Source organism: Maribacter sp. UBA3344 (assembly GCF_002362375.1).
In the GTDB taxonomy this organism is placed as follows: Bacteria; Bacteroidota; Bacteroidia; order Flavobacteriales; family Flavobacteriaceae; genus Maribacter; species Maribacter dokdonensis.
This window is the reverse complement of record NZ_DERI01000012.1, coordinates 1-230,686: the sequence shown is the minus strand read 5'-3', so window position 1 is coordinate 230,686 and position 230,686 is coordinate 1. Positions and strand designations below refer to the sequence as shown.

195 protein-coding genes, 2 tRNA genes and 1 other RNA gene (1 of these 198 cut by a window edge) are annotated in these 230,686 nt (G+C 35.9%); 80 read left to right on the top strand and 118 right to left on the bottom strand.

All coding sequences use genetic code 11. The annotated features are described in order from the left end of the window. A protein-coding gene (locus tag B2Z27_RS10250) for an endo-beta-N-acetylglucosaminidase (protein ID WP_286813572.1) crosses the window boundary here: on the bottom strand, window positions 1–1,205 show its 5' portion. Its footprint begins 706 nt before the window's first position; 1,205 of the gene's 1,911 nt are visible here — the first part of the coding sequence; the start codon lies at window positions 1,203–1,205; its stop codon lies beyond the left edge, outside the window. Between the two features lie 196 nt (window positions 1,206–1,401). Between B2Z27_RS10250 and B2Z27_RS10245 the strand changes: the two genes are divergently transcribed. The 11 genes from B2Z27_RS10245 to B2Z27_RS10195 all read left to right on the top strand — a co-directional run bounded on the left by B2Z27_RS10245 (window position 1,402) and on the right by B2Z27_RS10195 (window position 10,990). Next, window positions 1,402–1,761 carry a hypothetical protein gene (locus tag B2Z27_RS10245; RefSeq protein WP_286813571.1) on the top strand — a complete coding sequence of 120 codons (360 nt, stop codon included), beginning with the start codon at window positions 1,402–1,404 and terminating at the stop codon, window positions 1,759–1,761. 82 nt (window positions 1,762–1,843) lie between these two features. After that, window positions 1,844–2,320, top strand: a complete 477-nt coding sequence (locus tag B2Z27_RS10240) for a nucleoside deaminase (RefSeq protein WP_058105469.1) — start codon at window positions 1,844–1,846, stop codon at window positions 2,318–2,320. A gap of 188 nt (window positions 2,321–2,508) precedes the next feature. Continuing rightward, window positions 2,509–3,378, top strand: coding sequence for an AraC family transcriptional regulator (locus B2Z27_RS10235; RefSeq protein ID WP_210707850.1), 870 nt, complete (start codon window positions 2,509–2,511; stop codon window positions 3,376–3,378). Between the two features lie 87 nt (window positions 3,379–3,465). Continuing rightward, window positions 3,466–4,788 (top strand): L-fuconate dehydratase, encoded by a 1,323-nt coding sequence (locus tag B2Z27_RS10230; protein ID WP_210707848.1) that lies wholly within the window; start codon window positions 3,466–3,468, stop codon window positions 4,786–4,788. A gap of 11 nt (window positions 4,789–4,799) precedes the next feature. Further along, window positions 4,800–5,573 carry an SDR family NAD(P)-dependent oxidoreductase gene (locus B2Z27_RS10225; RefSeq protein WP_286813570.1) on the top strand — a complete coding sequence of 258 codons (774 nt, stop codon included), beginning with the start codon at window positions 4,800–4,802 and terminating at the stop codon, window positions 5,571–5,573. Between the two features lie 10 nt (window positions 5,574–5,583). Next, window positions 5,584–6,441: a fumarylacetoacetate hydrolase family protein gene (locus B2Z27_RS10220; RefSeq protein ID WP_074674462.1), complete on the top strand. Its 858-nt coding sequence runs from the start codon at window positions 5,584–5,586 to the stop codon at window positions 6,439–6,441. After that, the gene (locus tag B2Z27_RS10215) at window positions 6,438–7,268 is read left to right on the top strand and encodes an amidohydrolase family protein (RefSeq protein ID WP_286813569.1); all 831 of its coding nucleotides are present in this window, start codon (window positions 6,438–6,440) and stop codon (window positions 7,266–7,268) included. Before B2Z27_RS10220 ends, B2Z27_RS10215 begins: the two co-directional genes overlap by 4 nt. Window positions 7,269–7,296: 28 nt before the next feature. Further along, complete coding sequence (locus tag B2Z27_RS10210; protein WP_058105413.1) at window positions 7,297–8,076, top strand: SDR family oxidoreductase; 780 nt, start codon at window positions 7,297–7,299, stop codon at window positions 8,074–8,076. A gap of 50 nt (window positions 8,077–8,126) precedes the next feature. Next, complete coding sequence (fucP, locus tag B2Z27_RS10205; protein ID WP_286813568.1) at window positions 8,127–9,434, top strand: L-fucose:H+ symporter permease; 1,308 nt, start codon at window positions 8,127–8,129, stop codon at window positions 9,432–9,434. A gap of 57 nt (window positions 9,435–9,491) precedes the next feature. Continuing rightward, entirely contained in the window at window positions 9,492–9,827 is a 336-nt protein-coding gene (locus B2Z27_RS10200) for an L-rhamnose mutarotase (protein ID WP_058105411.1), read from the top strand. After that, window positions 9,824–10,990: an alpha-hydroxy acid oxidase gene (locus B2Z27_RS10195; RefSeq protein ID WP_286813567.1), complete on the top strand. Its 1,167-nt coding sequence runs from the start codon at window positions 9,824–9,826 to the stop codon at window positions 10,988–10,990. Before B2Z27_RS10200 ends, B2Z27_RS10195 begins: the two co-directional genes overlap by 4 nt. A gap of 79 nt (window positions 10,991–11,069) precedes the next feature. Here B2Z27_RS10195 and B2Z27_RS10190 read toward each other — a convergent pair whose 3' ends face one another. The 27 genes from B2Z27_RS10190 to B2Z27_RS10060 form a co-directional block, all read right to left on the bottom strand. Continuing rightward, a complete protein-coding gene (locus B2Z27_RS10190) occupies window positions 11,070–12,278 on the bottom strand; it encodes a DUF4861 family protein (protein ID WP_286813566.1) in 1,209 nt (402 codons plus the stop codon). After that, a complete protein-coding gene (locus B2Z27_RS10185) occupies window positions 12,268–13,062 on the bottom strand; it encodes a gluconate 5-dehydrogenase (RefSeq protein WP_286813565.1) in 795 nt (264 codons plus the stop codon). The genes B2Z27_RS10190 and B2Z27_RS10185 overlap by 11 nt, the downstream gene beginning before the upstream one ends. A gap of 4 nt (window positions 13,063–13,066) precedes the next feature. Beyond that, window positions 13,067–13,906 (bottom strand): 5-dehydro-4-deoxy-D-glucuronate isomerase, encoded by an 840-nt coding sequence (kduI, locus tag B2Z27_RS10180; RefSeq protein WP_286813564.1) that lies wholly within the window; start codon window positions 13,904–13,906, stop codon window positions 13,067–13,069. Window positions 13,907–13,921: 15 nt separating this feature from the next. Then, window positions 13,922–14,668, bottom strand: a complete 747-nt coding sequence (locus tag B2Z27_RS10175; protein ID WP_286813563.1) for a DUF6250 domain-containing protein — start codon at window positions 14,666–14,668, stop codon at window positions 13,922–13,924. Window positions 14,669–14,798: 130 nt separating this feature from the next. Next, entirely contained in the window at window positions 14,799–16,652 is a 1,854-nt protein-coding gene (locus B2Z27_RS10170) for an arylsulfatase (RefSeq protein ID WP_286813562.1), read from the bottom strand. 34 nt (window positions 16,653–16,686) lie between these two features. Further along, window positions 16,687–18,054 (bottom strand): hypothetical protein, encoded by a 1,368-nt coding sequence (locus B2Z27_RS10165; protein WP_286813561.1) that lies wholly within the window; start codon window positions 18,052–18,054, stop codon window positions 16,687–16,689. A 61-nt stretch (window positions 18,055–18,115) separates the two neighbouring features. After that, complete coding sequence (locus tag B2Z27_RS10160) at window positions 18,116–19,771, bottom strand: sulfatase family protein (protein WP_286813560.1); 1,656 nt, start codon at window positions 19,769–19,771, stop codon at window positions 18,116–18,118. A 78-nt stretch (window positions 19,772–19,849) separates the two neighbouring features. Next, window positions 19,850–21,385 carry a glycosyl hydrolase family 28 protein gene (locus B2Z27_RS10155; RefSeq protein WP_286813559.1) on the bottom strand — a complete coding sequence of 512 codons (1,536 nt, stop codon included), beginning with the start codon at window positions 21,383–21,385 and terminating at the stop codon, window positions 19,850–19,852. A 139-nt stretch (window positions 21,386–21,524) separates the two neighbouring features. Further along, the gene (locus B2Z27_RS10150) at window positions 21,525–22,958 is read right to left on the bottom strand and encodes a sulfatase (protein WP_286813558.1); all 1,434 of its coding nucleotides are present in this window, start codon (window positions 22,956–22,958) and stop codon (window positions 21,525–21,527) included. A 45-nt stretch (window positions 22,959–23,003) separates the two neighbouring features. After that, window positions 23,004–24,467, bottom strand: coding sequence for a sulfatase-like hydrolase/transferase (locus B2Z27_RS10145; RefSeq protein ID WP_286813557.1), 1,464 nt, complete (start codon window positions 24,465–24,467; stop codon window positions 23,004–23,006). Between the two features lie 6 nt (window positions 24,468–24,473). Next, window positions 24,474–25,961, bottom strand: a complete 1,488-nt coding sequence (locus B2Z27_RS10140; protein ID WP_286813556.1) for a sulfatase-like hydrolase/transferase — start codon at window positions 25,959–25,961, stop codon at window positions 24,474–24,476. 327 nt (window positions 25,962–26,288) lie between these two features. Continuing rightward, a complete protein-coding gene (locus tag B2Z27_RS10135; protein WP_286813555.1) occupies window positions 26,289–28,793 on the bottom strand; it encodes a glycoside hydrolase family 95 protein in 2,505 nt (834 codons plus the stop codon). 47 nt (window positions 28,794–28,840) lie between these two features. Beyond that, a complete protein-coding gene (locus B2Z27_RS10130; RefSeq protein ID WP_286813554.1) occupies window positions 28,841–30,373 on the bottom strand; it encodes a sulfatase-like hydrolase/transferase in 1,533 nt (510 codons plus the stop codon). Between the two features lie 64 nt (window positions 30,374–30,437). Continuing rightward, window positions 30,438–33,203, bottom strand: coding sequence for a six-hairpin glycosidase (locus B2Z27_RS10125; RefSeq protein ID WP_286813553.1), 2,766 nt, complete (start codon window positions 33,201–33,203; stop codon window positions 30,438–30,440). 6 nt (window positions 33,204–33,209) lie between these two features. Then, window positions 33,210–34,547, bottom strand: coding sequence for a hypothetical protein (locus tag B2Z27_RS10120; protein WP_286813552.1), 1,338 nt, complete (start codon window positions 34,545–34,547; stop codon window positions 33,210–33,212). Between the two features lie 67 nt (window positions 34,548–34,614). Continuing rightward, window positions 34,615–35,712 (bottom strand): glycoside hydrolase family protein, encoded by a 1,098-nt coding sequence (locus B2Z27_RS10115; RefSeq protein ID WP_286813551.1) that lies wholly within the window; start codon window positions 35,710–35,712, stop codon window positions 34,615–34,617. Then, on the bottom strand, window positions 35,712–37,664 hold the full coding sequence (locus tag B2Z27_RS10110; protein ID WP_286813550.1) for a hypothetical protein: 1,953 nt from the start codon (window positions 37,662–37,664) through the stop codon (window positions 35,712–35,714). Before B2Z27_RS10110 ends, B2Z27_RS10115 begins: the two co-directional genes overlap by 1 nt. Before the next feature lie 246 nt (window positions 37,665–37,910). Then, window positions 37,911–40,322, bottom strand: coding sequence for a TonB-dependent receptor (locus tag B2Z27_RS10105; RefSeq protein ID WP_286813549.1), 2,412 nt, complete (start codon window positions 40,320–40,322; stop codon window positions 37,911–37,913). Window positions 40,323–40,353: 31 nt separating this feature from the next. Beyond that, window positions 40,354–41,496 (bottom strand): DUF4249 family protein, encoded by a 1,143-nt coding sequence (locus B2Z27_RS10100; RefSeq protein ID WP_286813548.1) that lies wholly within the window; start codon window positions 41,494–41,496, stop codon window positions 40,354–40,356. A gap of 77 nt (window positions 41,497–41,573) precedes the next feature. Further along, entirely contained in the window at window positions 41,574–42,923 is a 1,350-nt protein-coding gene (locus B2Z27_RS10095) for an alpha-L-fucosidase (protein WP_286813547.1), read from the bottom strand. A gap of 27 nt (window positions 42,924–42,950) precedes the next feature. Further along, complete coding sequence (locus B2Z27_RS10090; protein ID WP_286813546.1) at window positions 42,951–45,320, bottom strand: PDZ domain-containing protein; 2,370 nt, start codon at window positions 45,318–45,320, stop codon at window positions 42,951–42,953. 10 nt (window positions 45,321–45,330) lie between these two features. Further along, the gene (locus tag B2Z27_RS10085) at window positions 45,331–46,233 is read right to left on the bottom strand and encodes an alpha/beta hydrolase (RefSeq protein WP_286813545.1); all 903 of its coding nucleotides are present in this window, start codon (window positions 46,231–46,233) and stop codon (window positions 45,331–45,333) included. Next, window positions 46,223–49,051, bottom strand: coding sequence for a heparinase II/III domain-containing protein (locus B2Z27_RS10080; RefSeq protein ID WP_286813544.1), 2,829 nt, complete (start codon window positions 49,049–49,051; stop codon window positions 46,223–46,225). The genes B2Z27_RS10085 and B2Z27_RS10080 overlap by 11 nt, the downstream gene beginning before the upstream one ends. 7 nt (window positions 49,052–49,058) lie before the next feature. Continuing rightward, window positions 49,059–51,065 (bottom strand): glycoside hydrolase family 97 protein, encoded by a 2,007-nt coding sequence (locus B2Z27_RS10075; protein ID WP_286813543.1) that lies wholly within the window; start codon window positions 51,063–51,065, stop codon window positions 49,059–49,061. Continuing rightward, the gene (locus B2Z27_RS10070) at window positions 51,065–51,898 is read right to left on the bottom strand and encodes an alpha/beta hydrolase (RefSeq protein ID WP_286813542.1); all 834 of its coding nucleotides are present in this window, start codon (window positions 51,896–51,898) and stop codon (window positions 51,065–51,067) included. Before B2Z27_RS10070 ends, B2Z27_RS10075 begins: the two co-directional genes overlap by 1 nt. 11 nt (window positions 51,899–51,909) lie before the next feature. Continuing rightward, window positions 51,910–53,235 (bottom strand): sugar porter family MFS transporter, encoded by a 1,326-nt coding sequence (locus tag B2Z27_RS10065; RefSeq protein WP_058105387.1) that lies wholly within the window; start codon window positions 53,233–53,235, stop codon window positions 51,910–51,912. Window positions 53,236–53,342: 107 nt separating this feature from the next. Further along, entirely contained in the window at window positions 53,343–54,542 is a 1,200-nt protein-coding gene (locus tag B2Z27_RS10060; protein ID WP_091602698.1) for a glycoside hydrolase family 88 protein, read from the bottom strand. A 716-nt stretch (window positions 54,543–55,258) separates the two neighbouring features. Here B2Z27_RS10060 and B2Z27_RS10055 point away from each other — a divergent pair. Beyond that, entirely contained in the window at window positions 55,259–58,501 is a 3,243-nt protein-coding gene (locus B2Z27_RS10055) for a SusC/RagA family TonB-linked outer membrane protein (RefSeq protein ID WP_286813541.1), read from the top strand. Window positions 58,502–58,544: 43 nt separating this feature from the next. Next, complete coding sequence (locus B2Z27_RS10050; RefSeq protein WP_286813540.1) at window positions 58,545–60,332, top strand: RagB/SusD family nutrient uptake outer membrane protein; 1,788 nt, start codon at window positions 58,545–58,547, stop codon at window positions 60,330–60,332. Window positions 60,333–60,629: 297 nt separating this feature from the next. Here the strand turns inward: B2Z27_RS10050 and B2Z27_RS10045 are convergent, their stop codons facing one another. The 4 genes from B2Z27_RS10045 to B2Z27_RS10030 all read right to left on the bottom strand — a co-directional run bounded on the left by B2Z27_RS10045 (window position 60,630) and on the right by B2Z27_RS10030 (window position 67,454). Further along, complete coding sequence (locus tag B2Z27_RS10045) at window positions 60,630–64,823, bottom strand: hybrid sensor histidine kinase/response regulator transcription factor (RefSeq protein WP_286813539.1); 4,194 nt, start codon at window positions 64,821–64,823, stop codon at window positions 60,630–60,632. Window positions 64,824–65,103: 280 nt separating this feature from the next. Further along, window positions 65,104–65,178 (bottom strand) — tRNA-Pro (locus B2Z27_RS10040). Window positions 65,179–65,217: 39 nt separating this feature from the next. Further along, window positions 65,218–65,306 (bottom strand) — tRNA-Ser (locus B2Z27_RS10035). 111 nt (window positions 65,307–65,417) lie between these two features. Further along, a complete protein-coding gene (locus B2Z27_RS10030) occupies window positions 65,418–67,454 on the bottom strand; it encodes an HD family phosphohydrolase (protein WP_286813538.1) in 2,037 nt (678 codons plus the stop codon). Window positions 67,455–67,574: 120 nt separating this feature from the next. On the opposite strand from B2Z27_RS10030, the gene B2Z27_RS10025 reads away from it, so the two are divergent. Further along, a complete protein-coding gene (locus B2Z27_RS10025) occupies window positions 67,575–68,750 on the top strand; it encodes an acetyl-CoA C-acyltransferase (RefSeq protein ID WP_058105381.1) in 1,176 nt (391 codons plus the stop codon). 16 nt (window positions 68,751–68,766) lie between these two features. Further along, complete coding sequence (locus B2Z27_RS10020) at window positions 68,767–69,519, top strand: NlpC/P60 family protein (RefSeq protein ID WP_286813537.1); 753 nt, start codon at window positions 68,767–68,769, stop codon at window positions 69,517–69,519. A 46-nt stretch (window positions 69,520–69,565) separates the two neighbouring features. Here the strand turns inward: B2Z27_RS10020 and B2Z27_RS10015 are convergent, their stop codons facing one another. Together B2Z27_RS10015 and gyrA are read right to left on the bottom strand one after the other, a co-directional pair. After that, window positions 69,566–70,828 (bottom strand): tetratricopeptide repeat protein, encoded by a 1,263-nt coding sequence (locus B2Z27_RS10015; protein ID WP_058105379.1) that lies wholly within the window; start codon window positions 70,826–70,828, stop codon window positions 69,566–69,568. 37 nt (window positions 70,829–70,865) lie between these two features. Continuing rightward, window positions 70,866–73,424 (bottom strand): DNA gyrase subunit A, encoded by a 2,559-nt coding sequence (gene gyrA / locus B2Z27_RS10010; protein ID WP_058105378.1) that lies wholly within the window; start codon window positions 73,422–73,424, stop codon window positions 70,866–70,868. Window positions 73,425–73,683: 259 nt separating this feature from the next. Between gyrA and B2Z27_RS10005 the strand changes: the two genes are divergently transcribed. Both B2Z27_RS10005 and B2Z27_RS10000 read left to right on the top strand, forming a co-directional pair. Next, window positions 73,684–76,236: an ATP-dependent Clp protease ATP-binding subunit gene (locus tag B2Z27_RS10005; RefSeq protein WP_071339939.1), complete on the top strand. Its 2,553-nt coding sequence runs from the start codon at window positions 73,684–73,686 to the stop codon at window positions 76,234–76,236. 205 nt (window positions 76,237–76,441) lie between these two features. Next, window positions 76,442–76,840 carry a hypothetical protein gene (locus B2Z27_RS10000; RefSeq protein ID WP_058105376.1) on the top strand — a complete coding sequence of 133 codons (399 nt, stop codon included), beginning with the start codon at window positions 76,442–76,444 and terminating at the stop codon, window positions 76,838–76,840. Between the two features lie 3 nt (window positions 76,841–76,843). On the opposite strand, the gene B2Z27_RS09995 is transcribed toward B2Z27_RS10000, so the two are convergent. Continuing rightward, window positions 76,844–78,394 (bottom strand): NAD(P)H-hydrate dehydratase, encoded by a 1,551-nt coding sequence (locus B2Z27_RS09995; protein ID WP_286813535.1) that lies wholly within the window; start codon window positions 78,392–78,394, stop codon window positions 76,844–76,846. Window positions 78,395–78,662: 268 nt separating this feature from the next. Between B2Z27_RS09995 and thrA the strand changes: the two genes are divergently transcribed. The 8 genes from thrA (at window position 78,663) to B2Z27_RS09955 (ending at window position 87,411) form a co-directional block, all read left to right on the top strand. Then, window positions 78,663–81,104, top strand: coding sequence for a bifunctional aspartate kinase/homoserine dehydrogenase I (gene thrA, locus B2Z27_RS09990; RefSeq protein ID WP_286813534.1), 2,442 nt, complete (start codon window positions 78,663–78,665; stop codon window positions 81,102–81,104). Window positions 81,105–81,127: 23 nt separating this feature from the next. After that, window positions 81,128–82,054 carry a homoserine kinase gene (locus B2Z27_RS09985; protein ID WP_286813533.1) on the top strand — a complete coding sequence of 309 codons (927 nt, stop codon included), beginning with the start codon at window positions 81,128–81,130 and terminating at the stop codon, window positions 82,052–82,054. A 40-nt stretch (window positions 82,055–82,094) separates the two neighbouring features. Continuing rightward, window positions 82,095–83,390, top strand: a complete 1,296-nt coding sequence (gene thrC, locus B2Z27_RS09980) for a threonine synthase (RefSeq protein WP_286813531.1) — start codon at window positions 82,095–82,097, stop codon at window positions 83,388–83,390. Between the two features lie 96 nt (window positions 83,391–83,486). Then, entirely contained in the window at window positions 83,487–84,575 is a 1,089-nt protein-coding gene (gene gcvT / locus B2Z27_RS09975; protein WP_074669652.1) for a glycine cleavage system aminomethyltransferase GcvT, read from the top strand. Then, on the top strand, window positions 84,572–85,486 hold the full coding sequence (locus tag B2Z27_RS09970; protein ID WP_286813530.1) for a glutaminase: 915 nt from the start codon (window positions 84,572–84,574) through the stop codon (window positions 85,484–85,486). The genes gcvT and B2Z27_RS09970 overlap by 4 nt, the downstream gene beginning before the upstream one ends. Beyond that, window positions 85,483–86,310: a sugar nucleotide-binding protein gene (locus B2Z27_RS09965; protein ID WP_286813529.1), complete on the top strand. Its 828-nt coding sequence runs from the start codon at window positions 85,483–85,485 to the stop codon at window positions 86,308–86,310. Before B2Z27_RS09970 ends, B2Z27_RS09965 begins: the two co-directional genes overlap by 4 nt. A gap of 17 nt (window positions 86,311–86,327) precedes the next feature. Further along, the gene (locus tag B2Z27_RS09960) at window positions 86,328–86,618 is read left to right on the top strand and encodes a 4a-hydroxytetrahydrobiopterin dehydratase (RefSeq protein WP_058105510.1); all 291 of its coding nucleotides are present in this window, start codon (window positions 86,328–86,330) and stop codon (window positions 86,616–86,618) included. Between the two features lie 82 nt (window positions 86,619–86,700). Beyond that, window positions 86,701–87,411 carry a YebC/PmpR family DNA-binding transcriptional regulator gene (locus B2Z27_RS09955; protein ID WP_074669654.1) on the top strand — a complete coding sequence of 237 codons (711 nt, stop codon included), beginning with the start codon at window positions 86,701–86,703 and terminating at the stop codon, window positions 87,409–87,411. A 98-nt stretch (window positions 87,412–87,509) separates the two neighbouring features. On the opposite strand, the gene B2Z27_RS09950 is transcribed toward B2Z27_RS09955, so the two are convergent. The 6 genes from B2Z27_RS09950 to B2Z27_RS09925 all read right to left on the bottom strand — a co-directional run bounded on the left by B2Z27_RS09950 (window position 87,510) and on the right by B2Z27_RS09925 (window position 92,734). Next, complete coding sequence (locus B2Z27_RS09950; protein WP_286813527.1) at window positions 87,510–88,037, bottom strand: 1-acyl-sn-glycerol-3-phosphate acyltransferase; 528 nt, start codon at window positions 88,035–88,037, stop codon at window positions 87,510–87,512. 70 nt (window positions 88,038–88,107) lie between these two features. Continuing rightward, a complete protein-coding gene (locus tag B2Z27_RS09945; RefSeq protein WP_414673375.1) occupies window positions 88,108–89,235 on the bottom strand; it encodes an iron-containing alcohol dehydrogenase family protein in 1,128 nt (375 codons plus the stop codon). Between the two features lie 5 nt (window positions 89,236–89,240). Beyond that, window positions 89,241–89,939: an HAD family hydrolase gene (locus tag B2Z27_RS09940; RefSeq protein WP_210707782.1), complete on the bottom strand. Its 699-nt coding sequence runs from the start codon at window positions 89,937–89,939 to the stop codon at window positions 89,241–89,243. After that, window positions 89,930–90,643 carry a 3-deoxy-manno-octulosonate cytidylyltransferase gene (gene kdsB, locus B2Z27_RS09935; RefSeq protein WP_172822542.1) on the bottom strand — a complete coding sequence of 238 codons (714 nt, stop codon included), beginning with the start codon at window positions 90,641–90,643 and terminating at the stop codon, window positions 89,930–89,932. Before kdsB ends, B2Z27_RS09940 begins: the two co-directional genes overlap by 10 nt. Before the next feature lie 26 nt (window positions 90,644–90,669). After that, the gene (locus B2Z27_RS09930; RefSeq protein WP_058105787.1) at window positions 90,670–91,239 is read right to left on the bottom strand and encodes a DUF4126 domain-containing protein; all 570 of its coding nucleotides are present in this window, start codon (window positions 91,237–91,239) and stop codon (window positions 90,670–90,672) included. Window positions 91,240–91,300: 61 nt separating this feature from the next. Beyond that, a complete protein-coding gene (locus B2Z27_RS09925; RefSeq protein ID WP_286813524.1) occupies window positions 91,301–92,734 on the bottom strand; it encodes an ATP-dependent DNA helicase in 1,434 nt (477 codons plus the stop codon). A gap of 101 nt (window positions 92,735–92,835) precedes the next feature. On the opposite strand from B2Z27_RS09925, the gene B2Z27_RS09920 reads away from it, so the two are divergent. From B2Z27_RS09920 to B2Z27_RS09910, 3 genes are read left to right on the top strand one after another with little or no spacing between them, the layout of a single operon-like run. Next, a complete protein-coding gene (locus tag B2Z27_RS09920) occupies window positions 92,836–93,486 on the top strand; it encodes a hypothetical protein (protein WP_074669662.1) in 651 nt (216 codons plus the stop codon). Further along, complete coding sequence (locus tag B2Z27_RS09915; RefSeq protein ID WP_286813523.1) at window positions 93,464–94,300, top strand: DUF3822 family protein; 837 nt, start codon at window positions 93,464–93,466, stop codon at window positions 94,298–94,300. Before B2Z27_RS09920 ends, B2Z27_RS09915 begins: the two co-directional genes overlap by 23 nt. After that, complete coding sequence (locus B2Z27_RS09910) at window positions 94,300–94,836, top strand: RsmD family RNA methyltransferase (protein ID WP_286813522.1); 537 nt, start codon at window positions 94,300–94,302, stop codon at window positions 94,834–94,836. The genes B2Z27_RS09915 and B2Z27_RS09910 overlap by 1 nt, the downstream gene beginning before the upstream one ends. On the opposite strand, the gene rnpB is transcribed toward B2Z27_RS09910, so the two are convergent. Next, window positions 94,835–95,144, bottom strand: an RNA gene (rnpB, locus tag B2Z27_RS09905) — RNase P RNA component class A. The genes B2Z27_RS09910 and rnpB overlap by 2 nt on opposite strands. A gap of 109 nt (window positions 95,145–95,253) precedes the next feature. On the opposite strand from rnpB, the gene B2Z27_RS09900 reads away from it, so the two are divergent. Further along, complete coding sequence (locus tag B2Z27_RS09900; protein WP_286813521.1) at window positions 95,254–97,125, top strand: DNA polymerase III subunit gamma/tau; 1,872 nt, start codon at window positions 95,254–95,256, stop codon at window positions 97,123–97,125. On the opposite strand, the gene B2Z27_RS09895 is transcribed toward B2Z27_RS09900, so the two are convergent. From B2Z27_RS09895 to B2Z27_RS09865, 7 genes are read right to left on the bottom strand one after another with little or no spacing between them, the layout of a single operon-like run. After that, window positions 97,120–97,467: a transmembrane 220 family protein gene (locus B2Z27_RS09895; RefSeq protein WP_058105781.1), complete on the bottom strand. Its 348-nt coding sequence runs from the start codon at window positions 97,465–97,467 to the stop codon at window positions 97,120–97,122. The genes B2Z27_RS09900 and B2Z27_RS09895 overlap by 6 nt on opposite strands. Window positions 97,468–97,473: 6 nt before the next feature. Then, window positions 97,474–98,847 carry an alkaline phosphatase family protein gene (locus B2Z27_RS09890; protein ID WP_286813520.1) on the bottom strand — a complete coding sequence of 458 codons (1,374 nt, stop codon included), beginning with the start codon at window positions 98,845–98,847 and terminating at the stop codon, window positions 97,474–97,476. 1 nt (window position 98,848) lies between these two features. Then, window positions 98,849–100,042, bottom strand: coding sequence for a metabolite traffic protein EboE (gene eboE / locus B2Z27_RS09885; protein ID WP_286813519.1), 1,194 nt, complete (start codon window positions 100,040–100,042; stop codon window positions 98,849–98,851). A 5-nt stretch (window positions 100,043–100,047) separates the two neighbouring features. Next, on the bottom strand, window positions 100,048–101,208 hold the full coding sequence (locus B2Z27_RS09880; RefSeq protein WP_286813518.1) for a 3-dehydroquinate synthase: 1,161 nt from the start codon (window positions 101,206–101,208) through the stop codon (window positions 100,048–100,050). Between the two features lie 7 nt (window positions 101,209–101,215). Further along, a complete protein-coding gene (eboC, locus tag B2Z27_RS09875; protein WP_286813517.1) occupies window positions 101,216–102,115 on the bottom strand; it encodes a UbiA-like protein EboC in 900 nt (299 codons plus the stop codon). A gap of 3 nt (window positions 102,116–102,118) precedes the next feature. Then, window positions 102,119–103,027, bottom strand: a complete 909-nt coding sequence (locus B2Z27_RS09870; protein WP_286813516.1) for a TatD family hydrolase — start codon at window positions 103,025–103,027, stop codon at window positions 102,119–102,121. A 1-nt stretch (window position 103,028) separates the two neighbouring features. Next, a complete protein-coding gene (locus tag B2Z27_RS09865; RefSeq protein ID WP_286813515.1) occupies window positions 103,029–103,880 on the bottom strand; it encodes an EboA domain-containing protein in 852 nt (283 codons plus the stop codon). Between the two features lie 121 nt (window positions 103,881–104,001). Here B2Z27_RS09865 and B2Z27_RS09860 point away from each other — a divergent pair, with 121 nt between their 5' ends. Further along, window positions 104,002–104,583: a tRNA-(ms[2]io[6]A)-hydroxylase gene (locus B2Z27_RS09860; RefSeq protein WP_286813514.1), complete on the top strand. Its 582-nt coding sequence runs from the start codon at window positions 104,002–104,004 to the stop codon at window positions 104,581–104,583. Window positions 104,584–104,591: 8 nt separating this feature from the next. Here B2Z27_RS09860 and B2Z27_RS09855 read toward each other — a convergent pair whose 3' ends face one another. From B2Z27_RS09855 to B2Z27_RS09800, 12 genes are all read right to left on the bottom strand, one after another. Next, window positions 104,592–105,482, bottom strand: a complete 891-nt coding sequence (locus B2Z27_RS09855) for a Ppx/GppA phosphatase family protein (protein WP_210707772.1) — start codon at window positions 105,480–105,482, stop codon at window positions 104,592–104,594. 12 nt (window positions 105,483–105,494) lie between these two features. Then, the gene (ppk1, locus tag B2Z27_RS09850) at window positions 105,495–107,561 is read right to left on the bottom strand and encodes a polyphosphate kinase 1 (protein WP_058105774.1); all 2,067 of its coding nucleotides are present in this window, start codon (window positions 107,559–107,561) and stop codon (window positions 105,495–105,497) included. Further along, on the bottom strand, window positions 107,558–108,046 hold the full coding sequence (locus B2Z27_RS09845) for a SixA phosphatase family protein (protein ID WP_286813513.1): 489 nt from the start codon (window positions 108,044–108,046) through the stop codon (window positions 107,558–107,560). The genes ppk1 and B2Z27_RS09845 overlap by 4 nt, the downstream gene beginning before the upstream one ends. Before the next feature lie 10 nt (window positions 108,047–108,056). Next, on the bottom strand, window positions 108,057–108,704 hold the full coding sequence (pdxH, locus tag B2Z27_RS09840; RefSeq protein ID WP_286813634.1) for a pyridoxamine 5'-phosphate oxidase: 648 nt from the start codon (window positions 108,702–108,704) through the stop codon (window positions 108,057–108,059). 78 nt (window positions 108,705–108,782) lie between these two features. After that, entirely contained in the window at window positions 108,783–109,688 is a 906-nt protein-coding gene (locus B2Z27_RS09835) for a ribonuclease Z (protein WP_286813512.1), read from the bottom strand. 42 nt (window positions 109,689–109,730) lie between these two features. Next, window positions 109,731–110,063 (bottom strand): ribonuclease Z, encoded by a 333-nt coding sequence (locus tag B2Z27_RS09830; RefSeq protein ID WP_286813511.1) that lies wholly within the window; start codon window positions 110,061–110,063, stop codon window positions 109,731–109,733. Between the two features lies 1 nt (window position 110,064). Beyond that, on the bottom strand, window positions 110,065–110,991 hold the full coding sequence (locus B2Z27_RS09825) for an aspartate carbamoyltransferase catalytic subunit (protein WP_058105770.1): 927 nt from the start codon (window positions 110,989–110,991) through the stop codon (window positions 110,065–110,067). A 4-nt stretch (window positions 110,992–110,995) separates the two neighbouring features. After that, entirely contained in the window at window positions 110,996–111,535 is a 540-nt protein-coding gene (pyrR, locus tag B2Z27_RS09820; protein ID WP_058105769.1) for a bifunctional pyr operon transcriptional regulator/uracil phosphoribosyltransferase PyrR, read from the bottom strand. A gap of 114 nt (window positions 111,536–111,649) precedes the next feature. Then, window positions 111,650–112,378, bottom strand: coding sequence for a LytR/AlgR family response regulator transcription factor (locus B2Z27_RS09815; protein ID WP_058105768.1), 729 nt, complete (start codon window positions 112,376–112,378; stop codon window positions 111,650–111,652). Next, on the bottom strand, window positions 112,375–113,409 hold the full coding sequence (locus B2Z27_RS09810) for a sensor histidine kinase (protein ID WP_058105767.1): 1,035 nt from the start codon (window positions 113,407–113,409) through the stop codon (window positions 112,375–112,377). The genes B2Z27_RS09815 and B2Z27_RS09810 overlap by 4 nt, the downstream gene beginning before the upstream one ends. A gap of 6 nt (window positions 113,410–113,415) precedes the next feature. Next, on the bottom strand, window positions 113,416–113,757 hold the full coding sequence (locus tag B2Z27_RS09805) for a DUF4907 domain-containing protein (protein ID WP_286813510.1): 342 nt from the start codon (window positions 113,755–113,757) through the stop codon (window positions 113,416–113,418). A 74-nt stretch (window positions 113,758–113,831) separates the two neighbouring features. Further along, window positions 113,832–114,821 (bottom strand): Kelch repeat-containing protein, encoded by a 990-nt coding sequence (locus B2Z27_RS09800; protein WP_286813509.1) that lies wholly within the window; start codon window positions 114,819–114,821, stop codon window positions 113,832–113,834. A gap of 241 nt (window positions 114,822–115,062) precedes the next feature. Here B2Z27_RS09800 and B2Z27_RS09795 point away from each other — a divergent pair, with 241 nt between their 5' ends. Both B2Z27_RS09795 and B2Z27_RS09790 read left to right on the top strand, forming a co-directional pair. Then, window positions 115,063–116,403, top strand: a complete 1,341-nt coding sequence (locus B2Z27_RS09795) for a DUF4270 family protein (RefSeq protein WP_286813508.1) — start codon at window positions 115,063–115,065, stop codon at window positions 116,401–116,403. Further along, window positions 116,393–117,643, top strand: coding sequence for an OmpP1/FadL family transporter (locus B2Z27_RS09790; protein ID WP_286813507.1), 1,251 nt, complete (start codon window positions 116,393–116,395; stop codon window positions 117,641–117,643). Before B2Z27_RS09795 ends, B2Z27_RS09790 begins: the two co-directional genes overlap by 11 nt. Before the next feature lie 448 nt (window positions 117,644–118,091). Here the strand turns inward: B2Z27_RS09790 and rpsA are convergent, their stop codons facing one another. Further along, window positions 118,092–119,927, bottom strand: a complete 1,836-nt coding sequence (gene rpsA, locus B2Z27_RS09785; RefSeq protein ID WP_058105762.1) for a 30S ribosomal protein S1 — start codon at window positions 119,925–119,927, stop codon at window positions 118,092–118,094. A gap of 265 nt (window positions 119,928–120,192) precedes the next feature. Between rpsA and B2Z27_RS09780 the strand changes: the two genes are divergently transcribed. Further along, window positions 120,193–120,573, top strand: coding sequence for a LysM peptidoglycan-binding domain-containing protein (locus B2Z27_RS09780; protein WP_058105800.1), 381 nt, complete (start codon window positions 120,193–120,195; stop codon window positions 120,571–120,573). A 49-nt stretch (window positions 120,574–120,622) separates the two neighbouring features. Here the strand turns inward: B2Z27_RS09780 and cmk are convergent, their stop codons facing one another. Together cmk and lon are read right to left on the bottom strand one after the other, a co-directional pair. Continuing rightward, a complete protein-coding gene (gene cmk, locus B2Z27_RS09775) occupies window positions 120,623–121,318 on the bottom strand; it encodes a (d)CMP kinase (RefSeq protein ID WP_286813506.1) in 696 nt (231 codons plus the stop codon). A 28-nt stretch (window positions 121,319–121,346) separates the two neighbouring features. Then, entirely contained in the window at window positions 121,347–123,797 is a 2,451-nt protein-coding gene (gene lon, locus B2Z27_RS09770) for an endopeptidase La (RefSeq protein WP_286813633.1), read from the bottom strand. Window positions 123,798–124,059: 262 nt separating this feature from the next. On the opposite strand from lon, the gene B2Z27_RS09765 reads away from it, so the two are divergent. The 4 genes from B2Z27_RS09765 to B2Z27_RS09750 are packed head-to-tail and all read left to right on the top strand — an operon-like array spanning window position 124,060 to window position 127,018. Further along, window positions 124,060–124,614, top strand: coding sequence for an RNA polymerase sigma factor (locus B2Z27_RS09765; RefSeq protein ID WP_058105760.1), 555 nt, complete (start codon window positions 124,060–124,062; stop codon window positions 124,612–124,614). Next, the gene (locus B2Z27_RS09760) at window positions 124,614–125,177 is read left to right on the top strand and encodes a hypothetical protein (protein WP_286813505.1); all 564 of its coding nucleotides are present in this window, start codon (window positions 124,614–124,616) and stop codon (window positions 125,175–125,177) included. Before B2Z27_RS09765 ends, B2Z27_RS09760 begins: the two co-directional genes overlap by 1 nt. Next, complete coding sequence (locus B2Z27_RS09755) at window positions 125,158–126,249, top strand: hypothetical protein (protein ID WP_091602580.1); 1,092 nt, start codon at window positions 125,158–125,160, stop codon at window positions 126,247–126,249. The genes B2Z27_RS09760 and B2Z27_RS09755 overlap by 20 nt, the downstream gene beginning before the upstream one ends. Before the next feature lie 43 nt (window positions 126,250–126,292). Then, complete coding sequence (locus B2Z27_RS09750; RefSeq protein WP_058105757.1) at window positions 126,293–127,018, top strand: head GIN domain-containing protein; 726 nt, start codon at window positions 126,293–126,295, stop codon at window positions 127,016–127,018. 47 nt (window positions 127,019–127,065) lie between these two features. On the opposite strand, the gene B2Z27_RS09745 is transcribed toward B2Z27_RS09750, so the two are convergent. The 4 genes from B2Z27_RS09745 to glgB all read right to left on the bottom strand — a co-directional run bounded on the left by B2Z27_RS09745 (window position 127,066) and on the right by glgB (window position 133,684). Next, window positions 127,066–128,397: an MFS transporter gene (locus B2Z27_RS09745; protein WP_215998383.1), complete on the bottom strand. Its 1,332-nt coding sequence runs from the start codon at window positions 128,395–128,397 to the stop codon at window positions 127,066–127,068. A 60-nt stretch (window positions 128,398–128,457) separates the two neighbouring features. Beyond that, the gene (locus B2Z27_RS09740) at window positions 128,458–129,267 is read right to left on the bottom strand and encodes a M48 family metallopeptidase (protein ID WP_058105755.1); all 810 of its coding nucleotides are present in this window, start codon (window positions 129,265–129,267) and stop codon (window positions 128,458–128,460) included. A gap of 38 nt (window positions 129,268–129,305) precedes the next feature. After that, window positions 129,306–131,708, bottom strand: a complete 2,403-nt coding sequence (locus tag B2Z27_RS09735) for a glycoside hydrolase family 31 protein (protein ID WP_286813504.1) — start codon at window positions 131,706–131,708, stop codon at window positions 129,306–129,308. Window positions 131,709–131,788: 80 nt separating this feature from the next. After that, complete coding sequence (gene glgB, locus B2Z27_RS09730; protein WP_058105753.1) at window positions 131,789–133,684, bottom strand: 1,4-alpha-glucan branching protein GlgB; 1,896 nt, start codon at window positions 133,682–133,684, stop codon at window positions 131,789–131,791. Window positions 133,685–133,856: 172 nt separating this feature from the next. On the opposite strand from glgB, the gene B2Z27_RS09725 reads away from it, so the two are divergent. From B2Z27_RS09725 to B2Z27_RS09710, 4 genes are all read left to right on the top strand, one after another. After that, on the top strand, window positions 133,857–134,420 hold the full coding sequence (locus B2Z27_RS09725) for a collagen-like protein (protein ID WP_286813503.1): 564 nt from the start codon (window positions 133,857–133,859) through the stop codon (window positions 134,418–134,420). A 153-nt stretch (window positions 134,421–134,573) separates the two neighbouring features. After that, window positions 134,574–135,071, top strand: coding sequence for a peptide-methionine (R)-S-oxide reductase MsrB (msrB, locus tag B2Z27_RS09720; protein ID WP_058105751.1), 498 nt, complete (start codon window positions 134,574–134,576; stop codon window positions 135,069–135,071). A gap of 201 nt (window positions 135,072–135,272) precedes the next feature. Further along, a complete protein-coding gene (gene lpdA, locus B2Z27_RS09715; RefSeq protein ID WP_058105750.1) occupies window positions 135,273–136,664 on the top strand; it encodes a dihydrolipoyl dehydrogenase in 1,392 nt (463 codons plus the stop codon). Window positions 136,665–136,687: 23 nt separating this feature from the next. Next, complete coding sequence (locus tag B2Z27_RS09710) at window positions 136,688–136,975, top strand: DUF3817 domain-containing protein (RefSeq protein WP_071339983.1); 288 nt, start codon at window positions 136,688–136,690, stop codon at window positions 136,973–136,975. Here the strand turns inward: B2Z27_RS09710 and B2Z27_RS09705 are convergent. The 4 genes from B2Z27_RS09705 to B2Z27_RS09690 form a co-directional block, all read right to left on the bottom strand. Then, window positions 136,972–138,159, bottom strand: coding sequence for a PQQ-dependent sugar dehydrogenase (locus B2Z27_RS09705; protein WP_286813502.1), 1,188 nt, complete (start codon window positions 138,157–138,159; stop codon window positions 136,972–136,974). The two genes, B2Z27_RS09710 and B2Z27_RS09705, sit on opposite strands and share 4 nt — an antisense overlap. A 65-nt stretch (window positions 138,160–138,224) precedes the next feature. Further along, the gene (gene aroQ / locus B2Z27_RS09700) at window positions 138,225–138,641 is read right to left on the bottom strand and encodes a type II 3-dehydroquinate dehydratase (RefSeq protein WP_058105747.1); all 417 of its coding nucleotides are present in this window, start codon (window positions 138,639–138,641) and stop codon (window positions 138,225–138,227) included. 78 nt (window positions 138,642–138,719) lie between these two features. After that, window positions 138,720–139,238: an outer membrane beta-barrel protein gene (locus tag B2Z27_RS09695; protein WP_058105746.1), complete on the bottom strand. Its 519-nt coding sequence runs from the start codon at window positions 139,236–139,238 to the stop codon at window positions 138,720–138,722. 198 nt (window positions 139,239–139,436) lie between these two features. Next, a complete protein-coding gene (locus B2Z27_RS09690) occupies window positions 139,437–139,901 on the bottom strand; it encodes a hypothetical protein (protein WP_071339986.1) in 465 nt (154 codons plus the stop codon). A 194-nt stretch (window positions 139,902–140,095) separates the two neighbouring features. On the opposite strand from B2Z27_RS09690, the gene xerD reads away from it, so the two are divergent. Continuing rightward, entirely contained in the window at window positions 140,096–140,998 is a 903-nt protein-coding gene (xerD, locus tag B2Z27_RS09685; RefSeq protein WP_099192553.1) for a site-specific tyrosine recombinase XerD, read from the top strand. Here xerD and B2Z27_RS09680 read toward each other — a convergent pair. Beyond that, complete coding sequence (locus B2Z27_RS09680; RefSeq protein WP_143751754.1) at window positions 140,995–141,510, bottom strand: hypothetical protein; 516 nt, start codon at window positions 141,508–141,510, stop codon at window positions 140,995–140,997. The two genes, xerD and B2Z27_RS09680, sit on opposite strands and share 4 nt — an antisense overlap. 133 nt (window positions 141,511–141,643) lie before the next feature. Beyond that, the gene (locus B2Z27_RS09675) at window positions 141,644–142,936 is read right to left on the bottom strand and encodes an NAD(P)/FAD-dependent oxidoreductase (protein WP_286813501.1); all 1,293 of its coding nucleotides are present in this window, start codon (window positions 142,934–142,936) and stop codon (window positions 141,644–141,646) included. Window positions 142,937–143,035: 99 nt separating this feature from the next. Here B2Z27_RS09675 and B2Z27_RS09670 point away from each other — a divergent pair, with 99 nt between their 5' ends. The 3 genes from B2Z27_RS09670 (at window position 143,036) to B2Z27_RS09660 (ending at window position 145,737) form a co-directional block, all read left to right on the top strand. Then, window positions 143,036–144,463 (top strand): amidohydrolase, encoded by a 1,428-nt coding sequence (locus B2Z27_RS09670; RefSeq protein WP_286813500.1) that lies wholly within the window; start codon window positions 143,036–143,038, stop codon window positions 144,461–144,463. A 124-nt stretch (window positions 144,464–144,587) separates the two neighbouring features. Then, window positions 144,588–145,082, top strand: coding sequence for an RNA polymerase sigma factor (locus B2Z27_RS09665; protein WP_058105740.1), 495 nt, complete (start codon window positions 144,588–144,590; stop codon window positions 145,080–145,082). A gap of 4 nt (window positions 145,083–145,086) precedes the next feature. Continuing rightward, a complete protein-coding gene (locus B2Z27_RS09660; protein ID WP_058105739.1) occupies window positions 145,087–145,737 on the top strand; it encodes a hypothetical protein in 651 nt (216 codons plus the stop codon). On the opposite strand, the gene B2Z27_RS09655 is transcribed toward B2Z27_RS09660, so the two are convergent. Beyond that, complete coding sequence (locus tag B2Z27_RS09655) at window positions 145,734–146,543, bottom strand: lysophospholipid acyltransferase family protein (protein ID WP_058105738.1); 810 nt, start codon at window positions 146,541–146,543, stop codon at window positions 145,734–145,736. The genes B2Z27_RS09660 and B2Z27_RS09655 overlap by 4 nt on opposite strands. 26 nt (window positions 146,544–146,569) lie before the next feature. Next, window positions 146,570–147,211, bottom strand: a complete 642-nt coding sequence (locus B2Z27_RS09650; protein ID WP_286813499.1) for an NUDIX hydrolase — start codon at window positions 147,209–147,211, stop codon at window positions 146,570–146,572. Between B2Z27_RS09650 and B2Z27_RS09645 the strand changes: the two genes are divergently transcribed. Then, window positions 147,210–147,929, top strand: coding sequence for a peptidylprolyl isomerase (locus tag B2Z27_RS09645; RefSeq protein WP_286813498.1), 720 nt, complete (start codon window positions 147,210–147,212; stop codon window positions 147,927–147,929). The two genes, B2Z27_RS09650 and B2Z27_RS09645, sit on opposite strands and share 2 nt — an antisense overlap. Before the next feature lie 24 nt (window positions 147,930–147,953). Here B2Z27_RS09645 and B2Z27_RS09640 read toward each other — a convergent pair whose 3' ends face one another. After that, complete coding sequence (locus B2Z27_RS09640) at window positions 147,954–148,565, bottom strand: trimeric intracellular cation channel family protein (RefSeq protein WP_210708042.1); 612 nt, start codon at window positions 148,563–148,565, stop codon at window positions 147,954–147,956. 3 nt (window positions 148,566–148,568) lie between these two features. Beyond that, complete coding sequence (locus B2Z27_RS09635) at window positions 148,569–149,294, bottom strand: RDD family protein (RefSeq protein ID WP_058105734.1); 726 nt, start codon at window positions 149,292–149,294, stop codon at window positions 148,569–148,571. Between the two features lie 33 nt (window positions 149,295–149,327). Between B2Z27_RS09635 and B2Z27_RS09630 the strand changes: the two genes are divergently transcribed. The 6 genes from B2Z27_RS09630 to B2Z27_RS09605 are packed head-to-tail and all read left to right on the top strand — an operon-like array spanning window position 149,328 to window position 155,490. Continuing rightward, window positions 149,328–150,308 carry a stage II sporulation protein M gene (locus B2Z27_RS09630; protein ID WP_058105733.1) on the top strand — a complete coding sequence of 327 codons (981 nt, stop codon included), beginning with the start codon at window positions 149,328–149,330 and terminating at the stop codon, window positions 150,306–150,308. Then, window positions 150,277–151,215: a hypothetical protein gene (locus tag B2Z27_RS09625; protein ID WP_286813497.1), complete on the top strand. Its 939-nt coding sequence runs from the start codon at window positions 150,277–150,279 to the stop codon at window positions 151,213–151,215. Before B2Z27_RS09630 ends, B2Z27_RS09625 begins: the two co-directional genes overlap by 32 nt. A 1-nt stretch (window position 151,216) precedes the next feature. Next, window positions 151,217–151,936 carry a DUF4129 domain-containing protein gene (locus tag B2Z27_RS09620; protein ID WP_286813496.1) on the top strand — a complete coding sequence of 240 codons (720 nt, stop codon included), beginning with the start codon at window positions 151,217–151,219 and terminating at the stop codon, window positions 151,934–151,936. A 4-nt stretch (window positions 151,937–151,940) separates the two neighbouring features. Continuing rightward, entirely contained in the window at window positions 151,941–153,161 is a 1,221-nt protein-coding gene (locus tag B2Z27_RS09615) for a DUF4350 domain-containing protein (RefSeq protein WP_286813495.1), read from the top strand. After that, window positions 153,151–154,149 (top strand): AAA family ATPase, encoded by a 999-nt coding sequence (locus B2Z27_RS09610; protein ID WP_286813494.1) that lies wholly within the window; start codon window positions 153,151–153,153, stop codon window positions 154,147–154,149. The genes B2Z27_RS09615 and B2Z27_RS09610 overlap by 11 nt, the downstream gene beginning before the upstream one ends. A 6-nt stretch (window positions 154,150–154,155) precedes the next feature. After that, window positions 154,156–155,490 carry a DUF58 domain-containing protein gene (locus B2Z27_RS09605; RefSeq protein WP_286813493.1) on the top strand — a complete coding sequence of 445 codons (1,335 nt, stop codon included), beginning with the start codon at window positions 154,156–154,158 and terminating at the stop codon, window positions 155,488–155,490. Window position 155,491: 1 nt separating this feature from the next. Here B2Z27_RS09605 and B2Z27_RS09600 read toward each other — a convergent pair whose 3' ends face one another. Beyond that, a complete protein-coding gene (locus B2Z27_RS09600; protein WP_286813492.1) occupies window positions 155,492–155,962 on the bottom strand; it encodes a hypothetical protein in 471 nt (156 codons plus the stop codon). Between the two features lie 184 nt (window positions 155,963–156,146). On the opposite strand from B2Z27_RS09600, the gene B2Z27_RS09595 reads away from it, so the two are divergent. From B2Z27_RS09595 to B2Z27_RS09580, 4 genes are all read left to right on the top strand, one after another. Beyond that, window positions 156,147–156,857 carry a pirin family protein gene (locus tag B2Z27_RS09595; RefSeq protein ID WP_286813491.1) on the top strand — a complete coding sequence of 237 codons (711 nt, stop codon included), beginning with the start codon at window positions 156,147–156,149 and terminating at the stop codon, window positions 156,855–156,857. A gap of 227 nt (window positions 156,858–157,084) precedes the next feature. Continuing rightward, a complete protein-coding gene (locus B2Z27_RS09590) occupies window positions 157,085–158,467 on the top strand; it encodes a sensor histidine kinase (protein WP_286813490.1) in 1,383 nt (460 codons plus the stop codon). Beyond that, on the top strand, window positions 158,457–159,569 hold the full coding sequence (locus tag B2Z27_RS09585) for a Gfo/Idh/MocA family protein (protein WP_286813489.1): 1,113 nt from the start codon (window positions 158,457–158,459) through the stop codon (window positions 159,567–159,569). The genes B2Z27_RS09590 and B2Z27_RS09585 overlap by 11 nt, the downstream gene beginning before the upstream one ends. A gap of 17 nt (window positions 159,570–159,586) precedes the next feature. Beyond that, a complete protein-coding gene (locus B2Z27_RS09580) occupies window positions 159,587–159,814 on the top strand; it encodes a putative signal transducing protein (RefSeq protein ID WP_286813488.1) in 228 nt (75 codons plus the stop codon). Window positions 159,815–159,856: 42 nt separating this feature from the next. Here B2Z27_RS09580 and B2Z27_RS09575 read toward each other — a convergent pair whose 3' ends face one another. Further along, a complete protein-coding gene (locus tag B2Z27_RS09575) occupies window positions 159,857–160,792 on the bottom strand; it encodes a 3-keto-disaccharide hydrolase (RefSeq protein WP_286813487.1) in 936 nt (311 codons plus the stop codon). Between the two features lie 196 nt (window positions 160,793–160,988). Here B2Z27_RS09575 and B2Z27_RS09570 point away from each other — a divergent pair, with 196 nt between their 5' ends. Then, a complete protein-coding gene (locus tag B2Z27_RS09570) occupies window positions 160,989–164,420 on the top strand; it encodes a HEAT repeat domain-containing protein (RefSeq protein WP_286813486.1) in 3,432 nt (1,143 codons plus the stop codon). A gap of 1 nt (window position 164,421) precedes the next feature. Here B2Z27_RS09570 and B2Z27_RS09565 read toward each other — a convergent pair whose 3' ends face one another. Next, window positions 164,422–165,363 (bottom strand): NAD(P)H-dependent flavin oxidoreductase, encoded by a 942-nt coding sequence (locus tag B2Z27_RS09565; RefSeq protein WP_286813485.1) that lies wholly within the window; start codon window positions 165,361–165,363, stop codon window positions 164,422–164,424. 152 nt (window positions 165,364–165,515) lie between these two features. Further along, complete coding sequence (gene mnmA, locus B2Z27_RS09560) at window positions 165,516–166,706, bottom strand: tRNA 2-thiouridine(34) synthase MnmA (protein WP_215998364.1); 1,191 nt, start codon at window positions 166,704–166,706, stop codon at window positions 165,516–165,518. A gap of 304 nt (window positions 166,707–167,010) precedes the next feature. On the opposite strand from mnmA, the gene B2Z27_RS09555 reads away from it, so the two are divergent. Then, window positions 167,011–168,558, top strand: a complete 1,548-nt coding sequence (locus B2Z27_RS09555; RefSeq protein ID WP_286813484.1) for a fasciclin domain-containing protein — start codon at window positions 167,011–167,013, stop codon at window positions 168,556–168,558. Between the two features lie 246 nt (window positions 168,559–168,804). Here B2Z27_RS09555 and yidC read toward each other — a convergent pair whose 3' ends face one another. The 3 genes from yidC to B2Z27_RS09540 all read right to left on the bottom strand — a co-directional run bounded on the left by yidC (window position 168,805) and on the right by B2Z27_RS09540 (window position 172,659). Beyond that, entirely contained in the window at window positions 168,805–170,658 is a 1,854-nt protein-coding gene (gene yidC / locus B2Z27_RS09550; protein WP_286813483.1) for a membrane protein insertase YidC, read from the bottom strand. Between the two features lie 70 nt (window positions 170,659–170,728). Then, window positions 170,729–172,366: a CTP synthase gene (locus B2Z27_RS09545; protein WP_058105715.1), complete on the bottom strand. Its 1,638-nt coding sequence runs from the start codon at window positions 172,364–172,366 to the stop codon at window positions 170,729–170,731. A 50-nt stretch (window positions 172,367–172,416) separates the two neighbouring features. Then, a complete protein-coding gene (locus B2Z27_RS09540; protein ID WP_058105714.1) occupies window positions 172,417–172,659 on the bottom strand; it encodes a DUF3820 family protein in 243 nt (80 codons plus the stop codon). Between the two features lie 49 nt (window positions 172,660–172,708). Here B2Z27_RS09540 and B2Z27_RS09535 point away from each other — a divergent pair, with 49 nt between their 5' ends. Continuing rightward, window positions 172,709–173,578: a hydroxypyruvate isomerase family protein gene (locus B2Z27_RS09535; RefSeq protein ID WP_286813482.1), complete on the top strand. Its 870-nt coding sequence runs from the start codon at window positions 172,709–172,711 to the stop codon at window positions 173,576–173,578. Window positions 173,579–173,645: 67 nt separating this feature from the next. Here B2Z27_RS09535 and B2Z27_RS09530 read toward each other — a convergent pair whose 3' ends face one another. Genes B2Z27_RS09530 through guaA form a run of 4 tightly spaced genes read right to left on the bottom strand, consistent with a single transcriptional unit; the run spans window position 173,646 to window position 178,293 of the window. After that, a complete protein-coding gene (locus B2Z27_RS09530) occupies window positions 173,646–174,179 on the bottom strand; it encodes a DUF922 domain-containing protein (RefSeq protein ID WP_286813481.1) in 534 nt (177 codons plus the stop codon). Then, window positions 174,167–174,571: an OsmC family protein gene (locus B2Z27_RS09525; protein WP_058105712.1), complete on the bottom strand. Its 405-nt coding sequence runs from the start codon at window positions 174,569–174,571 to the stop codon at window positions 174,167–174,169. Before B2Z27_RS09525 ends, B2Z27_RS09530 begins: the two co-directional genes overlap by 13 nt. A gap of 1 nt (window position 174,572) precedes the next feature. Then, window positions 174,573–176,759, bottom strand: coding sequence for a LysM peptidoglycan-binding domain-containing protein (locus B2Z27_RS09520; RefSeq protein WP_286813480.1), 2,187 nt, complete (start codon window positions 176,757–176,759; stop codon window positions 174,573–174,575). Window position 176,760: 1 nt separating this feature from the next. Continuing rightward, window positions 176,761–178,293, bottom strand: a complete 1,533-nt coding sequence (gene guaA, locus B2Z27_RS09515) for a glutamine-hydrolyzing GMP synthase (protein WP_286813479.1) — start codon at window positions 178,291–178,293, stop codon at window positions 176,761–176,763. Between the two features lie 73 nt (window positions 178,294–178,366). Here guaA and B2Z27_RS09510 point away from each other — a divergent pair, with 73 nt between their 5' ends. From B2Z27_RS09510 to B2Z27_RS09500, 3 genes are all read left to right on the top strand, one after another. Then, entirely contained in the window at window positions 178,367–179,092 is a 726-nt protein-coding gene (locus tag B2Z27_RS09510) for an SIMPL domain-containing protein (RefSeq protein ID WP_286813478.1), read from the top strand. Window positions 179,093–179,485: 393 nt separating this feature from the next. Then, entirely contained in the window at window positions 179,486–180,031 is a 546-nt protein-coding gene (locus B2Z27_RS09505; protein ID WP_286813477.1) for a pyridoxamine 5'-phosphate oxidase family protein, read from the top strand. A 36-nt stretch (window positions 180,032–180,067) separates the two neighbouring features. Then, window positions 180,068–181,543, top strand: coding sequence for an ArnT family glycosyltransferase (locus tag B2Z27_RS09500; RefSeq protein ID WP_286813476.1), 1,476 nt, complete (start codon window positions 180,068–180,070; stop codon window positions 181,541–181,543). A gap of 132 nt (window positions 181,544–181,675) precedes the next feature. On the opposite strand, the gene bshC is transcribed toward B2Z27_RS09500, so the two are convergent. After that, window positions 181,676–183,280 (bottom strand): bacillithiol biosynthesis cysteine-adding enzyme BshC, encoded by a 1,605-nt coding sequence (bshC, locus tag B2Z27_RS09495; protein ID WP_286813475.1) that lies wholly within the window; start codon window positions 183,278–183,280, stop codon window positions 181,676–181,678. Window positions 183,281–183,453: 173 nt separating this feature from the next. Between bshC and B2Z27_RS09490 the strand changes: the two genes are divergently transcribed. The 3 genes from B2Z27_RS09490 (at window position 183,454) to B2Z27_RS09480 (ending at window position 186,981) form a co-directional block, all read left to right on the top strand. After that, window positions 183,454–185,907, top strand: coding sequence for a M14 family metallopeptidase (locus B2Z27_RS09490; RefSeq protein ID WP_286813474.1), 2,454 nt, complete (start codon window positions 183,454–183,456; stop codon window positions 185,905–185,907). Between the two features lie 6 nt (window positions 185,908–185,913). Then, on the top strand, window positions 185,914–186,108 hold the full coding sequence (locus B2Z27_RS09485) for a DUF4177 domain-containing protein (RefSeq protein WP_058105705.1): 195 nt from the start codon (window positions 185,914–185,916) through the stop codon (window positions 186,106–186,108). 264 nt (window positions 186,109–186,372) lie between these two features. Next, complete coding sequence (locus tag B2Z27_RS09480) at window positions 186,373–186,981, top strand: hypothetical protein (RefSeq protein WP_286813473.1); 609 nt, start codon at window positions 186,373–186,375, stop codon at window positions 186,979–186,981. Window positions 186,982–187,016: 35 nt separating this feature from the next. Here the strand turns inward: B2Z27_RS09480 and rimO are convergent, their stop codons facing one another. Beyond that, window positions 187,017–188,318, bottom strand: coding sequence for a 30S ribosomal protein S12 methylthiotransferase RimO (gene rimO / locus B2Z27_RS09475; protein ID WP_286813472.1), 1,302 nt, complete (start codon window positions 188,316–188,318; stop codon window positions 187,017–187,019). Between the two features lie 117 nt (window positions 188,319–188,435). Here rimO and B2Z27_RS09470 point away from each other — a divergent pair, with 117 nt between their 5' ends. Next, on the top strand, window positions 188,436–189,557 hold the full coding sequence (locus tag B2Z27_RS09470; RefSeq protein WP_286813470.1) for a serine hydrolase domain-containing protein: 1,122 nt from the start codon (window positions 188,436–188,438) through the stop codon (window positions 189,555–189,557). A gap of 88 nt (window positions 189,558–189,645) precedes the next feature. After that, window positions 189,646–190,248 carry a nitroreductase family protein gene (locus B2Z27_RS09465; RefSeq protein WP_286813469.1) on the top strand — a complete coding sequence of 201 codons (603 nt, stop codon included), beginning with the start codon at window positions 189,646–189,648 and terminating at the stop codon, window positions 190,246–190,248. A 12-nt stretch (window positions 190,249–190,260) separates the two neighbouring features. Here the strand turns inward: B2Z27_RS09465 and B2Z27_RS09460 are convergent, their stop codons facing one another. The 14 genes from B2Z27_RS09460 to recR form a co-directional block, all read right to left on the bottom strand. Continuing rightward, entirely contained in the window at window positions 190,261–191,106 is an 846-nt protein-coding gene (locus B2Z27_RS09460; protein WP_286813468.1) for a metallophosphoesterase, read from the bottom strand. A 16-nt stretch (window positions 191,107–191,122) separates the two neighbouring features. Beyond that, window positions 191,123–192,805: an amidase family protein gene (locus B2Z27_RS09455; RefSeq protein ID WP_286813467.1), complete on the bottom strand. Its 1,683-nt coding sequence runs from the start codon at window positions 192,803–192,805 to the stop codon at window positions 191,123–191,125. 4 nt (window positions 192,806–192,809) lie between these two features. Then, window positions 192,810–193,634 carry a DUF2911 domain-containing protein gene (locus B2Z27_RS09450; RefSeq protein WP_286813466.1) on the bottom strand — a complete coding sequence of 275 codons (825 nt, stop codon included), beginning with the start codon at window positions 193,632–193,634 and terminating at the stop codon, window positions 192,810–192,812. Window positions 193,635–193,693: 59 nt separating this feature from the next. Beyond that, the gene (ftsY, locus tag B2Z27_RS09445; protein ID WP_071340022.1) at window positions 193,694–194,650 is read right to left on the bottom strand and encodes a signal recognition particle-docking protein FtsY; all 957 of its coding nucleotides are present in this window, start codon (window positions 194,648–194,650) and stop codon (window positions 193,694–193,696) included. A gap of 86 nt (window positions 194,651–194,736) precedes the next feature. Beyond that, on the bottom strand, window positions 194,737–194,889 hold the full coding sequence (locus B2Z27_RS09440; RefSeq protein WP_071340023.1) for a DUF4295 domain-containing protein: 153 nt from the start codon (window positions 194,887–194,889) through the stop codon (window positions 194,737–194,739). Window positions 194,890–194,925: 36 nt separating this feature from the next. Further along, a complete protein-coding gene (rpmG, locus tag B2Z27_RS09435) occupies window positions 194,926–195,108 on the bottom strand; it encodes a 50S ribosomal protein L33 (protein WP_058105695.1) in 183 nt (60 codons plus the stop codon). A 21-nt stretch (window positions 195,109–195,129) separates the two neighbouring features. Then, window positions 195,130–195,369 (bottom strand): 50S ribosomal protein L28, encoded by a 240-nt coding sequence (gene rpmB, locus B2Z27_RS09430; RefSeq protein WP_036155860.1) that lies wholly within the window; start codon window positions 195,367–195,369, stop codon window positions 195,130–195,132. A gap of 69 nt (window positions 195,370–195,438) precedes the next feature. Then, window positions 195,439–196,689: a competence/damage-inducible protein A gene (locus B2Z27_RS09425; RefSeq protein WP_286813465.1), complete on the bottom strand. Its 1,251-nt coding sequence runs from the start codon at window positions 196,687–196,689 to the stop codon at window positions 195,439–195,441. Beyond that, window positions 196,689–197,027 (bottom strand): Hpt domain-containing protein, encoded by a 339-nt coding sequence (locus B2Z27_RS09420; RefSeq protein ID WP_058105693.1) that lies wholly within the window; start codon window positions 197,025–197,027, stop codon window positions 196,689–196,691. The genes B2Z27_RS09425 and B2Z27_RS09420 overlap by 1 nt, the downstream gene beginning before the upstream one ends. Next, entirely contained in the window at window positions 197,027–197,638 is a 612-nt protein-coding gene (locus B2Z27_RS09415) for a fumarylacetoacetate hydrolase family protein (protein ID WP_286813464.1), read from the bottom strand. The genes B2Z27_RS09420 and B2Z27_RS09415 overlap by 1 nt, the downstream gene beginning before the upstream one ends. 6 nt (window positions 197,639–197,644) lie before the next feature. After that, window positions 197,645–198,559 (bottom strand): carboxypeptidase-like regulatory domain-containing protein, encoded by a 915-nt coding sequence (locus tag B2Z27_RS09410; protein ID WP_058105691.1) that lies wholly within the window; start codon window positions 198,557–198,559, stop codon window positions 197,645–197,647. A 2-nt stretch (window positions 198,560–198,561) separates the two neighbouring features. After that, window positions 198,562–199,338: a 3'-5' exonuclease gene (locus B2Z27_RS09405; RefSeq protein WP_058105690.1), complete on the bottom strand. Its 777-nt coding sequence runs from the start codon at window positions 199,336–199,338 to the stop codon at window positions 198,562–198,564. 165 nt (window positions 199,339–199,503) lie between these two features. Beyond that, window positions 199,504–200,946 (bottom strand): 2-oxo acid dehydrogenase subunit E2, encoded by a 1,443-nt coding sequence (locus B2Z27_RS09400; protein WP_286813463.1) that lies wholly within the window; start codon window positions 200,944–200,946, stop codon window positions 199,504–199,506. Between the two features lie 90 nt (window positions 200,947–201,036). Then, window positions 201,037–201,657 carry a recombination mediator RecR gene (recR, locus tag B2Z27_RS09395; RefSeq protein ID WP_058105688.1) on the bottom strand — a complete coding sequence of 207 codons (621 nt, stop codon included), beginning with the start codon at window positions 201,655–201,657 and terminating at the stop codon, window positions 201,037–201,039. A gap of 195 nt (window positions 201,658–201,852) precedes the next feature. On the opposite strand from recR, the gene B2Z27_RS09390 reads away from it, so the two are divergent. Further along, the gene (locus B2Z27_RS09390) at window positions 201,853–203,340 is read left to right on the top strand and encodes a sodium:solute symporter (protein ID WP_286813462.1); all 1,488 of its coding nucleotides are present in this window, start codon (window positions 201,853–201,855) and stop codon (window positions 203,338–203,340) included. Here B2Z27_RS09390 and B2Z27_RS09385 read toward each other — a convergent pair. The 4 genes from B2Z27_RS09385 to B2Z27_RS09370 all read right to left on the bottom strand — a co-directional run bounded on the left by B2Z27_RS09385 (window position 203,337) and on the right by B2Z27_RS09370 (window position 207,184). Continuing rightward, window positions 203,337–203,696 carry a CoA-binding protein gene (locus B2Z27_RS09385; protein WP_286813461.1) on the bottom strand — a complete coding sequence of 120 codons (360 nt, stop codon included), beginning with the start codon at window positions 203,694–203,696 and terminating at the stop codon, window positions 203,337–203,339. The genes B2Z27_RS09390 and B2Z27_RS09385 overlap by 4 nt on opposite strands. Window positions 203,697–204,087: 391 nt before the next feature. Beyond that, window positions 204,088–205,098: a 3-oxoacyl-ACP synthase III family protein gene (locus tag B2Z27_RS09380; RefSeq protein ID WP_286813459.1), complete on the bottom strand. Its 1,011-nt coding sequence runs from the start codon at window positions 205,096–205,098 to the stop codon at window positions 204,088–204,090. 109 nt (window positions 205,099–205,207) lie between these two features. Continuing rightward, window positions 205,208–206,515, bottom strand: a complete 1,308-nt coding sequence (locus tag B2Z27_RS09375; RefSeq protein ID WP_286813458.1) for an ABC1 kinase family protein — start codon at window positions 206,513–206,515, stop codon at window positions 205,208–205,210. A 15-nt stretch (window positions 206,516–206,530) separates the two neighbouring features. Next, on the bottom strand, window positions 206,531–207,184 hold the full coding sequence (locus B2Z27_RS09370; protein WP_286813457.1) for a TetR family transcriptional regulator C-terminal domain-containing protein: 654 nt from the start codon (window positions 207,182–207,184) through the stop codon (window positions 206,531–206,533). A 355-nt stretch (window positions 207,185–207,539) separates the two neighbouring features. Between B2Z27_RS09370 and htpG the strand changes: the two genes are divergently transcribed. The 5 genes from htpG to B2Z27_RS09345 all read left to right on the top strand — a co-directional run bounded on the left by htpG (window position 207,540) and on the right by B2Z27_RS09345 (window position 213,911). Then, the gene (htpG, locus tag B2Z27_RS09365) at window positions 207,540–209,423 is read left to right on the top strand and encodes a molecular chaperone HtpG (RefSeq protein ID WP_286813456.1); all 1,884 of its coding nucleotides are present in this window, start codon (window positions 207,540–207,542) and stop codon (window positions 209,421–209,423) included. A 97-nt stretch (window positions 209,424–209,520) separates the two neighbouring features. Next, a complete protein-coding gene (locus B2Z27_RS09360; RefSeq protein ID WP_286813455.1) occupies window positions 209,521–210,930 on the top strand; it encodes a hypothetical protein in 1,410 nt (469 codons plus the stop codon). Window positions 210,931–211,091: 161 nt separating this feature from the next. Then, the gene (locus B2Z27_RS09355) at window positions 211,092–211,727 is read left to right on the top strand and encodes an MOSC domain-containing protein (RefSeq protein WP_286813454.1); all 636 of its coding nucleotides are present in this window, start codon (window positions 211,092–211,094) and stop codon (window positions 211,725–211,727) included. Between the two features lie 18 nt (window positions 211,728–211,745). Further along, window positions 211,746–213,539 carry a DUF885 domain-containing protein gene (locus B2Z27_RS09350; protein WP_286813453.1) on the top strand — a complete coding sequence of 598 codons (1,794 nt, stop codon included), beginning with the start codon at window positions 211,746–211,748 and terminating at the stop codon, window positions 213,537–213,539. Window positions 213,540–213,551: 12 nt separating this feature from the next. Continuing rightward, the gene (locus tag B2Z27_RS09345) at window positions 213,552–213,911 is read left to right on the top strand and encodes a DoxX family protein (RefSeq protein ID WP_286813452.1); all 360 of its coding nucleotides are present in this window, start codon (window positions 213,552–213,554) and stop codon (window positions 213,909–213,911) included. A 51-nt stretch (window positions 213,912–213,962) separates the two neighbouring features. Here the strand turns inward: B2Z27_RS09345 and B2Z27_RS09340 are convergent, their stop codons facing one another. Further along, the gene (locus tag B2Z27_RS09340) at window positions 213,963–214,547 is read right to left on the bottom strand and encodes a hypothetical protein (RefSeq protein ID WP_058105678.1); all 585 of its coding nucleotides are present in this window, start codon (window positions 214,545–214,547) and stop codon (window positions 213,963–213,965) included. A gap of 214 nt (window positions 214,548–214,761) precedes the next feature. Between B2Z27_RS09340 and B2Z27_RS09335 the strand changes: the two genes are divergently transcribed. Together B2Z27_RS09335 and B2Z27_RS09330 are read left to right on the top strand one after the other, a co-directional pair. Further along, the gene (locus B2Z27_RS09335) at window positions 214,762–215,634 is read left to right on the top strand and encodes an AraC family transcriptional regulator (protein ID WP_058105794.1); all 873 of its coding nucleotides are present in this window, start codon (window positions 214,762–214,764) and stop codon (window positions 215,632–215,634) included. 163 nt (window positions 215,635–215,797) lie between these two features. Further along, the gene (locus B2Z27_RS09330; protein ID WP_286813451.1) at window positions 215,798–216,076 is read left to right on the top strand and encodes a TIGR03643 family protein; all 279 of its coding nucleotides are present in this window, start codon (window positions 215,798–215,800) and stop codon (window positions 216,074–216,076) included. Here B2Z27_RS09330 and B2Z27_RS09325 read toward each other — a convergent pair whose 3' ends face one another. After that, entirely contained in the window at window positions 216,077–216,850 is a 774-nt protein-coding gene (locus tag B2Z27_RS09325) for a S1/P1 nuclease (protein WP_286813450.1), read from the bottom strand. Between the two features lie 88 nt (window positions 216,851–216,938). Between B2Z27_RS09325 and B2Z27_RS09320 the strand changes: the two genes are divergently transcribed. From B2Z27_RS09320 to B2Z27_RS09300, 5 genes are all read left to right on the top strand, one after another. After that, window positions 216,939–219,200 carry a transglycosylase domain-containing protein gene (locus tag B2Z27_RS09320; protein WP_286813449.1) on the top strand — a complete coding sequence of 754 codons (2,262 nt, stop codon included), beginning with the start codon at window positions 216,939–216,941 and terminating at the stop codon, window positions 219,198–219,200. Window positions 219,201–219,317: 117 nt separating this feature from the next. Further along, entirely contained in the window at window positions 219,318–221,516 is a 2,199-nt protein-coding gene (locus B2Z27_RS09315; protein WP_286813448.1) for a DUF5916 domain-containing protein, read from the top strand. A 1-nt stretch (window position 221,517) separates the two neighbouring features. Continuing rightward, window positions 221,518–222,321 carry a Cof-type HAD-IIB family hydrolase gene (locus tag B2Z27_RS09310; protein WP_210707618.1) on the top strand — a complete coding sequence of 268 codons (804 nt, stop codon included), beginning with the start codon at window positions 221,518–221,520 and terminating at the stop codon, window positions 222,319–222,321. Between the two features lie 34 nt (window positions 222,322–222,355). Next, the gene (locus B2Z27_RS09305; RefSeq protein ID WP_286813447.1) at window positions 222,356–223,630 is read left to right on the top strand and encodes a DUF819 domain-containing protein; all 1,275 of its coding nucleotides are present in this window, start codon (window positions 222,356–222,358) and stop codon (window positions 223,628–223,630) included. An 83-nt stretch (window positions 223,631–223,713) separates the two neighbouring features. Beyond that, on the top strand, window positions 223,714–224,409 hold the full coding sequence (locus tag B2Z27_RS09300; RefSeq protein ID WP_286813446.1) for a DUF4369 domain-containing protein: 696 nt from the start codon (window positions 223,714–223,716) through the stop codon (window positions 224,407–224,409). Between the two features lie 77 nt (window positions 224,410–224,486). Here B2Z27_RS09300 and B2Z27_RS09295 read toward each other — a convergent pair whose 3' ends face one another. The 7 genes from B2Z27_RS09295 to B2Z27_RS09265 form a co-directional block, all read right to left on the bottom strand. After that, entirely contained in the window at window positions 224,487–224,756 is a 270-nt protein-coding gene (locus B2Z27_RS09295; protein ID WP_058105671.1) for a hypothetical protein, read from the bottom strand. 57 nt (window positions 224,757–224,813) lie between these two features. Further along, complete coding sequence (locus B2Z27_RS09290; RefSeq protein WP_286813632.1) at window positions 224,814–225,776, bottom strand: type I phosphomannose isomerase catalytic subunit; 963 nt, start codon at window positions 225,774–225,776, stop codon at window positions 224,814–224,816. Between the two features lie 74 nt (window positions 225,777–225,850). Beyond that, on the bottom strand, window positions 225,851–226,258 hold the full coding sequence (locus B2Z27_RS09285) for a 6-pyruvoyl trahydropterin synthase family protein (RefSeq protein WP_286813631.1): 408 nt from the start codon (window positions 226,256–226,258) through the stop codon (window positions 225,851–225,853). 2 nt (window positions 226,259–226,260) lie between these two features. Then, window positions 226,261–226,788, bottom strand: coding sequence for an isopentenyl-diphosphate Delta-isomerase (idi, locus tag B2Z27_RS09280; protein ID WP_210707616.1), 528 nt, complete (start codon window positions 226,786–226,788; stop codon window positions 226,261–226,263). 56 nt (window positions 226,789–226,844) lie between these two features. Further along, the gene (locus tag B2Z27_RS09275; protein WP_074669746.1) at window positions 226,845–227,798 is read right to left on the bottom strand and encodes a PorP/SprF family type IX secretion system membrane protein; all 954 of its coding nucleotides are present in this window, start codon (window positions 227,796–227,798) and stop codon (window positions 226,845–226,847) included. Between the two features lie 5 nt (window positions 227,799–227,803). Continuing rightward, complete coding sequence (locus tag B2Z27_RS09270) at window positions 227,804–229,825, bottom strand: gliding motility-associated C-terminal domain-containing protein (RefSeq protein WP_286813445.1); 2,022 nt, start codon at window positions 229,823–229,825, stop codon at window positions 227,804–227,806. Window positions 229,826–229,857: 32 nt separating this feature from the next. Next, window positions 229,858–230,686, bottom strand: an 829-nt coding sequence (locus tag B2Z27_RS09265; protein ID WP_286813444.1) for a hypothetical protein, incomplete at its 5' end; no start/stop codon positions are given.

Here is a 230,686-nt window from a genome sequence, read left to right as displayed (position 1 = left end):
ACCGTTTTTCCTTTCTCATTGTAAAAACTACCAAGTCCGTAATTGAAATTAGATTTAAAAGGCAGTTCATTAATTACGCTTCGTGGTTCAAAATAATTGGAGAATCCTTGCCAAGTACTTTCGCCAAACCTGGTCTCTATAGTTGAACCACCATTCCAAAATTTTTGTTCATTACGGTATACGTCCTCTGGCATTTTACTTTCAGAAATATCAAAGGTAGAGTTGGACCAGTAAATACCTATAGATGTATTGTTAGGTTTACCGTTCTTATATAGTGCATCCCATTTTACAGGTGTCTTATAACTTTTGGACTGTACATCTATACCCGCGAACAGATCCCACTCACTTCTTCCCAGTTTATTGGCCAGAAGTTTACTATCTTCTAAATTGACATCGTGATACCTAAAATTGATTAAAAACACATCAGACATATTAGTATCTCCATTTTGAAAATACATTTGATTGTGCTCGTTTAATTCGTCTTGCCAAATTACGCGTGAATCATCTATCATGGCATCGTACCAGACCAATTTTAAATTTGATCGTTCCCTATAATATGTGATGAACTCTTGCATGAGTTCCCCCATATTACCCACTAAATCATACGTTTCTTGATTAATAAACCAGCCATCAAAATTATATGCTTTAGCTACTTCAATAAGTTTATCGGCAACGGGAAAGCTTCCATCCTCATTCTTTACAAGAAACTCATACACCCACTCTTCCTTACCACCATAAACGTTGGGCGGAAAAAACACCGTACCTATACTCTTTACTCCGTTCTTATGGGAAGCATCTGTCCAGAACGCTGTTGGTGGCACAATAATACCTTCGTTTGCTGAGCCACCCCATTGCACAAAATAATCTATGTATTGCCAAAATGGAAAAGCATATTGTTTTACCGAAGAAAACCCTTGAGAAGGATGAAAATTAGTGGTATGAGGTGCCATTAAAGCTATAATACCCGGAATTTTTAGTGAACTTTCTCCTAAATCCGTACTATCATTTAAAAACCGATCTGCCAAAGGAATACTACTTACATTAAACTTTGCTTCCCTATCATTTTCTGGTGACCATTCTAAAAGCTCGTGTACAAACCAATAAGAAGAATAGGGCTGATTTTTTCCATACTCTTGTTCTTGTGCCTTGATGTTAAATCCGCACCAAAAAAATAATATTACAAAATACACGGTTACTTTCCTCATGGTCGTTATCAGTTTAATTTAAAGTTTAAAGATTGTTCTTTTCTGAAGAATCTACAACTCTCTTGAAATTATAGAAGGTTTAATTTTAAATGAAAAAGAATATTAAAACATAAAAGGAACATTTGAAGGGTAGGCTTCGCTTTATGGAGACCTCAAATGAAATTTTCAATACTTTCGCCTTTTAATTGAATGCCATATGAATATTGAAGAATTAGTGGGTTCGTATTCTATTATAGGGAGCAACCAAGATGGGGAATCTCATAATTACAAAGGCCTACTTTTATTATCCCTTGATGGTAATAAAAGAATTATTGCAAAATGGACCATTAATAATACTCAGAAACAGACTGGTACAGGTTTTTTCAAGAACAATATTTTGGTGATAAATTTCAGCTATACTGGCGATGACCAAAATATTTACAAAGGTGTTGTAGTGTACCAGTGCCTTAGCAAAGATGTTCTAGACGGATTTTGGTCCGAGAAACACGGTAATCCTCTTTATTTGGGAGAAGAGCGTTGTCTTAGAATAAAATCTAAATCCAATACGCTGAACTAATATGTAAATGCGGTAGAAAACTAAAGTTAATACCATATTATTCCTGTAATTTTACATCCCTATTTAAAATTAAGAAAAGAATATGACGAAAGATCACGAGTTTTTTATGAGAAGAGCCATAGAAATGGCAGCAAAAGGAATGAACTCAAATGCAGGCGGCCCCTTTGGTGCCGTAGTTGTAAAAGATGGAGAAATTATAGCCGAAGGCCATAATAAGGTAACTTCTACGAATGACCCTACTGCACATGCAGAAATGGTGGTTATTAGAGATGCCTGTAAAAAACTGAATACGTTTCAATTAACAGATTGTATTATTTATACTTCTTGCGAGCCTTGCCCGATGTGCTTTGGTGCTATTTATTGGGCCAGACCAAAAGCGGTATATTATGGTTGTGATAAGGCAGATGCAAAAGCTATAGATTTTGATGACCAGTTTATATATGATGAGCTAGAAGTTGAAATGCAAGACAGACAAATTCATTTTAAGCAAATGCTTCAAGAAGAAGCCGTTGAAGTCTTTAATGATTGGGCCTCTAAACAAGACAAGACAAAGTACTAGCAAAGCAACGGTAACTATATAGTACGTTTATTATTTTTTAAAAGAGGGAAAAACAAATTTGTTTTTCCCTCTTTTTTATTTAATAAAATTAAATTGAAGTCAGATATGAACTAATTACTAAACCACTAGTAATTACATATTTTTTATACATCTTAAAATAGTTCGTATTTTGTAATAAATTACATGATATGAAACTTCATCTGCTAGATCGTTCTAGTGTTGCCAATACCTCTATTACCGTATCTCAAAATAATTATAAGAATTTTTTGAAGGTGTGGCATTTTCATGAAGAGCTAGAATTGGTATATATTATTAAAAGTACCGGTACTAGATTTGTTGGAGATAGCATAGAAAAATTTGAAGCCGGTGAGGTTGTTTTAATAGGTAAGAACGTTCCGCATATGTGGTTAAATGACGAGGTATATTTTGAAAAAAACTCCACACTTACGGCACAAGCAGTTTCCGTTCATTTTAAAGATAACTTCGTTGGTCAAGAATTTTTATCCCTGCCAGAAATGCAACCTGTTGCTCAATTATTGAAGAAAGCGACACAGGGAATAAAATTTAACCATATTAAGGATAACATAAAAAATGAATTAATAAATCTACATAGTCTTGAACCTGCACTTAAAATTACGAGAATAATTGAATTATTATGCAAATTAGAGCAACAGCAAAACTATACGCTTTTATCAAGCAATGGTTTTATAAATACATTTCATAAATCAGAAAATAAAAGGTTGAATATTATTTATGAATATGTATATCAAAATTTTCACACCCAAATAAGCTCTAAAGATGTAGCTCTGTTGGTTAACATGAACGCATCATCCTTCAGTAGATTTTTTAAGACAATTCACAGAAAACCGTTTACCAGATTCTTGAATGAAATTAGAATTGGCTTTGCTTGCAAAATGCTACTTGAAAACAAAGAGAGTATTACATCAATTGCATATGCGTGTGGATTTGGAAACATTTCTAATTTTAATCGTCAGTTCAAAATCATAAAAGACGAATCTCCTTCTTCATTTTTAAGCCAACATCGAAAACATTTTTAAACCAAATGCAAAAAAAGTATCAGATTTGGTATTTTATGTGGTGGTTTTAGGTCATCTACTCTCCTATTTTTGAATAAAACAAAATCAATGTCAAATTCAATTATAATTACTGACGTCATCTCTAGGGACATTCGCTTTCCTACAAGTAAGTCTTTAGACGGATCAGATGCAATGAATCCTGATCCAGATTATAGTGCTGCATACGTTATTTTAAAGACTAATGCACCTGATGGCCATGAAGGTCACGGATTAACTTTTACTATAGGTAGAGGAAATGAACTTTGCACCCAGGCCATAACATCTCTTTCTCATTTAGTCATTGGTAAATCTTTGGAAAGCTTTACCTCGAATATGGGCGCTTTTTGGAAAATGATTACCGGAGACAGCCAATTGAGATGGTTAGGTCCTGAAAAAGGGGTTATTCATTTAGCCACAGGCGCTATTGTAAATGCCGTTTGGGATCTATATGCCAAGGTAGAGAAGAAACCGCTTTGGAAATTATTGGCAGATATGACTCCCGCTGAATTGGTCTCATGTATAGATTTCACTTACATTACGGATGCCATTACTCCTAAAGAAGCTCTTGAACTTTTAAGTAAAAATGAAGCTACCAAACAAGAACGTATTGCTTTTCTGAAAGACAAAGGCTACCCTGCATATACTACATCGGCAGGTTGGTTAGGGTATTCCGATGATAAAATGAGACGTCTTTGCAAAGAAGCTAAAGAGAGTGGCTTTAAGCATATGAAAATCAAAGTTGGTTCTGACCTTAAGGATGATATGAGACGTGCCGCAATTATTCGTGAAGAAATTGGAGACGATTTAAAACTCATGATGGATGCCAACCAAAAATGGGATGTTGACGAAGCGATCACCAACATGGAATCGCTTAAAAAATTCAACCCGTGGTGGATTGAAGAACCAACTAGTCCCGATGATATTTTAGGTCATGCTAAAATTGCAAAAGCCATTAAACCCATTGAAGTTGCAACAGGTGAACATTGTCAAAACAGGGTTATCTTTAAGCAACTAATGCAGGCCGGTGCTATTGGCATTTGCCAAATTGATAGTTGTAGAGTTGGTGGTGTAAACGAAATTTTGGCTATTTTGTTAATGGCAGCTAAATTCAATATCCCTGTTTGCCCGCATGCAGGTGGTGTAGGGCTTTGTGAGTACGTTCAACACCTATCCATGATAGACTTTATAGCTATAAGCGGTAGTATGGAAAATAGAATTATAGAATTTGTTGATCATTTGCACGAACATTTTTATGATCCTGTAGTTATTAAGGACGGAGCATACATGCCCCCAAAGTTACCAGGTTATAGTATTACCATGAAAGAAGAGTCATTGGACACCTATACTTTTCCTGATGGGGCATTTTGGAAAGAGGAATTACAGAATAAATAAACGATAGAAACATGAAGTTTAACCTAAAAGGTAAAAACGTAATTATAACCGGTGGAGGTAGCGGTATTGGTCAAGCTATTTCTACCACATTTGCAGCACAAGGAGCCAACGTTCATATTTTGGAATTAAATGCAGACAACGCTGAAAACACCGTAAATCTAATTAAGAAACAAGGTGGCTCGGCTACAGCATATAACTGCAATGTTGTCGATCAAAAGCAGGTAGTTAACGTAATCAATGAAATTACATCAAAACAAGAAATACATATTCTTATTAATAATGCAGGTATAGCCCATGTAGGAAACATTGAAAAAACGGCCGAAACGGATTTTGATCGTGTTTATGATGTGAACGTTAAAGGGCCATACAACTGCATGTATGCTCTTATCCCTGAAATGAAAAAAACGGGCGGAGTCATCATTAATATGGCATCTATAGCTTCAAGTGTAGGCATAGATGATCGTTTTGCCTATTCCATGAGCAAAGGAGCCATATTGACCATGACCTATTCCATAGCCAAAGATTATATTAAAGACGGTATTCGTTGCAATTGTATTTCACCGGCTAGAATACACACTCCTTTTGTTGACGGATTTATAAAAGCAAATTACCCGGGACAGGAAGAAGAAATGTTCAAAAACCTTTCTGCCACACAGCCAATTGGCAGAATGGGCAAACCTCAAGAAGTTGCTGACCTAGCTCTTTACCTTTGTTCAGACGAAGCTTCTTTTATTACTGGAACGGATTTCCCTATTGACGGGGGATTCATAAAACTTAACGGATAAATTATATACAATGAAATTAATACGATTTGGAACACCTGAAAATGAGAAACCGGGAGTAATTCTAGATAATGGCGATTGGATAGATACTTCAGGTTTTGGTGAAGATTATGATGAACTGTTTTTTGAGAACGACGGTTTAGCACGACTTAAATCTTGGGTAGATGAAAAAGCTAATGATTTACCTAAAATAGATAAGAGTACAAGATTGGGACCTCCCCTAAAAAAACCTTCTAAAATTGTTTGCGTTGGGTTGAACTATGCCAAACATGCAGCGGAAAGCGGCATGAAAGTACCTACCGAACCTGTATTGTTCTTCAAGGCAACTTCTGCTATCGTAGGACCAAATGATGATGTTATCATCCCAAAGAATAGTAAGAAAACCGACTGGGAGGTAGAGCTTGCCGTAGTTATTGGTAAAAAAGCAAGCTATGTTGAAGAAGCCGATGCCATGGACTATGTTGCGGGTTACACATTGCATAATGATTATAGTGAAAGGGAATTTCAATTAGAAAAAGAAGGGCAATGGGTAAAAGGTAAAAGTTGTGATACTTTTGCCCCAATAGGTCCGTTTTTAGCTACCAAAGAAGAAGTTAGCGATCCACATAATTTAGACCTATGGTTAAAGGTCAATGGAGAACTATTACAGAACAGTAATACCGAAGATTTAGTTTTCAATGTTCCAGAATTAGTCAGTTACATTAGCCAATACATGACCCTATTACCGGGTGATATCATATCTACAGGTACTCCTTTTGGTGTAGGTTTAGGTTTTAATCCTCCAAGATATTTAAACCCAGGTGATGTGGTTGAATTAGGTATTGAAAAATTAGGAAGCTCTAAACAAATTGCCAAGGCATATACAAAATGATCATAGACAGCCATCAACATTTTTGGAAGTATGACCCGGTTAGAGATAGTTGGATCAATGGTGCAATGAAAATTATTCAGCGCGATTTTTTACCTAGTGATTTAAAACCAATACTTACTGAAAACAATGTTGATGGTTGTATTGCCGTACAAGCAGATCAGTCTGAAACCGAGACGACCTTTTTATTAAACTTAGCTACCCATAATAATTTTATAAAGGGAGTTGTAGGTTGGGTAGATTTATGCGATAACAACGTGAAAAAGCGTTTGGAATATTTTGCCCAAAACAAACTTTTTAAAGGTGTGCGCCATATTCTACAAGCTGAAAAGGAAGACTTCATTTTAAATCAAGCCTTTTTGAACGGCATTAGTGAATTAGCGGCCTTAAATCTAACCTACGATCTTTTGGTGTTCCCTAATCAATTAAAGAACAGCACTCAATTGGTTTCAAAATTTTCAAATCAAAAATTTGTTCTTGACCATATTGCCAAACCACCAATTAAATCTGGTGAAATAAATGATTGGAAAGCCGCTATTACAACACTTGCCAAAAACCCAAATGTATATTGTAAACTATCGGGACTAACTACTGAAGCAAATTGGAGCAGTTGGATAACTTCCGATTTCACTCCGTATATCGATGTTGTATTTGAGGCATTTGGCACAGAACGTTTAATGTTCGGGTCAGATTGGCCTGTTTGCCTATTGGCGGGTAGTTACGCTAAAAACAAAGACATCATAACGTCTTACATCCAGCAACTATCGCCTACAGAGCAAGCACAAATTATGGGATTGAACGCTATGGATTTTTACAACTTAAACGCATAATCAATTAATCATATTAAAATTACCAACGATGGATTTAAATCTGAAAAATAAAGTTATCATAGTATCTGGAGGTTCATCTGGAATTGGTAGAGGTATAAGTATTTGCCTAGCAAAAGAAGGTGCCATACCATATATTCTAGGTAGAAATAAAGCGAATATTGTATCGGTAATTTCTGAGATAGAAAAAGAAGGCGGACAAGCAGGGTATGCTTTTGCTGAGCTGACAGACCCTCAAAAATGTAAAGAGGCCGTTGATAGCTGTATAGCACGTTTTGGTAGAATTGACGGCTTGGTCAATAATGCCGGAGTAAATGATTCAGTAGGGTTAGAAGATGGTAATCATGAAGATTTTATGCGTTCCATTTCTAGAAATCTTACCCATTATTACATGATGGCACACTATGCGCTTCCTGAACTTAAAAGAAACAAGGGAGCAATTGTAAATATCGGCTCTAAAACCTCGGTAACCGGTCAAGGTGGCACTTCTGGTTATGCCGCAGCAAACGGAGGCAGAAATGCACTTACAAGAGAATGGGCGGTTGAGCTACTACCCTATTCCATTCGTGTAAATGCCGTCATTGTTGCCGAATGTTATACACCGTTGTACGATCGTTGGATAAAATCATTTCCAAACCCAGAAGAAAGACTTGGTAAGATTACCGAAAAAATTCCTTTAGAAAATAGAATGACCACAGCAGAAGAAATTGCAGATATGGTCGCTTTCTTACTTTCTGAAAAATCCAGTCATACCACAGGTCAACTCATATTTGTAGATGGTGGCTACAGCCATTTGGACCGCGCCCTATAACGCTGACTTTGCTTTCTAACCTTTCAACTTAACAACAAAACTCACCATCCATGTCAAAGACAGATAAAACACCCATTGTATCAAGAAAAACTTTGTTACCATTTATTTTAATAACTTCTTTATTCGCTCTTTGGGGTTTTGCAAATGCCGTTACGGATCCTATGGTACAAGCCTTTAAAAAGGTATTGGAACTATCTAATTCTCAGGCTGCATGGGTACAAATGGCTTTTTATGGTGGTTATTTTTGTATGGCCTTACCGGCAGCGTTATTTGTTCGCAAATATTCCTATAAAGTAGGTGTTATCATTGGTTTGGCCTTATATGCCGTAGGCGCATTACTTTTTTATCCTGCGGCCATAACAGAACAGTTTTGGTTCTTCTGCTTAGGTCTATATATTCTAACATTTGGTCTTGCCTTTTTAGAAACAACCGCCAACCCTTACATATTGGCAATGGGCGACCCTAAAACCGCGACCCAAAGATTAAACTTGGCACAAGCCTTTAACCCTATTGGTCTGTTATTGGGACTTTTAGTGGCCCAGCAATTTGTACTTAAAAATTTACAATCTGACGATGTTGAAAATTATAGTGCCTTATCCGAAGCAAAAAAATCTCTCATAAGAACTTCAGATTTAATGGTGATAAGGGATCCATATGTAGTCTTAGGTTTGGTTATTTTGGCAATTTTGGTGTTGATCGCCGTTAGTAAAATGCCACAATCAAAAGGAGATGGCAACATACCTAGCCTGGCCCATACATTTAATTCGTTGAAAAAGAATAAAAAATATGTCTTTGGTGTGGCTTCCCAAATATTCTATGTTGGAGCCCAGATTATGTGTTGGACCTATATTTACCAATATGCAGAGGCTATTGGTATGGAAAGTGAAACCGCCGCAAATTATCAAATTATCGCCTTTATCCTCTTTTTAGTAGGCAGGGTAATTGGCACGTATCTTCTAAGGTTTATATCCTCTGGAAAATTACTGCTATTATATGCCATTGCCGCTATTATCGCATCTTTAGGAACCATGTTCTTAGTAGGTACCATAGGGCTTTATTGTTTGGTAGCACTATCATTATGCATGTCCGTAATGTTCCCAACAATTTATGGTATTGCCTTAGAAAATTTAGAAGAAGAGGAATCTAAAATTGGTGCCGCAGGTCTTGTTATGGCTATCGTTGGTGGTGCCTTAATGCCTGGTCTACAGGGTAAAATAATAGACGTTGGCGGATTTGGTGTCAATGACACGGAAATACTAGGGTTATCCGAAGTCAACTTTTCTTTTATATTACCATTAATCTGTTTTGTGGTTATTGCTTTCTACGGACAAATGACCCATAAATATTATCAGAATTAGCATGAAGAATCAAAAACATTGTTTTGCGAATGACCCATAAATATTATCAGAATTAGCATGAAGAATCAAAAACATTGTTTTGCGTTAGATTTGAAGAACGATGAAACGTTGATCAACGAATATATTGAGCACCATAAAAATGTGTGGCCAGAAATTATTGAAAGTATCAAAGGTTCTCACATTGAAAATTTAGATATTTATCTAGTAGAAAACAGGCTTTTCATGATTATGGAAACCAACCCCTTATTCTCATTTGACAAAAAGCAACAAGCTGATGAAAGAAATGTCAAAGTGCAAGAATGGGAAACTTTAATGTGGAAGTATCAACAAGCTATACCAAACTCAAAACCAGGAGAAAAATGGCGACTAATGAACAAAATATTTGAATTATGAGTAAAGCCAAAATTGCCATTAACAACAAATACCCTTCAGTTACCGATTTAAGAAACAAGGCGAAGAAAAAAATTCCAAAATTTGCTTTTGAATATTTGGATGGTGGTTGTAATGAAGATGTGAACCTCATTAAAAATACGAGCGATATCAGAAAAGTGGAATTATCGCCCAGCTATTTAAGTAAGCATACGGGATCCGATATGAAAACCGAACTTTTTGGGCATACATACGATGCTCCTTTTGGTATAGCACCAGTTGGTCTCCAGGGGCTCATGTGGCCCAATGCTCCGGAAATTCTAGCCAAGGCGGCTTTTGAACACAATGTACCCTTTGTTTTAAGTACGGTTTCTACAAGTAGTATTGAAAGAATTTCTGAAATTACCGAAGGTAAGGCATGGTTTCAATTATATCATCCGACCGAAAATAGATTACGCGATGATATGATCAACCGAGCTGCACAGGCAGAATGCCCAGTTCTAGTTATTTTATCAGATGTACCAACTTTTGGGTTTAGACCAAGGGACATTAGAAATGGATTGGCTATGCCACCAAAAATGAGCGTAAAGAATATTCTACAAATTTTAGGAAAACCAGAATGGGCAATGAAAACCCTAATTCATGGTCAGCCCAACTTTGAAACGCTTAAGCCTTATATGCCCAAAAACCTAGATTTAAAACAACTAGGAAAATTCATGGACCAAACTTTTACCGGTAGATTAAACGAGGAAAAAATTAAACCTATCCGCGATATGTGGAAAGGTAAATTGGTACTCAAAGGCGTGGCTTCTGAAATGGATACCGAAAAAGCCATACGACTGGGTATTGATGGTATTATTGTTTCTAACCACGGTGGTAGACAATTAGATGCAGGGGAATCTACTATAAGACCGTTGACTAGAATTGCAGAAAAATATAGCGACCAAATAAAAGTTATGATGGATAGCGGCTTACGCTCTGGTCCGGATATTGCCAGAACAATGGCTTCTGGTGCTGAATTCACCTTTTTAGGTCGTTCTTTTATGTACGGTGTAGCGGCATTGGGAAATGAAGGAGGAAATCATACGATTTCATTATTAAAGACCGAATTACAACAGGTAATGGAGCAAGTATGCTGTGAGAACACGAAAGATTTTCCAAATCATTTGATTAAAAAAATCAACTAATATAAAATGGATGATTGTTTTGCTATGAGTTCATATAACTCAACTATGGTGCAAAACAATCATCCGTATAAGTAACCAACTACTTCACTTTAACTTCTAATGGTGCGTTCACCTTTTGGGCAAATTCCTTTAAATAAGCGTTCCACTCTTCTTTGCTATTAAATTGTTTGCTTTTTTTCCATCCAAATCCGGTATAATAAACCGCTTCGCCATTTATCACTTTAACTTGTGCATACAAATTACTTAGATCTTTGGCATTGGTCATATATTTATCATATCCCAACATAGCGTTGGCAGGAACTACAACACCTGTTCCTAATTCAGAGCCAAAATATGGTTCCCAATAACTGACCCAACCCTGTTCTACCTCAGCAGCAATTTCCCCATCTTTTTCATGAAGTGTAAGGCCAACGGAAATGGTTTCCGAGCCGTTGACTTCAACTCTGTATTTAGACAGGTTACTTCCACGATCCAAAGAAATAAACTTCTTTTCCGCTATGGTTTTATCTCCCGCCTTCCATGGTGCGTACGTAATCCAAAAACTAGTTCTGAGCGGTCCGGTTTCAATAGTTTTATAATCTGTAAAATTTCTTGAAAATTGATATGTAGTGTCCACCTTGACAGCAATACCACCTACTCCTCTGCTGGTGCCAACATGAAAATTATCTAAACCCTCGCCGTCATCTTCATGGTAAGTGCCTTCAGTTTCCAATTCTTTCTTGTACCATTTATTGATTATTGGATAATCCACCCTTTTTAACCACGCATCCATACCACTGGATAATGTTCCACCGGGTATACTATCCTCTATCATTTTTTGCGCCACAGGACCATAGGTTCTAAATGCTACCCTATCATTTTCCCAAGCATAATCATCGGTTCGCTCCGGAACAAATCTTGAATAACATGTAGGAACATCTTCTGACCCTGCTACAGCCTCCTTAAGTGTGATGTTAAAAGTTTTACTTGAATTTGCCGCTATTTCCGGTTGAATCAGAAGAACATCTGCCGCGCCATCTCCATCAACATCGCTCAGCTGCGAAACTAATTCAGTACCACTACCTACTTCACTGACTTTGTACGATTTTCCCGTGACCAATTTTAAAGATTCGTCAGATTGTAAAAGTGCCAAATCAATTTCAACGGTCTCCAATGAACGATCAATATTCAAATGATTTACAACTTCAATTTCTAACGGTTTTTCACCTGTACAGCCTATTAAAAATAAGGTAACTACTACTGCACAATACTTTAAATGGATCTGGTTAATCATAATTTTAGTTTTCATTACTTGGTTTACCAATGGTTGCCAAAATACCACCATCTACATACAAAATATGTCCGTTTACGAAATCGCTCGCCTTAGACGATAAAAATACCGCTGTACCTGCCAAATCATCTGGGTCTCCCCATTTTGCTGCCGGTGTCCTATTTACAATAAATTCATTGAAAGGGTGACCATCTACACGTATAGGCGCGGTTTGACTGGTTGCAAAATACCCTGGTCCTATACCATTGACCTGTATGTTATGCTTAGCCCATTCTGTAGCCATATTTTGGGTCAACATTTTTAATCCGCCTTTTGCGGCCGCGTAAGCCCCTACGGTATTTCTACCCAATTCACTCATCATTGAGCAAATATTAATAATCTTACCTTGCTTTCTGGCTATCATGGTTTTCACCACATGTTTAGATACTATAAACGGACTCACTAAATCAACATTGATAACTTCTTTAAAGTCCTCAACTTCCATTTCTTCTAGAGGTGTTCTTTTAATGATCCCTGCATTATTCACAAGAATATCAATGGTGCCAACTGAAGCTTGAATATCGTTAATAGCTTTTTCAACCGCTTTTTCATCGGTTACGTTAAACTTGAATCCGTATGCATCTATACCCAATGATTTATAAAATGCAACGGCATCATCAATCTTAGTTTGCGATGAATTACCGTTAACGATCAACTTTGCACCTGCAAGTCCCAAGCCTTTTGCCATTGCCATACCTAGACCATGGGTGCTACCGGTTACCAATGCCACTTTTCCTTTTAAACTAAATAATTCTGTAGACATAATTTTACTTTAATTCTGTTATTGCAGCAACATCCATATCACTGTAATCTAAATTCTCACCTGCCATACCCCAGATAAAGGTGTAATTTGAAGTTCCTGACCCACAATGTATAGACCATGGTGGTGAAATTACCGCTTGGTGGTTATGCATCCATATATGTCTTGTTTCTTGGGGTTGACCCATAAAATGACAAACTGCTTGACCTTCTGGCACATCTAGATAAAAATATACCTCCATTCTACGATCGTGCACGTGTGCCGGCATAGTGTTCCAAACACTACCGGTCTTTAACTTGGTCATACCCATTTGCAACTGACATGTAGTTACCACTCCACCAATAATCATTTGACTAACCGTTCTATGGTTTGCAGTTTCCAAGGACCCAAGCTCCAATTTATTCGCCTCTTCCAAGCTTACTTTTTTAGTTGGAAAATTGGTATGTGCCGGTGCTGAATTGATATAAAACTTAGCCGGTTTTTTAGGGTCATCACTTTTAAAAATAACATCTTTTGCACCCATACCAATATAGAGTGCGTCTTTATGACCAAGACTATAACTTACACCGTCTACTTCAACGGCTCCTGAATCACCTACATTGATGATACCCATTTCTCTTCTCTCCAAGAAAAACGCTGCCTTTAAAGGATCAATAGTTTCCAGTTTCAAATTAGATTTTGGCACTGCAGAACCGGCAATATAGCGATCGTAATGGGTGTAGGTGAAATTGATTTCGCCCTCTTTCATAAGGTCATTGATCAAAAACTCGTCCCTTAAAGCGGTTGTATCGTATTTCTTAACTGCCTCTGGGCTAGAAGCGTATCTTGTATTATAGGTTGTAGACATTTAATTATATATTTATTATTGTTTTAATCTGTATACTTTAAAATTATCAATTGTCATATGATTGTTCACCGTTCTGAACCCAAAATATCCACTGGTATAAGGATCATCATCATTTAGATCGATCATTTTGACTCCATTTCTGTAATATTGAATAACATTGTCATACGCAATGATTTTAATATGATACGTGGTATTGGGCTCTAACAAAAACTCCTGTTTAGAAAAATCATGTGCTGCCAATAACGGTCTTTCTCCATTACCTACATATCTTCTAAATCTGGTTTTGGTATTGTCATGACCACCTACGCCCATATAATACAGCCGTAGACTATCATAATTTGTAAACTTACCGTGTCTTTTGGCTGAATTTTCAAATAAGTTATCAGGATGTTCTACATCTTTCGCCATCCAAAAACAGTTCATATCAGAAACCCGGTCGTTTTCACCTCCGTCCGATATGATATAGGCATCGTATTCGATCATTATTGGTCCGGATAATTCTTTTTTAAACCAAATTGTACAACCTGCGACATCATCAATTTCAAGCTTTTCATTATTGATTTTAGCTATTCCCCCAGGCATCTGTTCCACCTGCCAAGAACTTAGGTCTCCATTAAAATTTTCCTCATATAAAAGTGTAGATCGCACTTCTAAAGAATCATTCAAGACCATTACTTTAGCCGTTTGGGCACAGCCATAATTAAACAGAAAGGTCATTAACACCAATGCTGCGATATTAAAATTTTGATTGTGTTTACCCATAACCTGTTTAAGTTGCCTAATGACCTTATGCAATATGAAAAAATAATCCCCATATACTTATAACTCATGATTCATTATCGATAAATTATGAATCACAATATATTTAACCCTTAAAAATCAATCAATTAACCTATTCAATTTTTTCTAGGCTTACAAAATATGCACCAAGTGTTTCATTATTATCCAATGTAAACCATGTTTGCAGTTCAGCTTCCCCCTCGGTTAAATCCACCTTAAATTCTGCATATTTCTGAGTAGAATCCACTTTAATTTCACTATTGAAATGCTGCACTTTTAACCTCGCTTTGGTAATTGGTAAAGATTTACCGGGTTTACTTGCAGAAACACTGGTCCCTTCTTTTGCTGGTCTAATAGGTGCCTCTGCATTTAAGGCCAACTGTGTTTCTTCTGGCCATCTACGCAGTTTTACTGAATATGTACCTGGCTGGTCCACATGTATTGCCCAATAACCATTATCCCTATAACCCGTTCTTATATGCCTTTGGTGCCAAGGGCTATCTCCTTCTGTATGCCAATCATGACAATACAATTTGGTAGGATTTTCCTTTTCATGACCAACATAAATTCTTGGAAGATCATTATACGTTGGAAGCAAATCTTGCCACCATTGATCATATGCTTCCTTAAATTGTTTCATTTTTTCAGGATGCATAGAGGCTATATTCTCTCGCTGTTCTGGATCAGTTTCTAAATTATAAAGCTCGGTACTATCTACCAATCGCCACTTACCTTGCATTAAGGATGTTCTACGCCATGGCTCAGGATTCTCGGTACGCTGAGAATTGGTAATTACAATACGTTCTTTAAAATCATTGCTTTCCCCTTTGATTAGGGGCAGCAAACTCTTCCCGTCAAAAGAAATATCATCATCCACCTCTAAACCACACATTTCTACCAAAGTTGGCAATACATCAAAATGAGCGGTCAACTCATTAATATCCTTACCAACGGTAATTCCTCCATTCTTCCAATGGATAAATAGTGGCACACGGTGACCACCCTCGTATTTACTGGCTTTTACCCCACGCATACCTGCGTTAAAACCTTTCTTAATAAAGCCGTCTAATCGGTGTCCATCTGTTTTGGCTCCTTGTGCGGTACCGTTATCGGTGGTGAAGATAAGTATGGTATTATCCATCAATTCTGAGGTTTCCAGATAGTCAACCAACTTACCTATATTTTCATCTATATTGGCAATCATACCATAGAAAGCTGGTAACGGAATGGCGTCATTATCCTTATATGGTGCTATATACTTATCCGCTACAAAATATGGTGAATGCGCAGTATTGGTAGGTAGGTAACAAAAGAAAGGTTTATCCTTATTTTTTTCAATATGCTTAATTGCCTCATTGAACCAAATATCTGTACTGTACCCTTCAAATCTTTTTAATTCCCCATTATGTATGTACATGTCATCAAAATAATCGTTATCCCAATAATCCATAGTTTGCTCCATACCGCCACCGCCGTGAGACAATACCTCATCAAAACCATTATCTTCTGGTCTAAACGGATAGTTATCCCCTAAATGCCATTTACCAAAAATTGAAGTGGAATAGCCGTTCTCCTTAAAAATCTCGGCCATGGTCGTTTCTCGTTCCAATAATAAAGACCTACCGTTAATGGTATGCCAAACTCCCGTTCTATTTGCATTATGCCCTGTTAAAAGTGCTGCCCTTGTTGGCGCACAAGTAGGATTTACGTGATAATCCGTAAATCTGGCACTTGTAGCATGCAGCTTATCTATATTCGGCGTTTTTATATATGGATTACCCAAAGCCGCGATATCACCATAACCTTGATCATCTACCAATATCAATATTACATTAGGCTTTTTTTCAACGGCGGAGACCGGACCTTTCTCCTCTTGACATGATGTGCATAGTAGGACCATAGTCCCCAAAAGGACTACGGATATTTTATGAAACTTGAATACCGATAGATATGATTTTAAAAACATAGATATATTATAATTCTTGTGCGTTATTTGTATTCTAATCTTGAAAAATTGATTTATAAGAAAGGTGATTATTTTGCCCTTCATCTATAACCTTACCCGCAGATACTCCCTTAATACCACTGCTATCTTCATCGAGAACAATGGGATACGCTGTTAAATTATGAAGTAAAATATGCGATGCGGTATAATTTTCATCTGATTTTAGTAAGCCTATCGTTTTGTTATCACCACCAATTTGAATTTTTAAATTCTGATCAGGATCAGGGATAGCACTCCTAAGGGTAATTTTATGATTGCTTCCTATAATGATGGCTGCATGACCACTACCGTTATAGGACTCCCCTTCATACGGTAGCAAGGTTATATCTGCATTTGTACCACTGTCCGTAATATAATCTACCCCAAGTGCTGGACCATATTGGGTATCTGCATAACAATCTACAATATCTCCCGTGCCAATGCAAAAACCTCTCTCACAACCAATAGTTGTAGTTCCCGACACATACTTTTTACCTGTTGCATGGGTCAGTGTTACACCTGCCCTCATATTCTTTACCGTGCAATTAATGATCGTTGGGTTAGAAGTTCCACGGTTATACTCCACACCATCAATTATAGTTTCCCCTCCATTATATGCTCTTATACCTCCTTCGCCCAGGCTCATCATATAACCTGGTGGTAACTTATACCCAAAATATGTCATGAAACCTGCTTTATCTCCATCTGTACCCGTTCCGGTTTCGGCAAGCATATCATCTGTTGATCGCATGGTACCTTCTATATAACAACCTTCAATTAACGGTTCATCTGCCGCCTGCATAAACAAGGCATGTCCATAAGATCGGTGAATTATTGTACAGTTTTTCACATGATTCTTATAACCCCGAACCAAAAAGGCAGAATGCTTAAAATGAGGGATTACATTTTTGCCTCCTTTTCCAAACGTTTCTCCATAACCATACGGGTAAGATCCTTTGGTACTTAAATGTAGCCCTTCTATTCTGTTGCTAGCTCCATCCATAACCACATTACAAGCCCTTCTAGTTGGATGGTCATGCACAGATCCTACATCTGCCAGGGTTAAGTTCTTTATAACATTGTTATTACCCGTTATTTGAAGTTCATAAAATTCACGATAGTTCTTAAATGCCGTAAGGACCTTTGTTTCTACGTTAATGGTCACATCCGTAAAATCATAAGTACTATTATTGCCACTAAACAACAATAGCACCAATGCATTATGATCATCAATATTTGTGTGAGATTTAAATGTGCCATTTTCTATATCCTTTACCGTGATATTATATACACCTTTCTTTACAACTACATTGACACTATCTTGCGCTAAATAGGGTACCAAAGCTGCCAATGAAGCAACTTCGGTTTGCGCAGATAAAGACATACTACAAATCAAAAAATGAACAACAACTAAGGTTTTTATTACAATACTTTTATCTATTTTTTTACCAAAAATCATTTTCCTTTTCTGTTTTCATGTTTTTATAAATCTCTATATACTTCTGATCCAATTCAGATGAATCTCCATATTTTACCCGGAGCTCATCTAACTTTGTTTTCATTTCTTTGACTACTGATGCATACGCTGGATCATTAAAAACGTTGTTGAGCTCTTGAGGATCTTTTAATCTATCATATAATTCCCATTCATCAACATCATAATAAAAATGAATCAGCTTATATTCTTTGGTCACAATGCCATAGTGACGTTTTATCATATGTACACTAGGGTATTCATAATACTGGTAATACACCGCATCTCTATCCCATTTTTCCTTTTCTCCCGTTAGTAAGGGCATTAAGCTCTCCCCTTGCATATCCGTTGGTACAGGAATATTGGCGGCTTCAAGTAAAGTGGGTGCAAAATCCAGGTTTTGTACCATTTCATTTTCTTTACTACCAGGGGTAATTTTATAGGGCCAACGAACCAATAACGGTGTCTTAAAAGACTCATCATAAATAAATCTTTTATCGAACCAGCCATGCTCACCTAAATAAAACCCTTGGTCAGAAGTATAAACCACTATTGTATTTTCTGCCAATCCGCTTTCATCCAAATAATCCAAAACACGACCAACATTATCATCTACAGATGAAATACAGGCTAAATAATCTTGCATGTAGCGTTGATACTTCCATCGCATTTTTTCCTGCTCGGTCATGTTTGGCCAATTTGCTTTAAAATCAGCATTTATTTTGTCTAAAACCACATCATATTTCGCTTTTTGAGCTGCATTTGCCCTGCCATAAGGACCATAAAAACCATTCTCGAATTCCTCAACTTTTGGTGATACCTTATCACCCATTTCTTGAAGAAGTTCTGGTCTAATTTTACTATCATGACTATACATCATATGGGTCAATAGATTCATTTCCGCCGTTTTTGCAGCGGTGCCCCTATTCTTATAATCATCAAAAAGGGTTTCAGGTTCTGGAAATTCCTTATTCGTAAATTCCGCAAACTTTTCCGGACTTGGCCACCAAGGTCTATGTGGCGCCTTGTGCATGTACATCATCATAAACGGCTTTTCCTTGTTGCGCTTTTCTTGCAACCAACCCAATGTTAAATCGGTAATAATATCCGTAACATAACCAGTAATAGTCGTAGTATCCCCTTTGGTATCTATAAAATCCGGATTCAGATAAAATCCCTGATCTGGTAATATCATAGACTCGTCCACACCTTTTGGATTATTCCCAAAATGTAACTTTCCAAACATGGCAGTTTCATACCCGTTTTCTTGAAAAATCTGAGGAAAAGTAACCTGTGTAGTATCAAAGGGCATTAAATTATCTATTTTACCATTGATATGGGTATGCTTTCCTGTTAATATTGTTGCCCTTGATGGCGCACAAATTGAATTGGTAACACTGGCATTGGTAAACAACATCCCTTCTTTTGCCAACCTATCTATATTTGGTGTTTGTATCAATTTACTGTCATACGCACTTATAGCTTGGTACGCGTGATCATCTGACATGATGAACAAAATATTTGGTCGTTTTTTTGGTGCTTCTTCTTTATTCCCAGCACACGAGAAGAACATCATTAGTACCGCAATTACGCATAAATGATTGCCAAATGGCTTTATCTGTTTCATATATTCTTTTTTCTTACACCTTAAAATTGCTCTATTTTCCTAAGAAAGATTGTTAGCTTTATCTGGATTGTTGCTTATTTATTTCTTGACCTCAACATCTTTAACAAAGTCATTGATGATTACATTTTCAACTTGAATTTTTTTACCGTCTAGAATTACATTGTCAAAAACTACCCCTTCAACAATGTGATCTTTATCATAACCGATCAATTCCATACTTGCATGATCTTTAATGCTATAGGGTTTCCAATCTGGTCCATCTTGAAACCCTGTAAGTGTGGTATCTATTGGCGCGGAAGTTGCCGTAATATTTTTGAAGGTTACATTTTTAATATGTCCACGTTCCATGGTTTCCGTCCAGCGTGTTTTTCCTATCCAACAGGAAATCAACCTACGGGCTTCTTCAATTCTGATATTATCAAAAGTGACATCGCTTATTACCGCATCATCACAATGATATACCCTTAACGCTGTCTCCCTACCTACGTCATGTATAACATCACTATCTTCAAAAAGTACGTTACTGATATTTTCATGAACTTCTGCCCCAATGCTAAAAGCATGGGCTAGCTCATTCCAAACCACACACTTTCTTGTGTGAACGTTTTTCACCTCTCCATATCCGCCAAAGGACTTGATCACTACGGCATCATCAAACGTTCTCATAAAGCAATTCTCTACCAATACATCTCTACTACTGGTAATATCAACACCATCTGCATTACCACGCCAACCTATAATTTTTATATTATCAACATGTATATTATCACTACTTTGAATAGGAATGGTCCAATGACTGGGATCAAAAATTGTTACACCTTCAATCTTTACGTTTTCTGCTTTAAGCGCCAAAATTGTGTATCGTCTTTCTTTTTTTGGAATACCACTTTGATCAATAATGCCACGACCCCTTATACTTACATTTTTTCCTTCTAAAATAAATGTTGGTTTTTTTCTTAATTGCCCTCTAATTTCAATTTCTTCCTCTATTTCCGGAACTACACAATTTATATAGGCCCCACCTGCAACATACAAGGTCTGCCCATCAGTAACTGTTATTTGTGATATATTATGAATTCCCGGTCCAAAATAAATGACATTAGGGTCATTGGGATCGGGTATATTTTCTTCAAAAGGATTTGCTAGTATATGTAAAGATTCATGCCACTCTCCATTAATTTCAATAGTTACATGACCGGGTTCATCTAATTGAAAATCAACGCTATTTCCTTTAAAATTCGGTTTTATGTTATAAGACGAGGGTAAAATCTTTACCGATTCCACTTTTTCATGATATGCAATAGAAACTGATGCACTCCCCTTCATATCAAAAGAAGCAATAAATGCTTTACCGAACTCACCCCGTAAAGGGTTCAACCTTGGTATGGGCTTAGACGGTGGTATTTTAGTAGAGTAAACAGGAACATCCAAGCCATCTACCGCTACCTTATATGTTTTAGCTAATTGTATTCCATTTGGTGCAGGATATACCTTAACCTGTGCTACCAAAACCAAACCAAACAAAATAATAGGTAACCATATATTTCGCCGTAACATTTTACAGCATAATGCCATTTTTTGTTCAACAGCTATTAAAGACAAAATACCTACCATTTTTTCTGTATTGATAATTGTCCACTAATATCAATTCTTTGAACTTATAAGGCTATAAATCTATGCTCCATGTATATAAATTATATTGCAAAGTGATGATAACCTATAGCTATACACTTACTTACCAATGGGCTATATATCAATCAGCGAAAACAAAAGCTTTTATTCCCATTTTGGCAGTGATCAATTTTTTTAAACGCCGTACGGTCTCTGGATGATCCTCTGCGATATTGAGCACTTCACCCTCTGGTGTATTATGGTCATACAATTCTACTTCGCCGCTTTTATGTTGAACCAATCTGTATTGATCTGTTCGTATGGTAGTTGCATGTGCCTTAATTGCCACAGCTTCATGACCACTTGCCTTGGCATCTTTTAAAATGGGTATTAAAGATGTTCCTTTGGTAAAATCAGGAACGGGTAAATCCGTTAATTCGCATAATGTTGGAAAAACATCGACCGATTCTACAATGGCATCACTTTTTTGACCTTTCCCAGTCATGGAAGGGTCATAAATTATTAACGGTGATCTTAAAGATTCTTCAAATAAGCTATGTTTGCCCCAGATTGCATGTTCTCCCAAATGCCAACCATGATCTCCCCATAAAACCACTATCGTATTTTTATCCGCACCCGTTTGCCTTAACTTTTTAATGATATCACCCACATGCTTATCGGCATAACTAACGCATGCGGCGTAATACCTTTTAAGCTGTAAAGCGAATTCCTTATCAATATTAGGATCCTTATCCCATCTATTATAATTCATGAACTCTGCCGAGCCGTGCCATGTGGTTTTCCCTTTTGGTTTATAGGTATGTGGAGAAGTAGGAATTTCAACATCATCATAATACTTTAAATAGTGCTCAGGAACCCCAAAAGGAAGGTGTGGTTTTATGAGCCCTATTGCCAGAAAGAAGGGTTTATCTTTTTTAGACAATAAATCAAGCTGCCGCAAACCTTCTTCTGCAATATGACCGTCCGGGTAACTTTTATCATCACCATTTACCGTTTCAATGATATCTCTATCATTGGGTGTACGCACTTTACCATACGCCAAGCCATGCATTGCTCCTTTAGGTGTTTCCCATTCTGCAACGGGCATAATATGCTTATCCCAAGCATTAGGTATTTCAGGTACTTGATCATCATTCCAAAGTGTACCTCCTCTACCACCGGGATGATGAGAAACTTTACCTACCGATACCGTGGTATACCCATTTTTGCGGAACCATTCTGGCATACTTGGAGAAATAGCATTGGAATCTTCAGATAGTTCTTCTGCCCTTTTGAATAAAGATTGATTAGCATCACCCCTATACTGCAATCCATATAGTCCTGTTAAAAACGCATAACGCGATGGGCCGCAACTGGGGGCATTTACATAGTGCCTTGTAAATGCCCTACCCTTATTTACTAAGCTGTCTATGTTAGGGGAATGTATATATGCTGCACCAAAAGATTTTAATTCCGGTCTTAAATCATCTATACAGATAACAAGCACATTTTTTTGTTGGGCCACGAGATGTAAGCTCATAAAAAGTATAAAAACAAAAGCTATCACCTTTTTCATAAAACACATTTACAGTAAAACATTAATATTACACCCCACTATTACTTAGTCTACTTCATTTCTCCATATATGACTACCTTCTAGCAACTTACCATACTCCGTATGAAGTAATTTTTTCATTTCCGTAAATTTTTCGGGCTCTGTTTCTACTAGATTTACGGACTCCATTTTGTCCTCAATTAAATTGTACAACTCATAATCGGTTAGTTCACTTTCTTTTATCAAAGCTTCATTACCATCGTATACATTCATTATCTGTGGAAGATATTCACCGTTGTTTTTTAAACGTGCCAATATTTTATAATCACCATATCTCATAGCAACTTTATGTTGGTTTAAGGCATTGTAAAAACCCCAAACCAATGGTTTCTTTCTTTCAAATTTCCCTGTTTTAATCAGGGATAAAAAGGATTCACCATCTAACTCTTTATTTGGTAATTTGGCTCCGGTAAGCTCTGATAATGTAGGCAGAAAATCCAATGCGGATACAACAGCATCCGTAGTACCAGTATACATAGGTTTTCCTATCCAATTCACAATACCAGGAACACGAATACCAGCCTCTGTGGTCCATAATTTTCTCCCTTTTAAACCACCTGTTTGCCCAAAGGTCCTTTTTGCGCCAGGGTAACGTGTAAATGTTTCCGGTCCGTTATCAGAAGTAAAAATGACCAAGGTATTTTCTGTTCCTTTTTCTTCCAAATATGCTAATAACCTGCCCACAGCCTTATCTACATTGGCAACATTTGCAAAAAACTCGGCTTCAGCAAGACCATTGGAATATGGCAAGTACTCCTGCACTAAATCTTCTGGTGAAGCTACCGGTTCATGAGGTTCATGAAACGTTACCTGTAAATAAAATGGATGATTTCCTTTTCTATTATCTAACCAGCTCATAGCTTCATCTACCACCAACTGACAACTGAACCCTTCTTGCTGACCAACCTTCTCTCCGTTTCTTACAAAATTCTTTGGATTTTTATGACTTGGCGATGCATTGTTATGGGTAGCGTACCAATGGTCGAACCCGAAATAATCTGGTTGTGGTTGTGCAGGATTATTAAATAAAGAACTACAGTGCCATTTGCCAACCAAAGCAGTTTCATAACCTACGGTTTTTAACATTGCCGGTATGGTTTCCTCTCCTTCTTGCAAGTGGACCTTATCCCTTAAATCCTCACTTTTCTTAGGACCTGGTATAAAATCGTATACCCCTGCCCTATTGGGACTACGCCCCGTTAACAACCCTACACGGGAAGGTGAACAAACCGGTGCTGCAGCATAGTAATTTGTCATTCTAATGCCCGTTGCCGCTAACTTATCAATATTCGGAGTTTTTATGAAAGGATGCCCATATGATGATAGATCTCCATACCCTAGATCATCACAAAGAAAAATAATGATATTAGGCTGTTCCGTTGTTTTAGCTTGTTGCGCCCAACTCATTAATACGCTAAAAAATAGTAGCGTTAAAATTGTAATACTACGTGTGTTTTTTAAAATCATCATGTATAGTTATTTAGTTTCTTGATCCCATAACCTGAATGGATCTCCGTAATTTTCCATTTCCTCTAAAAGTAATTTTTCCATTTCTGCCAACTTAGCTGCGTATTTTGGGTTTTCTGACAAGTCATTTTGCATTTCTGTAGGTTTACTATGTTCTGCTATATATTCATTAGGATTTTCCGCAAGATTGAACAATTGTGTCTCACGAACCTTACCGTCTAAAACATCGTATTTAATTAATTTCCAATCTCCTTTTTTTACGGTACGCATACCTGGTTTTGAACCGCCAGCATACACGCCGTACATGACATCCCTAAGGCTTTCTTGCTCTCCCATAAGAATAGGCTTAAAACTTTTCCCTTGTACCGTTTCCGGTATTTCTATTTCGGCTAAATCGCACAGGGTTGGCAAAATATCGGTCAGATATATATTACCCTTAACACGCTGATTTGCCTTTATACCAGGACCTTTTACAATTAATGGCACCCTCCATGAATGCTCATATAAATTCTGCTTCCCCATTAAACCGTGACGCCCAACCGCTATACCATGGTCAGAAGTATAAATAATATAGGTGTTATCCAATTCTCCCATAGCCTCTAATTTATTTAAGACCTTGTTCAATTGAATATCAATATTTTCTGAACAGGCATATTCCCTCCCTATTTCGTTTCTAACGGTTTGCTCATCCCTATTTTTCCAAACGCCACTAACATTTTCTTCATCACGTAATTCTAAATGCCCATGATGAAAAGGGTGGGCATTTAAATAATTTTCTGGTAAGGGTGGTTGATTTTCATTTGCAGGCGGAAGATTTTTCTTATCGGTATGATTTGTTGCACCATACTTTGCCAATAATTCTGGCGTACCGTCCCGAATATCATGTGGATGTGAAAGACCAAAATAAATAAAGAACGGATTCTCGTCTGCTGTTTCTTCCCTACCGTCTAAATAAGTCAATACTTGATCAGCGTGCCAAGCACTACCAGACTCTTCTGTTCCTCCGCGTTTTGTAGCATCTTTCACCACGGTAAACTGTTTGTTCGCCTTTGGATATGAATTTCCCTTTTTACAAGTACGCATAGTGCTATAGCCTGCTCTATTGAAAACCGCACCAATAGTGTTTTCCTCCAAATTTTCAGGTGCGTTAGGGTTGATGTATCCTTGCATAGAAGGTAGGCTCCAAACCGTTCTTCCACTCATGATCATATGTCTAGATGGGGTACAAACCGCACCCACCATTGCCCCCATGTGCCTGGCATCATCTACTATTAAACCATCTTTTGCCAATTGGGTTATCGTTGGGGCATCTAATGATGAAGTGGAATCATAAAATTTAAAATCGAAAGGAGATTGATCATCTACCAGAACAAATAAAAAGTTAGGCTTCTTTTTTACCTCAACCGGTTTATTCTTCTCTTTATCCTTACAACCAAGACCAACAATAGCTATTAAAAAAACTACGATTACTTTGCTCAAAACTCTGCCTTTATTCATTCTTTGATTTCATTTAATTTCATCAATATCTATCCCCTAGTTCAACTTACCAACAACAATAGAACTGCTGAATTATGGATCTTATATCGAAAGTAATTTTTAATATAGATTTGCGATATAATTTATAGTTCATTCAATATAGATTATTGGTCTTTGTTTATATTTATAAAGCCTCTTACAGTAAAATTTAATAAACCACACTTTTATATCACCGATAAACAATGATTACAGTTTTAGTCATTTTACCTATGCACTGTTTTATCAATTACCTCTAAAATGCCACCCTAGATTACACTTGAAAAGCAAACCTGATTTTAATTCATAAAACTACTTGGCAAGTAGCATAACTTCTTGCCCAACTTTTGTAGCTATATCATATAAGAATGTAGGTTTTAAAACAAGCTCTTCTGGATTTGTTATTGATATGACGGGCTTTTTAATTTGTGGCACTTGATAAAACGGGTTCACGTTTTCCGTGGTCGCAACTTTAAATTCATTACCGTTTTGATCCTTCAATCTATCATACCCTCGTACACGAAGGTTTCCGCCTAGATTAGATCGGATTATAGCTTTTACAACTCTACCATCTTTCCATTCCAACTCCTTGATCTCAAAACCTCCCCTAGCCCGAAGACCCATTACCTTGCCCTTTGCCCATATATCTGGTAATGCAGGTAATAAGTGAATTGCCCCATCATGACTTTGAACCAACATCTCCGCTACACCAGAGGTGAACCCAAAATTACCATCAATCTGAAATGGCGGGTGAGCATCTAGCATATTGGCATAAGTACCTCCGCCTTTAGGCGAGTCTGGTCTGCCCACTAATTTTATTTGATCGCCCATTAATTTATACGCATGGTTGCCATCTAACATTCTAGCCCACAAATTAATTTTCCAGTTCATTGACCATCCGGTAGATGGGTCTCCCCTTTGTATCAAAGTATTCTTGGCACCTTGAAATAACTCCGGATTTCTATAGGGAGATATTTGATTTGAAGGATATAAACCGTACAAATGAGATACGTGACGATGATCATCGGTAGGGTCATCTAAATCTTGCATCCATTCCTGAAGCTGATGATGTTGACCAATTTTCATTGGAGGTAGTTTCGCTAAAACCGACTGCATTTTAGATACCATTTTATCATCTACCTCTAGTAATTTTGCCGCTCTTATTGTTTTTGTCAACATATCGAACACCAATTGATTATCCATGGTTGTACCTGCCGCGATAAATACATTTTTAGAACGGTTTTTGGGTCCATGTTCAGGGGATATCGAGGGTGAAATTACCAACCAACCATTTTCAGGTTCTGGAGTTAACATACTCAAACAGAACTCAGCGGCACCTTTCATAGCTGGATAAACCGTTTTTAAATATGCTATATCACCATTAAATTCATAGGTATCGAATAAATGCTGACTTAACCATGTTCCGCCAGTTGGCCACATTCCCCAAGTTGCCCCATCTACAGGACCGGTAATTCTCCATAAATCTGTATTGTGATGGGTTACCCACCCATCTGCGCCGTACATAACCTTTGCGGTTTCTTTTCCCGTTACTGCAAGATCTTTTACCATTTCAATTAATGGCTCATGCATTTCAGATAAATTGGTAACCTCAGCAGGCCAGTAATTCATTTCTGTATTGATATTTACGGTATAGGCACTTTTCCATGGTGGTACCAATAGGTTGTTCCATAAGCCCTGTAAGTTGGACGGCTGACCACCTGGTTGCGAAGATGAAATCAATAAATACCTGCCAAATTGAAAATACAGGGCAACTAGCGATGGATCTATACCGGTACTAAATTCTTTTATTCTAACATCAGTAGGATTTTTTGCCGCATCTGTACTACCTAAATGTAATGAGACCCTATTAAAATACTTTTGGTAAAAATTTGAATGACGGCTTAACAATTGGTCATATCTTTTAGAGGATGCTTTAGCCAAATAGTCTGCTGCATTTTTATGAGCATCTGCACTTACATCATTGTAGTCCACAAAATTTGTAGCTATTGAAATGTACAGCATCACACTATTTGCATTTGTTACCTTTAATTCACTTGCCGTAGAAACAATTTCTCCACCTTCCGGAACAATTTTTATTCTGGCATCAAATTCTACTTCACCTTTAACTGGCTCAGTATCTTCTGGCAAACGCTTGTTCTTATTATCACTACCAAAACCTGTCATGACCAAAACATCACTGTTTTCAGTAAACAATCTTACTTTAGCCGGTTCTGGGCGATCCATAGTTGCCGTAAAACTAATTTGAGCTTCTTTATTGGCTGTTAAACTCATTACAATGACCTCATCCGTAAAAGAGGTAAAAACTTCTCTTTTAAATTCCACACCATTTACCGAATACATGATGGTATTCACTGCATTTTCAATATCCAATTCCCTATAGTAATTGGTGTAATTTTCTTGATCTTTAAAATTCAACCTTAAATTCCCCACCGTTTCATAGGGCATGCCATGAGAGGTTTTTGAAATAAAATCGCGATTAGCGATACCGTGAGCTTGATCATAGTCTTCTTCAAAAATGAGTTGTCGTATATTGGACAAAGATTCTTTTGCCCTTGGATTATCATTACGGTGCGGACCGCCAGCCCATAAGGTACTTTCGTTCAATTGAATATTCTCGGTAATAGGATTCCCAAAAACCATAGCCGCCAAACGACCGTTACCAATTGGCAAAGCTTCATTCCAATCTGCCGCTGGTGCCGTATACCATAGTTTTAAAGTATTTGCTTGTTGTGCGTAACTGCATTCTAATCCCGTAAAAAGTATCAAGAATAGAATTACCCTATAGTTTGCTTTCATTCTTTATAAATTAATTGCCATAGAAAATGTCCTTTTTATTCTACTACTTAATGAAGTGTCTCTAAATACATTTTTTCTGTTTGTTTTCTTAATTGTTGTAGCACAATAGTATATTCATCATTATTCGCTAGATTATTTTGTTCAAAAGGGTCATTCTCCACATCATACAATTCCTCAATAATTGGATCATGTTCATAATAAACAAAATATTTGTAGCGGCCAGTTCTTATGCCACGGCTGCGGTAAGATCTGTTAGCGTTTATCAAATCTTGATTTATTTCATCAATATTTTCATTGTAACGTTGGTGAAACAATTCCTCAATAAAAAGGTCTTCCATAAAAACGGCATTTCTCCATTGAGACATCTCTTGAGTCTTATTCAAGAGTTTACTAAAATCTCTTCCCTGCATACTTTTAGGAGCAGTTATTCCTGCAAGCGATAAAATAGTAGGAGCAATATCTACAGATGATACAAGGGCATTTTCCCGAAATCCACGTTCTGTTTCAGGCACCCTACCATCATATACAATTAAAGGTGCTTTTACCGATTCTTCATATAATAAACATTTATCAAAAAGACCATGAGAGCCTTGAAAACGACCATTATCACTAGTATAAATGATAATTGTATTATCTAATATCCCCTTCTCCTTTAACTTTGCCACCAATAGACCAACTTGATCATCTACACTATACCCTTGTGTTGCAAAACGACGAACTAACTTTTGTTGTAACTCTGAAGTAGACGATCTTTGTTTGTGCAAACGTACACCACGAGCATTTTCTTTAACAACTACGGGCAATTCCTCATTACCGCCTTCTACCCAATTATCTGGAACAGACATTTCCCTACTCTTAAACTGCTCATGATGAGGCATGTACATATCCTTATCCCTATCATGTTTTACGGCATAAAAACTGACAGATAGGCAAAAGGGCTGATTCTTAGGTTGGGTTTCTATAAAGCGTAACATTGCCGCTCCCGTTCTTAAGGTCCTGCCAGAATTAATTCTTTCTTTTCTATATATTTCCTGTAAACCCTCATCATTTTCCGGCCATATGACTACCCCATTTCTATCATGTTCTTGGCTACCCGCAAAAAAATCGAAAACAGTTTCCATATTCCGCTTATAGAATTGTTCTTTAGGCATACTTGGTCTTTGTGCTTCTTTGGTTACCGTAAAACCAACTTTTCCAATAAATCCGGTACGATATCCTGCTCTTTTTAGAATGGCAGGATATCCATTATTAAAATCGTTTTGAGATAAGGTATAATCGGTCGGTGCAACAAAACCTACTTTGTGATTAGAATTAAAACGACCTGTTATCATGGTGACCCTACTGGGCATACAAATTGCTACGGCTTGGTATGCTTTATCAAAAACCACAGCAGAACTTGCCAACTTATCAATATTGGGTGTATTAAATTCGGGTTTGCCGTAACACCCTAAATTGTCCCACCTTTGATCATCTGTCATCAAGAAAATAATATTAGGTGGTTTTGCTTCTTGACCGTAACTATGCAACATTGTCATTAGTGCAACGCAAAAAATAAAAATCTGTTTTTGTGAACTTTTCATGAGTATTATTTTTCCTGAAAATGAGCTATTCTTCACTCTTGACTAGCCTAGCAACATAACTATTTTACTTTATTAAACGATAAGGACCTACTGGGTAGTCATTTGCAACGCCTTCAATCAATATTTTCACAGGAACTTCATTATGTAAATACAGTTTACCATCTTTCAGTTCTAAAACCACATTACCTTTTTCAACTGAAGCAATCACGAAATCTTTTGTTTTCAATTGTGTACCATTGCCCATAAATAGGACTACATTCTCATTTTTCTCAGTACCAATCAATGCATACGTAGCATTTGTACTTACTTCACCATAAGTTGCTGTTTGATTATTGACCGTAGAGAACACCAAATCTTTTCTTCCAGACGTATGTGTAATATTTAATCCAACAAAACCTTTACTGTTATTTTGGTCTTCAAAACTTGAAATCTTCTCTATACTTTTTCCTTTAGAAGACGTAAAAGGTTCATATACCGACACAAATGGATGCTCCCAAGCCTCGCCATGTTGTCTTGCCGTCAACGTTAAATAAGGGGCTTTATCTACATCATATGGTAAACCGTGGTTACCCTTAAATCCTTTATTAGGTGGTGATTTAATGGAGAATACCTCACGACCTTCTGTACCTTTCATCCAAAGGTTCATGAAAATATCATCTTCACCATCTGGCATATCTATTTTCCATTCGGCTTGATAGTCGTCTTCTAACTTTACGGATTTTTTATCCCACATATAATCTAACGCGTACAAATGTCCTCCCGCAAAGCCCATTTCCTCACTGGGTAAAAGTGTTAAGGGGTTTCCATCCGCATCCATCACCTTCATGGTCTGACCCAAATTATGGTAGTAATAGTCATGAAATTTATCACCCTTGCGTTGCTTCTTCGAGCGAAAAATATCAACGTAATATCCTGTTTCCTCACCTGTTTTTACGATGCTTACCAAACGTGATTGGTCGCTTCGCGTTTCGGGCTCCAAGAAATAGACATCAGAATAGGTAATATCTTTGTAATACCCCTCTTTCTGTCCTGAAATTGGGTATTGTCCCATCAAATCAAATGCATGATAGCTGAGCATTTCGGTATAGGATGATACACCATCTACCATGACCGTATTGTGTGCCGGAAATTGAGAATAAAACTCCAAATACACCGGTTGTAAATAGCCAGCACCTTTACCTGGATCAGAACCTTGTACCAATCCTTTTCCGTACAATTCCATGTTAATTCCATTTGCATGCATGTGATTTCCCAGTGATGCATTTAAAGAAACCATCATTCCGTTTTTGCCCTTACCCATGCGTTGTACGTGCCAACTTACATTAGGAGCGTAAAAGGTTTGGGTAACATAATCGTCCAAATTTCCTTTTTTGTATTTCGGATTGATTTCTAACGGTTTACTGGCAAAGAACGAACTTATATCGGCTCTTGGCTTTTTCTTTTGCCCTGCTTCATTATCTGCAAATAAGCGATACATTGCCGTAAATTCCTCTTCTAGCTCTACATTATTATTTTTCTGGGCAATACGGATCATATCGTTCATTGGTTCTGAACTCAGCGGACCATAAAAACTATCACCAAAGGCAACCGTTTGCCCATTAGGAAATAGATATTGTGGCAGCATTTTTACCGCATCTTCCATTATGGGCATGTATGGTAAAATATTATGATCAAACGTATTATTGAAGTCTTCCACAAAGTGCGTTAAATCTTTGGTGACACCCATAGAATACCCAGGACATTCTGCCCAAACTCCATTTTCCTTATCATAACCATAATCCATAAATTTGGTCAATGACCATTGACGTGCAGAGGTTACGTTCAATATATAATCTATGTAATATTCCCTGCCTTTTTTGTCTTCATAAAACCGGTCATCTTGTAAAACCATTGCAGCTTTCAATATGATTTTTGCTTGGTGTAAATTCCAATTATTCTGCGGTACACCGTTCTTAATGATCTGGTCTGTCCAACGTTTTATGGTTTTATCGTACATGGCAATATGCTGCGGATATTTTGCTTCTATATACGGATGTAAAAAATCATAGAGTTCAGCTATTTCAATTAGAACATTCTCATGTATCACCTGAAAATTAGTAAAACCAACAAGGGTCTGTATGTGACCGTTCAACAAATCTATGGGCTCACTTCTATATGACATGCCCTCCATATATTTATGAAAAACATCGAAGGAGAATTTAGCATACTCCTCTTCATTTTCTAACCAATTGATGAAGGCGGCATCACGTGCAAGACCTATTATTTCTTCGTTTATCGAGTAGATAATCCTACCGGTCTTAGCAGGGTGTACCCACTCAAATGGTTTGCCCTCTTTACTTCTATTGGGCAAATACAATCCCCTTGGGTCATCCATATAAGGCAGAATATCTTCTAAATCAGGTTTACCATAGGGAGTGGTATAATCTCTTGCACCTACAAAACGAACCGTAGGCACTGGTGCTTCACCATCGGCATGTGAATAATTTACCCCATTTACATAAATGTTGGCCGCCTTGGTTTTCCAATGCATTTGCAGTCTTGAAACCATCCACTCCGGATCTGATTGATGGCGCTTTACATGAGTATCAATTCGATCATGAATGCCCTGTAACACCTCTTTTGCCCAAGTTTCTTTTTTAATGGTTTTTTGAAGGTCTTTTTTCTCATCTTGAGTAATATACAACCTTGGATAGCCTTGTTCTAAATTGGTCGGTAGAGGTATCTTTTCAGTACTCTGGGCAAAAGATATTGAGATACATCCTATTAGAACATAGGTACATATTACTGCTCTACTTTTAATTTTCAGCCTTTTTATAATTGTAAACATCATTGGATTTTATTTGGATTTTGAAACCTTAACCACTTCACCTTCACTTTTTATTTCGGGATTTTTGGTACCAGGAAATAAAAGCACTTTCGCTGTAGTTTCATTCTCTAATTTAATATCAGTGGCATGCATGACCGCATTTTTATTGAAGTTGCCATAGCCCTCCCAAACCGATAATTTTATCTCTAAATTTTCTGGTATATAAGCTGGGTCTGCCATTTTAATTATTACTTCATGCCCCGTACCATTAATTTTCGCCAATAGATTATTGGCCAAGCCATTTCTGCTATCTAAAATATTCATTTCTACATAAGCCCCTTTGGCATCTGTATAGGGTACGCAAAATGCTTCTGCATATTTTGCATCTGCACTGCAATTAATTACTGTATCTGCATTACCTATGTTATATCCGGTAGCTACGCAATTGCGTACCACACAATCAATAATTTTATCGCCAGATGTGCTTAAACCCGTGCAAATACCTCTTCGCATTTGCGTAACCGTACAATTTTTCACTGTTGTATTCAAAGTTTTATGACCGTTGTATTCCGGATACATTCGGATTCCGTCTTCGCTTAAAGAAATAATCTCATTTGGCAGAATTTTGCCATCTCTACCAATAATGGTTCCTTCAACATAACCGGGTTTATGTTCATGTTTTGGCTTTAATGCGTAAAAATCCCTATCAAAAAGATAACCTGAAGTTTCCTTAAGAATGGCATTTGTTGTTCTAAGTAAACCGTCTACATGGCAATCTTCTATCAACGTATTCTCTGCACCTTGTAAAAAAATGGCATGCCCCATGGCTCTCATATGGACTTTACAACCTATTAATTTTGCATTTTTTGCGGGATAACCTACACGAATACCGTTCATTTTTCGAACATCACCCCCACCTAAACCATATAAACTTCCATAGCCCCATGGACTAGATCCTGCCGTACGGATTTCTATATCTTTAAGGGTAACATCATCACCAACTACATTGAATATTTTATTCTTGCTCTGCTTACCTGGTGTATCTCCATAGGTTTCAATATACAAACCTACAAGCGTGACATTTGTACCAGAAACCTCAATGGCACAATACATGTCATTACCATCATTACTAGATTCTAGATCATTACGACTAAACAATTTTGTATCGACCATAAATCTTGCCCCAGTAAGGTCAAAGTAGCTGTTATTACCTGTAAACTCCATAAACCTAATTTTCTTAGCATCATCTATCTGATAATTGCCTGCTGCCAGTTTTACCTTTACATTGTCCTTATTCAAGTACTTTTTGAATTCAGAAAGTGTTTGTACTTCTATGACCTCCTGTTGGTTATCTACAACATAAATCATAAACGACGTTGTTATCGAAAAAACCGATAATAGAAATAGAACCTTACCTATTAATTTCATGTGTGTATTATTTATTATCTGTTAGTGGTATTACCATATTCCATGTTTTGGTACCATTACCAAATCCTCCTGGACCATCCATTGTGGCAAAGAAAATATGGGTTGGCTCTCCATCTTCAACTAAAACAAACGGTCTTTCCAACTGACCTTGCTCAATAGTTTGTCCGTTATTCCATATTACTTCTCTGGTATATGCCAAGGGATTTTTATCCAATGCCCATTGAATTCCATCTTTAGAATGTGCTAGCACTCCACCATGATACCCATCTGTAATTGCACCTGTCATATCTTTCGCTATCATATGAAAACCATTATCATCGCTCCATATGTGTGGGTCTTCTACTTCCCCAAATTTATCTGCCGAGAAAAGTGGTTCATTACCAACAACGCTATATTTACCGTCAAAAGAATCTGCCGTAGCCACACCTATAAATTGGTCAGTGTGCGTAATTTTATCTTCTCTATAGCTTCGACCTTTAAATAACAATACCACAGAACCATCTTTTTTAATCAATGGCGAAGGATTTGAAGTAATATAGCTGTAAAAAGAATCTGGTTTTACATCTAAAATTGGAGTGTCTAACCGTTTCCATGGTCCATTTGGACTCTTAGAAGTGGCTAAACCAACCCTTTTACCCCATCTACCGGATATGCACCATTTGCTATTTAATGTTAGCGCATCTGAATTTTCTTCTGTCAACTCTTCAAACGGATGGGTAGAGCCCATATAATAGAGCAAATAATGCTCTTTATATTTCACAATCTTTGGATTATGGCAAGACCTACCATCCCAATACTGTGCACCCCTAGCTCCAAGCGCAACATCTTTAAATTCATAAGGACCTTCAGCTGAATCTGAAACGGCATGTACAATTTCAGAAGCGATCATCCACCCAGGATGAAACTTTAAATATTTTGGCCATCTTGAAGCATACATATGATATTTTCCATCTTCTCCCTTTATCACAGAACTTCCCCAAACCCAATAATCTTCCATAATGAGTCCGCCTTCAACTGGTGCTACACCCAATTTATCTAAAATATTGTTTTGGCTATGAACTATAGAAACGAGTAAACAGCAAATCACTAAAAGTCTATTTCGCATTATGATATTGGTGTAAATTTGATGGTCAGAATTCCCTCAACACTAGGTTCAGTAAACTCTATTCCAATTTTATATGCAGGACCGCCTTCCCTTAAATGTTCCACTGGTACTTTTTCATCTTTAATGTGAAATTCAAAATCTTTGCCCTTAATCTCGGCTTTTACTTGCTGGTTGGCTGTCTTTAAAATAACGGTTTTACCATCTACAAGTTCATACTCGTTTAAAGTCATTATTGCTGATCCAAAACTAACAGGCTCCGTTGCTACAAAATGATCTTCAATTATAATAGTTCCTTTACCAGACTTATTATTTGTTACCGTCCTTTCCAAGGTTTTTAACATTGGTAATTCATAGGCAGGTAAAATATCCATAACCACCTTATCTATTTGATCACTGAAATCTGTTTCCGTAATAATTCCCTTAAATTCAATTCCGTTAGACTGTAAGGTGTTGTTGACCATAGGTACGGGATGCCCCCAAGAACTTCTGGCTTTATTATCCGGAGAAAAAGATCCTGCCCTATATGATGGCGCACCTATGTCTCCTGCTATAATTTCATCGTTCAATACCAGGCTATACGTACCCACATCACTATGATTGTGATTTTCGGCATTATGACCTGCTTTTAGGGCAATTGAAAATGGAATTTCCTGTTTTCCCCTTGAAATGACCATTCCAAAATCATTGAAGTATGTATGATCAGGTAATTCCGATGACTTCGATTTTTCAACAACTTGAAACATTTCCGGGTATTGCCAAGCGATCAATTGCTCTGCTGCTTCCTCCATTCTTATTTCGGTCGGTGGAATGGCACCGTAATGCTTTGCAGATAAAACATCGGCGAAATTACTACCCTTTCTTGAGATGGATGAAACCCCATCTGAAAACGGAGAACAAACATTCTTCTGAATTTCAAATCCTTCCGGAAAATTGCCAACATTCTCCATTTTTTCAGCATTATTGAAAGTAAATAAATCTATACTTCCATTGGTATAATCATGTAATATTTGAGCCAAATACAAATAATGCCCAAAGCCATAACCCCAATATCCCAAACCTTCTGAACAATACCCATCATCACCAAAACCGCTTAAATAATACGCCATGCTATTAAGCGCAGCACCTACAGTTGCCAAACGCTTCTCATAACTTTCTGAACTGGTAATCGTGGTCAACACCGTGCCACTGGTACAAACGGAATTCCAATTACTGGTACTCTTTATCCACTTATTATTCTCATCTAAATACTTTGTACTTTTTAAATAAGAATCCGTAATACGCCTTTGCAACTGTTTATGAATTTCATCTTGTAATGACTTTGGCAATTTATCTTCCAACAAATTTTCAGCCAATGCCAGTACACCCCCAAATTTTCGTGCACCCAAGTCAATGGATATTCGCCTACCTTCTAAAACTCCGTTTTTATCATCATCATGATTAGGGTGCAACCATGATTTCATACTCATTATAGCTTTGCTATACGTCTTGATCTGTGGTAAAAAACGTCCTTCGTTCTCCAGACATTCTGCAAGAATAAAGCGTTCTAAACGATCCATAGTTCTGTAATACCTTGGTTTGTAAATACCCCGGTTACCTTCTTTATTGGCAAGTCTATAAATACTGTCCGTAATGGGTACTTCGGGTTTTTTATCTAAAAGCTCCAATGCCTTCGTCAAATATTCTTTACCTGAGCTCGTTTCTGAAATACCTTTCCAATACTCCCTATTCGATATTTTAGGTGCTGGCTGAAATGCTTCTCTTGGCATTATTTCTTTAAGCATTGCCAATTGCTTGTCAGTAGGATAAATAGTGTCTTTATCTGCAAGATCCAAATAAGCTTTGATATCCAATTTTTTAACTTTAGTCTTTTCTTGACCCGTACAGGAATTTAAAATGATGAGTGATAAAACCAAAATAAGTGCATATACTATATGTCGTTTACGTTCTTCCATATTCGCATTAAAAAATTCTTACAACCTTGTTGTTTATGATCAACTACAAGCCCTATTCTTATAGCCATAGCAATGTTACTTTTTTTACTTAAAAATGGCTTAAATCATAGTTCAATGTGTATAAATTATGATGCGCAACCTTTAATTCATTGCAATTCAGGGAATATTGCAAACCGGAGATATATTTAATTGTAAACAAATAGATAGGGTACGTTATAGCAGTACCGTCAAAGTACATGCTATTTTCTACAGAAAAGTAAAGTTATAGGTTAGTGCCAAAATTGGACTGTTGGATACTTCTAACTGGTAAGAGCCTAAAGGAAATCCCCCGAAAAAATCCTTATCTAAATTACCATCTCGCTGTGAGTAGAATCTACTATACGCGTTTTTTCTTCCGTAGACATTATAAACGGTAAACGTCCAATCTCCCACCCAGCGTGGATTCTTCTTTTTACTATAAGATACCTTCCATGAAAAATCTAAACGATGGTACGTTGGCAACCGATCATTATTACGTTCCAAAAATATAGGAACATTAATATCTTCAAACTCAAAGACCCCATTTGCAATGGTATATGGTCTACCGGTCTGTCCCGTAAAATTAAAACTTACCGTATTATACTTGTCAGCAATGATATTGACCGAAGCATTAATTATATGAGGTCTATCAAAATCTGAACTAAACCAATTATTATTATTGATCCTGTTTGAAAGATTCTCCTCATCTGACCTTAACAAACTTCTAGACCATGTATAATTTAACCATCCGTTTACATTGCCCACCTTTTTTTTAAAACTCAGTTCTACACCATATGCTTTTCCTTCTACTTGGGCTACACTTTGCTCTATAGATTCTGCCAAAAAGAAATCTGCTCCTGGCCTATAGGTCAAATTGTTTTTAGAACTTCGAAAATAACCTTCTACACCTACCTCAATTTCATTATTTTTCAGGTCTTTATATACTCCAAGTCCATAAGCATTACTACTTTGTGGTTTTATAAAACTATCTGAAGTTTTCCATCTAGATGTTGGTAAGGGCGTTGTACTGTTGTACACATTCTGTAAATACTGATTTGCATTTGCGTAGCTTGCTTTGACAGAAGTATTTTCATCAATCTTAAAATTAACACCCAATCTAGGTTCTAGATTATTGTATGACTTTACTTTTTTACCTTTCTCTATAAAATTACTTTCTAAGACCACTTCCCCTGCTTCATCGTAATTATTAAGAACATACGGTCCATTAAACTGAAAATAGTTGTAGCGTAATCCTGCAGATAATGTCAAATTACGTTTAGGTTTCCAATTCGCATTAGCATAGCCCGATAGTTCATAACTGTTTTCTTCAAGAAGATTTACGGGTAATACGCCGTTTGATAAACCAGGATCCAATTCTCCTGGATTGATCTTATAATTATTTAGTTGTACACCCGTATAATAATCCAGCTTATCAGAGACCTTTTTAGATACTTCAGAAATTAGGCTTAAATAATGTATTCCAGATTTATATTCTATTTCATTGGTGTTCTCCAATTCTGGAAAAATGTTTTTTGGCGAATAATTACTTGCAACAAAAATGGTTTTTAAACTTACCTTTTCATTGAAGGTATGTGACCAATTAAGTGTACCGTTCAACGTTTTAAAATCATACTGATTATTTTCAGCATTGATGTTTTCCACCTTAGTAATTAAATCAAGTTGATAAAAATCTTTACTATAGAAACCCGTGAATGAAATTTGATCTTTCTCTGTAGGTAAGTATAAAAGCTTCATGGTACTATCATAAAACCTAGCTTTTGTATTCTTTAAGCGTTCTGAGAATATGGGTAGTAAAAAATCCGATAATCCGGCACGTATGCCAGCCATGACCATTAATTTATCTTTAACTAGTGGTGTTTCAACGGTTAGTCTACTAGATACCAAACCTACCCCTCCAGATAATTTAAACTTATCTACATACGGATTTCTCACTTTTATATCCAATACGGACGTTGACCTACCGCCATATCTTGCAGGAATATTAGCTCTGTAAATATCCACAGAGGAAAGGGCATCGGGCGTGAAAACAGAAAATAGACCGAATAAATGAGTAGGATTAAATACCGGTGCATAATCATACAACAATAAATTTTGATCTAAAGACCCTCCTCTCACCGAAATTCCATTACTTATTTCCCCTGAATTATTTACTCCCGGCATTAGGGTTACGCTTCTTAAAACATCAAATTCACCTAAAGCCGCAGGCATTTTTTTTATCTCTTGAGCGTTTAACTGCAATACACCCATTTGTGGTGATTCCAATAATTCGTTTCTTTTTTTCGCCCTTACCACAACTTCCGACAATACTTCATTTTCTTCTTCAAGAAAGACTTCCAAGATCGTATCTTCTTCCAGTACTATATTCTGTAAGTTTTCATTAAAGCCTACATAAGAGGTTCTTACCGTATATTCACCTTGTTTTAATTTGATGGTTAACTCACCATTTTCGTTTGATGCTCCTCCGCAAGAACAGGGCATGATAAAAATATTTGCATTAGGCAAAGGTTCATTGGTAAGGCTGTTCTTTAATTTTATAGTTAGATCAAAATCTTGACCATACACATTGATACTTGTGATGTACAGTACTAAAAACAGTAGATATGAAAAAGTTATTTTCATACTTCAGTTATTTTTAAATAGATTTTAGAATCTAATTCCATCCTTCTGGTTCCGTATAGGTCAAATAACGAGACTCTTCATAACAAGGTGCTTCATATACCCTACGTTCCTCCGGTATTGGAGCGCTTTCGGGTAAAGGAATAATTGAAGGTTCCAATTCGTTTTCTTCAATTCCGTCACGACTCAAAAGAATTCTATTCAACGATGCTGCCGCAACCGTAAACCTTCCTAAAACAACCTCTTCTTCATCGTTTGGGTTAATGATGTTTCCTAATAATGCCGCTGGAGGTGGAGCATTTAACCCATTACTGTCATCAACAATATCCTTTAAAACCGAAAAGTATTTATAGGCTGAAGCAGAAATTGAATACTGTTGAAGCTCTATTAAAATCTTACTCTTATTATATAAAAGCAAATTTGCTACCGGTAACTCAAATGTACTACCGTTTATAAATTCATCTGCCAAGATATTGACCCGATTATTATAGCGTATTTGCCAACAATCAGATTCACAGAAATAGGTAAAATATGGCGGAACATTTTGTGCCCTCTCCGGATCTGTATATTCAACACACATACCTTCCCTAAAAAAATTATACTCTGGACAAAAAACACAAATAGTATTCTTTTCAAAGGTTTTATATGTCCAATAGTAATAATTACCTTTTATTGAAGGATCAGTTACGTTCAAAGTAATTTGGTGGCCGGGCACAAATTTGCCTTCACTAGCCACAAACTCAAGCTCTTTATCATATGCTACGGTTGAGTTTACAATAGGTACAACATTGGACATTGTTTCTGGTGTAGATGTATATTCTGTACCATTTTGCAACCTTACGTATAACTGCCAAGTATCACCTTCTAACGCAACAAAATCTAGCGGCGGCAAGTAAATTTCATTTTCTACATCTTCAACTAAAACCACTTCTTCATTGGTGCTACTGTTAATGAACCTTACCTCTGCTTTTTCTTCAAAGACATTTACATAACTATTTAAACCGGCATTAAACTCATTTAACCTGTAAATTTTGGCATAAGATGATTTCTCAAAATTGGACACAAATGCCTCAACGGACATAAGTCCATTTTTAATATCAAATTCTGGTGTTGTAGGGTTAGTACATCCTAAAAACAGGAAAATTAGACTAACCCCAAATACAATTCTTGATTTCATCTTAACATAACCCTTATGTCATCTAATTCTAGCTTTTTAAACACCATTTAGATCAATGATCCGTTTAAATAAATTACCTATATTTCTAGTTTTAAAACCATTACCTCTGAATCAGGTTTTTCTGTTGGCAACTCTACAACTATACCGTCTGCGGTAGATTGAGTCTTTAATGTTGCTGCATTCGTCAACATAGAAGCGTTCTTAAGCTTAATCGCCTTGTTCAACTTCAACTTTCCATCTTCTGGCCAATTGAAAATGTGTGCGTAAATAACGCCATCTTTTGAGGTATACCTACCCCACTCTGGCATATCAAATGGACTGGCTTTTGCCCCATAAACTGCCTCGCCATTGGCATCTGTCCACTCACCCAATGCTTTTAACCGTCTAATACTTTGTGATGGAAACCTACCGTAACCATCAGGACCAATATTTAATAAGAAGTTGCCCCCTTTTGATACGATATCTACTAATTTTTGAATAAGATCTTCACTACTTTTCCATTTGGTATCGTCTGGTTTGTAGCCCCATGTACCGTTCATGGTCATACAAGCTTCCCAATCTTCAGCAATACCGGTTGCTGGTATCTCTTGTTCAGGTGTACCAAAATCGCCTGCAAAATTACCTTCACGATCCATGCCTTCCATACCTTTTCGTCCTTTGTCCACTCTATTGTTTATTATGGTATTGGGTTGCATTTCGCGAATAAATCCGTACATATCCTTACCCATTTCCGTTGTATAATCTGCGATCCAATCACCATCAAACCAAACAATATCAATATCGCCGTAATTGGTAAGCAATTCCTTTACCTGTGGCTTTAGGTAATTTTTATAGTATTGAGGAAACTCTGGATTAACCACGGTCTGGTCTTTTTGACCTGCATTATAGTTTGGAAATAAATTGCCTTGTGCTTGAGGATGATGCCAATCTACTATGGAATGATATACACCAAATCTAATGCCTTGCTTTCTTGAAGCTTCCGCTAGTTCCCTAATAATATCACGTTTAAATGGTGAGGCATCCATAATATCATAATCCGATACTTTTGAATCCCACAAACCAAAACCATCATGATGTTTAGAAGTGATAACAATGTATTTCATACCGGCATCTTTCGCCATTTTCACCCAGTCATCGGCATTGAACAATTCTGGGTTGAACATTGCCGGAAACTTCTCATACTCTTCTATGGTATAATCTAATTTATCCATAGCCCATTCTGCGCCACCACCTGCAATTTTCTCTCCTCTTTCCCCTCCAATTATTGAGTATGCACCCCAATGTATGAACATACCGAATTTGGCATCACGCCACCATTCCATTCGTTCATCATCAGATAATTGCACCACTTTTTTGGTTTGTGCACAACCAGTATTCATACTAGCTACCAGTACAAATGCCGTTAGTATTTTAGTTAATTTCTTCATGTCGTTGTTGTTTACTTAATTTGATTATTATTTTGTTTGAATTGTTAGTTTTTTCTCTGATTGATTACGCATGACCACTACCTCTAATCTGCCTTTATTTTGATGGTTTTGGTTCATGATGAAAAAATCTTTTACGGTTGAAATAGGTTTCCCCTCTACCGCAATGATCACGTCTCCTTTTTTGAGTCCGTTATTCTGTACCGCGGGACTCTTGTTCCAAACCCCTAAAACGATCACTCCTGCCGCAGAATTTAATCCGTAAGCAGATTGCTCTTGTTCAGAATCTACACTTTTTAAGCTGTTACGAAGCCATTCTACAGTAGGACTCTTATCTTCCTCCAACGTGTTATTGGAATTAAGAACAGGAACTGTAGGAGTCTTCGCCTGTTTCTTTAATGCGGGAATTTGTACTCCAAACCCATTCATTGGAAAATTTTTAAACCCTATTGTCGATGCTAAAGAATCCGCAGTTACGGTAAAATCCAAGATTGAGGGATCTTTAAATTGTGGATCACCATAAGTACTATGAATATCCCTACTATAAATTTGAGATTTCATCATACTTTCTTCATTAGAAAATAAATTATAGTCCAAATCATCTCCCCAGCCCTTTAAACCTACATCTTGATATGCTTTGGCAACAATGTTGTGTTTAAATACATCTAAACTATTGGCAAACCATACATGCGGATGCAGTGAGTTGTTTACCAGAATATTGTTCTCTACAACTCGCTCAAAGCCTTCTCTGAGCTTAATACCATTATTTAAACAGAGATTATTGTAAATATGATAATTGGAAGATCCATCGTCCAGATCAATGTCCCAACCGTGATCACATCTAAATCTATTTTGGCGAATGGTCGTTGTTTTTATGGCATCCCAAGTATACATTTTGGGGTGCTCTAAGGTCATGCTATCCATCACTTTTCTATTAGGGTGCCAAAAACGATCGCGCCCCCACGAATTAAAAGACCCATGGTCACTGGTCTTCAGTACGGTATTGAAAACATCATTTTTTTCAATTAAGTGACCGCCCCACGTGCCATCACCAATGTTTATACCTGCCCGTGGTACGTCATAAATACTATTGGAACGTATGGTGATATCCATAGCCATGGCAATTTGTACACCCGCTGTTTGCTTTTCGGTTCTACCGATACGATGAATTAAATTATTCTCTACCAAGCTATTTCTTGGGTATAGTTCATTTTTTGGACCGGGTAAAGTATCCATCTCCGAATATGGGACTATTTCACCATATTGAAAAGCCGGTGACCTAACGGCAGAAGGATCACCTATAAAACTAATGGCACTGCCACCGCAATCATAGATATGATTTTCGGTTATTCTCAAGTCAGCATTATACTTACTAGCCAGAATGGCATTACCGCCTAAATCTTTAAGAATACTATTTGTTATGGTACAATTTTCAGTGCCTTCAAAGAACACTACTCCTCCGCGATAAATAGTCCAATCGCTTCGCAATAATGGCTCATACTTTTTCATAAAAGTGCGTTCCGTATGCTGTAAACCAATGTTTGATATAGTAACATTTTTAACCGGATTTTTGGTCGTACCAATAACCTGAATCAAACTTTTTAGGGTAGAGACCTCAACCTTGGCATTTTCCAAATTGATCTTAGTAGTAGGATAATAATATAACTTAGCATTCGCCTTATCTAAAAACCATTCGCCTGGTGCATCTAACTCTTCAAATACATTCTCCACCATACGGTATTCTTCATGTGGCCTTGATGGTCTGTTATTTTGATGCCCGCCCTCCAATTTTGGTGTACCATCTTCGTTCAATCCTATGATTTTATAATGAAAACCGCCCCATCTGCCATTATGTAATACATGAAAATACGCACCAATGGGATTTTTCCACGTAGCTACTTTCTCTTTACCAATAGCATCTGCAGCATGCCCTTGCCAGTACCCTCCATTCTCATCATAATTTGGGTATCTCGCCAATATTTGTGGTTCGTCACCAATGATCAACTGATCAAAACTTAAATTTTGGGGCACTTGTGTTACGTAGATATTTTCATTGAACTTCTGCCATTGTGCCACTAGTTTTCTAGATCCCTTAAGTATTACCTTAGCCGGATGAGCTCCAATTATGGAAAGTCCGCTTAAAGAGCTATCTATCATTATAGGTTTATCCAAATAATATTCACCTTCCAAAAGATTAACGTTTACATGCGTATTCAAAGAAGTTGATTTAATTTCTTTCGCTTTGGTCAAAGCATTTGAAATTGTTGTGAAAGGATTGTCCATACTGCCGTCACCAGAAGTATTTACATTGACATCTACATATAAATCAACGGTTTTTTGCTCTGTGGTACATGAATACACAAAACTTAAAATCAAAACCAAAAGACAATATTTTCTCATAAATTTTATGTTATTCTATTGTTGGTTTTCCTTTAATATGACCTAAAGAATTTAAAAACTTGTCTGCTTCGTAAGTTGTCTTTTTATAATACTCAGCTGTTTTTACTTTAGGATTAAAGAATCCATGACCTTGCCCTTCATAAATAAAAACATCACATCTACTACCTACCGCATCCATTTTTGACTTATACTCTTCTGCCACAGAAACCGGAATTAGATGGTCTTGAGCACCTAAAAACAATAATGTAGGCGGAGCACCTTTTTCTATATGATGTATAGGCGAAATATCCAGATAGTTTTCACCCATTCTCTCATGCTGAAAACCACCTTCACCCGGACCATTGTCCACCACGGCATTATACAATATTACTGCGCTTACCTTGGTATCTATTTCTAAATTGTCCGTGATTTCATTAACTCCCGGCAATAAAGCTACTGCCGCGGCTAAATGTCCGCCAGCAGAACCACCTGCTGTTACCATACTTGTAGTATCTACTTGCAAATTAGCCGCATTCCCCTTTAAATACCTAACTGCAGATTTTGCATCTTTTACGGATTCATATGGTGTGGTACCATGTCTACTTTTTACCCTGTAATCTGCCAATACCGTTACCATGCCCCTTGAAGCAAAATACCCAGCTTGTGCCCTAAACTGGTCTAAGCTACCACCATTCCAACCTCCTCCAAAATAGAATACAATTGTTGGATATGCTTTTGCGGTACTCCAATTATCCGGAGAGTATAACTGCATTTTTAACGTATCGCCATCGACTACCTTATACACTAACTCTTTTAAGTCCTTTCCAGGTATGGTTGTACTCCAATTGTTCTGTGCCGTTAAAGAACCACCAATGAAAATGACCAATACGATGAGGCTGCGAGTCAAAATATGATGTGGCTTTTTATTTTTCATTATTACTACTTTGAAATTTGATAACAGCTTTTGCATAATCTTTTGATAATCTAAATTCTAATTGCTCATCATTGACCCAGCTTTTTAGTCCTTTGCGTGTGTCAATTAACTCATTATCTTCATAGATATATAATATTGCCTCACTACCGTTTTTAGGTTTAGGCATATTCAAAACAACAGGCTGATCGTTCTGTAGTATTATTTCGTTTTCTTTAATGTCAAAGGAAAGAGTCACTGGAGCGCCAGATGCCTGAATTCCCCAATTGTTATGTTCATACCTGTACATACCCGAAAGAAAAATAAAAGAAGGTTGCGCTTTGTTTTCTTCGGTTCTCGTTATGGACAACAATCCTTTTTGATACAGATTACCTTGATCATAAATAACACTTTCATTTTCATTTAGTACAATGTTATCTTGCGTTGCCTCATCTTTAAATTTTACCTGGATCTGTTGAGCAGTGCTATTTTCTATTTTTTGAGCATATTCAACTTCTAAAATAGGATTATCTTCATCTGTTCCTAAAGGGTTAAATACCATGGCAAACGGATTCTCCCATGCTTCGGCATTTCGTTGAACGATCAATGTTGGTATTGGTTTGTTCAATAATTCTTTTGGAGAAGTACCACTTGTTATCGCTTTAGACTTGGGCGCCATTGCTGAATAAAGTGTTTGATCAGCACTGCCCTTTACCCAAACTTCCATTAAATCTGAGGTACCATCTTCTGATGTAAAATTGAAATTAGCACTAACCGCTTTGGCGGTTGTCAACTTCTTTTTTTCGGTGAGATAATCATATGCCTTTAAATCACCTTGATGACTCCCTAAATCTTCGGTATCTTCCAATTTCAAAACCTCTTCATTTGAACTGATCTTAAATGCATCCCCAAGGTTGTGATAAAAATAATCATGCCTTTGCCCATCACTACCTGGTTTTCTAGACCTAAAAACATCAACGACATAACCGGCTCCTGAAGGACCTTTTATCAACGAAGTAAATCGTAATTGCCGAGCCTTGGTTTTAGGCTCAACAAATGAAACATTAGAAAAAGTAACTTGATCAAAAATTGGGGTTTCACCAGTTTTGGGGAAACTATTTTCCAAATGAAATGGATGATGGCTTCTCATAGGTTCATAATCCGAAATACCATTGACTACCACCGTATTATGTGCCGGCATTCTGGAATAGTATTCTGTATGATCTTTGTGCCAATAACTTGACCCTTTTCCCATATCTGGTGCAAGTACTGATCCCTTGGCAAACAACTCTATAGATATACCGTTACTATGCGCATGGTTACCATAAGATCCTGTTGTGGCAACCATCATAGCATTTGCTTCACTACCCAGTCTTTGGTTGAACCAGCTTACGTTTGGTGCGTAAAATGTAGGCGAAACCAATGGAAGATCAAATTCATTTTCCTCCTCATTTGGCACCACATTATTGACATAGAAAAATAATTGAAACAAGTCTTTAACTTCCCTTTTATAATCGCCCTCGGCAATCATATCGTTCAGTAAATTGGCAATTATGTTCCGTTTTTCGTTCGCACCGTATTTCTGATAGTTGGTAATCAATAACTCAAAATTTTCAGCAGGTAATTTTTTATGTGAAGAATCTCCAAATCCAATGGTATGCCCAGAAGGAAACAAATACTGAAAAGATGCCAAAGCTGCTTTTTCAACTATAGGAAAATTAGATAACTCATTGGCATTGGTAAAATGGTCCAAAAGGGTTATAATATTTAATAAGGTAGTAATTACATGCACTGAATAAGATGCAGACTCTGGCCATATACCGTTTTCTTGATCGTAAACCAACAATGATTCCTTTATGGAAATTTGTCTTTCGGTTGATGTATTAAAAGTATGATCTAAGTAATACTCCCTACCCTTACCATTTTTGTAATTACTATTTGGTTCTAAAACCAAGGCCACATAAGTAAGAAAACGTGCTTGAAAAAGATTCCAGTTATTATTGGGCACACCATTCTTAATAATTTGATCACCCCATTTTTGAAACACAGCTTCTGCTTTTGAAATGTTTATTTTCTGTGCCTTTAAATGATCATATAAAAAGTCGTACGTGGTAATGAGATGTATCAGTACTTTTTCATGGATAACCTCAAAAGTTGCCAGCCCAGAAAGAAATTGTTGATTGGTATTTGCCATGTCTATTGGGGCATCTCTGTAGTACATACCCTCAATGTAAGTAGCAAAAACGGGGGTAGCAAAATCTGCATATACCCTATCGCCCGTTACCCAATATAAAAAGGCTGAATCTTCTACTAAAGACATGATCTTGCGGTTAATACCTTCAATGATATGACCAGATTCTTTAGGTGCTACCCATTCCTTTTTACCCGTCTTTTTATGCTCTAAATACAGTCCCTTAGGGTTGTCCGTATACGGAGTTATATTTTCTAACGAAGGAGATCTATATTCTGTTGCCCAATCTCTTGTACCAGAAAAACGAACAGTGGGCACAGGTGCCTTACCTTCTGAATGAGAAAAATCACCGCCTTCTAAATACACTTTATCATGCTTGGTTTTCCAGTTCATTTGTAAACGGGACACCAACCATTCCTTATCATTTTTCCAAAGGGCTATATACTTTTGTAACCGTTCTTTTTTACGTGTTACCAATTCCTTTTTCCATGGAACATTTTCAATGGTTTGAAGAAAAACGGCTTTGTTTTGATCGGTTGTATAAATTCTAGGATGAACACTTTTTTGACCATATACCATTATTCCCCCAACTATAACAAATGCTATTGTCAACCATATACTTTGGAATATGTTCTGTATGCCTAATTTCATTTTCGTTTTACTTAACCGGAATTATATGCATGGTAAATCCGTTATTAGGTTTTATCTCTAAATCTAAAGTTTCTGTACTTGAAAGCTGCAATTCTTCAATTTTTACTTTTGTACGGGTTTCAACCATTTCATCATCAGTATATAATTTTGCCTTATAAGTATCCCCTTCTTTTAAAAAACTGAAATCGATTTCCAATTGCTGAGGAGCCGTTCCATTGATTCCGCCTACAAACCATTCCGAACCTTTTCTTCTTGCCAATACTCCAATCTCCCCTACCTTGGCATGCAACACTTTTGTTTCATCCCACGTTGTGGGTACATTATCAAAAAATTCCAGTTCGGGTTCATTGCCTATATGCTTGGTATCTCCCCATAGACCATCATTTTTCTCTAAAGAAGAAGCAGGCTTGTCATACCAATAAAGCAATTGCAGCGGACTAAATAGACAAACAGTTTTTGCCAACTGAGATGCATGCGAGCCCATTTTATTTACTCTGCTATTATAATAGCAAACCGTATTATCCGCTGCGCCTGCCAACATTCTTGTAAACATGGTGTTAAGTGTCTGCTCATTCGTAGGACTTTCCTCATCACCCTCAATACCTTCCTGTGTCAATAAATTAGGATATGTTCTTGAGAAACCTGTAGGTCTGTATTCATCATGTACATCTACAATGAATCCATATTCAGATGCCTTTTTGATAGCATTATGCAACCAAGCAGTAGCTTCTTGATCGCCAACACGGACAAAGCCAAATTTAATTCCTGAAATACCCCATTTTTTATACAGGGGCAGTATATCATCCAATTGCTTTTCTAAAGCCCTTCTATTGACATATAAGATTATACCAATTCCTTTCTCATCGGCATACTTGGTGATGGCTTCAATATTGAACGGACCTTTGGATCTTTTAGGGTCCAAGGTTATGGTCGTAGCGTCTGATTCTTCATACATTTCATTACCGTACCAACCAGCATCGAACAAAACGTATTGCATGTTGTGTTCCGCAACAAAATCGATCGCCGTCATACCTCCTTCTGTTGTTAGCGTGGCTTCTCTCAATGCCTTTCCCGGGGTTACCCAAGAATCATCTTTTAGTTGATTAGGCTCACTTAAGTTTTGAAGTATATAATTGTTTTCTAATAATTCACCTTCATTTTTCGCCATCATTACTACACGCCATGGCGATTGAAATGGTAGGTGCTTATTTACTTTAAACACATCATTCTTACGTTCCGAAATTAAAGCCCCCGTGATGGTATCCTGAATTTCTTCTTCCATTTTACCATCTAAAGTTGATAGCACACTGTTATTGGAAGCACCTTTAGAAAAACTTAAACGGGCATAATCTACCAAATTTGCTTCGGCAAGAGCTATTTTGAGGTTTTCATCAATTTCAATTAACAAAGGTCTTTCAATACCCGTTTCTATCTCTGATAACGGAATTTTTTTATACTCGCCTTGTGCTGTTAAAACTCCTTTTTCTCGCTTTGGAGTAGACCACATCATATGGTCTTTCTCAAAATTATAATAAATATTTTCATCTAATTCCAGGGCCTTGATGTCAGCTTGTACAGGAATTTCATAGGCAAAGGCCACACCTTCATCATACGCCCTAGCAATGAAATTTACAAGTGTTTTACCTTTCTTTAGATGGATTTTTATTTCTCGATAATTATCTGGCACTTCGCTCAATTCACCAAACCTTGTTGTCCAGCTATTTTCAACATTATTTTCATCGACTCTCAATACGGACCAATCTCCTTTCAAATCAAAATGGTTGGTAGAAATTTCCAATACTGAAGGAAGCAAGACTGGCTTACCTTCATACATAATATCAAATCCCAATCCATTAGAATGGTCACTATGATAACCGGGGAAAACCGTAAATACATTTTTACCATTTGGTGATGTTACGGTATATTCCGGAACCTTTGAGCATGACAAAATCAATGCAAAAACCAGCAGTAAGCATTTTGAAGTTCTATTTATTATAATTGAGTATAAATGCATTATTGGTCGGTTGTATGATTATTAAAAAACTCGTTGAAAAACAACAATTGATACTTAATTGAATTTCTCCAATAGTCCGGATTATGTTTTCCTGGGCGTTCTATATATTCATGCGGAATTTTTCTTTCCATTAATTTTTCGTGTAACCTCTTATTATCCTCGTAGAAGAAATCTTCAGTACCGCAATCTACTTGAAAAACCAACTTCTTATCACTGATCAAATGCACTAAATTGATTACACTATTGTTCTCCCAATGCTCAGGGTTTTCGGCAAAACTGCCCAAACGATCTGGTATTCCCCATTTTAAGGCGTAAGGTCTAATATCTACACCACCACTCATACTAGCGGCAACTCCCCAAACGTCATAGTGTTTAAAAGCTAGGTATAAGGCACCATGACCACCCATACTGTAGCCCGTTATAGCTCTTGCATTTGCATTTTTAACAGTGTTGTATTTATCATCCACTTCAGCGACCAGTTCTTTTGACACATAGGTCTCATATTTGAAAGTAGGGTCTATAGGGCTGTCCAAATACCAACTTTTTACATCTCCATCTGGGCAAACAATAATGATATTATATTGATCAGCATACGCCGTTAACTTTGGTGCTACTTTTAGCCAAGCTTTATAGTCACCGCCAGCACCATGTAATAAATAAACCACTTTATAGGGAGTATTCTTTTTTCCATATCCATTGGGAGTGATGACTACATTTTTAATGTCCTTGTTCATTGCCTTACTGTGTACGATCAATGTATCAACACTTGAAGCTGAAACCAATAAGGCCATATGAAATAGCAAAACCAATAAAAAATATTTCTTGTTTCCCATTCTTCTACAATTTATTTCTTCAATAGTATTTTCTGAAGTTCCTCTAAAGTTTTTCCCTTTGTTTCCGGCATCATAAAAGCAACAAACAATAACTGTAAAACCATCATTGCTGTAAAAAATAAAAACACCGCCCCAGCTCCAATTGATGGATGACTAAATAAATAGGGTATTAATGAGGGTATCAATGCAGCCAAAACCCAATGCGTGGCACTACCAAAAGATTGACCGGATGCCCTTAAATGATCTGGAAATATTTCAGAAATGAATACCCAAATTACCGCACCCTGCCCTACGGCATGTGCTGCTATAAAAATGAATAAGAATATGGGTACGGCCATACCTGTCCAGTTAAAGAAAAATGCCATAGCCACTAAGCTCAAAGAAACTATATAACCTACAGAACCAAAATACATAAGGGTTTTTCTCCCCAATTTATCTATCAAGAACACTCCTAAAAGCGTAAAAACAAGATTGGTTACCCCTATACCTACACTGCTTAATAAAGCTGTACTTTCTCCTAAACCCGCTTCTTCAAAAATTCTAGGCGCATAATATAAAAAGGCATTTATTCCCGAAAATTGATTGAAAAACGCAATTAAAAAGGCTAAAGTAAGGGGAAAACGATATTTTTTGATAAAAATGGTTTCGGAAGCATCTGGCTTTTCATCAGCGCCTTCGATAGCTTTTAGCTGTTCATCGACGTTAATAGTAGGATTGATTATTGCCAACACCTCTTTTGCTTCCTCTAACCTAGATTTTGATAATAACCATCTAGGGCTTTTTGGCAATTTCATTGCGAACAAGATGTACAATATGGCCGGTATAGCTTCTACACCAAGCATCCATCGCCAATCATTTTCACCACTACCACTTAATAGGTAATTTGATAAAAAGGCTATTAATATTCCAAACACAATATTAAATTGGTACATAGCTACCAATTTCCCCCTTTCATTTGCCGGTGCAATTTCAGATATATACGCAGGTGCCGCAATGGTAGAAGCTCCTACACCAATACCGCCTATGAACCTAAAAAGTGCAAATATATAAGGGTCGTTGGCCAATGCAGACCCAATTGCGGAAAAGGCAAAAAGGACGCCAATAACAATCAAGGTTTTTTTTCTACCATACTTATTTGTTGGTTTACCACCAAAAATAGCTCCAATTACAGTACCCCAAAGTGCCATACCCATAACCACCCAACCATGAAAAGAATCTGACGATTGCCATAGTTCCTGTAATTTTTTATCCGCACCGGAAATGACCACTACATCAAAGCCAAATAAAAACCCGGCCAAGGCAGCGGTAATGGACCATAAAAGTATTTTTTTATTCATGTTCGTATATTTCTTAATTCAAAAAAGAAAGACTTTAATACAAGTATTACCTCAATAGTATTTTTTCATATTGAGGTATAACCCTAGATAATCGTAGAGATCAGTTCTTATGATTTTGCCAATTGCGATGAATTTTCATCCATTTTCTGCAACCTTAGCAATGCCTCCATAAAATAATAATCAGCATAAATAATAGGAATATCTATTTCAGAATCATGAGGTAAATGACCTGTTGAATGCAATAATAGGGCTTGATTGGTTTCACCACTATAATAAGGCGCTTCTGATAACAGGTTAATTGTTTTTCTTGCCGCTGTTATATATTTTTTAGATAGTTCTTCACTAGGTACATACTTTGACAATTCTAACAAACCACATGCAGCAATTGCAGCTGCGGAAGCATCTTTTGGAGCATCTGGTATATTTACATCATCAAAATCCCAATATGGAATACCATCTTGGGGCAATCTATTTAAATAGTGCTCAGAGACCTTTATTGCCGTGTCTAAAAATTCTTTTCTGTGTGTTTCTCTATAAGCAACGCTAAAACCATAAATACCCCATGCCTGACCTCTTGCCCACATAGATTCATCCGCATAACCCTGGTGGGTCTGCCCTTTTAAGAAATCGCCCGTAGTTTCATCAAAAGAACCTACGTGATAAATAGCGCTATCTTTTCTTACCAAGTTTTTCATTGTTACCAAAGCATGGCTTTCCGCTACATTATAAAGATCTTGTTTTCCCCCGTTTTTTGCCGCCCAGAACAATAGTTCCAAATTCATCATATTATCTATAATGGTATTATGTCTAAACTGGGTCTGTGATGGCCATGATAATATAGAACCTACATTAGGGTTATAAAGGGTAGCTAAAGTGTCTGCCGCGGCTAGCAGTACATTCTTATACTCCTCATTATTGGTCAATCTATAACCATTACCATAACTGGTATACAACATAAAACCAATATCATGATTTTCTGCCGGGCTATATGCTATACTTTTAAGCGGCGCAGTGAATTTCTCTGCTTGTTCGCGAAGCTCTTCATCACCTGAAGCCTCGTAAGCATACCAAATTACTCCTGGCCAAAATCCGCTACACCAATCTTTAACCCCAACCAATTCCCAATTGGTCTGTTCCTTGGGTATATTTCTGGCAAACCCTTGATCTGGAGTCAACACCTTTAATGTTTCTTTTGTTTTTTCTACATTTTGAGACAATATTTTTTTAGTATCAACAACGCTATTCTTCTCTTGGTTAGAACAATTAGTCAACGTTAAGACAAAAAGTAATAGGAATAATCGATTCATATTTTTCTTAATAATGAGGCAAAAACTGCCTTAGTTTGTAAATGTTTAATTCAGTAGAAATGATTCGGAAATGGAAAATTCCACTGATAAAAATGCTGATGAATTACTGTTAAACAAGTTTATTAAGAATGTCTTTTGAAGTAGATAAACTATCATTCAATCACTATAAAATAGCGTTCAAAATGACCCATAAATCATAGAATATTTGGCATTTTACATATAGCCCTTATGTTTTTCCATAAAAACCTTCTGAAATTTCCATAAATCAACTTTCTACTTCATAAAAGTGAATTCGCACATATTACCGTACAGTGAAGTGAAATTTGACACAAGCCTAAAACCGTATAATCAGATGCGTTAAAATCTTAAATAAAATACTGTAAATCAAATAATTATATAATAGTGTTGATAATTTAATATATGTACTTATATAATAGGTATAGATTATTATGCAAAAATTTTAGCTTGTACTGTTGAATCAACAACCAACAAAAAAACTGTTAAAAAAATGTGTTTCAGACAATTTGTGCCTGCCCAAAAAACGGATTTAACCCCTGTTTCAGTAAAAAGGAATATAATTTATAACCATTGAGTAATAATTTATAACCCTTTGCTCCAATTATAATTAACATTGGCTTAACAAATATCAATATGATAATTACTGTATCGGGAAACTGATGAAACGACATTAATTAACTAATTAAATTAACAATCTTATGATTAAACTAATCAAACTTTCTAAATGGAAATTACAGACCATGATACCTTTATTGGTTGGGTTTGTAGTTTTGTGCACAAACCACGCGTTCGCGATTACGGCTAGTAATACTTTGAATAGTGATGTTGACCTGTTGAACTCAGAACAACAACTTACAATAACGGGTACTATAGTAAGTAGTGATGACGGCATGGGTCTACCTGGTGTTGCCGTTGTCGTTAAAGGCACAACAACAGGTACCGTTACCGATTTTGATGGAAATTATTCTATCAACGTACCTTCTTCAGATGCCATTCTTGTTGTTTCCTATTTAGGGTTCTTAAAGCAAGAGATTACCGTAGGTTCCAAAACTGTAATCAACGTATCTCTAGAACCGGACACTACTGCTTTAGATGAAGTAGTTGTTGTTGGTTATGGTACTGCCAAAAAAGAAACCCTAACCGGTTCTGTAGAACAGGTAAAGGCAGAGGCTTTTGAAGATTTGGCTGTTGGTAGTCCCGCTCTTGCCCTTCAAGGTAGAACTCCCGGTCTTGTTGTTACCCGTACTTCATCTAGACCAGGTGACGAAGGTGTCAACTTCTTAATTAGAGGTGCTTCATCTATTAATGGAATAGAACCTTTAATTGTTATTGACGGTATTCCTTCTATAAACTCATCATCATTTAATGATATGAACCCTAATGACATTGAAAGTATTAGTGTACTAAAAGGTGGATCTGCTTCTGTATATGGTTCTCGTGCTGCTGGTGGTGTTATATTGGTTACTACTAAAAAAGGTAAGGGAAAGATTTCTGTAGATATCAGCACGGTGTCCAGAGTAGGTACCATAGGTATACGCCCACCAACACCAACCATGTCACAGTACGGACAGTTATATGCTGCAGCGGCTCGTGAAGATATTGCATCTGGTAAGCCACCAAGATATTTCTTCTGGAACGACCTTGAAACTCTTGATAGAATCGCTTCTGGTGATGAAGGATATTATGACCTACCCATTAACGGTAATATTTGGTTAGGTAACGCCCCTAGATTTGATGAAATGTTCGGTAACTCTTATTCTAGCCAACATAACATTAGTATCTCTGGTGGTACCGAGACGAGTAACTTTCGTATTTCCGCTGGTTATGATAACAACGTAGGTGGTTTAAAAGTTGCAGATGATAGTTCTGATAGATATAACTTCTCCATGAACTATAGCGCTGATATTAGCGATAGACTTAGTGTAAACACCAATATTACATATTTCAACAACAAATTCTCTGGACCTTCTGGTGGACTTGGGAGAGAAGCTGCCACTTATGATGCCCCTCTTTTTCCAACCTACAATCCAGATGGTCAATATTATGCCAACTTTGGTGGTGACCTTATTACAGGTGACAGAAATGGTGTAGCTCAAGTAATAGATGGTGGTCGTGAAAACAAAACCGTAGAGCAGTTTAAAATATCCGCACTGGCAAAATACAAATTTACGGACCATTTAGATTTTACCGGGTCTTATGCCATTAGTAGACAAAATAGTGAATATCAATCTTACTTTGTATCCGTACCTCTTTACAGTTGGGGCGGAAAATTCTCTAACAATATAAATAACACTACCTCTATTCAAGAAGGTACCGGTCCTGACAGTAATGATGGTAACATTACTTATAAGAACTACAAGGGCACCTTAAACTACGCAAACCAATTTGGTGATCACAATATATCTGGACTTTTAGCTATTGAAGCTGAAAAAAACGATGTAAACGAATATTCCATTAAAAGAAACGGTTTTGTAGATTATGGCGTTTATGATATCAATTTAGGAGCTACAGATCAATTGGTGACCACTTCTGGTGGGGGTACATCTTGGGGTTTCTTTGGTTACATTGGCCGTATTAACTATGATTACAAAAGCAAATACTTATTAGAGGTTCAAGGTAGACGAGATGGATCTTCTAGATTTGCCGAAGGCTCTAAATGGTCTAACTACGGTAGTGTTTCCGGTGGTTGGGTAATTAGTTCAGAAGACTTCTTAAAAGAAAGCAACTTAATTTCCTTTTTAAAACTTAGAGGTGGTTACGGTGAATTGGGTAGTACTTCTGGTATTGGTGATTTTAGTTACTTATCTACCGTAGGTTTTGGCAATACCGTATTTGGAGAAACAAATGCCGGTCAACAGGCAACTTCTGTTGCTAGTAGCTTATTTAGTAGCAGTACTACTTGGGAGAGAATTGTAACCAAGGAAATTGGAGTTGACTTTAGACTGTTCAACAGTAAGGTTTTTGGTTCTTTTGATTTGTACCAAAAAGAAAACGTAGGTATGTTGGTTAGAGGTATTGAAACATCTGTATTAGGTACGGCAACTCCATTTACCAATATTGGAACATTGGAAACCGATGGTTGGGAAGCCATGTTAGGATACCAAGGGAATATTGGCGATTTAGAATTCACAGTTAGTGCTAATATGAGTGATACCAGAAATGAGATTACCCAATACGACGGTGCTCAAACAATTTTTGAGAACTTAAACGATGCTGAAAGCGGAAGAAATATTTTAAATAGACCTATCAACTCTTTCTTCTTATGGGAAACGGATGGTTATTTTGATTCTCAAGCAGAAGTTGATGCTTATTATGCTAGCTTAAATGAAGGTGGAATTTTACCGCTACAAACATCTAATGACGCTTTAAGACCAGGAGATATGCGTGTTGTAGATTCTAACGGAGATGGTACATTAGATAACGAAGATTTAACCTATAGTGGAGATGCCGCTCCACATTATGTGTACGGATTCAATTTTGACTTAAAGTATAAGAACTTTGATCTTAGTGCCTTCTTTCAAGGAGCTCTTGAGCATAACATTTATAGAACAGGATATTTTGCGCAACCTTTTCAAGCTGAATGGCAAAATCAATCTAACACATGGTTAGGTAGAACTTGGACCGAAGATAATAGAGATGCTGAATTTCCTAGGTTGACCACTCAACGTGGATTATCTGCTTGGAACTACCGTTCTAAAGATCATATCTTACAGAATAATAGATATATGAGATTAAAGTCGCTTATCATAGGGTATACCTTTAGAGATTTAAGCATTGGAAATACACCTATTAATAACTTACGTATCTATTTTTCAGGAAACGATTTGTTCGAGTTAACTAGCGTTAAAGATGGTTACGATCCAGAGTTTCAAGCGAGCTCTAACAATAGTGCATACCCTTTTATGCGTACTTGGGCATTAGGTTTAAAAGTATCGCTCTAATACAATTATAAAAGTAGATTATACATCATAAAATCATATACAGATGAAAAAAATAAAATATATAATAATACCATGTTTAATGGTCTTCTTTACATCTTGTGAAGACGAATTCATTGACCTTGATCCACCTGCATCTATTACAGACCAGGTTTACTATACTGAAGCTGATCATTTTTTAACCGGCTCTAACAGATTCTATACAGACCTAATGACGTGGAGGTATGATCAAGGAATTTATGCTGATCACGGTTCTGATTTGGTAGGATATACCGAAGATAGTGATATGCAAATATATAGTAGAGGCGATACTAGAGCTCCTGAATCTGACGGATACTACTCTACCCCATACTCTACTATTAGAGATATCAATCTTTTATTACAAAGAGCGGAGGCTTACGAAGGTGAAGAAAGTATTGTTCCTTATGTGGCTGCCTCTAAGTTTCACAGAGCGTACCAGTATTTTAATTTAGTACAGCGTTTTGGTGGTGTTCCTTTGGTTACCAGACCTTTAGATGTTGGTGATGAAGAATTAAACGCTCCTCGCAGTAGCAGATACCAAGTTGTTGCTCAAATTTTAGCGGATTTAGATGATGCTATCGCAGGTTTACCTACGGAGCAAGAAATAGCTTCTGAAGATAAAGGTAAGATCAGTAAATGGGCTGCAATGGCTTTTAAAGCAGATGTTTTATTACACGAAGCTACTTGGATGAAATACGTAGGTACTTCTACCGATGGCGATGGTACAAGTACAGGTGCCGGTAGTGAAGGTTTTAATGCTTCTAACATAGATGTTTATTTACAAGAAGTAATTACACTTACCAAAACCGTAATGGACCAAGGTGGCTTTGAACTATGGGATTACAATGATGAGTTAGACAACTTAAGTTCTAACTTCCTTTTCAACTTAGAAGATGGTGGTTCTAACCCAGCAGGTTTAGACAAGGCTACGAATAAGGAGTTCATATTTTATAACAAATATGATTTCACCTTTAGACAGGCCGGTGACCTTTTAAGCCATGTTTATGAAGGTAGAGTTAAGCCTAGTAGAAAAATGATGGACCTTTTCTTAAGTTCAGATGGATTGCCAATTGACCAATCTCCATTATTTCAAGGTTATGAAAATACATCAGATGAATTTCAAAATAGGGATTACAGAATGAGAGCTTATTTCACGTACCATAAAACCCTTGGTGAAATTCCTCAAAACGGAGATGTTCTGTTGAACGGTACCAACAATTTTGGCTATTTCAACTCTAAATTCATGAGTTGGAAATGGGGTACGGATGAAGCCTACAGAGCTACAAAAACTGAAGCTTATGACATGCCGTTTATTCGTTTAGCAGAAGTTTATTTAATGTACGCAGAAGCTTTATATGAATTGAATGGAAGCCTAACCGATGCCCAAATGGATGAATCTATCAACTTGGTCAAAGCTAGAGCTGGTTTACCACCATTAACAAATTCCTTTTTGGCTACCAATAATATGGATATTGAAACCGAAATTAGAAGAGAGCGCACTATAGAGCTTTATGCCGAAGGTGCAACGAGATTCAATGATCTTAAAAGATGGGGTATTGCCGAGGAAGAACTAGGTGAAACTATTTATGGTGCAGTTATAGAAGGTACTGTTTATGAAAACAACCCAGACCTATACACGCCAGGCGGATATGGCTTTGGAGAAGGAGTTACCGAAACAGGCGTGGGCGAAAGAAGAGCGTTGATCGTTCAACCTTCTGCTACACGTAATTTTACAAGAGATAACTACTTATTTCCCATACCTACATCGCAAACAAGTTTAAATGAAAACCTAAACCAGAATCCTGGTTACTAAGATAATTGTGTTGAGTTAGTTTAAAGGCAGTAATACGTAATGTATTGCTGCCTTTTTTTATGCAGAAACTTTCCTTTGAATAAAGTATAAAAAGTAAACATGAATCGGTTTATGGAAATGGAAAAGCATACAATTCATTTATAGATTGCCCTTATACGCTGTCAGTACTTTTTAATTAATAGCACATAAAAAAATTAGTTACCTGGCCAGTAGGCATGCTAAAAAAAGAATGCAATTATATTATATGTACAATTGCATTCTTTTTTATTGACCTATTTAAATTTAGATGGCCATACATTAATTGTCCTCTTTTACTGGTTCACCTTTATTACCCTCCATATATTCCGTTGGGGTTACATTGAATAATTCTCTAAAGGTTTTACTAAAATAAGCCGTTGAATTGAAGCCACACATATGGGTAACTTCTTTTATAGAATAGCAATTTTTCTCCAACAGTTCTGCAGCATACCTTAATCTTATTGTCCTTATAAAATGACTAGGATTATTACCTGTTAAGGTATTTATCTTTCTATAAAATTGTGACCTACCTATACCGAGTTCCTTTAATATATCATCTTGCTTAAAATCCTCATCATCAACATTATCCAATACTACCTTTGTTGCCTTATCTAAGAACACCTCATCCATATTATTGGTAGTAACCTCACTTGATGGGAAAATACCGCCAATTTCAGAAAAGCGTTTTCTAAGTCTCTTTTTCGCTTCAATTAGGTTTCTAATTCTTGATTTTAGCACACTGGTAACAAATGGTTTGGATAAGTAAGCATCTGCACCATTATCATAACCACTAACCCTGTCTACTTCCAAACTTCTAGCCGTAAGCAGTATGACAGGTATATGACAAGTTTCGAACTCGGTCTTCATCAACCTGCACATTTCAAATCCATCCATTTTTGGCATCATAACATCACTAATGACCAAATCTGGGTAACGTTTTTTAACCATTTCTAAGCCCTCTTCCCCATTCTTTGCCTGCAGAACCTTGTATTTGTCTTGCAAATCGTTCTTTAAGTGTTGACGAAGCTCCTTGTTATCCTCAACCAATAAAATAGTTGGTTTTTCAATTTCACTTTCAGTATTAGGGTTTGGCAGAATTAGATTTTCATCATCCGCGATATACATTTCATATTCTACAGATTTCATGGAATTGATCAGGAATTCATTTTTTACATTCTCGACTTCAACCGGAGTAGACTTATTATCCAAAGGTAATCTCACCACAAATTTACTACCTACACCATATTCACTTTCCACAAAAATTTCTCCACCATGTTTTTCCACCAGAGCCTGCGTAAAATTCAGCCCTATTCCCGTACCGGACTTAGTTACATCTATATGGTAAAATCTTGAAAAGATGTTTTTAATTTGCTCTTTATCTAAGCCTATTCCCGAATCTGTTACGGTTATTTCAACAAAATCCCCTGTCATTTCCTTTTTAAGAAATAATAGTTTGGACGAGCTTTTTTTCTGGGATACCTTTTTTATTGAAAAGGTGATTTCGCCACCTGCATTGGTAAATTTTATGGCATTTGAAATAAGGTTGGTTATAATTTTTTCAACCTTATCCAAATCGAACAAAAAGTCGATACTGTCAGACTCTGAGATAAATCTATATTCAATTTCCTTTTTATTGGCAAGACCTACAAACAGTGAAAATATGTCTTCACTAAATTTAACAATGTTTCCTTTTTCGAGCTGAAGGGGTGCCATACCGACATCCATTTTTCTATAATCCAATAACTGATTCACTAAATGCAATAATCTACGTGCACTGCGCTGTATTGAAATAGCTGAAGACTTCACCTCTTCCGGATTATAGGAATAATTGGATAAAATTTTATCGACCGGGTTCATTATTAAGGTCAACGGTGTTCTAAATTCATGGGAAACATTGACAAAGAATTGAAGTTTCAACTGATCCAGTTCATGTTCTTGTGCTTCTTGTACTTTTTGTGTGTAATATCTCATTATCAAATAAAACAGCAATACACCAAACAATGAATAAAGTAGATAAGCCCACCAGGTTTTCCAAGGTGGCGAAAGAACTTCAAAATTAACGATGGTTGCCTTAGCTTGTTCCCAATTGCCATCTAGAGATGCTTTTACCTCAAAGCCATATTTCCCCGGACTTAGGTTGGCATAGCTCACCTCTCTTTTTGTGCCAATGGTTTCAAAATCGTTATCAAGACCTTGCAACTTATAGGCATATTGTACCCTTTCTGGGTTTTCAAAATGAAGTGCCAAAAAATCGAACGCAACATAATTTTCATCATAGTTCAATTTTAAATTTTCCAACTCTTCTACCCTATCTTCTAATAAAATTCTTTCATTGACCGTATCACCAACAACTACTGGCATATTGTTCAATGTAAACTGGGTAATCTTAGGTTTTAGTGGTGATGAGGGTTTTAATGTAATATCATCTGGGTGAAAAATATTAAATCCGTTTATGCCTCCTATTATAATTCTACCGTCACTGGTTTTCTCAATAGATTTACTTTGATATTCTGGTCCTTGCAACCCATCATGAATATTAAAGTTCTTTAATTGATCTGTTTCCGTATTTAAAAATGAGAGTCCGCTTTTTGTTGTAATCCAAAAATTGTGATTATCATCTTCTTGTACACCAACCACCAAATTATTGGGCAAACCTTCTTTTGAGGTATATGATTTAAGAACATTAAAATCTGAATCTAATTTATAAATACCAGTATCTGCACCCAACCAAATATTTCCTAAATGATCCTCAGAAATATGATTGATAAGGTTGTCTTCAATACCCGGTTTTTTAATCTCATTAAAGGTCAATGTTTCAGGTATTCTTTCTTTGAACTGGTTTAAATCAATATAGTTTAACCCTAATGAAGTGCCAACAAATAACCTATTTCTAGAATCGACGAATAAATAAAATATAAAGTTACTGGCAAGTCCATTTTCCTTACCGGCTACATTTTTAAAGTTATGGAACTTATTGGATACAGGATCAAAGAGACTTAAACCTTCTGTTCTTAACCCAAGCCATATTCTATTATCATTATCTTCTACCCCTGACCAAACGGAATTTTGACCTATGGTATTGGGGTTAGATTCATTGTGCAAGTAACGTTGAACATTATAACTTTCTGGATCAAATCTATTTACCCCCCCATCTAAAGTACATACCCAGATTTGCCCATTCTTAGACTCAAAAGTGTACAAAATTCTATTAGAACTTATACTGTTACGATTATTGGGGTCATGTGGAAAATGCTGAAAGGTATTGTTTTCTTGATTTAATAGATTTAAACCACCATTATAAGCACTTATCCATAGGCGCTCTTTAGAATCTTGGAGAACAGATTGAACAATTTTTTCGTTTAGTCCGTATGGGTTTCCCGGTTGAAAGTAATAATGACCAAAAGCGTATTGCGAAGGGTCCAACTTACTAACCCCTTTATCATAGCTACCTATCCAATAAATACCATTAAAATCTTCATAAATTTTAGACGGTTTATTGTTAGGTAATGAAAATGAATCGGAAAAGTTATTGACTAAATTCTGAATTACTTTTTCTTCGGTCTTATTTAAAATGAACAGGCCATAACCATCTGTTGATGCCCAGATATTACCATCTTTATCTAAATGCATATCACGAATAGCAATATCCGTTTCATCTGTAAATGATATATGGGAAAAGGTATTCTTGGACCTATTCCAATGAATAATGTTAGAGAGGTTATTTCCTATCCAAAAATCATTGTCAGCATCAACAAATATATTCTTGGGTATATGGTTTAATTCGTAGTTAGAAGTGTTCTCAATGAATACACGATCAAAATTATCTTGCTCAGCATTATATCTATTTAAATATTCGCCATTGGTTCCTAACCAAATTTCATTGTTTTGATCTTTAAGAATTACATTAACAATATTATTATCCAACGAATTTAAGTTAGAATCATCATTTAGATAATAGTAAAATTTTAATTCAGATACATCTGCATTAAACTCTTCCAGTAGTATTTTTATGACACCATTATTGGTAGCTACCCACAAGGCATTATTTTCTTCATCAAAAAGTAAAGCATTTATAAATTTACGTGGATTGTTAGATAAGGAAAGTTGCTTGTACAGATCTACCCTAAGAAAACTATTCGTTTTTTTATTAAAGTAATTTAAGCCATTGTTAGTACCTATCCATAAATTACCATCTGCCCCTTCTACAATGGCATTAATTCTATTATTACTAATTGAATTCTGATCATTTAATATTGACTTGTACACTTCAAACTCATACCCATTATACTTATTAAGGCCGTCAATAGTACCAAACCACATAAAACCTTCTGAGTCTTGAAAAATAGTTAAGCAAGTACTGCTCGATAAACCATCAACGGTATCTAAGTTTTCAAACTTAAAGTTGTTGAATTGAGCATTGGTAACATAGCTAAGTAAGCCACAAAAAATTAATAAAAGTATCTTCCTTTTCATTATAATCCGATTAAAATATCATCCTTTAGAACTTTATAGCTTATCCTATAGCAGTAAAGAATATTTAATAATCAAAATAGCAAAATTTTAGCTAATTATTGCCGAATTATCAATTAAAATAAGAGTTTATTGGCGTTTAACAAATTATGGAGAAAACAGTATTTTTTTAATTGTGATATATTACAAATGAAGGTTCTAGATGTAATTATATTTAAAAGGCAATACCGTTTTTTTAATGTATAAAAACAAAAAAAGCCACTGATTTCTCAGTGGCTTCTTGTCGGGGTGGCAGGATTCGAACCTGCGACCTCCGCGTCCCAAACGCGGCGCGATAACCGGGCTACGCTACACCCCGAATTGGTTATCAAAAAATATGTCTCTCAACATACTGTTGCGGAGAGACAGGGATTCGAACCCTGGGTAAGTGTTTCCACCTACGACGATTTAGCAAACCGCTCCTTTCGGCCACTCAGGCACCTCTCCAGTAATTCTTCAATGAACTGTTGCTCTAAATAGCGGATGCAAATGTAGTAAGTATAACTGATTATACACAACAATTTTTACGTTTTTTTTTAATAAAAAAATATCTTGCTGTTACTCAGGATATTCCACACGCAAATGATAAATATTTATAAGCTTCTGTTTGAAGATTTTCTTGATTGTCTCTATTTCTTTGAATGTAATGTCCGCATTCAAAAACTGATTTGCCTTCATTTGACCAGAAATTATTTTGTCGACAAACTCATCAATAATTAAAAATGTTGGGTTCTTTAAACTTTTTGATGCTGCTTCTACTGAATCTGCCATCATAAGAATTGCAGTCTCCCTTGAAAAAGGTAAAGGCCCTGGATATCTAAAATCCTCTTCGTTTACATTTTCATCAATTTCTTTTTGCTTCTTATAGAAATAAAATACCAAAGTAGTACCATGGTGAGAACGTATAAAATCTATAACTCGATCGGGAATATTATTCTTTCTGGCAATTTCAATACCTTTTATTACATGGTCCACGATAATTCTAGCACTGTCTTTTGGACTAAGTTCATCGTGCGGGTTTACATTGGTTACTTGGTTTTCAGTAAAATAAGTAGGGTCGTTCATCTTACCAATATCGTGATACAATGCCCCTACCCTTACCAGCATGGCATTAGCACCAATTTCATTGGCCGCAGCCTCGGCTAAATTGGCTACCTGTAAAGAGTGGTGAAATGTTCCCGGAGCCTTATTGCTTAATTCTTTTAATAGTTTGGAATTGGTATCGGAAAGCTCTAATAAGGACACATCGGACACCAATCCAAAAACTTTCTCGTAGATATAGATCAAAGGCTGAACAAACAGCGTAATCATTCCATTTAGAAGAAAAAGACCCAAGGTATACCATTCAATATCACTTAAGTCTCCCTCATGAATGGTATGAAAAGCCAAATAACCTATAATATATATTAATGTAATCTGCCCTACGCTAACAAAAAGGTTAGCCCTTTTGTATAATTCCGACACCGTTAGAATGGTAACTATTCCCGTAATAATCTGAAGAAATATATATTCAAAACTATTAGGCACCACAAAACCAAGAATAAGTATGGTCAAGACATGTACAAATAATCCTAATCTTGCATCAAAGAAAGTTTTTAGGATTAACGGTAGAATACATAACGGGACAACAAAAACCAATTGATCATTATACTTTATAACCATTGTGGTTACAAATACCATTAATAAAATATTGAAAAATATAAAAGTGACTTTTACATTGTTTTCATAAACGGTTCTTCTATACTTTTTTAGGAATAAAAATAGCATGATCAATACCAATGCCACTAGAACGGTATAACCTATTAAAATAAAGTAATAATTATTGGCAGTCCACAATTCAGACTCATACTCTGACTTTAAAGATTCCAAAATCTTTAAATTTTCTGCCTCTACCACTTCTCCTTTAGCTATGATCAAACGGCCTTGATCAACGGTACCACGCGTATAAGAAAGTTTTGACAACGCCTCTGCCCTAGCTTTTTGGGTGAGATTATTATCAAAACTTACGTTAGGCTCAATAATATCAAAAAATAAGGCTTGTATTTCCTTTTCAAATGCGCTGAAATTATTATCATCAAGTATAGCGCTAACCAGGTTATTGATTTCACTTACCTTTAAAAAATCTGAAACGCGTACTTTACTTGCCTCATTTCCCTTTACCAAATAAATGAAATTACGTTGTACCTGTTTGCCATTATTCTGTAATATTCCCTTTGCATAAACAGAATCTAAAATGACTTGGGCAAAATATTTTAATCGGCTTTTTTGGTTTCTAGTCAGCTCTGTATTTCCCCATTGAGACTCAAATTCATCATCAAATGACTCTCTAACTTTTTCTACTATAACCTCATCATAACTATAGTACGGTAATTGATTATTTTCTATAATTTGCTTTTCCTTAGCTATTTCAGCATCCGTCTTTTGAATAGAAAAATCAAAAGGGGCATACAGGTTTTCAAACTGCCACGGTTTTCCTTTTTGAAACTCATATTTAAATTTACCTCCTTTGGGCAAGAAGAATACTATAAATGCAACCGCTACTACATAGAGTATATATTTGAAAATGAGCGATTGCTGTTTGTAAAGATTATCCAAAAGAAAATTGTATTAGGTTCTTCAAAAATAGAAAATAATAAACTGATAACTAGTAATTGAGATGATATCACTTGGGTTGCTTTAGAATTTAGTAATTTCGTTTCATCTAAATTTAAAAACATGAAAGAGGTAGTTATTGTTTCAGCCGTAAGAACCCCTATAGGTAGTTTTATGGGCGGATTATCCACAATACCAGCTCCAAAATTAGGAGCCATAGCTATTGAAGGTGCTTTAAAAAAAATTGATCTTAGTCCAGATGTAGTTGACGAAGTATTAATGGGCAATGTAGTTCAAGCCGGTACTGGACAAGCACCGGCCAGACAAGCTGCAATATTTGCCGGCATACCAAATAACGTTCCTTGTACAACCATAAATAAAGTTTGTGCTTCGGGCATGAAGGCCGTAATGCAAGGGGCTCAAGCAATTGCTTTGGGTGATGCCGATATTGTAGTTGCGGGCGGAATGGAAAATATGAGTCTTATACCGCATTATGTACATATGAGAACCGGAACAAAATTTGGTCCTTCTACTTTAATAGACGGAATGCAAAAAGATGGCTTGGTTGATGCATATGATCAAAATGCAATGGGCGTGTGTGCAGATGCTTGCGCCACTAAATATGAATTTAGCAGAGAAGATCAAGATGCCTACGCCATTCAATCATACAAAAGATCTTCAGAAGCTTGGGAAAACGGTAAATTCGATAATGAGGTTATTCCCGTAGCTGTTCCGCAAAGACGTGGCGAACCAAAAATGGTTACTAAGGACGAAGAATACTCAAACGTATTTATTGACAAAATACCCAATTTAAGACCGGCATTTTCTAAAGAAGGCACAGTTACCGCTGCCAATGCCTCTACCATTAATGACGGTGCCGCAGCATTAGTCTTAATGAGTAAAGAAAAAGCCATTGAACTAAATCTTACACCTTTAGCAACAATAAAAAGCTATGCAGATGCAGCGCATGAACCAGAATGGTTTACTACAGCACCGGCAAAAGCATTACCGAAAGCGCTAGCGAAGGCTAATTTAAAATTGGAAGAAATAGATTTCTTTGAATTTAACGAAGCATTCTCCGTAGTTGGACTCGCAAATATGAAAATATTAGGCTTGAACGATAAAAACGTCAATGTAAATGGCGGTGCCGTTTCTCTAGGTCACCCATTAGGATGTTCTGGCGCACGTATATTGATTACATTACTAAATGTATTGGAGCAAAATAACGCAAAACTAGGTGCTGCAGCCATTTGTAATGGCGGTGGAGGCGCATCGGCGATCATTGTCGAAAGAGCTTAAGTTTTAAATAACATTCATGCAATACGGAATTTGTTTTTTAAGTATTCTACCAGTACGAAGCATGCCCGATGAGGCATCTGAACTGGTAACACAACTTTTGTTCGGGGAACATTACAAGGTTTTAGAATGCAGAAAAAACTGGTCTAGGATAAAAACTGTCTTTGATAAATGTGAAGGTTGGATTATGAATAGCCAACTTATGTTTATACCTGAAGATGAATTCAATGATATTCAAACTAGAAAGGAATTGAAATATGTCTCAGATTTAATTTCTTTTATTGAAGACCATAATAAAGTTTTAACACCAATTCTAATAGGGTCATGCATACCAGAAATTGCTTCTTTACCCATTACATTCAATGGAACATTTACAAATACAGAGCAACCAAAGGAAAAGCTGATAAAAACCGCATTGTTATACCTAAACTCACCCGAACTTAAAGGTGGAAAAACGCCTTTTGGTATAGACAGTGCCGGCTTTGCCCAAATGGTATATAGAATAAACGGCTACCACCTTCTAAGAACGGCAGAAAGCCAATCTAAACAAGGTTCCGCATTAAGTTTTGTAGAAGAAAGTGAGGCTGGAGACTTAGCATTCTTTGATAACGCTAATGGGGATATTGACCATGTAGGCATCATAATGGAGGATAATTATGTAATTCATGTAAATGGTAAAGTAAGAGTAGATCGCTTAGACCATACCGGTATTTTCAATAATGACCTTAGAACATACACGCATCAATTAAGAGTCATTAAAAAAGTTGTATAAAAAAAGGCCCTAATTAGGGCCTTTTTCATTTTGCTGTAAGTTAGAATTACTCTCCTAACAACTTCTTTATTCTAGTAAAGTTTTCAGTATCACCCATAGCTCCATAAATATTCTTAAGCTGTGTCATGATATTTTCATTACCAGGGTTGTTCTTCAATGCATCTTCCAAAACATCTGCACCTTGCTTGAACAAGCTATCCTTTTTCTCTTTCAATTCATCATACTTGGCAATATCCGCTCTACTATTACCTAAAGAGTTCATTTCATCAATAAGGTTGTTACCTTCATTTACATAGGTTGTAGAAAGATTTAAATATGCATTGGTATATTTAGGATCAAGCTCTATCGCTTTTTTGTAAGATACACGAGCATCTTCATAATTGTCTTGCTCCATGCTAATTACACCAACGTTGTAATGTAAATCTGGATTATCTGGTGCAAGTGCTATTGCCTGAGCCATTAATTCTTTAAACTTGTCTTTATTTCCTTGATTGAAATAAAGGTTTGCTTCGTTTAAAATAAGATTTACATCTTCTGGATCATTTTTTCTAGCTGCCTGATATGCTTCTAAAGCTTTTTCATCTTGCCCTAATTGAGTGTAGATCAACGCTGTATTCTTAACAATTTCAGCTTTTTTAGATGGCGTTTTTTCATCTACAGGATTGGTATAAGTACCAGATTTCACCATAAGGTCACGTTGAACTTTATCCATCTCCTCAACTTCACCTGAAGCTGCATTCGTAGCCTTATACACAACACCGCTACCATCATAACCTACTTCTTGTAGCTTGTTATAATAATCTAACGCCATTTCATAATGACCACCGTTTACAGCACTACCTGCAGCATAGTACAAATAAGATGTATCCTTAGGACTCAATGTATAGCTCATATACAACTTCTCAGCCGCTTCTTTAAACTTATTGTTACTGTTATCGCTAACCGCAGAGTTAACCAAATCTGCAGTCAAAGCTGCCATATATTGGTTAGTCTCAGAAGAATATTTTTGTTTACCAGAAGCTTCTTCTATCTCAATAACCTTTTTGAAAGAATTCGCAGATTTTTCAAATGCATCATTATCTCCTTTTTTGGCTAAATCGCTATAAATTTTACCTCTTGTAAAGTAATATTGCGCCTGAGTTTTCTCATCAGCTGCAGCAATAGTACCTGAAGCAGCTTCTATAGCAGTTTTGGCTGCTGTAGCATCGCCAGATTTTAATGCCTTTTCCGCAGACTTTATTTCATTCTTTTGAGCAAAACCGACCATAGTAAATGTCAGTGCCGCTACAAGTAATAACCTATTTTTCATTTTTAATATATTAATTATTAGTGTTTATTATTTAAGTTTATTCTTCGGTATCAGGATTATCAATCTCTGTGCCATCTTTTTCTTCAGTATCATCTACTTCAGTTGCACCCTCAGTATTCACTTCAATATCAAGGATTTCAGATTCTTCAAGATCATCTTCATCCTTCATAACCTTAGCAACTGCAGCAATAGAGTCGTTACCTTTAATATTGATCAACCTAACACCTTGTGTAGCTCTTCCCATAACACGTAAATCCTCTACGCTCATACGAATTGCTATTCCAGATTTGTTGATAATCATTAAATCATCAGAGTCGGTAACGTTTTTAATAGCTACAAGTCCGCCCGTTTTATCAGTAACACTAATAGTCTTAACCCCTTTACCTCCTCTATTGGTAACCCTATAATCTTCTATACTAGATCTTTTTCCATAACCTTTTTCAGAAACAACTAAAATTTCTTCCTCAAAATTATGAACCGACACCATACCGATTACTTCGTCTTCATCATTTGCCAAAGTTACACCTCTAACACCAGAAGCATTTCTACCCATTGGTCTAGTTTTACTTTCTTCAAACCTAATTGCCTTACCAGATTTAAGTCCAAGGAATATTTGACTTGTTCCCGTGGTCAACTTAGCTTCTAGCAACTCATCACCATCTCGAACGGTGATGGCATTGATACCATTTTGACGTGGTCTTGAATATTGCTCTAAAGATGTTTTCTTAACCACACCTTTTTTAGTAGCCATAATCACATAATGTGCATTTATGTAATCTTCATCCTTTAAATCTTGCGTACAAATGAACGCCTTTACGCTATCATCCTGTTCTATATTGATCAGGTTCTGAATTGCCCTACCTTTAGACGTTCTACTACCTTCAGGTATTTCAAACACGCGCATCCAGAAACATTTTCCTTTTTGCGTAAAGAACAACATATATTGGTGGTTGGTACCAACGAACAAATGCTCTAAGAAATCTTCATTTCTGGTTGAGGATGCTTTTTGACCTACACCACCTCTATTTTGCGTTTTGTACTCGGTCAAAGGAGTTCTCTTGATATAACCTGCGTGAGAAATGGTAATTACCACTTGCTCATCTGGAATCATATCTTCCATGCTAAGATCTCCACCTGCTACATTGATTACAGACCTTCTTTCATCCCCATACTTTTCCTTAACCTCAAGAAGCTCATCTTTGATGATTTGCATTCTTCGCTCCTTTTTATCAAGAATATCTTTTAAATCGGCAATAAGAAGCATAATTTCATCATACTCGGTTCTAAGCTTATCTTGCTCCAGACCTGTCAACTGACGTAAACGCATTTCAACAATGGCCTTGGCTTGAATCTCACTTAATTTAAAGCGTTCAATTAAGTTGTTCCTTGCCTCATCAGCATTATTGGAAGCTCTAATTATTGCAATAACCTCATCTATATTATCAGAAGCAATTATTAAACCTTCTAGTATATGGGCACGATCTTCAGCTTTTTTCAACTCGAACTGAGTACGCCTAACCACTACTTCATGTCTATGCTCAACAAAATGATGTATCATTTCCTTGACATTCAACAACTGCGGTCTACCATTTACCAATGCAATATTATTTACACTAAATGAGGATTGCAATGCCGTATATTTGTACAACATGTTCAATACTATATTAGGAATAGCATCTCTCTTTAAAATGTAAACGATACGCATACCGTTACGGTCAGATTCATCTCTAATGTTAGAGATACCCTCTATCTTTTTATCATTTACAAGATCGGCAGTTTTCTTGATCATATCTGCCTTATTCACCTGATAAGGAATCTCTGTAACCACAATACACTCCCTTCCCTGAACCTCTTCAAAGCTAGCCTTTGCACGTATTTTTACACGACCTCTACCTGTATGAAAAGCCTCTTTAACGCCATCATAACCATATATAATACCACCGGTTGGAAAATCTGGTGCTTTAATATGGGTGATCAGCTCGTCTATCTCAATATCATTATTATCAATATAGGCTACCGTACCATCTACTACTTCAGATAAATTATGAGGAGGCATATTGGTAGCCATACCTACCGCAATACCAGACGCACCGTTCACTAAAAGGTTTGGCACCCTTGTTGGCAAAACCGTAGGTTCTTTTAAAGAATCATCAAAATTCAATTGATGATCAACCGTTTCTTTATCAATATCAGCCAACATGTCATCTGCAATTTTACGCATACGGGCTTCCGTATATCGCATTGCTGCAGGGCTATCACCATCTATTGATCCAAAGTTACCTTGACCATCTACGAGCATGTAGCGCAAACTCCATTCCTGAGCCATACGCACCATGGTATCATATACAGAAGTATCACCATGTGGGTGGTACTTACCTAAAACTTCCCCTACAATACGTGCAGATTTCTTATGTGAGCTATTACTTCTAACTCCTAATTCATGCATTCCGAAAAGAACTCTTCTGTGTACGGGTTTTAATCCGTCCCTAACATCTGGCAGGGCACGTGACACAATGACCGACATTGAGTAATCAATGTAGGCAGATTTCATTTCCTCTTCAATATTAATGGGAATCAATTTTTCACCGTCAGCCATTTTAAAATCTTCTGTTTTTTAATTAGTAAAAAAGCATGCCAATATACTTAAATCCTAGGCGTTTCAAGAATATGTGGATTTAATAATATTAATTTTTATTAACACTTGGCAGAGTTATGTTAATTTTTACTTTATCCGCTAATTTCGCACTTATTAAAGCGGGTTTTAATGGCTTTTACAATAACTTTAACGATTATAGGTACGGTATTTGCCAATGATTGGATGAGATTTAGTAATTTTATAGAAGATAATATAGTATATGGATGATAATTTTTCCCCAAGAGTAAAGGATGTTATTGCTTATAGCAAGGAGGAAGCATTGCGACTTGGTCACGATTTTATCGGTACCGAGCACCTCATGCTTGGGCTTCTTAGAGATGGAAACGGGAAGGCCATTAGCATTTTAGATGCTTTAGAAGTCGATTTAGAACACTTACGTAGAAAGGTAGAAATCCTAAGTCCTTCTAACCCTAACGCTAGTGGCGTACAAAAAGATAAAAAGAACTTGCATTTAACAAGACAAGCTGAACGTGCTTTAAAAACAACTTTTTTAGAAGCTAAACTTTTTCAAAGTTCTTCTATAAATACTGCGCACCTTCTACTTTGTATCCTTAGAAATGAAAACGATCCTACAACAAAACTTTTACATAAACTTAAGGTCGATTACGACGGTGTTAAAGAACAGTTTAAATTTATGATTACAAGTGATGACGATATGGTAGATGGCCCAACGGCCGAATCTTTTCCTAGTGACTCTGAAGAGTCCAATGAAGGAAAAGAAAGCACCTTTGGCTCTGCTTCTAATCAAAAAGGTGCCAAAAAATCTAAAACTCCGGTTCTGGATAATTTTGGTAGGGACCTTACACAAATGGCAGAGGAAAATAAACTGGATCCTGTTGTTGGTAGAGAAAAAGAAATTGAAAGGGTTTCACAAATTCTTAGCCGAAGAAAAAAGAACAATCCACTGTTAATTGGTGAGCCAGGTGTTGGTAAAAGTGCCATTGCAGAGGGTCTTGCACTTCGAATAATCAATAAAAAAGTTTCAAGAATTCTGTACAATAAAAGAGTGGTAACGCTTGACCTTGCTTCTTTGGTTGCCGGGACTAAATACAGAGGACAGTTTGAAGAACGCATGAAAGCGGTCATGAACGAACTTGAAAAGAATGATGATGTCATTTTATTCATAGATGAAATTCATACTATTGTTGGTGCCGGTGGCGCAACTGGAAGTTTAGATGCTTCAAATATGTTTAAACCTGCATTGGCAAGAGGCGAAATTCAATGTATTGGTGCAACTACTTTAGATGAATACAGACAATATATTGAAAAAGATGGTGCCCTAGAAAGACGTTTTCAAAAGGTTATTGTAGAACCTACTTCTGTTGAAGAAACAGTGGAGATTCTACATAATATTAAAGGTAAATACGAAGATCACCATAATGTAACCTATACTGACGAAGCTATTGAAGCTTGCGTAAAACTTACAAACAGGTACATGACCGATCGTTTTTTACCGGACAAGGCTATCGACGCTTTAGATGAGGCTGGCTCTAGAGTACACATTGTTAATATGGATGTCCCAAAGCAAATTCTTGAATTAGAAAAGAAATTGGAAGATGTTCGTGAACTTAAGAACAGTGTGGTAAAAAAGCAGAAATACGAAGAAGCTGCTAAATTACGTGATGACGAAAAGAGTCTGGAAAAAGAACTTGCCATAGCTCAAGAGCGATGGGAAGATGACAGTAAACTGAACAAAGAAACCGTTAGCGAAGAAAATGTTGCCGATGTGGTTTCTATGATGAGCGGTATACCTGTTAATAGAATAGCGCAAACAGAAAGTAATAAATTAGCTGGTCTACCGGAATTGATCAAATCTAATGTAATTGGTCAAAACGACGCCGTTGCAAAGGTTTCCAAAGCTATTCAGCGTAATAGAGCGGGACTTAAAGATCCCAACAAGCCAATTGGCTCATTTATATTCTTAGGTCAGACCGGTGTTGGTAAAACCCAACTTGCCAAAGTATTGGCAAAAGAACTTTTTGATTCTGAAGACGCACTTATACGTATTGATATGAGTGAGTATATGGAGAAGTTTGCCATCTCTAGATTGGTAGGTGCCCCTCCAGGATATGTAGGTTATGAAGAAGGTGGTCAACTAACAGAAAAAGTTAGAAGAAAACCGTATTCGGTAATACTATTGGATGAGGTTGAAAAGGCTCACCCAGATGTTTTCAATATGCTTTTACAGGTATTGGATGATGGTTTCTTAACAGATAGTTTGGGTCGTAAGATCGACTTTAGAAATACTATCATTATTATGACCTCCAATATTGGAGCTAGACAATTAAAAGATTTTGGACAAGGTGTAGGTTTTGGTACAGCTGCAAAAAAATCTCAGGAAGATGCTCACCAGAAAGGTGTTATTGAAAATGCCTTAAAGAAAGCTTTTGCCCCAGAGTTTTTAAATAGAATTGATGATGTTATTGTATTCAATGCCCTGGAAAGAGAGGACATTCATAAGATCATTGACATAGAACTAGCTAAATTGTTCAAGAGAATCAAGGATATTGGTTACCACTTGAATCTTACTGACGAAGCAAAAGACTATATCGCTGAGAAAGGTTTTGATAAGCAGTATGGTGCAAGACCGTTAAAAAGAGCAATTCAAAAATACATTGAAGATGCCTTAGCGGAAGAAATAGTAAATTCTAAGCTTAAGGAAGGTGACAGTATTTATATTGATCTTGACAAAAAGAGCGAAGAATTGACCATTAAGATTGAAAAAGCCGAGGAAGAGTCTCCTAAAACGTAAATTTTCTCACTTTTACAGTATAAAAAAAGAGCCCTTGTTAGGGCTCTTTTTTCGTACAATACTTTCTAAGTCGTAAGAATAGAAATACAGCCATTCATAGCTATACGCAGTACGAACGATATTTTCGCGTTTAAACTAAAATTTTGCACAAAGATTGCAGTTCACTTTACTTTCGCTCAAGACACACTATATTAATACTGAAAGAATGAAAGTTGGATCTACCAAGAAAAAAGTAATTGTGCGAGAGTACGAATTAGAAACAGGCAAAATTCAGGTTTATGAGAATTACATGGTATCCATCTTTGACGAGGGCGCTACATTAACATTAGAAAGAGCTTACCAAATTATTGGTATAGCTGAAATTCATTTTAGAGATAAGAATTTTGGGTTCATTAGTCTACGTAGGCACTCATTTGCCATTGACCCAACCATTTACAACTACTTAAAACAACTAGACAATCTTAAAGCTTTTGCAATCGTTTCAGTAAAAGAAATCGACATGCATAACTTTAAGATCGAAAAACTTTTTTACAAAAAGCCTATGAAATTCTTCATAGAATTTGATAACGCATTAAAATGGGTTAAAAGAAGGGTGAATTCTTAAGAATTATTGATTGGACTGATTTTCTTCTTCCGTAACGGGTTGTTCTGGCAATTTAAACAAATCCAAATATGCATTTGCCAAATTATCTATAACATCTGAAGCGGTTAAGGACTGAAAACCAGTAGACTCTACGGCTATATCTCCAGATCTGCCATGTAAATAGACCCCAAAGATTGAAGCATCCAGTGCCGGGTAACCTTGCGCCAACAACCCTGTAATTACACCTGTTAACACATCACCTGTTCCTGCTGTAGCCATACCAGGATTACCAGTGGTATTTACATATCCCTTGTCATTATAAACCACAATAGTGTGTGCACCCTTTACAACTACAATACAATTATATTTTTTTGAAAACTCCTTTACTTTTTTCAACTTTTCAAAGTCATCTTTCCAACTTCCGATCAATCGCTCCAACTCTTTTGGATGAGGCGTTAAAATGGTTTTTTCAGGAAGCTCTTTTAACAGTTCTTTCTTTTTAGAAAGTATATTAAGTGCATCTGCATCTATTACCAAGGGAGATTTATTTTGCTCTAAGAAACTTGTAAATGCCTTAATAGACACATCGCTTGTACCCATTCCCATTCCTATCCCTACAACACTTGGCTCAATATCAAACTTAATTTCAGTAAGTTCATTTTCTTCAAGATCTGTCAACACCATTATTTCGGGTAATGCGGTCTGCAATATAGTATAACCAATTCTGGGGACATAGGATGTGACCAACCCGCTACCGGCACAAAGAGCAGCCTTAGACGAAAGACAAACGGAACCTATTTTCCCATAACTTCCACCAACAATTAATGAATGACCATAGGTACCCTTATGTCCAAATTTTTCCCTAGGCTTATACAATGTCAATACTTCATTCTTCCCTATTAACTCATATTCCGTTTCGGTCTGCATTAAATACTCAGGATCCAAACCTATATCAAGTACCTCCCATTGCTCAATGAAACCACCAGTTTCCGGCAAAAAGAAAACTAGTTTAGGAGTTTGAAAACTCAATACATAATTAGATTTTATAATAGCATCAAAATTTTCAGGTCCTTGATCGGTGAACAATCCTGAAGGAATATCAATTGAAAGAATAAATGCCTGAGAATTATTTAAGTGCTGAATAACTTTTATCACCCAATCATCAGGTGTTCTATTTAAACCTATTCCAAAAATGCCGTCCACGATGATATCTTCCCTACCTATTGCTGGTAGCTCATCATCAGAATTCATAAAATGCGGCCAAACTTTTCGATCTTTTAATCGATCTAGGTTAATTAAAAAGTCTTTTGACCTCTTTTCACTATAATTGATAACATATACTTCTAAATTATAACCATGATCCACAAGATGTCGGGCCAGCGCAATACCATCGCCCCCGTTATTACCTATTCCACAGAATAAATGAATTTTCACTGGAGCTCCTTGCATACGCAAATGCATCCAATTAAAAAGTTGCAAAGCAGCACGTTCCATTAATTCATTACTACCAATTTCCTCCTTTTTTATAGAAATCTGATCTGCTTTATAAATTTGTTTTGCGCTATATAATTTCATTCTTTATTGTATTTATATCTAAAAAATAACTATTCCGTAAAAAATTGTGGAATGATTTGTTTAAGTTATCAAATGTACTACTTTTGACTTTCAACCATTAGTATTTATGGACTGCTATATAACAGACATAACATTAGATTTCACTTCAGCTACTATTACTTATGGTACAGCTACGGCACGTTTCACCCTTTGGGGTTAAAAACTATATATCTCCGTACCCGTGTTTAATTACACCATATCTTAAATTACAAAGTCAACATTACACATCATGAAAGTTCTAAAATTCGGTGGTTCATCTGTAGCCAAGCCTGAAAATATAGTTAAAATTAAAAATATAATCTCTAAATACAACGACCCTATAATTTTGGTTGTTTCAGCTTTTGGAGGAGTAACAGATTTATTATTGCAAGCCGGTTCTTTGGCATCTGCACAAGATCAGAAATACAAAGAAATACTACATACATTAGAAGAAAGACATTTAGCTACGGTTAAAGAATTAATTCCCGTTACCACTCAAAGCAAGGTGCTTAGCAAAGTAAAAAGCGAATTCAATGTGCTTGAAACATTACTTGAGGGCGCTTACTTTATTGGAGAAATAACGCCTAAATTATCTGACAAAATAGTAAGTTACGGTGAACTTCTTTCTTCATATATCATTAGCGAATATCTAATTAATGAAAAGCTTGATGCCGTTTTTAAGGATAGTAGAGAATTAATAATCACACATAAACTAATCGGTAAAAATGTGGTGAATTTCACCAAAACCAACGCTAACTGCGAGGAATTTTTTAATTCTTCAAAAAAACAGGTTTCAGTTTGCCCAGGCTTTATAGCTACATCTGAAGAAGGCATATCTACTACGTTAGGCCGTGGTGGTTCAGATTATACCGCGGCTATTTATGCTGCCGCGGTAGATGCCGATATTTTGGAAATATGGACAGATGTAAGTGGTATGTACACAGCTAACCCAAAAATGGTAAAACAAGCGAAGGCCATTCCGCATATTTCCTATGAAGAAGCAATGGAACTATCGCATTTTGGAGCAAAAGTACTTTATCCTCCAACAATACAGCCCGTTCTATCTAAAGGAATATCCATAGTTATAAAAAACACTTTTAGCCCAGAGGAAAAAGGAACTTTAATAACCAAATCTAAAAACGAAAAAGGTAAAACGGTACGCGGTATTAGCCATATTGGCAACATTGCCCTATTATCTTTAGAAGGTCCAGGTATGGTAGGTATACCAGGAATATCCAAACGTTTTTTTGAAGTACTTTCTCAAGCTGATATAAGTGTTGTTTTAATTACACAAGCATCTTCTGAACATTCTATTTGTGTAGGTATATCTGCCAATGATGTAGAAAAGGCAATTAGTATCGTCAACGAAGCTTTTGAATACGAAATTGAAAGGGGACGCATTAAAACGGTTATTCCTGAAAGTGATTTAGCCATTGTTGCCTTAGTGGGTGATAATATGAAAAGTCACCAAGGTCTAAGCGGTAAAATGTTCAGTACTTTAGGTAAAAACAATGTAAATATTAGAGTAATTGCCCAAGGTGCCTCTGAAAGGAATATTTCTTGCATTATTGACGAAAAAGATGTCAAAAAGGCCTTGAACGCTTTGCACGAGGAGTTTTTTGAAGAAAACATTAAACAATTGAACCTATTTGTAATGGGTGTTGGAAATGTTGGAGCTAAATTTTTAGAGCAAATTAGAGAGCAACGTAAATTCCTAAAAGAGAATTTAAAATTGAACATTAGGGTTATTGGAATGTCCAACTCTAGAACAATGCTTTTTGATGAAAAAGGAATTGACCTAAATGATTGGGCTACCAAACTTGCGAATGGAGAAAAAGCGGATAAAGTCAAATTCTTAGCCTTAGTAAATAGTCTAAACTACCGAAATAGTATTTTCGTAGATAACACAGCCAGTGAAGAAGTATCAAAAACCTACAGTGAATATCTAGGCAATAGCATATCTGTAGTTACATGTAATAAAATTGCATGTTCATCTGAATTTGAAAACTATTCACATTTAAAATCCTTAGCCAGGACATACAACGCTCCGTTTTTATTTGAAACCAATGTTGGTGCCGGTTTACCAATAATCGATACTCTTAAACATTTGATTGCTTCTGGTGATAAAATATTGAAAATACAAGCTGTTCTTTCTGGTAGTTTAAACTTTGTTTTCAATAATTTCAATGATCAAACTACTTTTCACGATGTGGTGAAACAAGCTCAAGAAGAGGGCTATACAGAGCCTGATCCGAAAATTGATTTAAGTGGTGTTGATGTCATGCGCAAAATTTTGATTTTAGCGCGCGAAAGTGGTAATCAACTAGAAATTAGCGATATAAAAAACAATCCGTTTTTACCCGAAGAAAGTTTAAATACTGACAACAATGAAGACTTCTTTGCCTCTTTGATTAAGCATGAGCCACATTTTCAGTCTTTGTTTTCAAGTGCAAAAAAATCCGATAGCAAGCTTAAGTATGTGGCCCAGTTCGATGATGGAAAAGCAAGTGTAGGATTACAGGAAATACCTAAAGGTCATGATTTCTATAATTTAGAAGGTAGTGATAACATTGTTCTTTTCTACACTGAAAGATACCCTAACCAGCCAATGATAATTAAAGGTGCGGGTGCGGGCGCTGCTGTAACGGCCTCAGGAATATTCGCCGATATTATACGAATAGGTAATTTCTAAATTTCATAACTATAACTTTCATTATGGCTACAAACGAAATTAAAGTATTTTGCCCTGCAACAGTTGCCAACGTTTCATGCGGATTTGATGTGCTTGGTGTCGCCCTAGACTCGGTCGGTGATGAAATGGTGGTTAGAAAAGTGCCTCAAAAAGGTATTAAAATAACACAACTTACCGGACAAGATTTACCAAAAGAGACATTGAACAATGTGGCAGGAGTTGCCGGTAACGCATTTCTATTAGCCTCTGATTATGACGGCGGGTTTGAAATCGAAATAGATAAAAAAATAAAACCTGGCAGTGGTATAGGTAGTAGCGCTGCTAGTTCTGCAGGTGCTGTTTGGGCCATGAACCACTTATTGGGCAACCCCTTTAGCAAAACTGAATTGGTAAAATTTGCCATGGAAGGTGAACGTTTGGCAAGTGATGTAGCCCACGCAGACAATGTGGCTCCCGCCCTATTTGGCGGTTTCACCCTAGTACGCAGTTATAGTCCGCTAGATATCATTGATATACCGGCTCCAACTGAATTATATTTGACCATAATTCATCCGCAGATAGAAATAAAAACTTCAGATTCCAGAAAGATTTTGAAAACAACTATCTCTATGGAAACAGGAATTAAACAATGGGGAAATGTAGGTGGATTAGTAGCCGGACTTTTCAAAAAAGATTATGATTTAATCGGTCGTTCCCTAGAAGATCATATTGTTGAACCAATACGTTCTATTTTAATTCCGGGGTTTGACGAAGTTAAAAAGGTTTCTTTGGAAGCCGGAGCCTTAGGATCTGGTATATCTGGATCAGGACCTTCTATTTTTGCATTCAGCAAAGGAAAAGATACCGCTTTAAAAGTAGGTGAGTCCATGAAAAAAGTCTATGATAAAATTGGAATAGACTACGAAATTCATGTCTCTAAAATAAACACCGAAGGCGTAAAAATTTTATAAATAAAAAGTAGTTTACTACTAACCATTAAACATACTCATCTTGAAATTCTATAGTTTAAACAATACTGCACCCAAAGTTTCTTTTGATACCGCCGTTGTCAATGGTATTGCACCGGATAAAGGCTTATATTTTCCAGAAGAAATAACCCCTCTACCAGCTTCCTTTTTTGAGCATATTGAAAATCTTACCAATGAGGAAATCGCTTTTACGGCTATTCGTCAATTTGTAACAGAAGCTATACCAGATAATGTATTGAAGGATATACTAAAAGAGGTGCTAGACTTCGATTTTCCGGTTATTGACATTACTTCCAACATTGGTACATTAGAACTTTTTCATGGTCCAACCATGGCTTTTAAAGATGTTGGCGCTCGTTTTATGGCACAGTGCCTAGGATATTTTTCTAGAGCATCAAAAAATGAAGTAACCGTACTTGTAGCTACATCGGGCGATACCGGTGGCGCAGTTGCTAATGGTTTTCTAGGCGTAGATGGTGTAAAAGTTGTTATACTGTACCCAAGCGGTAAAGTAAGTGACATTCAAGAAAGACAACTGACTACTTTAGGACAAAATATTACGGCACTAGAGGTAGACGGCATGTTCGATGATTGCCAGGCAATGGTAAAAAATGCATTTTTGGATAAGGAATTGCTTGATAACATGAAATTAACTTCTGCTAACTCCATTAATGTTGCACGTTGGTTACCGCAATTATTCTATTTTCTTTTTGCCTACAAACAAGCTAAATCCCAAGATAAGGAAATCATATTCTCAGTCCCATCCGGTAATTTCGGGAATATCTGTGCAGGGCTAATGGCACAACGTTTAGGCATGCCGGTAAAACACTTTATCGCAGCTACAAATGTAAATGATACCGTGCCCAAATTTATGCAAACCAAAGAATATTCACCAAAGCCGTCTACAGCTACTATCTCTAATGCTATGGACGTTGGAGACCCAAGTAACTTCATTAGAATTAGACACTTGTTTCAGAATAATTTTAATTTGCTAAAGGACAATCTTTCTGCATACTCTTTTACAGATAACGAAACAAAGAAAGCCTTAAAAGAGATTAATGATATCAATGGATATGTTGCCGACCCACATGGTGCCGTAGGTTATTTAGGACTAAAGAAATATCAAGAGCTACATCCTGATACTTATGGTATTTTCTTAGAAACCGCTCACCCGGTCAAGTTTTTAGATATTGTTGAGGAAACCCTTGATGAAAAGTTGGAGATTCCTGCACAAATTAAAAAAGTAATGAACAAAACCAAGATATCCATTAAAATTGCTAGTTATGATGAACTTAAACATTTTCTTTTAAGTTCTTAGATAACTTCAAGGTTATAATATTTTCTCAATTCCCTGGTCAGCCACATTGGCTTCTATTTATTTTCGATAAATTTGCATCGTCAATATATATAGAAGATGAAAAATACTGCGCTTACTTCAACACATGAATCTCTTGGTGCCAAAATGGTTCCATTTGCCGGTTACAACATGCCTGTTTCTTACGAAGGTGTAAATGCTGAACATGAAACTGTTCGTAACGGTGTTGGGGTTTTCGATGTATCACATATGGGCGAATTTTTAATCTCTGGTCCTACTGCCTTAGCTTTAATACAAAAAGTAACTTCTAATGATGCATCTAAGTTAACCATAGGGCGAGCTCAATATAGCTGCTTACCAAATGAAAATGGCGGTATTGTTGACGACCTTATTGTATATCGCATAAAAGAAGAACAATATCTTTTAGTCGTAAATGCATCCAATATTGAAAAAGATTGGAATCATATTTCTTCTTATAATGCAGAATTTAAGGCAGATATGAGAGACATATCTGAGGGTTATTCGCTTTTGGCCATACAGGGTCCAAAAGCCGTAGAGGCAATGCAGTCCCTAACCTCCGTGAATTTATCCGATATTAAATTTTATCATTTTGAAGTATCCGATTTTGCTGGAATAGAAAATGTAATCATATCTGCAACGGGCTATACAGGTTCTGGCGGATTTGAAATTTACTGTAAAAATGAAGAAGTAAAACAAATTTGGGACAAGGTTTTTGAAGCTGGGGCCAATTTTGGAATAAAACCAATTGGCTTGGCCGCAAGAGATACCTTAAGATTAGAAATGGGATATTGTCTATATGGAAATGATATTAACGACACTACCTCTCCTTTTGAGGCTGGTTTGGGCTGGATAACCAAATTCACGAAAGACTTTGTTAATTCTGAAGCTTTGCAAAAAGAGAAACAACAGGGTCCTGAACGTAAATTAGTCGCATTTGAATTAGATGAACGTGGCATACCTAGACAAGGCTATGACATTGTTGATGGTAACGGTAAAACCATAGGTGAAGTCACCTCTGGCACTATGTCACCTTCAATAGGAACCGGAATTGGATTAGGCTATGTACCGCCTATTTTCTCCGAAATTGGCAGTAAAATCAACATACAGATCAGAAAAAATGCAATACCTGCCACGATAGTTAAATTACCATTTTACAAAAGTAAATGATAGATTACCAAAGTGTTCTAAATGCAATTAATGAAGCCGCATCCAAAGAAAAGGAAAGAGGAAAAATTGCAGATTACATACCGGAATTGGCAAAAGTTGAAGTTAACAATTTTGGCATACATCTAATTGACAATCATCAAAATAATTTTTCTGCAGGAGATTCAAATGAACTTTTTTCCATACAGAGTATTTCTAAAGTTTTAACACTCTCAATGGCTTTAGGCCTTATTGGGGAAGATGTTTGGAAACGGGTAGATGTTGAACCTTCTGGCGATCCGTTCAACCATTTGTCCCTATTGGAATTGGAAAATGGTATCCCCAGAAATCCATTAATAAATCCTGGGGCAATCGTTATTGCAGATATTTTAGTTTCTCAATTGAAGAACCCTAAAGAAGATTTTTTATCCTTCGTACGCCAAATTGCAAATGACGACACCATAGATTATGATGAAACCGTGGCACTTTCCGAAAAGAAAACAGGATTCCGGAATTTTGCGGCTGCCAATCTTTTGAAGTCATATAAAAATTTAAATAATGATGTTGATGCTGTTTTAGACTTTTATTTTCATCAATGCTCCCTTGCCATGAATTGCAAACAGTTAACACATGCTTTCTACATGTTTATGAATCATGGCAAATGCAGAAAAAATAAAGCTTATTTAACCTTATCTCAGGTAAAACGAATTAATGCTATCATGCTTACATGTGGCTTTTATGATGAAGCCGGTGAATTTGCATTTGAAGTTGGGCTACCAGGTAAAAGTGGTGTTGGTGGCGGTATCGTAGCCTTACTACCAAACAAATTTTGCGTAGCAACTTGGTCTCCGGGACTAAACCCTAAAGGGAATTCAAAATTAGGTATGCTGGCGTTGGAAAAATTGACCACAGAAACAGAACTTTCCATTTTTTGAAAATAGAGACAAAGAAAATACTGATTATTGGCGCAAGTGGCTTCATAGGTAATGCTATATACAAAGAACTTTGTAATTACTTCGATACTTATGGCACTTATTGTCATGCGGCAAATTCATATTCATCTAACAAACAATTTGTTCAATACAATGTTGAAGAAGATGATATTGTTGAAGTTTTAGAAGAGATAAAGCCTCAAGTTATAATTTCTGCCTTGAGAGGAAATTTTGCTGCCTTGGTTATTGCCCATGACCATATGGTCAAGTATGTCGCTGAAGAAAAGTGTAAGCTCTATTTTATTTCATCTGCGAATGTTTTTGACGCCTACAGCAAATACCCTTCTTATGAAATGGACAAAACATTATCTGAGAGTGTATATGGCAGACTAAAAATAAAGATTGAAAATATGCTTCTTAGATTGCCAAAAGAAAAAATGGCAATTCTACGGGTCCCTATGGTTTTTGGTAACGCATCGCCAAGAATCAAGGCAATGAAAAAATCTATTATAGAAAATGAATCGGTAGAAGTTTTTCCCAATTTGATATTAAATGTGACAAATGATGACAAGCTTACTCAACAAATTCACTACCTTATTAATAGAAATAAAACGGGTATTTATCACTTAGGCAGTAATGACCTTACACATCATGAAGATTTTATAAAAGAAATATTAGAACGCGTAGGCAATTTTAACCCTATAATCAAAAGAGTTTATACTACCAATGAGGATAGATATTTAGCCGTACTTCCAAAAACAAATAAGTTACCCAAAAATTTACAATTTACTTTTCAAGATATTATTGACCATCATGTTTTAAATTAGAAACAATTATGAAAGAAATGGAAAAATTTACAGATCAACAAATAGCGGACTATTTAGGTCAACTTGACGGATGGGAGTATGTGGATGGAGCCATAGAAACCACCTTTGAATTTAAAAATTTTAAAGAAGCGTTTTCAGTGATGACACGTATTGCTTTTGAATGTGAGGCTCAAGGTCATCACCCAGATTGGAGCAATGTTTATAACACATTAAACATTCGCTTAAATACCCATGATGCCAATGGTGTCACGGAAAAAGATTTTGTTTTAGCTAGAACTATAGAAGATATTATAGAAAGTGAATTTTAATTAAAACGGTGCACTAAAGAAATTCATTTCAATGATTTCTGAACATTACCCGTTTTTGTACATTTGTTTAAAATAATTTACCATGGGAAGAGCTTTTGAATTTAGAAAAGCACGTAAAATGAAAAGATGGTCGGCAATGTCAAAAGCCTTTACTCGTATAGGTAAAGACATTGTAATGGCCGTAAAAGAAGGCGGACCAGATCCAGACTCCAATTCCAGACTAAGAGCCGTTATACAAAACGCGAAATCTGTCAACATGCCTAAAGACAATGTTGAACGCGCTATAAAAAGAGCTAGTGACAAAAGTCTTGGTGACTATAAGGAAGTTCTTTTTGAAGGGTATGCACCTCACGGCATAGCTGTTTTAGTAGAAACCGCAACTGATAATAATACAAGAACGGTTGCCAATGTTAGAAGTTATTTTAATAAATGTAATGGTAATTTAGGTACTTCTGGCTCTGTTGAATTTATGTTCGACCATACTTGTAATTTTAGAATACCTGCAGAAGGTATTGACCCAGAGGATTTGGAACTGGAATTGATCGATTTTGGAGCAGAAGAAGTCTTTGTTGATGACGATGGAATTCTAATCTACGGACCTTTCGAGAGCTTTGGAGCTTTACAAAAAGAATTGGAAAACCGTGATATAGAAATTTTATCATCTGGATTTGAAAGAATTCCCCAAGTCACTAAAAAGTTAAACGAGGAAGAAGCTGCAGACGTAGAAAAGCTCTTAGAAAAACTAGAAGAAGATGATGATGTACAAAATGTATATCATTCAATGGAAGAATAATTTTTATCGTTTATAATAAATAAAAAAGGAGACCTTGTCAGGTCTCCTTTTTCAAATTATAATATTAGAATTTAAATCAGTTAACTACACTAAAATAATCAACACTTCCCCTCCACCCGATCAAAAAAAGCATGATACTGTTTAAAATCAGCTTCTTTATCCTCTGTGGGTGTTATCGGACCTGAAAGTTTTATCTCTTTCTTACCATAATCAAAAGCAACTAAAACGATAGGCACATTTGCGGTTTTGGCTATATAATAAAAGCCAGTCTTCCATTTTTCAACTTTTTTTCGGGTGCCTTCCGGAGATAGTGCCAATCTAAATTTTTGCCGTTCACTAAATATATGTGCTGTAGCCTTTACGGTATCACTATTTTTAGTGCGATCAATTGGCGCACCACCTGTCCACCTAAAAAACCAACCGAAAGGAGCTTTAAACAGACTCTTCTTTCCTACATAGTTTATCTCTTCTTGCCAAACCGCTCGTATCAACAGCCCCAATAAAAAATCCCACCAACTGGTGTGTGGCACTACGATGGCGACAAACTTATCTAAATGTGATGGAAAAACTCCATTTAGCTTCCACCCTAATAATTTAAAATAAATGAATTTTGCTATTTGCTGCATATTACTTGGGTATTGACCTGCCTATTTGGCAAAGCCTCATATTATAATGTAAGAGGTAATTTAAATGAGACTATATTTTTTGATAAATAGCCTTAAGCTTTTCTGGGGTGATAATAGTTTTCCACTGCTCTCCTAGGGCATTTTCCCAAAGTGGCGCCATACCTAAAGCAACCGTAACCATTGTATTCATTTCCGAATCAGTCAATTTAGAGCAAATTCCTTTTGGTAATACTATATTATGCCTTTCCAACATTGCATTGAACAACTGTACTCCTTCAGGATAAAACTCTTCTAAATATTGAAAAACCAAGCAATTTCCTATTCCGTGCTTTACTCCTAAAACATAACCTAGACCATAACTCATGGCATGTGCAACGCCTACTTGGGAATAAGCTATACTCATACCACCATGCCACGATGCCATCATTAATTTTTCTCTACTATCGGATGCTTCGATATCTTTTAAAAACACTTCTTTGCAAAGTTCTAAAGACTTTTCGCCATAGCTTTTACTAAATGCATTTAAAAAAGTACCATTAAGTGATTCTATACAATGAATAAAGCAATCCATCCCCGTATAAAACCATTGCTCCTTAGGCACACCAACGGTTAAATCCGGATCTAGAATTACTTGATCAAAAGTGGTGTAATCTGAATTGATTCCCAACTTCTTTTCGGGGCCCATTAAAACCGTAGTTCTTGAAACTTCAGCTCCTGTACCGCTAATAGTGGGAATACCTACATGATATATTGATTGCTTATTCACCAAATCCCACCCTTGATAATCTGATGCACTTCCTTTATTAGTGAGCATGATCGCTACAGCCTTTGCCAAATCCAAAAGTGTTCCGCCCCCAATACCTATAATACCGGAAGGAAGCTCTGTAAACTTTTCCTTAATCATAGACACCAAGGCATCTACTTGCTCTGTTTTTGGTTCTTCATTGGCTGAAATAAGAATAATTTGATCACAAAATATACTAGGTATTCTATTGATCAATTCTGTATTTTCAAAAACATCATCAACCAAATATATCATTGGTGCTTCAGAATGTTTTCTCTTTGGCATCAAAATATCTCCAAGAGTATCAAAACTACCCACACCATAGACCACTCTAGGTACCATAGGAAAATTACGGAATTCTTGTGATGCTTTGGTCGGTATATTGCTCTTTGCCATCTGTTTGTTCACCTGCATTTTCATTAAACGTATTTCAGTACATCGGTCAAAGTAGACATTGTCATATAACCATTATTATCTACAACCTCCGTTACTTCTTCATGCTGCCATGTGGTATGAAAAGGTATATGAACCGCTCTTGCTCCAATATTCACAAGTGGTAATACGTCTGACTTTAAAGAGTTTCCGATCATTAAAAACTCGTCCGGTTCTATTTGTAAGTGCTCTAATAAATCACTATAGTTTTTCTCTTTCTTATCACTTAACACTTCTACATGGTGAAAATATTCTGATAAACCTGACCGCTCCAATTTACGCTCTTGATCCAAGAGATCACCTTTGGTCAGTACAATTAAACGATATTTGTCCTTTAAACTTTGAAGTACTTCTTCTACTCCCTCTAATAATTCAACGGGTTGTGTTATCATCTCTTTACCTAAATCTAAAAGTGCTCTTACCGTTTTAGGAGCAACTTGATTATTTGAAAGCTCCAACGCACATTCGATCATAGAAAGTACAAATCCTTTTATGCCATAACCGTAAAGGTCCAAATTTTTAATCTCAGTTCTAAAAAGCTCTTGATCTATTTTATTCTTAGTTTCATACTTCTCTAAAAGATCGGCAAATTTATCTTCAGTATCCCTAAAATAAGTTTCGTTTACCCATAAGGTATCATCTGCATCAAAACCAATTACATTAATTCCATCAAAATTTATTTCCATGCCTTCTGCGCTTTCTTTAAATCTTCAGGTGTATCTATTTCTATGCCCTGAACATTGGTTTCTACCATTTTTATTTTTTTACCATATTCCAAATAACGTATAGCCTCAATTTTTTCGGTAGCCTCTAATTGCAGCATTGGCAGTCGTTGAAAATCCATCAAAGCACTCTTTCTAAAAGCGTAAATACCTTTGTGCTTATAATAGACAGTATCCTTGTTTTTTGCTCTTGGATAAGGTATTGGCGATCTTGAAAAATAGAGTGCAAAATCCCTATTATCTACGATTACCTTTACCGTATTTGGGTTATTAATTTCCTCCTCATCCGTGATTTTAACCATTAACGATGCTAAGTCAATTTCTTTATGCACGTCATCTTCAAACACCTGCATTACACCCTCAAGACTTTCACGATCTGTAAATGGTTCATCGCCTTGTACATTTACAATAATATCAACGTCCATTTGCATTACCGCCTCGGCAATACGATCGCTGCCACAATCATGTTCTTTAACACTCATGATAGCCAAACCACCTTCTCTTACAATGGTATCATAAATAACCTGGCTATCGGTAACCACATAAACTTCATCAAAAAGCTTTGTATGTACGGCAGCTTGGTAAGTTCTTAAAATGACCGGTTTACCAGCCAAATCCTGCATTAATTTTGCAGGAAATCTCGATGCCGCATATCGGGCAGGAATCATTGCTATTTTCTTCAACTAAATATATTTTAAGTATTAGCCTTTGGTCGTAATTTTCTGTAAATCCTAAAAATGATAACTAATATGATAATGACCAAAACGGCTGCTAATATAGGTGCAAATATCGAGGCAACGGACACTACTGCGGCAGTACCTGTTTCAACGGTAGTAATTACCGGGTTGGCCAGACCTCCGGTGGTAGCCGTGGATGCCAATCTGCCCGTGGCACCTGCGCCTTTAATTGCTGTTGCGGTACCACCGCCTGCAATAATTGCCAATGACCACGTTATTACGGGATCTAGATCAGCCACTGTAGATACCATTACGGCAGTACCTGCTATTGCTGCCAATGGCACGGCTATACTATCCAGTAAATTATCGAACCAAGGAATAAAGTAGGCAAAAATTTCAAGTAAGGTTGCCACGCCCAATGTCAATACGGCAACTAGACTACCTATCCATTGCCAATTATCATTTAGTTCCCATACTCCAAAATAAGATGCCAAACTTAATGCAAACAATGGTAAAAACACCCTAAACCCAACAGATGCTGCTAATCCTACCCCTAAAAAAATGCTTAAAATCGTATCGGTTGTCATGTTGATCTCACTATGGAAAAGACTTCTTTTCCGTGTCCATAAATACTAAAATAATCTTTTCTTAATCAAGAAAAAAATCATCTTTAAAACCTATAAGGTACAATTTATTCTTCGCTCTGGTTACCGCTGTATATAACCATCTTAAATATTCCTTATCAATACCATTTGGCAAATAAGGTTGTTCTACAAATACAGTATTCCATTGCCCACCTTGAGATTTATGGCATGTAATAGCGTATGAGAATTTAACCTGTAAACCGTTAAAGTATTTATTATTCTTTACTCCTAAAAATTTCTTATACTTTGAAGTTTCATGGGCAAAATCCTTCATTACTTCTTGATAAAGCCTATTGCCGTCTTCATAAGATAGTGAAGGAGATTCTGCTGTTATAGTATCTAACAACAATACCGTTTCAAATGGCGCCATGTTGGGGTAATCTACCATTTTCACCTTTACTTCCGCAAATTTGAAAGTATAAATTTCTTTGATATCGAATATTTCCAGTATTTCAATAATATCTCCATTAGCTATAAATCCAGCTTCAGAGCTTGGCTTTAACCAATAGTAATTATTTTTTACCACCATCATAAAATCTCCAACGGCAATATCATTCTCTAGATAAAGAATACGTTCGCGTATATTCTGATTGTATAAGTTTGCTCGCTTATTTGACCTAACTATAAATGCCGTCTCTTCTTTTCCGTTCTCCGCATACGAACTATCTATGGCTTCCTGTATTTCATTGCCATCTATTAATCTTACAATATCTGTAAAAGGGTCTACATCAAATTTAAAATCTTCTAAAAAATCGCTTTGCAGTTGCTCTCGCAATAATGTAGCGTTCGCCAATATACCAGAATCCCCCGCTTGTCTTACCACTTCGCTTAGTTCTAACCTAACGACTTCCTTATTATAATTTAAGGAAAGTTTATTACCATCTAATGCCGGACTCAACACCAAATGAACTGGTGGTAATTGTGCCGTATCACCTATTAGCAACAACTTGCACTTATGTCCTGAATAAACGAACATCATTAAGTCATCTAAAAGGGAACCGTTTTCAAATAACTTTGAATCTGCAGCGGTATCGGGAATCATTGAAGCCTCATCGACTATAAACAAAGTATCTCTATGTTTATTAGGTGCCAACACAAATTGCACTCCACCACCACTTTGCTTTTTCGGGAAATATATTTTTCTGTGAATGGTAAATGCCTGCGTATTCGAATAGTTAGACATCACTTTTGCAGCCCTACCAGTAGGAGCCATCAACACAGCTTTCTTTTGAACTTTCCACAAACTATTGACCAAAGTGCCAATTAAAGTAGTTTTTCCGGTACCGGCATAGCCTTTTAATAAAAAAACTTCATCTTTAACTGTTGACAGTGTGAATTCTGCCAATTTTTGCAAAGCCACTGATTGTGTGGCAGTTGGTGAATGAGGAAATTTGTTTTCTAGTATAGTATAGAAAGAAGCGGGTGTTATTGGTTTCATGAGCCCCCAAAGATAAAGATGATTTTTAGGCTAAAAACTTTTACCATTAAAAAAAAATTGTAGATTTGTGAAGACCACTAAATAAAAATAACACATACGAAATGAAGACCGTAATACAAATTGTACTTTGGATTGGATGTATCGCTTTAGGATACTTTATTTACAACTCCATTACCGGACCAATCAAATTTAAAGAGGTAAAAGAAGAGCGTTTTGCACAAGTTATTGCTAAGCTAAAGGATATTAGAAATTCTCAAGAGGCTTACAAAACTGTTAATGGCAAGTATGCAAATGATTTCAATAGTCTTATTCGTTTTATCGATACCGGTAAATATGTAATTACACAGCAGAGAGATTCTTCATTTATGGAGTTCGATAAAGCTTACGGTATTGACATGTTAAGAGAGGTAAAAATTATTGATACATTAGGTTTTGTTTCTGTAAAAGATTCTCTTTTTAAAGCAGATACCAGATATAAAAGCTTAATGGAAGTACCTACAGCTGCAAACGGAGAAAAATTTACAATGAAATCTGCCTTTGTAGAAAAGAGTGGCTATAAAGCCCCTGTTTTTGAAGCTAAAGTTGACAAAGAAGTAGTACTATACGATCAGCCCAAAGATTTATTGGCTCGTGAAAAAGCCGCATTAAGTGTAGAAGAGGTTAATGGAGCGTCTATTAAAGTAGGTTCTCTTGAAGATGTTAGCACAACTGGTAACTGGCCTGCTATTTATGACAAAAAAGAGAAGAAATAATAGCTTAAATATAGCGGATAAAAATTTTAAGAAATTGTCCATTCAGGTTAGCTTGAATGGACTTTCTTTTTGTGTGGCAGATACTGTTTCGCAAAAATTATTGCTATCTGATAGGATTGATTTTGCATTTGAAAAAAACCCTATGGAAGCAAAGGATGAACTGCATAAATTATTTCTGAAACATGATATAGAAAATATGCAGTTTGACGAGGTGGTTACAGTTCATAGAAACACCCTCTTTGGTTTAGTTCCTAAATCATTGTTCAATGCCGATAATTTATACGAGTACTTAAAGTTCAACACCAAAATTTTGGCAAACGATATTTTGGCTTATGACGAAGTTGAAAATCACGATTTAGTAATTGTATATGTGCCTTACGTAAATATCAACAATTATATTTATGATCTTTTCGGTGAATTCCACTATATGCATAATGGCACGGTACTGCTACAATCTTTAATGAACAACCAAACACAAAACCAAGAAACTACATGCTTTGTGCATGTTAGCAAAGACCAGCTGGACATTACGGTTTTGAACCAACGTAAATTAATGCTTTACAACAGCTTTAAATACGACACCAAAGAAGATTTTGCCTATTACCTGTTATTTGTTTTAGAACAGCTGGAGTTAGACCCTAAAACAGCTATTGTAAAACTTTTTGGAGATATTGAAGAAGATGATGCAACTTTTAAATTATGTTACAATTATATACAACATATAAGCATTTTCGCTCCCTCAACCCAACAATTAATAAAACTTGGAGAACCATCTTCAAGTTCTATAGACTTCACGCTCATTAATACTATATAATGCGAATAATTTCAGGAAAGCATAAAGGTCGTAACTTAATAGCCCCTAAAAAATTACCTGTAAGACCTACCAAAGACATGGCCAAAGAAAGCTTGTTCAATATTTTGAACAATTCTTACTACTTTCCTGATTTGAAGGTTTTAGATCTTTTTACCGGTACCGGAAACATCAGTTACGAGTTTTCATCTAGAGGCGTAGATGATGTACTTGCCGTTGATGCCCATGGTGGTTGTATAGATTTTATAGACAAGACGGTTTCCCTATTAGATATGAACATTAGAACTTTAAAGAGCGATGTCTTTAGTTTTTTACAGCGAAATACCGAAAAATTCGATATCATCTTTGCCGATCCATTTTACGATATGGAATTTACCGATTTTGAAAAATTACCTCAGTTGGTCTTTGAAAACGACCTTTTATTAGAAGACGGTGTATTAATTATTGAACATTCTAACCGCACCAGCTTAGCAGAATTACCTTTCTACCAAAACTCACGAAAATATGGTGGTAGTGTTTTTAGTTTTTTTGAAAAATAAAAAAAGCAGACCATAAGCCGGATTCTGTATCCTAAAAATCATTAGAACTCCTTATCATTTATCTAGGTAAAGGGTTACCCCAGTACTCTAACCGCCTACCCTTCGGCTTGGGCGTGCAGCCCTTAAACACCGATTTACATGACGTTTCACCGTATAGAGTTTACCTGGTTTCACTACAGCCTAACTGTACTTGCTTTCTGTTGCACTTGTCCTCGCTTTTCAACGGACGGGCGTTACCCGCTATACTGCACTATGGTGTCCGGACTTTCCTCTCCCAATTGCTTGGCAGCGATAAGGCGGTCTGCTTTGCGCAAATGTACTGCAATTGTTGATAACTAAAGATGATCTGTAACCTTAATTCTCGTAAGTATTCCAAGCTATATTTATATTTGTAATAGAATAAACGAGAGTAGCATTTTGGAACCTTTTATCGTATCGGCACGTAAGTATAGACCTCAAACATTTAAAGATGTTGTAGGTCAACAATCTATAACCAATACTTTACAAAATGCCATTGACCAAAATCATTTGGCACAAGCGCTTTTATTCTGTGGTCCTAGAGGTGTAGGTAAAACAACTTGCGCACGTATTTTGGCAAAGCAAATAAATTCTGATGGCACAGAACAGGAGAATGAAGATTTTGCTTTCAATATTTTTGAGTTGGATGCCGCTTCTAACAACTCTGTGGACGATATTAGAAATTTAATTGACCAAGTACGCATACCACCACAAGTTGGCAAGTACAAGGTTTATATCATTGATGAGGTGCATATGCTATCTCAATCTGCTTTTAATGCTTTTCTTAAAACATTAGAAGAACCGCCAAAGCATGCTATTTTTATACTAGCAACCACAGAAAAGCATAAAATTATACCTACTATTCTTTCTAGATGTCAAATATTCGATTTCAAAAGAATTACGGTTAAAGATGCCGCTGAATACTTAAAATATATAGCAGAAAATCAAGGAATAAATGCGGAAGATGATGCACTACATATTATAGCCCAAAAAGCTGATGGTGCCATGAGAGATGCCTTGTCCATTTTTGATAGAGTGGTTAGCTTTTCTGGATCTAATTTAACACGTAAAGCAGTTACAGAAAACTTGAACGTTTTAGATTATGATACTTATTTTGAAGCCACTGATCTAATATTGGAACATAAGATTCCAAATCTACTTTTGCTTTTTAATAAAACATTGTCTTTAGGTTTTGACGGACACCATTTTATATCTGGTTTAGCATCTCATTTTAGAGATTTGATGGTATGTCAACACCCAGACACCATTACTTTATTAGAGGTAGGCGAAGAAGCCCAACAATTATATAGAGAGCAAAGTAAGAGGACATCTCCTTCCTTTTTATTACAAGGGTTGAATATTGCAAATGATTGTGATTTAAAGTACAAAACAAGTAAAAATCAACGCCTTCTAGTTGAATTGACACTTATGAAACTTGCCTCTATCGATTTTGATGGAGAAAAAAAAAATCCTGAATCAGTAGCACTTCAAAATAAGACCATTGATTTTATTGCTCCTTCAGCATTTTACAAACAGATTCCAAAAGTTGCTAATTCTTCAAACCAGACTATAGAGAAACCTGTTGAGAATAATAATACCGAAACGGTAAGCACCAAAGCAGAACCGGCAAAAGATAGTATTTCTTCTGAAACAAAAATAGCGTCTACTACTGATCACACTAGGACAGAAGAAACTAATGTAGTTTCAAACCCACAAGTTAAATTAGAAGAAAAGAAACCGGAGCCACTTAATACTCCGGAAACCAACGATATAAGGGATGATAAGAAAATTAAAATCAATCGTCCCACCAAAAGGGTATCAGGTCTTTCAATTAAAAGTCTAAACGCCAAAAAACAGCACGAACTCAACAGAATTGAAGTCGTTATCGACGAAAAAAATCTACCAAGAGAAAATTTTACCGAAGAAGATTTACGCAAGCATTGGGCTGATTTTATAGAAATTATAGATAAAAAAGGGCAGAAAATTTTAGCATCAAACTTACACACCGATGTCCCAAAACTTAAGGAAGATTTTAAAATTCATATTGAGCTTCCTAACAGTACAATGAAAAAGGAGATTGAGCGCGAACAGTTTGAGCTAATGGAATATTTACGTGCCAAATTAAACAATCACTTCGTACACTTAGACATTACGGTGAATGAAACAACGGCAAAGAAATTTGCATTTACTCCTGAAGAAAAATACGAAAAACTAAGAGAGAAAAACCCTGTGATCGATTTATTGAGACAAGAGTTCGATTTAGATCTATAGCGTTCTCTTTATTCTAAAAGCGAATACTAAAAGAACCACCGAAATTATCAATAACCCAAAAGCTTCCCTTCCCAATTCAACTGTTTTAATATCTCCATCATTTAAATCAAAACCTTGAAAATCTGACGGATACAAATAAACAAAACCTATAAAAGCAAATACACCCAATACCAGCGGCACAACAAATTTCACTTTTTTCAATGCAAATAACAACGACACTAAGGCCGCTATACCATACACGATAATCCAATGTAAAGAATCTGGATCATTGTACTGTAACACTGCGCCTATCGCAAATAAAATTGCAAATACAAATCCTAATGTTTTAAATAATACATTCATCTAAATTCAGTTTAATAGGTGATCTTCAATAAGATCACGTACCTGTATTGCACTAATAGTTTGATCCTTCTTACCAAAGCTATGATTACTTATAAAAATTGGATAGTCTTCAACGTCTTCTGTTATACGACCATGAGAACCCTTTATTAAAGTGGCATCTATTGGTATAATATCCATTACCGTTCTAAAGCCCATTTTTTTCTTTATGAGCTTTCCAACAACTTTTGCCATTACCAACTTATCTTTTGGATTGGTCATCATTTCAACAGGGTCATACCCCGGTTTTTTATGAATATCTACCATTCTGGCATAGTCAGGTGCCTTGGCATCATCCAACCAAAAATAATAAGTAAACCATGAGTCTTTATCTGCTACTACTACAATATCACCACAGCGGTCGTGATCAATATAGTAGTCCTTTAAATCTTCACCATATAACACTTTCTCTACACCTTCAACTGCTTTTATCAATGTAGCTACCTTATCAATATCCTTGTCATTTTTACAATACACATGGGCAATTTGATGGTCTGCAACAGCAAAAGCATCACTTTGACCAGCATCTAAAAGCTCCAGTCCACGCTCCTCACGTATAGCTATATATCCTTCTTTTCTTAATATTCTATTGAGATGAATTGGCTTGTTTACATTTGTAATTCCATACTCGGAAAGAAGTATTACCCTGGCATCTAAAGACTCATAATGTTGTACCAATTGTTTTACTACAGCATCTATTTCATTTAAATCTTTAGAAATTATTTTAAAATCAAGACCATAACGTTGTAAATTGTAATCTAAATGGGGTAAATAAATCAATGTTAGATCAGGATTATGTTTCTTATCCGTCAACAAAGCTGCATTTGCAATCCATTTAGATGAGTTGATGGTAGTTTTTGGTCCCCAAAATTCAAAAAGCGGAAATGTCCCTAATGTACTTTGCATTTCATCCCTTAATTCAGCAGGATAAGAATATACATCTGGAATTTTTCTGCCATCTGCCAAATAATTAGGTCTTGGTGTAAGACTAAAATCCACGTTGCTATACATATTGTACCACCAAAAATGGTTGGCACAGGTAAAATTGGGATATTTTTCTTTGAGATCGTCCCATATTTTTGGTTGTTCTACCAGTTTGTTAGACTGTCTCCAAAACTTTACTTCACACTCATCTTTAAAATACCAACCATTACCAACTATACCATGTTCAGATGGCCATTTACCGGTTACATAGGTAGATTGAACAGCACATGTAACGGCAGGTAGCACAGGCTCTATGTATGATGCCTGCCCTCTCACTAAAAATGATTTTATAAACGGTGTATGTTCACCTATCAATCGTTTTGTTAACCCAACTACATTAATGACAACCGTTTTCTTCATATTACATGTGTGATTTAAGCCACTCTAGTTCTCGTATTATTGACACTGATAAATCCTGTTTTAAATCTGTTGGGAGTACATCCCATGTATAAGTCTCTACCTCTAAATGCTCTGAAATTGGGTCTTCTTTAATATATGCTATTGTTTTTAGAATATGATCTTGTGTAGAAAACAGTTCACCATATTTTTCCAAGAATATAGGCACGTGATAATGGGCCCTTAGTTCTTCATGATTCCTATCCCCTTCCAATACCAAGGGCAAATCACTATAAGTCTTAACCTCTCCGTCTAATTTTTCGGTTACCTGATGTAAATAGGTAGGCTCATTAAATTGTGAAAGCTCTTCCCAAATTCGTTCATCATTGGTACCGTTAAAAATGATTTTTAACGCTGCACTTACTTGAATTTTACCAACTTTTATACTATTTGCCTTGAACTTGGCAAACGTATCGGTAGGTTCTTCATAAGCCAATGAAAAATGGCAAACATCATAACAAACCGTAATATATTTTTTAATTAAAGATTCTGCCTCATCTGCATTTAAACCTAATTCCTGCTTAAAATAAGCTCTACCTATAGGAACCAAGTAATCCGCATAAAACAACAAAACCTCATCGCTATTTTCTAGCAAACCATCTGGTTCAGGTTCAATATCCAAATGCAAATAGTTTCCTGTAGCTTGTTCAATTTTAAACAATTGCTTGGCAACTTCAAGCATATTCTTAGCACCGGCTTCAAATGCATTTTTTGTTTCCAAAAGGGTCTTATGCCAGTATTTATAGGTGATTGGAGATGTTGAAATTCCGCCGTTCAATCCCGCGGGAATTAATTCTGAAAGTTGACGAAACAATCTTTTGGTATAATTTAAACGGTCATCTGTAGTCCAGTCTGGCGCATGTACCAAATCTTTTACACGCTCGTCATGAAAATTTCCATAAGGAAAACCATTCATGGTAAACACGTACAAATCATTATCATTTAACCACTTTTTAAAGTCGGTCAAATTACTGCCCATGTCAAGCTCTTCGCTGGCTTTATTTGATAGGCGCAGTCCTAAACCAAAAGCTTGATTCTTTGAAACTTCATTTTTTATACCAAGCACATGACGCTTAATACTTTCAAAAGTATTTTTCCAATCTTGCCCAGGGTGAATATTTGTACAATATGTTAGGTGAAGGTTTTTTTTCAGTTGCATTGCATTTAATTTAATGCGAATTGATGATTAAGTTTAGTAATGGCCTTGGACATTAACTCCATATCAATAGTATGTACGTCGTGCTTTACGCCCAAATCAGAAATAAGGGTTATTGTCAATTGCCCCCCTAAATGCTCTCTAAACTCTTCTATACCGTTTAATAACTGCTCAATTTTATCATCGTTCTGCACCGGGAGTGATAAATCAAAACCAATAGCGATCATTACATCCAAAATGTGCTGCAAATCCTCTTCAGAAATCAATCCAACTAACTGCGCATAGGTAACATCTAATGCGATGCCTTTGGCTACAGCTTCACCATGTCGCAACTCATAATTGGTCATGAATTCCATTTTATGTGCAGCCCAATGTCCAAAATCCAGAGGTCTAGACGATCCAGATTCAAATGGGTCTCCACCTTGTGCAATATGATGCATGTGCATTTCGGCACATTTGTAAATAACATACTGCATAGCCTCCATTTCCCTATTTTTTAATGCAACCGCATTATCGGCAATATATTTAAAAAAGGTTTTATCCTTGATCAATGCCACTTTAATGGCTTCGGAAATTCCGGAAATCCAATCGCGCTGTTCTAAGGTTTCAAGAAAATCACTGTCGTTAATAATGGCGAACGGCGGTGCAAATGTTCCTAGAAAATTTTTTTTCTTAAATGCATTTACACTGTTCTTTACCCCTACTGCAGAATCGTTTTGTGATAATACCGTTGTAGGTATTCTTATCAATTTAACGCCTCTATGTGCTATAGCTGCCGCATAACCGACCATATCAATTACAGCACCACCACCAATGACCACCACAAAAGAATGACGACAAATTTTATTATCGTTTACCCCTTTTAACACTGATTCAATAGCTGTATCACTATTCTTTACTTGTTCTCCCCCTGGCAACACTAAAGTGTCGGTATATTTTATAGTTTGCCGGTGTGCTTTACAATAATCTTCAATTTGAGGTATTAAAGAGGGATGATGATGTTTAACTCCGTCATCTAAAACAAACAATAGTTTTACAGGTTCAAAATCTTTATAGTCCGCAATTAAGTTTACGAACATTTGATTTTCTAAAGCAAATAGTCCAGAAGTAAAATATAATTGATAATCATACTGTACTTGAAAAGACTGTTTTATAGGTTGTAATTGCATACGTATTTTATGTTACTGCAAATAATTTTGACAAAAGCATGGATAATGGTAATAATAATAAAACGGCCAATGCCAAATACCAATTAGAAAAACCGGCCACCCAGCAAGCGTTCATCACAATTAGTGACAATACACCACCCATTACAGCTTTCTTAATGTTTTTAGGTGAATTTACTTTATACGCTTTAATTAAAGGCGAATAAATTAAAAACCCAAACATTAATATAAACGGTAATAGCACCAAGAGATTGTCTTTCTGTTGCATTACAATTAACGTAATGGATAGAATAACTATTGCGTATAAGATACCTGCCCAAACAATATGTTTTTTATTATCTCCGTGAACCTCTCCTCTACTGATCAATGTGATGGCAAAAATATAGACAACAGGAACCAATGAAATGTACCAATGTGTTAGGCTTCCAAGAATAGACATACCCATTAAAAGATTTAATCCACGGCAAATTCCCATATTTAAGGGACCAGCAAAACCAAATTGTTTAAAGTAGCCATCATATGTTAAAATAGCTACGGTTAAAGCAATAGATATTAAACCTGATAATACAGTAGTCTTAAATGCCAATGTTATACCGATCAGCATGAGAATTGTACCAAAATAAATAGCTTCTTTTTTGGGTACAAGTCCACTTGGAATTGCCCGCTCCGGTCTTTCGACCGCATCTAGATCTGCATCGAAAACATCGTTAAAAACCACTCCACCTGCATATAAGGCAATTGATGAGAAAACCAAAGAAAGTACATTGCCGCAATGCCCACTCATAAAATTAACCACTACTATATCCTTAAGATATAATATAATGGCAATACCTGCCAATATATCCGCTGCGGCAGTTGGCAAATTCGCAGGTCTTGCCAAACCAGCAAAACCCATTAACTTTTCTCTCATTTGTTAAATGATTTGATCTTCGTCAATACGAGGTTTTTGCCCCCTAAGAACACTATTATCATTAAAAAGTTGCGATTGATTAATACTATCTGGCTGCAACCAATGCGCTTCTTTCATTTTATCATTTTTACTAAAAGCATCTAATGCATTTTGATAGCAGGTTTTTCTAACATCCTCCATAGACACACCTCTTTTTAGCATTAAAGATGCTGTTTTTGGCACTGCTAAAGGGTCACTTACACCCCAATCTGCCGAACTATCCACTATAATATTATTACTACCATATTTCTTAACAACTTCTACCATACGCTCGTTGCCCATTTTTGTTTTGGGATAGATGGTAAAAGCAGCAATGAAACCACGGTCAAGAACCTCTTTTACCGTTTCTTCATTGTTATGATCAATTATTACATTGGCAGGATCTAAACCATGCTCCAAACATACCTCCATACTCTTTATGGTTCCTGCTTTTTTATCTCGGTGAGGCGTATGTACCTGTACGGTCATATTAAGTTCTTTAGCCATATCTAGCTGCATTCTAAAAAACTTATCCTCTGCAGGTGTTTGATCGTCATATCCAATTTCACCAATAGCGACCACATTTTCTTTATGTAAGTACAACGGTAACAATTCTATTACCTGTTCTGCCAAAGCCTCATTATTTGCTTCTTTTGAATTTAAACCGATAGTGCAATAATGTTTTATACCAAATTGACTGGCCCTAAAAGGCTCCCAACCCACCAAACTACTAAAATAATCCTGAAAAGAACCTACTTGGGTTCTTGGTTGACCCAACCAAAAGGATGGTTCTATTATTGCTACAACTCCCGCTGCTGCCATTGCTTCATAATCATCTGTTGTTCTTGACGTCATGTGTACATGCGGGTCAATGATCATCATTTTATCTTCCATTCTATTGTTGTTTTATCGTGTTCCAAGTTGTATGCCCATCGGCAATTTTATGTTTTAGCTCTGGCTTACCATTCAATAGCGCAAGGACCTTTTCGTTTTCCGAATAATAACAGCAAAGAGCTCCGGCTAAATTTTCTATTACATCATCACTGTTTAGTAATGTCTTCATATCACCCAAAAGCTGCTCATTTAAAAATTTTGAAACAGGTCTCCAGAACAATGGATCTATTTTTCTACCTGCAGCCCATCTTTCATGTGCATAATCGGATATTATTCTAGCTAAATCCTCATTAGCTCTTTCATCAATGGATGCTATTTGCGAGAGGTCTCTTTCCATAAAAGCCGCCTTCAAAAACATTTGATTCCATTGTTGATCATTAAAATATTCTGCCGGATACGGATTGTTCAATGAAATAGCATCGAAAATCGTTGCAATATTAGTTCTTAACGCTTCTACAGCTGTCTGTTTATATGCCTCTGGATTGGGCAGGAAAACTAAATACTTTAAGAAGGTTTCCAATTCACCGGTATCTGCCACTTGTATAATATTGGCAACCTTTGGTGTATAATATTCAATATCTTGACTTAATACCTCTGCTAAAAAATAAATACGCGACACCTGTAGCAAAGTTGCCTTGTGCCCACTTAAATAGCGCGAACTCGTTGTATCCAATGCATCAAATGATATTACGTTTGCAGCATCAAATTTTACATTTAACAGACTATAGGTCATAAATAAATCTTTAGAAGATTTATTTTCTTTTAAACTTTCAATTTTACCTTTTAGCCAAGCGACACTATCTGGCGCCCCGTATGTGTTCAGTATATTTTGAATATCTATTGGATTATGCATTTTTGTTGTTTGGATGGTCTCTACATCAAAAATAATTATTATTCATCAGGAAGCGGTCTAGGTTTTTGATTAAAATTCGTTAGGTCTTTAAATTCTTTCTAATTTTGAAAAAAAGAGAACTATGTTAGGCTTAAAACTACCTACCGATCCAAGATGGGTAAACATTGTTGAGAAGAATATTGATGAAATATTGACAGATCATGCGTATTGTGAGCAAAAAGCCGCAAGTACAGCAATATCACTCATTGTATCTTTCCCTGAATATACTGAACTTGTTGAGGAAATGATAGCCTTGTCTAGAGAGGAAATGGGTCATTTTAAAATGGTACACGACCTTATCTTAAAGCGAGGAAATGTGCTGGGCAGGGATCGTAAAGATGAATATGTTATAGAACTTATTAAATATTTCCCAAAGGGCGGTAGTAGAACTACCCAATTGGTACACAGATTATTATATGCAGCTTTAATTGAGGCGCGTAGTTGCGAACGTTTTAGATTATTATCCGAAGAACTGGAAGACAAAAAACTAGCCGAATTTTATCACAAGTTAATGATTAGTGAAGCGGGGCATTACACCATGTTCCTAAAGTTTGCTCGTAAATATGGAGATCTTGAAGAGGTGAACAAAAAATGGAACAGTCTTTTAGAATATGAAGCCCAGATCATGAAAGACCTAGGCAAAAAAGAAAGCATTCACGGATAGAACGCGGCTTATTTAGTTTCTGAATAATACAAATCTTTTATAATACCATCTGAAAGTCCAATTTTGGGAACATGAATTTTCTTTGCCCCGCTCCATTTTGCGGCCGAGAGAAAAATTTTGGTTGCGGGAATTATAACATCTGCCCTATCTGGATTCAATCCTAGCTCAGACACCCTATCATCATAACTTAGACTGTCTAAAAAATGATATTGCGCGTTCAACCAAATGTAAGAAAGTGGCTCACCTTCTTTTCTACCTGATAGTTTATGCAACTTATTAATGTTGCCACCAGACCCTATAATCGATAATTTTGGTTTATCCTTTAAAATTGTTTTGATCCACTCCTCTAGTTTATTCCAAGTTTCCGGTTTAACCATATTATTTAAAAGTCTTACCGTACCCAGCTTAAACGACTTGCTCACTTGAATTTTACCATTAGAAAACAAGGTAAACTCCGTACTACCACCACCAACGTCTATATACAAATAGCATTGATCATCTTTAATCAAGTTTTTTAAGTCTGTAGAAGCTATAATAGCAGCTTCTTGTTTACCGTCTATTAAATCTATTTTGACCCCAGATTCCTTTACAATCTTCTCAATTATCTCGTTACCGTTATTGGCTTCCCTCATTGCAGATGTAGCACATGCACGGTACCTTTCAACACCCGACACTTCCATTAAAAGTTTAAAAGCTTTCATGGTCTTTATTAAACGGGCTTCATTTTGTTCAGAAACTTCACCAACGGTAAAAGAATCTTCGCCTAGCCTTACAGGTACCCTTACCAATGCACTTTTTCTAAATTGAGTCTTTTTACCCTTATCCTCAATAACATTGTGTGTTAGCAATCTAATAGCATTGGAGCCTATATCAATTGCCGCAAATTTTCTTACTTTCAAAAAATACTTTTTTTAAGATTCCTGTTTTTTAGCATAATAGTCGTACGTAGCAAACTGAGATCTTATTTTAGGTATGGAAGATTTACGGTATGCATTGTCTTGTTTTTCATTAAACACACGAGCTTTCATATTGTCTCTCCAACAGATATCGAACGTATCCATCAATTCCTTTTTTATATCCTCATCATAAATTGGGCAACCAACTTCAACTCTATAATCAAGGTTTCTAGTCATCCAATCTGCAGATGATATATACATTTTAGTATCGCCACCATTTGCAAAAGCAAAGAAACGAGTATGCTCTAAAAACTTATCTATAACACTTATAGCTTCTATGTTTTCACTCATACCCTCAACCCCTGGTATTAAGCAACATATACCTCTTATGATCAACTGGATCTTTACCCCCGCTCTACTAGCCTCATACAGTTTATCTACCATTTTGTAAGAGGTAAAACTGTTCATCTTTATTTTGATAAAAGCCACTTTGCCTTGCTTGGCATTTGCTATCTCATTATCAATTAATTTCATAAACGCATTTTTGGTATAATGCGGAGATACTATAAGATGTTTATACTTGTTGATCTTGTAGGTAGTCTCAAAAAAGTCAAAGACTTTATTCAACTCTTTTAGTATAGAATCATCTGCCGTAAATAGAGTAAAATCAGTATAAATTCTTGCGGTAGATTCATTAAAGTTACCTGTACTCACAAAACCGTATCGCTTTAAAGCTGCATTTTCTTCGCGCTCAATTAAACATATTTTACTATGAACCTTTAGCCCTGGAACACCAAATATTAATTTAACCCCTTCAGACTGTAACTGCTCTGCGTATTCAATATTTGCCTGCTCATCAAAACGTGCCTGAAGCTCAATTTGAACGGTTACTTGTTTACCATTTTTAACCGCGTTGATCAAACTTGCAGCAATTTGTGAGTTACTTGCCAGTCTATAAACCGTAATCTTTATGGAACGTACTTTTGGATCAAGTGCAGCTTCACGTAAAAATTTTAATACATAGGTAAACGTATGGTAGGGTGTGTACTGCAAATAATCTTTTTTGGCTATACTCTCTAAAATACTACCTTCTACACTAAGCCCCTTTACCGGTAACGGAACTATCTTATCATATAAAAGATCTTTTCTTCCCAAGCTTGGAAAACCCATATAATCTCTACGATTATGGTATCTACCACCTGGTATTACACTATCCGTATCTTCTATGTTCATCTTTTCCTTTAGAAAAGTCAAGGTGTCCCTGCCAATACTCTTATCGTATACAAAGCGTACGGGATCACTTATTTTTCTATGCTCTACACTAGATGAAATTTTTTCAATAAAACTTTTACTAAGGTCGTTGTCAATATCAAGTTCGGCATCTCTTGTTATCTTGATCATATGAGCAGAAATAGATTCATACTCGAACATGGTAAATATATTTCCAAGACAGTACCTAATTAAATCATCTAGTATTATGATATAACTTTTATCTCCTTCATCTGGCAATACAATAAAGCGATCAATTCCTTTGGGTATTTCAATTAAGGCATATCTTTTCTCTTTTCTACTATCATCACTCTTAATGACCATTTTTACAGCCAAATACGCTGCAGTGTCTTTCAGGGTAGGAAAACGTGTTAAATCATTTAAAATGATAGTCATTAATTGCGGACTAACTTCCTTTAAGAAATAGGCCTTCACGAAATCCTTTTGATTATCGTTTAATTCCGTTTCCTTGATAATGAATATATTCTCCCCTTCCAACTCATGTTCAATTCTTCTAAGAATTGATAAACTTTTTGTTTGTTGTTCAATTACGATATTCGTAATCTCCTCTAGAAGATCTTTTGCCTTTTCTCCCCCAAGTACACTTTTGCCGGTTTTACCAGCTTCTACAATACGCTTAACCGTTGCATAACGCACCTTGAAAAACTCATCTAAATTATTTGAGAAAATACCTAAAAACCGTAATCTTTCAATTAATGGCACATTCTTATCTGCACTTTCTTGTAGCACACGCTCGTTGAACCATAACCAACTTATTTCTCTATTTACGTACTGGTTGTTGTTTTTTATCATGCTTTTAATTGCTTCGGAAATATGGTTTGTATTGTTGAGCCCTGAGTGATAGCGGCCCATGAATTTTCTTTAAACTGTAATTGAACAAAACCGCTGGTGGGCACATTATCTATATGTTTATCTCCCAACGAATTTGCTAAATAGGTAAAGGCATGATTATGCCCAAAAATGAGAACATTTTCAAAAGTATCCTCTAATTGTTTTATAAACTCAAAAACCTGATCACCTGAGAAGTCGTACAAATTTGAATCTATACCACAATTATTTAAAGGATGGCCAATAATTCTAAGACAAATCATACAAGTGTGAAATGCCCTGTTTGCGGGGCTAGTATATACTTTATCTATTTTAATATCTTGTCTGGCAATTTCCATAGCAACCAAATGGGCATCATTAACCCCTCTTTGCAAAAGTGCCCTATCTTGATCACTAACATTTAGCTCCCAAGAAGACTTACCGTGGCGCATTAAAAATAGATTCTTCATGTTAACATATTTAAGGAGCCAATCGTTCCATTTTCCAATCAAATTCACTGGTAAGGGTGTACCTAATTCGATCATGCAGTCTATTAGGTCTGCCTTGCCAAAACTCTATAGATAAAGGTTTTACCAAATAGCCACCCCAATGCTTAGGCCTTTCTATTTCTTTACCGTTATATTCTTTTTCCAACTTAGCCAATTTATCTTCCAATACGGCTCTGGAATCAATTACAGTACTTTGATCCGATACCAATGCCCCTAATTTACTTCCTTCAGGTCTTGACTCAAAATAACCATCAGAAAGATTTTCGGGCAATTTTTCGGCAACACCTTTTATGATTACTTGGCGTTCTAAGTTTGCCCAAAAAAAGGATAGACAGAGATTTGGGTTTTCACCAATAGCTTTTCCCTTTTCGCTATTGTAGTTCGTATAAAAGATAAAACCCTCATGAGTATATTTCTTAAGAAGTACTACCCTGCTTTTAGGAAAACCATCTAAACCTACCGTAGAAACCGTCATAGCATTGGGTTCATCTACCCCATCGGAATTTTCTACCTCATAAAACCATGTTTGAAATAGCTGTATTGGATTATCAGATATACTGTCTTCTACCAACGCACTTTTCTCATAGGATTTTCTATAATCACCTAAATCTTTCTGCATCATTTTCGTGTTAAAAACAAGATAAACAAAGTTCTAAAAAGAAAGGAAAATAAACGTTATAAAAACGTATTAAAAGGTTTAAAAATCGAATGTTTTTCCGTCGTCAGCAAGAAGCACATTATTGAAGATAGTTGAAGCTTCTTCTTTAAACAATGCTATTGATTTATAACGGGTAGAGTAATGACCTAACACTAAGGTTTTTACATTAGCTTTTTTTGCTACCATTGCGGCTTGTTTAGCGGTAGCATGCTTGGTTTTCACGGCAAGATCGGTCTCTGTTTCCAAAAATGTAGATTCATGATATAAAACATCTACATTTTTAATCTTTTCAGCCAAACTTTCATCATAAACGGTGTCACTACAAAATGCATAAGATTTTGGCTCAGGCGGATCAAAGGTTAATTCACTATTGGGTACAATAGTGCCACTATCCAAAGTTATATTCTTTCCGTTTTTTATATTGTTATAGTAAGCTTTGTCAATCCCATACTTTTCTGCCGCAGTAACATTCAGCTTTCTCTTGCCTAATTTTTCCCTGAACAAGTAGCCATTTGTATATACCCTATGATCTAATGGTATGGTAGTTACACTTATCTTTTCATCTTCAAAGATAAGCTCCTGTTCCTTACTGGTAAGTTCATGAAATAACAATGGGTAGTTTGTCCAAGAATCTCCCAATTTCAAAAGCAATGTAATAGCCTCTTTAATTCCTTTGGGGCCGTATACATGAAGTGCTTTCTCCCTACCCAATAATCTCATGGTAGAAATAAAACCTGGGAGTCCAAAAAAATGATCTCCATGTAGGTGAGAAATGAAAATATGGTTTATTCTTGAGAACTTTATTTTATGCCTTCTAAGCTCTACCTGGGTTCCCTCACCACAATCAATTAATACAACTTGATTATTAATTTCTAAAACTTGTGACGTAGGATTCGTAAGCGTTCTTGGTGTTGCCGCATAACAACCCAATACAGTAAGGCGCATAAAATAAGTACTTAAGTATTCTTATCTGTGCTTTGCGTATTGTTATATACCCAAATCACGTTCTATTTCTTCCATTTCAACAACATCTCTAGCTTCTTGAAGGGTTGGCACAAGATTAATTTCTTCAGGAACATCATCGTAAGACACTTTATCCGATACCAAAACGAACGACTGTCCGTTCTTTTTATGCATTCTTGCTATTTCTAAAAATGAGATAACATTATAAGGTGTCAACTTTGAGAAACTTAACAAGTCTAACACCAAATTATCGTTTTTTAATTTTGCATATTCTTTCTGCAAATTATCTAAAAAACGCTCAATTGAAATTTCTTCTTGAGATACAATAATCAACGATTCTTCTTTGGTGAAAATCATATTATTTTATTTTAGATGCCAATAAATAAATTACCGCCATACGAATGGCAACTCCGTTTTCTACCTGATTCAATATTATAGATTGCTTGGAGTCTGCCACATCACTTGTAATTTCTACACCTCTGTTTATAGGACCTGGGTGCATTATTACAATTTCCTTATCCAAGCTATCAAGCAATTTTTTATTCACCCCAAATTGTTGGGTATACTCTCGTGTGGTCGGGAAATAACTTATATCCAATCTTTCGTTTTGTATGCGCAACATGTTAGCTACATCGCACCACTCCAACGCTTTTCTTAAATTGGTTTCTACACCGACCCCTAAAGATTCTATGTACTTAGGAAGCAATGTTTTAGGACCACACACCTTAACATTTGCTCCTTGTAATTTTAACGCAAAAATATTTGAAAGAGCTACCCTTGAATGAAGAATATCACCAACGATCACTACATTTTTACCTGCAACGTCTCCTAATTTTTCACGTATGGAGTAAGAATCCAACAATGCTTGTGTTGGATGCTCATGTGCGCCATCGCCAGCATTTACGATTGATGCATTTACGTGTTTGGATAAAAATATGCCCGCACCAGGGTTAGGATGCCTCATCACCACCATATCTACTTTCATAGATAGAATGTTATTTACCGTATCTATTAAGGTTTCACCCTTTTTAACCGAAGACTGACTTGCGGAAAAATTAAGCACGTCTGCAGATAAACGCTTTTCCGCCAATTCAAAAGACAGTTTAGTCCTAGTACTGTTCTCAAAAAATATATTGGCAATGGTAATATCTCTAAGCGAAGGCACTTTTTTAATAGACCGGTTGATCACCTCTTTAAAATGATCGGCAGTTTCAAAAATAAGCTGAATATCGGTTTCCTTTAGGTATTTAATTCCCAGTAAGTGTTTAACACTCAGTTCGCTCATTTTCTTATCTATTTACTAAGTATATTATATCTTCCCCGTCATTTTCTTCCCACATCACCTTTACCTTCTCATCATTTATGGCATCTACCTGGCGACCTCTGTAATTGGGTTGTATAGGCAAATGTCTGCTGAATCTGCGATCTATTAAACATAACAACTCTACATCTTTTGGCCTGCCAAAAGATTGCAAAGCAGTTAAAGCCGCATTTATACTTCTACCAGTGTACAGCACATCATCAATTAAAACAACGTTCTTGTCCTCTACCAAGAAATCTATTTTTGTTTTTGTGGCCTCTAGGGTCTTTTCCCCTCTTCTAAAATCATCACGATAAAAAGTAATATCCAAAAACCCCAAGTCTATCTTCTTTACTTTATACTCCTCCTTTAAAATTTTATTCAAGCGTTCAGCAAGAAATTTCCCCCTTGGTTGAATTCCAATTAAAACTGTATTTTCAAAATTTAAATGATTCTCAAGCAATTGGCAAGCCAATCTGTGCAGGATGATATGTATTTCTTTGGAAGAGAGTAAAACTTTTTGACTCATAATGGGCACCCGTGCTTTTAGCTTAACAAAAATAGATAATTCTATCTAAACTTTGACAGCCAAAATAAGGAAGTAAAATCAAAAAAAATAAATTTAGGTCAATGAACGTGAAATCTATAAGCCCAAGATAGAAAAGAAGGCTTCTTTATGGCTTTCACCAATAGGTATGCGCATGTCATTAATAACTATTCTGTTACGCTGTACCGTTTTAATGTAATTTACATTGACCACATAGGATTTATGCACCCTAAGAAATTGATTTGCAGGTAACTTACTCATAATCTCCTTAAAGCTCATTAACGTTAAAATGGTTTTATTGGTGTTGGCAATGTGAATTTTCAAATAATCTTTTAAACCTTGTACATATTCAATTTGGTCCAAATCTATTTTTATACTTTCATATTCCGCCTTCACAAAAATGAACTTTTTTTCTACTGTACTATCACCGGTAGATGAGAAAACGTTTGCTTCCATAATTGGCTTTTGTTTTTTTGAAATTAAATCTTGTACTCTTGATACTGATTTTATAAAACGATGATAAGGTATAGGTTTCACCAAATAATCTACTGCATTCAACTCAAACCCGTCTACCGCATAATGTGAATAAGCTGTGGTAAATATGAACAACGGTCTGTTATCTAAAGTGCCCATAAAATCTATACCGTTTATTTGGGGCATTTCTATATCACAAAAGATCAAATCTATTTTCTTTTCCTTGATTTCGGTAATAGCATCGAGCGGATTGGTATATGAGTTCACTAACTCTATAAAGTCTAGCTTTTCACAATAGCCCGTTAGTATTTCAATCGCCAAAGGCTCATCATCTATAATTATACATTTCATAAGCTTGATTGTTTTTGGTAAATGGTCAAAGAAACTTCATAATCTTGGCCGTCATTACTAACCTCTAGGTTGTGCAGGCCTGGATATATCAATTCTAACTGATTTCTAATATTCTCAAGTCCGATACCCGAGTTCTTGGTGGGTTCTCTAAAAATTCCAATTTTATTCTTAACGTTTAAATAGATAGAGGCATCTGTAATTATCAATGAAATTTTCACATAGGTTTTACCCTTGTAATCCGTACCGTATTTAAAGGCATTTTCTATAAACGAGATAAATAGCAAAGGCGGTACCGCACGCCCTCTATCTTCCCCCGTAATCTTTAAGGATACATTTTCACTATCAGATAGTCTTAATCGCTGTAACTGTATATAACTTTTTATATAATCCAGTTCTTTATTTAAAGGCACCAAGTCTTTATCTGCCTCATAGATCATATATCTCATAAGTTCCGATAAATCAACTATTGCCTCTGAGGTGTCGGGAGATTTTTTTACAGATAAGGCATAAATGGTATTAAGCGAATTGAACAAAAAATGTGGATTTAATTGCGCCTTTAAAAATTGTAGCTCAGACTTAATATTTTCCTTTTCAACCGATAAACGTAAATTCTCATTACGTTTCCACTCCACATACATTCTTAAAATAGCACTGATCACATAAGGTATTCCAAGATTTACGAACGTTCTATAAAACGGCATAAAACCAAGACCTCTTGGTCTTTCTTGTTGAATAAAGAAATTATCAGGTATTCTTGGCGGAAAAAAATGATTGAGCAAATACACCGAAAAAATCAAAAGTCCCAGTGAAAGAAATAAATAAAAGAGCACTGTCTTTTTCAGTAAATACTCTGGTACTAAGTAAAAATAATTGAAATAGAATAGTACTATAATTACAATGAGCTTTGGAAACACATCTGAAGGAATAGGTCTTGCATCATTTAGTACAGGATAAAATGTGAGTCCATAAAACAGAATCCAAATGCTGATATGGACAACTATCTGAATTCTATTATTAATTATCGATCTCATATATTATCAATGACCTACTTGGGTTGAAATATTCAATTTCGCCAGATCTGCCGGTAATAAAATTGGCGATTTCCCCTCTTCTAATTTAGATAGTACCAAATTTGCCGTTTTCTGAGCTTCTTCTTTAGAAACAAATTGTTGCTTACCTGGAAGACCGGGAACGAACTCTTGTACGATCACTATCTTTTCTCCTCTCAAAATCTTATAACCAAATCCATCATCCAGACTTACTATTTGACTTTCAAATATTTGGTTTTGGCTGGGCTCAGATTGAATATACATAACAATGCCAAAGCCAAGTACCAAAAATAGCACAATAGCAAGCGAGTATTTTACAGTAGAACTCATAAATAAATGTTTAAAAATGGGCCAACCTTCACAGATTGACCCAAAAAATTAACAATTGCACTCACTATGAAAAATTAATCTTCGTCATCGTACTCATCCAATGGAAAAAATTCATCTAAATCATCTAGGTATAATGTTCCAGTTCTACCCATTCCTATAAATACTCGACTTCCATTTGAAAAAGCAATGGCATCTTGCCTTGTAGCTCCTTCAAAAGATGTTTTTTGTTCCCATTCATCTGAAGCTGGATCGTACTCCCAAACTGTATTGGTAGCACCACCTAATTCTCCGGTTGCTATATAACCGTATCCGTTTAACGTAAATCCAACGGCATTACTTCTTGCAATAGCATAATCATCTTCTTCATCAAGGTCTAACTTTGAGGTCCAACTTTCAGTAGCAGGATCAAATACCCAAAAATCATCTAAGTATACCCCGTTGGACACTCCAGTGCCTAAATACACCAAACCATCTATAGTAAAAGTGGTGGCAGATCTTCTTTTATTTCCTCCAAAACCTACTAATTCAGTCCAAGTATCGGTTGCAGGGTTATACTTATAGAAATCCTTTCTATCATTTTCGCCATCATACCCTGTACCCACATAACCATAGCCGTTAATTCCAAAACCTACAGCACTTCTTCTTGCTGTTGGTAAAGAGGCAATTTCTGTCCATGTATTAGAGGCAGTATCATAGCTATAAAAATCCGTCAATTCATCTACACCATCATACCCAGAACCTATATAACCAGTACCGTCAATCTCAAAACCTACGGCTGCATTTCTAGCAGCTCCAGGAAAATCCGCTTTTTGAGACCAGTAGTCACCTTCAATATCGTATGCCCAAAAAGAAGCCAAATAATCGTCTCCATCATAACCAACACCCATATACCCAATATTATCTATTGTAAAACCAGATACACTACTTCTTGGGCTACCATCAAATACAGATTTATCTACCCAGTTACCTAAATCCTCTTCATCATCACTTGAACAACTTGTAACTACCATGGCCAAAAGCGCCAACCCGGTAATTTTGTATACATACGATTTTCTTTTATTCATTACTTTTTTGTTTTAAGGTTCTTTCTTTGAAAAATCAAATCTACTAGAGACCCCAGGCTTCTAAAAAACACAATAGATTAAGATTGATTTTTAACATACCAATCCTAGGTTTTCATCTACGAACACAAACATTTCATTAATAGTTTAAATAATAGATTTCATCCCTTAACATTACGGATTCGTCTATTCAGGTTTTTACAACCGCATTGGGTATTTAGCTTTGATGAAAACTTAATTTTAAATGAAGGTGTTCTTAAACAAACTACGTGCACTCCACATCATAATGATCGGTGGTTTATTTACAATAGTCGTTATCTCTTGCAGTGATGACATATATAATGATACCGATTTTGTAGCCGGTGAAACATTTACCGATAGTAACATTCGCCTCATATTGATCGATACATTAACGGTGAGTACCTCTACCATGAAATTCGATAGTTTAGCTACTTCTGAATCTACAAGAATTCTTACAGGAAAATATTCAGATGCTGTTTTTGGTACCGTTAGGGCATCTAGCTACATGCAGTTTTTACCAGAGACCTATACCATAGATTCTGAGGCGGTATTTGATAGTTTGGTAATGGTCTTGGGCTATGATAATTACTACTACAATGACACGCTACAGAAAAACACCATTCACATTAAAAAAATTATAGAAAACCTGAATCCCGAAAGTGATGATTACTTCTACAATACTAGTAAAATCAGCTATGATGAAGATGATCTGGGTTTCTACGAATACAACCCAAGACCTTTGGCAGGAGACTCTATAACCATAAAAATGATAGACGATTTTGGTAAGGATATATTCTCCAAACTACAGGAGAAAGACATTGTAAATTCTGATGAATATAGGGATTACTTTAAAGGCATAGCGCTATTACCTGACGAAACCGACAATGGCTCAATCATCGGTTTTTCAAAATCTTCCGAGAATACTTACATGCGCTTATATTACAGTACAGAAACCGAATATGAATCTGAACAGGAATATTTTGATATTCAAATAAACGCAACAACCACACCAATTCCTTTCTTTAATAGCATAACCGCAGAAGACCCTATTACACCGCTACAGGGCTTAACAGATAGCAAGGTCAACTTAGAAAGTTCCGATTCTAACAACGAAAGTTACATTCAATCTGGTATAGGAATAGCCATGAGGGTACAATTTCCAAGTATTACGAGTCTTTACGACATACCTGGCAGTGGCACCATATTGGACGGCACCCTTAAAATAAAACCAGTTGCTCAATCTTATAACGACAATCTAAAACTAAGAGACACCCTTGCGGTATATGTCGTTGACCAAAACAATGATTTGACCGAAACCCTGTCCTCTACTTCCTATGCTATTTTAAACAGGGACAATCAAGAATTTAATGACATCTATTATGAAATATCCTTGTCTTATTATTTAGAAGAGCTTTACCTAAAGGACAGGGATATTGATGATGCTTTAATCTTACTTCCTGTTGATTATAATTCTACTGTAGATCGATTTATTATGAGCGGAAACGGTAATGGGGAAAACGAAACAATTTTAGAATTAACATACGGTATTTACGATGAAGATTAACCAAATTATAGTGGTCACCATAGGAGCTTTTCTTGGCATACAGCAAATTTCAGCACAATCAGAAGCATTAACCAGTTCTCCTTATTCCTTATACGGACTAGGTGTTATTAACCAAACCAGTATTGGAAAGTTCAATAGTTTAGGCTATAGCGGTATTGGTATTAAATCGACTTACGAGTTGAATAACTTAAACCCTGCCAATTACGCCTTAATACCCCAAAACTCTTTCCTGTATGATATTGGGGTTACCGGAGAATTTAATAATTACAGCAATACATCGGACAATGAAGAAAAATCAAATGTCAATTTTTCCAATATCGCCTTTGGTTTTAGAATTGCAGAAAATTTTGGTGCAGGCATAACCATGGTACCTTATAGTGATGTTGGATATTCCCTACTTGGCGTAAGTAGCAACATTGAAGGGTCTACAAATTCATTTGAAAGTAACGTAAACGGTTTGGGCGGTCTAAATGATATTAAACTTAATATTGGTTATGCCTTAATTCCTAAGCTTAGGTTAGGTTTAAGTGCTTCATTCCTATTCGGTAACATTGAAGAGACGGAATCTTTTACTTACAATGCAACTGCTTTTGAATCTATAGAAAAAACAAATTATAGTGGTGCAAGACTTGGTTTTGGGCTGCAATATGATGTTAACGAAAAAATTACGATAGGTAGCACTGTACAATTACCTACAAGTTTAAACGGCAATTTAAAAAGGTCTGTCAACAAGTCGTTATCCGGTATTGAAATTACTGTAGAGGACGAGAGTTCAGATACCGTATCAGACTTTAAATTACCCCTTGAGTTGGGATTTGGTATGAGCATTAAACCTATTGAAGAGCTGACATTTAGCGCAGATTACAAAAAGAATTTTTGGACCAACACCGATCAATCTGAAAATATAGGTAGTTATGAAGACCAAGACATCTATGCTTTTGGACTAGAATATATTCAAGACCCAACCAGCTATAAATATGGTCAAAGAATAGCATATAGATTAGGTTATAATTATGACAATGGATATTTAGCCATTAGTGATGAAAAAGTTGAGGGCTACAATTTTACAGCAGGTATTGGTATACCAACAAGTAGAGGAACCCATTCTATGATCAACCTTTCATATAGCTATGGATCTAAAGGTCTATTGCAAAACGTTCTGGTAAAGGAGAACTATCACCTACTTACCTTGAACTTAAGCCTTGAAGATATCTGGTTCGTGAAGAAAAAGGTGTATTAATTTTTTTGCCAACCTGACCTTGTTCTGCGCAAACACAATTACATAAAAAGTCTAATTACATAACAATCTCCACTAGTATTTCATTTATGTTTGAACCCTAATAGGAACCGACTGAATGAAAACTAATAAAGCCTAGATGAAAATCTGGGCTTTTACTATTTACCCTATTAACAAGACATTAAAATATATTCATTTCTTCAACATATCCATATTGTTTACTTATTTCAGAAATTAAAATTCTAAACTTAAAATAGTAAAACCTATTTGCTTTGCTGATAGCCTTTTGATTATCATCTATTCCAAAGGCAAAACAAAATCAATTAGAATGACGTGTAGTTCCGTTGCGACTTACCTTTAAGAAACAACAAACAATCATAAATACAAAAAGCCCGGATTATGCATCCGGGCTTTTATAAACTATCCTATTTAAGGATGTATGCTAATGAAATTACTTCTTCTTAGAATCAGCTTCCATTTTGTCTTTCAACGCTTGTAACGCATCGTTAGCATCACCTAAAGTTGGCTTAGCCTCATCTGCACTAGCTGCTTGTCTTTTGACAGCCGCCTTAACATTACGTTGCTCTTCTTCACGGAAAATTGCAGTATGACTAGCTACAACACGTTTGAAGTCTTTGTTGAACTCAATAATCTTGAATTCAGCTTCATCGCCTTTACCTAGTTTTTTACCATCTTCTTTTTCTAAATGACGTTGAGGAATAAATGCAGTAATATCATCGTTAAATTCAATTGTTGCACCTTTATCAACTACATCAGAAATGGTTGCTGTATGAACTGTACCCAATGCGAATTCAGTTTCATATTTATCCCATGGGTTTTCAGTAGTCTGCTTGTGACCTAAGCTCAACTTACGACCTTCAACATCTAATTCCAATACTTCAACTTCTAAAGTATCACCTACGTTAGTAAACTCAGATGGATGCTTGATTTTCTTAGTCCAAGAAAGATCAGAGATGTAAATTAAACCGTCTATACCTTCTTCTAGCTCAACAAAAACACCAAAGTTTGTAAAGTTTCTTACAATACCTTTATGTTTAGAACCTACAGGGTATTTGGTAGTAATATCAGTCCAAGGATCTGGAGTCAATTGCTTGATACCAAGAGACATTTTACGATCTTCACGATCCAATGTCAATACAACTGCTTCTACCTCATCACCTACATTTACGAAATCCTGTGCAGAACGCAAGTGCGTAGACCAAGACATTTCAGATACGTGGATAAGACCTTCAACACCTTCAACAACTTCAATGAATGCGCCGTAATCAGCGATAACAACTACTTTACCTTTTACTTTATCACCAATCTTAATTTCATCGGATAAAGCTTCCCATGGGTGCTTCTCCAATTGCTTAAGACCTAATTGAATTCTAGATTTGTTTTCATCAAAATCAAGAATTACAACATTTAATTTCTGATCCAATTCAACAACCTCGTTCGGGTGGTTGATTCTGCTCCAAGAAAGGTCAGTAATGTGAACTAAACCATCAACACCACCTAGATCAATGAACACACCGTAAGAAGTAATGTTTTTAACAACACCTTCTAATACTTGTCCTTTTTCTAATTGGCTAATGATTTCTTTCTTCTGCTCTTCAATATCAGCTTCAATAAGTGCTTTATGAGAAACAACAACGTTTTTAAATTCGTGATTGATCTTTACAACCTTGAATTCCATTGTTTTGTTTACATACTGGTCATAGTCACGAATTGGCTTAACGTCAATTTGAGAACCTGGTAAGAAAGCCTCTATACCAAATACGTCAACGATCATACCACCTTTAGTTCTGCACTTCACAAAACCACTAACGATTTCTTCTTTGTCATGAGCCGCATTTACACGGTCCCAAGCCATAATAGTTCTCGCTTTTCTGTGAGATAAAACCAACTGACCACTTTTATCCTCACGAATATCGATCAATACCTCTACTTTGTCACCTACTTTTAAACCTGGGTTGTAACGAAATTCGTTTAACGAAATTACACCTTCAGATTTTGCGTTGATATCAATGATAGCCTCTCTATCAGTAATATAAACTACTTTCCCTTCTACTACTTCCTCATCGGCAGTATCAACGAAATTTTCAGCTACTAAATCTTCAAATTCCTTCAACTTTGAGTCATCTACACGCTCAATTCCTTGCTCGTATTTTTCCCAGTTAAAGTTCTCTAAAAATTCTTGTGGATCTTGCTGTGGAGTCTCTACAGCTTGTTGTGTTGCTTCGGTAGTAGCTTCTACCTCTGCGTTTGTTTTTTCTTCAGCCATTTGCTGATCAATAATTTGTATTCCATAATCTTATCAAGATTTAAGCAACGACTATGAAAGTAGTTATATCTTTTTGTTTATCTAATCCCTTTTTCTCTTGAATGCCTTGCAAAAAAGGTGTGCAAAAATAAGCATTTTATTTAAATTAGACAACACAACTTATTATATACCATTCAATTAAAGAATATGGCATGATTTTGGAATGAAATATCTTAAATATGCTTATCTTAGAAGCATTATAATAACCATTAAAAAAAGTAAAAATATGAGCGTTAAAGCGAAATATCAAGGGGTTTTGGACCTAGGTGAACAATTAGGTATCAAAGACGGTAACGTAACTGTTGAAGGAGATGTTCTAAAAATAAAAGGACAAGCAAAAACTCCTTATGAAAAGGATTTGATCTGGGATAAAATTAAAGCATTGGGCGGTGAAAGCCCTTCTGATATTAAAGCGAACATTACAGTAGAAGATGATTCTGTTTATCACAGACACGTGGTAAAAAGCGGTGAGTCTTTAAGTAAAATAGCTAAAGAATATTACGGTGACCCAATGAAATATAAAGCTATTTTTGAAGCGAATACCAACATCTTAAAAAATCCGGATGTAATTCATCCTGATCAAGTATTGGTTATTCCAAACAAATAATACATATACTACATAATAAAAAAGAGGTTAGCAAAACTAACCTCTTTTTTTATACTTGTTTTTCTATAACCCGAAGCGAATGTTCGTAAATTCTTTGAAACTGATCTTCCAGTCCTAAGTCACTATTATCGAACTCAATTGAATCATCAGCTTTTCTTAAAGGAGATATCTCTCTATTACTGTCAATATAATCTCGTTTTTGAACATTTTCCAAAATATCTTCATAGACGACATTCTCTCCCCTATCCAATAACTCTTTATACCTTCTTACAGCTCTCTTTTCAGGTGAAGCGGTCATAAATATTTTAAGTTCCGCATCTGGAAACACCACTGTACCAATATCCCTGCCATCCATAACAATACCTTTATCAACACCCATTGCTTGTTGCAAGGCTACTAATTTTTTACGAACTGCCTCTAAAACGGCTACTTGGCTAACGTTCTTGGAAACCGGCATAGTCCTTATTTCCTTTTCTACATTTTCTCCGTTCAAATACATTTCCGCAAAACCCAATTCAGAATTGAATACAAACTTCAATTCAACATCACCTAATTTTTGCTCTAACGTATCTTCATCAACATTGCCGGCATTTACCAAACCTGCCCTCATAGCAAACAAGGTAACCGCGCGGTACATGGCACCCGTATCTACATAAATATATTGCAGCTTTTTAGCTAATTGTTTTGCTAAAGTACTTTTACCCGTTGAGGAAAATCCGTCTATTGCAATGGTGATTTTTTTCATCCTATCAAAAGTATAAAGAAAAGCTAAGTTATAGCTCCTTTGCGTTTTTTACTTTAACCCCTGTTATAGCAATGTCAATAACTTCTGACATTTCCTTTACATAGTGAAACGTTAACCCTTTTAAATACGACTCTTTGATTTCCTTAATATCACGCTCGTTATCTGCACAGAGAATAATCTCCTTAATTTTTGCCCTTTTGGCGGCAAGAATCTTTTCCTTTATACCACCTACCGGAAGCACTTTGCCTCTCAATGTGATCTCACCGGTCATTGCAAGGCTCTTTTTAATACGTTTTTGCGTAAACAATGACACTAAAGAGGTCAACATCGTAATACCTGCACTTGGACCATCTTTAGGTGTTGCCCCTTCTGGTACATGAATATGAACATTATATTTCTCAAATACCGCGGCATCTATACCAAAACGATCAGCATTAGATTTTATAAACTCCATGGCAATGGTTGCAGATTCTTTCATCACTTTACCAAGGTTACCCGTAATACTCATGGTTCCCTTACCTTTTGAAAGTATAGATTCTATAAATAAAATATCACCACCAACACTGGTCCAAGCCAATCCGGTAACAACACCTGCCACTTCATTATTTTCATACTTATCACGCTCCATTTTAGGCGCACCCAAAACTTCTATGATAACTTCACTACTCACCTTTACTTCATAATCTTCTTCAGTGGCAATAGATTTCGCTGCATAACGTACCATTTTGGCAATTTGCTTTTCTAAAGAACGTACTCCAGATTCCCTTGTATACCCTTCTACAATTTTTTCTAATTGTGGTTTGCCAATTTTTAAATGACTCGCATCTAAACCATGTTCTGTCAATTGTTTTGGCAACAAATGTTTTTTAGCGATTTCAACCTTTTCCTCAATAGTGTACCCACTTACATGGATAATTTCCATACGATCTCTAAGTGCTGGTTGTATACTGCCCAAGTTATTTGCAGTAGCAACGAACATCACTTTAGAAAGGTCATAACCCAATTCTAAGAAATTGTCATGAAAATCACTGTTCTGTTCTGGATCTAATACTTCTAACATAGCAGATGAAGGATCACCTTGATGACTATTGGATAGCTTATCTATTTCATCTAAGATAAAAACAGGGTTAGATTTACCCGCCTTTTTTAGGCTCTGAATAATTCTACCCGGCATTGCACCAATATATGTTTTTCGGTGACCTCTAATTTCAGCCTCATCCCTTAAACCACCTAATGACATTCTTACATACTCTCTACCTAACGCCTCTGCAATAGATTTACCTAATGAAGTTTTACCTACTCCCGGAGGTCCATAAAGACAAAGAATTGGTGATTTCATATCATTACGCAGCTTCAAAACCGCTAAATATTCCACAATTCTCTTCTTTACATCCTCTAAACCATAATGGTCACGATCAAGAATTCTTTCTGCTCTTTTTAAATCGAACTTATCTTTAGAATATTCTTTCCAAGGCAAATCCAATAGCAGGTCCAAATAATTTCTTTGAATAGAATATTCCGCCACCTGCGGATTCATCCGCTTCATTTTCGACAATTCCTTTTCAAAATGCTCTCTTTCTTTCTTGCCCCATTTCTTTTTCTTGGACTTCTCCTTCATCTCCTCTAGCTCCTCATCATAAGAAACTCCGCCCAATTCTTCTTGAATGGTCTTCATCTGCTGGTGCAAGAAATACTCTCGCTGTTGCTGATCTAGATCATTTCTAACTTTTGATTGAATATCATTCTTTAGTTCAAGCTTTTGCATTTCAACATTCATATATTTCAATGTTGCCAACGCTCTCTCTTGCAGACTGCCTATTTCCAACAACTCTTGTTTCGCCTTTACATCCAAATTAAGATTGGAAGAAACAAAGTTTATTAAGAAAGAATCGCTTTGAATGTTTTTAATAGCAAAAGATGCTTCGCTAGGAATATTTGGATTATCCCTTATAATTTTTAAAGCCAATTCTTTAATAGACTCTATAATTGCCAAAAACTGCTTATCGTTCTTTTCCGGTCTTACTTCTGCGGTTTCTCTAACTGTAGCTGTTATATAAGGCTTCTTAGTTAAGACTTCGGCAATCTCAAAACGCTTTTTACCTTGAATGATTACGGTGGTATTACCATCTGGCATTTGTAGCACACGTAAAATTTTGGCTACCGTACCCAAGGTGTTTATATCCTTTACATCAGGATTTTCCGTTTCCTCATCTTTTTGGGAAACTACACCTATTACTTTTGAGCCGTTGTTGGCATCCTTAATTAAGTGAATACTTTTATCTCTACCCGCCGTAATAGGAATTACTACACCAGGAAAAAGTACTGTATTCCTTAAAGGCAATATAGGCAAGGTCTCTGGCAAGGTTTCACTATTCATTTGCTCCTCATCTTCTGGAGTCAATAATGGAATTAGCTCAGAATCTTGGTCTATTCCTTGTAAAGACATATTGTCAAAATTTGAAAATTTAGAATCTCCCATACTCATATATCGGTCATTCTGTCATTAAATTAACAGAATTTAGTTTTTATAAATTATACATAATTGCCGTAAAAACAATGAAAATCAGTTAAATACGGCTTTTTGCACTTTCATTTGCTATTATCTAATTCAATTCTTGTGCCAACTGAAATAAATCATTTCAATAAATACCCAACTATTGCTTATGGAATAATTAAAATTTATTTCCATCAAACTGTAACAAACTGTATTTTGGTTCATCTTTCAATAAACCAATCACTTTTTGAGCCAACAAAGAGAACATATTGATGAGCTAGTGCAATTGTGCTTAGCCGGTAAACAAAGTGCACAGCTAGAAGTGTACAACAGGTATTACAAGGCTATGTACAATACATCACTCAGAATCGTAAAAGACTCTGCCCAAGCAGAAGACATTATGCAAGAATCGTTTTTAAGCGCATTTACGAAACTGCATACTTTTAAAGGGGAAGTAACTTTTGGATCCTGGTTAAAGCGTATTGTTATTAATAACAGTATACATCAATATAGAAAGCAACAAAAAAAGAACGAAGTTGCTTTAGATGAGGTATTGTACAGGGTCGAAGATAATGACGGAATTGCATCTGACCATGTGTTTACAGAACTAAAGGCTCAAAAAGTGATGGAAACCATGAAAGATTTAAAAGACAACTACAGAATTTCTTTGACCTTACATCTAATTGAAGGATTTGATTATGATGAAATTAGTGAAATCATGAACATTAGTTATGCCAATTGCAGAACTACTGTTTCTAGAGCAAAAGAAAGTTTAAGGAAAAAACTAACACTCGCAGTCTAATGAAGAAAGATACTATTGACGAGCTTTTTATAAAGCTACATAACAAATTGGATTATGCCGAACCCGCCAGCGGGCACGAACAGCGATTCTTAGAAAAACTGAACGAGTCTAAAGGCGTGGCTACACTTACACCCAAGAAAAAGAACAGTTGGTTACTTTTTCTATCGGTCGCAGCATCATTTGCCATTTTATTAACGGTTGGATTATCCCAATTCAACACAGCATCAAGTATTGAAGAAAAAGTTGCCGAGATTTCGCCAGAAGCATCAAAAACGCAATTTTATTTTGCGAATTTAATCGAAGAGCAGGTAAAAGAACTGAATTCAGAAAAATCACCCGAAACAGAAAAAATTATTAATGACACCATGGTCCAACTAAAAAAGCTTCAGCTGAACTATACCAAAATGGAGCAAGACCTTTTAAATGGAGGTAACAGCAAGTTAATTTTAAGTGCCATGATTACCAATTTCCAAACCAGAATCGATCTTTTAAACGAGGTTATGATTCAAATTGAAAATATTAAATCAATTAAAAAATCACATGATGAAAACTTTACTATATAAATATACTTGGCTATTATTTTTGGCTTTCTCAACAGTAGCCTTCGCCAATGACACTTCTTTTGATGGTAAGCATACCAAAGAAAAGACCATTAAAAAAGAGTTTAACGTAAGTACCAACGCGTTGCTAAAAATAGACAATTCTTATGGCAACTTAAATATAACTTCTTGGAATGAAAATAGAGTAGTAATTGAAGTCCACATTAAGACCAATGGTAACAATGAAGACAAGGTCCAAAAAAAATTAGATGAAATTTCAGTTGATTTTGAAGCCAATAACGAAAGAGTTTACGCCAAAACCATTTTTAACAAAAATAACAATGGCTGGGGATGGAGCTGGGGAAATAACAACAACGTCAATATGCAGATCAATTACACCATTAAGGTGCCCGTTAAAAACAATGTTGACCTCAGTAATGATTATGGCAATATAATTTTGGACAGAATAGACGGGCACGCCAAAATAAACTGTGACTATGGCAGACTTGAACTTGGTGAGCTTAGAGGCCGTAACAACCGTTTAAATTTTGACTATACTTCAAAATCCACAATTGGTTTTATCAACAGTGGTGAAATTAGAGCAGATTACTCGGGCTTTACTATTGAGAAAGCCGGCGACCTTCATATCAATGCTGATTACACCAATGCAAGTATAGGCAAAATGGGCAATTTAGATTATACCAGTGACTATGGCAATATGGACATTGAAGAACTACAAAGCATAGATGGCAATGGTGATTACATCACAGTAAAACTAGGCGTCGTTCATGGAGATGTATCTATAACAGCTGACTATGGCTCCATTAGAATAGATGAACTTGCTGCAGACGCTGGCGATGTAGAAATTAGAACGGATTATACCGGAGTTAAAATTGGATACAACAGTGCCTATCATTTTGATTTCGATATTTCTACCAGTTATGCCGGTGTAAGTGGCAAAGATGACTTCACTATTAACATTAGCATAGAAAAATCATCTGACAAACACTATGAAGGATTTTATGGTGCTAAAGGCAGTGGCAACAAAATTATACTTACAAGCGACTATGGCGGCATAAGTTTTAGCAAAAAATAAATCAATCAATTAAAAATAAATCAATCAATTAAAAATGAATATCATGAGAAAATTAAGTGTATTAGTATGTGCAGGGTTAATCTCCCTATCTTGTTCAGCGCAATGGGGAAAGACTATTAAAGGAAACGGTAACAATGTTACCATTGAGAGAAATACAGGGGATTATGACGGTGTAGCCGTATCGGGCTGGTTCGATGTTGATTTGGTATCTGGCAACGAGGGTGAAATAACCTTAACAGGTGAAGAAAATCTATTGGAGTACATAATTACCGAAGTTAAAGACGGCAAACTGGTGATCAAGACAGAAAAGGGTGTTAATTTAAAAACAAGCAATTGGAAATCTGGAATTCATATTACCGTACCCGTTGAATCTATAAGTTCTGTTTCTATGTCAGGATCAGGTGATATTGTTGGCAAAACAAAAATCAAAACTGATGATTTCAAAACAGCAATGTCAGGATCAGGTGATATTACTTTAGACCTTGATGTTCAAAATATATCTGCCTCAATGTCGGGTTCAGGAGATATTACTTTAAGCGGTGACACCACCAATTTTGAAGCTACAATCTCAGGTAGTGGAGATATTGAAGCATATGACCTAGAAGCTGATAATGTTGACGCAACAATATCCGGTTCAGCAGATATACAGGTTACCGCAAATAAGTCTTTAAAAGCAAGGGTATCTGGTTCTGGGGATATTTCCTATAGAGGAAATCCTGAAAAAGTAAACACAAAAACTTCTGGTTCTGGCGATATTTCAAAAGGATAAAAGCATAAGATCAAAATAGCGAACAATCAATTCAACTGAGCCTCTTTTTAAAGGGGCTTTTTTGTTTCGCGTACTCTCACAAGCAATATCATGCCGATCAGAAAGAATACGCCCAAAAAGATGATAGAACTTCTCATACTACCCGTTCTCTGAGCTATTGCCCCATATAAAAATGTTCCTATTATAATTCCAATCTTTTCCGCAACATCATAAAAACTGAAAAAAGATGTGGTATCTGTAGTATCTGGCAAAAACTTAGAATAGGTAGACCTAGAAAGCGCCTGTATACCACCCATAACCAACCCAACACAACCAGCGGCTATATAAAAGTCCGTAGGCGTTATTACAAAATAGGCATAAATACAGATGGCTACCCAAAGGCCATTTACCACGATCAATGTTTTTATGTTACCAAATTTTTCTGATGCACTTGCGGTAACCGTAGCCCCTAAAATTGCCACCAATTGAATAACCAATATACTAATGATAAGCCCCGTAGTTCTTTCAGAATCCGTACCCCAAGCAATTTCTTCTTCCCCAAAATAAGTTGCTATCAACATCACAGTTTGTACTGCCATGCTATAGACAAAAAATGCACCTAGATACCTTTTTAACTTAACCTGGTCCCCTAACTGATGCCACACTTGCTTTAACTCTTTAAAACCATTTAAAACAATGTTGGTTCGCTCCCCTTCTTTTTTGTAGCCTTTTGGCAAATAGTAGAAGCTGTACTGTGCAAAAAGTATCCACCATATACCAACGGTTACAAAAGAATATTTCATGGCCTTAATTTCGGCCGCACCAGATTCATCTGTGGTTATTCCAAAAAAATCCGGTTTCATGACCATAGCCAAATTAAAAACCAAAAGCACCACACTTCCTATATACCCTAATGTAAATCCTTTAGCGCTAATTGCATCTTGCTGTTTTGGAAAAGCAACATCCGGCAGGTAGGAGTTGTTAATGGCAAAACTCACCCAAAACCCTACAAGACCAAAAAAGTAGCATACTAACCCAAAGTATATATTTTCCAATGAAAACCAGTATAAACCAATACATGACAACCCTCCTAAGTAGCAGAAGAATTTCATGAAAACCTTCTTGTTTCCCAAATAATCCGCAACGCCTGAAATTAACGGTGTTATGATAGCTATAAAAACAAAGGCTAAAGATGTTGTGTAACTTATTAATGGTGCTCTTGCTATTTCCCCACCAAAAATGGTCACCTTTTCAATACCGGCAATTCTAAAAAGTGCGCCATAAAATATTGGAAAAACTGCCGACGAAATTACCAAACTGTAAACGGAATTTGCCCAATCATAAAAGGCCCAAGCATTCAATAATTTCTTACTTCCTTTTAAAACTAGTGTCTTCCCCATATATAAAAATAAAAGCCGATCATTTCTGAACGGCTTCAATATACAATAATCCTTAAAGTTTTACTTAAAATTTGTTACCCCAAATTTTGCGGCTTCTGCAGCGGCATCTGGCGCCCAAGCTGTAAGATTGTTTATTCTGGTATCGTTAGATGGGTGCGTGCTCATAAATTCTGGCGGTGCTTCTCCACCACTGTTCGCTTTCATTCTTTTCCATAATTCCGCAGCTTCATAAGGGTCATAACCTGCTATTGCCATAATCTGCAAGCCAATTCTATCTGCCTCCGTCTCGTGACTTCTGCTAAAAGGCAGCATACCTAAATACTGGGTACCTACACCATATGCCTGATTGAAAATACCTAAGGTTTGCTGATTTTTAATTGCAACATTACCTGCTACGGCACCTAACTGTTGTAATGTACCTGCACTCATACGCTGTGCTCCATGATCAGCCAAGGCATGGGCAACTTCGTGCCCCATAACTACAGCTACACCGGTCTCTGTTTGTGTTATGGGCAATATACCCGTATAGAAAACAATTTTACCACCTGGCATGCACCATGCGTTTACAGTTTCGTCATTTACCAAATTATATTCCCAAGCATAGTCCTTTAAATAACCTGGATGCCCATTAGCCGTTAACCAACGTTCAGCAGCCGAAGAAATTCGCTGACCAACCCTAGTAATCATTTGCGCATCTGCAGTACCTGTAACCACCTTATTTTCCGTTAGAAATTGGTCATACTGTGCAAATGCAGATGGAAATACTTGACTATTTGGGTAAAAATTCAATGTTTTTTGACCAGTAAAGGGATTAACCTTACAAGCCGAAACGCCTATAAAGACGAATATTATTAATACTAGTTTTTTCATTTTTTGTTCATTTTAGTTAATGGTAGAAAACTACAAAGTTATTCTTTTCCTGATAAATGCAATAAGGTAAAGTTTTTGTCTATAAGCAAATCATTGTTATCATTAATGCTTATACTCTTTAGCGGTATTTCTTCATTATCTATCTTAACACTACTGATCTCAAATGGAAGGCCGTGAAAAGTCAACTTCATTTTCTCATACTCCGTATCAAAAGTACCATCCTTGAACAATTGAATGATCAAGGAGTTGTCTTTACCCGTAAGCTTATAATTACTTAGAGAATATCTTCCTTTTTTATAATCATAACCATTATTGGCATCTTCGTAAACTTCAGAGGTTTCAGTGCCTTCTTTATAATACACATCTAAAACAAGCTCTTCTATTTTTTTCTCTCCAACATATTGCTGTATAGGGTATTTTGGAATAATAGATCCTGCCTTTACAAAGATCGGAATCATATCCAATGCTGCCGCAACCCATTTTTCCTTACCTCCCTCTACAAATTCATTTGTCCAAAAATCGTACCACTCGCCCCTTGGCACATACATACGGCGTCCTTGAGCATTAGGTTCTTGTATTGGACATACCAATATCTTATCACCGAATATAAACTCATCTGTCCTAAAGTGAGTTTGATTATCCTCTTGGTCAAAAAAGACCAAAGACTGCACCATAGGTACATTTTCCTTGGTATACTTGTAAAACATCGTATACAAATACGGTAATAACTGATAGCGTAGTTCTACAAATTTTCTTACGATATCCGTTATTTCAGATCCAAAGGACCAAGGTTCTTGATCACCATGATCCCCACTGGAATGCACTCTACAAAATGGGTGAAAAATTCCCAATTGCACCCATCTAGCAAATAATTCGCCATCTGGTTGTTCTGCAAAACCACCAATATCAGAGCCAACAAATGAATACCCGCTTAAACACATACGTTGCACTTGTACATTAGCGATCCACAAATGCTCCCATGTAGCCACATTATCTCCTGTCCACGTAGAAGAATACCTTTGGGTCCCTGAAAATGCCGCTCTTGTTATTACAAACGGTCTTTTTGGATATACATATTTTTTAACACCTTCATAGGTAGCCCTAACCATTTGCATACCATAAACATTATGTGCTTTTCTATGGGTACACGGGTTACCATCATAATCATGCCTAGTGTCTAATGGGGCCGTTTTTGATGGAACTTCCATTACAGCAGGTTCATTCATATCGTTCCACACTGCATGAACACCCAAATCCGACATAAATTCCTTGTACAATTCTGCCCACCATTCACGCACTGCTGGGTTTGTAAAATCAGGAAAATTACATTCTCCCGGCCACACTTTTCCATGCATTAACGGACCATCTCCTCTTTTACAGAAATAACCATTTTCAAGGGCTTCATTATAAATCCAATAATCGCGGTCTACTTTTATACCTGGATCTATCATCACCACGGTCTTAAATCCGTCTTCCTCCAATTCTTGAATCATTCGCTTTGGGTCAGGGAAATGGTTTTTATCCCAAGTAAAACACCTAAAGCCGTCCATGTAATCTATATCTAGATAAATAGCATCACATGGTATTTGTAACTTTCTAAATTCACTGGCAATTTCCTTTACATTGCTTTCCGGATAGTAGCTCCATTTAGATTGATGAAAACCTAATGCCCACATGGGTGGTAACTCTGGTGTACCGGTAAGGCTAGAGTATGAACTGACCACTTTTGGCATATCTGGACCAAATATGAAATAATAGTTCATTTCTCCACCTTCTGCCCAAAAACTGGTAATATTTCTTCGTTCTTGAGAGAAATCAAAGCCTGTTCTAAAACTATTGTCAAAATAGATACCGTAGGCTATACCTTTATTTAAACCTATATAAAAAGGAATGGCCTTATACAGTGGATCTTGTTCTTTTGCGTAGGCAAATTGATCAGTTACCCAATTCTCCACTCTTTTACCCTTTAAATTGCTATGCATGGCTTTATCGCCCATTCCATAAAAACTTTCACCAGATTGGGTAATTTTACTCAACTTTACGGTATTTCCACCATATTCATAATTTTCTTCCCAATGAAAGCCCAACTCATCTTCATTGATAATAGTACCGTTTAAATCAGAAATCTGGGTTCGTAACGTTTTCTTATCTACCAGAATATTTAAACGTGCCGTAGAAATTATATATTCCGTATCATTTTCTACCACTTCTAATTTACTATACCCCATAGTAGCCTCGGGGTCTATGGCATAAGAGAAATCAGGTTCAAAGTTGTAATTTGTAGCGTACCTAAACCGTATAATACTACCCCTAAGGATAGTTATTTGTAATACTACTCCGTTATCTGTGGTGAAATAGATTTTATCAGTGTCCTGTGCAAATTCAACGATGTGGTTTGGATATAAATTACCTTTATATTCAAGCTCTGTGTTTGTGATCATGAATTCTTAATTATTAGCATAACAGTCGGTAAATCAGAAACTCTTACAATTGGATGTGTTTAAACGACAACTTATTATGATTATTTCAATATTACTATCCCTAAAGGCGGTATCGTTATTACGATAGACTTCTTATGACCGTGCGAAGGCTTGGTTGATGATGTTATCTTATCATTTAGGTTGCCACCGCCACCATATTTGGCATCGTCACTATTTAAAATTTCCTTTAGTTTTCCTTTTTTCGGGTTTCCTATTCTGTAATTTTCTCTTGGTACAGGAGTAAAGTTACACGCAATCACCAAATCGTTCTTCTCATCATGTCCTTTGCGAACGTATGTTAATACCGAGTTTTCATGATCACCATAATCTATCCATTGAAAACCTTCTGGACTAAATTGTTTTTCATATAAACCCGGAGAATTTCTATATAAATGGTTTAGATCCTTTACAAAATCCTGTACTCCCTTATGCACACTGTACTGTAACAAATGCCAATCTAAACTTTGTTGAAAATTCCATTCTGCCGTTTGACCGAATTCACCTCCCATGAACATTAAATTTGTACCCGGGTGGGTAAACATATACCCAAATAGCAATCTTAAATTTGCGAATTTCTGCCACTCATCTCCCGGCATTCTATAAACCAAAGACTGCTTACCATAAACTACTTCATCATGAGAAAATGGTAGCATAAAATTTTCGGTAAACGCATAGGTCATACTAAAGGTAAGATCATTTTGATGGTGTTTTCTATAGATGGGTTCTTTCTTAAAGAACTGTAAGGTATCATGCATCCACCCCATCATCCATTTCATACCAAAACCTAAACCACCATGTGCCACCGGTTTTGATACGCCTGAAAATGCAGTAGATTCTTCCGCTATGGTCTGTACACCTTCAAAGTTGGTATATACCGCTTCATTTAGTTCACGTATAAAGGACATAGCCTCTAAATTCTCATTGTTACCATACATATTTGGCTCCCATTCACCCTCCTCTCTAGAATAGTCTAAATATAACATGGAGGCTACGGCATCTACACGCAAGCCGTCTACATGAAACTGATCTAACCAAAATAAAGCATTGCTAATCAGAAAAGCCCTCACTTCATTTCTACCATAATTAAAGATCAAACTCTTCCAATCTGTATGATATCCTTTTCTTCTATCTGGGTGCTCATACAAGTGCGAGCCGTCAAAAAAGCCTAAACCATGCGCATCTTCCGGAAAATGAGACGGCACCCAATCTAATATGACCCCTATATCGTTTTGATGAAATGTATCTATCAGTAATTTAAACTCCTCGGGCGACCCAAATCTTGATGTGGGGGCAAAATACCCTGTTAGTTGATACCCCCAAGAAGGATCGTAAGGATACTCCATTATAGGCATAAACTCCACATGTGTATACCCCATTTCCTTTACATACTCCACAAGGTCTTTTGCAAATTCCTTATAGGTCAAAAATTTATTTTCGGCATTTTTCTTCCAAGATCCCAAATGAACTTCATAAACCGAATAAGGTTTATCCAAACCGTTCTTATCTTTTCTATAGCCCATCCAAGCATCATCTTTCCAATTGTGCTCAGCAGTCCAAATTATTGATGCCGTGTTAGGCGGATGCTCACAATACCTGGCAAAAGGATCAGCTTTCTCTGTCCAAATATCATTATTGTTAGACTGTATTTTATATTTATAGATCTCACCCTTTCCAATTTTGGGAATAAAACCTTCCCAAATACCACTGCTGTCCCATCTCACATTTAATTGATGCTCCTCTGCATTCCATAAATTAAAATTACCGACAACAGAAACCGCTTTCGCCGAAGGTGCCCATACAGCAAAGTATGTTCCGGCTACACCATCAACTTCTACGATATGGGATCCTAGTTTATCATATAGTCGATAATGCTTTCCTCCTTTAAAAAGATTGATATCAAAATCTGTAAATAATGAGTAAACTTGTACGTTAGGCATATTGAGTGTTTATTTTTGTAAAGCTAATCATCTTTTAAAGACGCTCAACTACATTTCATTTTTGTTGAAAATATAGCAGTTAATATCCGATTTATATATTTAAATACCAAAAATGGAACGCTTTTTGAAATAACAATTCAAAATAAAAACTCAAACCAAAAATTATAACATTATGAAAAAAATAAATGTATTTCTAGGAGCACTTGTAACGCTATTTTTTATTTCGTGTGAAGGACCACAAGGACCACAAGGGTTTGATGGATTTGATGGTGCTGATGGTGCCGATGGCGCGGACGGAGTTAATATCTTGGGCAAAGTGATAGACATACAGGGTACTTTCACCTTGGACAATGACTATTCCATATTTTACGAGTTTCCACAAACTATAGAAGTTTTTGAAACTGATGTAGTTTTAGTTTACATGCTATGGGATGTAACTGAAGATAGTAACGGTGAATCTGTTGATATTTGGAGGTTAATGCCACAAACTAGAATATTAGATCAAGGCTTGTTACAATATAATTACGATTATACTTTTTTTGATGTTAGTATTTTCTTAGAATCAGATTTTGACCTATCAACTTTACAACCAGGTGATACTGATGACCAAGTATTTAGAATCGCCATATTACCAGCAGAATCTACCACTGGAAAGTTAGATACTTCTAACATCAACTCTGTAATGTCACATTTAGGTATTACGGAAGATGAAGTCCAGAAAGTAACATTACAATAAATATCCCTGGAATTAACCTATATGAGTAAAAGCCTTTGAATAATCTTCAAAGGCTTTTATTTATTTTATTAAAACCTTAACCAAAAAAGTATCGTAATTACTATACATTGAAAGGATTATATAAATTCATCGACATAATTAAAAAAATATAATATGAAACTACATTTTGCTATTGCACTTTTAATACTCTTTGTAAGCTGTAAGGGTAATGCCCAAAAGAAAGAGATGACATCTAGCAGCATTGATAAGGATAAAAAAGAATTTCCTGTTCAAAAAACCAACAGTGAATGGAGAAAAGAATTGACCGATGCCGAATATTACGTTCTACGCGAAGCTGCTACTGAAAATCCGTTTACCAGTGAACTTCTTAAAAACAAAGAAAAAGGTACATATGTTTGTGCCGCCTGTGCCACTCCTTTATTTAAAAGTTATACCAAATTTGATTCAGGTACCGGATGGCCCAGTTTTTATGAGGAAATAGAAGGTAATGTAGCTTATGATGTAGATTATAAAATTGGTTACAAAAGAACCGAAGAGCACTGTGCCACTTGCGGGGGGCATTTAGGTCATGTTTTTGAGGATGGACCAGCCCCAACAGGCTTACGCCATTGCATTAACGGTGTGGCTTTAAATTTTGTTCCTGCAGAATAGTTCAAATAGCTTAACAATTTTGAAATAAAAAAGAGGTCTTAAAGACCTCTTTTTTACTTTAAAACCTATATACCACATATAGGATGACTCCTTATAAAATATCACAATTTTAGATTAAAGGTCATATTTTAAAAACCTACAAATAATTTGATAAAGGTTTTGTATTTTTGCACCTCAATTAAAACTACAAAAAATCAAAATATGAGCACTTTCGATATTATCGTTTTAGGTAGTGGTCCTGGTGGATATGTTACCGCAATTAGGGCTGCACAATTAGGTTTTAAGACTGCCATTATAGAAAAAGAGAGTCTAGGAGGCGTTTGCTTAAATTGGGGTTGTATACCTACCAAAGCCTTATTGAAGTCTGCACAAGTATTTGAATACCTGCAACATGCCGAAGATTACGGTTTAAAAGTGAAAGGTGCCGATAAGGATTTTGATGCTGTCGTGAAAAGAAGCCGTGGTGTTGCAGAAGGAATGAGCAAAGGGGTTCAATTCTTAATGAAGAAGAATAAAATTGAGGTTATTAAAGGTTACGGTACTTTAAAAGCTGGTAAAAAAGTTTCAGTTAAGGCTGAAGATGGTTCCACTACGGAATATAGTGCCAGTAATATTATTATAGCTACAGGCGCAAGAAGCCGAGAGCTACCAAGCTTGCCGCAAGATGGCAAGAAGATCATTGGGTACAGAGAGGCAATGACCTTAGATAAGCAACCTAAAAAAATGATCGTTGTTGGTAGTGGTGCAATCGGTATAGAGTTCGCATACTTTTACAATTCTATGGGGACCGAAGTTACGGTTGTAGAATACCTACCTAACATTGTACCGGTAGAAGATGAAGACGTATCCAAGCAATTGGAAAGAAGTTTCAAAAAATCAGGTGTAAAGATTATGACTTCTGCAGAAGTTACTTCTGTTGACACTTCTGGTGACGGGGTAAAAGCTACCGTTAAAACAGCTAAAGGAGAAAAAGTTCTTGAAGCCGATATTGTTCTTTCTGCCGTAGGTATTAAGACCAATATTGAGAACATAGGGTTAGAAGATGTTGGTATTGCTACCGACCGTGATAAGATTTTGGTGAACGATTATTACCAAACCAACATACCTGGCTACTATGCCATTGGTGATGTAACTCCTGGACCAGCACTTGCTCACGTAGCATCGGCAGAAGGTATCTTATGTGTTGAAAAATTGGCAGAAATGCATGTTGAGCCATTAGACTACGGTAATATACCCGGTTGTACTTATTGCTCTCCAGAAATAGCCTCTGTAGGTTTAACCGAAAAGCAGGCTAGAGAAAAAGGAATAGATATCAAAGTTGGTAAATTCCCTTTCTCGGCAAGTGGTAAAGCGAAAGCTTCGGGTGCTTCTGACGGATTTGTAAAAGTAATCTTTGATGCTAAATATGGTGAGTGGTTAGGTTGTCATATGATCGGTGCAGGTGTTACCGATATGATCGCTGAAGCGGTTCTTGGCCGTAAGCTAGAAACTACGGGACATGAGGTTCTTAAAGCAATTCACCCACACCCAACAATGAGCGAAGCTGTTATGGAAGCAGTGGCAGCAGCTTATGACGAAGTTATTCATTTATAATTTACTACTTAATATAATTTAGCATGTTAAAGTTATTTCGAGCAACGGCAATTTTAGAAGGAATCTCCTATTTGGCGTTGTTCGGGGTGACCATGCCATTAAAATACTGGGCAGAAATACCAGAACCAAACAAATATGTTGGCTACGCCCACGGAGTGCTTTTTATCGCTTTCATAGCACTTACATTAATAGTTGGCTTTACCCATAAATGGTCATTTAAGAAAGTTTTCATTTTCGGTATAGCTTCACTTCTACCCTTCGCAACATTCTATGTTGAAGAAAAATATTTAAAGCCAGAAGACAACGCTTAAGGCTGTTCTTTTATTTCAGTAGTCAATTGATAAATACTACCATCAAAAGCACATATATACAACTCGTCGTTTGCATCCGTACCAAATGACGATATAGCCAAATCCGTATCTACGATCAATTTATTATTACCGTTTACATCTAAAGCCCAAATTCTACCGGATACAAAATCACTATACACATACAAACCTTGTAACGAAGGTAAACTGCTTCCTCTATACACATAACCACCGGTAACGGACCTATCATTTTCTTCATGACCATATTCATAAATTGGCGCCATAGTGTTTGCGGTATCACAATCATCTTCAAGAAAACAAGAAGTTCCCTCAAGAATATTCCAACCGTAATTACCTCCTTTTTCAATAAGGTTAATTTCTTCTTTCTCTCCTTGACCAACATCTCCAGTCCAAATGGTATTGGTAGCTACATCAAAACTAAATCTCCACGGATTTCTTAATCCGTATGCATATATCTCACCCCTCGCATTTTCTACTTCTACAAAAGGATTATCTGCTGGTATAGCGTAATTTAACCCAGCATCTGTAGTATTTACATCTATACGCAATATCTTACCCAATAAGTTTTCTAAATTCTGTGCATTACCATTGGGATCGCCAGAGCCACCACCGTCACCAGATGCAATATATAAATACCCATCAGGGCCAAATGCCAACTGACCGCCATTGTGATTAGTATCTGGCTGGGGAATTTCCAATAAAATAGTTTCACTAGACATATCTACAATATCCAAATCGTTTTCAGAAACCTTAAAACGAGATATCACCGCCAATTCTTCATTGGGTGTATAGACAACATATAAAAAACCGTTTGTACTAAACTCTGGATGAAAAGTAAAGCCTAGCAACCCTAATTCGCTCTCGGTGGCTATGCGATCAGTAATATCTAAAAATGTACTTACTTCACTTACCTCAGATTCACTTGAAAAGGATTTTATAATCCCATCTTTTTCAGCTACAAAAATTCTATTACTTTCATCATCTGGAGATTGTAAATCTAAAGGATTGGAAAAAGATAAATTTGAAAAAGCATTTATGGTCGTCAATACCCCAACTGAATCAATAGGCGCGTTTGGATTTGGACTAAGTGCCAACTCGTCTTTATCACTACATGAAACAATAAGTAACATAGCAAAACCAAATAACAGAAATACAATTCTTTTCATAACAGCATAGTTTGCTATTATTTACGAATGTACATCGCACTCTAGATGTTAATTATTTTTTTGAGTTAAAATAAAAAACTCTCAATGGCTAGATCATAACTTTTTAATCCAAAGCCCAGAATAACCCCATTGGCAGCAGGCGATATATAGGAAATATGCCTAAATTCTTCGCGCTTATGGGTATTGGAAATATGAACTTCTATGACAGGAGTTTCTACAGCCTTTACCGCATCTCCTATACCAACAGAAGTATGGGTATATGCCGCAGCATTAAGGACTATACCATCATAACTAAAACCAGTTTCTTGTATTTTAGAAATAAGTTCTCCTTCTATGTTAGATTGAAAATACTCCAACTCAACATCTTTAAACTTAAACTGCAATTTTGAAAAATAATCTTCAAAAGTCTGTGCACCGTAAACTTCTGGCTCCCTTTTACCCAATAGATTTAGGTTAGGACCGTTAATTATGATAATCTTCATGTATCAAAAATAACGAATGTTACTTAACAATTAATAAGAAATCAAAGAAGTATAATAGTTAACTAAAGAACAGCGAAACTAACGTCGAGTTCTATACTTAGGCTCAAAGTTGAAAACAATACCCAGTGTCAAAGTAGTCCAAGAGGTCTCATCTATATCTATACCTGTGTAAGAAACATTGACCTCTACACTTGAACTCATTAAGTAAGCCAAAGTAGGTCTATAATAAAGTCCACCTTCGTTACCATCATTGATACCCACGGCATAACCAACATTACCGCCAAAAGAGAAATAATTGGAGGTCCAAAAACGAACACCTGCCGATAATGGCATAAATTGAACAGCTTTTTGCTCTTCCCTTATAATTGTAGTTTGAAAAGTTTCAGCAAAGCCATGTATATACCCTATAGCCGGACCAACATCAACAACTTCACCTAACGGGTACATGTACGAGAAATCTGCACCAAGTACTACACTTACCGCTTCATTGTAATCATTAAATGGCAAACCTGCCTGTATTCCAAGCTTAAACCCTTCTTGAGCATAAATACCGGTCGAAAAAAATGAAACAATAAGTACTATAAAAAACTTTTTCATGGTTGGTTTGGTTTGTTTTCATCAAAAATAAAGGTAAGACTTAGCTTACATGAATCTTTGTTGTGAACACCCTTAAAGTAGTTGTACACACTGCTTTTAAATAGGTTTTATAATTCTATTTTAACACAAAATCACCTATTGGAGTACAAAAAAAGGGGAAGCTTAGCTTCCCCTTTTAATATTAAAGTGCTGAAATTTCTATTCAATTACGTATCTAACGCCGATACCAAAAGCACCAACTTCATTTCCAAGAAGATCACCAAGACCTATAAAGGGTCTCCAGTCAAACGAAAAAGCTAATGGCACTCCATCAATTTTATAGTCTAAACCAACTATTGGTCTAAGTGCTATCTCTGTCCCTATTCCTTCTCCAAAAAATAAGATTGAAGGACCTGCACCAGCAAACCATTGTAAACCATCAGCTCCTGAAATATCACCATGGTATTCGTAAAGAGCTGTTAAAGTTGTTAATCCGCTTTCAAACATCAACTCCGCTTGACCTGCATGCTCTTCTGCAAAGAAATATTTTGCACTTGGACCAACTAATGTTACCCCAGAAAATAAATCTAGACCTAAACCGGCTGCAAATGTGTAATCAGATTGTGCGTTAGAAACATTTGTTCCTAAAATAACCGCTGCTACTAAAAATAATAGTTTTTTCATTTTGTTGTTTTTTTAATGTACTTGACTTAATTAAAAATTGATTGATTAATAGGACTATTGACTAAAAGTCCATTTTATAGTTAATAGGTGTAAAAGTAAAAATTTAACAAGTATTTACATATACCAATAAACCAGTATTTCTTCCATCTATACATTATTTACTACAGAATTAATGTATTCTTTATCTTTAAACCATGAATTGGAAACATGCGCTTAAAGATTTTACCACCTACCTTAAACTGGAACGCGGACTATCTAAAAACTCTATTCTAAGTTACTCTAGAGATATTGAAAAGCTTATGACCTTTCTAGAAGCGCACGACATTAATACTACCCCTATTCTTATTGATAAACAAACCGTACAGCAATTTATATATGAGGTGGCCAAAGTAGTAAACCCCAGATCACAAGCACGTATCATATCTGGCTTAAAAAGCTTTTTTGGATACTTAATTTTTGAAGATTATAGAAAAGACAACCCTTTAGACTTAATAGAATCTCCAAAAATAGGACGAAAGTTACCTGATACGCTTTCAGAAACTGAAATAGATAATTTAATCAATGCCATTGACCTAAGTACACCAGAAGGTGAAAGAAATAGAGCTATGCTAGAAACTTTATATGGCTGTGGTTTAAGAGTTTCCGAACTAATTAGCTTAAAAATTTCCGACCTTTTTTTTGATGAAGATTTTATTAAAGTTACCGGCAAAGGTGATAAACAGCGATTTGTACCTATAAGTCACGTGAATAAAAAATATATTGATATTTACCGAAATGAAATTAGGGTACATTTAAAAATTCAGGAAGGTTTTCAAGATATTTTGTTCTTGAACCGACGAGGAAAACAACTTACCAGAGCCATGATTTTTACTATTGTTAAGAACTTGGCGACCACTATTGGATTAAACAAGAGTATTAGCCCTCACACCTTTAGACATTCATTTGCCACTCATTTACTTGAAAATGGTGCAGATTTACGTGCAATTCAACAAATGCTAGGACATGAGAGTATTACCACTACAGAAATTTATATGCACGTAGACCGATCTCATTTGGCGGAGGTCATGAATACCTACCACCCTAGAAAAAGTTATTAAAATTTCCATTTACTGCCAATGGTATAAACAGATGGCATTTCAATTTGAGTTTCACCAAAAGCACCTATACCAGTTTCGTTCAATTGAATACTACTTTTTATTTCAAGCATGAAGTTCTCTGTAACATCATATCCCATTCCCGCTACAAAGCCAAGTCGATAAGGTGCTTGTCCAACTTCTGAATTTTCAGTTGCAATTTCTGCATCTAGACCAGAGAGCAAGTATAATCTTTTATTCAGATAATACTTTACCATTAAACTAGATCGAAATCTTTCCGACAAAATATAAGTATCGTAAAACCCTTGAAGTTCTAATTGCAAAGATTTTGTAACCCCATATTGAACCATAAAAGATTTGTGAACATCACCTATTGCAGAAACAGGATATGCATGCCCCGTAACCGCTATTCCCGTCAATGAAGAAGGTTGATTTTTCTCTGGAGGCTCTTCTATTGCTTGACCATTGACAACAATTACAAACATGAACAGAAAACTTCGCACGAGAACTTTCATAGGTTGGATATCAGATGTTGAAAATAAATTCCTACAAAAGATATTTTAAATAGTACACCTAACGAAATACTTATCAAAACTTTAACTACCAAACACTTAACTTACAGCGGTAGCAAGAAATAACACCTCTTCTTTAGTCTTTAAACTGACTGTAATCTCTTTTATACGGTCTAATAATTAATCTTGCCTCTCGATCGAACCTTATATAATTGTATACCCAGTTTATAAATACGACCATTCTATTTCTAAACCCTATTAAAAAGAATAAATGAACGAACATCCAAACGAACCATGCAAATACCCCTTGAAACCTAAATTTCTTAATATCGCATACTGCTTTATTTCTCCCTATAGTAGCCATACTACCTTTATCATTATACACAAAAGGTTTCATTGGCTTATGTTCTATTAACCTCACCAGATTCTCACCCAACAACCTGCCTTGTTGAATTGCCGGTTGAGCTACCATTGGATGACCACGGGGGTTATCTTCTGTAGCCATACAAGCAATATCGCCAATAGCGAATATTTCCGGATATCCTATTACCTGATTAAATTCGTTAACATTTAACCTGTTGCCACCAGCCACAACATCTTCACCATCCAACCCCTTAATTCCGGCTCCTTTAACACCTGCTGCCCAAATGACGGCGGCAGAATCGAATTTCAAATCTGTTTTTGTGGTAACGGTTTTACCGTTATAACCGGTAACCCTAACCCCTTTCCATACTTGAACCCCTAATTTTTCTAAAAAATCTTCTGCTTTTTTAGATGCTTGCGCACTAAAACCCGGCAATAAACAATCTCCACCTTGAACAATATTAATTTGTGCTCTTCGGGTATCTAGATCAGGGTAATCTTTTGGTAATATTCCTTTTTTAATTTCAGCCAAAGCTCCTGCTAACTCAACACCAGTTGGTCCGCCACCAACAATTACAAAGTTCATTAATGCATCGCGTTCGTGATAGACATCGGTAAGAAGCGCTTGCTCAAAATTTTCCAATATTAAACTACGTAAGTTCAATGATTGCGGAATTGATTTCATTGACATGGCATGCTCCTCAATTTCCTTATTTCCAAAGAAATTGGTTTCAGAACCTGTGGCTACCACCAAATAATCATAACTTATATCCCCAATGTTGGTATTCACTTTTTTACCGGTCGCATCAATATGTTCTACTTCTGCCAAACGGAAATAAAAATTGTCATATCCGATCAATACCTTGCGCAAGGGGTAGGCAATGGAATCTGGCTCAAGACCTCCTGTAGACACTTGATATAATAGTGGTTGAAATGTATGATAATTGTTCTTATCTATAAGGACAACTTGTACTTCTTGTTTACTTAATTTTTTGGCTAGAGATACTCCGCCAAAACCACCACCTATAATTACAATTCTAGGATAGCTTGAGAGTGGTATGTTCATAGTAGTTTACTTACTGACAAAATTAAACAAATGGACTCCTACTTTAAAATAATAATGTGTTTTTAGTATCTTTAAGCTCTAACTCAAACAAACACGAAAATGCGCAAAACCCTTATTTTACTGGCAGTACTAGGTACTTCAGTTTTTTCTATGAATGCTCAGAAGAGCGAAAAAGACATAATCAAAAAATTAGAGCAAAAAAGTGATGATTACGGAAATATAGCTCAAAATATTTGGGAATTCGCAGAAATGGGATACCAAGAGGAACAGAGCTCGGGTCTATTACAAAAAACATTAAAGGATGCCGGTTTCTCCATTAAAACCGAAGTAGCGGGTATACCTACCGCTTTTATTGCGGAATATGGCAGTGGCAGTCCCGTAATTGCCATTATGGGCGAGTATGATGCATTACCGGGACTATCCCAAAAAGCTACCGCTGAAAAAGAATCTGCTGGTGCCGCCGCTGGTCATGCCTGTGGTCATCACTTGTTCGGTACGGCATCTACGGCAGCGGCAATTTCAACAAAGGAATGGTTAGAGGCCAATAAGGCAAAAGGTACCATCCGTTTCTATGGAACTCCTGCTGAAGAAGGTGGATCGGGTAAAGTTTATATGGTTCGTGAAGGTCTCTTCAATGATGTTGACATAGCGCTACATTGGCACCCCGGGTCACAAAATGCAGCTAGCGCAGGTGCTGCGTTAGCTAATAAATCGGCAAAATTCAGATTTCATGGTATTTCTGCCCATGCCGCCGGTTCTCCAGAAAAAGGACGTTCTGCCCTTGATGGTGTTGAAGCCATGAACTTGATGATCAATATGATGAGGGAACACATTCCGCAAGAGGCCAGAATACATTATGTTATTACAGCTGGAGGTAAAGCACCCAACGTAGTGCCAGATTTTGCAGAAGTTTATTACTATGCACGTCATAATCGACGTGATGTTGTGATCGATATATTCGACAGAATGGTAAAAGCTGCCGAAGGTGCCGCATTGGGAACAGGAACTACAATGGACTATGAGATGATCGGTGGTACACACGAATTACTGCCCAACCTAACATTACAAAAAGTAATGCACGACAATCTTTCTGAAGTTGGCGGTATAGAATACACAGCAGAAGAAAAAGAATTTGCTGATAAAATAGCTGTAACCTTAGGACAGGAAAAAGCGGATCTTGCTACTGCTAAAAATGTTCAACCTTACAAAACCGAAGCTAGGGCTTACGGCTCTACAGATGTAGGCGATGTTAGCTTTACCGTACCTACAGTTGGTTTTGGCACCGCTACCTGGGTTCCTGGCACACCGGCTCACAGTTGGCAAGCGGTTGCTGCAGGTGGAACCTCCATTGGTAGAAAAGGAATGATGGTAGCCGCAAAGACCTTGACTAAAACTGCAATAGACCTTTTTAAGGATAAAAAATTGGTAGAGACCGCTAAAGCTGAATTTTTAGAAAAAAGAGGTGCAGATTTTAAATACATTCCTCTTTTAGGTGATAGAGCACCTGCCTTAGATTATAGAAAATAGAGTCTTATGTTATAGATTTTAAAAGTGCCAAGGTATTAATTGGCACTTTTTTTATGTATTTCTAAATATATTGTAACAAACAAAACCTTTTATAGACTAACAACGTAAGAACAGCCAACCAAGAGTGAATAAAGAACTTGAACACAAATTTGTGACCGAGCTACAGGACAACCAAAACATTGTCCATAAAGTGTGTACGCTGTATACAAACGACCGCGACTCTCACAATGATCTGTTTCAAGAAATTACCATTCAATTATGGAAGGCTTATCCCAAATTTAGGGGCGATGCCAAATTCAGTACTTGGATGTATCGTGTGGCACTAAATACTGCCATTACACTATATCGAAAACAAAAAAGAAGAATTGACACAGCTGATTATGAGTCTGTAATTTTTAAGATCAAAGCCGACGAATATGACGAGACCGAAGAACTACAATTAAAATTAATGTACAAGGCGGTCAAACAATTAAATGACGTTGATAAAGCGTTGGTGTTTTTATATCTTGAAGATAAAAACTATACTGAAATATCTGAAACATTAGGTATTTCCGAAGTAAATGCACGGGTTAAAATGAACCGTATCAAAACAAAATTAAGAACCATTTTGAATCCATAGGCGTATGACGGATGAACTGGAATTATTAAAGAAAGATTGGCAAAAAAAGGAATTCGATGTTCCTAAATTAAGCTATGACGAGATTCATAAAATGATATGGAAGAAATCTTCCTCAATTGTTAGGTGGATCCTTATCATCAGTATATTGGAATTTACCGTACCGCACCTTTTATATCTACTACCATCTATGCGTGATGGAATGGAGCTATATGAAAACATAGGTGTCTCAAAATACCTTGTAGTACTCTCTGGATTTACTTATATCATAGCCTTTTATTTTATTTTTCAGTTCTATAAAAGATTTAAGGAAATTTCGGTTTTGGACAACTCCAAAAGTCTAATGAAGAAAATCATAAAGACTAGAAAAACCGTTAAGCATTACGTTATTTTTTCATTATCCATGATAATGATGACCATAATCATAATGATCATAGGTGTTTACCTAAATGATAATATGGTCAATGCCTTCCCAGAATTAAAAGATAGCCTTGCAAACATATCACCCGAAAAATTAAAAATTACCATAATGATGTCCATAGGTATTTTTGGAGTAATTCTAACCTTGGTCATGGGCGGCATTTATTTCTTATTATACGGACTGCTACTTAGAAAACTAAAGCAGAACTACAGTGAACTTAGAAACCTTACTATTTAAGAAGGGGGATTCCATTTACGCTGTTTGTTCTCTTCCTCAATAGCCAAAAGATCGGCTTTTGATATCACTTTTAAAAATGATGGGTGCTGCTCAATAGCGTACTCCAATTTTTCTATTATAGATTCGGTAGATTCATTTTCGTAATCAATATCCAATGGCTCTTTAATAACCATAGATTGAAGTATTCCTTTCTTTTTAACACGAAGTCCTTTTTTATCAAAAGAACGTCTAAAACCATCAATAACCACTGGCACAACCACTGGTTTATATTTTTTGATAATGTGTGCCGTACCTTTTCTTAAAGGTTTCCAAGGGGTAGTTGTACCTTGTGGAAAAGTAATTACCCAACCATCGTTCAAGGCCTTGCCTATACTAGAAATATCGCTCATTTTTACTTGGCGCTTAACATCTTTGCCCTCTGAACGCCAAGTACGTTCTACACTTACAGATCCCGCATAGGCCATTATCTTGGTCAAAAGACTTTTCCTCATGGTTTCTGCAGCGGCCACATAATACATATTCAATTTTGGTTGCCAAATATATCCCAAGTTCTTAATGGAATCTTCACGACCGCTTAAACTGGCATTAAAAACATGAAACATAGCCACAACATCTGCAAAGTATGTTTGATGGTTACTTACGAACAACACATTTTTATCCGGTAAATTTCTAATAATATCAGACCCTTCAATTTCCAACGTATTAAAGCGCTTATACCGCTGATGCGATAGCACGGCCAAAATGCGTATTAGCCATTTTTTAATGAATAAATTATGCCCAAAAGGGTTTTTATCAAATAATCCCATAGAATGCTAAAATAATTAAATATGCCTTACAACACCTGCTTTAGTAACTCTTTAATCTCATTCATCATCATTGCCGTTGCCCCCCATACGATATAACCGTTTAATTTAAAGGCTGGTACTTCAATATCCACAGCGTAAGATGTGGTCATTTTTTTTGAAACTACCAATGTATCATCTAAAAAATCCGATAGAGGAACTTCTAAAATTAACTCAACCTCTGCATCTTGTTTTACAAATGGTTTTGGATTTCGATATAGCCCAATATAAGGCTGAACCATAAAATTACTGGGGGGTATAAAGATTTCTGAAATTTCTTTGATCACCGTAATGTCGTTTGGTGCCACCCCTACTTCTTCATACGTTTCCCTAAGCGCAGTGGTCAATAGACCATCATCAGATTTTTCTTCTTTGCCCCCAGGAAAAGCAACTTGGTTAGAATGTACCCCTTTATAAGTTTTACGTAAAATCAAAAGCAAGTTTGTTCCCATATTATTTGTAGGGTAAAACAATGCCATTACCCCTGCCCTTCTAGGATTTTTCGGAGAAATATTAATACGTTGTAATTCTTCTAATCGGCTTTCTGGAGCCATTTTGTATTGCGAAGCTTCTCCCGGTAGCGGTAGATCCTTTATTTTTGATATCTGTTGTTCAAAAAAATTAAAATTCATGCGTTTACCAAAATTCTATTCTTTACTACTCTTAGTATTTTTTGCAATGGACAGTTGCAAAGATACCCCTAAGAAAGTTGATAGTACTACTACCGTAGCCAAGACAACGATAGACTCTACTAAAATTACTGAAAATGAAGCTGAAAAAGAACAAGAAAAAGATGCTTTTGAACTTACCGAAGAGAATGCCATTGATTACTTTTTCAACTATGAAAAGACCCTAAAAGAAAACAAGGTCAGAATTACCACAAAATTTGGCAGTTTTACCGTAGAATTATTTGATAACGTACCCTACCACCGGGCCAATTTTATATACCTCACCAAAAAAGGATATTTTAACGATACTCAGTTTCATAGAGTGGTAAAGAATTTTATTATTCAAGGTGGAAACTCTGATGACAAAAAGACAGCAGAAAAACGATCTAAAATTGGTCGTTATCTATTGCCGCCAGATACCAGAAAAGGGCATAAGCACCACAGGGGCACTATTTCCATGCCAAGTAGTGAAATGGACAATCCACATAAACTAGCATCACCATTTGAATTTTTTATTGTTGTTACAGACCCTGGCTCATATCACTTAGATGATAACTATACTCCTTTCGGAAGGGTCATTGATGGCATGGATGTGGTTGATAAAATAAATAACGTACCTGTAGAAAAAGGAGATTGGCCTATGAGAAATGTTTATATTCAAAAAGCTGAAGTTATAGAATAAGCAACCATAGCCAACCACTCAGAATTAAGCTTGATTTCTATAAATATTGGGCAGGGAAATTTTGAAGCGAACTGCTAATACCCGCATAATTATTATAGTAAGTATAGCCAAAGAATAAGCAATGGTATCGTTTATAGGAAACTGTATCAATACAAAATACACCAACCCACCTAATATACAAACGGTGGCATAAATTTCCTTTCTAAATATTACAGGAATCTCATTACACAATATATCTCTTATAACGCCACCAAAACAGGCGGTAATGGTTCCTAAAGCAATACACATTACCGGTAAAAGATCTGCCGCCAAACCTTTTTCTATACCTACCATGGTATACAAACCAATGCCAATGGTGTCAAACAAAAAAAGTGATTTTCTTACGTATTTTAATTGCTTCACAAAAATGATTGCCAGCAATACGGTTACTACAATAATCAATAAATGAACTGGGGCATTAAGCCAGCCAACGGGTTTAATACCTATAAGTAGATCTCGTAAGGTGCCTCCCCCAACAGCTGTAACAAATGCAATGATCAAAACCCCAAATACATCTAACCTTTTATCCATAGCAACCAACACCCCAGATATTGCAAAAGCAATGGTTCCTAAAATATCGATAATGAAATAAAACATGGGCTAGATCTTTTGCGTAAAGTAATTATAGTCTTTTAGAACGGTATCCAAGTACGCAATATCGTACAATTCCGAATTGGTCTGCAAGATACTTTCAACTTTCTCTCTAAGCGCTTTTAACGTCTTAAAATCATTACTTTTTTTAGCTATCCCAAATGTTTCTTTAATAAGTCTAACATCCTTATCGGTCAACATAGTAACATTCATGATTTGAGGCACATAAGCATCTTCCACCTCTTCTAAAATGGTATGGGATACCTTTGTCCTATTCTTTGTACTAATGACCACCGTACCTGCCGCGGCATCACCTAAACGCTGTTTTTTATCGGAGAATAAAATAGTGAGCAAACCTATAGACCCAAGAAAAATCCAAATATCAACCAAACGTAACATCCATCTAATTAAATAATTACTCCAATGAACTGGTGAACCATCTACCTTTACCACTCTCATTTTCATAATCATTTTACCAACGGTTCTACCATTAAAGGTAATATGCATTAAAAGTGTATAAAACATTGCCGGTAAAGAAATTAAAGCAACTAAACCTCTCTGCGTCCATCCATCTGAATATATATAACCTATAGCATCACCAATTAAATTCACCAAGATAAAATAGAGGTAAAGTATAAATGCATCTATAAAAAACGCTACAATTCTTTCACCAATACTAACAATAGTATAATTAAGGTTAACATTTTGCGTTGTATTGATTTGAAGGTTATTCATTTAATCTTAAATTTAACAAGGTAAATATAGTTTATGCGCGAAGCTGCTTTTGTAAAGCAAAATAAGGAAAAATGGATAGCTTTTGAAAAAGCTATTAACCTAGGTGCTTCTACCGACCCAGATGAACTTGCCAATGGCTATATTCAACTGACCAATGATTTGGCATACGCGCAAACGTATTACGCAGAAAGTAAGACTTTATTGTATTTAAACGAACTTGCTTCTCTTGCCCACCAGAAAATCTATAAGAACAAAAAGGAAAGTAAAAATCGAATTCTCAGTTTTTGGATTACAGAATTCCCTCTTTTTTTCAGACAGTACCATAACACCTTGGGCATTGCCTTTTTAATTTTTATTATCGCATCTGCCATTGGCTCTTTATCCGCTATTAACGATGCTACCTTTGTAAGGTTGATTTTAGGTGATGCCTATGTTAATGAAACACTTAACAACATAGCTAACGGTGATCCAGCAGCAATCTATAAAGGCGGTAGTGAAATTGGTTCTTTTTTGGGAATTACCATTAACAATATTAGAGTTGCCTTTTTAGCATTTGCCTTTGGGGTAATCACAAGTATAGGCACCGCATATATATTATTTTCAAATGGTGTAATGCTCGGGGCATTCATTACTTTTTTTTATACCAAAGGAGTTTTCTTTGAGGCCAATAAACAAATTTGGCTTCACGGTACCATAGAAATATCGGTTATTATTATTGCCGGCTGTGCAGGTCTAATAATGGGCAACAGCATACTTTTTCCGAAAACGTACGCTAGGCGCGTCTCTTTTATGAAGGGTGCCAAAGATGGGCTTAAAGTTGTAGTCAGCACCATACCGTTTTTTATAATTGCCGGATTTATTGAAGGATTTATAACAAGGTATACCAATATGCCCAATTGGTTGGCATTCATAATTATTGGAGCATCATTATTCCTAATCATTTTTTATTACATAGCATATCCTATTTTACTAAATACCAAACATGAAAGACAATTACATACCGCTAAAGGTTAATCGTGAATTCGGCGGTATTATCTCCGCTTATTTTGATTTTTTTAAACAGAACATAAAAAGCTTTACCAATGTTTTCTTAAGCTACAATGGTGTTTTCTTAATAGGACTTTTAATTACCAGTTACCTATTGGTTTCTGGTTTTATAGGAATGATAGCACACGAATCTGGGCAAAGTCCGTTTTCCGATAATTTAGCTGCTGAAGAAGAGTATTATGTCTATTTAGGTATAGGAGGATTTTTATTCTTTATTATTTTTCTGGGAGTTGCTTTTCTAAATTATTCGCTTTCTACTAGTTATATGATTAAATATGAGGAAACCAAAGATTCTAACGTAGACAAAAAAGAAGTTTGGCAATATGCTAAAAGCCAATTTGGAAATATTTTGCTTTTTGTCCTATTGCTTATACCTATTTACCTTGTCTATTTTATAGTGGCCATAATTTTAGCCATTATACCCCTACTAGGCTTTTTTGCCCAGTATATTGTTCAGTTCTTTTTAACAGCCTGGATCGGTGTTTCTTTTTTTGATATGCTTCAAAATAAAAAAAGCGTTACCGATGCCTTGGGCGAAGGTTGGAAACTTGTAACCGGTAGTTTTTGGAAATCTATAGGAGTAAACTTTATTTTAGGTTTATTATTAGGTTTACTATTAATGATCGCTTTGACCATACCCGGTATTATAATAGGGGTGTATACTTTTCATGTTGTAGAGAACGATGTAGATTATACAAATTCTATTGTTTCAACAATTGTTTACACTTTAGGGTTATCCATTTTCCTGATTATTGCGGTATACGGACAATGTCTTTCCCAGTTTATCAATGGCATATTATATTATGCATTACATGAAAAGACTTATAATGAAAATACAAGGTCAAGAATTGAACAAATAGGACAAAACGATTAATTTGAGACTACCATTCATTTATATTTTCTTTTTGTTGATGACCTTTTTCTCATTTGCTCAACATAAAACAGATAGTATTGTTAAAACCGATACTTCATCAGTTTTAACATTGAGAAATTTTGAAGATGACCTGACAAAGAAATATTCAGACGATGAATTCAACTATACCTTTAAAACCGGCGAATCTCAAAATTTATTTGCTCGATTTTTAAATTGGGTCGGACAAGGGCTATTCGATGTGTTTGGCATTACCCTATCTCCAGAAGTATTACAACTTTTAGAATATCTAATTTATCTCTTATTAGGAATTCTCGCCATTTACCTACTCGTAAAATTCCTGATCAAAGAAAATTTCAGCGCAATCTTTCAAAAAAAGGCTGAAACGATCAACGATATTAACCTTACCGAAGAACACATTGAAGGTGTTGATATCGGCAACTTATTGAATGAGGCCCTTGCAAATAAAGACTACAGACTAGCGGTACGTTACCAGTTTCTATTATCACTGCAAAAACTGTCTAAAAAAGATATTATAGATTGGCATTTTGATAAAACCAATACAGATTACGTTAACGAGATTCAACAACCACAGTTAAAACAAGGTTTTAAAAGAATAGCCTATCTATACGATTATATATGGTACGGAGAACAAGATATAGATAACGATAGATACACCGTATCTGTCTTAGATTTTGAAGCAATCAACAAACTAATTCAATAGTAACTTGGGAAAACGTTCTAAAATAATACTTGGTCTTTTGGTTGCGGTGCTTATTGGTATCATTGTAACAGAAATAGTACGCCCAAGACCGATCAATTGGAGCCCGTCTTACACATTGGCATCTAAAATTCCGTTCGGTTGCTATGTGCTTTATAATGAATTGGCATCTATTTTTCCGCATAACGATATTGAAACTGTAGAAGAAAACATCTATGATGTGCTAGTAGATCGAGATACCTCAACTGCCGCCAATTACATTTTGATCAATGATTTTATTTATTTGGACGAACAGGAAACAAACCAACTATTAAAATTTGTAGACGAAGGCAATCAGGTATTCATAGCTACGAGCAACCTTACCGGTAAATTGGCAGACACATTGAATATCACCATTGAACAACGGTATGACATAAAAGAAGATTCAACTAAAGCATCATTTACCAATGCACATTTTAATGAAGAGGCTTTCTATTTTGAAAGAGGTGTCAACCCTGCATATTTAACCAGTATTGATACCGCCAAAACAGAAATTTTAGGTCATATTCACGTGAAAAGTTCCACATTGCTAAATAACACCCCCAATGAAATAAAAATAAGTCCCAACTTCATAAAAACTTCATTTGGCAAAGGAAATTTTATTATCAACACCCTGCCTATTGCTTATACCAACTATTATATGTTAAGTGATAAAATTGGTTACAGTAGTCAAAGTTTCGCTTATTTGAATGACAATACCCTAATATGGGACGATTATAAGAAATCTGGGCGTAAAGTAATTACCTCTCCAATGAGGTTCGTTTTAAATCAACCTGCCTTAAAATGGAGTTACTACCTAACAATTACTGGTTTATTGCTATTTGTTATTTTCAAGGCAAAAAGAGAGCAACGAATAATACCAATTATAAAACCATTAGAAAATTCTTCCGTAGAATTTGCTAAAACAGTGGGTTCATTATACCATCAAAAGAAAGACTACACCAACTTAAACCATAAAAAAATCACCTATTTTTTAACCCATATTAGAAATAGGTTTTATGTAAACACTACGGTTCTTGATGAAAAACTAATAGCACAATTAAGTGCTAAGGCAGGAAAATCGATAGAAGAAACCAAAGACCTCATCGAGTTCATTCTTAGTCTTAAAAACAAACCTATACATTCTGAACAAGACGCTATAGTACTTGCCAAGAAAATAAATACATTTAAACAATCTTATGGAAGATAACACACAAGACGAACAGCAGGTAGAATTTAATTCTAGAATAGATCTTACCAAGCTTCAAGATTCTGTTACCAAGGTAAAAGCCGAATTAGGAAAGGTTATAATCGGTCAACAAGAAATGATCGAACTTTTGATCGTTTCAATTTTAGCCAATGGTCATTCACTTATAGAAGGGGTTCCAGGTGTTGCCAAAACTGTAACCGCAAAACTACTTGCAAAAACTATGAACGTAGATTTTAGCAGAATACAGTTTACGCCAGATTTAATGCCTAGTGATATTCTTGGAACATCTATTTTCAATGTTAAAACATCTGAATTAGAATTTAAAAAAGGTCCTATTTTTTCAAATATTATATTGATCGACGAAATAAACAGAGCTCCGGCAAAAACACAGGCTGCACTTTTTGAAGCTATGGCAGAAAGACAAATAACCATAGATGGTAATGAATTTGACATGCAACCTCCGTTTTTGGTTTTTGCTACCCAAAACCCTGTAGAGCAAGAAGGTACCTACAGATTACCCGAAGCCCAATTAGACCGTTTTCTTTTTAAAATCAATGTACACTACCCAACTTTAGAAGAAGAAGTACAGATTTTAGAAAATAAACACCATCAAAAAAACAATAATGTAGAATCACTTATAGATGCTATTCTTTCGGCTGAACAAATTGCCGCTTACCAAAAGGTCATCAAAGATATTGTCGTGGAAGATAATCTTCTAAAATATATTGCAGCAATCGTTAATAATACCAGAACAAACGCCAACCTTTATTTAGGCGCATCTCCAAGGGCATCTATTGCCATTTTAGACGCTTCTAAAGCCGTTGCCGCCATTAACGGAAGAGATTTTATTACACCAGATGATATAAAGAAAGTAGTAAGCCCTATACTATGCCATAGAATTATTCTGACTCCAGAACGTGAAATGGAGGGTTATACAGCTGAGAAAATGATCAAGGATTTAATTCAAACCATAGAAATCCCAAGATAAACTTCAGTGAAAAAGATTTTCAAAAATATATTTATTCAAAAAAGGTTCTTCTTGGTGCTATCAGGAGTTATCCTATGTTTTCTACTATCTTATATTTTTGAAAACATTGCATATATTCCAAAGCTTCTATTTTACCTTTTTATAGCTTTACTTATTACCGATGCCATTTTACTATTTCTGTCAAAAGGGCTAATTACAGCGCATAGAATTGTTACCGACAAACTTTCTAATGGTGATGAAAATACGATTAAGATAGAAGTCAACAACAAGTATTTGTTTTCTGCTCAAATAACCATTATAGATGAACTTCCGTTTCAATTTCAAAAGCGAGATTTCAATTTTAACAGCCTATTAAAACCTGGAGAGCAGAAACTATACTCCTATACTGTAAGACCCGTAGAAAGGGGCGTTTATAGTTTTGGAAATTTAAATGTATTCGCCATTTCACCCATTGGCCTTTTAGCTAAAAAATATACGTTTGACCAAGATAAAGAAGTACCTGTTTACCCTTCTTTTTTACAACTTCGCAAGTATGACCTTATGGCATTCAGCAACAGATTACTTGAATTTGGCATTAAAAAAATTAGACGAATCGGTCATACGATGGAGTTTGAACAGATCAAAGATTACATACAAGGTGATGATATAAGAAATATAAATTGGAAAGCCACTGCCAAAAGAGGGCAACTAATGGTCAACCAATTTCAAGATGAAAAGTCACAGCCGATTTATTCTGTAATTGATAAAGGCAGGGTTATGAAAATGCCTTTTAATTCACTCAGCTTACTGGATTACGCCATAAACGCTACCTTGGTCATCAGCAGCATTGCCCTCAAAAAAAATGACAAAGCAGGTATTTTCTCTTTTAGCAATAAAATAGAAAACAGAGTTGTTGCAGAACGCAGAAGTTCACAAATGAACTTAATATTAGAAACACTTTACAACCTCAAGACCAACTTTGTTGAAAGTGATTTCAGTAGGTTATATATTGATGTCAAAAGAAATTTATCACAAAGAAGTCTATTATTACTGTATACCAATTTTGAAACCCTTGATGTCCTGCATCGCCAACTTCCTTACTTGCAAGCTATTGCCAAACAACATTTACTGGTCGTTATTTTCTTTGAAAACTCAGAACTTGTATCGTATGCAAAATGTAAACCCAACAATACACTAGAAGTTTTTGAACAGGCAATTGCAGAGAAATTTATTTATGAAAAACAACTAGTGGTCAATGAACTAAAAAAGTATGGCATACAGACCATTCTGACAAAGCCCGAAGACCTTACCATAAACACCATCAATAAATATTTAGAGATAAAAGCAAAAGGGTTATTATAAATCAATTCAGTAAATAGGCTGCCTGTACCTCTGAGAATATATCACCAGTGCCAGTTTCAACTACTATGGGTAAAGTAATCTTAGGAGCAGTATATATTTGGGTAACCATACAACCACAACTTTTTCCTCTTTTATAGCTACCGCGTCTATTTCCACTATTTCCAGTAAAAACTTCTAGTGCCAATGCAGATATTACACCGCCCAATGTTGTAAATACCACATCTCTTGTTTCCCATTCGGCTCCTCGCGAAGAATCATAAATAGCTTCTTTTGTAATTCCTGCCGCAAAAGCACTACCTACTGCTCCTGCCCAAGTCCACCCACTTTGCCCGTTAGAAATTTTATTTACGGCATAACCTCCCACTCCTCCTATTACAATGCCTGCACCCAAATGCTTAGCTGCATCTGCACTTGTTTGTGCATTTGAATAAAAAAAAGAAAGCACTAAAAAAATATAAATAAAGGTTTTCATTTTACTGAGGGATTTTTTGTGAATAACGCACTTTGACCAATTAAATTATATTACCTTATTTATTGGACTAAAAAATTATTATAACAGCTAATAATTAATTGTTCACCAACTTTTTATCATCACACTAGGTAACGTAATTAATCATCACAGTTACCGACTAAATTCACAGCCATAAAATATACTTATGAAAACAATTTTTCACAAATCGGACACTAGAGGTCATGCCGATCACGGTTGGTTAAACTCTTATCATAGTTTTAGTTTCGGCAATTATTATAACCCAGAACGAATGAATTTTGGAACCTTAAGAGTTTTAAATGACGATACGGTTGCAGCGGGGCGTGGTTTTGGGGCACACCCCCATAAAAACATGGAAATTATTTCCATACCATTAGAAGGTAACCTTCAACATATGGATGATATGGGCAATAGTACAATTATCAAAGCAGGAGATATTCAAGTAATGAGTGCCGGTAATGGAGTTACCCACAGCGAATATAACCAAAGTTCAGTTGATGAGGTCAAGTTTTTGCAAATATGGGTTATTCCTAATCAACGAAATATAACTCCAAGATATGATCAAATTTCGACCACAGAAGTTGCAACTAAAAACAATTTATATCAAATATTATCTCCTAACGAAGACGATCAAGGAGTTTGGATCCAACAAAATGCATGGTTTTATTTGGGAAAATATGACACCGGTGCTACGGACAATTATACAGTTCATTTGGATGGAAACGGAGTATATATTTTTGTTATCAAAGGTGAAGTCGAAATTGAAAACCAAAAGATGAACTCCCGAGATGGTTTAGGTATCTGGGATGTAAATTCCTTGAATATAACTGTAAATAGCGAAGCTGAAATATTGCTAATGGAAATACCAATGCAATAAATTAAAAAGCCATTTTAAAGCAAAAAATATTGTGCTAGTTAAGTATTACTTGATTATATTTAAGTAGAAATTAAATTGTTTACAACTTCCCCTGTTTGAGTTATGTTTCTATTTCATTTTTAACGAATATATGTATAACAATTACTTTTAATTTGATACTGATCAAACATTAACGCTCTTGTTTATTTGTTTAGAACTCAAATTGACTACATTAAAATTTAAATCATTTGTCACAGTTAAATACGACATCAAAAACTCATAAATCTAAAAGCAGGGACATTACCGACGAATTTGGTTTAATTACCATCATATCCGCTATTTTCACTTTTTTGGTTTTTATATACACGTTAATTTTTCATTCGCATATAGAACAAATTCTCGCTCTTATTGTTGCAGTGGTATTTGGCATTGGCTTTATCTTAAATCGATTAGATTACCGACAAGCAACTAGGTTATACATGACATTATTACCTCCATTGGTTTTTATGTCGCTTATACTCCTAATTGGTGGCTATTTTGGACAAGGAGTTGCCTTTGCTACCATGGGTTTTCTAGCGTTTATCGGGTATCGTAAAAATCCTAGGTTAAGAAACATCATCATTTTTTTTGATGTACTTGCGTTTATACTGCCTACTATTTATGTTACTATGTATGGTCCAATACTTGGCACCATAGACGTTCCTTTTGATGAAGTGTTTGCATTTTTAGCGAGTTTAGGTTGGCTATCACTAACCTTTAGAATGTACGATCAAAATAAAACTAGGGCTTATACTACAGATTTGGAAAATCATATTGAAGCTTTAAAAGAAAGTGAACTCAACTTAAAAAAGGCACAAGACAACCTAAAGAACCAGAATAAAAAACTAGAGGTATTGAACAATGAATTAAAACTTAAAAATACCCATATAGAAGAATTTACCTTTATAGTTACCCATGACCTTAAAGGACCATTGAACAACATAAATGTTATTGCCAGCGAATTGGAAAAACAACACGCCATTTCTAGTTATACTAATTTCAGTAGTTATCTTAAACATTTGCAAGGCAGTTCTACTAGACTTACAAACTTAGTAGAAGGTCTCTTAAAATATGCTGAAATTGGAAACTCAAGCGGTATGGAATCTGTAAACGTTACTGTAATATTGCAATCTGTTCTTGATGACCTTTCTGAAAAAATTAAAGAAACAAAGGCTACAATTAAATTTAATGAATTACCAACCCTTATTGCCAGACCAAGCGACATTAGAATGCTATTTCAGAATTTAGTTCATAACGCTTTAAAATTTAAATCATCTGCTCAGGACCCAATAATCACCATTACATCTGAAAAAAGAGATAATGATTATTTATTCAGCGTTGCAGATAACGGTATAGGAATTCCAAGCGAGCAGTCAGAAAAAATATTTAATGCCTTTCACAAATTACACAACCAATCTAAATTTGAAGGCTCAGGTATTGGGCTTTATGGGAGTAAGAAAATTGTAGATCATCATTTAGGTAAAATATGGGTGACTTCCGAAGAAAACAAAGGCAGTACATTTTACTTTACCATAAGTACAAATTTATTGGAACAAAAGCCAACCCATGAATTAATTGATAATGTCAACTAACTTTAATTTTAAAAATACACTTCTAGTTTTAACCTTGATTATAACGACCTTGGTCAGTGCTCAAGAACCTCCGTTAAAATTAGGAGTAGCAGGACTAACCCATGGACACGTTGGATGGATTCTTGGCAGAGGCCAGCAACCGGACATGAACATGGTAGGAATTGTAGAACCCAACCAAGAACTGGCCATAAAACTTTCAAAAGAATTTGGTTTCTCTATGGATATCGTTTTCAGTACCATGGATGAAATGATTAACATGGTCAACCCTGATGCAGTTGCAGCTTTTGGCAATATTAAGGATCATTTAAAAGTAGTGAAAGCATGTGCCCCAAAAGGAATTCATGTTATGGTAGAAAAACCATTGGCGACTACCTATGATGATGCTAAGGAAATTAAAAGACTCGCAGACACATATAATATTCGGGTATTGACCAATTATGAAACTTCATGGTACAAAACCAATGTCAAAGCTATTGACCTATACCAACAAGGAGAAATTGGTGAATTAAGAAAAGTAATTATTAGAGATGGACATAAGGGACCTAAAAACATTGGCGTCTCCAGTGAATTTTTAGAATGGTTAACGGATCCCAATTTAAACGGTGGCGGTGCTATAACAGATTTTGGTTGCTATGGCGCCAATTTAATGACATGGATAACTAAGGGTAAAAGACCAAAAAGCATTACTGCCGTAACACAGCAACTACAAAAAGAAAACAACCCGAATGTTGATGACGATGCAACTATTATATTAACTTATGAGAATGAAATGGCCATCTTAGAACCTTCTTGGAACTGGCCAATTGGCAGAAAAGATATGGAACTTTATGGCACTAAAGGTGCTATTTACTCTGACAATCCTACCCAATTAAGAATAAGACTTTCTAAGGGCTATAGCGATTATACCGAAGAAACATTTCTTCTGGGAGAGCGGGAAGAGCCCTACAATGACCCTTTCGCCGTTTTTGCTGCAGTTATTAATGGCACACTTCAATTAGAACCGTACAATGTATACTCTTTAGAAAACAATATGATAACTATGCAAATTCTTGAATCTGCCATCAAGAGTGCTAAAAGCGGAAAAACAATTCTTTTAAATTAAAAAAAAAAAAAAAAAAAATGGACACAGACTATATAAAAGTATTTGGCGGTAATAAAATAGAAGCTCAACGTATAAAACTAACTTTACAAGACAACAATATCAAGGCCGTAATCAAAGACGAAACCGAATCTGCTAGGTTAGCGGGTTTTGGCAGTCCTTTGCCCGAACTTATTGAGGTGTTTGTGCACAAAGATGAGGAAGAGCAATCGCTTGCTTTAATAACTACGCTCAATAAAAAAGCATAAAAAAAGCCTCTAAAATAGAGGCTTTTATCCCTATACTTTAAATTAACCTTTGCTCAATGGCGTAATTTCTAGTTTTCTAAATTCTACAGGCCCGTGATCTCCTTGAATCATAATAGGTCCGGCCTCTGCTTCATTATTATCTAAAGCTCCACCTGTCATAGCGTCTATATTTTGATTAGAGATAATAGTTTTTCCGTTGGCAACTATGGTTACTCTTCTACCTATCAATGTAATATCATAGGTTTGCCACTCGCCCGCTTTCTTAGCGGCATTTTCGTTCGGGGTCAACAATCCGTAGATTCCACCAAAATAAATTGAAGAAGGTTCCAACCCAATGTTATCAGCTATTTGCACTTCATAACGGCCTCTTAAATAAAGTCCGCTATTACTATTTTCAGGATACCTAAATTCTGCATGTAATTTAAAATCCTTGAATTTTTCTTCCGAGACTAAATTGACTCCAGGTTTTGCACTGGTCAATATACCATCTAACACTGCCCATTGATTGCCCGGTTTCATCGTCCAACCATTTAAGTTCTTTCCATTAAAAAGTTTTATGGTCTTCCCTTCTTTTGCATTTTCATAGTATGGTAATTTTGGCGATTTTGTTGCTGTCCAATTATATGTTTTACCATCTACATATATCATGGTTCCTTCTAGCCCTTCCCCTACTATTTTTCCTTCAAATTCCATATTGGCAGCTCCTGGCTCCCATTGTGGAGGTATTTCAAAAGAAAATAATTCTCCGTGCTTTTCTATTTCGGCTACAGGTCTTGCACTACCAAAAGCATATGTAAATCTTCCAATCAATGTGTTGGTACCCGAGTGCCTAATTTCTAACCACGATGGTAGTTTCTCTCCTTCTTGATCAATTGTCAAATTCCATTTTCCCTCTAAAGGATGACCTTCTTGCGCTTGTGCACATGTTAAACCGATTGCCATCAGAAAAACAAATACAGCTGTTTTAATAGTATTCATATCATTGTTAGTTTAATAAGTAATCAAATATAGCAGAACTTTTAGTTACAGTTTCACCACATTAATTTAAATGTCATTTATATTTCAAATTGATAAATCTATATCATATATGGTTAATAACTTAACAACTATTCAATTTCTTTCTTGATTATCTCCATTATTCGCTACATTTAAATTTCAATTCAACCAAACAACAATGACATTCTTTAAAAAATTCCTTTTGGGGGTAATCGTCCTATTATTTTTTTCTATTTCATGCATCAATAAAAAGCCTGTTGAAATTCCGTTAACCATTCAACAAGATAGTACCGAGCTTATTGAAATGGCCAAATTAGCTCGAGAAACCATTACTGCTGAAGTTGCAGACGGACTAGAACTAAGTCTTTGGGCTTCAGATTCCTTAGCTCCAGATCCTATTGCACTTGATATTGACAATGAAGGCAATGTATACATTACACGCACCAATAGAGCCAAAAATTCAGAATTTGATATTAGGGGCCATAGAGATTGGATGACAGAATCTATCTCCCTAGAATCTGTGGAAGATAGAAGAGCTTTTCTTCATAAAACTTTTGCTCCTGAATTTAGTAAAGAAAATGAATGGTTACCTGACCTTAATAATGATAGCATTCATGACTGGCAAGATCTTGCCGTTGAACAAGATGAAATTTGGATGTTACAAGATACCGACAATGATGGTATTGCAGATATTTCTACCCAGATCATGAACGATTTTAGCGATGAAATCAATGATGTGGCAGGCGCACTCTTAGTACGTGATAATGATGTTTTTGTTGGTATTGGTCCAGGTATGTATCGCTTAACAGATACTAATGGCGATAAAATTTTAGACGAAAAAACGAGTATTGCAGAGGGTTTTGCCGTACATATAGGATTTAGTGGTCACGGTATGTCCGGTGCCATAGAAGGCCCAGATGGTAAAATATATTGGGGTATTGGTGATATTGGTGCCAACATTACTACCGTTGATGGTGAAAACCATAAGTACCCAAATGAAGGGGTAATTGTAAGAAGTAACCCAGATGGAAGTGACTTTGAGGTTTTTGCTCACGGTCTGCGCAATACGCATGAGTTTGTTTTTGATGCCTATGGAAATATTATTTCTTCTGATAACGACGGTGACCATAAGGGAGAAAGTGAACGCCTGGTTCATATCGTAGAAGGTTCAGATGCTGGGTGGAGAGCCAATTGGCAGTATGGAAAATATACGGACCCAAAGAACAATGGTTATAACGTTTGGATGGATGAAAAACTCTTTACCCCACATTGGGATGGTCAAGCCGCGTATATCATACCTCCTATTCAGAATTTTCATAACGGACCTACCGGAATGAGATATAACCCTGGCACCGCTTTGGGCAAAAAGTGGATGGACAAATTTTTCTTAGTAGAATTTGTAGGTGACCCCAGCAGATCACATATTTGGTCTTTTGATCTAAAACCGAAAGGTGCCTCTTTTGAACTGAAGAGTGAGGAATCTATCTTATCCGGAGTATTGCCTACAGGTATTGATTTTGGTCCAGATGGCGCATTATACCTTGCCGATTGGGTTAATGGTTGGGGAACCAAAAATTACGGAAGAGTATGGAAATTAGACGTTACGGACCAAACCAATGATCTTGAACAAGAAAGGTTAGAAACACAACGGTTAATGACCCATAATTATGAAGATGACAAAACTGATAATCTTATAAAACTACTCTCATATGATGATATGAGAATTCGGCAAAAAGCACAATTTGAACTTGCCAAAAGAACTTTTTGGGGCTACAGAGCTTTAGAAAAGGCTTTAACTGAGGAAGAAAACCAATTTGCACGTATTCACGCCATATGGGGTATCGGGCAAATTGCGGCAAAAGATGTTGATGATGCCGAACCTTTATTAAATCTATTAAGTGACGAAGATGCTGAAATTATTGCGCAAAGTGCAAAAGTTCTTGGTGATGTAAGGTACGGTAATGCTGCCGATAGTTTAATAGCATTGACTACACACCAGAACGATCGGGTTAAGTTCTATGCTGCCCAAGCATTAGGAAGATTGAAACATGAAAACGCCATTGAACCACTTTTGGCAATGATCGAAGCAAATAATGATCAAGATCTTTACCTAAGACATGCTGCTGTATTGGCTCTTGCAAGAATAGGAAAAGCAGAACCAATTTTAGCTCTTGCCAATAATGAGAACAGAAGTTTGCGTATTGCAGCAGTTCTTGTCTTGAGAAAATTACAAGACCCTAAAATTTCAATATTCTTATCTGATAAAGATGAGTATATAGTAACAGAAGCCGCTCGTGCCATAAACGATGATCTTTCTATAGAGGCTGCATTGCCGGCTTTGGCGGCTACCCTTAATAATGAGAAATTCACCTCAGAACCATTATTAAGAAGAGCGATCAATGCAGCTTTACGCGTTGGTGGTGATGAACAACTAGATTTCCTTATCAATTTTGCAAAGCGTAAAAGTGTTTCCAGCGACTTACGTGGCGAGGCTCTTGCCGCCTTGGGAACTTGGAACAATCCTTCTCTCTTAGACCGTGTAGATGGTAGATATAGAGGAGAAATAATTAGGCAAAACGGTCAACTAGAAGAGAAGATCAGAAAAGATATCCCTTCATTTTTAAATGAACGCCAACCTGAAATTTTAATCGGTATTTCTAAGACATTGAGCGCAGTGGGTATTACCGATTATAACAATGAGTTATTCTCTATTTTTAGATATAACAAATCTGCAGAGGTACGTGCTACAGTACTAAACAGTCTTGGCCAATTAAAATTCGAACAAATGGAAACTGCCATGTCCATTGGTATGAAAGACAGCAATGAAGAAGTAAGAACAGCAGCCGTAGGTCTATTGGCGCAATTAAATATACCTAAAGAAAAACTTCCTAGCATTGTAGACCCTATTTTTAAAAGAGGCTCTATATCTGAACAACAGAGAATGTTAAATGTTTTAGGTGACCTACCTGTAGAGAATAGTAATGCATTACTATCTAGCCTAATTAATAAAGCCAGTAAAGACCAGCTAAAACAAGGTATATTATTAGACTTAATGGAATCTGTAAACGCAACCGAAAACCCAAAATTAATAGCTCAATTAGACAAACTTAAGGAGGCCGGTTATTCTGCCGATTCTTTTCAAGAAACACTATATGGAGGAAATTGGTGGGCCGGTAGATCGGTATTCAACAATAATCCCACGGCACAATGTGTACGTTGCCACTCAGTAAATGGCTCTGGTGGAGAGGTTGGACCAAAATTGGACAATATTGGCAATATCCTGAACAGACAACAATTGCTAGAAGCGCTTATAGAACCTAGTATACGTTTGGCACCAGGCTATGGCACCGTAACCATTACGTTGAAAGACGGACAAAAAGTACAAGGTGTTCTTATTGAGGAAAATGACAAAGAATTACTACTAAGAACTTCTGAAGCGGAGCCTTTAAGAGTCCCCTTAATGAGAATTGCCAGTAGAGAGAATTCTATGTCTGCAATGCCAGCAATGGGTAGAATGATTTCAAGAAGAGAACTTCGTGATCTTATTGAATACCTTGGATCTTTGAGAAACAAAAAGCGGGTGATCGAAGGGGAAGATAAAGAAGTTTAATCTATAGAGAGGAAAGTTCTGCTTTCCTCTCATTAAACTCTTTCATCAGCGCTTTAACAATTTCATCAGCTGGTTTTATGTCATGTATTAAAGCCGATACCTGACCAATCTCTAGCTCACCATCTTCTAAATCGCCTAAGAACATACCTTTTTTGGAACGCCCCCTTCCTAAAAGGGTTTTTAGTTCTTCAATATTTGCTCCTGTAGCATAGGCTTTTTGTACATCATTATAGAACTTGTTCTTTACTAGTCTAACAGGGGCAAGCTCCTTTAACGTCAAATGGGTATCGCCTTCTTTGGCTTTAACCACAACTTCTTTAAAGTTCATATGGTTAGATGCTTCTTCACTTGCCACAAACCTACTACCAACCTGCACAGCATCTGCACCTAAGACCATTGCCGCTAACATTGCTTTCCCAGTTGCTATACCACCAGCGGCTATTAGGGGAATATGAATTTTCTCTTTAACCGCCGGAATTAAAACCATAGTTGTTGTTTCATCACGACCATTATGTCCACCTGCCTCAAAACCTTCTGCTACAATGGCATCTACTCCCGCATCCTGTGCCTTTAAAGCAAACTTTAAACTACTGACAACATGTACAACCGTAATTCCTTTTTCCTTTAAAAAGGGTGTCCACGTTTTTGGGTTTCCCGCGGATGTAAATACTATCTTGACGTTTTCCTCAACAATAATATCCATCAATTTATCAATATCAGGATATAACATCGGTATATTCACTCCAAAAGGTTTTGAAGTCGCTTTTTTACATTTTTGAATATGCTCGCGTAAAACACCTGGATACATACTACCGGCACCAATAACTCCCAAACCACCAGCATTGGACACCGCACTGGCTAATCGCCATCCGCTGGTCCAAATCATACCTCCTTGAATTATTGGAAATTCTATTTTGAAAAGTTCAGAAATTCTATTTTGCATGAGCTAGGTAAATTACCCTGGAAAACACCAAAGGATTATATTCAATAGTTACTATAATTTTCAACGCAAGCATTGATTCTCCCTAATACCTACTATGGAATAATATGTTACAGTTTTGATTATTATTAATCCTCCTATAACACCATATAAATTTAAGAAATAACCCCAGACCCTATAAGGTCATCTTCTAAATACCAAGCTACGAACTGACCTTCGGTAATGGCAGATTGCATTTCCTTAAAATCTACGTACATACCACCTTCTACTCTATATATGGTAGCTTCCTGTAGTTCTTGTCGGTATCTTATACGTGCTTTCACCTCTAACTTCTCATCCATTTTCAAAGCCAAATCTTCACGAACCCAATGTATTTCTTCATCCTTTACAAACAAAGTTCTTCTATACAAACCTGGGTGTGCCTTACCTTGACCTGTATAAATGATATTCTCATTAACATCAGTATCGATTACGAATAAAGGTTCTTTTGTTCCACCAACATGCAAGCCTTTACGTTGCCCTTTGGTAAAATAATGTGCCCCTTGGTGCTCACCTACTACTTTACCATCATTTAAATGATATACCGGTTTCTCCGCATAGTAGGCCAACTCTGATTTTTTATCATCAAAACTTGGCGCTATTTGTGCATAAGCATCTAACCCGGCAGGAACCTCAACAATTTTACCGGTCTTAGGTTTTAATTGTTGCTGTAAAAATTCAGGCAATCTTACTTTACCAATAAAACATAAACCCTGAGAATCTTTTTTATCAGCGGTGATCAAATTCATTTTTGCGGCAATTTCCCTCACCTGTGGCTTGGTCAACTCCCCTATTGGAAATAAGGTTTTTGATAATTGCTCTTGCGATAATTGACATAAAAAGTAAGACTGATCTTTATTTCCATCTTTCCCTGCCAATAACTGATAGGTTTCGGTACCGTCTGTATTTTTGATAGTGCCTTTTCTACAGTAATGACCCGTAGCTACATAATCTGCCCCAAGCTGCATGGCTATTTTCATAAAGACATCAAATTTGATCTCCCTATTGCATAACACATCAGGGTTTGGGGTTCTCCCCATTTCATATTCCCTGAACATGTAGTCAACTATACGTTCTTTATATTCAGCACTTAAATCAACCGTTTGAAATGGAATACCCAACTTCTCTGCAACGATCAAGGCATCGTTACTATCTTCTAACCACGGACATTCTTCTGATATCGTCACCGAATCATCATGCCAATTCTTCATAAACAGGCCAATAACGTCATAACCTTGCTCTTTTAGAAGGTATGCCGCCACGCTTGAATCTACTCCTCCAGAAAGTCCTATTACTACTTTTTTCATCTCTTCATTTTGGTCGCAACAAAATTACAAAATTTCAATTCAAAGTCTATTTATTTAAAAATACGCATACTCTTTATTCACTGCCTACAATCTTAATAAAAAGAAGAGCTCAGATCAACTACGTACTAACAGCTAATTTTATTGAGTTAAAAATATTTTGTTAAACTTTTTTAAAAATTATTTAAACAAAAGGTAACTATCGTATTTTTAGCATTGTAGATGTTTTACTACCATATATGTATTTTATCACCATTAATGTTAAACATCTTCCATATTTAATTGAACAATCCTTAAAAACACAGTTATGAAAAAAATGTTACGATTACGAAATTTTTTACTAGTACTCACCATTTCCATAGTTACATGGTCATGTAGTGATGATGATGACGGTGTAACACCTATGACACCAAACGAAATGAACATTGTAGAGACAGCTCAGGCGGAAGATGCGCTTACCTCATTAGTTTCTGCCCTTACAACTGCTGACAACTCAGAAAGCACTGATTTAGTAGGCACATTAAGCGGCGACGGTCCATTTACCGTTTTTGCACCAACTAATGATGCCTTTACCGAACTATTGAACCAATTAGATGATTTTGATACTTTGGCAGATTTTGATACGGACGAAGAGAGAGCGATCTTAACTTCAATATTAACTTATCATGTAGTTGCAGGTGTAGCTGCCAACTCTACCGATTTGTCCAACGGTATGATGGTGACTACAGTACAAGGTGAAGATTTAACCATTAATATTGATGGTGATGTTTTCATCGATGACGCCACTGAAATTGATGCTAAAGTAGTTATTGCAGATGTAGAGGCCAGTAATGGAGTGGTTCACGTTATTGATAAAGTATTACTACCACAAGCTATTATAGATGCTTTGAACGGAGAGGAAATGCCTGAAGAGAATGGCACATTGGTGGATATTGTTGTAGCTACCGAACCTTTATCGCTTCTAGAGGCAGCGGTAATTAAGGCTGATTTAGCCGCTACTTTGAGTTCTGATGGACCATTTACCGTATTTGCACCTACAGATGATGCCTTTGTAGCATTGTTAGAGGTTTTAGGCGACGATTATAATAGCATTGATGATTTTGACACAGATGAAGAAATTGACTTATTAAAAAATATTTTATTATTTCACGTTATTGCCGCTGAAGTAAAATCTACAGATTTGGCTGCAGGACAGGTTGCAACGGCGTTTGAAAACAACAGCGTTGAAATAATTTCTTCTGGGGATACATTCGTGATCGGTGATGCTTCCGATACCAACGCAAATATTACAGCAGTAGATATTATGGCATCTAACGGTGTTGCTCATACTATTGATAAAGTATTATTACCACAAGCGGCAATAGACTTTGTTATGAGCTTACAATTGAAAACCATTGTTGATACTGCAGTAGCTACAGACGACCTTAGCTCATTGGTAGATGCTCTGGTGCAAGCAGATGCTGGTTTGGTAGAAACCTTAAACGGGGAAGGTCCCTTTACTGTATTTGCCCCAACTAATGATGCCTTCGCAGCATTACTAGATTCTTTAGGAGAGGATTATAATAGCCTTGCGGATTTTGATACCGAAGCCGAAAAAGAATTATTGACTACTATTTTAACTTTTCACGTAGTTTCTGGAACAGCTGCTTTTTCTACGAATTTAAGTGACGGGCAAACTATTGCAACCGTACAAGGTGAAAATGTAGGTATTAACATTAAAGATGGAACAGTACACGTTGAAGATGCGAGCGAAGATAACGCTTCTGTTATCATTGCCGATGTTGAAGCTAGCAACGGTGTTGTACACGTTATTAATAAGGTCCTTTTACCACAAGCAGCTTTAGATGCATTGTAATAAGCTAGCGCCATTCACCAAATTTAAAAACCTTCCTTTATGGGAAGGTTTTTTTATGCCATAAAATGACTAACATCAGTACAGACTATTTTAACATACAATAAGCCACCCTTTACAACTAACTTTTTATTGAACTTAAATTTAATTACATCTTTACCATCCCAAATCTTACCAAACCAACTCTATTTAATGGCAAAAGCCCTTTCAAATTTGAAAGGGCTTTTCATTTTATATAGAACAATAAAATTAGTTCTTCTTTTGCGCTTCTGCTTGTTCCATCATCTCGCGCATTTTCTTTTGGAATTTGTTTTCCTTTTTAGGTTTCTTCTTATTCTCCTGTATCTGGGCATGAATTTTATCATTATCAAGTATAAAATTCTTAATGACCAGCATAATACCAATAGTAATCAAGTTAGAAACGAAGTAGTACAAACTCAATCCACTTGCATAGTTGTTAAAGAAAAACAACATCATAAATGGCATTAAGTACATGATAAATTTCATGTTAGGCATACCTGGTTGAGTTGGCATATTCTGTCCTGTAGTCATCATCATATAAAAGAAAATAGCTATAGATGCCAATATAGGAAACAGACTCACGTGATCACCGTAGAATGGAATGGAGAATCCTTCTGGGAATTGATAAATAGTATCAAAAGAAGAAAGATCATCCGCCCATAAAAATGATTTTTGACGTAATGCGAACGATGTTGGGAAAAACATGAAAAGTGCATAGAATATCGGCATTTGAATAACCGCTGGTATACAACCGCTCATGGGGCTTACCCCTGCCTTACCATAAAGCTTCATGGTTTCTTGTTGCTTTTTCATGGCATTATCCTTGTATTTCTCGCCAAGCTCAGTAATTTCAGGTTTCAACACCTTCATTTTTGCTTGTGACAAGTAGGATTTATATGTTACAGGCGACATTGCCAAACGTACCAATATCGTCATGATCACAATTGCTATACCATAAGGAAAATACGTACTTAAAAGACCGTAGAATGGTGTAAACACATAACGATTGATCATACCGAAAATACCCCACCCAAAAGGAATGGAATCATCTAGACCCAAATCTTCATACTTTGAAAGGGTATCTACATCTGTTGGACCAAAATACCAATGTAAATCTTTAGAAATTTCCCCGCCTTCCAAGTCCACTGGTAACGCAGATGCATATGCTTTTGTAAAACCAAAGGTTCTACTTTCTTCCTCTACCAAGTTTACCGAAGTCAAATCTCCATTTTTAAATGGTACATCTGCTGCTAATATACTTGAGAAAAAGTGTTGACGGTAAGAAATCCATTTTATATCCTCTTCGGTTTCCTCATCATCACTTCCTTCAGATAACTTGCTAATTTTACCATCTTCATGATTATATGTCAAACGCGTATACCTATTTTCATATTGAATACTTTTTGAGTGTCGAATACCTTTTAACTTCCAATCTAACGTTACAGGTTTACTTGTACTAATGACGTTATCCAATCCTTTGGATTTAATCATAAAATCAACCAAATAATCATTTGGTTTCATGACATACCTATACTCCAAATATTGATTGTTTGAAGTCTTGGCTTTCAATGACAAAACTTGATTGCCATTATCACTTGACATTGATGGCTCAAAATACAAATCTGCCGTATTCAACACCCTGTTGTCAGATGTAGAGAAATCTAATGCGAAAGAAGCGTTACCATCTTTTACCAAATAAACCGGCACAGAATCATAAGTAACGTACTGTTTCATTTTCGCCTCTACGATCTGCCCACCTTTATTACTGATTTTCAACAAAAGAACATCATTCTCCAAGGTGGTAATATCATTAGATGGTTTTGTAAACCCAAATGCACCTAATTTACCTTGGTAATTGGCAACTGCTGTAGAATCTTGTAAATCCAACTGTGGTTCATTGTTACCTACAGTCTCTGTTTCTAAATTTTCTGATGCCTTCGCAGCTTCTACTTGCTCTTGTTTTGCCTTTTCTGCCGCCAACTCTTCTGGAGTAGGTCTGTTTTGGTAAAACATGAAGATGAGTATTCCAAAAATAAGCACAAAGCCTATGATGGATTGTACATCAAATTTCTTTTCTTCCATGTGGTGTTTCTAATTAATTGGGTCTATTTTGAATTTTTTAAGATTGCAAATATATGCCCAAATATGAAGTTTATGCCAATGTGGCATTACTTTGTGCCTTTTTATGGTCTAAAGCTGCCTTTACCAAACCTACAAATAATGGATGCGGATTGGCAACCGTACTTTTGTATTCTGGGTGATATTGCACACCTATAAACCATGGATGATCTTTTAACTCCACAATTTCAACCAAATTGGTCTCCTTGTTAAAACCAGTTGCTAAAAGTCCGGCATTTTCCAATTGCTCTAAATATGCATTATTAAATTCATATCTATGACGGTGACGTTCAGATATTTGAGAAGCACCTTCATACATTTTCTTCACTAAGCTACCGTCTTTTAAATCACAATTCCAAGCACCTAAACGCATTGTACCTCCTTTATCGGTTACAGTTTTTTGCTCTTCCATAATACTAATAACCGGATCAGGAGTGTTCTCATCCATCTCGGTTGAATTTGCATCGGCAAGTTTTAAAACATTGCGTGCATATTCTATGACCGCCATTTGCATACCTAAACAAATACCTAAAAACGGTATTTGCATTACGCGAGCAAATTCAACAGCCTTTACCTTACCTTCTATACCACGCTCACCAAAACCAGGTGCTACTAAAATAGCATCTAATCCTTTTAGCTTGTTTTTGTAATTATCTTCGGTTATATATTCAGAATGTACCGATTTCACATTCACCTTTACCTCATTTGAGGCTCCAGCGTGTATAAATGCCTCTAAAATTGATTTATAAGAATCTTGTAACTCAACATACTTACCAACCAAACCAATAGTAACCTCGTTCTTAGGGTTTTTATGCCTTACCAAAAACTCATTCCAACGAGTAAGATCCGGTTCTACGGTATTTGGCAATGCCAATTTCTGCAATGTTACGGTATCTAAACCTTCTTCTTGCATTAATAATGGAACATCATAAATAGTAGATGCATCAATACTTTGTATTACCGCTTCGCGCTTGACATTGCAGAAAAGTGCTAACTTATCCTTAATTTCATTAGAAATCTCATGCTCTGTTCTACATACCAAAATATCGGCTTTAATACCGCTTTCCATTAAAGTCTTAACAGAGTGCTGTGTTGGCTTTGTCTTTAACTCGCCAGCCGCAGATAAAAAAGGTACCAAGGTTAAATGTATTACTATGGCATTATCATCACCCAACTCCCAAAGTAACTGTCTAACCGCTTCTATGTATGGTAACGATTCTATATCACCTACAGTACCACCAATTTCTGTAATTACAATGTCGTAATCGCCACTATTGCCTAGCAACTGTACACGTTCTTTTATCTCATTAGTTATATGCGGAACTACCTGTACGGTCTTACCTAAAAATTCTCCTCTACGTTCTTTTTCAATTACGCTTTGGTAAATTCTACCTGTAGTAACATTGTTTGCCTGTGAGGTACGTACGTTTAAGAAACGCTCGTAGTGACCCAAATCCAAGTCGGTCTCCGCACCATCATCAGTTACATAACACTCGCCATGCTCATAAGGGTTTAAGGTTCCTGGATCTACATTAATGTAAGGATCTAGTTTTTGAATGGTAGTCTTGTATCCGCGAGATTGCAGTAATTTCGCCAAAGATGCAGCAATAATGCCCTTTCCTAACGAAGAAGTAACGCCTCCCGTAACGAAGATGTATTTGGTTTGTGCCATGTATCGAATTCTATGTTACGGGAGACAAAGTTACAAATTGAGGATAGAACTTAACGGGTTTCCTTAGGAAAATGTTTTTGTATTTTTCGAATTACCGATTCTAAGCTGTTTGTTTTGATTTCTAGCATAGATCGCAACAAATCTCCCAATTTACCATCAGGAAACCCTTTTTGTTGAAACCACACCAAATAGGGTTCTGGTAAATCTACCAAGTACCTGCCCTTATATTTACCAAATGGCATCCTATAATGTGCCAGCTCTATTAATTTTTCCTTATCGGGAATAATTTCCATTATTAAATGTAAAAAAATTATCTTTAAAAAATCAACATCTCAAAACAACATGAAAAGAAGAAATTTTATTGGAACCTCAGCGGCCGCCTCTGTTGGTTTCTTAACTACATCTGCCGCAATGGCAAACAACACCAAACCTGACATTAAGGCTAAATTAAAATACAATATAAACCATAGTGTTTGTTATTGGTGTTACGGCAGTATTCCTTTTGAAGATTTTCTTAAAAGCTTAGTGGAACTTGACATTAGATCGATTGATCTAGTTGGACCAGAAGAATTTCCTCTTCTAAAAAAATACAATATTCATGCATCTATGTGCTGGGGAGCAGGTATGGGTATTGAAAAAGGTTTTAACGACCTTTCTTTACACGATGAACTTATTGCCGATTACGAACGCGTAATCCCCCTTGTTGCTGAAGCTGGCTACACCAACTTAATTTGTTTTAGCGGTAACAGAAACGGAATGGACGACCTTGTAGGTTTGCGCAATTGTGCAACCGGATTAAAGAGGCTAATGCCTTTGGCAGAAAAACATGGTGTTGTTCTTCAAATGGAATTATTGAACAGTAAAGTAAACCACAAAGATTATATGTGCGACAATTCCGAATGGGGCGTTTCTCTTTGTGAGGCTATTGGATCCGAACATTTTAAACTTCTATATGATATTTACCATATGCAAATAATGGAGGGCGATATTATAAGAAATATTGAAAACTACCATCAATATTATGGTCATTACCATACAGGAGGTAACCCTGGCAGACATGAAATAGATGAAACCCAAGAAATTTTCTATCCTGCAGTCATGAAAGCTATTTTGAAAACAGGTTATAAGGGTCATGTTGCACAAGAGTTTGTACCTAGTTGGGAAAATAAATTAGATGCCTTAAAGCAAGGTGTCACCATTTGCGACATATAGAAACACTCATATCCAAAAATTAAAAAGCACCTTTTCATTCAAGGTGCTTTTTAATTTATACTGATCTCTAATGGTCAAGTGCCTCCCCTATTTCTTTCACCCATCTTTCTTGAACAGGCAAATTTCTGGAGTAATTGGTCTCTGCGTCATACTTATTCTGAAAATCGTTCAACTGCCTGATTGTCGACCTATACAATTTACGAACCTCTTCCTTAACATTATCGGTGAAAGTGGCATTTGCCAACTTTACCCTTAATTTACGTGCGTATAGCTCAGTAATATCAAAATGCAATTGCTCATGCAATAATGTTACTTCATTACATATTTTTGGTTTATACCAAGATTTTGTGGGGTAAAAATATGCGTATACATTAAAGTCCACCTGCATTTCCCCGTTTTCATAAAATGTAGAAAAATCATAACTAATTCCACTGGCCGTAGTAGCTGCTGCACCACTACCGGACGGAACCTTGCCTTTAAAATCTTTCCAAGTAAACCTAAACTCCGGTGACCATTCAACTTCCTCTTGACCTTGAACAGAAGCAATGCACAAAACGATCAAAAGCCAAAAAATATGATATGTTCTTTTTACAAATCCCAATAATAGGTGATTACTTTTTCAATATCCGGGTGTAAACTGTAATGTACCGGGCATGTATTTGCTGTATGCACCAATATCTTTCTATCCTTTTCAGAAACTTGTTCCGGCAAATGAACTTCAACCTCTATTTTAGAAATTCTTCTAGGTGAGGCCGCCATGTGCTTAGTTACGGATGCCGTAGTCCCTTTCAAGTCTACCTCTAACCCGTTTGCCTTAATACCCATCATGGTCAACATACAGCTTGCCAAGCCCGTAGCCACGGTATCAGTTGGTGAAAATGCCTCTCCTAAACCATTGTTATCAACGGGAGCATCGGTCACAAAAGAATTGTTGGACTTTAAATGAACACATTCAGTTCTAAGACCACCGTTATACGTTACTTTTGATGTCATTTTATTCTAATGTTTTAATTCTTAAATCATCCATCATCATTATATATGACGATTGATTATAATAGCCCGCAACACCTTTTCTTTGGTAATTGAACTTATTACCATTGTATTCTGTTTCACCTATGAATCTAGAAGCTTCCAACAAGTTGTTTTTATAAGCTAATTTCAACAACAAATCATAGGTAAGATCAAAACCTCTTACCGCATATTTATTGGGATCATCACCAAAGCGTTTTCTATACCTATCTACAAAAGAACTATTGGCAACCTCTTTATTCACTGAAGGGTAAGTGAACTTTAAATTTGATAAATGTGTATTGGAAATCACATCATTTTCAAACGCAGAGTTCATGTCTGTTGTAAACATGCGAACACTAACTTTATCTTTACCCACCAAAGGATCAAAGGCAGTATTATTAAATGAATTTAATATGGAGACTATACTTGAAATCAACTTATAATTATCAGATTCTACAAAAACCCAATTAGGTACTTGGTCAGATAGCAGTGTCTGTAGTTTATCTCTGTTAATACCAATATTTTTCTCCTCTTCTTTTACGACTACCACTTTTGCAGATGGAAATCTTTCTATAATAGCATCTTTTTCCTTTTTATTATCTTCATCTGCTATGATCAAAAGTGTTTCATCTGTATGATTTTTTTCAACATAGTCTAACATATGTTTCCACAATACCTCTTCATCCGTATAAGAGTAGAACACATTTTCTAAACTTAAATCGCTTTTTGCCGTTACCGGTGCCAATACCGGAACGTTATATCTAGAAGCTTGAACAGCGGTCTCTTTTAATGAAGGATTGTCCAAAGGACCAAAAACCGCACTATAACCACCTAATTGTTCTGCTTGCAATAGTTGTTTTGTCTTACCTAAATCCAATTGATTATCAACCGTTTTCACATCTATTGATACTCCTAAAGACTTTAACGAATCTATAGCTACCAATGCACCGGAATACAGACCTAAACTAACGGTCATATCTCTTCTAGAATCAATTGTTTTTTCAGCGCTTTCCTTATCCGCCAAATTCACCTTGTCCAATCTAAATGGCAACATGAACAGTACTTTTGGCTTTACGGCAACATTAATGCTATCCAATAAATTCACTTTATCCAATACCAGAGCATTCTTCACTTCAAAATCACCTACTTTATCTTTTGGCAACTTAAGTACCATGCCGGCCTTTAAGCCATCTTTTAAATCAGGGTTCAATTGGGTTAGCTCTGCCCAGGTCATGTCAAATTTTCTAGTCAGCCTAAACTCGTTTTGCTTTGGTTTAACCTCATAAAAAATATAGTTGTCCGTATTAATATCACCAGTTTCTACCTTTTGTTCAGGTATACGAATAACCATACCCTCTTTTAACCCACCACGTTCTGCAATTTCTGGATTAAGGCGCACTATTTCATCTGATTTTACTCCAAATTCTTTCTCTAAACGATAAAAATTCATCTTTGCAGGTACCGTATAAGAGGTGTATAATTGGGTTACCTGATTCTTTACCGTACTACCGGCTATTTTAGGCATAACCAATTCATAACCTTCAGATAAATAATTGTCCGACTTTGATAGCCCAGGATTTAAAACCAACATGCTATCTATGGTAATGCCATATTTATGTGCTATACTCCATCTGGTTTCCTTTGCGGCAACAATGTATTTTTCAAAATCTTCATCGTTCATACCCACATCTTCAACTTTTGGAGCGGCATATTTAGGAATACGCAGATCCATCTTTTTCTGAAGGGGCGAGGCATATAAAACCGGATTATATTTTTTTAATTCATCCTCGGTAATATTATACATTTGGGTAATACCAAAAATGGTTTCCCTTTTCTTAACACGGTGCTCTGTATAGCCTATTGGCTCTCTAGAATTTTCTGCATCTTGTGCAATCTCTGTACTATTTTTGGTAGGAGTGTTTGCCGGCTTAGTCGCAACTTTTGCACTTGGTACTACCAATATAGTATTAGGTCTTAAATCCTGACCGGTTTTTATCTCTTTATTGTACTGCAAAATACTTTCAGTAGAAACCCCATATAATTTAGAAATACTTTCTAAGGTCTCTCCTCTTTTAACCTCATGTGTATTAAATTTCTGAGCCATTGCAGTGCAAGAGACCAATACGCAAAATGCCCAAATAATGTAAACTTGATTAAATATATATTTCATACTATTCCCATTCAATTGTTGCTGGCGGTTTAGAACTTATATCATATACGACACGATTAACGCCAGGGACTTTATTAATGATATCATTTGATGTTTTTTGTAGAAATTCATAAGGTAAGTTCACCCAATCGGCGGTCATACCATCTGTACTTTCCACGGCTCTAAGTGCCACGCATTTTTCATAGGTACGTTCATCTCCCATTACACCTACGCTGTTAACGGGCAATAACATAGCACCGGCTTGCCACACCTTATCGTATAGTCCCCATTTTTTTAACCCGTCAATAAAGATAGCATCCACCTCTTGCAAAATAGCCACTTTTTCTGGAGTGATATCCCCAAGAATACGAATTGCCAGACCAGGACCTGGAAAAGGATGCCTACCCAACAAAGCTTTATCTATACCCAAGCTAGCACCTACTCTTCTTACCTCATCCTTAAATAACATCTTTAGAGGTTCTACCACTTTTAATTTCATAAAATCTGGCAAACCACCTACATTATGATGACTCTTTATTGTTTGTGAAGGTCCGCCAGTTGCCGAAACTGATTCTATAACATCTGGATAAATAGTACCTTGTGCCAACCACTTTGCGTTTTCTACCAAATGAGATTCATCATCAAAAACCTCAATAAAAACCCTACCTATTGTTTTTCTCTTAGTTTCTGGATCGCTTTCTCCTGCTAAATCACCCAAAAAGTGTGCCGAAGCATCTACACCTTTTACATTTAAGCCCATTCCCTCATACTGCTTAAGTACATCGGTAAACTCGTTTTTTCTTAAAAGTCCGTTATTTACGAATATACAGTGCAGGTTTTTACCTATTGCCTTATGTAACAAAACAGCTGCAACAGAAGAATCTACACCACCGGACAACCCTAAGATTACTTTTTCATCGCCTATTTTCGCCTTTAATTCAGCTACTGTTTTATCAACAAAGGCATCTGGCGTCCAAGTCTGTTCCATCCCGGCAATATGCACTAAAAAGTTTTCCAGCACCTGTTTTCCATCTGTTGAATGATACACTTCTGGGTGAAACTGAATAGCATATGTTTCTTCGCCTTCAAATTTGAAAGCGGCATTTTCAACATCATGCGTACTTGCCAAAAGAGTTGTATTTTCTGGTAAATGCTTAATGGTATCGGCATGGCTCATCCACACTTGGCTACCTGCATCTACTTTATCAAAAAATGGTTCGTTCTCCTTAACAAAGCTAAGGTTTGCACGACCATATTCACGTGTATTCGATTTTTCTACACTACCACCATTAAAGTGTGCCAAATACTGCGCGCCATAACAAACGCCCAACAATGGTTTTTTACCTCTAATTTCAGACAGATCTGGGTGAACGGCATCTTCACCTCTTACCGATAAAGGAGATCCAGAAAGAATCACGGCCTTATACTCGGAAAGGTCTTTTGGTAATTTATTATAAGGTTTAATCTCGGAGAAAATGTTTAGTTCACGTACGCGTCTTCCAATCAATTGGGTGTACTGAGAACCAAAATCTAGTATTAGGACTTTATTTTGCATGGGCAAAAATAGCAAATTGACCGTTCTTGAAAAGTATCTTTTAATATATTTAGACTCGATTTAAATATTTTTCATGAAACACATTAGTGCAATTATTTTTGGAGCGGCAATTGTCATTGCTGCATATTTTTTAGGCAACGCTTATATACAAAGGGCAAACCCGCCCCAAATGATATCGGTTACAGGCTTGGGCAATGAAAATTTCACCTCTGACCTCATTGTATGGGAAGGTCAATTTTCTACCAATAGCACTGTTCTAAAAACAGCTTTCGACCAATTAAACCAAGACAAGGAAATTGTTCGAGAATATTTAACATCTAAGGGCATTGATACTAAAAGGATTATTTTTAACAGTGTTCAAACTACAGAAATGCGAGACAACCAATATGAAAATGGAAATTACGTTGGCAATATTTTTAAAGGATACCAACTTGTACAAACTTTAAAAATAGAATCTGAAAATGTAGCTTTAATAGAAGGTGTTTCCAGAGAAATTACCGAACTTTTAAATAAAGGTGTTCAGTTTAACTCATTGCCCCCAAGGTACTATTATACAAAATTGGCAGACCTTAAAATTGAGATGATTTCCAAAGCAACAGAGGATGCCAGAATACGTGCAGAGAAAATTGCCGAAAATGCAGGTAGTAATTTAGGTGACCTGGTTTCTGCCAATATGGGCGTTTTTCAAATTACCGGTCAAAACTCTGGAGAAGACTATAGTTGGGGCGGTGCCTATAACACCTCTTCTAAAAATAAGACCGCATCAATAACTATGCGTTTAGAATATAAAGTTAAATGATAGTAGTGCTTTGATCGATCCTTGTTACCGATCTGGTTAAGAGCAATTTACTTCTCTTATCAATTATTTAAATATATAACATATAAAAGCCCGGTAATCACCCGGGCTTTTTAATCAACCAATTATCAAACCGAATACTTTAAAATTTCTTTTTCATAGCAATCAGTATTCTGCACATTGGTCGCACGTATTTTTAATACCTTACAAAGAATCCAAAAAAAAAGCTCGGAAACCACCCCGAGCTTTTAAATAAATCAAAAACCAAATTAAACCAAAAGCTAAAAATTGAACCTTTTCAATTTCTTTTTCATAGCTATTATCTTTATAACAACTAACTAAACAATTACCCTACCCTATTTTTCATTTATTTTTACTATTAAATAAATTACCACAATGACAGGTTCATTTTTTGAAGAGTTAAGTATTGAGATCAAAAAGAGTGTAATTGAAAGAGGGCACCCATTTAGGTTCATTACAATGGCAACTACCGGCAATGAATCTGTTGCAAGACTGCGTACCGTAGTACTTCGTGAGGTGACCGAAAATTTACGTTTAACTATTTATACCGATAGCCGAACTCAAAAAATAAATCATATTCATGTAAATAACCAAGTTAGCTTGCTTTTATACCATCCTGATAAAATGATGCAGTTAAAAGTAGAAGGTATTGCTGAAATAGTAACAAATACCGAGAGATTAAAATCAACTTGGCAAAATATTCAGCCCAATAGCAGAAAAGATTACATCACAGAAACTAGCCCAGGTACAGCAATTAAGAATCCTGATCATGTGGAATATGTAGAACACAAAAACCATTTCACCATAATCGATATTTTTCCCACGAAAATTGAATATCTAAAACTTAAAAGACCTAACCATATTAGGGCTCTTTTCTCAAAGACCGATGACATGTGGAACGGAGAATTCCTAGTTCCTTAATCGTTATTAATTCTTTAAAAACATCTGAATATCTAAATGACTTTTATTTCTCAAAAACTAAATTTTATAAACAAGAATATCCATTGGATTTTCTTTACTTCACTATTCTTTTTTCTAATAGCTCCAAATCTTCTACGTGAAGGAATGTTTGTCGATGGTATCTGGTATGCAGCAATTTCAAATAACTTAGAAAATGATATAGGTGAATTTTGGCTACCGTCTTTCACAACAACTATTTATAATAGCTTTTATGAGCACCCACCACTTGTTTTTTGGTTACAATCATTATTTTTTAAGATTTTTGGTCAATCTTTCTGGGTTGAAAGAATATATTGTTTGGTTATTTTCATTTTAACAGCTTACATTATTTCAAAGATTTGGAAACAAATCTATCTAAATAATAAAAACATTGCAAAACTCCATTATCTACCTTTAATATTATGGATTTTAAATTTTCATACTTTTTTTGCCTATCCTAATAATGTTTTAGAATGTACATTAACCTTGTTTACATTAGCATCTATTTATTTCCTCAATAAAAGTTTAGAATATAAAGGTTTGAAAGCCTACATTTTAATGTTAATCTCAGGACTATTAATATTTTTTGGCTTTTTATCCAAAGGGTTCGTGGCATTATTCCCTATCGTATTTTTTGCAATATTGTATATTGTTTATAGAAAAAATCTGAAAATTCAATTGCAAAAATCAATATTTCTTTGCTTAAGTTTTACTTTATTTTTTATTATTCTAATGTGTTTTGAATCACCTCGTAATTTTATGAACAATTACCTTAACAATCAAGTTATTGATTCTTTATCAGGAAATAGAGTAGAAAATATGAGGGAAAATAGATTTTATATATTCAATGGAATCTTCAAAGCATTACCAATTTCCTTAGGACTTAGTTTATGTATCTTAATTTTAACGTATCATTTTAATAAAAGGATAATTCCTAAAAATGACAAAATTAAAACTTCATTTGTATTCTTATTAATCGGTATTTCATCTTCGATACCCTTAATGATCAGCTTAAAACAAGCTGGGTATTACCTAGTACCATCAACTCCTTATTATATGCTGTCCTTATCTATTTTCGTTGCCCCTTCATTTTACTTTTTAAAAACATTATTTAATAAAAATAAAAAAATGACAAACTCCTTATCTGTTTTAATATCGGGCATACTTATTATCTCATTTATACTCGCGATAACCAATATTGGAACTATTGATAAACGAAACAAGGAACAATTAGCTAACATAAAAGCTATTGTAAAAGTTATACCAAATTACTCTACCATTAATTTTAAAGCAGTCAAAATAGATAATTCAGTAATTGGTTTTTACCAACGATACAAATTTATCAGTTTAGATACTTTAAATATATCTCAAAGAAATTTTCTAGTAATTGAAAAAAATATCGACACCATAAACAACAGTAATTATAAAAAAATTTTTACCAAAAGTTTAAACTATAATGTTTACAAAAAATTAATTCCTACTTCCAAAAAATAGAAAAATATTAATTCAACAATCACTAGATACTTAAAAGTTAAATTCTAATACAATTATAATTGTTGTAATAGATATGAATAAAAAAATAGCAAGTACGTATATCTTATGTAGCGTTTTGCCTTTACCCATTATTTACTTTTGGGTGATGACCGTAAAATTTAAATTTAAAGGTTCTAACGCCTTAAATAGCATTGGTAACAATGCTTCACCATATGCTAAATAAAACTCCGAAAAATTTAATTGCCTTTCTTGTAAAGATTGATTCGGAAAAATTTCATTCTGCAGTTCGGTCATACGAACTACATGGTCTTTCAATTTTCTTTTTTGCGCTTGGAGCAACCTTTTTTCCAAGGCATCCAAGCCTTTTTTCTGTTTTACCTCTTGAGCCTTTACCGCGCCTAAAAACGACTTATCTGTTTTTTCTGCAAGCGCATACATTTCTTTAAATTGCTCTTCCAACAATTTTTTCTGTGGAGCAAAATCAATATCAATATTAGAAATTTCACGAATCTTTTTATTGATCAAGCTATTCTGGCTCAAGAATACATCTGACTTGGAAATATTCATTCGCTCTAATTTATCGGCTTGTTTCTCGGTAATGATCAAAGCTGAATTTCTGACCAATAAAATAGGAAACGTTACTTGCATGGCGTCAAATGAAGCCTTCAATTCTAACCAATATGCAATTTCTCCGCCGCCGCCTATATAACAAAGGTTGGGCAAAATCACCTCTTGGTATAAAGGCCTGGCAATAACATTGGGAGAAAATCTTTCTGGAAAATTTTCCATTTCACTCACCAATTCCTCTTTCGTGAAAGTTATGGCAGTATCATTAACTGCATATTTTCCCTTACTTTCCACTAGCCTTTCCCTAATACCATCTTTTAAATAGAAATAATTGATTTCACGTGGGTTTACTTGTACAGGGTAATCAGAAGATATTTGGGTAATTTCCTCTATAGTTTCAGATACTTTCTTAAAAGCTGTTTGCTCAAAAATATCTTTTTTCATGTATGGCACAAGCAATTTCTTTAACTCAACATCATCACCATCAACAATTACCAAACCGTAGTCTTTAAAAATTTTGTTCGCTAAAAAGCGAGTTGCATCGGTCAGGGTATCATGCTTTAAATAGGCACTTTCAAATAATTCTTTTAATACTTGGGCATTTTTACTATCACCAATAGTTTTAGAATAAAGGGCAAAAACCTCTTCCAATCCTTCCGTAGGCAAATGACCTACAGCTCCAGAAGCCTCTTTGTTCCACTGAAATTTTAGTCCTTTGAAATTAAAATAATTGATTTCATCGAAATCATGATCCTCAGTGGCCATCCAATAGATCGGTACAAAGTTTTGATCCGGAAATTCTTTTTTTAATTCTTTGGTAAGGTTTATGGTAGAAATAATCTTATAAAGAAAGTAAAGCGGACCTGTAAATAAATTCAACTGGTGGCCCGTAACTACCGTAAATGTATTTTTCTCCTTTAAAAGCTCAATATTAGCATTGGTTTGCTTAGAAACGTTGATTCCTTTATACTGTTCTATCAACGAGCTAAACAATACACTTCTTTGCGATTGGGTAAAATGTTTACCCTTTTCTTCTATTTGCCCTTTGAACCCATCTAAATTCGGAAAACGATTATACAATGGTTTAAGCTTAGTATCTGCGGTAACATAATCGCAAATTAATTTCGAAAAATAGCCCGTTTTTACTAAGGGCAAACAGTCAATATCCATATAAAAATTAAAATCTTGGTAAATATAAAACCCTTTCGTTTTACATTTCCTAAATATAAGTTAATTACCGGTACTGTTAAATACCTGTTTACTCGGTGAATTACAGATTAGATAAGGTACAATTTGCATTTATTTTAATAGATTTGGCTGACTCAGAACACAAACAAACCTATATGAAACTAACTTTACGCATTGCATTACTATTTATTCCGTTTTTAGGGCTAACTCAATTAAAATCGCCCTCAGAGTTTTTAGGCTACGAACTTGGCACTCAATTTACAAGACACCATGAGGTAGTAGATTACTATCAATATTTGGCAAAGGCTGAACCTAAACGCATGAAACTTATTGAATATGGCAAAACCAATGAACGAAGACCTTTGATATTGGCAACCATTTCTACTGAAGAAAATATGCAAAACCTAGATCAAATTAGGGAAGAGCATATGAAAGGTATACATGGAGAAGGTTCTCCGGACAAAGCTATTGTTTGGTTGAGCTACAATGTACATGGCAATGAAAGTGTTAGTACAGAAGCATCTATGCAAACCATTTACGACCTTTTCACAAGTAAGAAAGGATATTTGGAAAATATAGTTGTATTAATTGATCCATGTATTAATCCAGATGGACGAGATCGTTACGTAAACTGGTACAATCAATTTAAAAACTCGCCAAATCAAGTTGACCCTCAAAGCAAGGAGCATCATGAAAATTGGTGGAGCGGTAGAAGCAACCATTATATGTTTGACCTTAATAGAGACTGGGCATGGTTGACACAAGTTGAGAGTCAGCAGCGCCTAAAACAATTTAACCAATGGCTACCCCATGTTCATGTTGATTTTCATGAGCAAGGTGTTGACAACCCCTATTACTTTGCTCCTGCAGCTGAACCTTTTCATGAAGTTATTACAGATTTTCAAAGAGAATTTCAAGAAACCATTGGAAAGAATCATGCAAAATATTTTGATGCTAATGGATGGTTCTATTTTACTAAAGAAGTCTTTGATCTTTTATACCCAAGCTATGGCGATACTTACCCGACATATAATGGCGGAATTGGTATGACTTACGAACAAGGTGGTAGTGGACGTGCCGGACTTGGCATTATCACGGGTATTGGAGATACGCTTACCTTAAAAGATAGAATTGCACATCATCATACCACCGGCTTATCTACCGTTGAAGTGGCCTCAAAAAATATTACTAAACTGAATGATGAGTTCAAGAAATTTTACCGTGACAAAAATTTTAAATACAACACTTATGTGATGAACGGTAACCCCGATAAGATAGAGGCTTTAGCAGATTTATTGAGTAAACATGAAATTGAATTTCAAGCAGGTACCAATAGTACCTTTAAAGGTTACAGCTATGCCACCGGTAAATCTGGCTCAATTAAAAGTACTAATAAAAGTTTGGTCATTTCTACAAACCAACCAAAAAGCACCTTGGTAAAAGTACTGTTCGAGCCCACCGCAAAGTTAAGCGACTCGGTTACCTATGATATCACCGCATGGTCTTTACCCTATGCCTATGGTTTAGACGCGATAGCTTCAGAAACCAGTGTAGCTAAATCCGCACCTCTTCATAGTGGTACTGAATACGGTGTTTTAAAACCGGACAGTTATGCTTACTTAGCTGATTGGAACAGTATGAAAGATGCTCAGTTTCTAGCAGAATTATTGCGTAACAAAGTTCGAGTACGTTTTGCCCATAAGCCATTTACATTAGATGGTATTTCGCATGAAAGAGGCACATTGATTATTACTAAAAGTGACAATAAGCACCTTAAGAATTTCAATGATATCCTTATTTCAGCTTCAAAAAACAATGCAAAGAATGTCATTTCTACAAATACAGGTTTTGTTGAAAGCGGAAAAGATTTCGGCTCTGGTTATGTAGATGTAATTCAGAAATTAAATATCGCCGTTCTTTCTGGTGAGCCAACGTCAACTTTGCGTTTTGGTGAAATTTGGAACTTTTTTGAACAACAACTCAATTACCCAATTTCTGTATTGGGACATGATTATTTTGACCGTATTGACCTAAGCAATTATGATATTTTAATTTTACCTGACGGACGTGGGTATAATAGTTTTCTAAACTCATATAACAAGGAAAAAATAAAGGACTGGGTAAAACGTGGTGGAAAATTAATTGCCATGGGCGGTGCAATTGATGGAATTACCTCATCTGACAAAGATTTTAAATTATCTGTAAAAGAGATTGAAAAAGACTCATCCACTACAATAGGATCATTTGAAATTTCTGAAAGAGAACAAATAAAATCTGCTATTACCGGAGCAATTTTCAAGGCCACGGTAGATAACACAAATCCGTTAGCTTATGGTTACGATGACACTTATTTTACCCTTAAATTAGGTGCCCGTTCTTACAATTACCTAGAAAATGGCAGCGCAGTGTATTTGAGCGAAGGTAACAACGAACCTGTGTCCGGTTTTGCCGGTAGCGAAGCAAAGAAAAAAATTGCGGAAACTTTAATCTTCGGTACAGAAGAAATGGGGCGTGGTCAAGTTATTTATATGGTAGACAATCCCCTTTTTAGAGGCTTCTGGGAAAATGGTAAGCTGTTTTTTGCAAACGCCCTATTCATGGTTAAATAAAATATTATGAAACAATACAAAGTTGAAACACTTATTTATTATTCGAAACTTACGTTTGACAAATACCATATTGTAGATAATTCCAACAAAGAAATTCAAGAAAAATTAGATAGCTACGCAAAAGATGGTTGGCGTTTGGTTTCTACAGATGCATCTAATTTTGGTGCAGCTATGTATATCTACCTGTATTTTGAAAAATAATTTTGATTAACCAATATTCTTGATCAATTGGTAATTACCAATATCCCTTAAACAGTTTATCTCGTTTAAGGGATATTTTATTTGGTAAAGGAATTTGGCAAATCTTCCAACAAATCTGCATCTCATAATCAGATGATTAAACAGCAAATATCGAAATTATAGTTACGAACATGGTATTTATTTTTAAGCTGATTTTGGCTAAATGAGTTTCATGTAAAATGATCTATATTTAAACTCTATATAACACATAACCAAAATTTAAAAATGAAAAAATCTGTCATAACCAATGCCTTGTCATTGGTCTTTTTTGCTATTTACGCACAAGTATCTTCACAAGTAACCAATATCTCGGTAATAGATAGTTCAGCTACAATGAACACTCCTGTTTCCTTAGATAGCACAACAACAGAGCAACTACAAACAGTTGATAGTTTGGTCACTGTTGATCCACGCCTAAAATTTGGATGTGGCTTTGGACTCAATTTTTTAGGAGGCACCAATATTAGCTTGTCACCTAACTTAATATATAATGTAAGCGATAATTTTAGTTTAGGCGCGGGAGTTCAAGGAAGTTATAATTCCATTAAAAATGTTCAAAAAACTACAACCTTTGGTGCTAACGTTATTGGACAATACAATCTATCTAAAAAGTTAATGAGCTTGTTAGAGTTTGCCCAATTAAAAGTGAATACAAAACAAGAAACACCTACTGGTGAAATCAAAGATGATTTTTGGGAATCCGCATTATTTGTTGGCGCAGGCTACAACATTAATAATAAAATCTCTATTGGTGCCAAATTTAATGTGCTATATGATGATGACGAAAGTGTTTATTCTAGCCCAATAATCCCATTTGTAAACATCACTTTTTAGGTAAAAAAAATCCCAATTCTAGTTGGGATTTTTTTTTAAACAGGCTCTCCGTATAAATCAAAATCTGCGGCCTCTGTAATTTTCACATTTACAAATTCTCCCTGTTTCACATAATGTTTAGTAGCATCAATCAACACTTCATTATCCACATCCGGTGAATCAAACTCAGTTCTTCCGATAAAGTAATTTCCTTCTTTACGATCAATTATGCATCTAAATGTTTCACCTACTTTATGTTGATTCAATTCCCAAGAAATTTGAGATTGTATTTCCATGATGATATTTGCACGTTCTTGCTTTACTTCATCAGGCACATCATCAACCAAACTATAGGCATGTGTATTTTCTTCATGGCTATATGTAAAACACCCCAAACGCTCAAAACGCATGGCAATTACCCAGTTTTTAAGAATTTCAAAATCTTCTTCGGTTTCCCCTGGATACCCTACAATTAAGGTGGTCCTAATGGTCATTTCAGGTACCGCCGCCCTAAATTCTTTTAACAACTTGGTCGTTTTAGCCTCAGTAGTACCACGACGCATACTTTTTAAAATACTATCCGATATATGTTGTAATGGGATATCTAAATAGTTACATACTTTTGGTTCCCTATTCATTACATCAAGTACATCCATTGGAAAACCTGCCGGAAATGCATAATGCAAACGTATCCATTCAATACCTTCAACTTTCACTAATGCCTCTAATAATTCGGCAAGATTTCTTTTCTTATAAAGGTCAAGACCGTAGTAAGTTAAATCTTGAGCTATCAAAATAAGTTCTTTTACCCCTTTGCCGGCAAGTTTTTCAGCTTCTGTCACCAATTCTTCAATTGGTGTACTTTTATGTTTACCACGCATTAATGGAATAGCGCAAAATGAACAAGGTCTATCACAACCTTCGGCTATTTTCAAATAAGCATAGTTTTTTGGTGTAGTGGTCAGACGCTCACCTATTAACTCATGCTTATAATCTGCTCCTAGCGCTTTTAATAACCCTGGCAATTCACTAGTGCCAAAATACTCATCTACATTTGGTATCTCTTTTTGCAAATCTGGCTTATAGCGTTCACTTAAGCAACCGGTTACAAAAACTTTATCAACCGCACCTTCTTCTTTCTTTTGAACATATTCCAAAATGGTATTAACACTCTCTTCTTTGGCATTAGCAATAAAGCCGCATGTGTTAATTACTACGATGTTCCCTTCTTCTTCATGCACAACTTCTTTGTCGTTAGCCTTTAATTGGCCCATGAGTACTTCAGAATCATAAACATTTTTTGAACAACCTAGCGTTACTACGTTGATTTTGTTCTTCTTAAGAGATTTTGTCCTCATAATTTTAATTGGGGTGCAAAAATACGATTTGGGTATTTAAAAACGTTAGATATGGACAAATTTACTTGTAATCTTTAGTTGATTACGGTTTATTAACACCCAAAACTTAAATTTAAAATGAAATTCTCCCAATATTTCAGCCTAATTGCCCTACTATCTGTTTTTGTTTCATGTTCAAGTGATTCTGAACCATCAACTGAAACAGAAAAAAGTGGAACGCCACCTGCTGTAACACCAGTACCTACCGAAACATATTTTCCACCTATTTCCAGAACAAACGAATGGGAAACCCTTTCTATGGAAACATTAGGATGGAATGAAAATGAAGTCAGTAACTTATACTTCTTTTTAGAAAATAACAATACAGATGCTTTCATTATAATAAAGGACGGAAGAATTGTCATAGAAAAATATTTTGGTGATTTTAAATCTGACGACAATCATGCATGGAATTCCGCTGGAAAAAATTTAACCGCAATGTTAACAGGTATTGCCCAAGAAGAAGGTTTCTTAAATATACTGGAACCCACATCTACCTATTTAGGTGAGGGATGGACAAATATGCCCTTAAATCAAGAACAGAATATTACTATTAAGAACCAATTGACAATGACAACCGGTCTAGATTATACGGTTGAAGATATTTTCTGTACTGACCCAGAATGCTTAAACTTTTTAAATGACCCAAATACATTTTGGTACTACCATAACGGACCGTATACTTTGTTAGATGATGTAATTGCTAACGCTACAGAAAGAGATTTGAATGCCTATTTCTCCGAAAAAATCAAAGAACCTATTGGCATGCAAGGTTTGTTCCTTAAAATAGGATATAACAACGTATTTTTCAGTACTGCAAGAAGTATGGCCCGCTTCGGAATTTTAAACCTTAACCAAGGTAATTGGGATGGCACCTCTATTCTTTCCGATCAAGAATATTTTAATGCCATGACTAATTCGTCACAAAACCACAACCTTGCTTACGGCTACCTCTATTGGTTAAACGGTAAAAGCAGCTTTAGACTACCAAGTTCAGAAGATGAATTTACAGGTAGCTTAATACCTAATGCTCCAGACGACCTTATCGCAGGACTTGGCTTAAACGATCAAAAGTTATATATGGTACCAAGCTTAGATATGGTTATAGTACGTATGGGCGGAGCTAGCAATGAAGAACTTTTAGGACCTTCTAGTTTTGACAACGAATTATGGGAATTGATAAATGCAGTAATTGAGTAATACTATAATTTTTACTCTTTTAGCCACAACTTGTCATCTAATTTAGACATAGCAGATAAGTATGCTTATTTTTGTATAAAATTACAAGATGGATTTTAGAAGCATAGCGGAGCAAAGATATACGACTAAAAAGTTTGATGCGACCAAAACTATTCCCAAAGAAAAAATTGAGGATTTAAAACATATCCTAAAGTTGAGTCCTTCCTCTATCAATAGTCAACCATGGTTATTTTCTTTTGTATCTCATAAAGAGACAAAAAATGCTCTGGCAGATGCATCTTTCTTTAATGCTCCTAAAATAAAAAATGCGAGTCACCTTGTTATTTTTAGTGTTCAAGAAAATCTAGAGGAATTTGAACGACACGTTGAAGAAAATTTACCGGAAGGAGCTGTTAATTTCTACAAACAATTTGTAAAAGAGCAACCAAAGGAAAAGACAGTTAATTGGCTTACCCATCAAGTATATATAACATTAGGTTTCTTTTTGGCAGCCTGTGCAGCTATGGAAATAGACTCTACACCCATGGAAGGTATTGAATCAGAAAAATACAAGGATATTCTAAAACTCAAAGATCATAAAGTTTTATTTTCGGTTGCAATAGGTTATCGAGACACCTTAGATGGCAATCAACCTAATATAGTAGGAAAGTCAAGACTACCAGTTGAAACCGTAATACAAACTATTGATTAGCTACAGGATACCCTAAACTTCTTTTGTAAGCTCAAAAACCGTAATCTCCGGTCTTACATTTAAGCGTACTTGGCGAAGACATCCTATGGCACTGTTTATATAAAGCGTTTTTCCTTCTCCCAATTTTTTAATACCTGCATCGTAATTTTTATTTTTTACAGGAAGTAATGGAGCGGGTAAAAATGGTGGTTTTACTTGCCCACCGTGGGTATGACCAGATAATATCCACCCCTTAAAATTGTTCCAAACAGGTAAATCGCATACATCAGGATTGTGACATAAAGTGATATTCGCCATATCAGGTCTATATTTAGCGGTAGCTTTTAAAGGATAGAAATTACTTCCCCAAAAATCATCCATTCCCAAAAAATTGAGTCCGTCTATTTCAATAGCATCATTTCTCAACATGGTGACGCCTACTGCCCTTAAACTTTCAGTGATGGTCTTTGCCACAGGTTCTTCGACAAAGTCGATACCATAATCATGATTACCTAGAATACCTATAGTACCTAAAGTACCCTTTACCACATATTGTAGCACCTCATTCAACTGATCGATCTGTTCATTATTTTCATAGGTTACATAATCTCCAGTATAGACTACAAAATCAGGATTCAATTTTTGTGCTTCCCGAAACGAATCTATGATATATTGATAGTCGAACGAATTACCGATATGTATATCACTAATCTGCATCAGTGTTTTACCTACAAGGGCATCAGGTAAGTTTTTTAATGGCATTTTTAAATGAACATATTTCAGCCAAAAAGGCTCTATTTGCCAACTATATAAACCGACCAACAACCCTAATCCCGCTCCCCATCGAAAAGTGTTCTTTATAAATCCCCTTCTTTTCATGACACCTAAAACAATATTAATTTCTGTAGTCTTTAGGCATCATCCTGATAGGAAATTTTTCTTCATATGCTTTACCAATTCTAAGCAATTTGGCTTCAGTGAATTGTTTGCCTATAAAAGTTAGACTAATTGGTTCTCCAGATGGTTTATAACCCATAGGCACTGTAAGCGCCGGATATTTTGCAACAGCGGCATAACCTGCATGATAATTATTAATAGAAAGTATTGCATCTAACCTATTCTTATCCATAGCTGAATTAAAAAACGTTCGTCCATTTTTTTCTAAATTCAGTTTTATTTCCTCTAATTCTGAGCTAGTTGTGGTATCTGAAACTATGCCATTAAATAGTGCTTGACCATAAGGGATTCTTACTAAAGAATCATTATTATTGAATGCTACTGCATCTTCAATAGATTTTATCTTCACTAAGTTAGGATCCGTATAATTTATTAAATAAGAGGGTAAATCATTTCGCATGTCAATATTTAGTATACTTAAGAATCCGTCCAAACTTACTTCCGGAGGTACTATTTCTATAATTGTAGCACCTTCATTTTTTAATTTATCTATAGTTTTTCTATAGATACTATCAGATTCCATTAGCTCTTTAATGGCTCCTAACCTAATTTCATTTAGAGGTTCAGGATTGAGACCTGCGGATAAAATGCCCGGATAGTTATCTTCCACAGATGCGCTATCCACCTCATCAAAACCCAACATAGCCGATAATAAAATAGCATTGTCCTTTACATTTTTGGTCATAGGACCGGGAGTGTCCAAAGTACTGGATATAGGAACTATTCCTGATCTACCTAATAAACCTATGGTTGGTTTTAAGCCCACAACCGAATTTTGACTACTAGGTGACAATATAGACCCTGATGTCTCTGTACCAACGGCCGCTACTGCATAGTTTGCCGCAACTGCAGTTCCACTACCAGAACTGGAACCGCCTGTTTCAAATATTCTACGACCATAGGGGTTCAAAGTTTGACCACCATATGCGCTATACCCTACCGGGCAACCTGAACATAAAAAATAAGCCCATTCGCTTAAATTTACCTTACCCAAAATTAAAGCACCATTCTTTTTAAGTTGCCGTACTATAAATGAATCTTCCGTTTTATTGTCCATAAGAGCAATTGAACCGGCCGTTGTTTTCATTCCTACGGTATTAATATTATCCTTTAACAATATGGGCATGCCATAGATTGGATGTTGTATTTGGGTGGCTACTCCCTTTTCATTTTGCTCGTCCAACTCGCGAGCCTGCTGAACCACATCTTCATTAAGAGCAATTACGGTATTTAACGTTGTGGTATTATCCAATTCATATTTATAAATACGGTATAAATAAAACAGGACCAAGTTCTCATAAGTTAATCTCCCTTCTTTGATATGATTTCGAATTACAAAAATATCTTGCTCCAAAATCATAGGTAGCAGTAGTTTGTATTCTTCTTCCGTCAGGTTAGAAACCTCTTTATATAGCGGCCTGAACACTGCATTTTTATCAAGCACTTTAGATTGAATCAATTTGTACCGCATACGAGTATTATCATGATCGGCATTACCAGCTACTTCTAATGAATCGTCATAGGGAGTCCAAAGAACAATTTCATGCCTTTCTTTTGTATCCTGTTCAGTTTTACAGGCACCCAAAAAAATGATGACCATTAACAAAAGAAGTTTTTTCATATTCTTATTTTTTAATTATGCTAAGCGCTTTCCAATGTGCAATATTATCTTGATTGAGGCGAACAAATTCATCTTTCCCCTCCTTCTCCGCCAATTTCATAGAAATTTTTGCTGCTGTGATTGCTTCATCAAACATTTTTAGATCAGCCAATATTAATGAGCGTACTCTATGAAAATAATAAGTATCGCCACCTAATTCAATAGCCCTTTCAACATACTCTTTTGCCTCATTTGTATATATATTTTGCTCCTGATAATATCTAGCAATTTCATAATACGTTTGGGCACTAGGAGCATTTGAAAGTTTATCCGCTATTTGCACTTTCATGATAGCCTTGGTATCAAAATGAATGGGTATAGATATTTGTGTTGTTCCCCAATTCCAATTCATCAATGTTCCGTTGTGATTGATATCATCGAATGAAATCAGAAAACTTTCTTGAAAATCCTTCACTTCGGTTGGCAATAATGCAATACGTAGTACATCTTCATTGGGGTCGTAATTCTTTCTACCATCTCCCCAATGCGTTAGATTTTTATGGAATACGATTTCCCATTTGTTTTCATTTGGAAATGCATAAAGGGCATAAGTACCCTTTTCCAAAGAATTATCACCGATTATTACGTTGGTACTAAACGTAATTTTAGTTGACTCATTTGCCCCTACCCGCCAAATACGTCCATAAGGCACTAAGCCTGGCGCTCCATTAGGTTGATTACCAAATAATGTACGACCCTTGGCAGATGGCCGCGAATACTCTACAGTAATTTTTGAGAGCCCTACTTCTTGCTCAATCCTGGCGAAGGGACTAGCTTTTGGGTGTTTCATTTGCCCCCAGCTCAGATTACATAATAAAAGAGGAAAAATGAACCAGCCGTATCTCAATTTTAAATCTTAAAGAATGAATCTACAAATTCGTACTTATTAAATGCCTGTAAATCCTCAATACCTTCACCCACTCCAATATATTTTACAGGAATCTTAAATTGATCAGAAATTCCGATGACCACACCACCTTTTGCAGTGCCATCTAATTTGGTAATGGCCAATGCCGTTACTTCTGTGGCCTTCGTAAACTGCTTAGCCTGTTCAAACGCATTTTGACCTGTAGAACCATCAAGGACCAACAAGACTTCATGCGGTGTATCTTCTACAACTTTTTGCATAACGCGTTTTACCTTGGTCAACTCGTTCATTAAATTTACCTTGTTATGTAAACGCCCAGCGGTATCGATAATTACTACATCTGCATCTTGAGTAACTGCAGAACTAAGTGTATCAAAAGCTACGGATGCAGGGTCACTGCCCATTTGTTGTTTTACTATAGGAACATCTACACGATCTGCCCAAACTTGCAATTGATCAATAGCTGCTGCCCTAAACGTATCTGCCGCACCTAATACAACTTTTAATCCTTGGTTTTTAAATCTATGTGCTAATTTACCAATGGTGGTTGTTTTACCAACCCCGTTGACACCTACTACCATAATTACATATGGCTTTTTATCTTTGGGAATTTGTATATCAGAAATGTCACCGTCATTGGTTTCGGACAAAAGTGCTGCAATCTCACTTCTTAAAATTGAATTCAGCTCGTCTGTACCCACATATTTATCACGTGCTACCCTAGCTTCAATTCTTTCAATAATCTTTAAAGTTGTGTCTACCCCTACATCTGAAGACACTAATACTTCTTCAAGATTATCCAATACATCATCATCTACTTTTGACTTACCGGCAACCGCTTTACCTAATTTAGAAAAAAAGCTGGTTTTCGTTTTTTCCAAACCTTTATCCAAGGTTTCTTTTTTCTGGGAAGAAAATATTTTTTTAAATAAGCTCATTGTTCATCATATGGTTATTCAAATATAAAAATTAAAAAGCCCCTTTCGTAGGAAAGGGGCTCAATAACTACTAAAAGTTATAATTCTTATTTCTTGGCGATCCAAGCATCTACCAATTCTGGTGGCATTACTTGCTCAACAAAAACGTAAGCACCTGATTTTGGTGACTTAACCATTTTTATAGCCTTTGTCAATCTTTTAGAACTTGTCTGTAAACTTGCTACGGTCTTCTTAGCCATGACTTATAATTTTTTGTGATTTCCTAAAATGAAAATCTATTTAATTTCTTTATGAACGGTCATTCTCTTAAGAATAGGATTGAATTTTTTAATTTCCAATCTCTCAGGAGTATTTTTCTTGTTCTTTGTAGTAATATATCTTGAAGTACCTGGTTGACCAGATTCTTTGTGCTCAGTGCACTCTAATATAACTTGTATTCTATTGCCTTTCTTTGCCATCTTAACGCTCTATTTTCCAGATTACTTAATTACGAATCCTTTTGCTTTTGCTTCTTTTAAAACAGCAGATATTCCTTTCTTATTGATACTCTTTAAAGCTCTTGTAGAAACTTTAAGTGTAATCCAACGGTCTTCTTCTGGAATGTAAAAACGCTTCTTAGATAGATTTACATCAAATCTTCTTCTCGTTTTATTAATTGAAAACGAAACATTGTTTCCAAACATCGCCTTCTTTCCCGTAATTTCACAAACTTTTGACATCGTGCTGACTTTTTCTTTTAAACAGGGTGCAAATTTATATCTTTTTTATCGTTCCAACAACAATAAAGTTCACATTTTTAAAATTTCTTTTTGAAGCAGCTCAAATGCCTTATTTACAGACTTTTCCACAACGCGTTCTCTTGTACTTCCCATTTGAAATTTTTGCACAATTTGTGACTTAGGACCATCAATTGCAATAAATACTGTTCCAACATCTGCTTTTGAGTCTCCTTTTGTAGGTCCTGCATTGCCTGTTGTTGCAATTGCAAAATCAGTTTTCATCAATTTTTTGGCACCTTTTGCCATGGCAACGGCAACCTCTGCACTTACCACAGAATAGTCTTCTACTAATTTGACCGGTACTTTTAGCACATTAATTTTAGTCTCGGTAGCATAACTGACCACGCTCCCCTTAAAATACTTGGACGCCCCAGGTATTGAAGTTATTTTCTCTGCGATTTTTCCTCCTGTAAAACTTTCGGCAGTAGATAAGCTCAAACTTTTATCAGTCAACATTTTAGCTACCAACTCTTCTATACTTTGATCATCTTCCAAACCAAAGACAATATCTTTTATTAAAGGATAAAGTTTGCCTATCTCTGCATCCATAGCAGTTGCCAGTTCACTATAATTTACACCTTTACCGGATAGCCTTAACCTAACCTTGCCCAAATTTGGAAGATATGCCAATTTTATATTCTTGGGCAATGCATCTTCCCAAGCTTCTATTTTTTTAGCAATAGCACTTTCTCCCATACCATAGGTAACCACTGTTCTATGAATAATATGTGGTCTTTTATAATATGCTGTCAATTTAGGAATTACCGACTTGGTCATCAAATGCTTCATCTCAAACGGTACACCTGGCATAGATATAAATGTAACATTGCCCTGTCTGATCAACATTCCTGGAGCTGTGCCATTTGCATTATGCAATACCTCTGCCTTACTAGGCACTAAAGCTTGCATTCTATTAATATCGGAAATGGGGGTATTGCTGATGTATTTTGCAAAAAGCTCTTCTACATGAGCTAGAACCTGCGCATTCTCTACAAGTTCATCATTAAAAAACTCACACAAAGTGTGTTTAGTAATGTCATCTTTGGTGGGTCCCAGACCGCCGGTAATTATCACAACATCAACGCGCTCAGATGCTTCTTTAAAAGCATTCAACATATGAACCCGTTCATCTTGTATAGATGTTATCTGATAAACCGAAATACCAATTTTATTGAGTTCTTTTCCTATGAAAGCGGAATTGGTATCTACAACTTGGCCAATGAGAATCTCATCGCCAATGGTAATAATTTCAGCGAGCATTATAACTGAAAGTCATTTTTTAGTTCTGCCACTACTTGATTAATATCTGTCTTAAGTAATGGAAATTTTGTCTCGATCTCAGCCATATTCGCCTCTTGTTTACCAAGGGTCTCAATCTCCAAGGCTATGGCACGTGTTTGCTCCATACCCAACAAATCTACGTTAGGTTTAATTTTATGGGCCAATTTATACACTTGATCATGGTCTTTAGCTTGCAAGGCATTCTCTAAAGCTTCTAAATCTTCGGGCACTTCTTCCAAAAAAACAGAAATAACAGAATTTATAAAATCCTGATCTCCTTCTGCCATCTCATTAATCTTATCAAGGTTATAAATCATTATTTAATTTTTAAGGTAAAAAGTTCTTTATCTTCCAAACTCCCCGAAAGATAGTCATTTGGACTTATTTTGCCAACACCGGCCGGAGTTCCTGTAAAAATAATATCTCCTTTTTTCAACATAAAGAATGTTGACACGTAAGCTATAATCTCATCGACCTTCCAAAGCATTAAACTTGTATTGCCTTTTTGCACCACCTCATTGTTCTTTACCAACGTAAAATTTAAGTCGTTGATATTTTCAAAATCGGTTTTTGGTAACCACTCCCCTATTACAGCTGCACCATCAAAACCTTTGGCTTTCTCCCATGGCAAGCCTTTTTCCTTTAGTTTAGATTGTAAATCTCTTGCCGTAAAATCTATACCTAAACCAATTTCATCGTAATAGGTGGGTGCAAATTCTTTGCTAATATGTTTTCCTACTTTCTTGATCTTCACCAAAACCTCAACTTCATAATGTACATCATTTGAGAATTCCGGAATATAAAAATCTTGTTGTTTTGGCAACACCGATGAATCTGGCTTTATGAAAACAACAGGCTCTTCTGGTCTTTCATTTTCCAACTCATTGATATGGGCCGTATAATTTCTACCTATACAAATAATCTTCATTTCAATCTATCTTTTCTTCGACAACTTTAAACTTACCGCAGGTATTAAATTCTCATTATTACCTGGCGCCTTAATTGCAAAATCACTCCACTCTCCCATACCATAAACCATGGTCTTAAAATTTTGGTTTTTCTGATATACTGCAGCAAAGGTAGGTGCAAATCTATCTTCAACAACTTTTTTGTTGGTGATAGCATGTTTATAGGTATTTGTATACCAATTATAAGGCAAGAACAACCATTCTAACCCAATATAAATACCCTCATCGGGCATTTTGATGTTCATACTAGATAAATCTATAGATACAAAATCCTCAGTTTTAGAACTCTCCAGAATTATACTTTTACGTATTAAATCATGGTTTGGTTTCTGCGTTTTCTTATCTACATCATACACCCTAAGCCTAAATTTAGATGATGCTCTTTTAAATTTACTATTCTGCTGTACGTGAATGGTTATTTTCTCAATAAATTTTTTAGAAGCTCCTATATTTGGAAAATACAATGCCAATACCCAAGGAGTCTCTGCCGATGAAAATCCACTTTTTATACTATATGAGCTCACCGGGTTCAATACCTGAGAATCTCCCAAGCTTTGCGACACCACCACTTCCTCAAGCTCAAAAGTTTCTTCTTTAAGATGAATCTTCTTTTTTTGAGAAATAATTTTAGCCGGTATTATGGTGTCCTTAAAACCAAGTGCCGAAATATGCACCTCACGCTCCAAGTAAGATTCCGGTACGTCTATATAAAAGTAGCCGTCTTCATCACTTGAAGTTCCTTTAAGTGTTTTTAAAAAACTAACATTGGCATAAGGTACGGGTGTTTTTGTCTTCTCATCTAAAACATGCCCTTCAACCAAAACCTCTTGAGCATGAACAGTACCAAAAATCAATAAAAAAATTATTAATAGAGTACGCATGATCAACTCAACTTGTTGTTTAATTTGCTCAATTTAATCTGAGTAAGTATTTTTTTGGTGTACAATGGAAAATCGGCATTTAACATCCATCCAAAATAACCAGGTTCATTTTCCAATACCGCATGTACTTTTTTGCCTTTGTGTTTACCAAAAGCAAATACCTCTTCGCCATCTTCATCCAATGCAATAAAACCTGCGAAATCAACCGATTGTTTTCTTCTAGAAAATTCCGATAGTTTTTTAACGTTATTTTCCAAATCCGGATACCTGTCCAATTGGGAAAGCAAAACTTCGTAAGTGGCATTGGTATCGGCTGCCGCACTATGCGCATCGGTAAGTTCTTTGTCACAATAGAATTTATATGCAGCTTCCAAAGTACGCTTTTCCATTTTATGAAAAATGGTCTGCACATCTACAGATACCGTGTTTTTCATATCAAAATCAATATCTGCCCGCAACAATTCTTCCGCTAACAATGGAATATCAAACCTATCTGAATTAAAACCTCCCAAATCACTATCCTTGATCATTTTATAAATTTCCTTAGATAGTTCTTTAAAGGTTGGCTCATTGGCAACCTTCTCATTTGTTATTCCATGAACGGCAACTACCTCTTCAGGTATTGTCATCTCAGGATTTACAAGCCAAGTTTTACTCTCCTTATTTCCGTTAGGGTATACTTTTAATATTGCAATTTCAACAATACGATCTTTTGCTACATTTACCCCTGTTGTTTCCAAATCAAAGAAACAAATTGGTCTGGTAAGCTTTAATTCCATACAAGTTCTACTTTTAACAAAGATACCTTTTCGTTTTTTAGGCACATAAATTTAGTATTGATTAATTTTATTTATAGACATAACACCTAAACAATCAGCATTATAACAAAAAAACACCTTGCTATAACATATAGCAAGGTGTTATCAACTAGTAATTAATTATTTCTATACTTCTCTATTCAAATCCCAATTTTCAAGATAATCTGCTACCGCCTTGGCAAACATACTACCTAAAGCCCCATTGACCACTCTATGGTCATAACTATGGGATAAGTACATTTTACTACGCACCGCAATTACATCTCCTTCCGCAGTTTCTATTACCGAAGGAATTTTTCTTATAGCACCCAATGCCAATATACCTACTTGTGGCTGATTAATAATGGGAGTTCCAAAAACACTACCAAACGTACCAACATTGGTAACCGTATAGGTACCACCTTGCACCTCGTCTGGTTTTAAGGCATTGTTTCTAGATCGGTCTGCCAAATCATTTACAACTTTAGCTATACCTAATAAATTTAATTGATCTGCATTTTTAATTACAGGTACGATCAAATTGCCATCCGGTAAAGCAGCGGCCATACCTATATTAATATTTTTCTTTTTTATTACGCTATCGCCATCAACAGAAATATTCATCATAGGATATTTCTTCAAAGCCTTGGCCACAGCTTCCATAAAAATAGGTGTGTAGGTAAATTTCTCTCCTTCCCTTTTAAAGAACGCGTCCTTTATTTTATTTCTCCAAGTAACAATATTAGTTACATCTACCTCTATAAAACTTTGAACATGTGCAGATGTGGAAACACTGTCAGTCATATGTTTGGCAATCAATTTCCCCATTCTTGACATTGGTATAACCTCATCTCCTCGAGAAACCTGTGTTTTAGGTTTTTCAGAAGTTGGGGCTTGCGTAGATGCTGTAGCGGGGGCTACCTTTTCCGGAGCTGGTGGTGCCGTTACTTTTTCTTCTACCGGTGTAGATACCTTTTCTGGTGCTGCCACTTTTTGTGATACCGCTACCCTTTCTTGAACAGCTGCTCTTTCTGGTGTAGAAATTCTTTCTACAGGCTTACTTTCTCCCTTTTTAACGTAGTTTAGAATATCGTCTTTGGTTACCCTGCCGTCTTTTCCGGTTCCTGTAATAGTCTCCAATTCATCAAAAGAAATACCTTCTTGTCTTGCTATATTCTTTACCAATGGAGAATAAAAGCGATCTGAAGTTCCGTTCAATTGCGCTACAGATGTTTGGGCCCTAGCATGCATAACGGCAGATTCTGCTGCAGATACCATTTCTTGTAACACAGGCTCTTCCGTTTCAACTTCTTTATCCTTTTGCTCAGGTTCTGCTATTTCAACATCGCCACCTACCTGTATTATTGCTACCGTTTGCCCAACTTCAACAACATCATCAACATTGAAACATTTTTCAATTAAAACACCATCTACCTCACTAGGCACTTCACTATCCACTTTATCCGTAGCAATTTCGAAAATGGGCTCGTCCATTTCAATCGTATCACCTACCTCCTTCAACCATGATGTCAATGTTGCTTCTGCAACACTCTCTCCCATTCGTGGTAGTTTCAATTCAAATTTTGACATATCGATAATTTAAAGCTTGTTTTGTTTGTAATTTTTACAAAAATAATAAAATAAATACCTTTTTATTGATACTTAACTAAAAATCAAGAGTTAATCTTGCCGAAGCGACCCTTCAAAGGGCACTCTGTTCAAAATACTTCTCCCTAAGGTAACCTCATCTGCATATTCCAACTCATCACCAACGGCTATACCTCTTGCTATTGTAGAGGTTTTAATTTCAAAACCCTCAATTTGTCTAAAAATATAAAAATTGGTGGTATCGCCCTCCATTGTAGAACTCAACGCAAAAATCAACTCCTTTATTACGCCATTCTTCACTTTGTCTACCAGGGTCCCTATTTTCAAATTTTGTGGCCCAATACCTTCCATTGGCGAAATCTTACCTCCTAGAACATGGTACTTGCCTCTAAATTGACCGGTATTTTCTATAGCCATTACATCCCTAATATCCTCTACCACACACACCAATGCGTCATCTCTTTTTGGGTTGGCACAAATTTCACACAACACCGTATCAGAAATATTATGGCAATTTTCACAAAATTGAATTTTACTTCTTAAATCCAATAATGAGGTAGCCAAATTGCTTGTACGCTGTTCTGGTTGCTTTAAAAGATGAAGCACCAGCCGTAAAGCTGTACGCTTACCTATACCTGGCAACTGCGAGACTTCATAAACCGCATTTTCCAATAATTTAGAAGAAAATTCCATAGTTAAATATGGGTATAAATTTACGATTAAACTTATTAAGGGTATCGTATAGTTTTCTTAAAATTTAACATTAAACCGTATCATTGCTACCTATGGGCACCATTTCAAGTCTCCAAAGACATACTTCTTTTACAGTTTATAACAACTTATAAATGGTCATTTAACTTTTTGTAATTTGCCGGCAAATTTCAATTTATGAATGCCTCTCATATTCTATTGCTCATTTCCGGTTATTTCGTTTTACTGCTGGTCATATCTTATTTTACCGGCAAAAACGATTCTAACGAAGATTTTTTTAAAGCCGGTAAACAATCTCCATGGTACTTGGTTGCTTTTGGTATGGTAGGAGCGTCATTATCCGGGGTTACCTTTATTTCTGTTCCAGGTTGGGTAGATGCTTCTCAATTTAGTTATATGCAGGTTGTACTCGGGTACTTTTTAGGCTATCTGGTTACCGCATTTGTATTACTACCAATTTATTATAAACAGAATGTAACTTCTATTTACGAATATCTAGATAATAGATTTGGTTTTGTGAGCTATAAGGTTGGCGCCATTTCTTTCTTTATTTCTAGAGTACTTGGTGCGGCTTTCCGTCTATTTTTGGTTGCAATAGTTTTACAACAATTTGTTTTTGATGCATGGAACGTTCCTTTTGAGATTACTGTAATTTTATCTATTCTACTCATCTGGATATATACTTTTAAAGGGGGAATTAAAACAATTGTCTGGACAGATACCTTACAAACCCTATTCATGTTGATTTCTGTGGGACTCTCCATATATTTTATTCTTGATAAAATGGACTGGACCTTTATTGAATTTTTAAATTCTCAAGAATTAGGGCAATACAGCAAAACTTTCTTTACCGATGACCTTTCATCTAAAAATCATTTAGTTAAATCTTTTCTTGGTGGTATGTTCATTACGATATGTATGACAGGACTTGATCAAGATATGATGCAAAAGAACCTTACTTGTAGAAATTTGGGGGAAGCACAAAAAAACATGGTAAGTTTCAGTGTTGTGCTTGTAGTCGTCACTTTTGTATTTATGCTTTTGGGTGCTTTATTATTCATCTATGCCGATGCTCATAATATAGCCTTACCACTTATGGATGGCGCACCAAAGTCCGACCTATTGTTCCCCGAGATTGCACTAAACAGTGGTCTTGGCATAACAGTAGCCGTAACCTTTATGCTCGGTTTAATTGCAGCAGCATATAGTAGTGCAGATAGCGCACTTACCTCTTTGACCACTTCTTTTTGTGTAGATTTTCTTAATACCGAAAAAAAACCGGAATCAGTAGCTAAAAAAACACGTAGAATTACCCATATTGGCATGAGCATACTTCTAATCATCGTGGTAATTTCCTTTAAATATATTTTAGATAGAAATGTTATTGATGGCTTACTAACTGTAGCATCATATACCTATGGACCTCTGCTAGGCTTGTTTTCTTTTGGAATTTTCACAAAGCACCAAGTGAAAGACAAATATGTATGGATCGTTGCACTTGTTTGCGTCTCTATTATTTTACTTTTGGCTAAGTTACCGGCATCATATTTAAGCGGATACGTATTTGGCTACGAACTTTTGCCATTAAATGGACTACTTACCTTTGTAGGATTATGGTTTATTCGTAAGAAAAATACATCTCCGGATATAGGTGACATTGCCTAATATTGCCCGGTACTTAACAGTACTAAAGTACAGGCAACTTCAGGTTCTATATTATTATTTATCAATATGTTATAAAACTCTGGGTTTTCTGTACCAGGATTAAAAATAACCCGTTTAGGCGCTAACGATACAATGCTATTATAATATTCTTCTTGTCTTTTTGGGTTTATATATAGGGTTATTGTATGAATATCATTAATTTTGTCTAACTTATTACTGATATTGACTCCTGAAACCTTACCTTCCCTTAAACCAAAGGCAAAGGTTTCCACCCCCGAATCTACCAGTCTATGTATTGCTAAATTGCTATATCGATTTGGTTTTAAGGAGGCTCCGAAAACTAGGGTCTTTTTCATAATAAAAAAATGTTAAAAATGCACTTAATAAGTAACTAATTAGGCAATATTTCGTCTATTAGTAGAGTTAGATACTCTTACGAGTACAAAGATTTTGTTGGTAACGCTATATGTTTATAGTTAATGGTTAGTGTTTAGTATAGCCTATCAGCATTTGAAGCCCGGCTTCCAATTCATTTTGGAATGTCCGGGTTTCTTCTTTTATACCTTATCTCAAAAGAATTTATTTTTATCGCACCGGGATAATATAGTACATGACCGTTCGTAACAATTAGACATTATATACGTCTATTATTATGTATAGTGATATTTAATATAGAAGATTGGTTGGTTTTTTCTTATTGAGTAAAACTATATAGCACCCATGGCAAAACCATGGGTGCTTTATTTTTTACCATCTTATGATTACACTACCCCAGGTAAATCCACTGCCGAATGCAGCCAAGACAACAAGATCACCACTTTTTATCTTACCAGCTTCCCATGCCTCTGTAAGGGCAATTGGAATTGATGCCGCTGTGGTGTTACCGTATTTCATGATGTTATTGAACACTTGATCATCTGTTAACTGAAATTTCTTTTGAATAAACTGAGATATTCTCAAATTTGCCTGGTGCGGTACCAACAAATCAATATCGGTAGCATTTAATTTATTCTTCTCTAAACCTTCCACTATAACCTCACTGAAACGAACCACTGCGTTTTTAAATACAAACTGCCCGTTCATGTAGGGAAAGTAAGATTCATCATTAGGATCGCTATCTTCCATAATATCGGTTACCCATCTATTACCCATACCCGGAGCGATCAATGAAAGTTCTTCCGCATGTTGACCTTCTGAATGCAAATGTGTAGATAATATACCTTTTGTAGTATCTTCTTCTCTTGTAAGTACAGCCGCTCCTGCTCCATCTCCAAAAATTACGGAAACACTTCTACCCCGCGTTGTCATATCTAAACCATGGGAGTGCAGCTCTGAACCTATAACAAGTACGTTTTTGTACATGCCCGTTTTTATATACTGGTCTGCTATGGAAACCGCATATACGAACCCAGAGCATTGGTTACGAACATCTAATGCCCCAACGGTCTTGATCCCTAAATCTCTTTGTACCATAACTCCCGGTCCAGGAAAATAATAATCAGGACTTAAAGTGGCAAACACTATAAAATCTATATCATCCTTATCAATACCAGCTCTTTCAATAGCTATTTTGGCCGCCTTAACACCCATTGTAGTTGTAGTATCGCCATCACCCTTAACTACATGTCTTCTTTCCTTTATACCGGTTCTTTCTTGGATCCAAGCATCATTTGTATCCATCACCTTAGACAAATCGTCATTTGTCACTACATTTTCAGGTACATAATGACCTAAGCCAATTATTTTAGAATTATACATAGTAATTTTTTAATCCTGATCGTTCAGGTTGAATTAGTGTTGCAATATAAACAACTATTAAGAAATCACATTAAAAATATAACCAACACTTGTTATAACTGTTACCTACTTAAAGGTACTTTTTATAGTTATCGACCTTAATATTCGCCTTTAGATCATGAAGTAAATTATACAGACCAAAAAAAGTTCTGTTCATATACAAAAAGTGTTTGGACCCTCTATTACCATTCATCTTTCTTATTTGCTTATCCGATGAAAACTGCTCGCCCAAATCTGCAATCTTAACCCAAAAAACCTCATCACCAAAATCAAAATCTTTTTTATGAAAGGGTGATGTAAACAAACTTAAGAGTTGGTGGAATATAGATTTGAAAAACGTTATTTCTTGTTGAGTATCCGTAGGCATCAAAATTTCAAGTTGATACAATTTTTCAGTAAATATTTTATCATCGGAAATATTTTTTGGATCAGCCAATTCAAAATAAGGAACATAAAAAGCATCTGGCACCTCTTTTATGCATCCGAAGTCTATAGCAATAAGTTCATGGTCTTCACTGACCAAAAAATTGCCCGGGTGCGGGTCTGCATGCACTTTTCGTAAAGCATGGATCTGGTACATATAAAAATCCCAAAGAGCCTGCCCCAACTTATCACCTGTCTCTGGTTCAAAATTAGTCTTTGTAAACTCGCTCAAATGCTTACCGCTCATCCAATCCATAGTGATAATACGCTCACTAGATAAATCAGCATAATAATTTGGAAAATTTATATTGGGAATTACCCTGCAAGCGTCAGTTATTTCCTTGCTTTGAGCAACTTCTAAAATATAATCTGTTTCCTCTACAAGTTTATGTTCAACTTCCTTAAAATATTTATCCGAATCCTTACCCTGTAAATTAAACATACGAATGGCAATAGGCTTAACGATAGCTAGGTCGCTACTTATACTTTGTGCAACACCTGGATATTGAATTTTTACCGCCAAGGTCTTACCGTTTTTTGTAGCTTTATGGACCTGACCAATACTTGCTGCGTTTATAGAATCTTTTTCAAAAGAGTCAAAAACCTCTTCAGGAAACTTACCTAAATATTTTTTAAAGGTTTTTCTAACCAGAGGTGCAGATAAAGGGGGAACTGAAAATTGTGATAATGAAAACTTCTCAACATAGGCATTGGGCAATAAATTCTTTTCCATGCTCAGCATTTGAGCTACCTTTAGGGCACTACCTTTTAAAGATTTTAACCCATCATAGATATCTGCCGCATTGTCTTCGTTCAACTCATCTTTGGTAGTTTCTGGATTGATGATTTTTTTACCAAAATATTTAGCATAGTTACCTCCTATTTTAGCGCCTGTCTTTACTAGTTTACTTGCTCTTTCTATCTTCCCGGTAGGTATTTTATCAAGTGTTTTCATAACCTTTAGATTACATTAGGCAAATTTTTCTTTATAAAGAAATTTTCCAAAATCTAGGATATTCTCTAATGGTGTATTATCGAAAACATCAAAAATTGTATTAACAGATTTCTCAATGGCGACATCTGTTTTTTCAAAAGCTGTAGAATCATCCGATTTCCAAAAATTCATTAAAAATAAGGTCTGCAACCAAGCCCCTTCTGAAAACAAGTGTGGATTATGCTTTGTTATTTTACTAGTCTTTTGCTCATTTCCTTCTGTAATAAGACGTTTGGCGTAATCTTTTACATTTTTTCTAAGATCCTTTAATTGGGCTAGATTTTTCAAAGGACTCTCTTCACGTTCCATGATGTACAATACATAACTTCTATTCAAGGTCAAAACCTCAAAAAAAGTGTAGAAGAACGTAAGCATTTTATCTCTATTGGCATATGATTGATAATCTGCATTTTTTTCTATGACATTGATTGTATTTTCAAAAAAGGAATTCCAAACTCCCTTCTTCAAAGCCTCGATAGAACCGAAATACAAATAAAAATCCGCTTCTTCAATTGCATTGACCTTACAGAACTTATAGACCGTTTTTGGCAAATGTTCATGCTCCAAAACATAATCCATAAACTTGGCTATTATAACTTCTTTAGTAACCTTTTTAGCTTTAGCGCACATATCTTTTTATTTAAAAATGGCAGAAAAAATGAACAGTAGAAAATAGTTCATGTTGGTTTTGTAATAAGAACGTGCCACCTAGCAGTAACACGTTCTTAACAACCTAACCAATAAATAATCAACGTGTGATTGTGTTTGAAAAACTTTTTCATAGCAATTATTCCCAATCACAGAACAAATATACATTATGTTTAACTTTTTTACTTAAAAATTAAACAAAAATATTTGTTAAACTTTTACGACCCTTCAACTGTCAGTTTGTCACTCTTACCTACTATGGTATTTTTTTTGTCCTTACCCGTGAAGCAAACATTTAACAATGGCCACGATGAATGTGGCATAAAACATATAAAAAATGGCAACAGGTAAAATTAATGTGTCGGTAGACAACATTTTTCCACTGATTAAGAAATTCTTGTACAGTGATCATGAAATTTTTCTAAGAGAACTCGTTTCTAACGCAACAGATGCAACTTTAAAATTAAAGCATTTGACCTCTATTGGAGAAGCCAAAGTAGAGTATGGCAACCCCATCATTGAAATTAAGGCGGATAAAGAAGGTAAAAAACTTCATATCATTGACCAAGGTCTTGGTATGACAGAAGATGAGGTTAAAAAATACATTAACGAAGTAGCATTTTCAGGCGCAGAGGAGTTTTTGAACAAGTATGAAGATACTGCAAAAGATTCTGGAATTATTGGTCATTTTGGTCTAGGATTCTATTCTGCATTTATGGTAGCACATAAAGTAGAGATCATTACAAAAAGTTACAAGGACGAACCTGCGGTACATTGGTCATGTGACGGTTCTCCGGAGTTTGTAATGGAACCGGCAGAAAAAGAAACCCGTGGAACAGAAATAATTCTTCATATCGCAGAAGACTCAACCGAGTTTCTTGAAGACAGCAAGATCAGCGGTTTGTTAAGCAAGTACAACAAGTTTATGCCTATTCCAATTAAATTTGGAATGAAAACGGAAACTTTACCGAAACCGAAAGATGCAAAAGAAGATGACCCAGCTCCTACCCAAGAAGTAGATAATATCATTAACAACCCTAACCCAGCTTGGACAAAACAACCGGCTGATTTAGAAGCAAAAGATTACCAAGAATTCTACAGAGAATTGTACCCAATGCAATTTGAGGAGCCATTATTCAACATTCATTTAAATGTTGACTATCCTTTTAACTTAACGGGTATTCTGTATTTCCCTAAATTAACAAATGATCTTAATGTACAGAAAGACAAAATTCAGTTATACCAAAATCAAGTTTTCGTAACAGATAACGTTGAAGGTATTGTTCCTGAATTCTTGACTATGTTACGTGGAGTTATAGACTCTCCAGATATTCCGTTAAACGTTTCTCGTTCTTATTTACAGGCTGATGGTGCCGTTAAGAAAATATCTTCTTACATCACCAGAAAAGTTGCCGATAAACTAAACTCTTTGTTCAAAAACAACAGAGAAGATTTTGAAGCTAAATGGAACGATATCAAAATCGTTATTGAATACGGAATGTTGTCCGAAGATAAGTTCTTTGACAAAGCAGATAAATTTGCACTTTACCCAACCGTAGATGGTTCATACTTTACATATGATGAGCTATTGGAAAAAATTAAAGATGCACAGACAGATAAAGATGGTAAAACCGTAATTCTGTATGCTTCCGATAAAGAAGCGCAACACAGCTATATTGAAACAGCAAAAGCTAAAGGCTATGAAGTATTGCTATTAGACTCACCAATTATTGGTCACCTAATGCAAAAACTTGAAGGTTCTAAAGAGAACATATCTTTTGCTCGTGTAGATGCAGACCATATAGATAAGTTGATCCAAAAAGAGGAAACTCAAATCTCTAAACTTTCAGATGAAGAAAAAGAGACTTTGAAAAAAGAATTGGAAGAAGCTATTACAGATAAAAGCTTTACCGTTCAATTGGAAGCAATGGATAGTGACGCTTCTCCGTTCACCATTACAGAACCTGAGTTTATGCGCCGTATGAAAGAAATGCAGCAGACCGGCGGTGGTATGTTCGGTATGGGAGCTATGCCAGATATGTACAACCTTATCGTCAATACCAATCACCCATTGGTCAGCGAGTTTTTAAATACAAAAACAGCGAAGAAAAAAGAACGATTGATCAATCAATCACTTGACTTGGCAAAGTTGTCCAAAGGCTTACTTAAAGGGAAGGCATTAACTGAGTTTATTAAACGTAGTTATGAGATGGTGAAGTAAGTTCCTTTTCCTATAATTTTCATAAGAGCCACTACATTTTTTGTAGTGGCTTTTTTGTTAAATGTTGTTATCTTTCAGTAAAGAAACTAAGAATTAAATGAGCACTAACTACCGAAGCGTCAATTTCAAAAAATTACTGGATAAGTTACAACAAGAAAGTTGGCAATTAGAATTGATTATCTCTGGTTTTGCAATTTATGGTCTGTTTGCAGCAAACGAACCCTTAGAGTTAAAAGCATCGGAAAGCGTAATTGCGGGAGCAGATGAATTTGGACAATTTTGGGCAATTCTACTTATATGTTGCCAGATTTTTACCTTTAATTTAATTATCCACGTACTTTTAAGAGGTTTATGGATAGGTGCCATAGGTTTAAGATATGTATCCGGAGACATTAATTATTCAACACTTAATTATTCAGAAAAATTTACTTCGTATTTAAAGAAAAAAGTTGGATCATTTGACCGTTACATAGCCAGCCTCGAAGCCTATTGCAGTATCATTTTTGCAGCTTCATTTTTAATGATATTTTATGTTATCGGATTTTTTACAGTAACCATTAGTTTCGTTTTAATTATTCAAAGTTTCGAACTTCTTACTTTTCTTCCAAAATGGGCAATACGAACTATAATTATTACATTCATAATTCCATTTTTTATTTCATCTATATTAGTTTTTATTGACTTTTTGGGTCAAGGGTTTTTAAAAAAGAAAAAATGGACATCAACATTATATTTCCCTATCTATTGGGTGTTCAGTAAACTTACTTTATCATTTTTATATCGTCCATTAGCTTATAATTTTTTAGACAATAAATTGGGTAAACGCTTAAGTTTTATTTTACTTCCCATTTATATAATTATTGTCACGCTCGCTTCATTAGAATATGAAAATTCGAATTATTTAAGTAAAAGAAATAATTCTTCTCAATATCAAATACTAAATGAACACTATAATGATCTATCTAAAGAAGAAGGCAGTTTTATAAATATTGCTTCCTTACCTTCAAAATTAATTGAAACAAATTATCTCCAATTATTTCTATTACATAATAAAGAAATGGAGGATTTCATTTATGATCGAAACAAAAAATTAAAGCCTGAAAAAGACAGGAGAGGATTTCAATCTTCATTAACCATTGATTTTAAAAGTGGCTACAATGATGCTGTCGGAACTAAAGATTCATTAAATCTAAAAAAGTATCTTGAAACTGTTAACGAAATCTACACAATACGAATAGATTCCAACTTATTTAAAAGTGATTTTATCATCAGCACAAATGCAAAAGACAGAATGGGTTTTGAAACTTATTTAAATATTAAAAACTTAGATGAAGGAAAACACATTTTGACTATTACCGGACCAACAAAAGAAAATAAATTGGATTCAGAATCTAAGACTATTGAAAAAGTATTAGTTAACATTCCCTTCTGGTACTTTCCAGAGAACATTTCATCATCTAATACTCAAAATAACAGAATAGCAGCTGATACCATATTAACCAATTAAGACTATAGCTTATTATTGAATTTAGAAATTTGTAAAATTTAAGTATTAAAATCGTTGATTAACGATTCACACAACCTGTTTTCAACCAATTTAATAACAGTTTGGTCAACTTTAAGTAAACCTATTACCATATTTATTGGTGCTTTTTTTATCTTCACCGCATGAAGGTGATTTCTACAAATTTAGGAGACCCGGTTACTTTTGAATGGAACGGTGCCAATGAGCAAACCGGCATCTTTAAATACCCAACATCTACATCGTTATTTTTAACTGAAAATGATGTTAAGAACGATACGGTTATTGACCGTGTACATCATGGCGGTTCCAATAAAGCGTGCTACCTTTTTTCTGCCGATTACTATGATTATTGGAAAAGCCGCTACCCGGATTTGAAATGGGACTGGGGCATGTTCGGTGAAAACCTAACCGTAGATGGCTTAGATGAATCTAAAGTACGTGTTGGGGATATTTACAAAATTGGCGAGGCTATTGTACAAATTACCCAACCACGTGAACCTTGTTATAAACTAGGAGTTAGATTTGGATCACAAAAAATACTAAAAGAATTTATTGACCATAACCACCCGGGCACTTACGTTAAAATCTTAAAGGAAGGTAGCGTAACAAAAGGTGATGAGATAATTTTAGTTGAGCAATCTAAAAACACTTTAACCATTCAGCAATTTTATGAACTAATGTTCTCAAAAGTTAAATCAAGAGATTTACTTGAACTGTTCATGAACAACGAATTTGTACCACAGTACAAGAAAGATAGGTTCAAAAAGTACTTATCTTAATTTTTAATATCCTTCTTAATGAAAAAGATAATAATTGCATTTGCCTTAATAACTGGGCTTTATACCCAAGCCCAACTAAAAACTAATGGAGAGGTTTCTACAAATCCTACCGTTCATAATGTTGGCTTCATAACTTTATTGGCTCATTATTATGACGACGGATTAAAACTGAATCCGCTGAACGCCACTTTTCAAGGTGATAATAGATATAATGACACCCTACCTAATTTTCTTTCTGATTCGTTTAAGAAGGAATTGGTAAACTATTACCAAACGTATTTAGAAAGAGCTGAAAAATTTGAAGACGCAAAACTTTCTGAAAGTGAGCAAATGTCCAAAGCAATTCTTAAATGGGAGTGTAAGGTTAATTTAGAAGGTCTTGCTTTTGAAAATTATACGCCTATTGATCAGATGTGGTCAATGAATCTTATGATGGGGCAATTAGCAGGTGGTACAAGTGCACAGCCATTTAAAACAACCGACGACTATGTAAACTGGAGCAAGCGTTTAGAAGATTATGTGGTATGGCTTCAATCTGCAAAAACAAAAATGCAAGAGGGTATAAAGGCAAAAAATGTTCTGCCAAAATCACTTATCAAAAAAGTTTTACCGCAGTTAGCCAGTGTTGAAGATACCAAGTTAGAAAACAACTTATTTTATTCTCCAATTAAAAACTTTCCAGCTGATTTTACCGAATCAGATCAATTAAGGTTGACGGATACCTATACGAAAATCATTAACAACAAAATTATTCCTGCCTACAAAGAATTGCATGATTTTATGGCTACCGAATATCTAAATGCCGGCAGAGAAACCAGTGGTATACAAGGTATACCCAATGGAGATGCTTTTTATGCGCACCAAATTAAATTATACACTACCACTAATTTAACGGCAGATGAAATTCATGAAATTGGGTTAAAAGAGGTTGCCAGAATTAGTGCCGAAATGGAAAGCGTTAAAAAACAAGTTGGCTTTAAAGGGGATCTAAAAGCATTTTTTAATGAAGTTCGCACTAAAAAAGAGTTAATGCCATTTACGGACCCCCAACAGGTTATTGATAATTTTAACGACATTCATAAAAAAATGATGCCAAAGGTAAATGCCTTGTTCAGTAAACAACCCAAAACTCCGTTCGAGGTTAGACGAACAGAGGCTTTCAGAGAAGCATCGGCCAGCGCAGAATACAATCCTGGATCTTTAGATGGCACAAGACCAGGTATTTTCTATGTACCCATACCAGATGTTACTTCTTACAATACGTATTCTGATGAAGATTTGTTTTTACATGAAGCTATACCGGGTCACCACTTTCAAATTTCATTGACACAAGAAAATGAAAGTTTACCACAGTTTAGAAAGACCCTTTGGTACAGTGCCTATGGTGAAGGTTGGGCATTATATACAGAATCATTAGGTAAAGAATTAGGACTTTACACGGACCCTTACCAATATTTTGGGATGCTTGGTGCAGAAATGCATCGTGCTGTTCGTTTGGTGGTAGATACCGGTCTACATTCTAAAGGGTGGTCTAGGGAAAAAGCAATTCAATATTCTTTGGATAACGAGGCTGAATCAGAAGCTAGCATTACTGCAGAGATTGAAAGATATATGGCAAACCCTGGTCAAGCCTTGTCCTATAAAATAGGGCAGCTTAAAATTTTAGAACTTAGGGCAAAAGCTGAAGCCAACCTTGGTAAAGATTTCGACATCAAGGTTTTTCATGAAAAAGTTCTTGAAGTTGGCTGTGTTCCATTAGCACTTCTAGAAGAAAAAATAATGAACTGGATTTCAGCTAATACAAAAGCATAACTTTATTCACTTATGACATATCCTTGGCATTTATATGTAATGGGCACAATTTATATTATTGCAGGTACCTTACATTTTATAAAACCCAAGGTATATCTGAGAATAATGCCCAGGTACCTTCCGTTTCATAAAGCTTTAGTCTTATTAAGTGGTATTGCTGAAATTATTTTAGGTGTAGGGTTGTTTTTCAAAGAAACAAAAGACCTTGCTATTTATGGTATAATAGCGATGTTAGCAGTATTTTTATTGGTTCACTTTTATATGTTGTCTAGTGAAAAGGCCAGTGCCGGTTTTCCTAAATGGGCACTTTTATTGCGACTACCAATACAATTTGCCCTTATGTACTGGGCATTTACGTACTTAAAAGTATAGAAAACAAAAAAGGGGACGCTCCCGTCCCCTTCTTAATCAACTTAAATCAACTTAATTAACAACAAACTCTTCAGTATATGTTTTACCAGCTGACTTCACTGTTACAGTGTAAGTACCTGGGAAAGCATCTGCGAAATTGAAAGCTTTTTCAACGATCATTTCGTCTGCTACTTCTTGTGTAAATACTGTTCTACTTTCTGTATCGTATATCTTTATAGATAATTTAGACTTGTCTAAGTTTAAATAGTTCATGAAGATCATGTTATCGGTCTTTCTAAAGAAAGGCTTGATATCTTCATCAGATTCTACGATTTTCACATCATTGTTATCTAAAACAATAGTATATGAATATTTTGTCATATTATCATCGGCAGATAGGAAGTATACACCATCTGTCAAATCTTTTAAATTTAATTTCTTGCTAAAATGACCCTGTGTCATTTTCTCTGAATAAATAACATTTAAATCAGAATCCATTAACTTAACCTGTACACCGTTAGAAGATGCATCCATCGTTAAAACCACACTCTTGGCTTTTCCTGCAGATAATAGGTTTAACTTTGGCTCTCTTGCCATGCCTGCTACTGTAGCGAACATAAAGGCAACAACTGTTGTGAATTTTACTAGGTTTTTCATAATAAATTATTTTACGGGTTCATTATAATTTACACTACAAACATACAGCCGTTATAAAGCTCTTACTACATCATATTTTCCCAATTTATGTTCTATTTTAACCTACTTACATACTCGTTATTACCCCTATGTTAAGATTACACATATTTTAGTTAATTTTGCAAAGAACATCTAAAACTTGATGTTTAATTTTATAATACAAACACGTATTACCATGGTAAAACATAAACCTACATTTGAAGCCATAAAGCCCGATTTTGGTCATTCATTTACTTACCAAAAGTTTGATGAGAACAGAATTAACCGAAATAACCTGTGGCATTACCACCCAGAACTAGAACTGGTATATGTTAATGGTGGCTCAGGAAAGAGACAAATAGGTAGTCACGTATCTTATTATACAAATGGCGACCTTATATTAATAGGTAGTAATTTACCACATTGCGGGTTTACCGATGCACTTACCGGTAACACCAGTGAAACCGTTGTGCAAATGAAAACCGATTTTCTTGGAACAGATTTCTTTAAGATTCCTGAAATGAAGAAAATTGAAAAGCTTTTTAACAGCGCCAGTGGCGGTATTGCTTTCTCTGGAAAAACCAAAAGAAAGATTGGTGACAAAATGGAAGTGTTAGAATATCAGACGGATTTTCAGCGCTTACTTTCCATACTTAATATATTGAACGACCTCGGAAATTCTGACGATATGCGTTTGTTGAACGCAGAAGGATTCTCTTTTGCTACAGATGTAAAGGATAATGACAGGATAAATATCGTTTTTAATTTTGTCAAGAATAACTTTAGGGAAGAAATTACCTTAGAGCAAATTTCATCTATGGTCAGTATGACCATACCCTCTTTCTGTAGATACTTTAAAAAGATCACCAATAAGACCTTTGTACAATTTGTAAATGAATACCGTTTGGTACACGCTTCTAAACTTTTGGCGGAAAAACCATTAAGCATTACTGAAGTTTGTTTTGAATGTGGTTTCAACAACTTTTCTCATTTTAATAAATCGTTCAAGGCATTTACAGGGCAAAACCCCTCAGAATATAGAAATGAATTAAAGAATGTTTTGGTGTAAGTTTTATACCTTATATATAGTATCAAAATTTTACAGCTTCCGGATGGTGTTTTCATACACTATCCGGATTTATTTTTTTATCCTATTGTTTACTTTTTTTGAGCTACAACAAAATATGAACAAGTTTCTACTTTATCATATCATGTAGTACCTTTATCACGCTATGAATAAAGAATTTACAGAAAGAGAATTAGACCGTATTATTGAAATGGCTTGGGAAGACCGTACTCCTTTTGAAGCCATAACTTTTCAATTTGGTATTAGCGAACAAGAAACCATTGAAGTTATGCGTCGCGAAATGAAACCAAGCAGTTTTAGAATGTGGCGTAAACGTGTTCAAGGTCGTGCTACAAAACACGCCAAACTTCGTACAGATGATACGGATAGATTTCGATGTTCTAGACAACGAAACATCTCTAGCAATAAAATATCTAAGCGCTAATTATTTAAAAGCTTCATTTAAAACCGCCGCTAACCTAACGCCTCCTTTTTGCAATTGATCTTCTACGGTGTGCCACCAGTCGTAACTATAACGGTAGCTTAATTTTTCCCCAACCTCTACTGAGGCATATACTTTCTCTGCCAATAAGTGAGATTCTTCAACCCAATCTAACAAAGTTCCTTTTTGCAAAAACTTAATTTGTTGCTTGGACATTTTAGGATATTCCACAGCAAGCTCTGTAAAACTCATTCCATTTTCGTCTATCAAATTGGAATCCCAAAGCCTATGCAAATTGGTACCATTGCCAAACCATTGCAATTGTATATCATTACCTCCTTTATCCTCTGCCCTACCTACATGCATAGGTTGATGTAAATCACCAATAAGGTGAACCAAAAACTTAAGATAAAATGCCTTGTCTTCCTTACTACTATTCTTGTCCTTAATGATTTCCAAACAGGTTTTCACCCCTTGTACCAAATCACCATATTCGTTCTTTTCTATTTCATCATAAGTTTTCCCAAAAGGAATGTTTACATAATGCCATGCGCTAAATTTACGATAGGCACGATCAGATTTTATTTCATCTGCAAAATTTGCAACAGCGGCCAAACTTTCACCTTCCAATAAATCATTGATCGCTCTCTTTGCTTTTTTAGTCAAATGCTGCTCTGCAACTTCACCTACTACCCTATGCCCGGTTTTTGACCAATACATATCATTTGCAAATGTAACATTGGCCGCTAGTACCAATAAAAAAAAGATATACTTCATCGTCTAAATTTTGCCCAAAAATAGTACATCAGAATTTAAGGTATTGTTAAAACTTGGTAAGATTAAATTTATATCAGAACTTGCATAAATGATGAAGAAGAAACGTAGCAGCACAAATAGAAAAAAAGGATTACTTAAAATTATAGGCTTAGGTATTCTCTGTCTTTTTGCATTGTTTATGCTTTTTATCGGTAGTATAAATATTGGGTTATGGGGAAAAATTCCTTCAAAAAAGGAGCTTTCCAATTTTCAATATCAAATGGCATCAGAAGTATTTACCGCAGATAGTGTATTGATTGGTAAATATTATTTATATGATAGGCAACCGGTGGCGTACGAGGATTTTCCAGAGCATTTAATTCATGCCTTAGTCGCCATTGAAGACGAACGTTTTTATGAGCACTCTGGTATTGATATTAGAAGTCTTGTTCGGGTAGGTTTTAAAACTATACTTTTGGGAGATAATTCATCTGGCGGAGGTAGTACACTAACTCAGCAGTTGGCTAAAAACCTGTACCCAAGAAATGAAAGAAATAAAACAAATATAGTTGTCAATAAGGTCAAGGAAATGATCATTGCCAAACGATTGGAGAAAACTTATTCTAAAAAAGAAATACTGACCAATTACTTAAATACCGTTTCATTTGGTGATAATACATTTGGCATAGAAAGCGCTGCCCTTAAATTCTTTAATACCAGAACCAAGGATATTTCTGCTCCACAAGCTGCCACTTTGGTTGGTATGTTAAAAGCTACGTATGGCTACAACCCTAGAATTTTTCCAGAAAAAAGCTTGGGCAGACGTAATTTGGTATTACGTGCCATGTACAACAATGATTTTATTACGGAAGAACAGGTTACAAAATTTTCTCAAGAAGACCTTGATCTAGATTATAGGGAATTTGATTACAACGCTGGTATTGCACCCTACTTTAGGGAAGAAGTTCGTAGAAAAATGTTACGTTGGATCGCTGAACAGAATGAAAGTGGAACAGATTATAATATCTATACCTCTGGACTCAAAATTTACACTACACTTAATTACAAGATGCAACAATTAGCTGAAGATGTAATGGTAGAACATATGTCTAAGCTTCAAAATAGTTTTGAAAAAAGCTACGGTACCAATGCACCATGGTTAAAGGATAAAAAGTTGATGGAAAAAATTGCCAGGCGAACTTCTACCTATAAAAGATTACAAAAATCCGGATTAACTCATAAGCAGATTATTGATAGCCTATCTAAAGACAAGCAAAAGAGAATTTTTAAATCTTGGCAAGGTGACGAAGAACTAATGGCAAGTACTATGGATAGTATTCAACACTACACCAAATTCTTAAATACCGGTTCACTTGCAGTAGACCCCACAAATGGTGATATTTTGGTATGGGTTGGCGGTATTAATTTTGAGCAATATAAATACGATCACATTTCTCAAAGTAAACGCCAGGTAGGCTCTACTTTTAAACCTATAGTCTACACTACTGCGGTTGACCAAGGCGTTTCTCCCTGCACCTATTTCTCTGCAGAAGAAATAGCATATGATAATTTAAAAGGTTGGTCGCCATCCAATTCTGGAAATAAGGATGAAGCGTACCTCAACTACTCTATGGAAGAAGGGCTAAGCAACTCTATCAATACTATTGCCGTAAAAGTTCTGGAAAAGGCCGGAATTGAAAACGTTCTTCTCATGGCAAAAAATATGGGCATTGATAGTAAACTTCCTAAAGAAGCTTCTATTGCACTTGGTACGGGAGAAATAAAAATCATTGATTTAGCAAAGGCCTATACCAGCTATACCAATAATGGAAAACATATTGAGCCCAACTTGATTAAAAGTATTTCCGATCATAGGGATTCGGTTTTAGTTGAATTTAAACCTGAATTGAACGAAAAATCGGCATTTTCAAAAGAAACCGGACAAATAATGATAGAAATGATGAAATCTACCGTTAATTCTGGAACTGCAGCTAGACTTAGAAGCACCTATGGACTCAAAAATGATATTGCCGGTAAAACCGGAACAACACAGAATAATAAAGATGCTTGGTTTGTTGCCCTTACCCCTAAACTTGTTCATGTTACTTGGGTAGGCCTAGATCAACACGAAATTGGTTTTAGCAATACAAGCATTGGACAAGGTGCCAATGCCGCCCTACCCTTGTTTGGACTTTGGATGAAAGAATTGAATAAGGACAAGCAATTTAATACATATACAAAACCGACCTTTCCAAAACCGACTGTTACGGTACAAGAAGCTTTAAATTGCGACCCAATAAAGCGCGATGGTTTTTTTAAACGTCTATTTAAGAACCCCAATAAAAAGAAGAGTAAAAAGTTTAAAGGTTAAAATCATTCAGGTATTAAAATTCGGTTTTAGTTACATTTTTTGTGTTTTTATTACAGTTGTACAACTTATTTAACAAACAAAAACTTAAATTTGGTTGACTACCAAACTTTTACCAAAATGACCAAATACCTAAGTACTTTAGTGCTTATACTTTTTTGCATACTTTTAAATGCCCAAACCAACGATAAATCATTTGTTGTAAAAAAAATAACCGCCAACATAACTCCCGATGGTATTCTTGATGAACCCGTATGGATAGAGGCAGACAAAGCGGATAAATTTTGGCAATACTTCCCAACAGATTCTGTACAATCTAAAAAGCAATCAGAAATTAAAATGCTTTATGACGACAAGAATCTTTACGTTGGAATAACCATTTACACAGCTGGGCAAGATTATTCGATACAATCGTTAAAACGAGATTTTAGAGCTGGCAACAGTGATAACATTACCTTGCTCTTTGATACTTTCAATGATGGAAACAATGCTTTTTTATTCGGTATAAACCCTTACGGTGTAAGACGAGAAGGACTAGTTTCAGGTGGTGGACTAAACCTTAACGGATTTACTATTTCATGGGATGTGAAATGGAGGGGAGATTCTAAAATATATGAAGATTACTACACTTCTGAAATGGTTATACCATTAACTGCCTTCAAGTTTAAAGAAGGGGAAACAAAATGGCGTTTTAATAGTTATAGATTTGATACACAATCTAACGAGAACAGTACTTGGACAAATATTCCCCAAAATCAGAATATTTACGGTCTCACCTTTATGGGTGATATGATTTTTGAACAACCATTGGGTAAATTCCGTACGCCACTTGCTGTTATTCCGTATATAAATATGGGGTCACAAAAGGACTTTGAATTGGATGAAGCCAATACAAAACTTAATGTAGGTGGAGATGCCAAAATTGCCATTGGCAATAGTATGAATTTAGATGTTACGGTAAATCCCGATTTTTCTCAAGTAGAGGTAGACGACCAGATTACGAACCTCACCAGATTTGAAGTTTCCCTGCCCGAAAAAAGACAGTTCTTTATTGACAACAGTGACCTTTTTGGCAGCTTTGGTGGTGGTAGAGATGCAAATCCGTTCTTCTCAAGACGTATAGGTATAGTCAAAGATACTGCAGACAATACTATAGAAAATAAAATAATTGGCGGTGTACGTTTAAGCGGCAAGATCAATAAAGGGCTTAGATTGGGTTTTCTAAATCTACAGACCGCTGAAGATATTGAAGAAAATATAGCTTCGAACAACAACACCATGTTGGCGCTTCAGCAAAATGTTTTTGGACGTTCCAATATTGGAATGTTCTTTATCAATAGACAAACGTTTAAGGACTATGATTTTCAAGATGATGAAGATCGCTATAATAGGGTTGCCGGTATTGATTATAATTTGATATCGGATAACAATATATGGAATGGTAAATTCTATCTACATAAATCATTTGCACATGATGCAGGCAAGGCAAATCTTTCGTCAGGAGCATTTATGCAATACAATTCTAGAAACTGGAATTTTTTTGAGGACTTAGTTTATATAGGTGAAGACTTTAGATCCGATCTTGGTTTTATTCGTAGAACAGATATTTTTAAGACAGCCACAATGTTTGAGCGTGTCTTTTGGCCGGAAAACAGTGCTTTACAGAGTCACAGTTTTCAATTTTTCCCAGTGTTGACCTGGAGTCCAGAAAATGATTTTTTACATACAGACTATGACCTTATGGGGGCTTGGGAATCTAAATTTAATGACCAATCAGAAATAAATGTATCATACACCCATTCCTACACCTATTTATTCGAAGATTTTGACCCTACCAACTTAGATGATGCCATACCACTACCCGAAATGCTTGGCTATCATTATAATTTTATTTCATTGGAATACCAATCTGACAGCAGAAAAAGATTTGCTTATAGCATTGAACCTACGTTAGGAAGCTTTTTTAATGGAGATAGATTTTCTTTGGGAGCTGAAATGTTTTTAAGATTTCAACCCAAAGTTTTTTTGTCATTGGCCATGAACTATGATAAAATATCGTTACCGGAACCCTATTCAAGTACAGATATTTGGCTAATTAGTCCTAAAATAGATGTTACCTTTAGCAAGTCTATATTTTGGTCTACGCTGGTACAATATAGTAACCAAAGAGATAATTTAGGTTTTAACTCTAGGTTGCAATGGCGTTTTGCTCCATTGTCAGATTTATTTATAGTGTATAATGACAATTATTTTGTCAATTCGTTTGAACCCAAATATCGTTCTATCAACTTAAAACTTACCTACTGGTTAAATATTTAAAATGAAATTCAAATTCCTATGCTCAGATTTAGATGGTACAATGCTATCTTCTAAAAGTGACGTTTCTAAATATCTTATTGAACAGATCAATAAAATTAAACATGAAACCAACATAATACTAGTGTCCGCAAGAATGCCCAGTGCTATGTATTACATTCAAGAAGATTTAGGTATTAAAGAACAGCCTATAATATGTTATAATGGCGCTTTGGTACTATCTGGCAATACTGAAATTACATCTGTATTCATACCTATTTCCGTTTTAAACCAAATTTATTTGTTGTGTAAAGGGCTTAATGCAGACTTAGGACTATATTATAAAAATGAATGGTACGTTCCAAGAACATCGGTACGTGTAGAAAAAGAAATTAAATACACTAAATCTACCCCTACTTTTCAAGATACCGATACTACTTTAAGCGACTGGAATGAACGAAAAATAGGTGCTCACAAAATTATGCTTATGTGTACTAAAGAAAGTGCAGATGAATTAATGCCTATTCTTAATGAAAAATTGGGTGCATTACTGAATCTTTACCGTTCTAACGATACTTTAATTGAGATTGCTCCAAAAGAAGTTTCAAAACTATCTGCTATACAGCTGCTATTAAAAGACCATGAATCATTGCAAGATGTAATCGCATTTGGAGATAATTATAATGATATAGATATGCTTTCAAATGTAGGCTGCGGTGTTGCCGTAGCAAATGCAAGAGAAGAAGTAAAAGCTATTTCAACTTATATAACATTAGAAAACACCCAAGATGGTGTAGCGCATTACATTGCAGAAAACTTAGTGAATTAACTATATTTGAAATTAGCAACTTACCTATATGTATATGCCACACTTAATTGCCCAGCCCATTATAACAAATGACACTGTAGTTTTTGGACTTTTAGCACTGTGCTTAGGTTTCATCTTTTACACCTCAAATAAAAAAACGGGCTTCTGGAGCAAGTTTTATTCCATAGTCCCGGCTGTTCTTATGTGCTATTTATTACCTGCAATACTGACAAGTACCGGCATAGTTTCCGATGAAATCTCCAATTTATACTTTATGGCAAGTAGATATCTTTTACCGGCTGCCTTGGTACTTATGACCTTAAGTATAGATATTAAAGCTATTAGCAACTTAGGCTCTAAGGCAATTATTATGTTTTTGACCGGTAGCGCAGGTATTATTATCGGTGGTCCCATTGCTATTCTTATTGTATCTATCTTTTCACCCGATACAGTTGGCGGTAACGATTTTGATGCTATTTGGAGGGGACTATCTACAATTGCCGGTAGTTGGATCGGTGGTGGTGCCAACCAAGCTGCCATGCTAGAAATTTTTCAATATAACCCTGAAAAATATGGTGGTATGGTATTAATTGATATTGTGGTAGCCAATGTTTGGATGGCCATTGTTTTATTAGGAGTTGGTAAAACCAAAAGAATTGATACATGGTTAAAGGCTGATACTTCTGCTATTGAAACCTTAAAAATAAAGGTGACCGAGTTTACGGAGAAAATTACCCGTGTACCTACCTTGAACGATTATATGATTATGCTTGCCTTGGCATTTACAGCAGTAGGTATCGCTCATTTTTTTGGTGATTACATGAGCACATATTTAACCAGTAGTTTTGATGTAGTAAGCGACCAAAAAAGTTTTTTATCTTTCTTAGGTTCTAGTTTTTTCTGGATGGTGGTTATCGCTACTGGTTTAGGTATAGCACTTTCTTTCACCAAAGCTAAAAATTATGAAGGGGCGGGTGCCAGCAAAATTGGTGGAATGTTCATTTATATTTTGGTTGCCACCATTGGTATGAAAATGGACCTTGGCAAAGTTCTTGAAAATCCAGGATTGATCGCCGTTGGTTTTATTTGGATCAGCATTCACGCAGGATTAATGATATTAGTGGCTAAAATGATAAAAGCTCCGTATTTCTTTCTAGCGGTAGGTAGTCAGGCGAATGTTGGTGGCGCTGCTTCTGCACCTGTTGTAGCTGCTGAATTTCACCCTTCATTGACCTCGGTAGGAGTATTATTGGCCGTTTTAGGCTACGTTGTAGGTACAGGTGGCGCATTGCTATGTGCATATTTGATGGAAGTGGCTTCAAGCTTATAAACAGACCTTAGTTACTAACAAATTAAAAAGTTGGCGTTCTTAATTATCAAATTTTATAGATATTTGCGCCCTAAATCAGAAGAATGAAGAAAATATTATTCGTAATCACTGCACTATTGGCGTTGAGCTCTTGTGGTGATAACACAAAAGAAACCCTAATTGTAAACGGTAAAATAAAAGGTTTAAAAAAAGGTACGCTTTACCTGCAACATGTACCAGATTCAGTTTTAATTACTGTAGATTCGGTTGCCATTAACGGAGATGGAAATTTCTCTTTCAAAACCAAATTATCCAGTCCTGAAATATTTTATCTGTATTTAGATAAGAAAGATAACAACGATATCAATGACCGTATTACTTTCTTTGCGGAACCAGGTACGATGACCATAAATTCCGATTGGAATACATTTGATACCACAGCTAAAATTACCGGCTCTGAAACTCAAAAAAGACTTGAAGAATACAGAGAGACCATGTCTGGCATTAATAAGAGAAATATTGAAATTATGATGAATGCCGCGCAAGCAAAGGGTGACGTAAGTGCTGTGAGTATTGATTCCCTAGAAAATATCAGCAATAGAAATTTACAACGCGGCTATGCTTTTGCCATCAATTTTGCTCTTAACAACAAATCATCCTTTATTGCGCCTTATGTTGCACTTAAGGAAATACCAGATGCCAACAAAAAATATTTAGATTCTATTTATAGTGTGCTATCACCAGAGGTGGCGGCATCTAAATATGGTAAAGAGCTAGCTGCACTACTTGGAAAGAATTAATACACTTACCAAATTGGTATAAATAAAAAAGCATCCTAATGATCAGGATGCTTTTTTATTTCTAAAGGAATTTTGAATTAAGCCAACTTGTTTAGGTCCTCTACCAATTTAGTTGCTTTTGTTTCCAAATCACTTCTTACTTCTTTGAAATGTGCTTTTTTGTTCTCAACATCATTCTTATTGACTTTAGCTACCAATTCATCAAATGTAGCTATTGCCTCATCAATAATGGCAGTACCCTCTTTTGAATGCGTAGTACCGTTGGTTGCCTCTACTATATAAACACCTTCTATAATGTCACCAAGAACATTATTAATATCTTTCTTTAAATTTTTAATACTTGCCATCTCTAATTATTTTTTACAAAAGTACAATTTTTGGTTTGCCGTATTGTTAATTACAGCTTAAATAGTAACCTCTAACAATTTAGCTCCTGTAGATTGTAATGAAATTTTCTGTGTAGATGCTGGTAATAGTGCCGTTTCGCCACTCTTAATAGCTACTTCACCTTCTGCAGTACTGATCTTAGCTTCACCGCCAACACACATAAAAATGGTAAACGAATCTCTATTTACCGTATCCAATTCCAAGTTTTCAGTAAGCTCAATAAAGTTCGTTTTAAAATATGGGCAATCTACCATGGTATTTACTTCATTCTTTTCCTGGCTATAAGAAACTTTAAAATCGTCTTTCTTTTCATAGTCTACAGCATCTAATGCCAAGTCTGTATGTAACTCCCTAAGGTTTCCATCTTTGTCTTTTCTATTGAAATCAAAAACACGATAGGTAACATCTGAAGTTTGCTGAATCTCTGCCAACATTACCCCTGCCCCTATAGCATGAATTTTTCCGGTATTGATAAAGAATGTATCCCCTTCTTTAACTTGCTCATAATTAAGAAGATCAAGTAGGGTATCATTAGCAACACTTTCAGCATATTCTTCTTTGGTAACATCTTTATTGAAACCAACTATAAGCTCTGCCTTAGGATCTGCATCCATAATATACCACATCTCTGTCTTACCAAAAGAATTATGACGTTCTTTTGCCAAGGCATCATTTGGGTGCAATTGAATAGATAGGTCTTGTTTTGCATCAATGAATTTTATTAAAATGGGAAATTCCTTTCCAAAACGCTCAACAACGCTTTTCCCTAACAACTCCTCGCCATTGGAATCTATTAATTCTTGAAGCGATTTACCTTCTAAGCTTCCATTGGTCACCACCGAAATATCTCCTGGTACGGTAGATAATTCCCAGCTTTCACCAGTAATATCACTCTCTATTGGTTTTCCAAACACCTCTTTTAATTTGGTGCCTCCCCATAGCCTTTCTTTTAAAATAGGCTTAAATTTTAATGGATGTATCATTGATTGTTTTTTTGTTGGTCTACTAAATTAAACTAATAACGAAAAATAAAGTTTTTTCTTACATTTTAAATTTATCCGGAAAATGTAACATAGTTTCTAGGTGTTTCATAAAGAACCACTTCAAGCTCATGACTTTTTTGAATATGCGAACGCAATCTTTTCCAAATAACTACTGCAATATTCTCAGCCGTAGGATTTAAGCTTTTAAACTCTTCTACCTCAACATTAAGGTTTTTGTGATCTAAATAATCTTCAATCTCAACTTTGATCAAATCTTTTAACACCTTCATATCCATTACAAAACCTGTTTCTGGATCTATTTCACCTGTTACGCTCACAACCATTTCATAGTTATGACCATGAAAATTAGGGTTATTACATTTACCGAAAATTTCAATGTTTTTACTATCATCCCAATCTTTCCTATATAATCTATGGGCTGCATTAAAATGTGCTTTTCTACTTACCTTGACCTTCATCATTACGCCGGCGTATTAAATAAATGTTCGTAAAACTTATCGAAGATAATCTTAAACCACGCTGTATAATCGTTGGGATTTTTAGAAATATCCTCTTTTACAGCTTCCGGTGACATCCATTTCCAGGCTTCTACTTCATCAGGATTTATGTTAGGTTCTGAATTAAAACTACCTAACATAACATGATCATATTCATGTTCCGTTAATCCATTATCAAAAGGAGCTTTATATATAAAGGAAAATAACTCTTTCAATTCAGCCTGAAATCCCATTTCTTCCTGCAACCTTCTTTTGCCGGCTTCAATATTGGATTCACCAACGCGCTGATGGCTACAACATGTATTGGTCCAAAGTAATGGAGAATGATATTTTGATGCCGCTCTTTGTTGCAACATGATATCTCCGTTGTCATTTACAATAAATACTGAAAATGCCCTATGCAACACCGCCTTTTCATGGGCTTCCATTTTGGGCATGGTACCAATTTGTTCGTTATCTTGATTTACGAGAATTACCTGTTCTTCCTTCATAACGTAAAAATAAGGCCTTTAACTTATTTTACGTAATGATGTATAAAAAGAAAATACTAGAAAAAACGAGGAGATTTTAAATTGTTCTTGGTAGTTATGAAATCATATCTGAAAATAACTTCAAAAGATCCATCGTTAAAAGCTGTATTACCAAGTTCCGTTGTTTCTTTATCGTATGCTATACCAATTAAAAATTTGTTTGATACATTAAACCCAGCCATACCACTAAAGGCGGCATCCCATCTATAGGCCGCTCCTAAAATAAATTTATCGTTCAACATGAAGTTCGCCGATAAATCTACTTGTAAAGGTGCTCCTCTTACCACTTTGGTAAGTAGTGCTGGCTTAAATTTTAAAAATTCGTTTAAATCCCAAACATATCCGGTAATCAAATAAAGGTTCATTTGTTCTTTTGCCGTAGATAAATTTGATCCTTGAAAGTGTGTGGTCTCTAGAAATCTGGGTACGGACAAACCCGCATAAAACCTATTTGTATGATAGTATACTCCCGCTCCAATATTTGGCGAAAGTCTATTATCTATATCTTGCTGTAAAGTAGGATCTGTAGTATATTGATTTAATTCTGAAAACCTAATATCCAACAAGTTAGCACTTGCTTTTAAACCAAAACTTAATCTACCCTCGGTTGAAGTCCATACGGTGTATGAAAAATCGATATCAAAATTAGTTTCTGACGTAGGTCCTATTTCATCATTAACAATAGAAAGTCCTAAGCCTACACCTCTATATCCAATTGGGGAATGTGCATTAAAAGTCTGTGTAGTTGGTGCACCATCTAAGCCCACCCATTGAGATCTATGTAAAGCACCTATACTTATATGCCCTCTAGAGCCGGCGTATGCAGGATTCACACTAATGGTATTATACATATACTGAGTGTACTGCGCGTCTTGCTGGCCGTAACAAAATACCCCAAGACCAAGCATCACTATGGTGAAAACCCGTTTTAGTAGTTGCACTTTATTATTGTATATAAAATCTTTAAGCATTGTTCTTATCTATTTATATATATGTAACCAGACAATGTTTCGGTTTCTCCATTAGGCAGTTCATAATCCAGTATATAGAAATATGTACCTACCGGTAATTTACGATCAACATCTACTGTTACCCTTCCTTCAGAAGTACCATCAAAGACATTACCTTCTGTATTATATGCCTTGGTCATATAAACCGATACTCCCCATCTGTTATAGATTTTCAAGGTGTTATTAGGATAATTTTCCAATCCGTTTATTCTTAAAACATCATGAATACCATCACCGTTAGGTGTAATAACGTTGAAAACTTCAATTTCTTCTTCTAATTGACCTAAATCTGAATCCAAATAATTAGGTATACCATCACCGTCCGTATCATCATCCGCATAATCCCCGTTTAGATTTAAATCTTCATCACGAGTCTCAATACCATCATCGTCATCATCCGTATCCCTATAATCTGATTCTTCATCACTATCGGTATTAGGAAGTTGTGCATACGGGTCATCAATTTCATCGTTGACATCGGTATCTACAGAAATTGCTCCTTCATATCCATCATCTAAACCGTCATTATCCTTATCAGAACCAATTGCTACAACATCTGGAATACCGTCATGGTCATAGTCATGACCTTCTATAGCATCCGGCACATTATCATTGTCACTATCCTCATCTAAATAATCCGGCAGGTTATCTCCATCTGTATCTACTGGGAATATTCCAGTTAAACCATTAGCTTCATAGGCATCATCTAAACCATTGGTATTCGCATCGATCCCTGATGGCGGAATGTATTCAGTAGTTGCCTGAGCTTCAACATTATCGGGTATACCATCGCCATCTGCATCGATATCCAAATAATCCGGAAATCCATCTCCGTCCGTATCGGTCGGGTTGGTAGATGGATCGTTATCACCATCTAAATTTAAATCTTCAAAGCTATCTACAATACCATCATCATCACTATCCATATCTACACCTAATGGATTTATCATAATTGTAATGGTTGATGTACTACAGTTACCAACAGTATCACAAACCGTATAGTCAAAAGCATCTGTACCTAAGTAATTATTGTTAGGAAAATACGTAGGAATATCATCTGATGGGTCATTTGGCGTACCATTATCATCAACGGTAACAGAACCATTGGTGGGTTGTGTAACACTGAACGAACCATCTGTTGGCAAATCATTATCGTTCAATTGCCATGTATCTATGGCAGTAATTGCATTTATATCAATTGCAATGGAATCATCGTTGGTATCTAAAACCGGTAAAACTTCAATGGTTACTGTAGCTGTGCTACAATCTCCATAAGCATTACAAATGGTATAGTCAAAACTATCGGTACCATTAAAATCTGTATCTGGAGTGTAGGTTACAATATCATCTAAAGGATCATTGGGTGTACCACCATCATCAATGGTTACCGAACCATTAGAAGGATCGGTCGCTGTTAAAGCACCAACATCGGGTAAATCGGCATCATTACCATAAATATCTATAACTACAGGTACTTCTTCATCAGTGGTTACAAAATCGTCTTCTAAGTCTGCTGCTTGTGGTAAACAAACCACAGTAAAATTAGGGAGGTTGAACGTATTGCCCGCCTTGGTTACCATCGCCGTATATTTTACAACAGCATCGGTTGCAGTTACCATTGGCCTTAATTGGTCTCCCGTAATAGCCGGACTCCAATTTACCGTAGCTCCGGTAGATACATTGTTGGTAATATCCATGGTTACTTCATTCTCAGGATTATTACAATCCGTTACAATAAAATAACCCGTTGCATTAGAACCACATAAAGTACCATCGTATGTTGCAAAGTAAATACCAGGTTGGGTTACTTCGTAAAAAGAATCTGTACCCAAAACTGTTGCAGTATCCGAGGCTTCGTACCAACGAAAGTTATTTTGATCACTATCTGTTGGAGCCTGCAATAAAAACTGCGCGTTTGAGACAAAAATCCCCAGCACTGTAAAAACAATGCCTAGGATTATAGTTCTATATGTATAATTTTTTTTCAAATCGATTTGGGATCTTTGTTTCAATTAGCTAATTATTGAGCTACAAAAACTACATTGATCAGTGTATTATAATCTGTTGGAGCCGCTATAACATCGTAAGTCATTATACCCGTAGCGTTTACACTAACATTTGCAAATACAGTTGTATCATAATATGTTACATAATAATACAATTCATTATTCGCATAAGTTGGTATTGCTGTTGGGGCACCTGCGCTAACCACTGCCGGTGTACCGTACTGAGCTAAATACTCCGCATGTAAATCAATTGTTCTACCTGTACCCGTTGTTGCCACATCTACCTCAATAGAAGGTGGATAGAAAATATCCGGTCTTGTATTGGCAATTAAATATGGATCAGCCGACGTACCAGTTCCAGTAACACTGATATCTGTATCCGGTGCCGCTTCCACTATGGTTTCTGCTCCGTTTGCCGTTGGCACAGATAGGTTATAATTGATTCCATTTGGAGTAACCGTTACCGAACCATCAGTAGACGTAATAGTTTGAATTTCGTTTGATGCATTTGAATCAGCATCATTTACATTCAAGGTAATAGCGTTACCACCAGAAATTGATATTTGGCCTGCAGCTCCAGTTGTTGCCAATGTTTGGTCATCAGTTGCAGGATCACCTGCTGGACCTTGGGGACCTGTTGCGCCATCTTGACCATCTTGACCATCCTGACCTGCTGGACCTTGTGGTCCCGTTGCACCATCCTGACCTGCTGGACCCTGGGGACCTGCCGGACCTTGTGGCCCAGTCGCACCGGTTGCACCGTCATTTCCGTCTGCTCCCGCTGGACCTGCCGGACCTTGTGGCCCAGTCGCACCGGTTGCACCGTCATTTCCATCTGCTCCC

Excerpts from the sequence above, each read along its gene's own strand:
- B2Z27_RS09910 (WP_286813522.1), top strand. The coding sequence starts at position 94,300 with ATGCGAATAATTTCAGGAAAGCATAAAGGTCGTAACTTAATAGCCCCT.
- B2Z27_RS10095 (WP_286813547.1), bottom strand. The coding sequence starts at position 42,923 with ATGAAGAAATTAACTAAAATACTAACGGCATTTGTACTGGTAGCTAGT.
- kduI (WP_286813564.1), bottom strand. The coding sequence starts at position 13,906 with ATGTCTACAACCTATAATACAAGATACGCTTCTAGCCCAGAGGCAGTT.
- B2Z27_RS09570 (WP_286813486.1), top strand. The coding sequence starts at position 160,989 with ATGACATTCTTTAAAAAATTCCTTTTGGGGGTAATCGTCCTATTATTT.
- B2Z27_RS09660 (WP_058105739.1), top strand. The coding sequence starts at position 145,087 with ATGACGGATGAACTGGAATTATTAAAGAAAGATTGGCAAAAAAAGGAA.
- B2Z27_RS10090 (WP_286813546.1), bottom strand. The coding sequence starts at position 45,320 with ATGAGAAAATATTGTCTTTTGGTTTTGATTTTAAGTTTTGTGTATTCA.
- B2Z27_RS09540 (WP_058105714.1), bottom strand. The coding sequence starts at position 172,659 with ATGGAAATTATTCCCGATAAGGAAAAATTAATAGAGCTGGCACATTAT.
- B2Z27_RS09870 (WP_286813516.1), bottom strand. The coding sequence starts at position 103,027 with ATGGAAGATAAAATGATGATCATTGACCCGCATGTACACATGACGTCA.
- B2Z27_RS09505 (WP_286813477.1), top strand. The coding sequence starts at position 179,486 with ATGACAGGTTCATTTTTTGAAGAGTTAAGTATTGAGATCAAAAAGAGT.
- rpmG (WP_058105695.1), bottom strand. The coding sequence starts at position 195,108 with ATGGCAAAGAAAGGCAATAGAATACAAGTTATATTAGAGTGCACTGAG.
- B2Z27_RS09490 (WP_286813474.1), top strand. The coding sequence starts at position 183,454 with ATGAAACTAACTTTACGCATTGCATTACTATTTATTCCGTTTTTAGGG.
- B2Z27_RS09690 (WP_071339986.1), bottom strand. The coding sequence starts at position 139,901 with ATGAAAAAACTATTATTTTTAGTAGCAGCGGTTATTTTAGGAACAAAT.
- rimO (WP_286813472.1), bottom strand. The coding sequence starts at position 188,318 with ATGAGGACAAAATCTCTTAAGAAGAACAAAATCAACGTAGTAACGCTA.
- B2Z27_RS10025 (WP_058105381.1), top strand. The coding sequence starts at position 67,575 with ATGAAAGAGGTAGTTATTGTTTCAGCCGTAAGAACCCCTATAGGTAGT.
- B2Z27_RS09680 (WP_143751754.1), bottom strand. The coding sequence starts at position 141,510 with ATGAAAGTTCTCGTGCGAAGTTTTCTGTTCATGTTTGTAATTGTTGTC.
- B2Z27_RS09635 (WP_058105734.1), bottom strand. The coding sequence starts at position 149,294 with ATGAATAACCTTCAAATCAATACAACGCAAAATGTTAACCTTAATTAT.
- B2Z27_RS10055 (WP_286813541.1), top strand. The coding sequence starts at position 55,259 with ATGATTAAACTAATCAAACTTTCTAAATGGAAATTACAGACCATGATA.
- B2Z27_RS09755 (WP_091602580.1), top strand. The coding sequence starts at position 125,158 with ATGAAAACTTTACTATATAAATATACTTGGCTATTATTTTTGGCTTTC.
- B2Z27_RS09995 (WP_286813535.1), bottom strand. The coding sequence starts at position 78,394 with ATGAAATTATATAGCGCAAAACAAATTTATAAAGCAGATCAGATTTCT.
- B2Z27_RS10130 (WP_286813554.1), bottom strand. The coding sequence starts at position 30,373 with ATGAAAAGTTCACAAAAACAGATTTTTATTTTTTGCGTTGCACTAATG.
- cmk (WP_286813506.1), bottom strand. The coding sequence starts at position 121,318 with ATGAAAAAAATCACCATTGCAATAGACGGATTTTCCTCAACGGGTAAA.
- guaA (WP_286813479.1), bottom strand. The coding sequence starts at position 178,293 with ATGCAAAATAAAGTCCTAATACTAGATTTTGGTTCTCAGTACACCCAA.
- gcvT (WP_074669652.1), top strand. The coding sequence starts at position 83,487 with ATGAAAAATACTGCGCTTACTTCAACACATGAATCTCTTGGTGCCAAA.
- B2Z27_RS10185 (WP_286813565.1), bottom strand. The coding sequence starts at position 13,062 with ATGTCTACAGAATTATTTAGTTTAAAAGGAAAAGTGGCATTGGTAACC.
- rpmB (WP_036155860.1), bottom strand. The coding sequence starts at position 195,369 with ATGTCAAAAGTTTGTGAAATTACGGGAAAGAAGGCGATGTTTGGAAAC.
- B2Z27_RS09810 (WP_058105767.1), bottom strand. The coding sequence starts at position 113,409 with ATGAGATCGATAATTAATAATAGAATTCAGATAGTTGTCCATATCAGC.
- B2Z27_RS09880 (WP_286813518.1), bottom strand. The coding sequence starts at position 101,208 with ATGCAATTACAACCTATAAAACAGTCTTTTCAAGTACAGTATGATTAT.
- thrA (WP_286813534.1), top strand. The coding sequence starts at position 78,663 with ATGAAAGTTCTAAAATTCGGTGGTTCATCTGTAGCCAAGCCTGAAAAT.
- B2Z27_RS10085 (WP_286813545.1), bottom strand. The coding sequence starts at position 46,233 with ATGAAAAATAAAAAGCCACATCATATTTTGACTCGCAGCCTCATCGTA.
- B2Z27_RS09825 (WP_058105770.1), bottom strand. The coding sequence starts at position 110,991 with ATGAGCGAACTGAGTGTTAAACACTTACTGGGAATTAAATACCTAAAG.
- ftsY (WP_071340022.1), bottom strand. The coding sequence starts at position 194,650 with ATGAGCTTATTTAAAAAAATATTTTCTTCCCAGAAAAAAGAAACCTTG.
- B2Z27_RS09275 (WP_074669746.1), bottom strand. The coding sequence starts at position 227,798 with ATGCTTAAAGATTTTATATACAATAATAAAGTGCAACTACTAAAACGG.
- B2Z27_RS10240 (WP_058105469.1), top strand. The coding sequence starts at position 1,844 with ATGACGAAAGATCACGAGTTTTTTATGAGAAGAGCCATAGAAATGGCA.
- B2Z27_RS09925 (WP_286813524.1), bottom strand. The coding sequence starts at position 92,734 with ATGAAACCAATAACACCCGCTTCTTTCTATACTATACTAGAAAACAAA.
- B2Z27_RS09415 (WP_286813464.1), bottom strand. The coding sequence starts at position 197,638 with ATGAAGATTATTTGTATAGGTAGAAATTATACGGCCCATATCAATGAG.
- B2Z27_RS09565 (WP_286813485.1), bottom strand. The coding sequence starts at position 165,363 with ATGCAAAATAGAATTTCTGAACTTTTCAAAATAGAATTTCCAATAATT.
- B2Z27_RS09955 (WP_074669654.1), top strand. The coding sequence starts at position 86,701 with ATGGGAAGAGCTTTTGAATTTAGAAAAGCACGTAAAATGAAAAGATGG.
- B2Z27_RS09470 (WP_286813470.1), top strand. The coding sequence starts at position 188,436 with ATGAAATTCTCCCAATATTTCAGCCTAATTGCCCTACTATCTGTTTTT.
- B2Z27_RS09350 (WP_286813453.1), top strand. The coding sequence starts at position 211,746 with ATGAAAAAGATAATAATTGCATTTGCCTTAATAACTGGGCTTTATACC.
- B2Z27_RS09600 (WP_286813492.1), bottom strand. The coding sequence starts at position 155,962 with ATGAAAACCTTTATTTATATTTTTTTAGTGCTTTCTTTTTTTTATTCA.
- B2Z27_RS09675 (WP_286813501.1), bottom strand. The coding sequence starts at position 142,936 with ATGAACATACCACTCTCAAGCTATCCTAGAATTGTAATTATAGGTGGT.
- B2Z27_RS10005 (WP_071339939.1), top strand. The coding sequence starts at position 73,684 with ATGGATGATAATTTTTCCCCAAGAGTAAAGGATGTTATTGCTTATAGC.
- B2Z27_RS09960 (WP_058105510.1), top strand. The coding sequence starts at position 86,328 with ATGGAAAAATTTACAGATCAACAAATAGCGGACTATTTAGGTCAACTT.
- B2Z27_RS09580 (WP_286813488.1), top strand. The coding sequence starts at position 159,587 with ATGGACACAGACTATATAAAAGTATTTGGCGGTAATAAAATAGAAGCT.
- B2Z27_RS09645 (WP_286813498.1), top strand. The coding sequence starts at position 147,210 with ATGCGTTTACCAAAATTCTATTCTTTACTACTCTTAGTATTTTTTGCA.
- kdsB (WP_172822542.1), bottom strand. The coding sequence starts at position 90,643 with ATGATTCCTGCCCGATATGCGGCATCGAGATTTCCTGCAAAATTAATG.
- B2Z27_RS09385 (WP_286813461.1), bottom strand. The coding sequence starts at position 203,696 with ATGAAAAAGACCCTAGTTTTCGGAGCCTCCTTAAAACCAAATCGATAT.
- B2Z27_RS09310 (WP_210707618.1), top strand. The coding sequence starts at position 221,518 with ATGAAATTCAAATTCCTATGCTCAGATTTAGATGGTACAATGCTATCT.
- B2Z27_RS09295 (WP_058105671.1), bottom strand. The coding sequence starts at position 224,756 with ATGGCAAGTATTAAAAATTTAAAGAAAGATATTAATAATGTTCTTGGT.
- B2Z27_RS09320 (WP_286813449.1), top strand. The coding sequence starts at position 216,939 with ATGATGAAGAAGAAACGTAGCAGCACAAATAGAAAAAAAGGATTACTT.
- mnmA (WP_215998364.1), bottom strand. The coding sequence starts at position 166,706 with ATGAAAAAAGTAGTAATAGGACTTTCTGGAGGAGTAGATTCAAGCGTG.
- msrB (WP_058105751.1), top strand. The coding sequence starts at position 134,574 with ATGAAACTACATTTTGCTATTGCACTTTTAATACTCTTTGTAAGCTGT.
- B2Z27_RS10065 (WP_058105387.1), bottom strand. The coding sequence starts at position 53,235 with ATGAATAAAAAAATACTTTTATGGTCCATTACCGCTGCCTTGGCCGGG.
- B2Z27_RS09455 (WP_286813467.1), bottom strand. The coding sequence starts at position 192,805 with ATGAAAAAACTTCTTTTGTTAATGGTCATCATTTTTTTGGGTGCCTGT.
- B2Z27_RS09625 (WP_286813497.1), top strand. The coding sequence starts at position 150,277 with ATGAAAGACAATTACATACCGCTAAAGGTTAATCGTGAATTCGGCGGT.
- B2Z27_RS09655 (WP_058105738.1), bottom strand. The coding sequence starts at position 146,543 with ATGGGATTATTTGATAAAAACCCTTTTGGGCATAATTTATTCATTAAA.
- B2Z27_RS10060 (WP_091602698.1), bottom strand. The coding sequence starts at position 54,542 with ATGAATCGATTATTCCTATTACTTTTTGTCTTAACGTTGACTAATTGT.
- B2Z27_RS09420 (WP_058105693.1), bottom strand. The coding sequence starts at position 197,027 with ATGATTTATAACCTTGATAAGATTAATGAGATGGCAGAAGGAGATCAG.
- B2Z27_RS09330 (WP_286813451.1), top strand. The coding sequence starts at position 215,798 with ATGAATAAAGAATTTACAGAAAGAGAATTAGACCGTATTATTGAAATG.
- B2Z27_RS10150 (WP_286813558.1), bottom strand. The coding sequence starts at position 22,958 with ATGAAAAAGGTGATAGCTTTTGTTTTTATACTTTTTATGAGCTTACAT.
- B2Z27_RS09695 (WP_058105746.1), bottom strand. The coding sequence starts at position 139,238 with ATGAAAAAGTTTTTTATAGTACTTATTGTTTCATTTTTTTCGACCGGT.
- B2Z27_RS09860 (WP_286813514.1), top strand. The coding sequence starts at position 104,002 with ATGTTAGGCTTAAAACTACCTACCGATCCAAGATGGGTAAACATTGTT.
- B2Z27_RS10015 (WP_058105379.1), bottom strand. The coding sequence starts at position 70,828 with ATGAAAAATAGGTTATTACTTGTAGCGGCACTGACATTTACTATGGTC.
- B2Z27_RS09440 (WP_071340023.1), bottom strand. The coding sequence starts at position 194,889 with ATGGCTAAGAAGACCGTAGCAAGTTTACAGACAAGTTCTAAAAGATTG.
- B2Z27_RS09915 (WP_286813523.1), top strand. The coding sequence starts at position 93,464 with ATGACAAAAAAGAGAAGAAATAATAGCTTAAATATAGCGGATAAAAAT.
- B2Z27_RS10210 (WP_058105413.1), top strand. The coding sequence starts at position 7,297 with ATGGATTTAAATCTGAAAAATAAAGTTATCATAGTATCTGGAGGTTCA.
- B2Z27_RS09945 (WP_414673375.1), bottom strand. The coding sequence starts at position 89,235 with ATGCAGGTGAACAAACAGATGGCAAAGAGCAATATACCGACCAAAGCA.
- B2Z27_RS09335 (WP_058105794.1), top strand. The coding sequence starts at position 214,762 with ATGGTAAAACATAAACCTACATTTGAAGCCATAAAGCCCGATTTTGGT.
- B2Z27_RS09405 (WP_058105690.1), bottom strand. The coding sequence starts at position 199,338 with ATGGAATTAAAGCTTACCAGACCAATTTGTTTCTTTGATTTGGAAACA.
- B2Z27_RS10155 (WP_286813559.1), bottom strand. The coding sequence starts at position 21,385 with ATGGTAGGTATTTTGTCTTTAATAGCTGTTGAACAAAAAATGGCATTA.
- B2Z27_RS10020 (WP_286813537.1), top strand. The coding sequence starts at position 68,767 with ATGCAATACGGAATTTGTTTTTTAAGTATTCTACCAGTACGAAGCATG.
- B2Z27_RS09500 (WP_286813476.1), top strand. The coding sequence starts at position 180,068 with ATGACTTTTATTTCTCAAAAACTAAATTTTATAAACAAGAATATCCAT.
- B2Z27_RS09585 (WP_286813489.1), top strand. The coding sequence starts at position 158,457 with ATGTCAACTAACTTTAATTTTAAAAATACACTTCTAGTTTTAACCTTG.
- B2Z27_RS10105 (WP_286813549.1), bottom strand. The coding sequence starts at position 40,322 with ATGAAAATAACTTTTTCATATCTACTGTTTTTAGTACTGTACATCACA.
- B2Z27_RS10135 (WP_286813555.1), bottom strand. The coding sequence starts at position 28,793 with ATGAAAGCAAACTATAGGGTAATTCTATTCTTGATACTTTTTACGGGA.
- B2Z27_RS10125 (WP_286813553.1), bottom strand. The coding sequence starts at position 33,203 with ATGATGTTTACAATTATAAAAAGGCTGAAAATTAAAAGTAGAGCAGTA.
- B2Z27_RS09325 (WP_286813450.1), bottom strand. The coding sequence starts at position 216,850 with ATGAAGTATATCTTTTTTTTATTGGTACTAGCGGCCAATGTTACATTT.
- B2Z27_RS10200 (WP_058105411.1), top strand. The coding sequence starts at position 9,492 with ATGAAGAATCAAAAACATTGTTTTGCGTTAGATTTGAAGAACGATGAA.
- B2Z27_RS09345 (WP_286813452.1), top strand. The coding sequence starts at position 213,552 with ATGACATATCCTTGGCATTTATATGTAATGGGCACAATTTATATTATT.
- B2Z27_RS10220 (WP_074674462.1), top strand. The coding sequence starts at position 5,584 with ATGAAATTAATACGATTTGGAACACCTGAAAATGAGAAACCGGGAGTA.
- B2Z27_RS09795 (WP_286813508.1), top strand. The coding sequence starts at position 115,063 with ATGAAGGTGTTCTTAAACAAACTACGTGCACTCCACATCATAATGATC.
- fucP (WP_286813568.1), top strand. The coding sequence starts at position 8,127 with ATGTCAAAGACAGATAAAACACCCATTGTATCAAGAAAAACTTTGTTA.
- B2Z27_RS09380 (WP_286813459.1), bottom strand. The coding sequence starts at position 205,098 with ATGTATAATTCTAAAATAATTGGCTTAGGTCATTATGTACCTGAAAAT.
- B2Z27_RS09865 (WP_286813515.1), bottom strand. The coding sequence starts at position 103,880 with ATGCATAATCCAATAGATATTCAAAATATACTGAACACATACGGGGCG.
- B2Z27_RS10230 (WP_210707848.1), top strand. The coding sequence starts at position 3,466 with ATGTCAAATTCAATTATAATTACTGACGTCATCTCTAGGGACATTCGC.
- pdxH (WP_286813634.1), bottom strand. The coding sequence starts at position 108,704 with ATGCAGAAAGATTTAGGTGATTATAGAAAATCCTATGAGAAAAGTGCG.
- B2Z27_RS10245 (WP_286813571.1), top strand. The coding sequence starts at position 1,402 with ATGAATATTGAAGAATTAGTGGGTTCGTATTCTATTATAGGGAGCAAC.
- B2Z27_RS09375 (WP_286813458.1), bottom strand. The coding sequence starts at position 206,515 with ATGAAAACACTTGATAAAATACCTACCGGGAAGATAGAAAGAGCAAGT.
- B2Z27_RS09575 (WP_286813487.1), bottom strand. The coding sequence starts at position 160,792 with ATGAATACTATTAAAACAGCTGTATTTGTTTTTCTGATGGCAATCGGT.
- B2Z27_RS09970 (WP_286813530.1), top strand. The coding sequence starts at position 84,572 with ATGATAGATTACCAAAGTGTTCTAAATGCAATTAATGAAGCCGCATCC.
- B2Z27_RS09890 (WP_286813520.1), bottom strand. The coding sequence starts at position 98,847 with ATGAAGAAAACGGTTGTCATTAATGTAGTTGGGTTAACAAAACGATTG.
- B2Z27_RS09555 (WP_286813484.1), top strand. The coding sequence starts at position 167,011 with ATGAAAAAAATGTTACGATTACGAAATTTTTTACTAGTACTCACCATT.
- xerD (WP_099192553.1), top strand. The coding sequence starts at position 140,096 with ATGAATTGGAAACATGCGCTTAAAGATTTTACCACCTACCTTAAACTG.
- pyrR (WP_058105769.1), bottom strand. The coding sequence starts at position 111,535 with ATGAGTCAAAAAGTTTTACTCTCTTCCAAAGAAATACATATCATCCTG.
- B2Z27_RS09510 (WP_286813478.1), top strand. The coding sequence starts at position 178,367 with ATGAAACACATTAGTGCAATTATTTTTGGAGCGGCAATTGTCATTGCT.
- B2Z27_RS10070 (WP_286813542.1), bottom strand. The coding sequence starts at position 51,898 with ATGGGAAACAAGAAATATTTTTTATTGGTTTTGCTATTTCATATGGCC.
- B2Z27_RS09930 (WP_058105787.1), bottom strand. The coding sequence starts at position 91,239 with ATGACAACCGATACGATTTTAAGCATTTTTTTAGGGGTAGGATTAGCA.
- B2Z27_RS09410 (WP_058105691.1), bottom strand. The coding sequence starts at position 198,559 with ATGCGTACTCTATTAATAATTTTTTTATTGATTTTTGGTACTGTTCAT.
- B2Z27_RS09480 (WP_286813473.1), top strand. The coding sequence starts at position 186,373 with ATGAAAAAATCTGTCATAACCAATGCCTTGTCATTGGTCTTTTTTGCT.
- lon (WP_286813633.1), bottom strand. The coding sequence starts at position 123,797 with ATGGGAGATTCTAAATTTTCAAATTTTGACAATATGTCTTTACAAGGA.
- B2Z27_RS09920 (WP_074669662.1), top strand. The coding sequence starts at position 92,836 with ATGAAGACCGTAATACAAATTGTACTTTGGATTGGATGTATCGCTTTA.
- B2Z27_RS09315 (WP_286813448.1), top strand. The coding sequence starts at position 219,318 with ATGACCAAATACCTAAGTACTTTAGTGCTTATACTTTTTTGCATACTT.
- B2Z27_RS09450 (WP_286813466.1), bottom strand. The coding sequence starts at position 193,634 with ATGAAACACCCAAAAGCTAGTCCCTTCGCCAGGATTGAGCAAGAAGTA.
- ppk1 (WP_058105774.1), bottom strand. The coding sequence starts at position 107,561 with ATGATAAAAAACAACAACCAGTACGTAAATAGAGAAATAAGTTGGTTA.
- B2Z27_RS09525 (WP_058105712.1), bottom strand. The coding sequence starts at position 174,571 with ATGACATCAAAAGTAACGTATAACGGTGGTCTTAGAACTGAATGTGTT.
- B2Z27_RS09595 (WP_286813491.1), top strand. The coding sequence starts at position 156,147 with ATGAAAACAATTTTTCACAAATCGGACACTAGAGGTCATGCCGATCAC.
- lpdA (WP_058105750.1), top strand. The coding sequence starts at position 135,273 with ATGAGCACTTTCGATATTATCGTTTTAGGTAGTGGTCCTGGTGGATAT.
- B2Z27_RS09285 (WP_286813631.1), bottom strand. The coding sequence starts at position 226,258 with ATGAAGGTCAAGGTAAGTAGAAAAGCACATTTTAATGCAGCCCATAGA.
- B2Z27_RS10140 (WP_286813556.1), bottom strand. The coding sequence starts at position 25,961 with ATGAATAAAGGCAGAGTTTTGAGCAAAGTAATCGTAGTTTTTTTAATA.
- B2Z27_RS10175 (WP_286813563.1), bottom strand. The coding sequence starts at position 14,668 with ATGGGTAAACACAATCAAAATTTTAATATCGCAGCATTGGTGTTAATG.
- aroQ (WP_058105747.1), bottom strand. The coding sequence starts at position 138,641 with ATGAAGATTATCATAATTAACGGTCCTAACCTAAATCTATTGGGTAAA.
- B2Z27_RS10165 (WP_286813561.1), bottom strand. The coding sequence starts at position 18,054 with ATGTCTTTATCTGCGCAAACCGAAGTTGCTTCATTGGCAGCTTTGGTA.
- B2Z27_RS09340 (WP_058105678.1), bottom strand. The coding sequence starts at position 214,547 with ATGAAAAACCTAGTAAAATTCACAACAGTTGTTGCCTTTATGTTCGCT.
- B2Z27_RS10100 (WP_286813548.1), bottom strand. The coding sequence starts at position 41,496 with ATGAAATCAAGAATTGTATTTGGGGTTAGTCTAATTTTCCTGTTTTTA.
- eboE (WP_286813519.1), bottom strand. The coding sequence starts at position 100,042 with ATGCAACTGAAAAAAAACCTTCACCTAACATATTGTACAAATATTCAC.
- B2Z27_RS09735 (WP_286813504.1), bottom strand. The coding sequence starts at position 131,708 with ATGATCACAAACACAGAGCTTGAATATAAAGGTAATTTATATCCAAAC.
- B2Z27_RS09360 (WP_286813455.1), top strand. The coding sequence starts at position 209,521 with ATGAGCACTAACTACCGAAGCGTCAATTTCAAAAAATTACTGGATAAG.
- B2Z27_RS10115 (WP_286813551.1), bottom strand. The coding sequence starts at position 35,712 with ATGCGAAATAGACTTTTAGTGATTTGCTGTTTACTCGTTTCTATAGTT.
- B2Z27_RS10170 (WP_286813562.1), bottom strand. The coding sequence starts at position 16,652 with ATGTTTTTAAAATCATATCTATCGGTATTCAAGTTTCATAAAATATCC.
- B2Z27_RS09830 (WP_286813511.1), bottom strand. The coding sequence starts at position 110,063 with ATGATTTTCACCAAAGAAGAATCGTTGATTATTGTATCTCAAGAAGAA.
- B2Z27_RS09485 (WP_058105705.1), top strand. The coding sequence starts at position 185,914 with ATGAAACAATACAAAGTTGAAACACTTATTTATTATTCGAAACTTACG.
- B2Z27_RS09535 (WP_286813482.1), top strand. The coding sequence starts at position 172,709 with ATGAAAAGAAGAAATTTTATTGGAACCTCAGCGGCCGCCTCTGTTGGT.
- B2Z27_RS09745 (WP_215998383.1), bottom strand. The coding sequence starts at position 128,397 with ATGGGGAAGACACTAGTTTTAAAAGGAAGTAAGAAATTATTGAATGCT.
- yidC (WP_286813483.1), bottom strand. The coding sequence starts at position 170,658 with ATGGAAGAAAAGAAATTTGATGTACAATCCATCATAGGCTTTGTGCTT.
- B2Z27_RS10075 (WP_286813543.1), bottom strand. The coding sequence starts at position 51,065 with ATGCATTTATACTCAATTATAATAAATAGAACTTCAAAATGCTTACTG.
- B2Z27_RS09835 (WP_286813512.1), bottom strand. The coding sequence starts at position 109,688 with ATGCGCCTTACTGTATTGGGTTGTTATGCGGCAACACCAAGAACGCTT.
- B2Z27_RS09740 (WP_058105755.1), bottom strand. The coding sequence starts at position 129,267 with ATGAAAAAACTAGTATTAATAATATTCGTCTTTATAGGCGTTTCGGCT.
- B2Z27_RS09640 (WP_210708042.1), bottom strand. The coding sequence starts at position 148,565 with ATGTTTTATTTCATTATCGATATTTTAGGAACCATTGCTTTTGCAATA.
- B2Z27_RS09895 (WP_058105781.1), bottom strand. The coding sequence starts at position 97,467 with ATGAATGTATTATTTAAAACATTAGGATTTGTATTTGCAATTTTATTT.
- B2Z27_RS09940 (WP_210707782.1), bottom strand. The coding sequence starts at position 89,939 with ATGGAAATAAATTTTGATGGAATTAATGTAATTGGTTTTGATGCAGAT.
- B2Z27_RS10195 (WP_286813567.1), top strand. The coding sequence starts at position 9,824 with ATGAGTAAAGCCAAAATTGCCATTAACAACAAATACCCTTCAGTTACC.
- B2Z27_RS10225 (WP_286813570.1), top strand. The coding sequence starts at position 4,800 with ATGAAGTTTAACCTAAAAGGTAAAAACGTAATTATAACCGGTGGAGGT.
- B2Z27_RS09520 (WP_286813480.1), bottom strand. The coding sequence starts at position 176,759 with ATGAAATATATATTTAATCAAGTTTACATTATTTGGGCATTTTGCGTA.
- eboC (WP_286813517.1), bottom strand. The coding sequence starts at position 102,115 with ATGAGAGAAAAGTTAATGGGTTTTGCTGGTTTGGCAAGACCTGCGAAT.
- B2Z27_RS09845 (WP_286813513.1), bottom strand. The coding sequence starts at position 108,046 with ATGAAGAATCTATTTTTAATGCGCCACGGTAAGTCTTCTTGGGAGCTA.
- B2Z27_RS10145 (WP_286813557.1), bottom strand. The coding sequence starts at position 24,467 with ATGATGATTTTAAAAAACACACGTAGTATTACAATTTTAACGCTACTA.
- B2Z27_RS09705 (WP_286813502.1), bottom strand. The coding sequence starts at position 138,159 with ATGAAAAGAATTGTATTTCTGTTATTTGGTTTTGCTATGTTACTTATT.
- B2Z27_RS09610 (WP_286813494.1), top strand. The coding sequence starts at position 153,151 with ATGGAAGATAACACACAAGACGAACAGCAGGTAGAATTTAATTCTAGA.
- B2Z27_RS09790 (WP_286813507.1), top strand. The coding sequence starts at position 116,393 with ATGAAGATTAACCAAATTATAGTGGTCACCATAGGAGCTTTTCTTGGC.
- B2Z27_RS10080 (WP_286813544.1), bottom strand. The coding sequence starts at position 49,051 with ATGAAATTAGGCATACAGAACATATTCCAAAGTATATGGTTGACAATA.
- B2Z27_RS09400 (WP_286813463.1), bottom strand. The coding sequence starts at position 200,946 with ATGTCAAAATTTGAATTGAAACTACCACGAATGGGAGAGAGTGTTGCA.
- B2Z27_RS09370 (WP_286813457.1), bottom strand. The coding sequence starts at position 207,184 with ATGTGCGCTAAAGCTAAAAAGGTTACTAAAGAAGTTATAATAGCCAAG.
- B2Z27_RS10235 (WP_210707850.1), top strand. The coding sequence starts at position 2,509 with ATGAAACTTCATCTGCTAGATCGTTCTAGTGTTGCCAATACCTCTATT.
- B2Z27_RS09710 (WP_071339983.1), top strand. The coding sequence starts at position 136,688 with ATGTTAAAGTTATTTCGAGCAACGGCAATTTTAGAAGGAATCTCCTAT.
- B2Z27_RS10110 (WP_286813550.1), bottom strand. The coding sequence starts at position 37,664 with ATGGAAGAACGTAAACGACATATAGTATATGCACTTATTTTGGTTTTA.
- B2Z27_RS09805 (WP_286813510.1), bottom strand. The coding sequence starts at position 113,757 with ATGAGTTCTACTGTAAAATACTCGCTTGCTATTGTGCTATTTTTGGTA.
- B2Z27_RS10215 (WP_286813569.1), top strand. The coding sequence starts at position 6,438 with ATGATCATAGACAGCCATCAACATTTTTGGAAGTATGACCCGGTTAGA.
- B2Z27_RS09750 (WP_058105757.1), top strand. The coding sequence starts at position 126,293 with ATGAGAAAATTAAGTGTATTAGTATGTGCAGGGTTAATCTCCCTATCT.
- B2Z27_RS09465 (WP_286813469.1), top strand. The coding sequence starts at position 189,646 with ATGGATTTTAGAAGCATAGCGGAGCAAAGATATACGACTAAAAAGTTT.
- B2Z27_RS10045 (WP_286813539.1), bottom strand. The coding sequence starts at position 64,823 with ATGAAAAGGAAGATACTTTTATTAATTTTTTGTGGCTTACTTAGCTAT.
- htpG (WP_286813456.1), top strand. The coding sequence starts at position 207,540 with ATGGCAACAGGTAAAATTAATGTGTCGGTAGACAACATTTTTCCACTG.
- bshC (WP_286813475.1), bottom strand. The coding sequence starts at position 183,280 with ATGGATATTGACTGTTTGCCCTTAGTAAAAACGGGCTATTTTTCGAAA.
- idi (WP_210707616.1), bottom strand. The coding sequence starts at position 226,788 with ATGAAGGAAGAACAGGTAATTCTCGTAAATCAAGATAACGAACAAATT.
- rpsA (WP_058105762.1), bottom strand. The coding sequence starts at position 119,927 with ATGGCTGAAGAAAAAACAAACGCAGAGGTAGAAGCTACTACCGAAGCA.
- glgB (WP_058105753.1), bottom strand. The coding sequence starts at position 133,684 with ATGCCTAACGTACAAGTTTACTCATTATTTACAGATTTTGATATCAAT.
- B2Z27_RS09425 (WP_286813465.1), bottom strand. The coding sequence starts at position 196,689 with ATGCTCGCTGAAATTATTACCATTGGCGATGAGATTCTCATTGGCCAA.
- B2Z27_RS10120 (WP_286813552.1), bottom strand. The coding sequence starts at position 34,547 with ATGATTTATGTTGTAGATAACCAACAGGAGGTCATAGAAGTACAAACA.
- B2Z27_RS09300 (WP_286813446.1), top strand. The coding sequence starts at position 223,714 with ATGAAGAAAATATTATTCGTAATCACTGCACTATTGGCGTTGAGCTCT.
- recR (WP_058105688.1), bottom strand. The coding sequence starts at position 201,657 with ATGGAATTTTCTTCTAAATTATTGGAAAATGCGGTTTATGAAGTCTCG.
- B2Z27_RS10190 (WP_286813566.1), bottom strand. The coding sequence starts at position 12,278 with ATGAAAACTAAAATTATGATTAACCAGATCCATTTAAAGTATTGTGCA.
- B2Z27_RS09390 (WP_286813462.1), top strand. The coding sequence starts at position 201,853 with ATGAATGCCTCTCATATTCTATTGCTCATTTCCGGTTATTTCGTTTTA.
- B2Z27_RS09800 (WP_286813509.1), bottom strand. The coding sequence starts at position 114,821 with ATGAATAAAAGAAAATCGTATGTATACAAAATTACCGGGTTGGCGCTT.
- B2Z27_RS09305 (WP_286813447.1), top strand. The coding sequence starts at position 222,356 with ATGCCACACTTAATTGCCCAGCCCATTATAACAAATGACACTGTAGTT.
- B2Z27_RS09815 (WP_058105768.1), bottom strand. The coding sequence starts at position 112,378 with ATGAAATGTATAATTATAGATGATGAGCCTTTGGCGATTGAAATACTA.
- B2Z27_RS10050 (WP_286813540.1), top strand. The coding sequence starts at position 58,545 with ATGAAAAAAATAAAATATATAATAATACCATGTTTAATGGTCTTCTTT.
- B2Z27_RS09780 (WP_058105800.1), top strand. The coding sequence starts at position 120,193 with ATGAGCGTTAAAGCGAAATATCAAGGGGTTTTGGACCTAGGTGAACAA.
- B2Z27_RS09670 (WP_286813500.1), top strand. The coding sequence starts at position 143,036 with ATGCGCAAAACCCTTATTTTACTGGCAGTACTAGGTACTTCAGTTTTT.
- B2Z27_RS09725 (WP_286813503.1), top strand. The coding sequence starts at position 133,857 with ATGAAAAAAATAAATGTATTTCTAGGAGCACTTGTAACGCTATTTTTT.
- B2Z27_RS09630 (WP_058105733.1), top strand. The coding sequence starts at position 149,328 with ATGCGCGAAGCTGCTTTTGTAAAGCAAAATAAGGAAAAATGGATAGCT.
- B2Z27_RS10160 (WP_286813560.1), bottom strand. The coding sequence starts at position 19,771 with ATGAAACAGATAAAGCCATTTGGCAATCATTTATGCGTAATTGCGGTA.
- B2Z27_RS09650 (WP_286813499.1), bottom strand. The coding sequence starts at position 147,211 with ATGAATTTTAATTTTTTTGAACAACAGATATCAAAAATAAAGGATCTA.
- B2Z27_RS10000 (WP_058105376.1), top strand. The coding sequence starts at position 76,442 with ATGAAAGTTGGATCTACCAAGAAAAAAGTAATTGTGCGAGAGTACGAA.
- B2Z27_RS09355 (WP_286813454.1), top strand. The coding sequence starts at position 211,092 with ATGAAGGTGATTTCTACAAATTTAGGAGACCCGGTTACTTTTGAATGG.
- B2Z27_RS09460 (WP_286813468.1), bottom strand. The coding sequence starts at position 191,106 with ATGAAAAGAAGGGGATTTATAAAGAACACTTTTCGATGGGGAGCGGGA.
- B2Z27_RS09950 (WP_286813527.1), bottom strand. The coding sequence starts at position 88,037 with ATGCAGCAAATAGCAAAATTCATTTATTTTAAATTATTAGGGTGGAAG.
- B2Z27_RS09985 (WP_286813533.1), top strand. The coding sequence starts at position 81,128 with ATGGCTACAAACGAAATTAAAGTATTTTGCCCTGCAACAGTTGCCAAC.
- B2Z27_RS09545 (WP_058105715.1), bottom strand. The coding sequence starts at position 172,366 with ATGGCACAAACCAAATACATCTTCGTTACGGGAGGCGTTACTTCTTCG.
- gyrA (WP_058105378.1), bottom strand. The coding sequence starts at position 73,424 with ATGGCTGACGGTGAAAAATTGATTCCCATTAATATTGAAGAGGAAATG.
- B2Z27_RS09760 (WP_286813505.1), top strand. The coding sequence starts at position 124,614 with ATGAAGAAAGATACTATTGACGAGCTTTTTATAAAGCTACATAACAAA.